At 59.8% G+C, this 187,282-nt stretch carries 167 protein-coding genes and 2 tRNA genes (1 of these 169 cut by a window edge); 78 read left to right on the plus strand and 91 right to left on the minus strand.

What is annotated here, in order from left to right:
- Window positions 1-553, plus strand: the 3' portion of a protein-coding gene (locus tag WA845_RS15380; protein ID WP_112555427.1) for a beta-ketoacyl-ACP synthase III. Its footprint begins 434 nt before the window's first position; the window shows 553 of its 987 coding nt (coding positions 435-987); its start codon lies beyond the left edge, outside the window; the stop codon is at window positions 551-553.
- A gap of 14 nt (window positions 554-567) precedes the next feature.
- Here WA845_RS15380 and WA845_RS15385 read toward each other — a convergent pair whose 3' ends face one another.
- Complete coding sequence (locus tag WA845_RS15385) at window positions 568-1,461, minus strand: DMT family transporter (protein WP_037090559.1); 894 nt, start codon at window positions 1,459-1,461, stop codon at window positions 568-570.
- Between the two features lie 44 nt (window positions 1,462-1,505).
- Window positions 1,506-1,907 carry a tautomerase family protein gene (locus WA845_RS15390; protein WP_034500184.1) on the minus strand — a complete coding sequence of 134 codons (402 nt, stop codon included), beginning with the start codon at window positions 1,905-1,907 and terminating at the stop codon, window positions 1,506-1,508.
- A 90-nt stretch (window positions 1,908-1,997) separates the two neighbouring features.
- Here WA845_RS15390 and WA845_RS15395 point away from each other — a divergent pair, with 90 nt between their 5' ends.
- On the plus strand, window positions 1,998-2,840 hold the full coding sequence (locus WA845_RS15395; RefSeq protein WP_174151138.1) for a LysR family transcriptional regulator: 843 nt from the start codon (window positions 1,998-2,000) through the stop codon (window positions 2,838-2,840).
- Window positions 2,841-2,898: 58 nt separating this feature from the next.
- Here the strand turns inward: WA845_RS15395 and WA845_RS15400 are convergent.
- Window positions 2,899-2,972 (minus strand) — tRNA-Gln (locus WA845_RS15400).
- Between the two features lie 122 nt (window positions 2,973-3,094).
- Window positions 3,095-3,532, minus strand: a complete 438-nt coding sequence (locus tag WA845_RS15405; protein WP_006698144.1) for an Lrp/AsnC family transcriptional regulator — start codon at window positions 3,530-3,532, stop codon at window positions 3,095-3,097.
- Window positions 3,533-3,662: 130 nt separating this feature from the next.
- Here WA845_RS15405 and rocF point away from each other — a divergent pair, with 130 nt between their 5' ends.
- Window positions 3,663-4,583, plus strand: a complete 921-nt coding sequence (rocF, locus tag WA845_RS15410) for an arginase (RefSeq protein ID WP_006698143.1) — start codon at window positions 3,663-3,665, stop codon at window positions 4,581-4,583.
- A 13-nt stretch (window positions 4,584-4,596) separates the two neighbouring features.
- Window positions 4,597-5,652: an ornithine cyclodeaminase gene (locus WA845_RS15415; RefSeq protein WP_337322444.1), complete on the plus strand. Its 1,056-nt coding sequence runs from the start codon at window positions 4,597-4,599 to the stop codon at window positions 5,650-5,652.
- A gap of 23 nt (window positions 5,653-5,675) precedes the next feature.
- Here the strand turns inward: WA845_RS15415 and WA845_RS15420 are convergent, their stop codons facing one another.
- The 5 genes from WA845_RS15420 to WA845_RS15440 all read right to left on the minus strand — a co-directional run bounded on the left by WA845_RS15420 (window position 5,676) and on the right by WA845_RS15440 (window position 11,142).
- Complete coding sequence (locus WA845_RS15420) at window positions 5,676-6,557, minus strand: DMT family transporter (RefSeq protein ID WP_112555332.1); 882 nt, start codon at window positions 6,555-6,557, stop codon at window positions 5,676-5,678.
- A gap of 292 nt (window positions 6,558-6,849) precedes the next feature.
- Entirely contained in the window at window positions 6,850-7,842 is a 993-nt protein-coding gene (gene iolG / locus WA845_RS15425; RefSeq protein WP_112555334.1) for an inositol 2-dehydrogenase, read from the minus strand.
- A 230-nt stretch (window positions 7,843-8,072) separates the two neighbouring features.
- On the minus strand, window positions 8,073-9,323 hold the full coding sequence (locus WA845_RS15430; RefSeq protein ID WP_112555336.1) for an adenylate/guanylate cyclase domain-containing protein: 1,251 nt from the start codon (window positions 9,321-9,323) through the stop codon (window positions 8,073-8,075).
- Window positions 9,324-9,554: 231 nt separating this feature from the next.
- On the minus strand, window positions 9,555-9,785 hold the full coding sequence (locus WA845_RS15435) for a helix-turn-helix domain-containing protein (RefSeq protein ID WP_004437583.1): 231 nt from the start codon (window positions 9,783-9,785) through the stop codon (window positions 9,555-9,557).
- 247 nt (window positions 9,786-10,032) lie between these two features.
- Entirely contained in the window at window positions 10,033-11,142 is a 1,110-nt protein-coding gene (locus WA845_RS15440) for an RHE_PE00001 family protein (RefSeq protein WP_108081731.1), read from the minus strand.
- 292 nt (window positions 11,143-11,434) lie between these two features.
- Between WA845_RS15440 and WA845_RS15445 the strand changes: the two genes are divergently transcribed.
- The gene (locus WA845_RS15445; protein WP_006698138.1) at window positions 11,435-12,739 is read left to right on the plus strand and encodes an MFS transporter; all 1,305 of its coding nucleotides are present in this window, start codon (window positions 11,435-11,437) and stop codon (window positions 12,737-12,739) included.
- A 61-nt stretch (window positions 12,740-12,800) separates the two neighbouring features.
- Here the strand turns inward: WA845_RS15445 and WA845_RS15450 are convergent, their stop codons facing one another.
- The 5 genes from WA845_RS15450 to WA845_RS15470 form a co-directional block, all read right to left on the minus strand.
- A complete protein-coding gene (locus WA845_RS15450) occupies window positions 12,801-14,138 on the minus strand; it encodes a sensor histidine kinase (protein WP_006698137.1) in 1,338 nt (445 codons plus the stop codon).
- A gap of 21 nt (window positions 14,139-14,159) precedes the next feature.
- The gene (locus WA845_RS15455; protein ID WP_004437591.1) at window positions 14,160-14,813 is read right to left on the minus strand and encodes a response regulator transcription factor; all 654 of its coding nucleotides are present in this window, start codon (window positions 14,811-14,813) and stop codon (window positions 14,160-14,162) included.
- Window positions 14,814-14,879: 66 nt separating this feature from the next.
- Window positions 14,880-16,547: a phosphoethanolamine transferase gene (locus WA845_RS15460; RefSeq protein WP_044459493.1), complete on the minus strand. Its 1,668-nt coding sequence runs from the start codon at window positions 16,545-16,547 to the stop codon at window positions 14,880-14,882.
- Window positions 16,548-16,733: 186 nt separating this feature from the next.
- Complete coding sequence (locus tag WA845_RS15465) at window positions 16,734-16,997, minus strand: spike base protein, RCAP_Rcc01079 family (RefSeq protein WP_022563408.1); 264 nt, start codon at window positions 16,995-16,997, stop codon at window positions 16,734-16,736.
- Between the two features lie 240 nt (window positions 16,998-17,237).
- Entirely contained in the window at window positions 17,238-18,149 is a 912-nt protein-coding gene (locus WA845_RS15470; protein ID WP_037090568.1) for a LysR family transcriptional regulator, read from the minus strand.
- A gap of 188 nt (window positions 18,150-18,337) precedes the next feature.
- Here WA845_RS15470 and WA845_RS15475 point away from each other — a divergent pair, with 188 nt between their 5' ends.
- From WA845_RS15475 to WA845_RS15500, 6 genes are all read left to right on the plus strand, one after another.
- On the plus strand, window positions 18,338-20,470 hold the full coding sequence (locus tag WA845_RS15475; RefSeq protein ID WP_282455075.1) for a TonB-dependent siderophore receptor: 2,133 nt from the start codon (window positions 18,338-18,340) through the stop codon (window positions 20,468-20,470).
- A 28-nt stretch (window positions 20,471-20,498) separates the two neighbouring features.
- Complete coding sequence (locus tag WA845_RS15480) at window positions 20,499-21,401, plus strand: iron-siderophore ABC transporter substrate-binding protein (RefSeq protein ID WP_162696227.1); 903 nt, start codon at window positions 20,499-20,501, stop codon at window positions 21,399-21,401.
- Window positions 21,398-23,362, plus strand: coding sequence for a Fe(3+)-hydroxamate ABC transporter permease FhuB (fhuB, locus tag WA845_RS15485; RefSeq protein WP_337322445.1), 1,965 nt, complete (start codon window positions 21,398-21,400; stop codon window positions 23,360-23,362). The genes WA845_RS15480 and fhuB overlap by 4 nt, the downstream gene beginning before the upstream one ends.
- 34 nt (window positions 23,363-23,396) lie before the next feature.
- Window positions 23,397-24,206, plus strand: coding sequence for an ATP-binding cassette domain-containing protein (locus WA845_RS15490; protein ID WP_004437605.1), 810 nt, complete (start codon window positions 23,397-23,399; stop codon window positions 24,204-24,206).
- 248 nt (window positions 24,207-24,454) lie between these two features.
- Entirely contained in the window at window positions 24,455-24,982 is a 528-nt protein-coding gene (locus WA845_RS15495; protein WP_112555342.1) for a DUF992 domain-containing protein, read from the plus strand.
- A 98-nt stretch (window positions 24,983-25,080) separates the two neighbouring features.
- Window positions 25,081-25,479, plus strand: a complete 399-nt coding sequence (locus WA845_RS15500) for a c-type cytochrome (RefSeq protein ID WP_112555344.1) — start codon at window positions 25,081-25,083, stop codon at window positions 25,477-25,479.
- 2 nt (window positions 25,480-25,481) lie between these two features.
- Here WA845_RS15500 and recX read toward each other — a convergent pair whose 3' ends face one another.
- The 6 genes from recX to WA845_RS15530 form a co-directional block, all read right to left on the minus strand.
- A complete protein-coding gene (gene recX / locus WA845_RS15505) occupies window positions 25,482-26,072 on the minus strand; it encodes a recombination regulator RecX (RefSeq protein WP_112555346.1) in 591 nt (196 codons plus the stop codon).
- 62 nt (window positions 26,073-26,134) lie between these two features.
- Window positions 26,135-27,055 carry an SMP-30/gluconolactonase/LRE family protein gene (locus tag WA845_RS15510; protein ID WP_006698128.1) on the minus strand — a complete coding sequence of 307 codons (921 nt, stop codon included), beginning with the start codon at window positions 27,053-27,055 and terminating at the stop codon, window positions 26,135-26,137.
- A gap of 32 nt (window positions 27,056-27,087) precedes the next feature.
- Window positions 27,088-28,035: an ABC transporter permease gene (locus WA845_RS15515; RefSeq protein WP_004437622.1), complete on the minus strand. Its 948-nt coding sequence runs from the start codon at window positions 28,033-28,035 to the stop codon at window positions 27,088-27,090.
- Window positions 28,032-28,973 (minus strand): ABC transporter permease, encoded by a 942-nt coding sequence (locus WA845_RS15520; RefSeq protein ID WP_112555348.1) that lies wholly within the window; start codon window positions 28,971-28,973, stop codon window positions 28,032-28,034. Before WA845_RS15520 ends, WA845_RS15515 begins: the two co-directional genes overlap by 4 nt.
- Window positions 28,970-30,433, minus strand: coding sequence for a sugar ABC transporter ATP-binding protein (locus WA845_RS15525; RefSeq protein ID WP_337322446.1), 1,464 nt, complete (start codon window positions 30,431-30,433; stop codon window positions 28,970-28,972). Before WA845_RS15525 ends, WA845_RS15520 begins: the two co-directional genes overlap by 4 nt.
- 89 nt (window positions 30,434-30,522) lie before the next feature.
- Complete coding sequence (locus WA845_RS15530; RefSeq protein WP_004437634.1) at window positions 30,523-31,539, minus strand: ABC transporter substrate-binding protein; 1,017 nt, start codon at window positions 31,537-31,539, stop codon at window positions 30,523-30,525.
- 303 nt (window positions 31,540-31,842) lie between these two features.
- Here WA845_RS15530 and WA845_RS15535 point away from each other — a divergent pair, with 303 nt between their 5' ends.
- Window positions 31,843-33,078, plus strand: a complete 1,236-nt coding sequence (locus WA845_RS15535) for a GAF domain-containing sensor histidine kinase (protein ID WP_004437637.1) — start codon at window positions 31,843-31,845, stop codon at window positions 33,076-33,078.
- 1 nt (window position 33,079) lies between these two features.
- Window positions 33,080-33,802, plus strand: coding sequence for a response regulator transcription factor (locus WA845_RS15540; RefSeq protein WP_004437639.1), 723 nt, complete (start codon window positions 33,080-33,082; stop codon window positions 33,800-33,802).
- A gap of 4 nt (window positions 33,803-33,806) precedes the next feature.
- On the opposite strand, the gene WA845_RS15545 is transcribed toward WA845_RS15540, so the two are convergent.
- On the minus strand, window positions 33,807-34,823 hold the full coding sequence (locus WA845_RS15545; protein ID WP_004437641.1) for a DNA topoisomerase IB: 1,017 nt from the start codon (window positions 34,821-34,823) through the stop codon (window positions 33,807-33,809).
- 86 nt (window positions 34,824-34,909) lie between these two features.
- The gene (locus WA845_RS15550; RefSeq protein WP_112555352.1) at window positions 34,910-36,139 is read right to left on the minus strand and encodes a PQQ-dependent sugar dehydrogenase; all 1,230 of its coding nucleotides are present in this window, start codon (window positions 36,137-36,139) and stop codon (window positions 34,910-34,912) included.
- 184 nt (window positions 36,140-36,323) lie between these two features.
- Between WA845_RS15550 and WA845_RS15555 the strand changes: the two genes are divergently transcribed.
- Entirely contained in the window at window positions 36,324-36,509 is a 186-nt protein-coding gene (locus WA845_RS15555) for a hypothetical protein (RefSeq protein ID WP_004437649.1), read from the plus strand.
- Here WA845_RS15555 and WA845_RS15560 read toward each other — a convergent pair whose 3' ends face one another.
- The 3 genes from WA845_RS15560 to WA845_RS15570 form a co-directional block, all read right to left on the minus strand.
- Window positions 36,510-37,136 carry a class I SAM-dependent methyltransferase gene (locus WA845_RS15560; RefSeq protein ID WP_044459481.1) on the minus strand — a complete coding sequence of 209 codons (627 nt, stop codon included), beginning with the start codon at window positions 37,134-37,136 and terminating at the stop codon, window positions 36,510-36,512.
- 7 nt (window positions 37,137-37,143) lie between these two features.
- Window positions 37,144-37,812 carry a pseudouridine synthase gene (locus WA845_RS15565; protein WP_112555354.1) on the minus strand — a complete coding sequence of 223 codons (669 nt, stop codon included), beginning with the start codon at window positions 37,810-37,812 and terminating at the stop codon, window positions 37,144-37,146.
- Between the two features lie 137 nt (window positions 37,813-37,949).
- Window positions 37,950-38,537 (minus strand): IMPACT family protein, encoded by a 588-nt coding sequence (locus WA845_RS15570; RefSeq protein WP_044459479.1) that lies wholly within the window; start codon window positions 38,535-38,537, stop codon window positions 37,950-37,952.
- 68 nt (window positions 38,538-38,605) lie between these two features.
- On the opposite strand from WA845_RS15570, the gene WA845_RS15575 reads away from it, so the two are divergent.
- Complete coding sequence (locus WA845_RS15575; RefSeq protein WP_108081717.1) at window positions 38,606-39,835, plus strand: TIGR03862 family flavoprotein; 1,230 nt, start codon at window positions 38,606-38,608, stop codon at window positions 39,833-39,835.
- Here the strand turns inward: WA845_RS15575 and WA845_RS15580 are convergent.
- From WA845_RS15580 to WA845_RS15590, 3 genes are all read right to left on the minus strand, one after another.
- On the minus strand, window positions 39,827-40,888 hold the full coding sequence (locus WA845_RS15580; protein WP_004437660.1) for a quaternary amine ABC transporter ATP-binding protein: 1,062 nt from the start codon (window positions 40,886-40,888) through the stop codon (window positions 39,827-39,829). The genes WA845_RS15575 and WA845_RS15580 overlap by 9 nt on opposite strands.
- Window positions 40,881-41,768 (minus strand): ABC transporter permease, encoded by an 888-nt coding sequence (locus tag WA845_RS15585; RefSeq protein WP_006698119.1) that lies wholly within the window; start codon window positions 41,766-41,768, stop codon window positions 40,881-40,883. Before WA845_RS15585 ends, WA845_RS15580 begins: the two co-directional genes overlap by 8 nt.
- Window positions 41,769-41,980: 212 nt before the next feature.
- Entirely contained in the window at window positions 41,981-42,979 is a 999-nt protein-coding gene (locus WA845_RS15590; protein WP_100911604.1) for an ABC transporter substrate-binding protein, read from the minus strand.
- A gap of 364 nt (window positions 42,980-43,343) precedes the next feature.
- Between WA845_RS15590 and WA845_RS15595 the strand changes: the two genes are divergently transcribed.
- Window positions 43,344-46,307, plus strand: a complete 2,964-nt coding sequence (locus WA845_RS15595) for a PAS domain-containing protein (RefSeq protein ID WP_112555356.1) — start codon at window positions 43,344-43,346, stop codon at window positions 46,305-46,307.
- Between the two features lie 17 nt (window positions 46,308-46,324).
- Here WA845_RS15595 and WA845_RS15600 read toward each other — a convergent pair whose 3' ends face one another.
- From WA845_RS15600 to WA845_RS15645, 10 genes are all read right to left on the minus strand, one after another.
- Window positions 46,325-47,272 (minus strand): 2-hydroxyacid dehydrogenase, encoded by a 948-nt coding sequence (locus tag WA845_RS15600; protein WP_112555431.1) that lies wholly within the window; start codon window positions 47,270-47,272, stop codon window positions 46,325-46,327.
- A gap of 246 nt (window positions 47,273-47,518) precedes the next feature.
- Window positions 47,519-49,867, minus strand: coding sequence for a polysaccharide biosynthesis tyrosine autokinase (locus tag WA845_RS15605; protein WP_004437674.1), 2,349 nt, complete (start codon window positions 49,865-49,867; stop codon window positions 47,519-47,521).
- A 108-nt stretch (window positions 49,868-49,975) separates the two neighbouring features.
- On the minus strand, window positions 49,976-50,881 hold the full coding sequence (locus WA845_RS15610) for a UTP--glucose-1-phosphate uridylyltransferase (protein WP_004437677.1): 906 nt from the start codon (window positions 50,879-50,881) through the stop codon (window positions 49,976-49,978).
- Between the two features lie 67 nt (window positions 50,882-50,948).
- Entirely contained in the window at window positions 50,949-51,944 is a 996-nt protein-coding gene (locus WA845_RS15615) for a glycosyltransferase family 2 protein (RefSeq protein WP_112555358.1), read from the minus strand.
- On the minus strand, window positions 51,944-52,888 hold the full coding sequence (locus WA845_RS15620; RefSeq protein WP_112555360.1) for a glycosyltransferase: 945 nt from the start codon (window positions 52,886-52,888) through the stop codon (window positions 51,944-51,946). The genes WA845_RS15615 and WA845_RS15620 overlap by 1 nt, the downstream gene beginning before the upstream one ends.
- On the minus strand, window positions 52,885-53,883 hold the full coding sequence (locus WA845_RS15625; RefSeq protein ID WP_112555362.1) for a glycosyltransferase family 2 protein: 999 nt from the start codon (window positions 53,881-53,883) through the stop codon (window positions 52,885-52,887). The genes WA845_RS15620 and WA845_RS15625 overlap by 4 nt, the downstream gene beginning before the upstream one ends.
- A 17-nt stretch (window positions 53,884-53,900) precedes the next feature.
- A complete protein-coding gene (locus WA845_RS15630; RefSeq protein WP_112555364.1) occupies window positions 53,901-55,082 on the minus strand; it encodes a glycosyl transferase family 1 in 1,182 nt (393 codons plus the stop codon).
- Window positions 55,083-55,147: 65 nt separating this feature from the next.
- Window positions 55,148-55,939 carry a glycoside hydrolase family 16 protein gene (locus WA845_RS15635; protein WP_100911353.1) on the minus strand — a complete coding sequence of 264 codons (792 nt, stop codon included), beginning with the start codon at window positions 55,937-55,939 and terminating at the stop codon, window positions 55,148-55,150.
- Window positions 55,940-55,943: 4 nt separating this feature from the next.
- The gene (locus tag WA845_RS15640; RefSeq protein WP_022563429.1) at window positions 55,944-57,092 is read right to left on the minus strand and encodes an acyltransferase family protein; all 1,149 of its coding nucleotides are present in this window, start codon (window positions 57,090-57,092) and stop codon (window positions 55,944-55,946) included.
- Between the two features lie 371 nt (window positions 57,093-57,463).
- The gene (locus WA845_RS15645) at window positions 57,464-58,942 is read right to left on the minus strand and encodes a lipopolysaccharide biosynthesis protein (RefSeq protein ID WP_004437699.1); all 1,479 of its coding nucleotides are present in this window, start codon (window positions 58,940-58,942) and stop codon (window positions 57,464-57,466) included.
- A gap of 117 nt (window positions 58,943-59,059) precedes the next feature.
- Here WA845_RS15645 and WA845_RS15650 point away from each other — a divergent pair, with 117 nt between their 5' ends.
- Both WA845_RS15650 and WA845_RS15655 read left to right on the plus strand, forming a co-directional pair.
- A complete protein-coding gene (locus WA845_RS15650; protein WP_004437703.1) occupies window positions 59,060-60,025 on the plus strand; it encodes a glycosyltransferase family A protein in 966 nt (321 codons plus the stop codon).
- 51 nt (window positions 60,026-60,076) lie between these two features.
- Window positions 60,077-61,042: a polysaccharide pyruvyl transferase family protein gene (locus tag WA845_RS15655; RefSeq protein WP_112555366.1), complete on the plus strand. Its 966-nt coding sequence runs from the start codon at window positions 60,077-60,079 to the stop codon at window positions 61,040-61,042.
- Window positions 61,043-61,224: 182 nt separating this feature from the next.
- Here the strand turns inward: WA845_RS15655 and WA845_RS15660 are convergent, their stop codons facing one another.
- Together WA845_RS15660 and WA845_RS15665 are read right to left on the minus strand one after the other, a co-directional pair.
- Window positions 61,225-62,214, minus strand: coding sequence for a glycosyltransferase family 2 protein (locus WA845_RS15660; RefSeq protein ID WP_034500211.1), 990 nt, complete (start codon window positions 62,212-62,214; stop codon window positions 61,225-61,227).
- A 109-nt stretch (window positions 62,215-62,323) separates the two neighbouring features.
- A complete protein-coding gene (locus WA845_RS15665) occupies window positions 62,324-62,602 on the minus strand; it encodes an exopolysaccharide production repressor protein (protein ID WP_004437712.1) in 279 nt (92 codons plus the stop codon).
- A gap of 339 nt (window positions 62,603-62,941) precedes the next feature.
- On the opposite strand from WA845_RS15665, the gene WA845_RS15670 reads away from it, so the two are divergent.
- Window positions 62,942-63,208: a DUF6074 family protein gene (locus tag WA845_RS15670; protein WP_004437715.1), complete on the plus strand. Its 267-nt coding sequence runs from the start codon at window positions 62,942-62,944 to the stop codon at window positions 63,206-63,208.
- A 71-nt stretch (window positions 63,209-63,279) separates the two neighbouring features.
- Here the strand turns inward: WA845_RS15670 and WA845_RS15675 are convergent, their stop codons facing one another.
- Both WA845_RS15675 and rpsU read right to left on the minus strand, forming a co-directional pair.
- Window positions 63,280-64,179 (minus strand): tetratricopeptide repeat protein, encoded by a 900-nt coding sequence (locus WA845_RS15675; protein WP_006698105.1) that lies wholly within the window; start codon window positions 64,177-64,179, stop codon window positions 63,280-63,282.
- A gap of 133 nt (window positions 64,180-64,312) precedes the next feature.
- Window positions 64,313-64,540, minus strand: a complete 228-nt coding sequence (rpsU, locus tag WA845_RS15680; RefSeq protein ID WP_003508541.1) for a 30S ribosomal protein S21 — start codon at window positions 64,538-64,540, stop codon at window positions 64,313-64,315.
- Window positions 64,541-64,856: 316 nt separating this feature from the next.
- On the opposite strand from rpsU, the gene WA845_RS15685 reads away from it, so the two are divergent.
- From WA845_RS15685 to WA845_RS15705, 5 genes are read left to right on the plus strand one after another with little or no spacing between them, the layout of a single operon-like run.
- Window positions 64,857-66,110, plus strand: coding sequence for a sarcosine oxidase subunit beta family protein (locus WA845_RS15685; RefSeq protein WP_003522141.1), 1,254 nt, complete (start codon window positions 64,857-64,859; stop codon window positions 66,108-66,110).
- Entirely contained in the window at window positions 66,110-66,520 is a 411-nt protein-coding gene (locus tag WA845_RS15690) for a hypothetical protein (RefSeq protein WP_004437734.1), read from the plus strand. Before WA845_RS15685 ends, WA845_RS15690 begins: the two co-directional genes overlap by 1 nt.
- Before the next feature lie 11 nt (window positions 66,521-66,531).
- A complete protein-coding gene (locus WA845_RS15695; protein WP_004437737.1) occupies window positions 66,532-66,846 on the plus strand; it encodes a sarcosine oxidase subunit delta in 315 nt (104 codons plus the stop codon).
- Window positions 66,843-69,803 (plus strand): sarcosine oxidase subunit alpha family protein, encoded by a 2,961-nt coding sequence (locus WA845_RS15700; RefSeq protein ID WP_112555368.1) that lies wholly within the window; start codon window positions 66,843-66,845, stop codon window positions 69,801-69,803. The genes WA845_RS15695 and WA845_RS15700 overlap by 4 nt, the downstream gene beginning before the upstream one ends.
- Window positions 69,796-70,350 (plus strand): sarcosine oxidase subunit gamma, encoded by a 555-nt coding sequence (locus WA845_RS15705; protein ID WP_035207570.1) that lies wholly within the window; start codon window positions 69,796-69,798, stop codon window positions 70,348-70,350. Before WA845_RS15700 ends, WA845_RS15705 begins: the two co-directional genes overlap by 8 nt.
- Here WA845_RS15705 and WA845_RS15710 read toward each other — a convergent pair.
- The 10 genes from WA845_RS15710 to WA845_RS15755 form a co-directional block, all read right to left on the minus strand.
- Window positions 70,347-71,390 (minus strand): DUF2332 domain-containing protein, encoded by a 1,044-nt coding sequence (locus WA845_RS15710; protein ID WP_112555370.1) that lies wholly within the window; start codon window positions 71,388-71,390, stop codon window positions 70,347-70,349. The two genes, WA845_RS15705 and WA845_RS15710, sit on opposite strands and share 4 nt — an antisense overlap.
- 21 nt (window positions 71,391-71,411) lie before the next feature.
- Window positions 71,412-71,900: a MaoC family dehydratase gene (locus WA845_RS15715; RefSeq protein WP_004437750.1), complete on the minus strand. Its 489-nt coding sequence runs from the start codon at window positions 71,898-71,900 to the stop codon at window positions 71,412-71,414.
- A 54-nt stretch (window positions 71,901-71,954) separates the two neighbouring features.
- On the minus strand, window positions 71,955-73,910 hold the full coding sequence (gene glgX / locus WA845_RS15720; RefSeq protein ID WP_006698101.1) for a glycogen debranching protein GlgX: 1,956 nt from the start codon (window positions 73,908-73,910) through the stop codon (window positions 71,955-71,957).
- Window positions 73,911-74,107: 197 nt separating this feature from the next.
- On the minus strand, window positions 74,108-75,736 hold the full coding sequence (locus tag WA845_RS15725) for an alpha-D-glucose phosphate-specific phosphoglucomutase (RefSeq protein ID WP_006698100.1): 1,629 nt from the start codon (window positions 75,734-75,736) through the stop codon (window positions 74,108-74,110).
- 4 nt (window positions 75,737-75,740) lie between these two features.
- Window positions 75,741-77,183: a glycogen synthase GlgA gene (gene glgA, locus WA845_RS15730; protein WP_044459461.1), complete on the minus strand. Its 1,443-nt coding sequence runs from the start codon at window positions 77,181-77,183 to the stop codon at window positions 75,741-75,743.
- 5 nt (window positions 77,184-77,188) lie between these two features.
- Window positions 77,189-78,451 carry a glucose-1-phosphate adenylyltransferase gene (gene glgC, locus WA845_RS15735; RefSeq protein WP_004437759.1) on the minus strand — a complete coding sequence of 421 codons (1,263 nt, stop codon included), beginning with the start codon at window positions 78,449-78,451 and terminating at the stop codon, window positions 77,189-77,191.
- Window positions 78,452-78,472: 21 nt separating this feature from the next.
- On the minus strand, window positions 78,473-80,680 hold the full coding sequence (gene glgB / locus WA845_RS15740) for a 1,4-alpha-glucan branching protein GlgB (protein ID WP_112416457.1): 2,208 nt from the start codon (window positions 80,678-80,680) through the stop codon (window positions 78,473-78,475).
- A complete protein-coding gene (locus tag WA845_RS15745) occupies window positions 80,680-83,142 on the minus strand; it encodes a glycogen/starch/alpha-glucan phosphorylase (RefSeq protein WP_022563443.1) in 2,463 nt (820 codons plus the stop codon). Before WA845_RS15745 ends, glgB begins: the two co-directional genes overlap by 1 nt.
- Window positions 83,143-83,633: 491 nt before the next feature.
- Window positions 83,634-84,404 carry a class II glutamine amidotransferase gene (locus tag WA845_RS15750; RefSeq protein WP_112555372.1) on the minus strand — a complete coding sequence of 257 codons (771 nt, stop codon included), beginning with the start codon at window positions 84,402-84,404 and terminating at the stop codon, window positions 83,634-83,636.
- Window positions 84,405-85,118, minus strand: coding sequence for an aspartate/glutamate racemase family protein (locus WA845_RS15755; RefSeq protein WP_006698095.1), 714 nt, complete (start codon window positions 85,116-85,118; stop codon window positions 84,405-84,407).
- A gap of 166 nt (window positions 85,119-85,284) precedes the next feature.
- Between WA845_RS15755 and WA845_RS15760 the strand changes: the two genes are divergently transcribed.
- On the plus strand, window positions 85,285-85,746 hold the full coding sequence (locus tag WA845_RS15760; protein WP_003508584.1) for an Lrp/AsnC family transcriptional regulator: 462 nt from the start codon (window positions 85,285-85,287) through the stop codon (window positions 85,744-85,746).
- Between the two features lie 17 nt (window positions 85,747-85,763).
- Here the strand turns inward: WA845_RS15760 and WA845_RS15765 are convergent, their stop codons facing one another.
- The 3 genes from WA845_RS15765 to WA845_RS15775 all read right to left on the minus strand — a co-directional run bounded on the left by WA845_RS15765 (window position 85,764) and on the right by WA845_RS15775 (window position 88,631).
- Window positions 85,764-86,747 (minus strand): aldose 1-epimerase, encoded by a 984-nt coding sequence (locus tag WA845_RS15765; RefSeq protein ID WP_112555433.1) that lies wholly within the window; start codon window positions 86,745-86,747, stop codon window positions 85,764-85,766.
- Between the two features lie 149 nt (window positions 86,748-86,896).
- A complete protein-coding gene (locus WA845_RS15770) occupies window positions 86,897-87,790 on the minus strand; it encodes an NAD(P)-dependent oxidoreductase (protein WP_112555374.1) in 894 nt (297 codons plus the stop codon).
- Window positions 87,791-87,875: 85 nt separating this feature from the next.
- On the minus strand, window positions 87,876-88,631 hold the full coding sequence (locus WA845_RS15775) for an SDR family oxidoreductase (RefSeq protein WP_044459459.1): 756 nt from the start codon (window positions 88,629-88,631) through the stop codon (window positions 87,876-87,878).
- Between the two features lie 214 nt (window positions 88,632-88,845).
- Between WA845_RS15775 and WA845_RS15780 the strand changes: the two genes are divergently transcribed.
- The 7 genes from WA845_RS15780 to cydX all read left to right on the plus strand — a co-directional run bounded on the left by WA845_RS15780 (window position 88,846) and on the right by cydX (window position 97,353).
- Window positions 88,846-89,877: an L-idonate 5-dehydrogenase gene (locus WA845_RS15780; RefSeq protein ID WP_022563448.1), complete on the plus strand. Its 1,032-nt coding sequence runs from the start codon at window positions 88,846-88,848 to the stop codon at window positions 89,875-89,877.
- Window positions 89,878-90,336: 459 nt separating this feature from the next.
- Window positions 90,337-90,915: a GbsR/MarR family transcriptional regulator gene (locus WA845_RS15785; protein ID WP_004437788.1), complete on the plus strand. Its 579-nt coding sequence runs from the start codon at window positions 90,337-90,339 to the stop codon at window positions 90,913-90,915.
- Between the two features lie 13 nt (window positions 90,916-90,928).
- Window positions 90,929-92,716, plus strand: coding sequence for a thiol reductant ABC exporter subunit CydD (cydD, locus tag WA845_RS15790; RefSeq protein ID WP_443111968.1), 1,788 nt, complete (start codon window positions 90,929-90,931; stop codon window positions 92,714-92,716).
- Window positions 92,713-94,398 (plus strand): amino acid ABC transporter ATP-binding/permease protein, encoded by a 1,686-nt coding sequence (locus WA845_RS15795; protein WP_112555378.1) that lies wholly within the window; start codon window positions 92,713-92,715, stop codon window positions 94,396-94,398. Before cydD ends, WA845_RS15795 begins: the two co-directional genes overlap by 4 nt.
- 68 nt (window positions 94,399-94,466) lie before the next feature.
- Window positions 94,467-96,044 carry a cytochrome ubiquinol oxidase subunit I gene (locus tag WA845_RS15800; RefSeq protein WP_006698090.1) on the plus strand — a complete coding sequence of 526 codons (1,578 nt, stop codon included), beginning with the start codon at window positions 94,467-94,469 and terminating at the stop codon, window positions 96,042-96,044.
- 6 nt (window positions 96,045-96,050) lie between these two features.
- Window positions 96,051-97,208, plus strand: coding sequence for a cytochrome d ubiquinol oxidase subunit II (cydB, locus tag WA845_RS15805; RefSeq protein WP_035207590.1), 1,158 nt, complete (start codon window positions 96,051-96,053; stop codon window positions 97,206-97,208).
- 22 nt (window positions 97,209-97,230) lie between these two features.
- On the plus strand, window positions 97,231-97,353 hold the full coding sequence (cydX, locus tag WA845_RS15810) for a cytochrome bd-I oxidase subunit CydX (RefSeq protein ID WP_006698088.1): 123 nt from the start codon (window positions 97,231-97,233) through the stop codon (window positions 97,351-97,353).
- 85 nt (window positions 97,354-97,438) lie between these two features.
- Here cydX and WA845_RS15815 read toward each other — a convergent pair whose 3' ends face one another.
- From WA845_RS15815 to WA845_RS15845, 7 genes are all read right to left on the minus strand, one after another.
- Window positions 97,439-97,627 (minus strand): hypothetical protein, encoded by a 189-nt coding sequence (locus WA845_RS15815; protein ID WP_004437805.1) that lies wholly within the window; start codon window positions 97,625-97,627, stop codon window positions 97,439-97,441.
- 20 nt (window positions 97,628-97,647) lie between these two features.
- Window positions 97,648-98,073 (minus strand): DUF3597 domain-containing protein, encoded by a 426-nt coding sequence (locus tag WA845_RS15820; protein ID WP_004437809.1) that lies wholly within the window; start codon window positions 98,071-98,073, stop codon window positions 97,648-97,650.
- A gap of 12 nt (window positions 98,074-98,085) precedes the next feature.
- The gene (locus tag WA845_RS15825) at window positions 98,086-98,337 is read right to left on the minus strand and encodes a GlsB/YeaQ/YmgE family stress response membrane protein (protein WP_004437812.1); all 252 of its coding nucleotides are present in this window, start codon (window positions 98,335-98,337) and stop codon (window positions 98,086-98,088) included.
- A gap of 135 nt (window positions 98,338-98,472) precedes the next feature.
- Window positions 98,473-99,330 carry a carboxylating nicotinate-nucleotide diphosphorylase gene (nadC, locus tag WA845_RS15830; RefSeq protein ID WP_044459454.1) on the minus strand — a complete coding sequence of 286 codons (858 nt, stop codon included), beginning with the start codon at window positions 99,328-99,330 and terminating at the stop codon, window positions 98,473-98,475.
- A gap of 1 nt (window position 99,331) precedes the next feature.
- The gene (locus WA845_RS15835) at window positions 99,332-100,897 is read right to left on the minus strand and encodes an L-aspartate oxidase (RefSeq protein WP_112555380.1); all 1,566 of its coding nucleotides are present in this window, start codon (window positions 100,895-100,897) and stop codon (window positions 99,332-99,334) included.
- Window positions 100,894-101,865: a quinolinate synthase NadA gene (nadA, locus tag WA845_RS15840; protein WP_162719225.1), complete on the minus strand. Its 972-nt coding sequence runs from the start codon at window positions 101,863-101,865 to the stop codon at window positions 100,894-100,896. The genes WA845_RS15835 and nadA overlap by 4 nt, the downstream gene beginning before the upstream one ends.
- 69 nt (window positions 101,866-101,934) lie before the next feature.
- Window positions 101,935-102,837 carry an NUDIX hydrolase gene (locus WA845_RS15845; RefSeq protein WP_112555437.1) on the minus strand — a complete coding sequence of 301 codons (903 nt, stop codon included), beginning with the start codon at window positions 102,835-102,837 and terminating at the stop codon, window positions 101,935-101,937.
- 207 nt (window positions 102,838-103,044) lie between these two features.
- Here WA845_RS15845 and WA845_RS15850 point away from each other — a divergent pair, with 207 nt between their 5' ends.
- Together WA845_RS15850 and WA845_RS15855 are read left to right on the plus strand one after the other, a co-directional pair.
- Window positions 103,045-103,419: a PAS domain-containing protein gene (locus WA845_RS15850; protein WP_006698082.1), complete on the plus strand. Its 375-nt coding sequence runs from the start codon at window positions 103,045-103,047 to the stop codon at window positions 103,417-103,419.
- Window positions 103,420-103,494: 75 nt separating this feature from the next.
- The gene (locus tag WA845_RS15855) at window positions 103,495-103,995 is read left to right on the plus strand and encodes a thermonuclease family protein (protein WP_112555384.1); all 501 of its coding nucleotides are present in this window, start codon (window positions 103,495-103,497) and stop codon (window positions 103,993-103,995) included.
- Between the two features lie 75 nt (window positions 103,996-104,070).
- Here WA845_RS15855 and WA845_RS15860 read toward each other — a convergent pair.
- Window positions 104,071-104,146 (minus strand) — tRNA-Ala (locus WA845_RS15860).
- A gap of 152 nt (window positions 104,147-104,298) precedes the next feature.
- Window positions 104,299-104,685, minus strand: coding sequence for a TIGR02300 family protein (locus WA845_RS15865; RefSeq protein ID WP_004437826.1), 387 nt, complete (start codon window positions 104,683-104,685; stop codon window positions 104,299-104,301).
- A 226-nt stretch (window positions 104,686-104,911) separates the two neighbouring features.
- Here WA845_RS15865 and cmk point away from each other — a divergent pair, with 226 nt between their 5' ends.
- Together cmk and rpsA are read left to right on the plus strand one after the other, a co-directional pair.
- Entirely contained in the window at window positions 104,912-105,544 is a 633-nt protein-coding gene (cmk, locus tag WA845_RS15870; RefSeq protein ID WP_004437829.1) for a (d)CMP kinase, read from the plus strand.
- 170 nt (window positions 105,545-105,714) lie between these two features.
- Window positions 105,715-107,415 (plus strand): 30S ribosomal protein S1, encoded by a 1,701-nt coding sequence (gene rpsA / locus WA845_RS15875; protein WP_004437832.1) that lies wholly within the window; start codon window positions 105,715-105,717, stop codon window positions 107,413-107,415.
- Window positions 107,416-107,500: 85 nt separating this feature from the next.
- Here rpsA and WA845_RS15880 read toward each other — a convergent pair whose 3' ends face one another.
- The 4 genes from WA845_RS15880 to WA845_RS15895 form a co-directional block, all read right to left on the minus strand.
- Window positions 107,501-109,045: a hypothetical protein gene (locus WA845_RS15880; protein WP_112555386.1), complete on the minus strand. Its 1,545-nt coding sequence runs from the start codon at window positions 109,043-109,045 to the stop codon at window positions 107,501-107,503.
- A 265-nt stretch (window positions 109,046-109,310) separates the two neighbouring features.
- Window positions 109,311-109,619, minus strand: a complete 309-nt coding sequence (locus WA845_RS15885) for a hypothetical protein (protein WP_037090631.1) — start codon at window positions 109,617-109,619, stop codon at window positions 109,311-109,313.
- A 48-nt stretch (window positions 109,620-109,667) separates the two neighbouring features.
- Complete coding sequence (locus WA845_RS15890; protein WP_337322447.1) at window positions 109,668-110,897, minus strand: hypothetical protein; 1,230 nt, start codon at window positions 110,895-110,897, stop codon at window positions 109,668-109,670.
- A gap of 82 nt (window positions 110,898-110,979) precedes the next feature.
- Window positions 110,980-111,606 carry a ribonuclease D gene (locus WA845_RS15895; RefSeq protein WP_006698074.1) on the minus strand — a complete coding sequence of 209 codons (627 nt, stop codon included), beginning with the start codon at window positions 111,604-111,606 and terminating at the stop codon, window positions 110,980-110,982.
- Window positions 111,607-111,781: 175 nt separating this feature from the next.
- Here WA845_RS15895 and WA845_RS15900 point away from each other — a divergent pair, with 175 nt between their 5' ends.
- From WA845_RS15900 to WA845_RS15935, 8 genes are all read left to right on the plus strand, one after another.
- Complete coding sequence (locus tag WA845_RS15900) at window positions 111,782-112,396, plus strand: nucleoside 2-deoxyribosyltransferase (protein WP_035210668.1); 615 nt, start codon at window positions 111,782-111,784, stop codon at window positions 112,394-112,396.
- A complete protein-coding gene (locus WA845_RS15905; RefSeq protein WP_035210670.1) occupies window positions 112,393-113,142 on the plus strand; it encodes an SDR family oxidoreductase in 750 nt (249 codons plus the stop codon). The genes WA845_RS15900 and WA845_RS15905 overlap by 4 nt, the downstream gene beginning before the upstream one ends.
- A 551-nt stretch (window positions 113,143-113,693) precedes the next feature.
- Complete coding sequence (locus WA845_RS15910; protein WP_112416480.1) at window positions 113,694-114,881, plus strand: M24 family metallopeptidase; 1,188 nt, start codon at window positions 113,694-113,696, stop codon at window positions 114,879-114,881.
- Window positions 114,882-115,001: 120 nt separating this feature from the next.
- Window positions 115,002-116,606, plus strand: coding sequence for an ABC transporter substrate-binding protein (locus tag WA845_RS15915; RefSeq protein ID WP_037090635.1), 1,605 nt, complete (start codon window positions 115,002-115,004; stop codon window positions 116,604-116,606).
- Between the two features lie 63 nt (window positions 116,607-116,669).
- Complete coding sequence (locus WA845_RS15920) at window positions 116,670-117,677, plus strand: ABC transporter permease subunit (protein WP_004437854.1); 1,008 nt, start codon at window positions 116,670-116,672, stop codon at window positions 117,675-117,677.
- Window positions 117,674-118,588, plus strand: a complete 915-nt coding sequence (locus WA845_RS15925; RefSeq protein ID WP_004437857.1) for an ABC transporter permease subunit — start codon at window positions 117,674-117,676, stop codon at window positions 118,586-118,588. The genes WA845_RS15920 and WA845_RS15925 overlap by 4 nt, the downstream gene beginning before the upstream one ends.
- A gap of 3 nt (window positions 118,589-118,591) precedes the next feature.
- Entirely contained in the window at window positions 118,592-119,431 is an 840-nt protein-coding gene (locus WA845_RS15930; protein ID WP_112555392.1) for an ABC transporter ATP-binding protein, read from the plus strand.
- On the plus strand, window positions 119,428-120,273 hold the full coding sequence (locus tag WA845_RS15935) for an ATP-binding cassette domain-containing protein (RefSeq protein ID WP_004437861.1): 846 nt from the start codon (window positions 119,428-119,430) through the stop codon (window positions 120,271-120,273). Before WA845_RS15930 ends, WA845_RS15935 begins: the two co-directional genes overlap by 4 nt.
- 49 nt (window positions 120,274-120,322) lie before the next feature.
- Here the strand turns inward: WA845_RS15935 and WA845_RS15940 are convergent, their stop codons facing one another.
- Window positions 120,323-121,792 (minus strand): mannitol dehydrogenase family protein, encoded by a 1,470-nt coding sequence (locus WA845_RS15940; protein ID WP_112555395.1) that lies wholly within the window; start codon window positions 121,790-121,792, stop codon window positions 120,323-120,325.
- Between the two features lie 104 nt (window positions 121,793-121,896).
- Window positions 121,897-122,571 carry a GntR family transcriptional regulator gene (locus WA845_RS15945; protein ID WP_108081688.1) on the minus strand — a complete coding sequence of 225 codons (675 nt, stop codon included), beginning with the start codon at window positions 122,569-122,571 and terminating at the stop codon, window positions 121,897-121,899.
- A gap of 280 nt (window positions 122,572-122,851) precedes the next feature.
- Between WA845_RS15945 and WA845_RS15950 the strand changes: the two genes are divergently transcribed.
- A complete protein-coding gene (locus WA845_RS15950) occupies window positions 122,852-123,970 on the plus strand; it encodes a mandelate racemase/muconate lactonizing enzyme family protein (protein WP_112555397.1) in 1,119 nt (372 codons plus the stop codon).
- Window positions 123,971-124,158: 188 nt separating this feature from the next.
- Here the strand turns inward: WA845_RS15950 and WA845_RS15955 are convergent, their stop codons facing one another.
- Window positions 124,159-125,181, minus strand: a complete 1,023-nt coding sequence (locus WA845_RS15955) for an LLM class flavin-dependent oxidoreductase (RefSeq protein WP_044459600.1) — start codon at window positions 125,179-125,181, stop codon at window positions 124,159-124,161.
- Between the two features lie 133 nt (window positions 125,182-125,314).
- Window positions 125,315-126,232, minus strand: a complete 918-nt coding sequence (locus WA845_RS15960) for a LysR family transcriptional regulator (protein ID WP_112555399.1) — start codon at window positions 126,230-126,232, stop codon at window positions 125,315-125,317.
- Between the two features lie 212 nt (window positions 126,233-126,444).
- Here WA845_RS15960 and WA845_RS15965 point away from each other — a divergent pair, with 212 nt between their 5' ends.
- The 11 genes from WA845_RS15965 (at window position 126,445) to WA845_RS16015 (ending at window position 139,275) form a co-directional block, all read left to right on the plus strand.
- Window positions 126,445-127,653: an ABC transporter substrate-binding protein gene (locus tag WA845_RS15965; RefSeq protein ID WP_006698064.1), complete on the plus strand. Its 1,209-nt coding sequence runs from the start codon at window positions 126,445-126,447 to the stop codon at window positions 127,651-127,653.
- Window positions 127,654-127,682: 29 nt separating this feature from the next.
- Window positions 127,683-128,468, plus strand: a complete 786-nt coding sequence (locus tag WA845_RS15970; protein WP_004437874.1) for an ABC transporter ATP-binding protein — start codon at window positions 127,683-127,685, stop codon at window positions 128,466-128,468.
- Between the two features lies 1 nt (window position 128,469).
- Window positions 128,470-129,171 carry an ABC transporter ATP-binding protein gene (locus WA845_RS15975; protein WP_112556699.1) on the plus strand — a complete coding sequence of 234 codons (702 nt, stop codon included), beginning with the start codon at window positions 128,470-128,472 and terminating at the stop codon, window positions 129,169-129,171.
- Window positions 129,172-129,173: 2 nt separating this feature from the next.
- Window positions 129,174-130,061: a branched-chain amino acid ABC transporter permease gene (locus tag WA845_RS15980; RefSeq protein ID WP_337322448.1), complete on the plus strand. Its 888-nt coding sequence runs from the start codon at window positions 129,174-129,176 to the stop codon at window positions 130,059-130,061.
- A 1-nt stretch (window position 130,062) separates the two neighbouring features.
- A complete protein-coding gene (locus tag WA845_RS15985; protein WP_006698062.1) occupies window positions 130,063-131,070 on the plus strand; it encodes a branched-chain amino acid ABC transporter permease in 1,008 nt (335 codons plus the stop codon).
- Window positions 131,071-131,143: 73 nt separating this feature from the next.
- Window positions 131,144-132,739: a GMC family oxidoreductase gene (locus tag WA845_RS15990; protein WP_112556697.1), complete on the plus strand. Its 1,596-nt coding sequence runs from the start codon at window positions 131,144-131,146 to the stop codon at window positions 132,737-132,739.
- Window positions 132,740-132,752: 13 nt separating this feature from the next.
- On the plus strand, window positions 132,753-133,637 hold the full coding sequence (gene mmsB / locus WA845_RS15995) for a 3-hydroxyisobutyrate dehydrogenase (RefSeq protein ID WP_112556695.1): 885 nt from the start codon (window positions 132,753-132,755) through the stop codon (window positions 133,635-133,637).
- Entirely contained in the window at window positions 133,634-135,589 is a 1,956-nt protein-coding gene (locus WA845_RS16000; RefSeq protein ID WP_112556693.1) for an acetoacetate--CoA ligase, read from the plus strand. Before mmsB ends, WA845_RS16000 begins: the two co-directional genes overlap by 4 nt.
- Window positions 135,590-135,593: 4 nt before the next feature.
- Entirely contained in the window at window positions 135,594-136,379 is a 786-nt protein-coding gene (locus WA845_RS16005; protein WP_004437889.1) for a 3-hydroxybutyrate dehydrogenase, read from the plus strand.
- Window positions 136,380-136,503: 124 nt separating this feature from the next.
- Entirely contained in the window at window positions 136,504-136,845 is a 342-nt protein-coding gene (locus WA845_RS16010; protein WP_112556690.1) for a hypothetical protein, read from the plus strand.
- Between the two features lie 93 nt (window positions 136,846-136,938).
- Entirely contained in the window at window positions 136,939-139,275 is a 2,337-nt protein-coding gene (locus WA845_RS16015; protein WP_337322449.1) for a glucose/quinate/shikimate family membrane-bound PQQ-dependent dehydrogenase, read from the plus strand.
- 76 nt (window positions 139,276-139,351) lie between these two features.
- Here WA845_RS16015 and WA845_RS16020 read toward each other — a convergent pair whose 3' ends face one another.
- A complete protein-coding gene (locus WA845_RS16020) occupies window positions 139,352-139,852 on the minus strand; it encodes a YciE/YciF ferroxidase family protein (RefSeq protein ID WP_044459433.1) in 501 nt (166 codons plus the stop codon).
- 174 nt (window positions 139,853-140,026) lie between these two features.
- Between WA845_RS16020 and WA845_RS16025 the strand changes: the two genes are divergently transcribed.
- A complete protein-coding gene (locus WA845_RS16025) occupies window positions 140,027-140,512 on the plus strand; it encodes an MgtC/SapB family protein (protein ID WP_004437902.1) in 486 nt (161 codons plus the stop codon).
- 6 nt (window positions 140,513-140,518) lie between these two features.
- On the opposite strand, the gene WA845_RS16030 is transcribed toward WA845_RS16025, so the two are convergent.
- The 6 genes from WA845_RS16030 to WA845_RS16055 are packed head-to-tail and all read right to left on the minus strand — an operon-like array spanning window position 140,519 to window position 144,396.
- Window positions 140,519-141,745, minus strand: a complete 1,227-nt coding sequence (locus WA845_RS16030; protein ID WP_022563476.1) for an NAD(P)/FAD-dependent oxidoreductase — start codon at window positions 141,743-141,745, stop codon at window positions 140,519-140,521.
- Window positions 141,746-141,764: 19 nt separating this feature from the next.
- Window positions 141,765-142,175, minus strand: a complete 411-nt coding sequence (locus WA845_RS16035; RefSeq protein WP_022563477.1) for a TIGR02588 family protein — start codon at window positions 142,173-142,175, stop codon at window positions 141,765-141,767.
- Window positions 142,176-142,182: 7 nt separating this feature from the next.
- Window positions 142,183-143,043, minus strand: coding sequence for a TIGR02587 family membrane protein (locus WA845_RS16040; RefSeq protein WP_004437909.1), 861 nt, complete (start codon window positions 143,041-143,043; stop codon window positions 142,183-142,185).
- Between the two features lie 53 nt (window positions 143,044-143,096).
- Complete coding sequence (locus WA845_RS16045) at window positions 143,097-143,537, minus strand: PPC domain-containing DNA-binding protein (RefSeq protein ID WP_112556688.1); 441 nt, start codon at window positions 143,535-143,537, stop codon at window positions 143,097-143,099.
- A 59-nt stretch (window positions 143,538-143,596) separates the two neighbouring features.
- Window positions 143,597-144,157, minus strand: a complete 561-nt coding sequence (locus WA845_RS16050) for a DJ-1/PfpI/YhbO family deglycase/protease (protein ID WP_004437914.1) — start codon at window positions 144,155-144,157, stop codon at window positions 143,597-143,599.
- Window positions 144,158-144,174: 17 nt separating this feature from the next.
- Window positions 144,175-144,396, minus strand: a complete 222-nt coding sequence (locus tag WA845_RS16055) for a hypothetical protein (RefSeq protein WP_006698052.1) — start codon at window positions 144,394-144,396, stop codon at window positions 144,175-144,177.
- A gap of 44 nt (window positions 144,397-144,440) precedes the next feature.
- Between WA845_RS16055 and WA845_RS16060 the strand changes: the two genes are divergently transcribed.
- The 4 genes from WA845_RS16060 to WA845_RS16075 are packed head-to-tail and all read left to right on the plus strand — an operon-like array spanning window position 144,441 to window position 148,436.
- Window positions 144,441-144,671 carry a hypothetical protein gene (locus WA845_RS16060; RefSeq protein ID WP_004437918.1) on the plus strand — a complete coding sequence of 77 codons (231 nt, stop codon included), beginning with the start codon at window positions 144,441-144,443 and terminating at the stop codon, window positions 144,669-144,671.
- A 15-nt stretch (window positions 144,672-144,686) separates the two neighbouring features.
- Window positions 144,687-145,505 carry an N-formylglutamate amidohydrolase gene (locus WA845_RS16065; protein ID WP_022563483.1) on the plus strand — a complete coding sequence of 273 codons (819 nt, stop codon included), beginning with the start codon at window positions 144,687-144,689 and terminating at the stop codon, window positions 145,503-145,505.
- Window positions 145,502-147,379, plus strand: a complete 1,878-nt coding sequence (locus tag WA845_RS16070) for a flavohemoglobin expression-modulating QEGLA motif protein (protein WP_072495045.1) — start codon at window positions 145,502-145,504, stop codon at window positions 147,377-147,379. Before WA845_RS16065 ends, WA845_RS16070 begins: the two co-directional genes overlap by 4 nt.
- 10 nt (window positions 147,380-147,389) lie before the next feature.
- A complete protein-coding gene (locus tag WA845_RS16075; protein WP_004437928.1) occupies window positions 147,390-148,436 on the plus strand; it encodes a glutathione synthase in 1,047 nt (348 codons plus the stop codon).
- Here the strand turns inward: WA845_RS16075 and WA845_RS16080 are convergent, their stop codons facing one another.
- Window positions 148,437-149,459, minus strand: coding sequence for an NAD-dependent epimerase (locus WA845_RS16080; protein WP_112556686.1), 1,023 nt, complete (start codon window positions 149,457-149,459; stop codon window positions 148,437-148,439). It lies immediately after the preceding gene.
- 83 nt (window positions 149,460-149,542) lie between these two features.
- On the minus strand, window positions 149,543-150,874 hold the full coding sequence (locus WA845_RS16085) for a UDP-glucose dehydrogenase family protein (protein ID WP_112556684.1): 1,332 nt from the start codon (window positions 150,872-150,874) through the stop codon (window positions 149,543-149,545).
- A gap of 384 nt (window positions 150,875-151,258) precedes the next feature.
- Between WA845_RS16085 and WA845_RS16090 the strand changes: the two genes are divergently transcribed.
- The gene (locus WA845_RS16090) at window positions 151,259-152,146 is read left to right on the plus strand and encodes a DMT family transporter (protein WP_112556682.1); all 888 of its coding nucleotides are present in this window, start codon (window positions 151,259-151,261) and stop codon (window positions 152,144-152,146) included.
- A gap of 28 nt (window positions 152,147-152,174) precedes the next feature.
- Here the strand turns inward: WA845_RS16090 and WA845_RS16095 are convergent, their stop codons facing one another.
- Window positions 152,175-153,077 carry a LysR family transcriptional regulator gene (locus WA845_RS16095; RefSeq protein ID WP_112556680.1) on the minus strand — a complete coding sequence of 301 codons (903 nt, stop codon included), beginning with the start codon at window positions 153,075-153,077 and terminating at the stop codon, window positions 152,175-152,177.
- Between the two features lie 210 nt (window positions 153,078-153,287).
- On the opposite strand from WA845_RS16095, the gene amaB reads away from it, so the two are divergent.
- The 4 genes from amaB to WA845_RS16115 all read left to right on the plus strand — a co-directional run bounded on the left by amaB (window position 153,288) and on the right by WA845_RS16115 (window position 157,657).
- A complete protein-coding gene (amaB, locus tag WA845_RS16100) occupies window positions 153,288-154,817 on the plus strand; it encodes an L-piperidine-6-carboxylate dehydrogenase (RefSeq protein WP_220367380.1) in 1,530 nt (509 codons plus the stop codon).
- A gap of 254 nt (window positions 154,818-155,071) precedes the next feature.
- A complete protein-coding gene (locus tag WA845_RS16105; protein WP_035210700.1) occupies window positions 155,072-156,025 on the plus strand; it encodes an aliphatic sulfonate ABC transporter substrate-binding protein in 954 nt (317 codons plus the stop codon).
- 16 nt (window positions 156,026-156,041) lie between these two features.
- Window positions 156,042-156,821 (plus strand): ABC transporter permease subunit, encoded by a 780-nt coding sequence (locus tag WA845_RS16110; RefSeq protein WP_004437949.1) that lies wholly within the window; start codon window positions 156,042-156,044, stop codon window positions 156,819-156,821.
- 8 nt (window positions 156,822-156,829) lie between these two features.
- Window positions 156,830-157,657, plus strand: coding sequence for an ABC transporter ATP-binding protein (locus WA845_RS16115; RefSeq protein ID WP_112556676.1), 828 nt, complete (start codon window positions 156,830-156,832; stop codon window positions 157,655-157,657).
- Between the two features lie 46 nt (window positions 157,658-157,703).
- Here WA845_RS16115 and putA read toward each other — a convergent pair whose 3' ends face one another.
- Complete coding sequence (gene putA, locus WA845_RS16120; protein ID WP_112556674.1) at window positions 157,704-161,378, minus strand: trifunctional transcriptional regulator/proline dehydrogenase/L-glutamate gamma-semialdehyde dehydrogenase; 3,675 nt, start codon at window positions 161,376-161,378, stop codon at window positions 157,704-157,706.
- A gap of 175 nt (window positions 161,379-161,553) precedes the next feature.
- Here putA and WA845_RS16125 point away from each other — a divergent pair, with 175 nt between their 5' ends.
- Window positions 161,554-162,024 (plus strand): Lrp/AsnC family transcriptional regulator, encoded by a 471-nt coding sequence (locus WA845_RS16125; RefSeq protein ID WP_004437958.1) that lies wholly within the window; start codon window positions 161,554-161,556, stop codon window positions 162,022-162,024.
- A gap of 64 nt (window positions 162,025-162,088) precedes the next feature.
- Here the strand turns inward: WA845_RS16125 and WA845_RS16130 are convergent, their stop codons facing one another.
- Together WA845_RS16130 and WA845_RS16135 are read right to left on the minus strand one after the other, a co-directional pair.
- Window positions 162,089-162,655, minus strand: coding sequence for a sigma-70 family RNA polymerase sigma factor (locus WA845_RS16130; RefSeq protein WP_004437960.1), 567 nt, complete (start codon window positions 162,653-162,655; stop codon window positions 162,089-162,091).
- Window positions 162,655-162,861, minus strand: a complete 207-nt coding sequence (locus WA845_RS16135) for a NepR family anti-sigma factor (RefSeq protein ID WP_004437962.1) — start codon at window positions 162,859-162,861, stop codon at window positions 162,655-162,657. The genes WA845_RS16130 and WA845_RS16135 overlap by 1 nt, the downstream gene beginning before the upstream one ends.
- 138 nt (window positions 162,862-162,999) lie before the next feature.
- On the opposite strand from WA845_RS16135, the gene WA845_RS16140 reads away from it, so the two are divergent.
- The gene (locus tag WA845_RS16140) at window positions 163,000-163,794 is read left to right on the plus strand and encodes a response regulator (RefSeq protein ID WP_112556672.1); all 795 of its coding nucleotides are present in this window, start codon (window positions 163,000-163,002) and stop codon (window positions 163,792-163,794) included.
- Between the two features lie 96 nt (window positions 163,795-163,890).
- Window positions 163,891-164,880, plus strand: coding sequence for a sensor histidine kinase (locus WA845_RS16145; protein WP_034500236.1), 990 nt, complete (start codon window positions 163,891-163,893; stop codon window positions 164,878-164,880).
- Between the two features lie 257 nt (window positions 164,881-165,137).
- Here WA845_RS16145 and WA845_RS16150 read toward each other — a convergent pair whose 3' ends face one another.
- A complete protein-coding gene (locus WA845_RS16150; protein WP_337322450.1) occupies window positions 165,138-166,862 on the minus strand; it encodes a sensor histidine kinase in 1,725 nt (574 codons plus the stop codon).
- Between the two features lie 232 nt (window positions 166,863-167,094).
- On the opposite strand from WA845_RS16150, the gene WA845_RS16155 reads away from it, so the two are divergent.
- Window positions 167,095-167,670 (plus strand): PRC-barrel domain-containing protein, encoded by a 576-nt coding sequence (locus tag WA845_RS16155; RefSeq protein ID WP_004437975.1) that lies wholly within the window; start codon window positions 167,095-167,097, stop codon window positions 167,668-167,670.
- Between the two features lie 97 nt (window positions 167,671-167,767).
- Here WA845_RS16155 and galE read toward each other — a convergent pair whose 3' ends face one another.
- The 3 genes from galE to WA845_RS16170 all read right to left on the minus strand — a co-directional run bounded on the left by galE (window position 167,768) and on the right by WA845_RS16170 (window position 169,709).
- A complete protein-coding gene (gene galE, locus WA845_RS16160; protein WP_004437978.1) occupies window positions 167,768-168,751 on the minus strand; it encodes a UDP-glucose 4-epimerase GalE in 984 nt (327 codons plus the stop codon).
- 171 nt (window positions 168,752-168,922) lie between these two features.
- Complete coding sequence (locus WA845_RS16165; RefSeq protein WP_004437980.1) at window positions 168,923-169,360, minus strand: hypothetical protein; 438 nt, start codon at window positions 169,358-169,360, stop codon at window positions 168,923-168,925.
- Window positions 169,361-169,364: 4 nt separating this feature from the next.
- Complete coding sequence (locus WA845_RS16170) at window positions 169,365-169,709, minus strand: DUF883 family protein (RefSeq protein ID WP_004437983.1); 345 nt, start codon at window positions 169,707-169,709, stop codon at window positions 169,365-169,367.
- Window positions 169,710-169,986: 277 nt separating this feature from the next.
- On the opposite strand from WA845_RS16170, the gene nspC reads away from it, so the two are divergent.
- The gene (gene nspC, locus WA845_RS16175) at window positions 169,987-171,084 is read left to right on the plus strand and encodes a carboxynorspermidine decarboxylase (protein ID WP_112556666.1); all 1,098 of its coding nucleotides are present in this window, start codon (window positions 169,987-169,989) and stop codon (window positions 171,082-171,084) included.
- Between the two features lie 59 nt (window positions 171,085-171,143).
- Entirely contained in the window at window positions 171,144-172,382 is a 1,239-nt protein-coding gene (locus WA845_RS16180; RefSeq protein ID WP_004437987.1) for a saccharopine dehydrogenase family protein, read from the plus strand.
- Between the two features lie 292 nt (window positions 172,383-172,674).
- On the opposite strand, the gene WA845_RS16185 is transcribed toward WA845_RS16180, so the two are convergent.
- Window positions 172,675-174,522 carry a DEAD/DEAH box helicase gene (locus WA845_RS16185; protein ID WP_337322451.1) on the minus strand — a complete coding sequence of 616 codons (1,848 nt, stop codon included), beginning with the start codon at window positions 174,520-174,522 and terminating at the stop codon, window positions 172,675-172,677.
- A gap of 390 nt (window positions 174,523-174,912) precedes the next feature.
- On the opposite strand from WA845_RS16185, the gene WA845_RS16190 reads away from it, so the two are divergent.
- The 6 genes from WA845_RS16190 (at window position 174,913) to clpB (ending at window position 184,773) form a co-directional block, all read left to right on the plus strand.
- Entirely contained in the window at window positions 174,913-176,190 is a 1,278-nt protein-coding gene (locus WA845_RS16190) for an aspartate kinase (RefSeq protein ID WP_006698035.1), read from the plus strand.
- Window positions 176,191-176,364: 174 nt separating this feature from the next.
- The gene (ptsP, locus tag WA845_RS16195; RefSeq protein WP_112556664.1) at window positions 176,365-178,632 is read left to right on the plus strand and encodes a phosphoenolpyruvate--protein phosphotransferase; all 2,268 of its coding nucleotides are present in this window, start codon (window positions 176,365-176,367) and stop codon (window positions 178,630-178,632) included.
- A 29-nt stretch (window positions 178,633-178,661) separates the two neighbouring features.
- Window positions 178,662-179,741 carry a peptide chain release factor 1 gene (gene prfA, locus WA845_RS16200; RefSeq protein WP_004437995.1) on the plus strand — a complete coding sequence of 360 codons (1,080 nt, stop codon included), beginning with the start codon at window positions 178,662-178,664 and terminating at the stop codon, window positions 179,739-179,741.
- Window positions 179,738-180,607: a peptide chain release factor N(5)-glutamine methyltransferase gene (gene prmC / locus WA845_RS16205; RefSeq protein WP_035210709.1), complete on the plus strand. Its 870-nt coding sequence runs from the start codon at window positions 179,738-179,740 to the stop codon at window positions 180,605-180,607. The genes prfA and prmC overlap by 4 nt, the downstream gene beginning before the upstream one ends.
- 395 nt (window positions 180,608-181,002) lie before the next feature.
- Window positions 181,003-181,785, plus strand: coding sequence for a DUF4167 domain-containing protein (locus WA845_RS16210; protein ID WP_112556662.1), 783 nt, complete (start codon window positions 181,003-181,005; stop codon window positions 181,783-181,785).
- Window positions 181,786-182,148: 363 nt separating this feature from the next.
- Window positions 182,149-184,773 carry an ATP-dependent chaperone ClpB gene (gene clpB, locus WA845_RS16215; protein ID WP_006698032.1) on the plus strand — a complete coding sequence of 875 codons (2,625 nt, stop codon included), beginning with the start codon at window positions 182,149-182,151 and terminating at the stop codon, window positions 184,771-184,773.
- Between the two features lie 67 nt (window positions 184,774-184,840).
- Here clpB and WA845_RS16220 read toward each other — a convergent pair whose 3' ends face one another.
- Entirely contained in the window at window positions 184,841-186,787 is a 1,947-nt protein-coding gene (locus WA845_RS16220) for a M23 family metallopeptidase (RefSeq protein WP_006698031.1), read from the minus strand.
- Window positions 186,788-187,282 lie beyond the last annotated feature (495 nt).

Genomic DNA, 187,282 nt, shown 5'->3' on the forward strand with positions numbered 1-187,282 from the left:
CCGTCGCATCAATCCGGCGGAAAGGGCGAGCGCCGTCCTGTTTGCCGATGCCGCCGGCGCGGTGGTGCTCACCCCTAGCCCTGAGGCGAAACGCGGGCTGTTGTCGGCCGATCTGGTTGCCGATGGAAGCGGTTACGATCTCATCCAGATTGCGGTAGGCGGCAGCAGCCGGCCCTTTTGCGCTGATATGTCCGCCGAAGATGCCCTGATGACGATGCGCGATGGCCGGGAGGTTTTCTCCCGCGCCGTGGCGCTGATGAGCGAGACCTCACAGCGCGTGCTGGAAGAGGCGGAACTGACCGCAGCCGATATCGGCCGTTTCGTACCGCATCAGGCCAATGCCCGCATGTTTGATGCCGTCTGTGGCAATCTTGGTATCGAGCGGGGAAAGACGGTTCGCACCATAGAAAGCTTCGGCAATTCTTCCGCCGCCACCATCCCGCTTTCGCTGTCCATGACTAACCGCGGACGACCTTTCGCGAGCGGCGAAAACCTGCTTCTGACGGCAGCCGGCGCGGGCATGACGGGCGGAGCGGTTGTTTATCGCATCTAACCCTGCGGCGGCCTTCAGCGCCAGAACACGAGCGCCATGCCGATAACGACAAGAGCGGCTCCCACCCACGCACCAGATGCGGGCCGCTCCCCGGTTCTGAGCCAGAGCAATGGCAGGATGATGACCGGCGTGGTGGCCGAAAGTGTGGAGACAATGCCGACCTTTCCGCCAGAAAGCGCAAACAGCAGCAGCGTCATGCCGAAGCCGAGCGCGATCGTGCCGGTCAGCGCCGTCTGGAGGAAAATGCTGCCCGTCAATGGCCCCTTGGGTTTTACGGCCTTGATGGGGAGCATTGTCAACATCGTAAGGCAGATTGCGGCGACGCCCACCCGCAGCATGGACGCGGCGATGGGATCGACACCTGCTGCCATCACAGGCCTCGCGATCAGCGAGCCAACGGCTTGGCTGAGAGCTGCGAGAAGGCCGACGAGGACGCCGAGCCAGAGCGGTCCCTTCACGCTTTCCCATGCGTGCAGCTGCGACTTGCGCTTGCCGAAAAGGATGGCCAGCAGAACGCCCGCAAGGGTGAGTCCTATGCCGGCTATGGCTGTCACGGAAAGCTGTTCCCCGAGAACAGCCCAGCCAAGCACGGCGGCGATGGGAGCGTTGAGCGCAAACAGGATTCCGGAGCGGCGTGGCCCCAGCCGGTTGAGGCAGGTGAAAAGCAGCGTGTCGCCAACGAAGATGCCGATGAAGCCGGAAAGCAACAGCGCCCACAGCGCATCCGGTTGCAGGTCCCGCCAGGTTCCTGAAGCGAGGACGTAAAGACCGAGCACCGAGGCGACAAAAAGCTGCCTTGTCCTGTTGAAGGCAAGCGCACCAAGATGCCCCGCCGGGCGGGCGGCGAGCAGTCCCGTTATCGCCCAGCAGGTTGCAGCGCCCACGGCGGCCAGTTCATAGAGTACCATCTCGTTCCACTGCTCCGCGGGCTTTTCTTATTCACCCGCCCCGATCATGCGTGCTTGCGCGCCCACCGCAGGTTCTGCGTTTGTCCGCCATAACCATAGGTGTCGCCATCCACGGCGTGAACCAGCACATAGCTTGCTTCGTGCACGGGGCCAAGCAGCCTGTTCATCTCTTCATAAACACGGCGTACCCATTCGGTCGTCTCGTCCTTGATGTTTGTGTGATCGGTAATCGAAACCTCGACATAAAATGTGCCGACCTTCTGTTCGGCGACGCTCGATCCGGCGATGATCCAGTCGGCGGGATCGGCACTTTCGACGAGAACGGCGGTAACCGCCGGGTCTTTGTGCAGGATGTCCGCAGTCAACCGGGACAGGAGAGCGGCGATTTCCAGCTTCGGATCGTCAGCGTCTTGAGGTTTGGTGTAGCGGGTTTTGATCATGGGCATGGTGTTTCTCCTTGTTGCCGAAAACCACCTTGCGTAAATTTCATCATAATGAGAAGATAATGAATACTATTCTATTCATAGCGATTTTATATGATTGACCTTGAAAGCGTCCGCCTCTTCATTTTCGCCGTTGAACTGGGCAGCCTGACTAGGGCGGCCGACGCTGCGGGAACCGTGCAGCCCGTCGTCAGTCAGAAGCTGAAGATGCTGGAGCAGCGTCTCGGCAGACGGTTGATCGACCGCTCGCCACGCCACCTTCGGCTGACGGAGGATGGGCAGGTGTTTCTGCCGAAGGCCCGCGAGCTGCTGGCCAAACATGAGGATGCGCTGAACTTCAGTGACGAGCCACCGCTGCACTTTGCACTGGCGGCCAGCGATCACGCGATCGGGACCCGCCTTTCGGCGGCGATAAGAGCAATGCGCGCGTCGCTGCCGGCCAATGCTGTGATTGATGTGACCTTGGGTTTTTCCCGGCGGGTGAAGGAAAGCTTCGCTTCCGGACTGGCCGATGCCGCCATCATCCGTCGCAATGGCGGCGGGTCCGATGGCGAAGTGCTGCGCACCGACAGGCTGGGATGGCGTGTGGCCCCGGACTGGCGACCGCGCACCAATAGCGCCGTTCCGCTCGTCTCTCTTGGGGCGGGGTGTGGTGTCCGGGATATTGCGATAGCCGAGCTCGGAAAGGCTGGCGTCGCCTGGCGCGATGCGTTCACCGCTGGAAGCTGTTCTGCGCTTCTGGAAGGAGTGCTTGCCGGCGCAGGCATCGCAGCCCTCGGCGAGATCAGCGCGCGAGGCTTGCCGGATCGCGGCCCCGAGCTGGGCCTGCCACCGTTGCCAATCTCTGACATCGTGCTTCTTTCCCGCGCGCGTACACCGGCCCACGCCTCAGCCATCAGGGCGCTCGCCGTCGCGATATCGGCCGCGGGTGAGTAGCGTCGGAATGATATCCGCTACGAGACAAAAATCGAGGATGTAAAGGGAGTTAAGGTGTTGGCTGGGGAACCTGGATTCGAACCAAGATCGACGGAGTCAGAGTCCGCTGTTCTACCATTGAACTATTCCCCAAATGCCTGAAACGCGTTGTCGCGTTCGCTTTGGTGGGTCGTCATATAGATGATTTATTCCGGGGCGCAAGTCGAAAAAATCGAAAAATGCGTTTTATCCTGCTTTTGCGTTTCGTCTCTGTGTCAGAGCCTTGCGCGGGTGGAACGCGGGGTGGAGAGCAGCAGGCTGGTCTCGCTGCCGGTAATCCCGGGCACGAGGCGGATGCGGCGGAGCACGGCGTCGAAATCGCTAAGTGTCGCGGCATTCAGTTCCACGATCAGATCCCAGCGGCCGTTGGTGGTGTGGATTTCGGAGATTTCCGGAAAGCCGCCGAGTGTGCGGATGACGCGGTCCGTCACATGGCCTTCGATCTCGATCATCATGATGCCGCGGATTGCGGCTTCAACGGCGTCGGCGCGCAGGATAACGGTATAACCGATGATCGTACCGTCATTTTCCATTCTTTCGACGCGCGAGCGAACCGTCGCGCGCGAGGTTTCAGTCTCCACGGCCAGGTCGGAGATGCTGCGCCGGCCATTATGCCGCAGAAGGGTGATGAGGCGTTCGTCGAGTTTGTCCATACCTGCCATTTCGATAAAATGATTTTACCAAAACGGTAGCTTATTTCGATAATATTGCCAATCTTTGATGTTCGTTCTGCCATGTCTCCGTGGTCTAGTGAAGTTATCGGTAGGAAAAATGAGGACGGGAATGGATATCAGGCTTGTTGGTGCGCCGTTGCAGATCGGGGCCGGGCAATTGGGATGCGAAATGGGGCCGAGCGCCTATCGCGTCGCGGGGCTTGCCCATGCCCTCGAAGAACTGGGGCATCGGGTGGTGGATACGGGCAATGTGACGCCCGCGCCGCTTCGGGAATTTTGCCATCCGAATCCTGCCGTACACCATCTTTCCGAGACAGTGGCCTGGACAGAGGCGCTGACGGAAGCGGCCTATCGCGAAAGCGCGGACGCCGTGCCGATCTTCCTCGGCGGCGACCATGCGATTTCGGCGGGGACGGTTGCCGGCATGGCGCGCCGCGTGGCTGAGACGGGTCGGCCATTCTTCGTCCTCTGGCTCGATGCTCATACAGATTATCACACCCTTGAAACCACACGCAGCGGCAATCTGCATGGCACGCCGGTCGCCTATTTCAGCGGGCGTGACGGTTTTTCCGGTTATTTCCCGCCGCTTTCCCATGCTGTTCCGGAAGAGAATATCGGCATGATCGGCATCCGCAGCGTCGACCCTGCCGAGAGAGCCGCTCTGGAAAAAAGCGGCATCACCGTTCACGACATGCGTTCGATTGACGAGCATGGCGTTGCCGTGCTGCTGCGTGAATTCCTGGCGCGGGTTCAGGCGGCAAACGGGCTTTTGCATGTCAGCCTCGATGTCGATTTTCTGGAGCCGTCCATCGCGCCGGCTGTCGGCACCACGGTTCCGGGCGGCGCGACATTCCGCGAAGCCCATCTTGTCATGGAGATGCTGCATGACAGCGGGCTGGTCTGCAGCCTCGATCTCGTGGAACTCAATCCGTTTCTCGATGAGCGCGGCAGGACCGCGACGCTGATGGTGGATCTTGCCACCAGCCTGATGGGCAAGCGGGTCATGGACCGTCCGACGCGGGCCGGCTGAAAGGGGTGATGTGATGACCGTGATACCAAACCTCAATATCGTGCCTTTCGTCAGCGTCGATCACATGATGAAGCTGGTGCTCAAGGTGGGCATCGACACGTTCCTGCGTGAGCTCGCCGATGTGGTGGAGGAGGATTTCCGTCGCTGGCAAAGCTTCGACAAGACCCCGCGCATCGCCTCCCATTCGACGGAAGGTGTCATCGAGCTGATGCCGACCAGCGATGGCACGCTTTACGGCTTCAAATATGTCAACGGCCACCCGAAGAACATGAAGGAAGGCCGCCAGACCGTGACGGCCTTCGGCGTGCTTTCCGATGTCGGCAATGGTTATCCGCTGCTTCTGACCGAAATGACGATCCTGACCGCGCTGCGCACTGCCGCCACCTCCGCCGTCGCGGCGAAATATCTCGCCCGCCAAAACGCCCGTTCCACGGCCATTATCGGCAATGGCGCACAGAGCGAATTCCAGGCGCGGGCGTTCAAGGCCATTCTCGGCATCGATACGTTGCGGCTGTTTGACATCGACCGCTCCGCCAGCGAGAAATGCGCCCGCAATCTCGCCGGGCAGGGCTTTGCCATCAAGATCTGCGACAGTGCGGAAGAAGTAGTGGAAGGCGCGGATATCGTCACGACGGTCACTGCTGACAAGCAATATGCGACGATCCTGACTGACAACATGGTCGGCCCCGGCATCCACATCAACGCTGTTGGCGGGGATTGTCCCGGCAAGACGGAATTGCACCGGGATATTCTGTTGCGATCCGACATTTTTGTCGAATATCCGCCGCAGACGCGTATTGAGGGCGAAATTCAGCAATTGCCGCCGGATTACCCCGTTACCGAGCTGTGGCGGGTCATAACGGGTGAACAGCAAGGCCGGGCAAACGATAGGCAGATCACACTGTTCGACAGCGTGGGTTTCGCGACTGAGGATTTTTCGGCGCTGCGTTATGTACGCTCAAAACTGCCGTCCACCGGGCTCTATACGGAGTTGGACCTGCTGGCGGACCCGGATGAGCCGCGGGATCTTTTCGGCATGCTGCTGCGCTGCGAGGCGGCTCTCGTGTAGGCGGGCTCCGGCCGGCAAGCATATCAGCCTTGCCGGCCACCCTTCCGTGCGGTCATGTGTTCCCGCCAGATGGTGAAAAGACCGGCTGCTATGACGATGGCCGCGCCGATCACCATATTGGAAGTCACGACCTCGCCATAGATGGTGACGCCGATGATGGAGACGAGCACGAGCTGGTAATAGGAAAATGGCTGCACGGAAGCCGCATCCGCCAGTTCGAAGGCTTTAATCAGGCAGTAATGGCCGCTCATGCCGGTAATGCACAGGGCCAGCATCCATCCCCAGTCATGGGGCGCCAGACTGACCCAATAAAACGGGCCAACCAGCGTCAGGGCGACCGCGCCCGCCACGCCGGTATAAAAGAAGCTTGTCATGGCCGTATCGCTCCGGCTGCCGAGCCGCGTCAGCACACCATAAAGCGCCAGCATGAATGCGGCGACGAAGGTGATCAGCAGGCTCTTGTCGAAACCTTCGCCATCGGGTTTGAGAATAACGAGAACGCCGATGAAACCGACAAAAATAGCGCACCAGCGCCGCCAGCCCACTTTTTCTCCCAGCAGCGGCACGGAAAGCGCCGCGACGATGAGCGGGGCGGAAGCGATGATGGAATGGCTGTGGGCAAGGCCGACGATTGCGAAGGAGAAAATCGAAAAGACGATCTGTACGGCAAGGAGGACACCACGACTGATCTGCAGCCAGGGGCGATTGGCGATGGCGGCACCGCGAATGCCGCCTGAAGACTTCGCCGCCATCAGCAGAACGAAAACGGCAAAGGCCCAGTAGCGCAACATGGCGACGAAGACCGGTGGATAGGCGCTGCCCAGATGTTTCGATATGCCATCCTGCGCCGCAAAGATCGTGAAGGCGACAAGCGCATAAAGAAAACCGGTCTTAGCTGATGGCATGGAAAAACCGCTGTCCGGAGTTTGCCGGCAAAAAAGGATTCGGCGTGAATGAGATGGATATGGCCATATGTTATGGCCGCACCTTGTCAGACAACCTTATTTTCTGAATAGCAGCCATGCAAGCCCGGAAGCAGCCTGTTGTGGATTTGAGCGCCGCGGATCAATGTGGGATCTGGACGATGTGCCCGATATGCCCGCTGGCGAGGCCTTGGAAAAGGCACGGCTGTCCGCCGTCGACAATTGCGCGGCGGACAGAGGGTTCGGCAAGACGCGCGGCGCTACGGCCGCTACCTCAGGCGATCGTCACGACCGTTTTCGACGTTGCGGATTTCAGCGCCGCATCGGCGAGCTTCAGCGCGATCAAACCGTCCTTGATGGAAGGAGAGGGCGCGGTGTTATTTTCAATGCTGTCAATGAAAGCAGTGATTTCCGCAGCATAGGCTGCCGTGTAACGCGTCATGAAGAAATCATGCAGCGGTGGCCGGGTGTAACCATCCGCATTGGCGATTTCGATGGAAACCGGGCGCTGGTTTTCTGCCGCTGCCGAACCGAGCGAACCGTGTACCTCGATGCGCTGGTCGTAACCATAGGTCGCGCGGCGAGAGTTTGAAATAATCGCCTGCCTGCCGCTTTTCGTCGTCAGAATGATGCTGGCGCTGTCGAAATCACCGAGTGTGCCGATCTCCGGATTGACCAGAACGGAACCGGTGGCGAACACGCTTTCCACTTCCTCACCGAGCAGGAAACGGGCCATGTCGAAATCATGAATGGTCATGTCGCGGAAAATGCCGCCGGAAACCTTGATATATTCGGCCGGGGGCGGGCCGGGATCGCGACTGGTGATTGTCACCATTTCGACCTTGCCGATGCGGCCGTCGTCGATCGCCTTGTGAACAGCCTGAAAATGCGGGTCGAAACGCCGGTTGAAACCGAGCATGACCTTTGCACCGGTCTCTTCCACCACCTTGGCGCAGGCTTCCGCGCGGGCAACATCGAGATCAACGGGCTTTTCGCAGAAGATCGCCTTGCCGGCGCGGGCGAAACGCTCGATCAGATCCGAATGGGTGTTGGTCGGCGTGCAGATGATGACCGCGTCGATCGTTTCGTCGGCCAGAACCTCCTCGATCGTGCTGGCCTTGCAGTGGGCCTCCCGCGCGATTGCTTCCGCAGCGCCGGCCATGGCGTCCACGACAGCCACCAGCTGCGCGCGGCTGTCGGTGGTGATCGCCTTTGCATGGACCTTGCCGATCCGTCCGGCGCCAAGCAGGGCCAATTTCGTAACCATTTTTCCTCCGGTTCCTTCACACGTCCGCCCGTCACTCCCAGACAGGCAGAATATGAATGCAAACAATGTTTCGATATAGAATATATGTTCCATTTTGCTAGATCGACAGGCATGGCGTGTCAAGCGATTTGACGTCGCGCAGGGCAGCCGAAATCGGCTCCGGAGGGTGTCGGGGAGATGCCGTTCGGCTTAAAATGCGCCGTTACAAGCTGGGCAGCAGGCGCAGCCCATCAGGCGGCGACGGGCGCCGATGCGGGATTTTGCGGAAGAGCGTAAACTTCGACCGGGGTTTCGAGGCCGCGCAACAGCCAAGGGCCCAGACTTTCGAACCCGGTCCCGTTGCCAGCCATGCGCACGAATTCTTCGGAGAAGAGAACGTTTCGCCCTGTTTCCTTGGTCAGCGTCTCAAGCCGCGATGCGATGTTGACGGCGGGTCCGATAACGGTGAAATCGAGCCGGGTTTTCGAGCCGATATTGCCGTACATGACATCGCCGACATGAACGCCGATGCCATAACCCAAGGGGTCATGGCCTTTTTGCCGGTTGATCTCGTTGAGTGCGATCAGGCTCCGTTGCGCCCTGGCAATGGCCTTCAGGAGGTTTCCGCAAGCATCCGGGTTGCTGAGCGGGAAGATCGCCAGCAGCCCGTCGCCCATGAATTTCAGGATTTCCCCGCCAAATTCCTCGATCGGATCACACATGGCGTCGAAATAACCGTTCAGAAGCTCGATCACATCGTCACGCGGCCATAGATCGGAAATATGGGTGAAATTGCGCAGGTCGCAGATCAGGATTGCTGCTCCCACCGTCATGCCGCTGCCGCGTGTCGTGGCGCCGTTCAGGATCTTTTCGCCCGCATGTGGTCCCACATAGGTTTCCAGAAGCGTGCGTGTCATCCTGTTCTTCAGGCGAATCTCGCTTACCAGCGCGAGCGCGGGCAGGAGGTTTTTCAGCGCGACGATCTCTTCGTCGGAAAAGCCGCCGAGGCGATCGCTGGAAAACGATGCGACGTGGCGTTTGCCGAACGTGTGCTCAATAGGCCAGGCGCAATAATCCGTCAGCCCTTCCGACCGCAGCTCCTCATAGATCGTGTAACCTGTTTCGTCGATGGCGTCGACGTTCAGGCGATGCCGGATTTCGCTGGCGCCCTGGTGGATGTCCCTGATCGGACTGTTAAGATATTCGGGGGTGTTTTCCGAGCCGTAGCCATAAGTGACGATCTCGGCTTCGGACATGCCGTCTTTCCATAAAATCCGCGCGCCCAGCCATTGCGGATGGCGGATACGGAAAGCTAGAACGCCGCGCGCCACCGAAATTCCGCTTGCCCGCAAGCGGTTGCAAAGCTCCACGAAGATTTCGTCGATGAAGCGTTCGTCCTTGGTGCCGGTGACCAGCCAGTCGAGAGTCTCGGTTTTCTCCGCCGGCCACAATTCAGCCAATGCTGAAGAAACCCGTTCTTCGGTGTCGAGCGTAAATGTCATGGCAGGATTCCGGAGGTTGTTGCTGCTCTCGGCGGGCGGGATACATGTCGAATGTCGCTGAACGTCCCCGCTCGCGAATTGCATGTGGTGCCGGATAACGAAAATGTTAAGGGAGCGGATGCGGAAAATGTTCCGAAAGAATCGGCAGCCTCCGGGCTGCGTGCGCCGCCTCGATGTTCCCGGGAACATCTTCCCGGCGGCGCTGAGATTTTTCGTGATCGATAGGAAAGATCAGATAACGGTTTCGACCGGAATATGCAGCGCGGCGGCAACACGCCGAATGCGCAGGGGATCGCTGTCCGTGCCGTCTTCCAGGGCACGTATTTCGCTCGTTGTGAGGCCACAGGTCACGGCAAGCTGCTCGATCGTATAGCCGGCAAGATTACGCGCTGCCAGGACCTTTTTGGCGAAAGGAGCATCGGTTTCGTGATCGGAATCGGGTTGTGAAACTGAAATTGTCATTATTGCATCTCCCTGATGATGGACACTTAAATGCGGGCGGCAGAGAAAAGTTGCCGGGCCGAATGCGACCGCGTTGCCGGAGAAGAAATCGGTGTTGCAACGCAGCGAGGAACATAGCCGCTTCGTTGACCTACGCAATAGTTAAATTTTGTTAAGATTCGTGATCGCCGAATTGACGAGGCACGTTTCCATGCGAAAGCGGCTGCGAAACGGTCCTTTTACCTTCCGGATCGTCTGCAAGGGGCCGCTACAGCATGCCCCAGGCGCGGAAACGGCCGCGACCGGTAACCTCCCGCAATTCCAGCTGGTTGGCGAGGCCGATTGCGCCCTGTGGCGTAGTGCCGAGTTCCTTCACGATCATGGCTGCCGAGACCACAGGGCGGGAAACGACCAGCTCGACGAGTTCGGGCAATCGCGATGAGGAACGGCGGCCGGCCAACTTGCGCATCATCCGCTCCCGCGCGTGGCTCAGCCGGTCGTGTTCCTTCATGCTGGCCAGCGCCGCCTCATAAAAACTGTCGAGAAGTGCGAGGATGCGCTGTGTCTGGTTCCTGGCGTGCCGCCGCTCCCTCGGGATGGCACGAAGACCGGCGCTCAGGGCCGGCAGGTGATCGGGCGTGACAGCGCCGTCGCGCAGAAAAGCCGAGGCCAGAAGCCGCCCAAGCCAGGGGCTGCGCTGGAGCACCTCTATCATGTTCCAGGAATCAAGCAGGATGGCGGTGCGCAGAATTGCCGGCAGTTCCTCCGTCCGCGACTGCACGTCCCACCATTCTTTCAGCCGTTCGTCTTCGTCCCAGTCAGGCTCGTTGATGAGCGCATGGCTTTCCTCCCTGTGCATCGACGGAAGCGCGTTTCCCGTGGTGATCGCATCGAGCGTGGCTGCGCTTCGCGCCAGAAGGGCGTCGAGTTCGGAAAAAGCGCCGTCCAGCGATGTCTCAGCCTCATGTGCCTCCTCACCCGCAGGCTGATCGACGGTCTGCCGTGCGGGCAGCATCTCTTCGGCGGCGGGCGACGCCCTGCCGCGCAGCCGGGAAAGACCCGGTGCAGTGAAAGCCCAGCCGGCCGCATTGGCAAAGATCAGCCGCCGCGAGCGGAGGATTCGGTGTGCCGCCGTCATTTCATGGCTTGGCGCACGCACATCCATATGGGCGTCATGCAGCACGAGGTCTTCCATGTGCACGAGTTCGCCGTCCACCCACATGGAGGAGATGGCGTCGGTGAAATCCTGCCTTTCGATGAAGCCCTGTTTCATCGGCGATCTGCTTATCCGCTCGTCCAGCCGCGCCAGCGCTTCGCCCGCGCGGGCGGCGGCGATGAGGAGCTTTTCGAGCTGGATGTCGGATATGTCGTAAATCATTGATATATTTTAGTTTGAGCTGGCGCGGCTTACAAGGCGGTTCAAGGTCGTCCAGTTTTCCTTCGATGGTTTCTGCCCAGCAATCGTGATAAAAACGGGTGGCGAAAATGCCGGGGAGGAGGAAGTCTTTCAGACGCCACGGCTGCTTTTTCGGCAATATTGCAACGCGGTATAAACTTGCGCATCGCAACATGGCGGGTATATACCCTCGACAGGAGCGACAAATTATCACACCTTCCGTTCGCCCTTCCATCTCCAGACGAAGATGAATTGGAGTCAACCCGTGAATATTATGGCAAATGGTCCCGCCGCCGCGCCGGACCAGAAAACCCGTTTGAAATCCATTATCGGCGGATCGGCGGGTAATCTCGTCGAATGGTACGACTGGTATGTCTATTCGGCTTTCACCCTTTATTTCGCGCCGGTGTTCTTCCCCTCGGGCAATCAGACGGCCGAACTCTTGAGTGCCGCTGCCGTTTTTGCCGTCGGATTTCTGATGCGGCCCATCGGGGCCTGGTTCATGGGCACCTATGCAGACCGCAAGGGCCGCAAGGCGGGTCTGACCCTGTCCGTCACCTTGATGTGTCTCGGTTCGCTGCTGATCGCGATTACGCCCGGCCACGAAACGATTGGCATTGCCGCCCCCGCCATTCTGGTATTTGCAAGGCTGCTGCAGGGCATCAGCGTCGGCGGCGAATATGGCGCAAGCGCGACTTACCTCAGCGAAATGGCCGGCAAGAACCGCCGTGGTTTTTTCTCCAGCTTCCAGTATGTGACGCTGATTTCCGGCCAGCTTCTGGCGCTGGCGGTGCTTCTGGTGCTGCAGCGGGTCCTGACGCCGGAACAGCTCGGCTCCTGGGGCTGGCGCATTCCCTTCTTCATTGGCGGCCTTCTGGCGATTGCGGTGTTTTATATCCGCCGCGGCCTTGTCGAGACGCAGTCCTTCGAAAATGCCAAGACCGGCGCTGCCGACAAACCGAAGTCCAGCGGATGGGCGCTGTTCAAGCACTATCCAAGGGAAGCGCTGATGGTCATGGCGCTCACATCAGGCGGCACGCTCGCCTTTTACGCCTACACCACCTATCTGCAGAAGTTCCTCGTCAACACCTCGGGCTTCAGCAAGGAAAGCGCCACGGAAATTACCACGGCGGCGCTTTTTGTCTTCATGCTGTGTCAGCCGCTTGCCGGTGCGCTGTCGGACAAGATCGGCCGTAAACCGCTGATGGTGGGCTTCGGCATCCTGGGAACGCTGTTCACCTATGTCATTTTCAGCACGCTTTCGACCACAACCGATCCGATCATGGCTTTCGGCCTCGTGCTGATCGGCCTGCTGATCGTCACCGGCTATACCTCTATCAATGCGGTGGTGAAGGCGGAAATGTTCCCGGCCCATATTCGCGCGCTCGGCGTGGCGTTACCTTATGCGCTGGCAAACACCATATTCGGCGGAACGGCGGAATTCGTAGCCCTGAAGTTCAAGCAGATCGGCCACGAGAACTGGTTCTTCTGGTATGTGACGATCATGATCGCGTTGTCGCTGGTGGTTTACGTGAAGATGCGCGACACGCGCGACCACAGCCATATCCACGAAGACTGATCGGCTTACACAAAAACCAGCAAAGCCCCGCCCTTCCGGCGGGGCTTTTTCTTTTTTGCGTTCAGGCGGCTTCGCTAGGAATGATCACGCGGGCTTCAAAACCGTCCTGCTGACCTTCTGCGGGAGAGGAAAGCACCAGTTTTCCGCCGGTCTGTTCCACCAGGCTTTTGACGATGGCCAGACCGAGCCCGGTGCCGTCAGCCGTAGACTGGCCTCTGGTGAAACGTGTCGTCAGCTTGGGCAACAACACCGGATCGACGGTCGGCCCGGCATTTACGACGCGGATCGCGCCGTCTGTTTCCGCAATCACCTGCACGGGGCTTTTCGGCGGGCTGTGAATCAACGCATTTTCGAGAAGGTTGCGGATGATGATACCGAAGGCATCCGGACCGATCCTGCCGGACAGGGCGCCTTCACAGCGATTGGTGAAGCGGATGCGAGACGCCCCTATCGCCGTCCTGCTCATATCGTCGATAACGAGTTCGAGCACGGGGATGAGATCGCTTGTCTTATCCGTGAGCCCGATCCTGGCTTCAGCCCGGGACATCTGAAGCAGTTTCTCAGCGAGGTGGGCGAGGTGCTGCAGGGATTTTTCGATGTTTTCAACGCGTGGCGCAAGCTCCGGGGGGATATCGGCGTGCAGCCGCTGCGCCTGCGCCAGCGCACCGGCAATCGGGGTTCGCAATTCGTGGGCGCTATTGGCGGTGAATTCCCGCTCCGCCTCGATTGTCGAGCGCAGCCGCCCAAGCAGCAGGTTGACCGATCGCGCAATGGGGTGCAGTTCGGGCGGGAAGGGCTGAGTTGCAAGCGGCGCGAGATTGCCGCCGTCCTTCTTGCCGATTTCGTCGCGTAAGGTTTGCACCGGCTGAAGCGTTCGCCGCACGACGAGGATGACCGCAAAAATGCTGGCAGGAATGAGAATGAGCACGGGCAACACCAGCGCCGTGCCTGCCTCCACGATTGCCTCGCGGCGATTTGCGAATGCATCGGCGACCTGCAGGAAATAGTTGCCGTCGGGTGAGGCGACCGTGAAGATGCGCTGCGACGATGTTTCTGAAAAACCGGGGTCGAGAGAGACTTCGAAAGGCTCCGTCGAACTGTCATGCGAATGCAGCACGACCTGGCCTTCTCGGTCGCGAACCTGATAGGTCAGATATTCCGCTCCCTCCGCCGACTGGTTGAGCTTCTGCGCGGCCGGCGCGGTATTGTTCTCACGCAGGTCGTCGAGCAGAAGCGGCAGCAGTCTTTCCGCGGTTTCCTCGAGACCGGCATCGAAAATCTCAGCGAACTCGTCCTGCATCACCATGACGCCCAAACCGCAGGCGAGAAGCCATGATATGGCGACAACGCTGGTCAGCGCCATCACGAGTTTGCGGGTCATGCTGGTCGGTCTGGCCATCTGTATCTGCCTGGGGTTCGTCTATTTGATCGTGTAGCCAACGCCACGCACCGTCTCGACGCGGTCATGGCCGATTTTCTTGCGCAGCCGGCTGATATAGACTTCGACCGTGTTGCTCTCTATTTCCGCGCCGAATTCGTACAGGGTATCGTGCAGCTGCGCTTTCGAGACGACTGCGCCGGGATGCTCGACCAGTTTCTCCAGCACGGCCCATTCGCGGGCGCTGAGCGTCTGCGCCGTGCCATCGACCGTGATGTTGCGCGCTACCTGGTTGATCTCGATGCCGGGCAGGCGGATGACGGGGGCAGAACGCCCCTCGTAACGGCGCGAGACCGCCAGCATGCGTGCTGAAAGTTCGTTGAGATCGAAAGGCTTGACCAGATAATCGTCCGCGCCGGCATTGAGCCCGGCAATCCGGTCGGAGACCTGGTCATGCGCCGTCAGAATGATGACCGGCGTGGCGTCGTCGCGCTTGCGCAGGCTTTGCAGAAGGGTGATGCCCTCGCCGTCAGGCAGTCGCATGTCGAGCAGGATCAGGCCGTAACCCATCGTCAGCGTCGCCGCCATGGCGTCGCCCAGCGTCTTGAACCAGTCGACAGCGTGACCCGCCGCGGCCACATGGTCCCGCAGCGCCTCCCCCAGCACATGATCGTCTTCAACAAGCAGAACCCGCAAGACAGCTCCCTCTATCGCGTCGTCTTGCGTATCTTGTTCTCCGGATAAGCGTCAAGCACTGTCTGTTCAGCTCGTCCGGCGTTGGGTACAGCCGCTGAAGACATCGAGCGAGGGATCGTAGACCGAGGTGGAGACGTTCATCATTCCAAGGATGCTGTGGAAATAATTGTCGTGCGAGCGCCCGCCCTCTGCCGCGCTTTTCGCAAGGCAGGCCTTGTCCAGTCCCATGGATTTGGCAAAATCGTCATCGAACCACACGAGAAACGGCACATGGGTCTGCTGGTCGGGCGCGAGGAGATAGGGCGCGCCATGCAGGTAGACGCCGTTTTCGCCAAGCGACTCGCCGTGGTCCGAGGCGTAGATCATGCCTGTTGCCAGCTTGTCGGAACGCGCCTTCAGCTTGTCGATCACGGTCGAGAGGAAGTGGTCGGTATAAAGAAGCGTGTTGTCGTAGGAGTTGACGATTTCGGCGTCGCTGCAATTGCCAAGCTCGGCGGTGCGGCAGTCCGGCGTGAACTTGCGGAACTCGTCGGTGTAACGCAGGTAGTAGGTCGGACCATGGCTGCCCATCTGGTGCAGCACGATGACACTATCCTTCTTGACGTTATCGAGCCAGGCGTCGAGCTTGTCGAAAAAGATGTCGTCGCGGCATTCCCCGCCGGTGCAGAAGCGGCTGTCGTTGGTGGAAGGCAGGTCGAAATAGGGGATACGGTCGGCGACGTCCTTGCTGCCGGTATTATTGTCCAGCCAGGTCGCGCTGACCCCTGCATGGACGAGGACATCCATGACATTTTCATTCGCAAGCGCCTTCTTGTGGCTATATTGCGAGCGCGTGAATTGCGAGAACATGCAGGGAATGGAAATCGCCGTCGCGGTGCCACAGCTCGTTGTGCTGGGGAAATAGACCACATCGCGCTTCTTGAGCTCCGGATTGGTTTCCCGCCCGTAGCCATTAAGCGAAAAATTCGCCGCGCGGGCAGTTTCGCCCGCAACGATGACGGTAATGCGTGGCTTATGCACGTTACCCAATGCGGGCAGGACTTTGGCGTCCTTGCCGATTGGGCTGACCTGAATATCGACTTCCTTGCCGGCCTGCGTGAAATAATGCACCGTCGACATGATCGGTGACAACGGATTGACGCTCTTGACGATATCCTTGTGCTGGCGAATGGCGGTGGTGAAGGTCTTGGAGTTGGCGAAGCTGATGATGCCGGTTATGGCAAGGCAGACCAGGATGCTGATCGTGTTCCACAGAAGCTTGTCGAGGATCGGCCGGTGCCGGATGCGGACGGCGACGACGACGAGAGACGGCACCAGCCCGTAAATCGCCATATGCCAGAGAAAGCCGGGCGTGATCAGATTGCCCGCTTCCGCCTGCGTCGTCTCCATGGCGTTGCGGATCATGTCGCTGTCGATGACGATACCATAGCGATCCATGAACCAGGACGCCGCCGCCGCCGCGAAGATCAGGACGATCAGAAACGGCCTGAGGAGATATTTGGCGGAGAAAATCGTGATGAGCGCGCCGAAAAAGGCGATCATGGCAACATAGAGCGCGACGATGGCGACCGGATAGGCGGAAAGATAGGTATGAACCTTCGACCAGAATGTCCGGTTCGTGAAAAACAGAAGATAAGCCGCCGTTAGCAGGCTCAGCGCCACGCTGCCGATTTCCGGACGATAAGTTGTTGTTCCCGTCGCTTTCGCGGTAAAAAGAGCCACTGCCAGATCCACCAAATTTTCGATAGGCCGGCGGCGATGACAAGCGAGCGCAAACGCCCCTTTCCGGTTTGCCGCATGGGCCGGTCAATGGCGCATGCAGGATTTTGCTGACATCAACCTGAAAGCTTGTCATGAAAGTGTCATGTTGCATGGCATTGCCTCCATAGTGTGTGTGGCGCTGTTGCCGCGGAAAGACCATCAGTTGAGCCCGACAATGCCGGTTGCGGTGGTGCGCGTCGAAAATATCCGCGTTGCGCGGACCGGCAGCAGGCTGCCGGCGGGCAGGTTCTGGAAGGTCACGGTTGCCCCGGAAAGCACAGTCAGGCAAAGATGTCCGCCATTGCCCACATAGATCGCGCGTGTGGCGCAAGGAAGCGGCTTTGCATCGTCCGGAACGACGTCAAAAGCGTGGGAAGCCGGTGATTCGAGGCCGGCGGCGTAGTGGTCGTAAATCTCAGCCATTGCTGTCTCCCATAAATCGAAATCTGTCGCGATTATGCAGTGGGCCGGGGCGGCGGGGAGATGCGGGGAAGGAGATTTTTACCCGGTCACCGGAACGACGTCCGGCAGGCAGCCATCTGCCCGGCAATTCCGGGCATTGCGGCGCACCGTCGTCGCTCGATCAATGCCGCGCGACGGAGGGCGGCGGATTTTTCGTCCCCGGCGAACAAGGTGCGACACGGATATTTCCTTCCACGCGGCTCAATTGCGGGCGTGGAGAATGAAGGCCCTGACGGCGGGCGAGGCTTCGGTTTTCCGGTGGGCGATGGCGAGGTCCGACGTCGTGGCGCTTGCCGCAAGCGGCACATAGCGCACGCCGGGCAACCGCAGGCAATCAAGCGAGCGCGGCACCAGCGCAACGCCAAGGCCAATGGCCACCATGCTGACAATGGTCGTGTAGTCCCTGCCTTCCGGGCTGATTGCCGGCTGGAACCCGGCTTCGTTGCAGGCCTCGATGGTGTTGTAATGAAAGCCGACATCCGGCGGCTGTCGCGGCGTGATGAAGGCTTCACCGGAAAGATTTTTCAGATCGACCTGCGGGGCAAAAGCCAAAGGATGGTTTTCCGGCAGCGCTGCCATCAAGGGCTCCCGCAACACCACGTGGGTTGTCACACCTTCCGGAACAGGGGCGGGCGGGCGGATAAAGGCGAAATCCAGATTGCCGTCGGCAATCCTGGCCAGTTGCAGCCGCATTTCCATCTCGATCAATTGCAGCTCCACATCGGGATGGGAGGCGCGGAAACTGGCGATCGACTGTATCATCAACCCGGAATAGGCGGCGGAGGCGACATAACCGATGGAGATGCGCCCGGTTTCGCCGCGGCCGACACGCTTCAGCGTTGCAAGCGTCGCCTCGGCATTCGAAAGGATTTTCCGGGCATCCTCGTAAAGAAGCTGGCCTGGCATGGTGAGCTTCACCGACCGCCTTGTGCGATCAAGCAACGGCATGCCGACGATCTGTTCAAGCGCCATGATCTGCTGGCTCAAACCCGGCTGGGCAATGCCGAGGCGGGCAGCGGCGCGCTCGAAATTGCGCTCGTCCACCAGCGTGGTGAAATAGCGCAGATGCCGCAGCTCGAACGCGTCAGCCCGGTTCGCCGGTTTTCTGCCCATTGTCAGCGCCTTTTTTGGCAGGTTTTGAATAATTCCAAACTATTATGGAGAAAGATTTCATAACCAAAAATTATGAAAAAATCCAGTTTCACTTATTGGATCGAAATCCGCACCTTGCGTAATAAGATGACTTTAATTCTCCAGTAAATGACTGCCTATGGCTGGTGCGGGTGACGAGGGATTTTGGCGTGCAGGGAAAAATCAAACACATTTCCATTCTGGCTGGTGGCTGCGCCGCCATTGCTTATGTGGCGTTCCTGGCCCCGGCTTCCGCCCTTGCTCAGGACGCCGGAACCACGGTGCTGCAGACCATCACCGTTGACGGCGCGAAAAATCAGGACCCCAAGGCGCCCGTGAAGGGTTATGTGGCAACAACCAGCGCCAGCGCCACCAAGACAGGGCGATCCCTGATCGAGACGCCGCAATCGGTATCCGTCATCACCAGAGATCAGATGGATGCGCAGGATGTCCGCAATCTCGGCGAGGCGCTGAATTACGTCCCGGGGGTGGTTGCGCAGCCGTTCGGCGCCGATCCGCGTTTCGATGCGCCGCGCATTCGCGGCTTTCAGGGGAATCAGCTGCAGTTCCTCAATGGTCTGCGGTTGATGCGGCCGGCCGGTGCGCCTTCTTTTGAGGTCTACGGTCTGGAGCGCGTGGAGGTCATTCGCGGGCCCGCTTCCGTGCTCTACGGGCAGGGCAATCCCGGCGGCCTTATCAATCTCAGCAGCAAACGGCCGACCTTCGAACGGTTCGGTGAAGTCGGTGCGCAGATCGGCAGCTTCGATTATTATCAGTCGATGTTCGATATTGGCGGCCCGGTGGCGGATAGCGACAGTTTCGCCTATCGCCTGACCGGCCTTGCGCGCAACGCCCATGCCCAGACGGACAATTTGCAGAACGACCGTTATTTCATCGCGCCGGCTCTCACATGGCAGCCGGACGAGGATACGAAGCTGACTGTTCTTGCCTCCTATCAGCACGACAATCCGAGTTCGCCCTCCGGCCTGCCGCCGGCGCTGACCTATTTCAGACCCGGCAATATGCTGGACCGCAGCTTTTATGTCGGTGATCCGTCCTTCGATACATCAAACCGCAAGTTCACCAATATCGGTTATGAATTTGAACACCGCTTCGATGAGACCTTCACCTTCCGTCAGAATGCGCGTTATTCCAATTTCGACTGGTCCTACCGCGCGCTCGGCATGTCTTCGACCAGCGGCGGCATGATAGGCAATCTCATCCGTCGCAATGCGACGTTCCAGGACGAGCTGCTGAACACCTTCAACATTGACAACAGCCTCCAGGCGGATTTTTCCACGGGGCCGATCGATCATACCCTGCTTGTCGGGCTGGATTACCGCTATTTCGACAATAACGTCAAAACCGAGTTCTGGGCCGCAACGCCGCTCAATCCCGTCAATCCTGTTTATGGCGGGCCGATCAGCCTTACCTCGCGCACGCTTTATGCCGATGTGAAGACCGATATTTCCCAGATCGGCCTTTATGCGCAGGACGAGATGGCGATCGAGAACTGGCGCATCACTGCCGGCCTGCGGCAGGACTGGGCAAGCACCAGCGGCACGACCTTCAATGGCACCACCTATCGCACGCTCGACAAGGATGACCACAAGCTGACCGGTCGTGTCGGCGTCAGCTATCTGTTTGATGGCGGGATCGCGCCCTATGTCAGCTATGCAACCTCCTTCGAGCCGGTGCCGCAGCCGGCTGTCGGTGATGCGCCAAAACCGACCACCGGTGAACAATGGGAAGCGGGTGTCAAATACCAGCCGGAAGGTTTCGACGGTTTCTTTTCGGCGGCGATCTACGATCTGAAACAGAAGAACGTCACAACGACGGTTGGTGGCGTGACGCAGCAGATGGATGAGGCGCACGTGAAAGGCCTAGAGCTTGAAGGCGTTGCAAGCCTTGTCGACGGGCTCGACCTGCGCGCGGCCTATACCTACATGGACAGCGAGGTCTCCGGCCGTGTGAATAATGGGAACGAGCTTGATAGCACCCCCCGGCACGCCGCCAGCCTTTGGCTCGATTACACCTTCCCGGAAGATACCGCGCTCGAAGGTTTCGGCATCGGCGGCGGTGTTCGTTACGTTGGAAAACGTTACGGCGATGCCGCCAATACCTTTGAGATGAAGGGGCTCGCCCTGCTCGACCTCGGCGTGCATTACGAGAAGAACGGCTACCGCGCCTCGCTTATGGTGCAAAACTTGACTGATAAAGAATATATTTCTAGTTGCTCCACTTTCGGATGCTATTACGGTGACGGAAGAACGGTCATGGGCAAGCTGACCTATCGTTGGTAACGCCACATCTAAGTGAAGCAGCAGGGGCATGACGCGCAAGGATCGATGGATGTCTCCCGTTTGGGGACGGCGGGAGTTTTTGGCCCTGCTCGCTGCTGCGGCCTTTGCTGGCGCGACGCGGGCACAGTCGACCCCGCGCATTGCCGCCATTGACTGGGCGATGCTCGAAACAGCCGTGGCCCTTGGCGTCATGCCGGTAGCGGCGACCGAGCTTATCCAGTTCCGGGCGGGTGCGGTGGAGCCCGAAATCCCGGAAACCGTCGCCGATCTCGGCCTGCGCGGCGCTCCGAATTTCGAGCTCCTGCAACTGACCCGACCCGATCTCATTCTGATCTCGCCCTTCTACACCCGCTACACCGGCAGGCTTGAAGCTATCGCGCCGGTCTTCTCGTTGCCCTTTTACGTAAAGGGCGAGCCGCCTTTCGCAAAGGCGCTGGCGGCAGTCACGGCGCTTGGTGAAAAGCTCGGGCGGGCCGAAGAGGCGCGCAGGGTTCTGGGTGAAACGGAAGCGGCGCTGCACGCCATGCGGACCCGCCTCGCCGGATTTGCGGCGCGGCCGACCTATGTGATCAATATCGGCGACGCGCGGCATTTTCGCGCTTTCGGTGCGGACAGCATGTTCGGGGATGTTCTTGGCCGGCTGGGGCTCGCCAATGCCTGGGTGGATCGCTCGCAATTCACTTTCGCGGCTCCGGTCCCGATTGAAAACCTCGCGGCCTCGCCGGATGCCCGCATCGTCGTCGTCTCCGATATTCCGGTCGAGGCACGGGAAACGTTGCGCAACAGCGCAATCTGGCGGGCACTGCCTGCCGTGCGGGAAAACCGCGTTGTGACGCTTGCCAATGTCGCCCCCTATGGCGGCATCACCGCCGGCATGCGTTTTGCGCGGCTTCTGACCGAAGCGCTTTCGGTGCGGGGGGAAGCCCTGTGACGGCGCGCCCTCTCCAGATTGTCCTGGGGCTGCTGTTCGCTCTCGCCTGCGGGCTCTCCTTGCATGCAGGGCTGCTCCGGCTGCCGTTCAGCGCATGGCCCAGTCCACCGTTCGATGCTGCCAGCCTGTCGATGGATCAGGTGATTTTCGCCTTCAGCCTGATGCCCCGCGTGGCGGTTTCCGTTCTGGCGGGCGCGATGCTCGGTCTGTCCGGGGCGCTTTTCCAGCAATTGCTGCGCAATCCGATTGCCGATCCTTCGACGCTCGGCATCTCGGCCGGCGCGCAACTGGCCATCGTCATCGCCACCCTGTTTTTTCCGTCTGTTCTGGACGGCAACCGCGCCCTGGTGGCGCTTGCCGGGGCCGCTGCGGCCGCGGGTATTGTCTTCCTGCTTGGCTGGCGGCGCTCCTTCGAGCCGGTGACCATGGTGGTGTCAGGATTGCTGGTCGGCATCACCGCCGCTTCCGTTTCCGCGGCGCTGACGCTCGCGCAGGGCGAATATCTGATGTCTCTGGTGGTCTGGAACGGCGGCTCGCTCAGCCAGCAGGACTGGTCGAACGCCCTGTCTCTCACCTGCCAGCTTCTGGCAGGGCTCGTTCTGACCGGCCTGCTGATAAGGCCTTTGACGGTTCTCGGTCTCGGCGATTCCGGTGCTCGATCGCTCGGCGTATCGCTGTTTTCGATCAGGCTCGCGGTTGCGGCCGTCGCGGTCATGCTGGCCGCCTTCGTTGCTTCTGCGGTCGGTCTCGTCAGCTTTATCGGTCTTGCCGCACCGGCACTCACCCGGGCGCTGGGCGTGCGGCGCTCGTCTTCCGTTCTGTTCGTTTCGCCGCTGCTCGGCGGTCTGCTTCTATGGTTCTGCGATAGTCTGGTCCAGCTTCTGGCAAGCACGACGGCGGAAGTTTTTCCAACGGGAGCGGTGACGGCCCTGATCGGCGGTCCGCTGCTTCTGTGGCTCCTGCCGAAAATCCGGCCGACAGACGTGCAGCGCGGTGAAGGCGTCGAGCTTGCGACAAGACGCCGGCTTACGTCCCTGCTGCCTGCACTGGCCATCATGGCGGTGCTGGTGTCTGCCGCACTCGCCGTTGGCAAGGGACCGGATGGCTGGGAAATGCTGAAGGCGGACGATCTGCAAAGCCTGTTGCCGTTCCGCTGGCCCCGGCTGCTGGCCGCCATGGCCGCTGGCGGTCTTCTCGCGATGGCGGGTGCTCTTTTGCAGCGACTGACAGGCAATCTGATGGCGAGCCCGGAGGTGATCGGCGTCAGCGGCGGTGCGGGCCTCGGTTTTGCCGTCGCCATCACCATTTTTCCGGCAGCAGGCCTGCTGGAACTGTTTTGCGGCGCCGGCATCGGCTCGGCGGTCGTCATGATCCTTGTGCTCTTCTTCGCCGTGCGCAGACACCTCCCGCCGGAAAAGATACTGCTCGCGGGCATTGCCGTCAGTTCGCTCTGCTCGGCGGTGCTTTCGGCGCTGCTTGCCATTGGCGACCAGCGGGCATGGCAGATCCTCGCCTGGCTCAGCGGCTCGGGTTCGACGGCAACGCCGGCTTCGGCGATCTTTCTCGCCGTTCTTTCCATCGTGCTTCTGGCGGGAGCGTTATCGGTCACGCGCTGGCTGACGATCCTGCCGCTTGGGCGGGATGTGCCGCTCTCCCTCGGCCTGCCGCTCGGCGCTGCGCGAACCGCCGTCATCGCCGTGGCCGGCATTGCCACCGGTGCCGCCTCGCTGCTGGTTGGTCCCTTGAGTTTCGTCGGGTTGATGGCGCCCCATATTGCGCTGCGCTCCGGTTTCACAACGCCACGTGACCATCTCTTCGCCTCCTTCCTGTTCGGCGCGGTGCTGATGGCGCTTTCCGATCTTGGCGCGCGGACGGTGACCTTTCCCTATGAACTGCCGCTCGGACTTTTTGCGGCGCTTGCCGGCGCGCCCTATCTGATCTGGCTTTCAGGCAGGCGATGATGAATTTTTTGAAAGATGTATGGAGATGAGAAGCATGGGTCAGGCAGTGCCCGCGGCCGGTTACGATGATATGCCGCTTTTTTCTCTGGATGGCGTCACCATGGAAGTGCCGGGCAGGACATTGCTGCAGCCGCTGACGGCCAGTTTTGCGACCGGCAAGACCATCGGCCTGATCGGCCATAACGGTTCGGGAAAATCCACGCTGCTGAAGATTCTCGCACGGATACAGGAGCCGACGGCGGGCCGGGTGTCCTTCGAAGGGAAGGCGCTTGCCGCCTGGGGCAATCGGGAATTTGCGCGAAAGCTCGCCTATCTGCCGCAATACACGCCGGCCGCTTCCGGCATGCTGGCCAAAGAACTGGTTGCACTTGGCCGTTATCCCTGGCACGGCGCCCTGGGCCAGTTTACGAAGGCGGATCAGGAAAAAGTGGACGAGGCGATCGAGCTTACCGATACCGTTGCCTTCCGCGACCGGCTGGTGGATACGCTTTCGGGTGGCGAGCGTCAGCGCGTCTGGCTTGCCATGCTGGTGGCCCAGAATGCCGAAAGCCTGCTTCTCGATGAACCCATCTCCGCACTCGACCTGGCGCACCAGATCGAGGTGCTTTCGCTGGTGCAGAGACTGTCGCGTGAAAAAGGCCTTGGCGTCATCGTCGTGCTGCACGACGTCAACATGGCGGCACGCTTCTGCGACGAGATCGTCGCGCTGCATTCCGGCCGGTTGATTGCCCGGGGAACGCCGGAAGAGATCATGACGCCGGAGACGCTGGAGCGCATCTATGGCGTGCGAATGGACGTGATGACCCACGCCGCCACCGGCCTTCCCGTGGCCCTGCCGTTCTGATGTTGTTGCTGCAGAACCACGCCCGCCAACGCTTGCTGTTGATGGTGATTCCGCACGCATTTCCCGCCCTAACAATGTCTTAATGGCATCCTACCGCCATCAGACATTGTTAACCGTTCGGCTTTCATCGCCTCCAATTAAGTTGTTTTGGATCGATTTCAGGGAACAAACGTTAACAGTGCGGAATTCAATATCCGGAGAGGGCAAGAAGGGCTGCTGCGGGTAGGAATAAAACAGGAGATAATCAGATGAATAAGGCTGTTGCCGTAACTTTTGCCGCATTGACGATGGGCCTTGGCGGAACCGCATCCGCACTCGCTGCCGACCTTGCACGATACGAGCCGGCTCCGCAGGAGCAGGACGATCGCAACGGCGTCAAGATCGGTTACCTTACCTGCGATATCGGCGGCGGCGTCGGTTACGTTCTCGGCTCGGCCAAGGAACTGGATTGCACCTTCCAGTCCACGATCGGCGCACGTCGTACCGACCACTATAGCGGCGCTATCCGCAAGATGGGCGTTGACCTTGGTTTCACCACGCAGGGCCGTCTGGTCTGGGCCGTTTTCGCCCCGACAGCCGGTTACCACCGCGGTTCGCTTGGCGGCCTCTATCAGGGCGCAACGGCTGAAGTCACCGTCGGTCTCGGCGTTGGCACGAACGTTCTCGTCGGCGGTACTTCCGGCTCGATCCAGCTGCAGACAGTGAGCGTGACCGGCCAGGTTGGCCTCAACCTCGCCGCCACCGGCACCTCGGTGACGCTGACGGCCATGAACTGATCCGGCTGATGCCCGGAGGCTAGAGCCGGGCATTAGGTCGCATGACAAAACACGCCCTCTTCGTTGTCAGACGCAGAGGGCGTTGTATTATCAAGGGTATGATGTCCCCGATCAAAAAAGTCGCGGCCGCGGCCGCGTTCATCCTCCTCCCGGCGTCGGGCGCTTTCTCCGAAGGCGATGCTGCGCATGGCGAGAAGGTTTTCAGCCGCTGCTCCACCTGCCACAGCATCGACGCGCCGCGCACCCGCATGGGGCCGCATCTGATGGGCGTGGTCGGAAGACCCATCGCATCTATCGCTGACTACAGCCACTATTCACAGGCGCTGAAGGATGCTGGAGCGGCAGGCAGGGTTTGGTCGGAGGAGGAGTTGCAGAAATTTCTGTCCAGTCCGAAGAAGGCGCTCCCGGGAAATGCAATGCGCTTTTTCGGCCTCTGGAGCGAGAGTGATATCGCCGATCTCATCGCTTATCTGAAAACCCGTCCGCTGCGACAATAACGTCAGAGCGGTGCTTCCGATAAAATATCTTCCGCTTCTTCCGTCGTCATCGACATAACCTTCGACCCGATTTCGAAACCAAAACCATTGCGGGCAAATGCCGAAAACTCCTTTGCCTTGCGCTTCTCATCAAGCTCGACCCGACGGTAAGGGCCAAAAGCGCGTTTTCGCGCAAAATTGATGGCTGCGACCAGATCGTCGGTTTCCTGAAGGACGACGGCTGCGGTCTCCCGGTCTATCCCCTTAAGCTGAAGCTTTTGCGCCAGCCCCCGTTTCGATTTGCCGCTGCGCTGCCCGCTTCGCACGGTGATTTCCGCAAAGGCCGTATCGTCAAGCGCCTTGATCTCATAAGCGAAACGCACCGCGAAATCGCCAAGCGCCTTTATCTGCGCGGCGCCGATATCCTCGAATTTTTCCCGTGCCTTGCGCATGATGGCGTCGCGCAGCTGCTTTTCCGTCATCATGCGTTGTTCCAGCCGGTATAGAGCGGAATTGCGTGCCCAGGAGAGCATGCGGCTGGTTGGTTCAACGGCCGGCGCTTTGCCGTCGAACTCCATATCGTCAGTCAGGAAGAGGTTGGAATCGTCACTCATGGGCCAATTATAGCGCTCTGAAGCGATCTTGCCACTTCCTGCCAGACCAGCGTTTTCGGATTTCAGGGTGTCTGTGCACCGGTTGCGGCGACATAGACCGAATAAAGCGATTTTGTCGCGGTGATGAACAGGCGGTTCTTTTTCGGCCCGCCGAAGGTGAGGTTCGCCACTGTCTGCGGCACCTTGATCTTGCCGATGAGTGTGCCGTCAGGCGCAAAGCAGTGCACGCCGTCACCGGCGCTCGTCCACAGATTGCCGGCCGTGTCGAGGCGAAAGCCATCTGGCAGGCCATTGTCGATATTGCAGAATTCCCGGCCGTTGGCGAGTTTTACGCCATCCACGACGTCGAAGACGCGGATATGGCGGGGTCGGGTGACATCGTGGCTGTAGGAACTGTCGGCAATGTAGAGCTTCGTTTCGTCAGGCGAAAATGCGAGGCCGTTCGGCTGCACGAAGTCGTCGATGGCGATGTCGATCTTTCCGGTAGCGGGATCGAGCCGGTAGACATTGCGGGTCTTCTGCTCCGGCTCGGCCTTGTAGCCCTCGTAATCGGACAGAATGCCGTAGGTCGGGTCGGTGAACCAGACGCTGCCATCTGATTTCACCACCACGTCATTGGGCGAGTTCAGCCGCTTGCCGTCGTAGCTATCGGCAAGGACGGTGATCGAGCCGTCGACCTCGGTGCGGGTGACGCGGCGGCCCCCATGTTCGCAGGACACAAGACGTCCCTGCCGGTCGCGGGTGTTGCCGTTGGTGAAGTTGGAGGGCTGGCGATAAACCGAGATTCCGCCATCCGGCACCCAGCGAAGCATGCGCTCATTGGGGATATCGCTGAAAAGCAGGCAGTTCAGGTCGGCGAACCACACCGGTCCCTCTGCCCAGCGGCAGCCCGAATAAAGCTCTTCCAGTTCGGCATTGCCGACGATCAGGTGGCGGAAACGGTCGTCGTGAATTTCGTAAGGTGAAGTCTTGTCTGTGGTCATGAGCGTGGTCCGCTTTGGCTTGTCGTTCGGGGTCAGCGCGTGGCCTTCGGGCCGCTCGCCAGAAGAATGACGGAGATGATGATGAGACCGGTGAGGATGAGGCGGATGCCCGCGCCGAAACCATAGGTATTCAGCATCGAGACCACCAGGAACATGAAGAGCGATGCGCCCCATATGCCGGGCACGTTGGAATCCCCTCCCGCCACCGCTGTGCCGCCAATGACAACGACGGCGATGGACATCAGCAGATATTCCGAGCCCATGTTGAGCGCCGCACCGCCGGAGAAGCTGGCGAGCAGATAACCCGCAATTGCCGCCAGCACCGCACAGAGGACGTAGGTGACGAAGCGTGCGCCATCCACGGGAATCCCGGTCATGCGCGCAGCGAAGGTGCTCTGGCCGATGGCGGCAATCCAGCGTCCGTAGAAGGAGCGGTCCAGCAGCAGCCATGCAATGACGGAAAGCAGCAGGGCGACCAGGGCGACGTTGGGAATGCCGAGAAAACTCGATGTGGCGAATGTGGCCAATGTTTCCGGCGGCTTGATGCGCAGGCCGCGGTTCGACCAGATGGCGATGGACTGCACGATGAAGCTCATGGAGAGCGTCGCGATGATCGGCGGGATGCGCAGGAGCTTGATCAGGGCATAATTGCCGATGCCGATGGCGATACCGATGAGGATGGCGATCAGCAATCCCGGCAGAATGAGGCTGTCCGATACATCCATGAACTTCAAGGCAAGCGTCCCCGACAGCGTCATCGTCGCGGGAACGCAGAGGTCGATATTTCCGGGCCCGAGCGTGATGACGAACATCTGGCCGATGCCGACGATGACAGAAAAGGCCGCGAAGGTGAGTGCTGCGTGCGACAGGCCGAATGAGCTTGCGCCGCCAGTGAAGAGCACGGTGATGATCCAAACCGCAATGGTTGCGGCAAAGGACCAGATCCACGGTTTTCTGGTGAGGGAAGAGAGCCCGTTCATTGATTTTTCTCCCGCTTTTCGAGACGGTTGAGCAGGATGCGCAATGCCAGCACAATGATGAGGATTGCACCTTGCGCGCCAATCTGCCAGTCCGGCGAAATCCGCATGAAGGAGAGGAAGGAGCCTGCAAGCGTCAGCGTCAGCGCGCCGATGACGGCACCGATGGGCGATACTCTTCCGCCGACGAATTCGCCGCCGCCGAGGATGACGCCGGCAATCGACAGCAGCGTGTAGCGCAGCGCGATATTGGCGTCGGCCGATGTCGTCAGGCCCACGAGGGCGATACCGGAGAGCACCGCGAAGAAACCGGCCAGCGCAAAGGTAGCGGCGCGGATGCCGATGACTGACCAGCCGGAACGCTCGACAGAGCGGAAATTTCCGCCGACGCCGCGCATCAACACGCCGAACGAGGAGCGCATGACGATGTAGTGGGCGATGACCGCAATCAGGATACTGGCGACGATCGCGATCGGCACGAAAGGCGGTTTCGCCGTCATCAGCGTGCGGATGAAGGCAGGCGCCTGGCCGCCGGGCGAGGGGAGAATGAGCACGGCGAGGCCGCCCCAGACGAAACTCATGCCGAGTGTGACGACGATGGAGGGCAGGGCGCGGATATGGATGATGGCGCCGAGCAGTGCATAAACCGCGATCGCCCCGGCAAAGATCGCAATACCGAGGAATGGCGTCGTTTGCAGGAAGGTCGCGGTGACGCAGGCGCAGAAACTGACGAAGGTGCCCATCGACAGGTCGAGATCGTTGACCGACATGATGAGCATCTGCGCAATGGTGGCGAGTGCAATCGGCACTGCCAGATTGAACAGCAGGTTCAAGCCGGTGTAGCTCATGGCACGCGGCTGCATGTAGAAGACCGCGGCGAGCAGGAAGGCGAGCGAGGCGGCGGGAATGATGAGGCGGAGTGCGTTTGCCGAAAGTTTCATGCGTGGTCTTCTCCGGCAAAGGAAGCGGCCAGCACATTCTGTTCAGTGATGTCCTCGCCCACCAGTTCGGCCTGAATGGCGCCGTCGCGGAAGACATAAACCCGGTCACAGAGACGGATTTCATCCATCTCGGTCGAGTACCAGATGAAGGTGCGGCCGTGAGAGGCTTCAGTTCTCAAGATATCGTAGACCTCCTGTTTGGTGCCGATATCGACGCCGCGCATCGGATCGTCCATCAAAACGGTGCCGGCGGTGGTGGCGAGCGCACGGGCAAAAAGCACTTTCTGCTGGTTGCCGCCGGAGAGAGACAGGATCTTGTTGCCCATGTCGGGCGTGCGAATTTCGATACGCTTTTTCCACTGCGCGCCCAGTTCGCTCTCCTTGCTCCTGTCCACAATGCCCGCGGATGAAATATCCCGCAGCGACGCGATGGAGAGGTTCTTCAGGATGCTCCACAGCGGGAAGGTGCCGTTGAGGCTGCGGTCGCCCGCGACGAAAGCGATATCGGTCTTGCGCGTCGGCAGCCAGCTGCTGTTGCGGGCAAGATAGAGGTCGAGAAGCGCTTCGGTCTGGCCATGGCCGCCGAGGCCGGCAAGGCCGATGATCTCTCCGCGGAAAGCCTCGAAGGCAAGGCCTTCGCCCCGGCGCGCCGGCATGGAAAGCACCTCTTCGCCCGCCTTGCGGCTCTCACCCTTTTGCCTGTCCTGCGGCTTGACGACGCTGCCCATGGCCTCCACCAGCGTCCGCGTGGTGAATTCGGCGGCGGGCCGGTTGGCTACCACGCGGCCATCCTTCATGACAACGATGCGGGTGGCGGTTGAAAGAATTTCACCGAGAATATGCGAGATCAACAGAACGGAGCCGCCGGTGCGCACAAAACGCCGGACATAATCCATCAACTGTTCGGCAAGGCCCGCGTCGAGCGAGGATGTCGGCTCGTCGAGAATGACCAGCCTCGGGGCTTCAGGCGTGCGGCAGAAATTGATGGCGATTTCCACCATCTGCCTCTCCGCAATGGAAAGCTCGGCAATCGTCAGTTCGCAATCGATGCCGTGGCCGGGAAAAATCTCGTCGAGCGTCTTGCGGATCATGGAAAGAGCGCGACTGCGCCAGTTCCGCCCGTTCATGGCGGCATGCATGATGCGGACGTTTTCGCTGATTGTCAGGTTGGGGCAGAGCGAGAGTTCCTGAAAGACGCAGCGCACGCCGCTCGCACGCGCAGCGGCTATGCCGTGGCGGTTCTGGTCCCCACGATAGGAAATGGAGCCTTCATGCGGTGTGAGCCCGCCATTGATGACATTGACGATGGTGGATTTGCCCGCGCCGTTGTGGCCGACGAGCCCGAGGCATTCCCCGGCGCGGATGACGAGATCGGCCCCGTCCAGCGCCCTGACCGCGCCGAACACGACCTTCACGCCGCGCGCGGCGACGACTTCTTCCGCCTCGATGATGTCATTCATGAGCAATTACGCCAGTGATCTGAAATTGAATGTGGGATAACTGCGGCGCTTCCTTCGAAAGCGCCGCAGGGTCAGGTAGGAACCGCGGGTTACTTCGCCGCGGAAATCACCTTCTGGGCATCCTCAAGCGAATATTCCACATTCGCCACGCCACCCTTCTGGGTGTTCTTGAGGTTGTCCTCGAGATTGGCCTGGTCGATGCGCAGGAAGGGAACCGTCAGGTCCTTCTTCACATCCTTGCCGTCGAGAATTTGCTGCGCCACCCAGAAAGCCAGCGTCGAAACACCGGGTGCGATGGAGACGGACATGGTCTCATAGCCGCTCGCATCCTTCTGCTGTTTCCACCATTGCAGCTCGTCTTCGCGGTTGCCCATGACGATGGTCGGCGTCGGGCGCTTGGCGGCGGCAAAAGCCTGGGCCGCACCGTAACCGTCACCACCCTGCGTTACGACGGCCGCGATCTCGGGAAGGCTTGGCAAAATGCCGGCAACGGCGCGCTGGGCGACATCCTGTGCCCAGTCGCCATTGACCGAACCAACGATCTTGAATTGCGGGTTCTTGGCGACGGCGTCGACAATACCAGCATGGATTTCGTCATCCACGGAAACACCGGCTAGGCCGCGAATTTCGAGCAGGTTGCCGCCCTTCGGCATGGCCTTGGCAAGGTAGTCGATCTGGCTTGCGCCCATGGCCTTGAAGTCGACCGCAATGCGCCATGCACAAGGCTCGGTGACGATGCCGTCGAAGGATACGACGGTGATGCCCGCATCGCAGGCTTCCTTAACCGCGCCGTTGAGTGCAGTCGGCGAAGCGGCGTTGATGACGATGGCGTCGTAACCCTGCAGGATCAGGTTCTGGATCTGCGCCGCCTGTTCGGTCGCCTGGTTTTCGGCTGTCGTGAAGGCGTCAGCTGCGGCCACCTGCTTGTCGGCAACCGCCTGCTTGGTGATCTTGTCCCAGCTGGTCAGCATCGCCTGACGCCAGGAATTGCCTGCGTAATTGTTAGAAAGCGCAATCTTTTTTGCCGACGTATCGGCATGAGCGGTGATCGGCAGCGCTGCACATGCGACAGCGGCCGATGCCAGAAGCATCTTCCTGAAAGCCATTTGATTTCCTCCCTCGTGGCTTGCCCTTTTCGAGCCCGGAATTCTCGCACGCCGCAAATCTCCTCGGCGGCAGGCGGAATTCCTTTGCACTGGAGCTCCTTTCCCCAGTAGAAGCGAGAATGACCAAGAAGATTCGGCTTGTATAGGCGGATCGCGGCAATCTTCCTGCGGATTTCCGCATAAAGCTTGCGGGAACCCGCAGGACGAAAGGCCACTGCCGGGCGCAGAATGAAGAATGCGGACCCGATGGGTTAAATCTTCGCCGCAGGGATTGGAGGCAGACGCTTGGGAGGGCGTCCGCACATGCTGGATACGCCGAAAAGCGCTCTTTTTCATCACTATATGGGCATTTCGAGGCTGCTCGCCGGGCAGCTGGAGTTTAATGCCATCATTCAGGCGGTAGCAACCGAGATCAGCCATATCATCCCGCATGATCACATGGATGTCTGCATCAAGCAGCTGGATGACAAGTATCACATTGCCTATGAGAGCGGTCTGGTCAGCGCCTGGAGCCGACAGCCGCCCGCACTTCTCACCGGAAGCCCGATCCGGTCGCTGTTGTCGGGCTCGGTCGAATATCTTTTAAGCGGCGACGCCTGTTCCGATCCGCGCTTTCATTTCGAAGGGTCATTTTCCAGCCCCATCATCGAACTTGGCCTGCACAGCCGCCTGCATGTCCCCATGAAGGTGCATGGCGACATCATCGGCGCGCTCAGTTGCTCGTCGCACCAGTCGAACGCCTATACGATGGAAGATGTCACCAATGCGCGCGCCGTTGCGGATTTGCTGGCACCCTATTTCTACGCCATTCGTGCCGCTGAACAGGCCAAGCGCTCGGCCATCGAGGAGGCGCGCGCCAATGCCCGCGAAGAAGGCCTGCGCCTCGGCGCGCTGCAATTGACGGAAGCGCTGGAGGCCGAGCGGCAGCGCATCGGCATGGACCTGCATGACCAGACTCTGGCCGACCTGACGCGGCTTGCGCGGCGTATCGAGCGAATGAGCCACACTCCCGATATTTCCGGCGAGATGCTGGAGCCGGTGGTGCGCAGCCTGCAGCATTGCATGCAGGATCTACGCGAGATCATCGAGGAGGCGAAACCCTCGATCCTGCAATTGTTCGGCGTCGTTGAAGCCATCGAGACCTATGTGGACCGCTCCGTGCGCGACAGCGGATGCGCTATCGACTGGTCAGTGAAGGACGAGACGGAGGGGCTGGTTGAAAGGCTGGACAAGACGGTGGCCATATCGCTCTTCCGCATCGTGCAGGAGGCCGTGAACAATGCCATTCGCCATGCCCAGCCCGAAACGATTGCCGTGAGACTGGCCGCAATCGACGGCGGGTTGCGGGTGACCGTGAGCGATGACGGCAATGGCGGCGGTGACAGTGGTGCCCCCGGCGGTCTCGGCATGGGCAACATGAAGACGCGGGCGCGGCTGATCTCTGCCCGGTTCGACAGAGGCGGCAACCGTGATGGGGCGGGTACATGCATCACCGTCACCCTGCCTGCGGGCGCTTTCAATTTCCGGGAGGAGATGTGACATGGACGTGCTCATCGTTGAGGATGATGCCCTGCACCGGGCCTATCTAAACGAGGCGGTAAGAGCCGCCCTGCCGGAATGCGACAAGGTGCTGGAGGCGGCAAACGGCAGAACCGGCGAAAAGCTGGCGCGGGAAAATCGCGCCGCCCATATCGTCATGGACTTGCAGATGAACGAGCGCAACGGCATCGAGGCGGCCCGCACCATCTGGAAGGAAAGGCCGGATACCCGCATCCTGTTCTGGTCCAATTATTCCGACGAAGCCTATGTACGTGGCGTTTCCCGCATCGTGCCTGAGGGTGCCGCCTATGGCTATGTGCTGAAATCCGCCTCCGATGATCGCCTGCGGCTGGCCCTTCGCAGTATCTTCATCGAGGCGCAATGCGTGATCGACCGGGAAGTGCGCGGCCTGCAGGAGAAGAGCCTCGGCAAGGCGCATGGCTTTACCGATTCCGAATATGAAATTCTTGTCGATGTCGCGCTTGGACTTACCGATAAGGCGATTGCGCGCCGGCGGAACCTGTCGCTGCGCAGCGTGCAGAACCGTCTGCAAAGTCTCTACGAGAAGCTGAACGTGCATCAGGCGGCCGGCGATGACGAGGCGGAAGGCCGGTATAATCTTAGAACCCGCGCCGTTACCGTCGCTTTCCTGCGCAAGCTTTTGAATTACAGCGCGCTGGAAAAGGCCGAACGCGAACTGGCGGAATGGGTGGGAGGCCGCTGACCTGTCAGGGTAAAAAGGCCAGCAGACGTCGTTCATCCGCCCTGAGGCCGGAGACGGGTTTTGCCCCGACCTTCAAGATGCGGCTGAGCTTTTTCTGGGCCTTTTCCTCCGTGGCGATATCGAGAACAGCGGGGTGCACATAGCTCTTGCGGCAGATGGCAGGCGTATTGGAAAGCTCGGTCGCCGCAGCCTGGCACATGCCTTTTATGCTCGGTTTTTCACCGGCTGCCACATGCTCCATGGCGTTGCAGAAGGCCGCGAGCGTTCCGCCCCAGGTGCGGAAGGTCTTGGCGGAAATGCCCTGGCCGCCGATGCGTGAGAGATATGCGTTGAGATCGCTGGAATCGACGGAGTGAACCCGGTTTTCACTATCCTGCCAGACGAAGAGTTCCTTGCCGGGAAGATCGGCAATCTCCTCCAGGATTTTCTGTAGCCGCGGGTGTCGCAATTGCCTTTTCACCTTCTGCCCGCCTTTGGCGGCGAAGCGCAGTTCAATGGTTTCACCGAAGGAAACGTGGCGCTTGAGCAGTGTCGTTGCGCCATAGGTGCCGTTACTCTCAAGATAGGAGCGATTTCCGACGCGCAAATAGGCGGCATCAAGCAACAGGGTGAGGGCTGCAAGCGTCATTTCCTGCCCGTGGTCCTGTTTACCGACGTCGGCCATGGCGCGACGGCGGATGGCAGGGAGCGCCCTTCCGAAGCTTTTGAGCTGGAAGAACTTCGTTTCTCCCCTGAGCGTATGCCAGTCGGGATGATAACGATATTGCTTTCGGCCGCGGGCATCAAACCCGGTGGCCTGCAGATGCCCCGACGGGTCGATGCAGATCCAGACATCCTTATACGCGGGCGGTACACCGAGCGATTTGATGCGCTTCAGCTCATCACTATCGCAGAGGAGTTCGCCGCCCGGCAGCCGATAACAGAAACCGCGCCCGCGTTTCTCGCGGGAAATACCCGGTTCCTGATCACTGACATAGGCAAGTCCGATTTTGGCAAGAAGGCGGGTTGGCGGCTGTGGCATTGTTTTTCCCGGCAGGTTTCACGCTGCGGCAAACGAAAAACAGGCCGCCTTCGTTCCGGCGGCCTGCTGTTCCTGTCATGGCTTTCTCAGGTGGCCTTGGCGATCCGTAAAATTTGCGAGTTGCCGCCGCCGCGTTCTTCAGTCACGGCGTAGACAGCGCCATCCGGACCCACTTTCACATCACGAATGCGCGCTTCCAGCGGCAATCGGCTTTCCGTCGCAACCCTGTCGCCGTCAATGTGCAGGATGACGAGGCCTTGGCTCACCAGACCGCCGACGATGAAGGCCCCCTTCCACTCGGGAATCTGGTCGCCGTCGTAAAAGGCCATGCCGGACGGGCCGATGACGGGGTCCCAATAATAAACCGGCTGTTCCATGCCTTCCCTCGCGGTGGCGCCTTCGCCAACGGACCGGCCGCTATATTCGACGCCGTAGGTGATCACCGGCCAGCCATAATTGAGGCCCGCCTTCGGCAGGTTCAGCTCATCGCCGCCTTTCGGGCCATGTTCCACTGTCCAGAGCCTGCCCTGTCCATCCAGCGCTGCCGATTGGAGGTTACGGTGGCCATAGCTCCATATCTCGGGGAGGGCGTTCTGCTGGCCGGCGAAGGGGTTGCCCTCGAAGGCCTTGCCTTCGGCATCAATGCGGAAGACCTTGCCGAGCCCGCTCGAGAGGTCCTGCGCCTGCACACGCGGCGTTGCGTCTGAACGTTCACCGACAGTGACGTAGAGCTCATTGTTCTGGCCGAAAACCAGCCGTGATCCGAAATGCTTGTCGCCATCATAGGTCGGCATCTGGCGGAAGATCACCGAGACGTCTTCCAGTTTCGCCGCTCCACCGTCTTCTGTCAGTTTGGCCGATGCGACGGAGGTGCCGTTACCGCCCTCACGCGGCTCGGAAAAGGAGAAGAAGATTTTACTGGAGGTTTCGAAATCGGGCGCCAGCGCTATGTCGAGAAGCCCGCCCTGTCCATCGGAAGCCACCTCCGGCACGCCTTCTATCGCCGGCCCGGCCTTGCCGTCAGCGACGATATGCATGGCGCCCTCCTTGGCAGCGACGATCATGCGACCATCGGGCAGGAATTCCATGGACCACAGATGCGGCAGACCATCGGCGACGACGGTTTTTTCGATGCTCGGCTGGGCAGCAGCCTGCGGCGCGCGCGTCTGGCCCTCAAAAGCCGGTTTCTGATCCGGCGCATTCGGCCGTTTCGTTTCGGCAGCCGGGGCGGTCTGTGCGTTGGCTGCACCGGCCAAAGGAACGGCAAGCATCGCGCACAGGATCGTCGAATTCAGAAATCGGTTGTTGTGGAACATGGGTCTCCCTTCCGTCGTTTAGGTCACGCAGGAAACCATTTGGGGAGGATTTCGTTTCCTTCGACAGTTTCAAGAAAACTTGATCATTGCGTGTGCAGGCGTCACGCTCTTTTCTCATCCATGCGAATTCATAGGGAACCGCGAGCCGTGCGCTGCGTTTGGCCTCTGTTATACGGAGGGCGCCATGCAAATCATCGACAACAAGACCATAGACGCGAACAGAACCAAGCCGATCCTCAACGTGGCGGAGTTCTGCCGCCGTTATCGGCTCGACAAGGCTGAGGAAGTCAGGCTCAGAAAGCTGTTCGGTGAGTTCGCCTCGCGGCATGAGCTTCTGATGAACGCGCAGCGAAAGCCGAACTTCCGCTGATCATTCATCCTCGTCGTGGGATTTTCCGAAGATCATGAAGACATCATAGCGGGTGTTCTTACCCAGTATCTGATGTGAGGGCCTGCGAACACCCGGCATCGGGTCGGCGCGGAGCGGCCACTTCAGAACCACCCGCTTCGTCGCATTCTCCAGCGCAGCCTCCATCAGCTCAACCTGGTCCGGGTCGGCGCCGACCAGTTCTCTCAGCACCCGCATCTCTTTTTTCACCAACGCCGTGTTTTGGCGCGGCGGATGCATGGGGTCGACAATCACCACCTCCGGTGACAGCTCTTTCAGCAGATGCCGGGAGTCGCCGTGGAGCAATGTCATGCGCGCCGCCGCGTCGGCATAAGCGCCGCCCGCTTCCAGTGCACGACGAATGCCGTCAGCGAGGTGTGCGTGCATTTCCGGCGAGCGCTCGATGAGGGTGACGTCAGCCCCGAGCGATGCGAGCAGGAAGGCGTCTCGCCCGAGGCCAGCCGTGGCATCGACGATTTTTGGCGTGCGGCCCTTGGTGAAACCTGCGGCCTTGGGCAGTGCCTGTCCGCGCCCCTCGCCGGAACGAAAACGGTGCCCCACCGCGCCGCCGACGAAATCCACCACGAAACTATCGTCTTGTTCCTTCATATCGACCTCAGAACGGAGAGGGCACGGTATAGATGACATCCCGGCCGTCCGGATGACGGAATGCCACTTCCTGCGCATGCAGCATCAGGCGGGGCGCGGCGGAGAGCGCCTCACCTTCGGCATAAAATTCATCGCCGAGAATGGGATGGCCAAGCGCCTTCATATGTACCCGCAATTGATGGGTGCGCCCGGTGAGGGGAGTGAGCGCCAGCCGCGTCGCTGGAAGCGGCAGTCGTTGCAGCACCTGCCACAGGCTCTGCGCGGACTTGCCATTTTCGTGGTCGACCCGGTGGCGGGGCTTGTTTTCGGGATCGATGGCGAGCGGCAGGTCCACTTCTCCGGCCTCTCCCTCAACCTCTCCCCAGACAATGGCAACATAGGATTTGCGCGTCTGGCGGTTTTCAAACTGCGACGCAATCGCCGCATGCGCCCTGCGGTTCAGTGACATCAGCACGATGCCCGAGGTGTCCTTGTCCAGCCGGTTGATCATCAGCGCTTTCGGGAACTGCTTCTGCACACGCGTCATGAGGCTGTCGGAAAGCGCCGGATCGCGCCCCGGCACCGATAACAGCCCGCTCGGCTTATCAAGCACCAGCAGATCGTCATCGCGGTGCACGATGGTGAGCCAAGGGTCGAGTGGCGGATTATAGATAGGGTTGGAAAGCTCGGATGACATGTCGCTTCCTTAGCACGAATTGCGCATTCGGACAGGCGCTAGAGCATTTCCAGGAAAGGTGGCCCCGGTTTTCCGACCGGAAATGCGCCAAAATAAAGAGTTAGAGTGTTTCCGCGATTCGAAGAAAAGCGAAAACTCTAGTCGGGAATATGGAGATTGACGCGTCCGCTGGTCAGGTCGCTAAGGAGCCGGGTCAGTCGTTCGGTTTCCTCGGCCGGAACCGAGAGCACCATATCCGCGCCGGTGCCGGTAAAGTCCTCCCTCTCAAGCCGCAGGTTCGGCGTGGCGGAAAGGCGTGATTTCACCAGTGCCAGGTCTGAGAAAGGGCAACTCAGCGTGGCGCTGACATAAGCGATGACCGGTGACGTCTCGCCGAGGCGAAGACAGGCCGCCGCCGTGCCGCCATAAGCGCGCATCAGCCCGCCGCTGCCGAGCAGAATGCCGCCAAACCAGCGGATGACGAGAACCGCGACATTGTCGAGTGCCTGACCGTCGATAGCCTGAAGGATCGGTTTACCGGCCGTTCCCGAGGGTTCGCCGTCATCGCTAAAACGATAGGTCTGACCGCTTCGCCAGGCCCAGCAATTATGGTTTGCATCGGGATCGGAATGTGCCGCGAGGAATGTCTTCGCATCCTCTTCACCCGTCACCGGCGCGGCAAAGGCGATGAAGCGGCTTTTCTTGATATCCTGCGAAAAGGTGACGGGGCGGTCGAGCGTGAACATGGGCGCTTCAATATCGCATATATTCGCCTGCGGAAATCGCTATAAGGCTTTCAACGGTGAAGATGGCAATGGAGAGGGTTTTGGGCGAGGCGAGGCAGGTCGCAATTATCGGCGGCGGACCGGCGGGGCTGATGGCGGCAGAGATGCTCTCGGCTGCAGGCCATGCCGTGACGGTGTTCGAGGCGATGCCGACCGTGGCGCGCAAATTGCTGATGGCCGGAAAATCCGGTCTCAACATCACCCACGCCGAAGACTACGACAGTTTCCGCCACCGGTTCGGCGATGCGGAACCGAGGCTGCGCGCCGCTCTCGATGATTTCACGCCGGATATGCTGCGCGACTGGGCGCAGGGGCTGGGGCAGGAAACTTTCGCCGGCACTTCGGGCCGGGTGTTTCCCACCGTCATGAAGGCTTCGCCGTTGCTCCGGGCATGGCTCGCCCGGCTGGAGGCGCAGGGTGTCACCATCAGGACGCGGCATCGCTGGACGGGTTTTTCCGGCGAGCACCTGGTTTTCGCGACACCGGAGGGCGAGATCATCATCAAGGCCGATGCCGTTCTTCTGGCGCTCGGTGGCGCAAGCTGGCCGCGTCTCGGTTCGGACGCCGTATGGGTTCCGGCGCTGGCGGAGAGAGGCGTGGCGCTTTCCCCGTTCCGCCCCGCCAATTGCGGTTTCGACGTTGACTGGAGCGATGTCTTCCGCTCGCGTTTTGCGGGGGAAGCGGTGAAATCCACCATCACCATTTCGCCAGCCGGAGCCTTTCAGGGCGAATTTGTCATCACGAAGCATGGTATTGAGGGCAGCGTGATCTACGCCCATTCCGCCGCGCTGCGCGACCGGCTGGACGAGGCGGGCAAAGCGTCGCTCGCAATCGATCTTGCGCCGGGACGTACGGTGGAACGCCTCAGCGGCGATCTGGCGAAACTCGGACGGAAAGAGAGCTTTGCAAACCGCATGCGCAAGGCGGCAGGCTTATCGGCCGTGAAGGTCGGGCTTCTGCGGGAAATATTTCCCGATATCGCGGGCATGCCGGATGAATTCGTCGCCGCGAGAATAAAACATGCGGAGATTCCGCTTCTGCGGACGAGGCCGATTGCCGAGGCAATTTCGTCCGCCGGTGGTATCGCGTGGAGCGGCCTTGATGAAAACTACATGCTGGAAAAGCTCCCCGGCATATTTGCTGCCGGGGAAATGCTGGATTGGGAAGCGCCCACCGGCGGTTATCTCCTGACCGCCTGTTTCGCCACCGGCAAGGCGGCCGCAAAGGGCATGGCCGCGTGGCTCGAAGGCTCAGCCTGACAAACGTTCAGCCATGCCTGCTTCCTCACCATGTGCGGTTCGGACGAGGCAGCGCATGATGGCATCGGTGGTGATTGCACCAAGCGCCTTGCCGTTTTCTCCGACGACCGTGGCGCTGCTGACATTTTCCCGGACCAGCGCGCGCAGGCCCTCTTCAACCGTCATATCCGCATCGAGCTGAAGGCGGGACTGGCCGGCAAATTCCGGCTGCACCACGGCGCCAAGGCGAATGACGCGGCCGCGATTGACCTCTTCCACGAAGGCCTCGATATAACTGTCCGCCGGCGACATGACGATTTCGGCGGCCGTTCCCTGCTGGATGATTTCGCCGTCGCGCAGAATGGCGATCTTGTCACCCAGCCGCAGCGCTTCGTCGAGATCGTGGGTGATGAAGACCACGGTCTTCTTCAGCTCCTTTTGAAGTTCCAGCAGCACCGTCTGCATGTCGACGCGGATGAGCGGATCGAGGGCCGAATAGGCCTCGTCCATGAGCAGGATTTCGGCATTGTTGGTGAGCGCCCGGGCGAGACCCACACGTTGCTGCATGCCGCCGGAGAGCTGGTTGGGGTAATGGTTGGAGAAGCCCTCCAGGCCGACCCGCCTGATCCAGACCTCTGCCCTTTCTTCGCGCTCGCGCTTGTCGACGCCCTGCACCTCAAGGCCATAAACGACGTTTTGCAGCACGTTGCGGTGGGGCAGGAGACCGAATTTCTGGAACACCATCGCCGTCTTGTGGCGGCGGAATTCCAGAAGATCCGCTTCGTTGAGGCTGCACACGTCTGTGCCGCCATAGAGGATTTCGCCGGCGGTCGGGTCGATCAGCCGGTTGACATGGCGGATCAGCGTGGATTTGCCGGAGCCGGAAAGGCCCATGATAACGGTGATCTGCCCGCCCGGCATGGTGATGTTGATGTCACGCAGGCCGAGCACATGGCCGTGCTTGGCGTTGAGTTCCGATTTGGACATGCCGGCTTTGACGGCTTCGACATGATCCCCCGCTTTGGAGCCGAAAATCTTGTAAAGACTGCGAATTTCGATCGATTGACTAGCCATGCGCCACTTCCCGGTGTTTTTGCAGGCGAAGGCCATAGGCCTGGCTGATGCGGTCGAAAATGATGGCGATGCCGACGATGGCAAGCCCGTTGAACACGCCGAGCGTGAAATATTGGTTGGCGATGGCCTTCAGCACCGGCTGGCCGAGGCCCTGCACGCCGATCATGGAGGCGATGACGACCATGGCAAGCGCCATCATGATGGTCTGGTTGATGCCGGCCATGATGGTGGGCAGCGCGAGCGGCAGCTGAACTTTAAAAAGTTTCTGGCGTTTGGAGGAGCCGAAGGCATCGGCCGCCTCCAGAACGTCACGGTCGACCATGCGGATGCCGAGATTGGTGAGCCGGATCATCGGCGGAATGGCATAGATGACGACGGCGATGACACCTGGCACACGGCCGATGCCGAGCAGCATGACGACGGGAATAAGATAGACGAAACTCGGCATCGTCTGCATCACATCGAGAACGGGGTTGATCACGTTCTGCAGGCGGTTGGACCGTGCCATGGCGATGCCGATGGGCAGGCCGACGATGATGGACAGCACGGCGCAGACGAAGATCATCGAAACCGTCTTCATCGTGTCTTCCCACATGCCGAACCAGCCGATGGCGAAGAGAATGCCGCAACAGAGCGAAACAATGGTGGCGCTGCGGCTGCCGAACCAGGCAAGAGCGCCGACAATAAGAATAACGACCGGCCAGGGCGCGCCGATCAAAAGCCTTTCCGCCCAGATGAGGAAGCTCTGGAGTGGGGTGAACAACCCCTCGATTGCGCCGCCATAGGTTCGGGTAAAGGCCCGGAACCCCTCGTCGATGACTTTTTTCAGAGCGCGCAGAGCATCGTCATTCATGGTCGGAAATTTGAAAAGCCATTCCATATCCTGTTCTCCATGACGAACCGGAGGCGGGGATCGATGTCCTCCGCACTCCGGGAGTAAAATCGCCAGAGCGCCGCGCGGCCAACTGGACGCATGGGCGGAACGCTCTGTTGAACCGGCGCATCGTTATCAGCCAAAGCCGGGTAGCCGATGCGGTTCGGCGTCGCCGCGGGAGACGCCGGTTGCCGGGCAGATATGTCAGGGCGCGCTTTTTAAAGGGCGGCCTTGACCTTTTCCGCGACCTCGGGCGAGACCCAGCCCTTCCACAGGGCTTCGTTTTCCTTCAGGAACTGCTTGGCGCCGTCTTCGCCGGTGGCCTGATTATCCGTCATCCAGGCGATCAGCTTGTTGACGGTGGCGTTGGTCCAGGCACGCTTGTTGAGATAATCCATTGCCGGACCGGCACGATCGGCAAAGGATTTGCTGACCAGCGTCTGTACGTCATCGATCGGCCAGGCGTTCGGCTTCGGATCGGCGCAATCGGCGACGGATGTGCAGCGTTTCCATTCGGCCGCGTCGTACTCAGTGCCGAATCCAAGTTTCACCATTTCGTATTTGCCGAGCAGGGAGGTGGGCGCCCAGTAATAGCCGACCCAGGGCTGCTTGGCTTCATAGGCCTTGGCGATGGAGCCGTCGAGACCTGCGGCAGAGCCGGTGTCCACGAGGGTGAAGCCGGCCTTCTCGCCGCCAAACGCCTTGAACAGCTGCGCGGTGACGACTGTGCCGCCCCAGCCCTGCGGGCCGTTGAACACAGCACCCTTGGACTTGTCTTCAGGCGATGGGAAGAGCTCGGGATGCTTGAAAAGATCAGGAATTGTTTTGAGATCGGGGTTGGCGTCAGCGACGTATTTCGGAATCCACCAGCCCTGAACAGCGCCATCGGAAAGGATTTTTGCGGCCGCGACCACTTTGCCGCCTTCCAGACCCTGCTTGACGATTTCCGGCTGCAGGCTGACCCAGGCCTCAGGTGCGATATCCGGCTGGCCTTTTTCGGCCATGGAGGTCAGTGTCGGCACCGTATCGCCGGTAACGATTTCGGCGGAGCAGCCATAGCCTTTTTCGAGAATGAATTTGTCCAGGTTGGCGGCAACTTCAGCGGATTGCCAGTTCATGCTGGCGATTGTTACGTTTCCACAGTCGGCGGCATGGGCTGCGCTGCCTGAAAAGGCGAAGCCGGCGGAAAGAATTGTGGCACCCAAAAGTATTTTCATTGTTGTTCCCTCTGGTCGCGGTGTGGCGATGACCCGGGCGCTGACGGCACCGCGACCGCCAGCACCCTTATTGAGGCTTAATAAATCTTTTGTCGCCATCCCGTTTGCGGCAATTTCTGGCGTATTGAGGATGCCATTCGCCGGACGAAGGCGCGATCGCAGGGCCATATTAGCGAAAATTTCGGAATTAAGATATTGAAACATATAGTTGTTTAGCGGCGCATCAACGATATTTCACAAGCGAGGGAACTTTTTCATTTTTTTGAAAAGTCTGGGAACAATCAGGCGAAGTTTCTGTTCTCTTGGACTTTTATCCCGTTCTGTATTACGGGAGATTTCTTCTCGATTTTTGTGGTGATTTTGAATGACCAATCTTCGTGCTGCCCCGGTATGGCCCATCGGCGGCGGTGAAACGGGTGAGCTTGTGCGCCGCTTCGACTGGTCGAAGACATCGCTTGGTTCGATTTGCGACTGGCCGCAAAATCTGAGGCAAAAAGCCAATTCCGTCGTCAATTCACCTATTCCGCAGGTGCTGATGTGGGGCCGCGATCATGTGATGATCTACAATGACGGTTATGCGGAGATCGCCGGTAATTACCATCCGCAGGCGCTGGGCGGCACGGTGCCCGGCATCTGGCCGGAAATCTGGGACTGGAACAGCCGCATTCTCGAAGCCGGTTTTCGCGGTGAAGTGTTGGCATATCGCGACCAGCCAATGACGCTTATGCGACATGGCATACCGGAAGAGGTGATCTTCGACCTGTTTTACACGCCGATCTATAATGAAGGTGGTACGGTTGATGGCGTATTGTGCACCGTGCTCGAAAATACCGACAAGGTGAAAGCCGTTGAGGCTATGGAGCAGAGCCGCAAGGAATTGAGCCGGCTCACCAACGCGCTGCCCATTCTGGTCGGATATGTCGATCGCGATTACATCTATAAATTTGCCAATGACGGTTATCTCGAATGGTTCGGCCGCAGTGGTGAAGACGTCATCGGCCGCAGCGTTCCCGAGATTGTCGGCGAGGCATTTTTCGATGCGCGCAAGGCCTATCTCGACCGGGCGCTTGCCGGTGAGAAGATCGTTTCGGATACCGTCATCAGCAGACCGGATGGCACCAAGCGCGCCGCTGAAATCCGGTATGTTCCGCGCTACATTGCCGACGGCTCCGTCGACGGCATCTATGTCCTGATCATCGATATCGAAGAGCGGAAGCGCTCGGAGCAGGAAATCCTCATCAGCAACAACCGTTTCCGCGCGGCGGTGGAGGCCGTGCACGGTGTGCTGTGGACCAACAGTGCCGAAGGCAGGATGCTGGGTGAGCAGCCGGCATGGGCGGCGTTGACGGGCCAGACGCCCGAAGAATATCAGGGCTTTGGCTGGGCGGACGCCGTTCATCCAGAAGACAGACAGGGTTCAGTCGATAGCTGGAACAAGGCGGTCGCGGAAAAATCGACCTATATCTGGGAACATCGCGTACGCAGACATGACGGCGTCTATCGTACTTTCGCGATCCGCGGCGTGCCGATTTTCGACAAGTCAGGTGCTATTGCCGAATGGGTCGGCGTTCACACCGACATCACCGAGCAGCGGTGTGCCGAAGATACCCTCAAGGAACATGCGAGCAACCTTGAGCGTGAAATTCGCCATCGCATCCGGGCGGAAGAGCAGCTCCGGCAACTGAATGAAGGGCTGGAAGCCCGGGTCGAAGCTGAAATGGCGGAGCGCCGTCAGACCGAAAAGGCCCTTCAGCAGGCGCAGAAAATGGAATCCATCGGTCAGCTGACCGGTGGTGTGGCGCATGATTTCAACAATCTACTGCAGGTGATCGCCGGCAATCTGCAATTGCTGTCGAAAGATGTGATCGGCAATGAACGTGCGGAGCGCCGGCTGGAGAATGCGCTCGCGGGCGTCCAACGTGGCGCGAAGCTCGCGAGCCAGCTTCTGGCCTTCGGCCGCCGCCAGGCGCTGGAGCCGCGGGTCATCAATATCGCCCGTTTCGTAACCGGCATGGATGACCTGCTTCGCCGCTCGCTTGGTGAGGCGATCGAGGTGGAGGTCATCACGTCAGGTGGCCTCTGGAACACCTATGCCGACCCCAACCAGGTGGAAAACGCTCTTCTCAATCTCGCGATCAACGCGCGCGATGCCATGGAAGGGCACGGAAAGCTCACCATCGAGGTAGCCAATGCGGTTCTCGACCGCGATTACGCCCGCAAACATTCCGAGGTCACGGCCGGGCAATATGTGATGCTCGCGGTCACCGATACGGGTTCGGGCATGTCGCCGGAGATACTCGAAAAGGTCTTCGAACCGTTCTTCTCGACCAAGCCCGAGGGCAAGGGCACGGGCCTTGGCCTTTCCATGGTCTATGGTTTCGCCAAACAGTCCAGCGGGCATGTGAACATCTATAGCGAGGTGGGGCAGGGCACCACGGTGAAAATGTATCTGCCGCGTTCCGCAGCCGATGAGGACAGGGAGGTCGTGGTGCATAACGGCCCTGTCGAAGGTGGGACGGAGACGATCCTCGTGGTTGAGGACGATGAAGAAGTGCGCGGTACGGTCGTCGAAACTCTGAGCGATCTCGGTTACAGGGTGCTGACCGCACGCGACGCACAGGCGGGTTTGACGGTGGTGGAAAGCGGCATTCCGATCGATGTCATCTTCACCGACGTGGTGATGCCAGGCCCCTTGAAAAGCCGGGAAATGGCGCGTCGCGCACAGGAGCGGTTGCCGAATCTCGCCGTTCTTTTCACCTCGGGTTACACCGAAAACTCCATCGTGCATGGCGGCAAGCTGGATGCAGGTGTGGAACTGCTATCCAAACCCTATACGCGTGAAGCGCTGGCGCGGCGCATCCGCCACGTCATAGCCAACCGCAAGCAGGTTTCGCTGTCGAGGGCGCGGCCTGGTTCTTCGAAAATCCCCGAACCCGCCATGGCGGTCGACGACCGGGAGCGGTCAATCCAGGTTCTTCTGGTCGAGGATGACGAGCTGATCCGGATGAATTCCATGGAGATGCTTTCGGAGAGCGGCTTTGCCGTTGTTGAGGCTGGCAACGCGGCGCAGGCGCTGAAGGTTATCGAGTCGGAGCAGATCGACGTTCTCGTTACAGATATCGGCCTGCCGGACATGAAGGGCGGTGAACTGGCGGTGGAGGCCCTGCGCCGCAGGCCGGGTCTTGCCATCGTCTTTGCGACGGGCGACAGCCATCTGCCGGAGGGGGCACCGGAAAGCGCAGTCCTGCTCACCAAGCCCTACGATGAACAGCAGATCATTGCCGCCGTTGAAAAGGCCCATACGGCCAGGCCGGTGGCGGCCGAATAGGCCGCCTTGATGCCGGCTCAGTAACCGCGGTCCATGTCGACGGTTTCCGGCAGCTTGCCTGTTTCCCGCCATGTGCGAACGTTGCCGGCCACGATCCGCGCCGAACTCTCCCGGCTTGTCGGCGCGGAAATATGCGGCAGGACGGTAACTTTGGGATGCTGCCAAAATGGCGAAGCCGCAGGGAGTGGCTCGTGTTCGAAGACATCGAGTACGGCATGCGAGAGCTTGCCGGAATCGAGCGCCGCGATCAACGCATCGGCGACGATGACGGCGCCACGGGCGAAATTGATGACTGCCGCGCCCTGTTTCATTGCGGCGAGACGGCGGGCATCGAGAAGACCGCGCGTCGCATCGGTAAGCGGCACAAGGCAGATGAGAATGTCGCTTTTTTCCAGCAATGCCCGCAGCCCTGCATCGCCGGTCAACGTTTCCACGCCTTCGATTATCTTGGCCGAACGACTCCATCCTGCGACGTTGAAGCCGGCATGGATAAGGCGCTCCGCCGCGGCCGCGCCGAGTGCTCCGAGCCCCAGGAGACCGACGGTCATCTCGCCGGGGTGGCGGTAATCCAGTTCCTGCCAGAGCGCCTTTCGCTGATTTTCGCGATAGGCGGGCATGTCACGCTGCAGATAATAGGTCCATGCCAGCACCGCTTCGGCCATGACGCGGGAAAGTTCCGGGTCCTTCAGCCGAACGATGGGGGGAGCCTTGCTACCCAGTTCCAGCACCAGCCGCTCCACGCCCGCCCACAGGCTGTGGATCCATTTGAGGCCCGGAAGAGCGGCGATATCGGCCGGATCGGGATTGGCGACAATGGCAAATTCCACTGCCCGCCGCTGCTCATCCGTCAATTCGGAAAAGGAGAGGATCTCCTCCTCCTCCGGCATGGCGGCGCGCAACGCCTGTTTCCAAACGGCCTCCGTCTCTGCATTCATCCGTGAAACAAAGGCGATTGGTGAAGACATGGCATTGGTCCTGCTTGCGATTTTTTGCGTGACGCCATCAATGCGCAATTTCGGCGGGTAATGCCATGGGTGGAATGGGGGAATTTGTGATTCTTCCGTCATGCCGGACTAGATCCGGTATCCAGCCGCCGCGCGTCTGCGCGGCGCCAGGACTTCTTTCAGCTCAAGGACTTGGGCTGGCTGGACCCCGGCTCGGGGGCCGGAGTGACGGAGTGTGGATGCAACCGGCCTGTTAAATCTCTGCCACTACGCATCTTCTTTCACCGGCGGCTTTGCATCGCCGTAATAGGCCGAGAACGACTCGTGGTAATGCTCCGAACCGCCAGGTCCGGCATAACGCTGCAGTTCCGTCATGTCGGTCTTGTTGAGCACGATGCCGAGCGTCTTGTTGGCGATCTGCGGTTCGTTGGCCATCAGGTTCTGCACCATCTGGATCGGTGTCTTGCCCCATTCGGTGACGAAGACGAAGCCGTCCACCTGCGGCGCAAAGGCCTTGGCGTCGATGACGGGCACAACGGGTGCAAGGTCAACGATGATGTAGTCGCAGGCCTCGCGAGCCGAGTCGATAAACTTGCGCATGCCGGAAGAGGAGAGCAATTCGCTTGAATGGGCGAACTGGTTGCTGGTCGAAACCGGCAGAATGCCCATCTTGGTGCGCGTGTCCACTTTCACCGCCTGCGTCCATGGCACCTCGTCAAGCACGACCTCCACCAGACCGGCGGATTGGCGCGTGGTCAGCATGCGGCTGAGACCCGGATTGCGGATGTCGGCATCCACCACAAGCGTGCGCTTGCCGGTGGAGGCGATCAGGCCCGCGAGGTTGAGCGCAACGACCGATTTGCCCTCATTCGGCAGGCAGGAAATGACGCCGATGACCCGGCACTGGCGCTCCTGAATGACGACATCCGCCGTCAGTTTCACGTTGCGCAGCGTTTCCGCAAAACTGGAGCGCGGACTGTCAACGGCGAGGCGCAGCATTTTCTGGAACGAGACCTGTCCGCTGTCCTCAAGCGTTGCATTCTCGCCGCCGGGGGTTGCGGCGCTGTTTCCGGTCTTGGCGTTTTCCACACCCCTTTCGCCGATGAAGGGAAGGTAGCCGAGAAAGCGCATGCGCAGGTTATCACGCACATCGTTGCCGGTGTGGAAGAAGCGGTCGCGGAATTCGAGAAGTGCCGCAATGCCCCCACCCAGCATCAGGCCCAGTACGACCGAAAGCGCCATTGTCATGGTCTTTTTCGGGCTGGAAGGCGATGTGGGAAGACCAGCCTCGGAGATGATGCGGGCTTTGGCGATCGGCAGCGACTGCTTCTGCGAAGCCTCTTCGAAGCGTCCGAGATAGGACTGGTAGAGGGTGCGCAGGGCCGTCGCCCGCTGCTCGAGCTCGCGCAGCTGCACCATGGTGATGTTGGCTTCCGAATTACGGCCAGCCACCTTGTCGATACTGTCGCGCAACGACTGTACGCGCGAATTTGCGACGTCGTATTCGTTCTTGAAGCTGCCGGTCAGCTGCTGCAGTTCCTGGAAGATCTGCTGCGCCACTTCTTTCTTCTCGGCGTCCAGCGCGGCTGCCTGCGGATGGTCTGCTCCGAACTGCTGCACAATGCCCCGCTGCCGGTCGGAAATGGTGATGTAGCGCTTGCGCAGATCCTGAATAACGGAATTGTCGGTATCACGGGCCGACACGACGGCGTTGTCGACGGCCGTTTCCGGGCCGCGGTCGATGATGGATTTATACTGATTGTAACGGGCGGAGGCCGTCGCGGCATCCGCCTGTGCCGCAATCAGCTGGCCATTGAGATCGGCAAGCTGGCCTTCCGACATCAGTTCGCCGCGCGAGGACACGATATTGTTGTCGGACCTGAATTTCTGCACCGCAAGCTCTGCCGCCTGGGCGCGCTGGTTAAGGTCGGTCAGGCGTTCCTGCAACCAGACAGAGGCCCGCTCGCTGGCGTCAAAATTGGCGTTCAGCTGCTCGGTGAGATAGGCCTGCGCGTAGGTCTTGGCGATGTGTGCGGCCAGCTGGCGGTCAGTCGAACGGGTGGAGATTGCGATGACGGAACTGCGACCGACCCGCTCCACAGTCAGCGACTGCTGCAGCACGGCAGCGGCCTTTTCGCGGCGTCCGGCGCGGATTGCGGCTTCGGAGACCGGCGGATCGCCCGGCAGGACGAGATCGAGGATACCGCGCACGGAGGATTTGACGAGCTCGACCGGCGACATCGGCGGATTGACGATGGTGTCGTTCTCGTCAAGCTTGGCCTTGTCCACCACGGTCAGCGCCATTTCCTTGGATTTGAGGATTTCCACGGCGCTGGCAATGCGGTTGTCGACGATCTGGGCAGCGGGCACAGGCGATTCCTCTTCCGCATAACGGGAGAGGCTTTCATCGAGCAGCACCTGCGTCATCGCCGTATAAACGGGGGTCGCAAGCACCAGGTAAAGTCCGGCCAAAACTACGGCGGCAATGACGGAGGCGGCAATGACGTTGGCACGGCGCACCACGGCGGCCCACAGGCGGTCGAGGTCGATGAACGTGTCGGAATCCTTGCCGGATTCCGGAAAACCGATATTGGATTTAAAGGTCTTGTGGTGCATGGACCTACCTTGTGAATTAAAAATGGTACGCGGGAAGCCGAGCAACTCTCGCCTTCCCGCCTCCCGTTATTGGTGCGCCGGCCGCCTCCCCTGGCGGCGCGATGAAAGTCAGGCCGCCTGCACGCGGCTTTCGTGGTTTGCCACCAGTTCTTTCACCGAAGCGAGAACCTGCGCTTCCATGTCGGCGCGCAACAGCGAGAAGGCGACGTTGGCGGCGATGAAGCCCTGCTTGCTGCCACAGTCAAAGGTGCGGCCGCTATATTTCTGCGCATGGAAGGCCTGCTTTTCGGCGAGCCGCTTCATGCCGTCGGTCAGCTGGATTTCGTTGCCCGCGCCGCGCTCCTGCTTGGCGAGAATATCGAAGATTTCCGGCTGCAGAATATAACGGCCATTCAGGTAATAATTCGAAGGCGCCCTGGATGGTTCCGGCTTTTCGACCATTTCGGTCACGGCGAAGCCGTGATTGACCTTCTGGCCGACGCCGACGACGCCATAGGACGAAACTTCTTCCGGCAGGCATTCCTCGACACCGAGAATATTGCCGCCGACTTCATCGTAAAGCTCCATCAGACCGGCAATGCAGCCGCGCGCGCCATAGGAGACCATGTCAGGCAGCAGCAGGGCAAAAGGCTCCTTGCCCACCAGTTCGCGCGCGCACCAGACGGCGTGGCCGAGGCCAAGCGGCACCTGCTGGCGGGTATAGCTGACGGTGCCGGCAACCGGCAGCATCTTTTCCAGCTGCAGCACCTGCACGGTCTTGCCGGAGCGGGTCAGCGTGTTGATGAGTTCAGGCGCGCTGTCGAAATAGTCTTCGATGGCGGTCTTGTTGCGGCTCGTGACGAAAATAATGTGCTCAATGCCGGCCTGCATGGCTTCATCCACGGCATATTGAACGACCGGCCGGTCAACGATCGTCAGCATTTCCTTTGGCATCGCCTTGGTGGCGGGCAAAAACCGCGTGCCGTTGCCGGCTACCGGAATGACGGCTTTTCTGACAGTTCTCTTCAGGTCCATCGCGTTCTCCTTCATCAAGGTTTGATCTGTCCCCAGTCCCCGCGCAGACATGGTCCGCGCGCAAATTTTATGAAATCTGCCTTTTCACCCCTGTATTCGCCGCGGGCGCAAACACGGCGTCCCGCAGCCTCCTCAGCCGCACTGCAATCGGCATTCTCAGGTGCCCCAGCACGGCAGGATCTCGGATTGTGGTCTTCAAGGCGCCGATTACCGAGCGGCGCTTGATGTTTTCCACCAAAGTCAAAAAATTATGCGCCAGCCGCAGGCTGCGGGCTCTCGCCTGCTGCGCGTCCATGGCGGCCGGCAGCAAGGTGTAGTGGCTCAGGAATTCTTCGTCCGCCCGCATCATCGCTTCGACGTGATGAAGTTCGAGGACGCGGGAAATCGAACCTTCGCGGATATTGTAGATGTAACCCGGCTTCGGTTCGATGACGCAGAGGCCGCCAGCGGCAAGCGCCGAGGCGAGAAGAATATAGTCTTCGCCGATGCGGATATCCTCACGGAAGCGCAGTGCTTCGTTATTAAGGAAATCGCGCCGGAACATCGGTTTCATGTAGCCGAAGTTAAAGGTGGAGCGGAACAGGATGTTGGAGGAAATGAAGTCCTCCAGCGTGAGAACAGGCCGTTCCTCCAGAAACTCTTCGGGAAACATCGTCTCCATCGGCCGGCCATCGGTGTAGACGACATCGAGATTATCGACAGCGATGTCAGCGTTGGCGGCTTCCGCCCGGCACATCATGCAGGCGGAGCGCTCCGGGCGGATGACATCGTCGGAGTCGAGCACGGCGATCCAGCGCCCCGTCGCGGCCTCGATGCCGGCGTTGCGGGCGCCGCCCGGACCGCGGTTTTCTTCGAGCGCAAGCAGCCGCACGCGCGGATCGATTGCGGCGATCGCTTCAACGTAGGGAATGGTATCGTCGGCGGAGCGGTCGTCAACGACGATCACTTCCAGCGTCACCCCCTGCTGATCGAGCGCACTTTGGATGGCGGCCTCAATCGTATCGGCGGCATTAAAGGCGGCGATGACGAAGCTGATGTCTGGCGAAGAGGTGAGGTTCTCCATCAGGTCGCCTCCATGGCACCGTATTGGCGGATTTCGCGCACACCGAAGGCGCCGCTCACCGAACCCATATGCAGCGCGCCTCGCAACGCATAACGGTTGCGGCGTACGGCATTGAAACCGCTCAAGGCGGCAAAAAGAGCGCAATAAAGCACTTTCGAACCAGCTTTCACCACCTGGACGACGCGGCGCGCACCGGGTTTCTTTTCAGCCAGCACCCGTCCATGGGTCTGGCCGGAACGGAACCGGCGCTTGGCAAGCCATAGAAAGCTTGCCCGATTTTCCGGAACCGGCTCCGACAAGACAGCGTCTTCCGCAAAGACGATACGGCCGCCAGCGGCGTGGAGATGCGAGAAGAAATGTGTGTCTTCGCCGCCGCTCTGGCCAAGCGCCAGCGCGAAGCGCCGGCCCTTTACCGATGGCGCTTCCATCCTGAGCAGCGTGTTGCAGGTATAACCGGTGATGATCTCGCCATTGACCCAGACCGGAACGGTCGAGTGGAAATCTCCGCGTTTCATCCAGCCCGGCGCGTTGTCCCGGTAAACCGCAGTGACGGGGCCGAGAACGGTTTCTGCACCGGTCTCGTCGGCCTTTTCCAGAAGCGCGGCCAGCCAGTGTGGCGGCGCCGTTTCGTCGTCATCGATAAAGGCGAGATAATCCGCCTTGCATTTCGACAGGCAGGCATTGCGGGCAATCGAAATATTAGATTTCGGGCAATGCACATAGGTGATCTCGAAGGGGGCGGTTTCGCGCAGGCGATCGACGCTTGCCTTTGCGCTGGGCTCCTCGTCATTATCGGCGACAATCAGCCTAACTTTCACGCCTTCAGGCACATCCAGCTCGAAGAGTGACAGAAGTGTGGCGACAAGCGCCGGGCGTCTGTAGGTGCAGATGCCGATATCGACGGTCTTGAGATATTGCGTGCCGGTGACGGTGTTGTCGGTCATGAGACAGCCTTTCTTCCCCGGAATTTCAGGAGTTCCAGCCAGAAGCCGGTGGACCAGGCCAGATGCATCACCATTGCCGAAAAAGCGGCGAGCGGGCCGTATGGATTTTTCTGACCTATTGCCATCCACAAGCCATAACCCACACATGCGGCAATCCAGAGGCCGAGCGGAATAAGGGCTGCCCAATGCACCAGCGACAGCAGCGCGAAGATGAAGACCGGCAGCACGGCGAGCGGAATCATCTGGCGGAGTTTCGGGATTGAGCGATGTTTCAACAGGTTCTTCGCCCGGCCGCGGCCATAGGCGAGATATTGCTTGAAGAGCGGCATGACGCTGGCGCGCGGATAATAGGTCATGCGGGTCTTGTCGGTCATCCAGATGCGGAACCCGGATTTGCGCAGCCGGAAATCCAGCTCCGCATCCTCGTTGTGGCTGAAGCTCTCATCATAACCGCCTACCGCATCGAAAGCTGCGATCCGCATCAGCGCGTGGTGGCCGTGGTCGATCCAGTGGCCTTTTGCGCCTTCGCGGTGCTTGGAACCGCCATTGCCGAGCTTGGAATTCTGGGCAATGGCAGTCGCCTTCTGGAACAGGCCGTGGCCGACTGTATCCATGGCGACGACGACGGAGTCCGCACCCGTCCGTTCCGCATCCTCGATCAGCCGCTGGCAATAATCATCGGGATAATCGCCATGGGCGTCGATGCGGATGAGATAATCGAAATCCTCGCCGAAGGTGGCGACGGCAAGGTTGATGCCGGCGCTCTGGATACGCTTCGGATTAGCGAGAAGCGTGACGCGTTCGTCCTTTGCCGCAAAGGCGGCAACGATATCGCGCGTTCCATCCGTGCTGCCGCCATCGGCGACGACGATGCGGAACAGGCGCCCCTGCATTGCGCCGGTGAATTTGACAAGCAACCCCTCGATCGTCTTCGCCTCATTGAGGCAGGGTATGACGATCAGCGTTCTGATGCCGGAATGACCTGGACCTTCCATGATTTGCCCCCTACGCACTACACTGGTGAAAACTGCGCTTCACGGGCGTGGCCGGAAGCGGATTTGGCGAGTGAGGACAATTGCTGCACCAGCAGACGGCAATCGTCGCGGTCGGTCAGCCATTGTTTCCTGTCTGTTGCCGACAGGGTGTCGAAGGCATCCGCATAGGTTTGCGGGGTCATCTGGTTGAAGAGGGCGGCAAGATCGGCAGCGCCCGCCTGTTGCAGGACGAAGCCGATATTGCGTTTTTCAATGAAGCGAGCCGTTTCCGTGCCAGCAAGTGCAATCGGCAGAGTGCCGTAAAGGCAGCCCTCGTAAAGCCGGTTGGGCAGCAGCCAGCTGGAATTCTGGCCTTCCTCGAAAAAGTCGATCGCCCAGGTAAATTGCACCTCGTTATAGATGGCGGCTAGGTCCTCGGGATTTTTGTAAGGTCCGTTGAAATGCACATGTGGAGCAGCCGCCACGAAGCCATCGAAATCAGCAAACTCCGAATAGGCCGGCCGGCCACGCAGGATGATTTCGACCCTGCCTTCCATGCGGCGAGCGAACTCAGCGAGAATTTCAAGCGATTTGCGGCAGCGAAGCGCGCCGAACCAGCCGATTTTCCATGGTTCGCCGGGCGCGGGCGCCCGTGGTCTTGGCGTGGCGGCAACGGTGTCGTCGAGCGCCAGCACCTTGTTTTCCTGCAACAGGACAGGAAGGTCGAGGCCCGACACGGGCTTGAAATAATGCTCCACGAATGCCGGGGAACTTGTCACCAGAAGCTTTGCGTCGCGTGCGAAATAACGCTGCGCGGCATTCAGCATCTGTCCGGGCTTGCCTTTGTTGAGCAGCAGACGGTGAATATCGAGACATTCGTAAACCAGCGCCGGGCGGCCGGTATAGATCGACATGGCGCGCTTTGCCAGAGCCAGCATTTCGAGGTTCCTGGCGAGAACGACGTCGGGTGCCGGAATTCCGTTCAAGACTTTGCCGAGCGAAAGGCTGGATTTCGCCACCGCCGCCATGCGCTGCAGAAATTGCCCGTCGGCGGTTTCCCCGAGCACGATGGGTACGACGCCTTCGATCTCCGCCAGCCGGTTCTGTCCGCGCCGGAAACCGGCCAGCGTGACCCGCGCCCCGCCCGCAAGCAGCGTCAGCACCCGCCGACGAATGGCGGGGTCTGACAGATCATGCGCGAGGTAGAGAATATGGATCATGCAGGGTTCCGGTCGGTTCGCGGGTCAAAGACGCCGCAGCACAGGATTTGGTTCAAAAAAATCGGTCAATTCAGAGCGCAGGCAATGCTTTCCGGGAACTGGCATTTATCGCCGAGCGCGGTGAAGGCGAAGCGGTCAACGACCATCTGCGATGGCCCGGCATAAGCAAACTTGCCCATCCAGTCCTTCAGCGTATCGGTGCCCCACAGGCTGAAGAAAATCTTCTGGGCGTTCTGCGGAATTTTCGTCGCGTCCGTCACCTCATGAACGAGCTTGCCGTTGACGTAATAACGCAGGCGCTGCGGTTCCCAGACGAAGGCATAGTCGTTGAAGCCGGCATCGGCCCCGCCTTCCACCGGCACCAGCTTCTCATTGCCGCCCTTGGCGGACACATATTGGTTGAGCTGCACCTGACCGGTATTTTTGCCAAGAACCTCAAAGTCGATTTCGTCGTGCGGTTTTTTGTCGGTCGGGCCGATATAGGTGAAGAAGGCGGAGTTCAGGCCAGGGCCGGTGGCGGCCTTCATGCGCGCTTCATAGGTGCCGTAACGATAACGGCCCTTGGTCTGGATTTCACCGCAGGCGAAGTTGCGGTCGCCAGCCTTGGCTTCCTCGAAGCCCAGCGTCAGCTGGTTGTTCTCCACCGTTGCCAGCTTCTTCGACCAGGTGCAGTTCTGGTGCGCGCCATTGTTCCAGCCGTCAGAAACGTACCAGAAGCTTCTGTCCATCTGGTCGAAATTCTCCATGAAGGACGTACCATTGCCCTCTTGGGCGTTAACGGGGGCCGTGAATGCCGTTGCAGTGAGGGCGGCGGCAAGAAGAATGCGTGTCTGAACGCGGGTGACAAATGTTGTCATTGGTTCACCTCTGTCGTTGCGAATAAAGTGTTTCGGATGTGGGTGGGCCTATCGTGGAAGCCCGTTTGGCCGCGAATTCGGCCTTTGCCTTGCCTTTGCCGCTGCGGCTTCCGGTCAGTACGGCATAGACGGCCGGCAGGTATTTGCGGGTCTGGGCATTGCTGATCACCAAAATGACGAAGGCGCAAAGCGTCGCGCTGATGTAGAAAGCGGGATAGAAATCCGGCCCGCCCTTGTTCCAGACCATCCACATGATGACCAGCAGCGGATAATGGGCGCAGAATATCCAGAAGCTGAGACTGCCGGTCTCGGCAAGCCTCTGACCAAGCCGGCTGCGGATCAAGATCGATGAAGACACCCAGAAGCCGAGCGCGCCGAAGACCGCGAGCAGATTGCGCGACATATTCAGCCAGAATGTGAATTCAGGGCCGGTAAAATAGAGACCTGTGGCGAGAATGGCCGACGCGGCAAATGTCAACAGCATGATCGGCAGGGCATAAGGATCAAGTGCCTTGACGTCGACCCGGTGCAGCGCAAGCGCGATGCCGAGCGAAAAGCTGAAGAGGATGGATTTTTTCTGGACAATGAAGATCTTCAGGTCCGGCATGGCCGTGACGATCAGCAGGATTACGAGCGTCGGCAGCGCAAAGCGGCGCATCAGAAATGCGAGCACCGGCGACAGCAGAATGCAGACAAAAAGGTCGCGCAGGAAATAAAGCGGCACATTCACCGGCAGCTCTTCCAGCGCCGTACCATGGCTGAGTATTTCGCGCGGGCTGGCGTTCCATAGGTCGGGAAAATATCCGACGCCAACCTCGAACAGCTGGATCAGCAGCACGGCGGCAAACAGTGCGCCATTCCACAAGAGGAATGGCAGCAGCACGGTTTTCGTCTTGGAGCGGATCGTCGCCGGATAATCGAAAGCGCTCATGCCGCGGCGAAACAGCAGATAACCGGAAATGGCGCTGAGACAGGGCACGCCGATGCGAAACAGCGCGTCGCCCAGGAAAACCCGCAGCCAGTCGAAAAAGCCGTAAAGGCCAAGAAAGGGGCTGGTTTCGGCATTGTGCGGCACATGCACGAACACGATTCCTGAAATCAGCAATATGCGCATCAAGTTGATACGGGAGGATAGGTTCTGATCGACAGTCACATCAGTCACCCCTATTGGGCGGCGTCTCCCCACGCCGCGTTGCAACCAGAGCGAACTTAAGCCCGCACTGGGAAGTCTGGTTTCGACTTTGGGATAAAATGTGGCGACGCGGGAAAAACACAAGATTAGATTTTGCGGGTGAATGTCTGGCGTCAGCACAGTTTCTATCACGAGAAAAAATTAAATAATTGAAATAAATGACTTTTATATAAATTCACGCTTCATTAAAAATCTCTGAAGCGTGCGAATTTGTCATTTGCCGTGATGTTGCGCTGCAAAAAGAGCGCCGAACCCACCTTGCCACGGCGAGAGAAATCACCGTGGCAAGGCCCCTTAACGGCAGAAATGAGGCGCATTTTTCTGTGATATTTCTAACCTTGGGTTGCGGTATTCGGCATACGCCGTGATTTGACCATGCCCAGGATTTTTCCCAGCAGGGCACGTTCAGTCAGCAGGATCAGTATTGCATAGATGGCGCCGCCCACGGCAGCACCGATAAGAACCTGAAGGGTGGCATTGGGAACGCGATCGGCGAGAAGGTGAAGCAGATAGCGCACCGCAACGGCCATCACGAAAGCGGCGATCATCGGTCGACTGCTGACATAAAGGCCCCGGAAGAAAGGCGTGTCGCTGGCCTTGAACACGGCCCAGGAGTACGCGACCAGTGTGACCGCGTTGACGATGCAAAGCCAGACCATGGCGTCTATCAGCGTGCCATAAAGTGCCGCGAGCCACACTGCCACCGTGGTGACGATGGCGCGGATCGTCGCCGACCAGAACAATACGCGGCCGTAACCAGCACCCTTCAGGTACGGGATGAAGGTGCTGCACGGTGTGAGAATGGCCTTGGACAGGGCGAGGAGCCCGAGGACAGGCCAGGCATAGGCCCAGTTCTGGCCGAAGATGACAAGCATGGCCGGCTCGGCCACGGCCCAGAGACCGAACATCATGGGCGCGAGCAGTACGGTCAGCACCTGCGTGCTGAACATCAACGCATCACGACGGCGCTGCGGGTCGTCCATCATGCGGCTGAAGGCGGGAAACAGAACCCCCATGACGGCGGATAAAACCACCTGGTTGGGAATGCTGGCGAAACGGTTGGAGGCGGAATAGGCGCCGGCATCCGCCAGACCCAGGTGACGGGCAATGACCACCATCGGCGACTGGAAGGTGACAAAATTGGCGATTTCCGAGCCCATCAGCCCCGAACTGAAGCCGAGAAGCGGCACCAGCCGGCGTGGCTTCATGACAAAACGCGGGCAATAGCGGGAAACCGCATAAAGCCCGACGAGACGGATGAGAGCTGCGGCAAAAAGCTGGATGATAAGCGCCCAGACGCCGAACCCCATGAAGGCGAGCGCGACCGCGACAATCGCTGCGATGCTCTCCGAGGCCATGCTCCATAGCGCATCCTTGCTGAAGTTCATCCGTCGCGCCAGCAGCGAATAGGCGACATCGCCGGCAAGCTGCAATGGAATGAGGAAGGCCATGATGCGCAGCAGGTATGCGCTTTCCACCGCCCCCAGCAGTCCGCCGAAAAATTCCGCCCAGATGTAGAGGACGGCTGCCATGGTGCAGGAGATCGCCAGATTAGCCCAGAAGACGGTATGGATCGTTTCCATATCCTCTTCCTTCTCAACGATGAGAGCGGAGGTGAGCCCCGCGCCAGCAATCATGGTCAGGAACTGTACAACCGTTAGTCCTACCGCTACCACCCCGAATTCCTCCGGGGAAAGCAGCCTTGCAAGAATAGGGACCGTGACAAATTTAAGCCCGAATGTCCCTGTTTTTGATAAAACGCTCCAGCCGACATTCGTGGTGATGGTCTTTACATTTGGCGCTGGGGGCATACAAGCATCCTGTTTCTGGAGGCCGGCGGGAGGAAGCCGGTTGGGAGTTGCCGATACCATCGGGGCCGCTTTTAGGATCGGGCCCGACACTTCTTGATCAACGCAAGGGGCGAAACAATGGCAAGATTTACTGTCGTCATTCCCTACTATCAAAAGCAGCACGGTGTCCTGGGACGTGCACTCGCATCGGTTTTTGCGCAGACCTACCAGGACTTCGATCTTGTCATCGTCGATGACGAATCGCCATACCCGATCGATCAGGAACTTGCGGAACTTTCGCAGGAACAGAAAGACCGGATTCTTGTCATTAAGCAGGCCAATGCCGGCCCGGGCGGCGCCCGCAACACCGGTCTGGACAATGTGCCTGATGGCACCGACTACGTTGCCTTTCTTGATTCCGACGATATCTGGACGCCCGATCATCTGCGGAATGCGGCCTTTGCGCTCACGACCTATGGCGGCGAGTGCTACTGGGCGTCCATGCAGGCAAGTGACGAATTTTATTATCATTTCGCCATTTCCGAACTGGAGAAGAATGAGGGTGCGGCACGGCTTTCGGAGAAGCCGCTGGTGATCGAACTGCCGGATCTCGCAAGCGTCATGCTGCGGAACTGGAGCTTCCTGCATCTCTCCTGCATGGTGATCGGTCGTCCTCTTTTCGAGAAGATCCGCTTCGATCCGGCGCTCAGACTGGCGGCGGAAGACGTGCTGTTTTTCTGCGATTCCATCCTTGCATCGAAGCGGACACTGCTCTGTGACGACGCCGGCGCGATGCGCGGCATGGGCGTCAATATCTTCCACAGCATCGACAATACCTCGCCGGAATTCCTGCGCCAGCAGTTCAATACCTGGGTGGCGCTCGATACGCTGGAGGGACGTTTTTCTCGCCGGCCGGCCGATGTGGCGTCCATCGCTTCCTATAAAAACACGGCGCGCAAACAGGCTCTCTGGAGCCAGGCTGGCAACCTGAAACGGCGCAAGGCTCCCGAATTCGGTTTGCTGCTAAAATGGGCAATGCGCGATCCGGCACTGCTGCGCGCCGCTTTCGAACTCGGCGCCGGAAAAATCGTCCGCTCCAGATGAGCGAATTTTCGCCCGCAACAATTTATATGTTTTTCACCCAGGAGTGACCTCATGAAACCTTACCACTGGGAATCTCATCACGGAAATTTCGGTGACGATCTCAACCTGTGGCTGTGGGACTTTCTGCTTCCGGGCCTGCGCGATGTGCATGACGATGTCATGCTCGTGGGCGTCGGAACGGTGCTCAACGACGTTCTTTTGCCCGCCAAGCAGCGCAAGCTGGTGATTGGCAGCGGCTATGGTTATGGCGCGGTGCCGGATACCAGCACCGAGTTCTGGGATATCCGCTGTGTGCGCGGCGAAAAAACCGCCGCTAAGTTGGGGCTCGCTCCCGAAAAAGGCATTGTCGATCCCGCCGTGATGGTCACCGAGATGCTTGATTTCAAGGGGCTGCCAAAGCTCCACAAGAAGACTTTCGTCCCCCATTGGGAATCGGCGGAATTCGGCATGTGGGAAACCGTCTGTGAACCGGCAGGACTCACCTATCTCGACCCGCGCGGCGAGGCAAAAGCGGTCATCCGCGCCATTGCCCAATCGGAATTCATCGTGGCTGAATCCATGCATGGTGCAATCCTTGCCGATGCCTTCCGCGTGCCGTGGGTCGCCGTCAGCACTTCACCATCGATCAACAGCTTCAAATGGAGCGATTGGGCCGGCAGCGTCGGAGTCGAATATCAGCCGCGCTATGTGCCGGTTTCAACCCGCGCCGAAGCGGCGAAAAAGGGCTCACGCTTCTGGGGCATGAGCTTCCCCCCACCGCCCGCCCCCGTTGTCACCGCCGATTCCGTCTCTGCGCTTGAGGGCCGGGCGCATGAGGGCGATGTAATGGTGCGTCCGCAGGAAACGCAATCCCGCTCGTTGCGGAAGCTCGCCAAGCAGGTGCTGGCCGCACCTTCCACACTGGCGCTCTGGCAGGCAAGCCGAGCGGAACCGCGTCTTAGCCCGGATGGCAGACTGGAAGAACGCAAGGAGCGTTTCGCCGCCGTTCTGGAAACGGTAAAGCGGGATTATCTCTAGAGGTGAGGAGCGGATGCCGCAGAGAATTTTCTGCGGCTTTTGCTTGAGGACACCGTTGCTGCATCGCCATGCTTGGGCCTGTCCCGAGCATCTGCGACTGAACGCTTAGAGGATACGTGAGCAAATCCCCGGGACAAGCCCCGGGGCGGACGGCAGAGATTTGTCGTGAGTTGTCTTTTCCCTTAGGAAACCGGCGTGCCGTCCAGCAGATAACGCACGTCCCGCACCGGCGCCGCTTTGCGGAAGCGGGCGGTCTTGTCGCTCCAGATACCGCGTGTAATGGCGGGCAGGGCGGGCAGACGCGCAAGGGCGTGGCTCAGCGCTCCGCTCACACCCTTCTGTTTTTTTGTATCGAGAAAATGGCGAAGCTCGAATTTGGCGCGGATGTGTTTCTCGTGCTCGCGCAGGATCGCCGTTTCCTCTGCCGAGAGCCGGCAACCGGCGAGAATCGCCCTGTCTGCTTCGTAGAGAAGACGGAGATCTTCGGTTCGGTGGCGGCCACTCAGCGAGTTGCCGCGAACGATCGCACCGTAACCGCAATGACGGATGACCTTGTAGCGCGCGCCGGCCGCCAGCGCGCGCACGTAAAGTTCGTAATCCTCGCCAAGTCGCAGAGCCTCGTCATAACGCAGCGCATGTTTGTCGAGAAAGGCGCGGCGTATCACCGGTTTCAGGAAGCCGGTTTCCCCGCGCTCCACACCAGGCCTGGAAATATTGCCTTCCACGAATTCCGTCAGCGACAAAAACCGCGCCTGGGGCTCGAAGCGGGCAGGCTGCATGGAGGACGCGCCTGGAACGGATTGCTGGATGAAGGCGATATTATCGGCCACGAGGTCCCAGTCGTCATCGGCCAGCATGGCAGCGAAACGGCCGCGGAAGAAAAAATCGTCCGCATCAAGAATGCTGATGAGGGGAGCGGAGGAAATCGAGATGGCATGATTGCGCGCAGCCGATGGCCCGCGGTTGACGTCGAATCGCACCACCCGCAGGCGACCCGTGCCGTCATCCGCCGCATGCGCCACGTCGCTCGTTGTATCGGTGGAACCATCGTCGATCACCACGACTTCGCCGACCTCTGGCTCCGCAAGGGCGGAGCGAATGGCGATATCGATGGTATCAGATGCATTCTTTGCAGCGATGATGACGCAAATGGGCTGTGAACCGCTCACCATGGGGTGTCCTTCTGCTTTGACGAACCTTCAGGATTTGGCCAGCAGAAAGTGTCAGCGATATGGATGCAAGCGATTTTTTGCGATGCAATAAAAGCGCATGCGAAAAAACTTACATATCCGTCAGCTTTGCCCCATGCGGCGGTGCGCTTTTTGCGGTGTCTGCCGCAATTGTTTCAGCGCTGAGGTCCCGGGAAAAGGTCTCCCGCATCCGGCGTTTTTCACGGGCGACCAGAACCAAAATCGCCACGAAGTAACCGACTTGCAGAATGACTGCGCAAATGAGGGTCTGAATGAATGCCGTATAGAAGGAGCCGTGGATGAAATATGTCGCAACCGCAAAAGCAAGCAAAGCACCGATCATGCTGAAAAAAACACGAGGTGCATACATGTTGCTCTCCTCCCGAGAACGATTTCTCCATTTTTGACTGCGCTGCGGCATTTTTCTTCTTTGCAGGAAATATACGATGAGACCGGTGCTGTTTCAACACACATATACTTCTTCTACCTCCCGCGGCATGAAATTTCGGTAATCTTGATTGGTAAATTCCTCAGTAACTGCCGATTCGCATCGATGACGTCGGCCAGACAACAGTGATGCCTGCTTCTGATAAGTCTAAAACCGCCTCCGGTGCGGGCCTTGCGGAGCGTCTGGCCGGCTCTGCAGACTTCGTTAACCATCTCGCCTTTAAAAAGTCGGTATTGATTCCTCGAAGAGCAGGGTGCCCGCGTGACGACGAGTTCAGAAGTAATCGCCTTTCCGGCAAAGAACCGCATTGCCGACGTAAAACGATGTGCAACCATGCTCGACCGGCTGCATGGTGTGGAGGCGAATGATTTCTGGCGCAGGGAGTGCCGTGAACTGGCCGCCCGTCTGACGGCGCTTGGCTATGAGGACGCCGCCATGCGGCGCGAGGTCATGGAATTTCAAAACGCCGTGCAGGCTGAATTGTGGGCGGTGGATGCCGCGCCCGAGGCACGCCGCGACAGCCATTGATGGTTCTTTTTCTTCATTAAAAAAGCCGGCGGGTTATAAACCAGCCGGCTTTTTTATTGGTTCCGGACGCCTTAGGAGGCGCCAGCGGCGCCGCGCGTGCGGGCAACACCATCCAGTGCGGGCTTGTATTTGGGATCGAGTCGCGCCGCATGCGCATAGGACTTGGCCGCCTTGGCCATCTCACCGCGTCGCTCATAGACCAGCGCCTGGTTGGCCCAGGATTCCGCCACATTCCCGTCAAGCGAAATGGCGTGGTTGAAATCCGCGAAGGCGTTTTCGTCGTCATTGAGCGCGACGTAGGAAAGGCCGCGACCGTTATAGGGCTCCGGTGACGTCGATGACAACGAGATTGCCTTGGAGAAGTCCTCGATGGCCTGGGCATGCTGGTTACGCAGCTGGTAGATCAGGCCGCGATTGTGCCATGCGCGACCGTCGGTGGTTTCCAGCTCGATGGCGCGGGAGAAATCGTTGAAGGCTTCGTTGACGCGTCCGGACTGCCGGTAAAGATTGCCGCGACCGATCAGCGCCACATCGTAGCTCGGATTGATCTGCAGGGCGGCGTTGTAGTCCTGAAGGGCCTGCTGCTGCTGGCCGCTATTGCGGTAAACCAGCGCGCGGTTGGCATAGGCCTGGTAAAAGCGCGGGTTGAGCTGCAGCGCCTTGTTGAAATCTTCGATGGCACGGCGCGAATCGCCGGCGCGGCCGTAGGCCGAGCCGCGGACGTTGTAACCTTCAGGATCCTGCGGATTGGCGTTGATGACCGAGGTGAGCGAGGCGATGTTTTCCTGCGAGCCCTGTGCGCGGTCGATCCGGAACACATCTTCCGTCTGGTTGGATGTCGCGCAGCCGGAAAGACCGGCAAGCACGGCGCAGACGACCAGAGAAGCGCGGAACCCTCTGTTGTTTTTTAATGGCAACCGGCGCGTGGAGGCATCGGCGTTTTTCACAACACAGGTGTCGACAGCGATCATTCGGTGTGGGTTCCCTCGCAGGCCGGTCTCACGGTCGTTTTCAAGAGCGTTCTCCGGCCACAAACACAAAGAGCGGCGGCGAATTGATCGCCCCCGCCCAACAAGCATTCAAAAACGTCCAAAAGACGGCCTATTAACGGCCTGCGCGGGGGCCAGCAACCAGACCTTCGCGCTGTGCACGCTTGCGTGCCAGCTTGCGAACGCGGCGAACGGCTTCAGCCTTTTCGCGAGCGCGCTTCTGGGAGGGCTTTTCGTAATAATCACGCATCTTCATTTCACGGAAAATGCCTTCGCGCTGCATCTTTTTCTTCAGGGCGCGGAGCGCCTGATCAACGTTATTGTCGCGGACTAGTACCTGCACGTTAAACCCGTTCCTTTAGTTTGGTTATCTTGCTGTGTGAATAAAGGCATTCGCACGCAAACAAAAAGTGGTTCATCCGGCTGTTGAGCCGGGCGATTGGTGACGTGCAATAACAGATCATTTGCAGCAAGTCCAGCCGGTAGCGCATATTCAGCCACAAAATGCGCGCCGTCCCGCAATCTTTCGGCCATGTCGAAACAAAACCATTGCCGCGTCGCAAAATGGATATTGCCTCCCATCCCGATTTGCCATGTGTATGATACGGGCCGGGGCTATGTTCCAGGCCTCTGGCCGGTTCTCGAGGAGCAGATTGCGAATGCGCAAATATTCCGTTTTTGCCGTGGCGCGTGAGGCGCTTAGGGGTCATAAGGGCTGGGATGCGCAATGGGCCTCACCCGAGCCGCGCAAGGACTATGATGTCATCATCATTGGCGGGGGCGGCCACGGTCTCGGCGCGGCATATTATCTTGCCAAGGAACATGGCATTACCAATGTCGCAGTCCTGGAAAAAGGCTGGCTCGGCGGTGGCAATACCGGCCGCAACACCACCATCATCCGCTCCAACTATCTCTATGAAGAGAGCATGGATATTTACGAGCATTCCCTGAAGCTATGGGAGGGCTTGAGCCAGGATCTCAATTATAACGTCATGTATTCGGCGCGTGGCGTGATGATGCTGTCGCACAATATCCATGACCGGCAGTCCTTCAGCCGTCATATCAATGCCAACCGTCTTTATGGCATCGACAATGAGTGGCTGACGCCGGAGCAGGCAAAGGCGTACTGTCCGCCGCTCGACATATCCGGCAATGCGCGTTACCCGATCAATGGCGCAGCCCTTCAGCGCCGCGGCGGCACGGCACGCCATGACGCTGTCGCCTGGGGCTATGCGCGCGCGGCCTCCGACCGCGGCGTGCATATCATCCAGAACTGCGAGGTGACCGGCATTCGCCGCGGGCCTGATGGCGCGGTGACGGGTGTCGAGACCAATCGCGGCTTCATCGGCGCCAAGAAAATCGGCGTTTCTGCCGCCGGTCATTCCTCGGTCATCATGAAGATGGCGGATGTTCGCGTTCCCCTGCATTCCAACCCGCTGCAGGCGCTGGTGTCGGAGCCGCTGAAGCCGATCTTCCCCTGTGTCGTCATGTCCAACACGGTGCACGCCTATATTTCGCAGTCCGACAAGGGCGAGCTGGTCATCGGTGCTGGTACCGACCAGTATAATTCCTATTCGCAGACCGGTGGTCTCCAGATCATCACCCACACGCTGGACGCCATCTGCGAGCTGTTTCCGATCTTCCGGCGGGTGAAGATGATGCGCCAGTGGGGCGGCATCACCGATAACACACCTGATCGTTCCGCCATCCAGAGCGTGACGCCGGTGCCAAACCTTTTCGTTAATTGCGGCTGGGGCACCGGCGGCTTCAAGGCGACGCCGGGCTCCGCCAATCTCTTCGCGCATCTCATCGCCCGCGGTGAACCGCATCGCCTGGCGGCCGGGCTGACGCTTGACCGGTTCCGCACCGGCCGCCTGATTGATGAGGCTGCCGCTGCCGCGGTGGCGCATTGATGCTGGCGGCGGCCATGCTTGCGATCAATATATCAGGCGCGGCCGAGGCCGTGCCCGCCGGTAGCGTCATTCCCGGGGCCGAGGATTTTCGCAGCCAGAAGATTGCGAAGATGCAGGGTGAGAAAGACTGGCCCTTCACGGCGGAAAAAGGCCTGCTTTTGTGTGCTCCCAGCCTCGCGGACAAGATGGTCTATTTTGTCGGAGAGAATGAGGATGGCGAGCAGGATTATCCCTTCGCGATCGACACCGACATGATGGCGGTCGCCATCGTCAATATGGGCCGGGCCTCGGCGTTGCGTCCCTTCGATAATTTTGAGCAGCTTTTAAAGCGGCTTTCCCCTTTTGTAGCCATGGGGAAGCGGCTGTGTGACCAACCCGCCGGAACGATCCTTCCGGAAAATTCTCTCTAGGTGGAGCGACGATGCTTCTGATCCATTGCCCCTATTGCGGGGAAGACCGTTCCGAACTGGAATTCCGCTGGGCGGGCGAAGCCCATATCGCCCGGCCGGAAAACATCGCCGATATTTCCGACGAGGCCTTCGCGGAATATTTCTTCATCCGCGACAACGACAAGGGCCTCGTTTTCGAGCGCTGGCGTCACATTCACGGCTGCGGCCGCTTTTTCAACGCCGCCCGCGATTCGGTAAGCGACAGATTCCTGATGACCTACAAGGCGGGTGAACCGAAACCCGATATTGAAACGGTCCTTTCGGCAGAAAAGGGAGCCGGGCAATGAGCGGCGATTATCGTATCAAGGGCGCAGGCCGTCTCACGCCGGCGAGAACCGCGCGCTTTACCTTTGACGGCAAGATCTATCCGGCGCTGGAGGGCGACACCGTCGCGTCAGCCCTTCTGGCCAATGGCGTGCATCTGATAGGCCGCTCGTTCAAATACCACCGTCCGCGTGGTTTCCTGTCGGCCGGGCCGGAGGAACCGAATGCGCTGATTGACGTTTCCCGCGACAGCCTGCGCAAGCAGCCCAACGTGCGCGCTACGGTGCAGGAAGTCTTCGACGGCGCGATTATCGCCTCGCAGAACCGTTTCCCGTCACTGTCCTTCGATCTGAGCGCCATCAACGATCTTCTGTCGCCGATGTTCGCGGCCGGTTTCTACTACAAGACGTTCATGTGGCCGAAGGCCGCCTGGCACAAGATTTACGAACCGCTGATCCGCCGCGCCGCCGGTCTCGGCAAGGCGCCGAGCGAGCCGGATGCGGATCATTATTCCGGACGTTATGCCCATTGCGACGTGCTGGTGGCCGGCGCTGGTGTCGCCGGTCTCACAGCTGCGCTTTCTGCCGCGAAAACTGGCGTCAGCGTCATTCTGGTGGATGAGAATGCGGACGTCGGCGGAGCCCTGCGTTTCGATGCCGGCGCGGTCATCGACGGTCTCGCCGGTTATGAATGGGCGCAGAAGGTTTTTGCCGAGCTGAAGTCCCTGCCCAATGTGCGGGTTCTGACGCGCACGACCGCCTTTGGTTATTACAACCACAATTTTGTCGCGCTCGCCGAACGCGTCACCGATCATCTCGCGACGCCGGCCAAACATCAGCCGCGCGAGCGCCTTTGGCAGGTCCGCGCCAAAAAGGTCGTGCTGGCGGCCGGTGCGATCGAGCGCCACATGGTCTTCGCCAACAATGACCGGCCTGGCATCATGCTGGCTTCGGCCGCCCGCACCTATCTGAACCATTACGGCGTCGCCGTGGGCCACAATGTCGGTGTCTACACCGCTCATGATTCCGCCTATGAGACTGCCTTTGATCTGAAGAAGGCCGGGGTGAAGATCGCCGCCATCGTCGATTGCCGCGAAAATCCGGACCAGCGTCTGCTGGACGCGGCCCGGGCGCTCGGCATCGAGGTGCTGGCGGGGAACAGCGTTTACAACACCGCCGGCCGCCTGCGCGTATCTTCCATGACGGTTGGCCGCAATGGCGGGTCGAACAAGCGCAAGATCGCCATCGACGCGCTTGTTGTCTCCGCCGGCTGGACGCCTTCAGTGCATCTGTTCTCGCAATCGCGCGGCAAGCTGAAGTTTGACGCGGCTAACCAGCGTTTCCTGCCTGACATCCATGTGCAGAACTGCGTCTCCATCGGCGCCTGCAATGGCACGGATGATCTTTCGGCGCTGATCGCCGAGGCCGCGGCTGCGGGTGGCGGCGCGGTGGCGTTTTCCGGTGAAAACGCCCGGGCCTGGACAGGCGGCATGATTGGTGCGGCGGAGGGTGCAGGCGAGGGCACCGGCGTCAAGGCTTTCATCGATTTCCAGCACGATGTCTGCGCCAAGGATATTCGCCTTGCCGTCCGCGAAGGCATGCATTCGGTCGAACACATCAAGCGCTTCACCACCAATGGCATGGCGTCCGACCAGGGCAAGATGTCGAACATGCATGGCCTTGCCATTGCATCGGAAGCGCTCGGCCGGGATTTGCCCAAAGTCGGCCTCACCACCTTTCGCCAGCCCTATACGCCGGTTACTTTCGGCACGCTCATCAACCATTCACGCGGCGCGCTGTTCGATCCCGCGCGCAAGACGCCGATGCACGACGAAGAGCTGGCGGCTGGCGCGGTATTCGAGGATGTCGGCAACTGGAAGCGCGCCTGGTTCTTCCCGCGGGCGGGCGAGGACATGCATGAAGCGATCAACCGTGAATGCAAGACGGTTCGTGAGAGCGTTGGCGTGTTTGATGCCTCCACCCTCGGCAAAATCGAGGTGGTGGGCCCGGATGCGGCGAAGTTCCTGAACCTCATCTACACCAATGCCTGGGATACGTTGAAACCCGGCCGCTGCCGTTATGGCATCATGACCCGCGAAGACGGCTTCGTTTACGATGACGGCGTTGTTGGGCGCCTGGCCGAAGACCGTTTCCACGTGACGACGACGACGGGCGGCGCGCCGCGCGTTCTCCAGCACATGGAGGACTATCTCCAGACCGAATTCCCCGATCTCGATGTCTGGCTGACATCGGCAACCGAACAATGGGCCGTGATTGCCGTGCAGGGGCCGAAGGCGCGCGAGGTTATCGCGCCTTTCGTCGAGGGTATCGACCTTTCGCCGGAGGCCTTTCCGCATATGGCGGTGGCGGAAGGCAAGTTCTGCGGCGTGCCGACGCGGCTTTTCCGCGTCTCCTTCACCGGCGAACTCGGTTTCGAAATCAATGTGCCTGCCGATTACGGCGCAGCAGTCTGGTCTGCAATCCGGGAGAGGGCGGAAGCCGTCGGCGGCTGCCTCTATGGTACCGAAACAATGCATATCCTGCGTGCCGAAAAGGGCTATATCATCGTCGGGCAGGATACGGACGGCACCGTGACGCCCGATGATGCCGGGCTTGCCTGGGCTGTCTCCAAAAAGAAAACGGATTTCGTCGGCATTCGCGGTCTGAAACGCCCCGATCTAACGCGCTCCGGCCGCAAACAGCTTGTTGGCCTGAAGACGAAGGACCGGCTGACCGTTCCGGAGGAGGGCGGTCAGATCGTTGCCGATCCAAACCAGCCAAAGCCAATGACCATGCTCGGCCACGTCACCTCCGCTTATTGGTCGGAAAATCTCGGCCACTCCATTGCTTTCGCCTTGGTGGCGGATGGCAGGGCGCGCATGGGCGAAACGCTCTATATTCCGCTTGCCGATAAAACCATTGCCGTCGAAGTGACCGACATGGTCTTCCTCGACAAGGAAGGAGCCCGTCTCAATGGCTGATATGCTGCACGCAAAACGCAAATCCGTGCTTGAGGATTTTCACGGCGGTTCCCCCTTCGTATCGCTGAAGCCTGCGGCTTCTGCCTCGCGGTTGTCGCTGCGGGCACGCGAGAGCGCCGTGCCGGCGCTGTCCGAAGCGCTCGGTCTTGCCCTGCCGACCAGCCCGAAAAGCTCGGTCACCTCTGGTCTGCGATCCGCCCTGTGGCTCGGCCCGGATGAATGGCTGCTGATCGATCAGGGCGAAAGCGATCTCATGGTGGCGCTTGCCGGCGTTTCCGGCCTGTTTTCGGCAACTGATATTTCCCACCGCAACACCGCCATCATCGTTTCCGGCGCTGGCGCGGAAGCAGCTCTCAATGCCGGCTGCCCGCAGGACCTTTCTCTTGCAAGGTTCCCGGTAGGTGGCTGCTCACGCACTATTTTCGGCAAGGCGGAAGTGGTCCTGCTGCGCACGGGGGATGACACATTCCGGGTGGAGTGCTGGCGCTCATTCGCGACCTATGTCGGTGGGCTGCTGCAGGAGGCGGCTGAGGACGTGGCGGTTTAACTCTCTGTCCAACCCCGCCATTCCACCCATCGCCCATGGAAATCGGCGCGGCCGATTTCCTGCTTTTCGCCGCCCGGCCAGATTTGAAGCATAATTGCAGCACCGCCGGGCGTCGCATCCGCTTCCATTTGCAGCCGGGCAAGCGGGGCGTCCGGCGTGGCGCGGGTGCCGGCCTCGGCAATCACAGTCTCGCCGGCCTGTTTCAGGTCATCGGGCAGATATTGCCAGGCGACGGAATGATAGATGACATGGGCAGCGCCCGGATATTGCGTGGCAAGGCGGCGTTGCAGCCAGTCGACAGCGTCGGCCTTCTCGACATGCAGAGCGTGTTCCATCGCTATGCGCAGGGCGGCGGCCGTTCGTTCCAGCCTGTCGGTCTGGTCGGCCCAGACATAGGACATCAGCCGCAGACGATCTTCCGCGGATGACGGATCAAGTGGGTTGATATCGCAGCCGGCGCGCTCGATAACGTCGATCCGCTCATGGGCGGGGGTGTCGCCGCGCCACTCCGGTGACAGGAAAACATCGGATTGTTCACCCCAGACGAGATCGCCGAGGCGATATCGGTAACGGTCAAATTGCAAGTTGAGGCCAGCGCTGGCCCCGACTTCGGAAAGCACCAGCGGCTTGCCCGTCATTTTCGCAATCGAAAGAAAGCCAGGCAGCAGAACGGCAGAACGGCGAACCTCGTTGGTCTGCGGCGGTGATTGCAACCTTTCGAGGATGAAGGCGGAATGAAAACGCAGGGCGTTTGCACATGCCTGCCAGAGCGCTTCTTCGTTTTCCGGCGGAATATCGGCGAGCGGCGCGATCTTTTCCTCTATGGCAAGCGCATGCAGGGCGCCGGCCAGCCGTAGCGGTACGGAATCTCCGGATGGGCCGACATCGCCGGACCAGGACAAAATTCGCTCGCCGACCTCTGTCTGGCGGTCGAGCCTTGTTGCCATGGCGCGGCAAAGCCGTGCCGTGAAGGGAGAGCCGAGGCTGTCGCAGGCTCTTGCCTGAACGAGAAACGCATTCCTTACGGCTTCGTCATGCATGCGGTCTCTCCCTCGTGGGTTTCAGGCGTCCTCCGGCCTGTCCTCCGGATTGAACTGGCTGATGGTGGTCCAGCGCGCGGTTAGCGCCGGCTTTTTCTCGTTTTCGATTTCCACCGTCACATCGTAGGTGGTCATCAGCATGGAGGCTCCGCGAAAGCGCGTCTCAGCCAGGGTGAAACGGCCGCGCACGCGAGCACCGCTTTTGACCGGAGCGACGAAACGAATGGCGTCGAAGCCGTAATTGATGCCCATGGTCTGCTCGCGAATGCGCGGCAGGGCGTCGTAATTCAGGGCCGAAAGCAGAGACAGCGTCAGGAACCCATGCGCAATGGTGCCGCCAAAGGGACTTTCCGCTTTGGCGCGTTCCGGGTCTGTGTGGATGAACTGGTCATCCAGTGTTGCTTTTGCGAAGCTGTCGATCATCGTCTGGTCTACCGTGATCCAGTCGGAAACGCCCATTTCTGTGCCAACGTGGTTTTTCATCTCGGCCAGCGCAATTTCTTTTGTCATGTTACCTCGTCCGCATTGTCTCCCGCGACTTATACGGCGCGTGACGCGACGGGATCAACCGCGCAAATAAAACACCACCGAACGGGCTGGAAGGAAGGCGGGGTTACCGAAATCCGTGCCGATGGCGGACCAGCCACCGCCCGGCAGGGTGAAAGGCACGATCTCACGGCTGCGGTTTATCAGCACGGCAAGTTCAGCGTCGGCACCAGTTTCCCGGTCGAGGGTGGAAAGCACCATGGCAAAAGCCTGCGCAATTGGCCTTTCCCAGTCTGCCGTCGTCATCGGCTCGCCGGCGGGGGCGAGCCATGTCACATCGCCATGGCCTGAGAAGAAGCCTGTCCTCGAAAACACATCGAAACGTTTGCGCAATGACGCGAGAAAGGCCGTATGGTCGATCAATTCGCGGGAAAGCGATGACCAGTCGACCCAGCTTATCTCATTGTCCTGGCAATAGGCGTTGTTGTTGCCTTGCTGGCTGCGGCCGCCCTCGTCGCCCGCCGTGAGCATCAGGGCGCCGCGAGAGACGAAAAGCGTGGAAAGCAGCGCCTTCACATCTGCAGTACGCGCGGCTCTAATGACGGGATCGTCTGTCAGCCCCTCAAAACCATTGTTCCAGGAATGGTTGTCATTATGGCCGTCGCGATTGCTCTCGCCGTTTTTCTCATTGTGCTTATGTTCGTGGCTGACGAGATCGTAGAGGGTGAAACCGTCATGGGCAGCGAGAAAATTGACGCTGCGGGTGTTCTGGCGGCCATGGCGGGAAAAGATCGGCGAGGAACCGGAAAGCGCATCGGCCAGCGCCCCGGTCGTGCCGGCGTCCCCGCGCCAGAACCGGCGCATGTCGTCGCGGGCGCGATCGTTCCATTCGAGGAAGCTTTCCGGAAAATTGCCGAGCTGGTAACCGCCGGGGCCGATATCCCACGGTTCGGCGATTAGCAGGCGGTCATAAAGCGCCGGGTCCGAATGCATGGCCGAGAGCGTTTCGCTTGCCGTTTCGAAGCCATTGGCCGTTCGTCCGAGCACTGGGGCCAGATCAAAGCGGAAACCGTCCACGCCGGCACTCAGAACGAAATGCCTGAGAGAATCGATAATAAGCTGCCGGATATAGGGATGGTCGCAGGCGACCGTGTTGCCGGTGCCGGTATCGTTGACCAGAACCCCCGGTTTGCCCGGCGGGTGACGAAAGGCGGTGAGATTGTCGAGCCCGCGCAGCGACAGAACCGATCCTTCGATATCGCTTTCACCCGTGTGGTTGAAGACCAGATCGAGAATGACGCCGATTCCCTGCGCATGCAGCGCTGCAACCGTCTCGCGCAGTTCCCGCACACCACCGGGACAGAGTCGCGGATCAAGCGCCATGAAGCCGACGGGATTATAACCCCAGGCATTGGAAAGGCCGAGAGGCGGCAGGTGACGCTCGTCGATCCACGCGGTAATCGGCATCAGCTCCACCGCGTCGACGCCGATTTTTTTCAGGTGGGCGAGGATGGCGGGATGGGCGAGCGCGGCGACGGTGCCCCGGATGTCTTCCGGCACCTCGGGATGCAGCTGCGAAAAGGACTTCACGGAAAGTTCGTAAATCAGCCCACTTTCGGCGAAAAGCGGGGGTTGGCGCTTGAGCGGCTCATGGCTGGCAAGAATTGCCTTGGGCACGATGTGGCCCGTTTCCTGACCAAAGGCAAAAAGGGCTGGATCATGCCGGAAGGGACGGTCTATCTCGGTGGCATAGGGGTCGAGCAGCAACTTTGCGGGATCGAACCACAGGCCATGTTCGGGCGAATAAATACCGTGAGCGCGAAAGCCGTAACGCGTACCCGGGCCAGCGTCGGAGACGATCAATCCGTGAATGTCGCCTTCACCGCGCACCATTGGCAGGCGCGCCATCTCTTTTTCCCCGGCCGTATCGAAGAGACAAAGATCGATCTGGGAGGCGTGCCGGGAATAGACCGTGAATTCCGTTCCGTTTTCCGTCTGCAGCGCGCCTTTGGGGAAAACGGAAGGTGTCTGCATTATCTGTCTCCGCTAGATAATATCTCTTCTGAAAGGTATCGGCAGAATAGGAGGGTTGGAAATCCTCCTCCGTCATCCTCGAGCAAGCCCGAGGATGACGCCGAGCAGGGTGGCGGACGTGTCACTCCAACGAGTTGCTTTGTGAACTCATCGTATTGTGCCCGGCTCTCTCAGGAGAAAGCAGCGCCGCAGCCAGCTTATGTGATAACGCTCGGCGCGCTTCGTCCCGTATGAGCCTTGATGCCGGCGATCGTATCTGCAACGGCAATCAGGTCGGCGAGCGCTTCCTGCGTTTCGATGCCGTGACGCGCCGCGTCCGGCTCGTAACGCTCGACATAGAGACGAAGTGTGGCGCCCGCCGTACCGGTGCCGGAAAGGCGCAGCACGATGCGCGAACCGCCTTCGAACAGGATGCGGATACCCTGGTTCTTGCTGACGGACTGATCGACCGGATCGTGATAGGCAAAATCATCTGCTGCGGCGACCTTCAGATTGCCGTAGCTGGTGCCGGGAAGTGTCGCGAGCTTTTCGCGCAGGGTCGCCACCAGCGTGTTGGCGGCGTCCGAATCCACTTCCTCATAGTCGTGGCGGGAGTAATAATTGCGGCCATATTCGGCCCAGTGCTTTGTGACGATGTCCTTCACGCTTTCCTTGCGGGCGGCGACGATGTTCAGCCAGTAGAGCACGGCCCAGAGACCATCCTTCTCGCGTACATGATTGGAGCCTGTGCCGAAGCTTTCTTCGCCGCAGATCGTCACCCTGCCGGCATCCATGAGGTTGCCGAAGAACTTCCAGCCGGTTGGAGTCTCGTACATGCCAAGGCCGAGCTTTTCCGCGACACGGTCAGCTGCCGCACTTGTCGGCATGGAACGGGCGATGCCGGAAATGCCTGCCGCGTAACCGGGCGCCAGTCTGGCATTGGCGGCGATGATCGCCAGACTGTCTGATGGCGTGACGAACATGCCCTTGCCGACGACCATGTTGCGGTCGCCGTCGCCATCGGAAGCAGCGCCGAAATCGGGGCCTTCCGGGCTCATGACATCGTCATAAAGCTCCTTGGCGTGGACAAGGTTAGGGTCGGGGTGATGGCCGCCGAAGTCCGGCAGCGGTGTAGCATTGCGGACCGAGCCCTTCGGAGCGCCAAGCCGCTTTTCGATGATCTCAACGGCATAAGGGCCTGTGACGGCGCTCATGGAATCGACCACGACCTTGAAGCCGCCGGCGATGAGGGCACGGATGGCATCGAAATCGAACAGCTCTTCCATCAGGGCGGCATAATCGGCGACCGGGTCGATCACCTCGACCGTCAGATCGTCCACCTTGAAGCTGCCCACCTTGTCGAGGTCGATATCGGCGGCGTCTGAAATTTTGTAGCTGTCTATGACCTTGGAACGGGCGTAGATCGCGTCGGTGATCTTTTCCGGGGCGGGACCGCCATTGCCGATATTGTATTTGATGCCGAAATCTTCGGTGGGGCCGCCGGGATTGTGGCTAGCGGAGAGCACGATACCGCCGAAGGCCTTGTATTTGCGGATGATGTTGGATGCGGCCGGCGTGGAGAGAATGCCGCCCTGACCGACCAGAACCTTGCCGAAGCCGGCGGCGGCGGCCATCTTGATCGCCTTCTGGATGACTTCGCGGTTGTAGTAACGGCCATCGCCGCCGATCACCAGCGTCTGGCCTTCAAAGCCCTCAAGCGCGTCGAAGATCGACTGGATGAAGTTCTCGGCGTAATTTTCCTGGGCGAAGACGGGCACCTTCTTGCGCAGGCCTGAAGTGCCCGGCTTCTGGTCCTGATAGGGCTTCGTCTGAACAGTCTTGATCATTGGTTCAATGGCCTTTCGAAATAAGCTGGCTGTAAAGCGCGGCGTAAAGGCCGGCGCTCTTTTCCCAGGAAACATCGGATTTCATCCCGAGTTTCTGCATCTGTGTCCATAGTTTCGGGTCGTGATAATAACGGATGGTCCGGCGGATCGCCTGTTTGAGTCCATCAAGCGTGACGGGGGAAAATTGCACACCGGTCGCCGACTTGTTGGCGATGGCGGCATGGTTGGCGTCGATCACCGTGTCTGCAAGGCCGCCGGTGCGGGCGACGACCGGAATGCAGCCGTAACGCAACGCATAAAGCTGGGTGAGGCCGCAGGGTTCGAAGCGCGAGGGGATGATGATCGCGTCGCAGCCCGCCTGCATGAGATGTGACAGGGGTTCGTTGTAACCGATGGCAACGCCGACGCGACCATGGTGGCGGGATGCTGCCGCCAGGAGCGCACCTTCCAGCGCCACATCGCCCGCGCCCAGCACCACCAGGCGGCCGCCGAGGGAAACGATCTCGTCCACGGCTTCGGCCATGAGGTCGATGCCCTTCTGCCAGGTGAGGCGTGAGATGACGCAAAACAGCGGGCTGTCGTCGTCGTCGATGCGAAAATGTTCGGCGACAGACTTCTTGTTCAGGGCCCGGTTTCTGAGATTGGCGGCGGAATAATTGTCATGAATCAGATGATCCGTTGCCGGGTTCCAGACGTCCGCGTCGATGCCGTTGACGATGCCGTGCAGCACATGGGCTCGGCTGCCGATAACGCCGTGCAGGCCCATGCCGAATTGCGGGGTGAGGATTTCCTCGGCATAGGAGGGACTGACGGTGCTGAGCGCCGTCGCCGTCTGCAGTCCGCCCTTGAGGAAACTCACATCGTTATAATATTCCACGCCCTCCATGCCGAAAGCATGGGCTGGTAGCCCAAGCTTGCTGAAGATGTTGGCGCCGAACTGCCCCTGGAAGGCAATGTTGTGAATGGTGAGCAGGCTCGGAATTTCAGGCGTTTCGGCATAACGCATGTAGACTGGCGCCATGGCAGCCTGCCAGTCATGAGCGTGCAGAAGATCCGGCCGCCAGTCGGGAAATTCGCCGGCTGCAATGCGGGCCGCCGCCAGCGAAAGCGCCGCAAAGCGCTTCCAGTTGTCGGGATAATCCTTGCCCGTCTGGTCGAGATAGGGCCCGCCGGAGCGCTCGTAATAAGCGGGCGAATCGAGGATAAGGAGATCCAGTCCCTCGTGCCGGCCTTCGAGCAGATCGGCCTTTTCGCCCAGCAGGTCGGTGAATTCGTAACATTTCACCGCGTTCGTCACGGCAGCTTTCACCGCCGGATACCCGGGTATCAGCGTGCGCGTCTTTACGCCATAGGCTTCGAGCGCGATGGGGAGCGCGCCGGCAACATCGGCGAGCCCTCCGGTCTTGATCAGGGGGTAGATTTCGGATGAAACCGAAAGGACATTCATCGGCGCTACAGGTCCAGCTTGTCGATCATCGATTGGGTGATAAGGCAGATGCCGTTTTCGGTACGGCGGAAACGTTTGGCATCCAGTTCTGGGTCTTCTCCTACAATCAGTCCTTCCGGAATGACCACGCCATGGTCGATGACGACATTGCTGAGCTGGGCATGACGCCCGATCTTCACACTCGGCAATACTACGGCATTCTCAAGGCGGGAGTATGAATTGGCGCGCACGCCTGTGAACAGAAGGCTGCGGTTGAGCGACGCACCCGAAATGATGCAGTCACCGGAAACGACCGAAGACACGGCCGAACCACGGCGGTTCTCGTCGTCATGGACGAATTTTGCCGGCGGGGTGATTTCCGCATAGGTCCAGATCGGCCAGGATTTGTCGTAGATATCGAGGTCAGGCACCACATCCGTCAGGTCGATGTTGGCCTGCCAGTAGGCGTCGATTGTGCCGACGTCCCGCCAGTAGGGGCCATGCTCGAAATCCGAACGCACGCAGGAGTCTGCGAAGCGGTGGGCAACGGCTTTGCCGTGTTTCACGATATAGGGAATGATGTCCTTGCCGAAATCGCGGCTGGAGGTGGGGTCTGCGGCGTCGCGGCGCAGCGCTTCCATCAGGAATTTCGTGTGGAAGACATAGATGCCCATGGAGGCGAGCGCAAAACCCTCATTGCCGGGAATGCCGGGCGGATCGGCGGGCTTTTCAATGAAATCGATGATCTCGTCTTTTTCATTCACATGCATGACGCCGAAGCCGGTTGCTTCCATACGCGGCACTTCAAGGCAGCCGATCGTCACATCCGCACCGGAATCGACATGCTGCTGCAGCATGTATTCGTAGTCCATTTTATAGATATGGTCGCCGGCGAGGATGACCATGTATTCCGGCCCATAGGGCTCGATAATGTCGATGTTCTGGTAAACCGCGTCTGCCGTACCCTCATACCATTGCGTTTCGGAAACGCGCTGGGAGGCGGGCAGGATGTCGAAGCTCTCATTACGTTCGGGGCGGAAGAAGTCCCAGCCGCGCTGCAGGTGCCGAATGAGGGAGTGCGCCTTGTATTGCGTGGCGACGCCGATGCGGCGAATGCCGGAATTAAGTGCGTTGGAGAGCGCAAAATCGATGATGCGCGCCTTGCCGCCGAAATAAACGGCGGGTTTTGCCCGGCGGTCCGTCAGTTCCTTCAGGCGGCTGCCTCTGCCGCCCGCGAGGACATAGGCCATTGCATCACGCGCCAAAGGCTGAACTCTTTTTTCCGACATGGTGTCCTCCCTCTCTGTCTGTCAGTTTTCCGGCTCGAGCATGATCGTGGCGAGCGGCGGCAGGACGAGCATCGCCCCGATATCGCCGCCGGCATCGACCGCCTGAACGCGTCCGCCATTTCCCTTGCCGCTGCCGCCATAAATTTCGGCATCGGTGTTGAGAATCTCCCTCCACCGCCCCGCCTGGGGCAGCGGCACATAATAGTTTTCCCGATAGACCGGGGTGAGGTTGCAGATGACCGCGACCGGCTTTTCGCCGGGTGCCGTGCGCAGCCAGGCGAAGACGGAATTCTCGTGATCATCGACCACAAGCCAGCGAAAGCCGTCAGGTTCGCAGTCCCGGGCATGCAGGGCGGCTTTGGATCGGTAGGTGAGGTTGAGATCGCGCACGAGGCGGCGCATGCCTTCATGCATCGGATATTGGCGAAGGTTCCAGTCGAGCGCGCCCTTTTCGCTCCATTCGCTCCACTGCGCAAACTCCTGACCCATGAACAGCAGCTTCTTGCCGGGATAACCCCACATGAAGCCGTAATAGGAGCGGAGATTGGCGAATTTCTGCCAGTCATCGCCGGACATTTTGGCGATCAGCGACCCCTTGCCGTGCACAACCTCGTCGTGGGACAGCGGCAGCACGAAATTTTCAGTGAAGGCGTAAAGCAGACCGAAGGTCAGTTCCTGATGATGGAACTTGCGATGCACAGGCTCCCGCGAGAAATAACTCAGCGTGTCGTGCATGAAGCCCATATTCCACTTGAAACCGAAACCGAGGCCACCCTCATGAACGGGCTGCGACACTTTCGGCCAGGAGGTGGATTCCTCGGCAATCGTCATGACGCCCGGATGGGTGCCATAAACGAGGGAATTCATCTTCTGCAGGAAGCGCACGGATTCGAGATTTTCACGCCCGCCATATTCGTTCGGGATCCACTCGCCTTCCTTGCGGGAATAATCGAGATAGAGCATCGAGGCGACCGCATCGACGCGCAGGCCGTCGAGATGGAATTTTTCAGCCCAGTAAAGCGCGTTGTTGATGAGGTAGGACATGACCTCGACGCGGCCGAAATTATAGATCGCCGTGTTCCAGTCGGGATGGAAACCCTGACGCGGATCGGCGTGCTCATAGAGTGCGGTGCCATCGAACCAGCGAAGTCCATGTTCGTCGGTGGGAAAATGGGCGGGAACCCAGTCCAGCAAAACGCCGATGCCAACCTTGTGAGCGCCATTGACGAAGCGGGCAAACCCTTCGGGATCGCCAAAACGTGCGCTTGGGGCGTAGAGACCCGTCGTCTGGTAACCCCAGGAAGGGTCATAGGGATGTTCCGTAATCGGCAGGAACTCGATATGGGTGAAGCCCATATCCGTACAATAGGGAATGAGCTGGGCGGCGAGCTCGTCCCAACTTAGGAAGGTGCCGTCCTCACGACGCTGCCAGGAGCCGGCATGGACCTCATAGATGCTAATCGGCTGGCGGCGCTGGTCCACTTGCGCCCAATGCTCCCTATGGGCCTGATCTTCCCATTTTTGCGTCAGTTCGGACGTAGTGACGGAAGCGTTCTTCGGCCGCAACTCGGCGCGGCGGGCATAGGGGTCGGCCTTCAGCGGCAGCAGCTCGCCGTTTGCACCGAGAATCTCGAACTTGTAGGCGCAACCGGCATAGACATCGGGCGCGAAGATTTCCCAGATGCCCGTATCCTTGCGGAAACGCATCACATGCCGCCGGCCGTCCCAATTGTTGAAATCGCCAACCACGGAAACGCGCCGTGCATTCGGCGCCCAGACGGCGAAGTGAAAACCTTCAACGCCTTCGAGCTTCAGCGGGTGTGCGCCCATCCGGTCGAAAAGCCTGAGATGCGATCCTTCCCGGACGAAATAATCATCCATGGGGCCGAGAACCGGGCCGAAGCTGTAGGGGTCTGTCACAGCCCACTCGGCATCATCGCGGCAGGCGCGGTAACGCACCGGCTGGCGTTTCGAAATATCGATCGGGCCTTCAAAAAAGCCGTCCGGGTCCAGCTGCTTCAATTCGCCCACGAAATTTCCGTCCAGCGTCAGGACGGAAACCTCCTCGGCACCCGGAATGAAACAGCGGGCAGAAAACCCTTCCGGCGTTTCGTGAACGCCGAGAAGGGCAAAGGGATTGGAATGCAAACCGCTCTTGATCGCCTCGATTTCAGCCTTCGTGATGTCGCCAGTCTTTTTTTCTTCGGCCGAATTGAGCGGTTTTTTCATCAGGCTCTCCAGATCTCGGTGGCATATTGGCGGATCGTCCTGTCGGACGAGAACCAGCCCATGCGCGCCGTATTGCGCACTGTTTTGGCGTACCAGCTATCCGGATTACTCCAGATCGCATCTACTTCTCGCTGCGCACCGGCATAGGCGTCGAAATCGGCGGCAACCATGAACCAGTCGCTGTTGTAAATACCGTCGATCAGGCCGGCGAATCGTGAGCGGTCATCCGGCGAGAAGACGCCTGATGCGATGGACGAAAGGGCCTGCGACAGTTCCGACGATCCTTCGATGATCGCGCGGGGATTGTGACCCTCTGCACGGGCTCTGGCCACCTCATCGGCCGTCATGCCAAAAATGACGATGTTGTCTTCTCCGACATGATCGCGCATTTCAACGTTGGCGCCATCGAGCGTGCCGATGGTGAGTGCGCCGTTGAGGGCGAATTTCATGTTGCCGGTGCCGGAGGCTTCCATGCCGGCCGTCGAGATCTGTTCGGAGAGATCGGCGGCGGGTACCATGATTTCCGCGAGCGAGACGTTATAGTTCGGAACAAATACCACTTTCAGAAGCCCGCGCACGGCCGGATCGTTGTTGATGACCCGGGCAATATCGTTGGCAAGCTTAATGATCAGCTTCGCGTTGTGGTAACTCGGCGCCGCTTTGCCTGCAAAGAACTTAACGCGCGGAACCCAATCCAGTTCCGGGTGAGAACGAATCTGGTCATAAAGCGCGACGGTTTCCACGAGGTTCAGAAGCTGGCGCTTATATTCATGGATACGTTTGATCTGGATGTCGAACATGGCCGACGGATCGACGCGAATGCCCATGCGCTGCGCCACCGTATTGGCAAGGCGCACCTTGTTCAGACGCTTAACTTCGGCGAATTTCTCGCGGAACGCGGCATCGTCGGCGAAACGGTCGAGCGCTGTCAGCTTTTCCGCATCATCGAGGAAATCGTCGCCGATCGTTTCGCGAAGCAGGCTGGTGAGGCCGGGATTGCACTGCATCAGCCAGCGGCGCGGTGTGATGCCGTTGGTCTTGTTGTTGATACGGTCAGGATAGAGGCCGTGGAGATCGGCAAAGACCGTCTCCTTCATCAGCTCGGTATGGAGGGCGGAAACGCCGTTGATCGAATGAGAGCCGATGAAAGCGAGATTGCCCATGCGCACGCGGCGCTCGCCGCCTTCATCGATGAGCGAGATGGAGCGGATCTGCTGATCCGCCATCTTCTTTTCCTTACGGGCAAAGAGCAGCGTATTTGCGTTGATGGCGTAGACGATCTGCATGTGCCGGGGCAGAAGACGTTCGAGCAGCGGCACGGGCCAGCTTTCCAGCGCCTCCGGCAGCAGCGTGTGATTGGTGTAGGAGAAGGTACCCTGGGTGATCTTCCAGGCCTCATCAAATTCCAGCCCGTGCACATCGCATAGAAGGCGCATCATCTCCGCAATGGATATGGCCGGATGTGTATCGTTTAGCTGGATCGAGACCTTTTCCGGCAGCGAAGTAAAATCCGGATATTGCTGCAGATGGCGGCGCAGAATGTCCTGCAAGGAGGCGGAGGAGAAGAAGAATTCCTGCCGCAGGCGCAGTTCCTGACCGGCAGGTGTCGCGTCAGCAGGATAAAGAACCCGCGTCAGGCTCTCCGCCTTGTTGCTTTCACGCAGCGCGCCGATGTGGTCGCCAGCGTTGAAGGCAGCCAGCAGAATGGGATCGATCGGCTGTGCCGACCAGAGGCGGAGCGTGTTGACGCGCGTGCCGCGCCAGCCGACGACCGGCGTGTCATAGGCCATGGCGATGACGCGTTCGGCCGGTTTCCAGACGAAACGCTGCGGATCTTCATAACCGCCGATCGTCTCTACAGATCCGCCGAAGCCGATTTCGTAGGAGCTTTCGCGGCGTTCGAATTCCCAGGGGTTACCGTGGGCAAGCCATGTTTCCGGCAGTTCCACCTGCCATCCGTCAGCCATCTGCTGGCGGAAGAGGCCATGCACGTAACGGATGCCATAGCCATAGGCGGGGATATCAACCGTCGCCATGGATTCCATGAAACAGGCGGCGAGACGGCCAAGGCCGCCGTTGCCAAGGGCTGCGTCCGGCTCCAGCCCGGCGATGACGTCAAGATCGACGCCGAGGGAGGACAGCGCGTCGCGGATTTCATGCATCAGGCCGATATTGGAGATGGCGTCGCGCATCAGGCGGCCGATCAGGAATTCGAGCGACAGGTAATAAACGCGCTTGGAATTGTTGGCATAGGCCTTGCGGGTGGATTCCATCCACTTGTCGATGATGCGGTCGCGTACGACGAGAATGGTTGCGGTCAGCCAGTCATGCGGCTTGGCAACCTTGACGTCCTTGCCGATACGGTAGGTGAGGCGTTCGATGATTTCCGACGCCATGATTTCCGGGTTGGAACTGCGCGGCGCGGGACGGGGGAGATCGGCGGCGTTGAGATTATTGATCATTGGTCGGTCAGCACCTTGGTGGGAGGAGAGGGTCTGATGAGGTCGATCCGTGTTGCCTTTGCTGATGCCAGTTTATGCATCGATATGGAGGTGTGGCAACAGCAATTTTTTCGGAAAGTTGAACGGCTTAGGGTGATGAAAAATAAGACTTTTTACTCTGCGTTCCGAGGATCGCCGAAGGGATTGCCGGCCCATTATGGGTCGGTCCTGAACGGGTTTGCATGGTCTTCGCGATGGCGGGCAACGTGCAAGAAAGGGAGAGGCTGCAACACTTCTAAATGGTTCACCGGTCCTGAAATCTGTTTCGCTCTAATATTCCGTTTTGCGCGTCGAGCCGAAAATCGTGCTTATTCCGATCCGACGCCATGGACCACACACTAGCCTTCGCGGCTGCAAAAATTCAATGAAAATAAACGAGGCATCGCGGCAGCCGCACCGGTCGACGGAAGCGACGCCGCGAAACCGGGAAAATGCGGCCAGCAAAGCCGGGATTACGGAAGGAAAAAAGCCTGTGTCGTCATTTTTCCGGCGCGGATCGTCACGCTGGTATTTGGTGGAACGGCGCACCAGGGAGCACAATCGAAGGAAAAGGGTTCCGAACTCAACGCAATGCCTTCGTCCAGACCGCGCCAGTAAAGTGTCGGCGGCTTGTCATCGCTTGACCAGCGGAAGGCGTGAACGCAATCACCATCCATCAGAACGGCGCTGAATCTCAATGCGGAAGAGACACCTGCCGCCATCATCTTTTCCTGGCAAAGCCGCAGCGCGGTAGAGATGGCATTGACCGGGTCCACCTCAAGGCCATGGCCGGCGGCAATCAAGAAGATCGCTTCGCTATCGCCCGTGCCGCGTCGGGATGCATAGATGTCATCGGGGATAAGGTAATCGATATCGCGCCTGATCTGCTCATAGCCACCGATCTGGCCGTTATGCATGAAAAGGTATTTCCCATGCGCAAAGGGGTGGCAATTGGCGCGCGAGACTTCGCCCGACGTGGCGGATCGCACATGCGCCATGAACATGCCCGACCGAAGCTGGTGGCAAAGTGCCGCGAGGTTGGCGTCTGACCAGGCCGGCCGCGTGTCGCGAAAGACGCCGGGCGTTCCGCGTTCGCCATACCAGCCAAGGCCGCAACCATCACCATTGACGACGGTCTTGGCTTCCCTTGCTGCCATGGACTGGCTGACCAGCGAGGCTTCCGGCTCGATCAGCAGGCTGTCGAGCCAGACCGGTTTACCGGAATAGGCAAAGAGGCGGCACATTCATGCGGCTCTGTCGAAAGCCTTGTCTCCGAGCGCAAAGCCGACGGCGGCCTTCGCGTGAATGGCGGTCGAATCGTAACCCGGCAGCGGCAGGGCGTCGGGATCGATCAGCAGGGAAATTTCGGTGCAACCGAGAATGACGGAATCAACGCCGAGTGCGCGGGCCTTCTCGATGACCGCAAGATAGCGGTCACGCGAGCAGGACTTGATCTCGCCCTGGCACAATTCACCGAAGATGATGTCGTGGATGGCGGCCCTGTCTTCGGCATCCGGCACGACCACGTCGACGCCGTGGCGGCGCATCCGGTCCGTGTAGAAACCGTGTTCCATCGTGTAGCGGGTGGCGAGCAGCAGCGGCTTGCGGCGTCCATCCGTTTTCAGGGCGGCTGCGGTCTCGTCGATGATGTCAATCAGCGCCACGCCGGACATTTTCGCAACGGTATCGGCAACGAGATGCATGGTATTGGTGCAGATCAGTACACAATCGGCGCCGGCATTGGCAAGGCGCGCGCCTGCTGCACCCAGCAGCGCGCCGGCCTCATCCCAGCGGTCTGCCTTCTGAAGGGCGACGACCTCGGAAAAATCGAGCGAATGCATGACGATATCGGCCGAGACCAGGCCGCCGCGGCTGTCGCGAACCGCCTCGTTGATCATGCGGTAATAGGTTGCGGTGGATTCCCAGCTCATGCCGCCGATCAGGCCGATCCGTTTCATAAGAGTTCCCTTTTCAACTTTGATTGAAATAAGAATGCCATCGTCGCAACGAAAACGGCATGCGTTTTTGCGCAGTTTTCGCGGCCTGGATGCAAACTCGGCGCGCTTTCTGTCCCGGTGTCGCAAATTTCTTGCGCGCTTGCGTTAACCTGTGCATTGTTCACTGATGATTGATGACCGCGACCGCCGAATCCTTGCGATTCTCCAGGAAAATGCCGAAACCCCGCTCGCCGATATCGCAGAGGAAGTTTCCCTGTCGCTATCGGCCTGTTCGCGCCGCATCACGCGGCTACGAACGGAAGGTTACGTGACAGGCACCATGGCGCTGCTCGACCGGCGGAAGATCAATCTTCCGACCACGGTTTTCCTGCTGGTAAGAACGGGCCTTCATGCGGAGGACTGGCTGGACCGGTTCCATGCCGCGGTCAGCACCATCCCTGAAATCGTCGAGGTTCACCGGCTCACCGGCAATTTCGATTATATTCTGAAGCTCGTACTGCCGAATGTCGAATATTACGACACGGTCTACAAACAGATTCTACGCCGCGTGCAGCTTTACGACATGTCCGCCTATATCTCCATGGAGACGGTGAAACTGTCGTCTTCGCTGCCGACGACGCATATCTGAGGGCTATCGAACCGTGATCAGCGTGCTGCCTTGAAACGAACGCCAAAGCGGAAGCTTCGCGTCTCGCCCGGTCGAAGCGTGATTGCATCCGCGAGTTCCGCCTGGTTGAAGGCGTTGGTCGGCGTTTCCACGGGTTCGAGCGCGATGGAGCGCCGCCTGTCGCGTGCGAGCGTATCCCCGGTAAAGACATGCATGTGCCCACGCTCCTGCCAGACCGTCAGGCTTGAACCGTCATGCGGGTTTTCGAGCCTCGTCTCGTAACGCCCGTTTGCGGATGCAATCAGATCGGTGAAACAGGCATCGACCACATGCCCGGCCAGCGGGGTATGGAGAAAAAGGGTGTCGTTCCGTTTGACTAACCCGCCCTGTGGGTTTCGCAGGGGGATGAGATACTCGTTTGTTTCAATTGCTGTTCGCGAAGGCAGAGTGAGGAGAAGGTCGTCGATAGACGTGTTGCCGGGCAGGCGGAAATAGGGATGCCAGCCGGCCGCGAAGGGCAGGGGCCGGTCGTCGCGGTTGATGCCGCGTATGTCGATGGTAACGTCATGGCCGACGAAGCGATATTCCACTTCGATGGCGAGACGGTAAGGATAACCGCTGAAATCCGCAGGCGATATTTCGGCACGGAAGATGAGAGTATGAGCGCCGTTTTCCTCCGATGACTGGGCGAGGACGAAGGGCAGGGCTCTGGCAAATCCGTGGAAGACGAGGGCTTCATGGGCAAGCACCGGCTCAATGCGGTGCGTCTGCCCGGCAAAACTAAACCGACCATCCGGGATGCGGTTGGAGAAGGGCGCGAGAATGCCGTTCCTCACGCCATTTTGGGACTGCATTTCGGCGGGCGTCGAATATCCGTCGACAAGATTTTCGCCTCCGATGCCATCGGCAGAGACCGGCCGCCAGCTCAGAAGCGTCGCCCCTTGATAGGCGATTTCGGCAATGAAACCGGTTCCAGAAACGGTCAGACTGGCAATTCCCGTGCCTGTCGCGGAGGTGGTCATCGGGAAATTGTCCTTTGCATACATGCGTCTGCCGTCATCGGGGCCACTGCCGTGCCGATTCGCCTGATCATCTTCCCTGAAAGACAATTTCGCAATGGCTCGCAGGGACTGTATCAACAGGCTCCTGCCATCCCCTGTCTGCCGGTCAATCAGTCCGGAAAGCTTCGCTTTGCGCCGCTGAAAAACTCCATAAGCGCTGCCTGGTCCTCTCCACCGAGCCCTGCTGCCGTGAGCATCCGGTGCACCTCGGCGCAAACAGCCGTCAGCGGCATGGCCGTGTTGGTGCGTCGGGCGAGATCCTGCGCGCCGTTCAGGTCCTTCACCATATTGTCGATCCGGCCGGTGCGGCGGTAATCCCTGGCCACGTAACGCGGCATGTACTCCTGCAGGATGGCGCTGTCGGCGCGGCCACCCTTCAGTGCCTGCGGAATTTTTGCGGCATCGACGCCGGCGTCCAGCGCCAGTTGCGTCGCTTCCGCTACAGCAAGGAAGTTCAGACCGCACAGAACCTGGTTGATGAGTTTCGTGGTCTGCCCTGCGCCGCAGGGTCCCATATGAGTGTAATTGCTGGCCACATGTCGCAGCACGCGATGCGCATCGGCCACATCCTTTTCGCTGCCCCCCGCCATAAGCGTCAGTTGGCCGACAAGCGCCTTGGGCGCGCCGCCCGAAAGCGGGCTGTCCACCCAGCGCAGGCCCTTTTCGGCGGCATCGGCTGCCAGTTCCTTTGTGGCTTCCGGATCGATGGAAGACATGTCGATGATGAGCGTGCCGGGCTTGGCCCCCGCCGCGACACCATCCTTGCCGAAGACGGCAATGCGAACGATTTTCGGCGAATTGAGGCTGAGAATGACCACATCGGGAATCGACGCTGCTTCCGCCGCTGTGCTCGCGCTCTGCGCGCCGAGGCTCGTCAGTGCCGCCACCTTTTCCGCATCCAGATCGAAAACCGTCAGCTGATTGCCGGTCTCTATGAGCCGTGTCCCGATCGCCCCGCCCATGGCGCCTGCGCCGATCAGTGCAACTTTGTTCTTCTCGGTCATGGTGGTCACGGCCTCCTCCCAAAGCGTCGTGGTGTCGTCGTTCAAGCCCGGATGGCGGTGCAGCCGGCCATCCGGGCCTGGGGTGTCAAAGCGAGGCGGTAATGCCGCCGTCGACGTAGAGAATGTGGCCGTTCACGAAGGATGAGGCATCGGACGACAGGAAAATGCAGGCGCCGACGAGCTCTTCGACCTTGCCCCAGCGACCGGCCGGCGTGCGCTTTTCAAGCCATGCCGAAAAGGTCTCGTCCGCAACAAGGGCGGCGTTGAGCGGGGTGTCGAAATAACCGGGCGCAATGGCGTTACACTGCAGTCCATATTTGGCCCAGTCCGTCGCCATGCCTTTTGTCAGGTTGCCAACGGCACCCTTGGTGGCGGTGTAGGGGGCGATGCCGGGGCGGGCAAGGGCGGTCTGAACGCTGGCGATGTTGATGATCTTGCCACGGCCGCGGCCGATCATGTGGCGCGCGGCAGCCTGCCCGGCGTGAAACACCGAGGCGACGTTGGTTTGCAGCAGGCGCTCGAAGGCATCCGCCGGAAAATCCTCCAGCGGCGTTCGGTGTTGCATACCGGCATTGTTGACGAGGATATCGATGGCGCCGACCTCCGCTTCGAAACGGTCGATCGCCTCGCGCACCGCGCCGTGATCGGTAGCATCGAAGGCAAGCGTTCTGGCACCCTTGATGCTGGCTGCCGCTGCCTTCAGCTTCACCTCATCGCGCCCGTTCAGCACCACTTCCGCCCCTGCTTCCGCCAGCCCGTGCGCCAGCGCCAACCCGATGCCCTGGGACGAACCCGTGATCAGGGCGCGGCGGCCGGAAAGATCGAACAAATTAAGGCCCACTGTTTCCTCCAGTCTCTCGACATTGCATTCTTGAAAGTATATGTTACCGATAACATTCATCCCTTTGAGGGCGGATGTCAAGGCTGATGCGCCCGCTTTCGGTACGTATCGGGCGGGTGGCGAACTGACAAGGTGCATCGAGGCGCATCTTGCGGCAGCAATGGGATGAAGAATTTTATGCGCCATAATGGCGCGCGCTTGAACGGGAGTTGTCATGAAAGCGATTGTCGCCCACGGGGCAAAGGATGTGCGCATCGAAGACCGGCCGGAGGAAAAGCCGGGACCGGGTGAGGTGCGGCTCCGTCTGGCCAGGGGCGGAATCTGCGGCAGTGATCTGCACTATTACAATCATGGCGGTTTCGGCGCCGTGCGGTTGCGTGAACCGATGGTGCTGGGCCATGAGGTCTCCGCCGTCATTGAGGAACTGGGCGAAGGCGTCGATGGGCTGAAGATCGGTGGTCTGGTTGCGGTTTCGCCATCCCGCCCGTGCCGAACCTGCCGCTTCTGCCAGGAAGGCCTGCACAACCAGTGCCTGAACATGCGGTTTTATGGCAGCGCCATGCCTTTCCCGCATATTCAGGGCGCCTTCCGCGAGGTCCTGGTGGCCGATGCCCTGCAATGCGTGCCAGCCGATGGCCTGAGCGCCGGTGAGGCCGCCATGGCGGAACCGCTGGCGGTAACGCTGCACGCCACCCGCCGCGCCGGTGATATGCTGGGAAAACGTGTACTTGTCACGGGCTGCGGCCCGATCGGTATCCTCTCCATTCTGGCCGCGCGCCGCGCCGGTGCAGCTGAGATCGTCGCCACCGATCTTTCCGATTTCACGCTTGGCAAGGCGCGTGAGGCGGGTGCGGATCGCGTCATCAATAGCAAGGACGAGCCCGACGCGCTTGCCGCCTACGGTGCGAACAAGGGAACCTTCGATATTCTCTATGAATGCTCAGGCGCCGCCGTGGCGCTTGCCGGCGGTATCGCGGCGCTTCGCCCGCGCGGCATCATCGTCCAGCTTGGCCTTGGCGGCGATATGAGCTTGCCGATGATGGCGATCACCGCCAAGGAACTCGATCTGCGCGGTTCCTTCCGCTTCCATGAGGAATTCGCAACCGGCGTTGAATTGATGCAAAAGGGCCTGATCGATGTCAAACCTTTCATCACCCAGACCGTTGATCTCGCCGATGCCATCTCGGCCTTCGAATTCGCTTCCGACCGCAGCCGCGCCATGAAGGTTCAGATCGCTTTTTCGTAAGCAAGGTTTCTACGCGCGAATACGCCGACGTTTCGATTGGCGGCGGGTCATCTTGCCGCCCATTTTTTCGGCGGGTTCTTGGCCGTGGCGACTCGTAAAGATGTTATCGATATCATCGACTGCTTCGGGGACTTCGTTCCGGCCTTGAGCCGGAATCCAGCCGACACGCGTCTGCGCGACGAGAGAGGCCTTGCGGCCCGAGGACTTGGGCTGGCTGGATTCCGGCTCAAGGCCGGAATGACGGAGGGAAAGTGACGGACGCCAGCAAATGCTCCAGCCTGTCATACCCCCCAACGCGACTGCCGCATATTTTGCCCGGACTGCACCCAGGACCGTCTATACCAGCGTCGTCTCTGCCCATTTGCACATTTTGACGCAGGTCAAAAAGGTGATTTGCCGCCAGTCGTTTTTTGCGTTATCGAAATTTCAGAAATTACTGAAAATTCAGAAAGAAGAGAAATGTCTTCCAATCTCTCCCCGCTCGTTCAGTCCTTCGTGCTGCATTTCGGTGAGATGGGCAGCCGCTGGGGCATCAACCGCACTGTCGGCCAAGTCTATGCTCTGCTTTACATATCGCCACAGCCGCTCTGCGCGGACGATATTGTGGAGGCGCTCGGCATTTCGCGGTCCAACGTGTCGATGAGCCTCAAGGAACTGCAAGCCTGGAATCTGGCAATCCTCAAGCACTTCCCCGGAGACAGGCGTGATTTTTTTACGACGCCTGAGGATGTCTGGCACATCCTGCGAACGCTTGCTGAGGAGCGCAAGAAACGCGAAATCGATCCGACCCTCAGCGTGCTTCGGGAAATCCTGATGGAAACGCCGGAAAACGAAGATGAGCGTCATGCGCAGAGGCGTATCGATGAGATGAAGACGCTGATCGAGCAGCTGACGGGTTGGTATGACGATGTGAAAAGGCTGGAGACGGAACGGCTGGCTTCTCTTCTGGCGCTCGGCTCCAAAGTCACCAAGCTTCTGGAGGCCAAGGACAAGATCGTTTCCCTTGGTCGGCCCCGCGTCGCGAAAAAGGACGGCTAAGGCGATCATGACCATGTCCTCCCAGACCCCTCCCTTGGCCGTCAGCCGCGATGACGGCTGTTCCGCGCCGGTTGCACTGTCGCTCGGTGCGCGGCGGGTCTTTTCCATTCCTGGCGGCAAGCCCCTCGCCGATAAAGCGCCCACCCCGCAAAAAATGCACGCACCGGGGGCGGCAAGGTCGGCTTCCCTGCTGCATGCTCTCGTTTCGCTGTTCTGGTTGCCACAGGCGGGTCTGCTTGCCTTTTCCGTCGGAAAAATTGCTGATGGTGCGCCAATGATGGCGCTCATGCCGCCGGCTGCCGCCATTTTTCTTCTCGGTATCCTCAAGGCCCTTCTGGAAAAAACCGCAGCGCGCATGTCGTTCCGTATGGCGCGGGCGGCTCTTTCGCAGCGGCGGCTGGAAGCGCTCCACGCCTTGGCCAGGGTCTCCCCGCTCGACCTCTCGCGAACGGCTTCCGGTGAGGTGGCAGCTGTCGTCGCCGAAACGTCGGAAGCACTGGTGCCCTATCTTTCCCGTTTTCAGCCGGCAAGGATGAAGGCAACGATCGTTCCCGTGGCATATGCCCTCGTCATCCTTCCGTTCAGCTGGATCGCGGCGCTGGTGCTTTTGCTTGCCATGCCGACCATTCCGCTGTTCATGGCTTTGATTGGCTGGCAGGCCAAGGCCGCCAGTGAAAAGCAGCTTGTTGAGGCCGGCAATATGAACGCCTTCCTGCTCGACCGGCTGCGCGGGCTGGAAACGATTCGGGCGCTGGAAGCGGTCGATCTAACGGCCACACGCCTGAGCGCCGATGCGCAGAATCTCAAGAAGAGAACGATGGCGGTGCTCAGGATCGCCTTTCTCTCATCGGCAGTGCTTGAGCTTTTCGCGGCGCTCGGCGTCGCCATGACGGCCGTTTACATCGGTTTCCATCTGCTCGGCTTTCTCGATTTCGGCGCGTGGGGTCAGAAACTGACGCTTGCCGAAGGTCTTTTCATCTTGCTTCTCGCGCCGGCATTTTTCGAGCCTCTGCGGGAACTGTCCGCCGTCTGGCACGACCGGGCGGCCGGCGAGGCTGCGCTCGGCGCGCTCAACAATCTGGCGAAGGGTGGGGCGGCTATTGCAGGCACGGGCAAGGACGCGCCGGACGTGACAGTTGCGACGCCGGCAACCGTGGATATGCATGACCTGACCTTCGCCTATCCCGGTGCATCGCCCGTGCTTCGAAATTTCGATTTCAATGTCCGGGCGGGTGAAACAGTGGCACTTCTCGGACCCTCCGGTTGCGGCAAATCCACGGTGCTCTCCGTTATTGCCGGGCTCGCCAAGGCCCAGGGCGGCACGATAAAAATCGGCGGCACCGTACTCGACGATGAGACGGCGGACATACTGCGCAAATCCATCGGGTGGATTGGCCAGAAGCCGTTTTTCACAGCCGGCTCGCTGGAGGCGAACATTCGCTTCGGCCGGGCCGGCATCACGCGGAGCAGGGTTAAAATGGCGCTCGAAAGCACCGGCCTCGATCAATTGTCGTCTTCCCGCGGGCATCTGCCGGTGGGAGATGGCGGCCATGGCATTTCCGGCGGTGAAGCGGTGCGGCTCGCCATTGCCCGTGCCTTCGCCGACCCCGCCGCACGGCTCATTCTGGCCGATGAGCCGACAGCGCATCTCGACCGCGAGACGGCCGAACTCGTTACGGAAAACCTGCTGCAACTGGCAAAGGGAAGGACGTTGATCGTCGCGACCCACGATCCGGTGCTGGCCGCGCGCATGGACAGGGTCGTGGATATGGCGGCGGTGAGATCGGGAGATCCCTCATGATGTCGCGCTTCGCCATATTGAAACCCGTTATCGCCCTCTTCTGGTCGGCACGGAGCGGCATGTTGCTGGCCGGTGCGGTTCTGGCGGCGACCACAGTGCTGGCAGGCATCGGTCTGCTTGGCATATCCGGCTGGTTTATCACGGCCACCGCCATTGCCGGCCTGCTTCCGGCGACAGCTTATGCTTTCGACGTTTTTGCACCTTCAGCCGCCATTCGCCTTCTTGCGCTGGCCCGCACCGCCGCGCGGTATGGTGAGCGCATGACGACCCACGAGGCCACGCTTTCCATCCTCGCGGCACTTCGGGAAAAGCTGTTTCGCGGTTTTGCCGCGCCGCAGGCGGCGAAAAATCTCCAGGCTAGGCCGGCGCGCCTTTTGAACCGGCTGACAGCGGATATCGATGCGCTGGATTCACTCTACCTGCGTGTGCTGCTTCCCGCGGCCGTCGCGGCCCTTGCGGCGATCGCAACCGGCATCGGGCTTGCTTTCATTGATCCGCTTGCCGGTCTTCTGGCTGCATTGTTTCTTGTCGCTTCCGGCCTCGGTATTGCGGTGCGCGCAGCTGTGCGGGCGGAGAAATTCTCGCGCCGCAGGGCGGTCGGTCTGGAGGCGCTACGCGCTCGCGCGGCGGATCTTGTCGGCGGGCAGGCGGAACTGCTCGTGGCCGGCCGGCTTGCCTCACAGGTCGAGGCGGTGAAACGGGCCGATGATTATCTGCTCGATTGTGATGAAGCTTTGAACCGCATTGAGACGAATGCCGGGTTTTCCTTCGGTGTTGCAACGGCGGTACTTTTGAGCGCGACGCTTCTCGGCGTGGCCTGGCTGGCGGAGCAGGAAAAGCTCGGTGCGCCCGCCGCGGCGCTTGGCCTGCTGGTCTGTCTGGCGGCGCTGGAGCCGTTCACGGCGCTGCGCCGTGGTGCGATGGAACTGGGACGAACGCTTTTTTCCGCACGCCGGATTGCACCACGGCTCGCGCCTGCAGCTGCGTTGCACTGTCCGCCCCTGCCGGCTGGCGGCATTGCGGCCAAGCTTCAGGGCGTGCGCCTCGAACGTGAAGGCAACGTAGTGCTGACGGGTATCGAGCTTGAGATCTGCGCCGGAGAAAGGCTTGCGATCGTCGGTCCAAGCGGCGCGGGCAAGACAAGCCTCATCCAGCTGCTGGCGGGCGAATTGCAGCCGTCGGCAGGCTCGGTCAGCGCGCTGCCGTCCAGCCCTATGACACAGAGAAGCCAGCTCTTCCGCGACAGCATCGCCGACAATCTAAGGCTGGCAAATCCTGCCGCGACCGAGAGCCAGTTGTGGGATGTCCTCACGGCGGCCGGCCTTGCCGAATACGTCAAGGCCATGCCGGGACAGCTTGAGGCGAGGCTTGGCGAAGCGGGACAGGGGCTTTCCGGCGGCCAGTCGCGCCGGCTTGCGCTGGCCCGCTTCCTGCTCACCGACAAGCCCCTCTGGCTTCTCGACGAGGTGACGGAAGGGCTGGACGGCGAGACCGCCCGCGACGTGCTTGCCCGCCTGTTTGCCTCGGCGGAGGGCAGGACCGTCGTGGTCATCACCCATAATCGCCGCGAGGCGGAATTCGCAGACCGCATCGTCGTGCTGAAAGAGGGGCGTCAATTTGATGAATGTCAAAGCGGCACTCCGGAATACGGCGTAGTGCTGAACACATTGCGCCCGGACTGAGATTTTTTTGAGAGCCGGCGTCGTCTTACAAATGGAAGGCCGGCCTTCCGGAAAAGGTGGATAAGACCATGGAACTCGACATAGTGGCGCTGTCGCGCCTGCAATTTGCGGTGACGGCTCTCTATCACTTTCTGTTCGTTCCCCTGACGATCGGACTGTCGGTGGTGATCGCCATCATGGAAACGGTCTATGTCATGACCGGCCGCACAATCTGGCGGCAGATGACGAAATTCTGGGGCACCCTGTTCGGTATCAATTTCGTGCTGGGCGTCTCCACGGGCATCGTCATGGAATTCCAGTTCGGTATGAACTGGAGTTATTACAGCCATTATGTCGGCGATATCTTCGGTGCGCCGTTGGCGATCGAGGGCATGATGGCCTTCTTCCTGGAAGCCACCTTCGTCGGTCTGTTCTTTTTCGGCTGGGATAAACTGTCGAAGCTCGGCCATCTCGTCGCGACATGGTGTGTGGCGCTCGGCTCCAATTTCTCAGCGCTTTGGATATTGATCGCCAATGGCTGGATGCAGAACCCCACGGGCTCCGCCTTCAATCCCCAGACCATGCGCATGGAAGTAACTGACTTCTTTGAAGTCCTGTTCAACCCGGTGGCGCAGGCGAAGTTCGTTCACACGGTTTCCGCCGGTTATGTCACGGCATCCATCTTCGTGCTCGGCGTTTCCGCCTGGTATGTGCTGAAAGGCCGCCATGTCGATCTTGCCAAACGCTCGATGACGGTTGCTGCCTCATTCGGCCTGGCGTCCGCGCTGTCCGTCGTCGTGCTGGGTGATGAAAGTGGTTATCTTTCGACCGAACACCAGAAGATGAAGCTCGCCTCTATCGAAGCCATGTGGGAGACGGAGCCTGCGCCGGCCCCGTTCACCGCCATCGGCTTTCCGGATCAGGAATCGCGCGAGACACATTTTGCCGTGAAGATCCCGTGGGTCATGGGCCTCATCGGCACACGCTCGCTCGATACGGAAATTCCCGGTATCAACGATCTCGTGGAGCAGGCCAAAACCCGCATCCGCGACGGCATCAAGGCCTATGATGCCCTGATGCAGATTCGCGCCACCGGCAAGGGCGCCGAATTGCCGGAAGAGGTGCGCGGCACCTTCGCGGAACTCGGCCATGAGCTCGGTTACGCCCTGCTGCTGAAACGCTACGTGGACGATCCTCGTCAGGCGAGCGAAGAGCAGATCGCCAAGGCGGCGGCGGATACCATCCCGCATGTGCCGACGCTCTTCTGGTCGTTCCGCATCATGGTTGGTCTCGGCATGTTCTTCATCCTTCTGACCGCGACCTTCTTCTATCTTTCGGCCCGCCGCCGGCTGGATCATTACCCGTTGCTGCTGAAGGTGGCGGTATTCGCCATTCCGCTGCCATGGATCGCGGCGGAAATGGGCTGGGTCGTGGCCGAGTTCGGCCGCCAGCCATGGATCATCGAGGGCGTGTTGCCGACCGCAGCCGCCGTCTCCAGTCTCAGCGCGTCCACTGTCCTCATCACGCTCCTGTGCTTCATCGCCATCTACACGGTGCTGTTCATCGTCGAGATGGGCCTGATGTTGAAAGCGATCCGCAAGGGCCCCGATCCGGACCATCAGCCGGAAGCGCCGCTCGTTCCTGAAAAACTCGTCGCTGCGGAGTAAACGATCATGATATTGCACCAACTCATCGACTACGAAATCCTCCGCATCATCTGGTGGCTGCTGCTTGGCGTGGTGCTGATCGGTTTTGCCGTGACCGGCGGTTTCGATCTCGGCACCGGCGCGCTGTTGCCCTTCGTGGCGAAAACGGATGTGGAGCGGCGTGTCGTCATCAATTCCATCGGCCCGGTCTGGGAGGGTAATCAGGTCTGGCTCATCCTTGGTGGCGGAGCGATCTTCGCGGCCTGGCCGCCGCTATATGCGGTGTCATTCTCGGGGTTCTATCTGGCCATGTTCGCCACCCTGTTTGCACTAATCCTGCGGCCGGTCGGTTTCAAATATCGGTCCAAGCGCGAGAGCACCGCATGGCGCACCGGCTGGGACTGGGCGCTCTTCATCGGCGGCTTCGTTCCTTCGCTTATCTTCGGCGTGGCGATCGGCAACGTACTGCAGGGTGTTCCCTTCCACCTCAATGACGATCTCAGGATTTTCTATGACGGGACGACGCTGTTTGAACTTCTGAACCCCTACGCCATTCTCTGCGGGCTTGTATCCGTCGCCATGCTGGTCATGCATGGCGCCGCATGGCTGGTACTGAAAACGGATGGTCCGGTGGCGGCCCGCGCCCGCAGTTTCGGCTCCGTCGCCGCACTTGCCACCACCGTTCTCTTCGCGCTTGGCGGCGTTCTTCTGTGGCTTGGTATCGATGGTTATCGCTTCACCTCGGAAGTCGTGACCGATGGACCGTCCAATCCCTTGTCAAAGACGGTGGAGATTGCAACCGGGGTCTGGTTCTCCAATTATGCAGCGCATCCATGGATGATGCTGGCGCCGGCCCTCGGCCTTGTTTTTCCGCTCGTCGCATTGCTGTTGTTGACGCTGCGCCGGGAGGTGATGGCGCTGCTTGCCAGTTCGCTCGCAATCTTCGGCATCATCTCGACGGTGGGCCTCACGATGTTTCCTTTCATCCTTCCGTCTTCGGTCGATCCGAAATCGAGCCTGACGGTGTGGGACGCGTCTTCCAGCCATATGACGCTGTTCATCATGCTGGTCGTCGCCCTCATCTTCATCCCGATCATCGTCGCTTACACCTCGTGGGTCTATCGGGTGCTGTGGGGCAAGGTGGATGAAAAGGCGATCCGCGATGAGAGCGGTCATGCTTATTGATCAAGAAAGAAGGAGATCGAACATGTGGTACTTCGCCTGGCTGCTCGGCCTGCCTCTCGCCGCCATCTTCGCCGTCATGAATGCGATGTGGTATGAGTTGATGGAAGAAAACGCGAAAAAGGCCGAAGCCAAGCTGGATAGATAGCGGCTTGATGTGCGCGACACGAAAGGGGCGGCATCCAAACCGGATGACGCCCCTTTTTTAAGGCCGGTGCCTGCTAGGCGCTGCTTCAGTGGATAGCAATACCGCGCTTGTCCGCTTCTTCCTTGATAATGTCTTCGACGATGGTTCGCTTCAGACCCGGATCTCCCAAAAGGTAATCGTCGGCGATTTCGAAGATCGATTTCGGGTTCTCCGTTCCCTGCAGGGTGTCGAGATCGCGACCGATCTGCTCCCTCAAGCTGGAATAGTCGTCCATGGCGGCCTCCGTTTATCGGTTCAGTCCAGAAGTTCGGCCGGAACCTTGCCGCCGTTTTCGGAAAGTTTCTTGATGACGGCCTTGTGCAGCCAGATGTTCATGGTCGCCGAATCCGAGGTATCGCCGGTGTAACCGAGTTCGCTGGCGAGTTCCTTTCGGGCGGTCAGGCTGCTGTCGAGGTCGAGGGCCTTGAGAAGGTCGACGATGGAGTGCTTCCAGTCCAGCTTCTGGCCGTTTTTCTTGACCGCCGCATCCAGGATGGACGCTACATCGACGTTGCCGGTAGAAGCCGGTGCCGCCGTTGTCGGTGCAGGTGAAGCCGGTGCGGCAGGGGCTGCTGCAGTTGTGCTGGCAGTGCCCGTCGGCGTGCCGGCCGGAGCCGAAGTCTGTGGGGCGGCTTCCGCCTTGCCGAAAATCGCGTTCTTGATCTTGTCGAAAAAGCTCATTCTGTCCTCCCCTTAGCGGCGAAATGCACGCCCGACGGCAATAAGAATGCAGGCGCCGATGAAACCGGCAATGAGATAGCCAATCCAGCCGCCGAGCGAAACGCCCACCAGTCCCAGAAGGAAATTGGCGACGATGGCACCGACGATGCCAAGGATAATGTTCATGAAAACACCCATATTGCTTTTCATGAACTGTTCGGCGAGCCAACCAGCTACGCCGCCAATGATGATTGCTGCAATCCAGCCAACTTGTGCGTCTTCCATAACAGGCCTTTCCTTTCTAAGAGAGGTCAAAAGGCATATGGACCCGCTTTGTGCGCACGTCCCCCCGCCTTGAATCGACCCCAGGCGGAATAATAACGATGGCGCGGAAAATTTGTTCCGTGCCGCGTGCAGGCTTCAATTTTTGCTCTCGAAATCCAGTCCGATATCCAGAACCGGCGCGCTGTGGGTCAGCCAGCCGATGGAGATGAGGTCGACGCCCGTGGCGGCGATGGCCGCAGCCGTCTGTGGAGTGATGCGCCCGGACGCTTCGGTAATGGCACGACCGGCGACGATTTTCACCGCTTCGCGCAGCTGTTCAGGCGTCATATTGTCGAGAAGAACCGCATCGACACCTTCATCCATCGCCTCGCGCAACTGTGAAAGCGTGTCCACCTCGACTTCTATCTTGACGAGATGGCCGACACCCTTTTTTGCACGGCGGATCGCGTCACGCACGCTGCCCGCCACGGCGATGTGGTTGTCCTTGATGAGAACAGCGTCATAGAGTGCAAAACGGTGGTTCATGCCGCCGCCGGCGCGCACGGCGTATTTTTCCAGTGCCCGGAGGCCTGGTGTGGTCTTGCGGGTGCAGGCGACCGAAGCATTGGTCCCGGCGATGGCCGCGACGATCTTAGCCGTGACGGAGGCGATACCCGACAGGTGGCCGAGGAAATTCAAAGCCGTACGCTCTGCCGTCAAAAGCCCGCGTGAAGGCCCCCTGATCGTTGCGACGGTGTCGCCCGGTGCGACGGAAGCTCCATCCTGCACGTTCCGCTCTATCGTGATGGCCGGGTCCACGAGCTGGAAGGCCAGTTCCGCAGCATCAAGCCCGGCGACGACACCCTCTTCGCGTGCCGCCATGACGACGACCGACCGGTGATCGGCGGGAATGACGGCGGTAGAAGTGACGTCGCCAGCAAGGCCCAGGTCTTCCAGAAGGGCGTTACGGACCAGCGGTTCGATGATGAGGCGGGGCAGGGGGGCAAGGGTCATGTCAGGCGGTCCGTGCGAAGCTGGAAGAGGAGGGGCTGGTCGAGGAAAGGGCATGGGCAAGGTCAATCACCTCTGCCATGCTCAGGCGACGCCTCGTCGCCGTCGCATCCTTCCCAGGAAAATCATCGCGGAAATGCGCTCCGCGCGATTCCGTCCGCAAGGCGGCAAAAACAGCGATCGCCAGACCCACGAGGGCGGGATCGGATGCCGGGCCCTTTCCCTCCACGAGCGGCAGTAAATCCCGGATCGCCTCGGTTAGGCCCGCCGCATGTCTGACGATACCGAGATGTCGGGATATAATGGCGCGGACGGTGGCGGGATCGGCGGCAGGATGGTTCACCGTGCGGGCTGCAGAAGCGGTGGTACTCGGAGGTGCGAACGAGGGCTGGGTGGCGATATCCTGCGCCGCACGCATACCCATTGCGGCAGCTTCCAGCAGGGAATTGCTGGCCAGCCGGTTGGCGCCGTGAAGCCCCGTGCAGGCGGCCTCGCCGGCGACCCACAGGCCCGGCACCGAACTTCGGCCTCTGCCGTCCGTGGCAATGCCGCCCATATGATAGTGCACGGCAGGGCGGACGGGGACCAGTTCACGGGCCGGATCTATTCCAGCCTCCCGGCAGAGCAGGTCGATTGCAGGAAACCGGGCGGAAAAGCCGGAGCCAAGGGCCTTGCGGGCGTCAAGAAACACCCTGCCGCCGCGCAGGATTTCACGATCTATCGCGCGTGCGACGACGTCGCGGGAGGCGAGTTCCGCGCCGGGAACAGGGGCCATGAACCTTTCACCGCTTTCGTTGAGGAGAAGTGCGCCTTCGCCCCGCACCGCCTCGCTGACCAGCGCCAGCGGCCGCCGCGCTGAAGAAAGCGCCGTCGGATGGAACTGTACGAATTCCATGTCGGCAAGAATTGCGCCAGCGCGGGCGGCCAGCATGATGCCCTGTCCGAAATTGCCGGAAGGATTGGTCGTGGCCTCGTAGAGGCCGCCGAGGCCGCCGGTGGCGAGAACCACCCGCGTTGCCGGCAGAACGAAGCCGCCTTTCGGTCCGGCGCAGGCGAGGCCCGCAATCGCGCCGTCCTGTGTCAGCAGCCGGCGCACTTCTGTGCCTTCAAGAACCGTGATCGACGGTGTGCGCAGAACGGCGGCGGCGAGAGCCCTGACGATGGCCGCGCCCGAACCGTCGCCCTCGGCGTGCAGGATGCGCCTTCGGCTGTGGGCGGCCTCCAGCCCGAAGATGGGCCTGCCATCGGCATCCCGGTCGAAGCGCACCCCGGCCTGCTCCAGCGCCTCGATGACAGCAGGGGCGGCGGAAACGATATCGGCGGCCATTTCCGCATCGCAGAGACCGTCTCCTGCGGCGAGCGTATCGGCAAGATGCAGCGCGACGCTGTCATCGGGACCGAGGCTTGCGGCAATGCCGCCCTGCGCCCAGGCGCTCGACGTTTCGCCGCCAAGCGCACCACGTGTCAGAAGGAGCACGGGCTGCGGCGCAAGTGTCAGCGCCGCCATCAGGCCGGCAATGCCGCTGCCGACGATGGCCGTCCAGTCCTGCTGCGGCAAGCGCTCGCTCATACTTCCAGCATCCTTTCCACCGCGCGACGGGCGGCGGCGGCGATGGCCTGATCGACAGTCACTTCGTGGCGGTTTTCCTCAAGGGCTGTGCGGATATTTCCGAGCGTGATGCGTTTCATGTGCGGGCAGAGATTGCACGGGCGGATAAATTCGACGTCCGGGTGATGCACGGCGACATTGTCGCTCATCGAGCACTCCGTCAGAAGCACCACGCGGGCGGGGCGCTCACGACCGACATAGTCGGACATGACGGCGGTAGAGCCGGAAAAATCCGCGGCCTCGACAACCTCAGGCGGACATTCGGGATGCGCCAGTACGATCACGCCGGGATGGCTTTCCCGCAGCTCCCTGATGTCATCGGCGGTGAAAAGCTCGTGCACTTCGCAATGGCCGCGCCAGGCGATCAGTTCGACATTGGTTTCCATGGCCACGTTCTTCGCCAGATATTCATCCGGCAGCATCAAGACGCGCGGCACGCCGAGCGATTCCACCACCTGGCGGGCATTACCCGACGTGCAGCAGATATCGGACGCCGCCTTCACTTCGGCGGACGTGTTCACATAGGTCACAACAGGCACGCCGGGATAGGCCTTTCTCAGGAGGGCGATATCCTCCGGCGTGATGGAATCGGCAAGCGAACAGCCGGCAGCCATATCCGGAATGAGCACGGTCTTTCTCGGATTGAGCAGCTTCGCCGTCTCGGCCATGAAATGCACGCCGGCGAGAACGATGACATCCGCCTCCACCTCCATCGCCTTGCGGGCAAGGGCAAGGCTGTCGCCGACGATATCGGCGACACCATGGAATATTTCAGGTGTCTGGTAATTATGGGCGAGGATGACGGCATTACGCTTGCGCTTCAACTCAAGGATCGCCTCCACATCGTCCTGGAAACCCATCCATTCGGCCTTGGGGATGACGCGGGCGACGCGGTCGTAAAGGCTTGCGGCGGAAATCTGCTCGATCACGATGCTCTCCCATTTATGCTCGTTTTGAGTATATCTAGAACGAAGAGATATTCTCATTGTGAGTATATGTCAATTGCGGGAGAGCGGCAGTTTCGTTCCGGAAAGGGCGCGTTCATCGAGGACGGTCTGGCGGAAGCGGAAAAGCTTTGCCGGTCGTCCGCCGGTTTCCGTAGCCATGTCGCCGGTTTCTTCCACCAGTTGCTGCTGTTCGATCAGCCGTCGAAAATTCTGCTTGTGCAGCGTCAGCCCGGCCAACGCCTCGACGGCGCGCTGCAATTGCAGCAGCGTGAAGGTATCGGCCATCAGTTCGAATACCACCGGCCGGTATTTGATTTTGGCCCTCAACCGGGCAATTCCGGTGGCGAGGATGCGGCGGTGATCGGCGAACATCGGCCTTCCGAAATTGATCCGGGGTTCGGCCTGCGCTTCCTCAACCAGCCCCGCCTCATACAGCAGCTCATAGCGCTGAAGGGTGAGTTCCTCGTTCCAGCCGCCGCCGTCGAGGCCGAAGGTAAAATCGGCCCGCAAGTGGCGCTGGCTTTTACAGGTTGGGTCGGAATCCGCCCATGCCCGCAGCTTCTCGATGATGCTGGCGAGAACCGCGGGGTGTCCTTGGCGATGGTCTTCCCACGGGAAGTAATCGTACCACCCGTGCCAGAAAGGACGTTTGCCGTCCATCGCCTCCTGTTCGCGGACAAGTCCCAGATAGCCGATGGAGATGGTTCTGCCGCCCGGAATATCGTTGTTTCGGTCGCGATCGGCGAAGGTGTAGAGCTGCTCGAGATAACCGACGGGATGATGCGTCTGCTCGTGAATCCATTCCCGCAAGCCGCTTTGAAGCGTCCTGTGACCGAATTCGAAGGGTCCCGAAGGAAGCGCCGCCCCCGCCCGAACGGTCATCACGCGCGGTTCATCTCCGGTAATGGCGGTGACGACGGCAATGAGTTCGGCATGGGCAAGCCCGATGGTCACGGCGGCTCCTGTGATCTGTGGCGGCAAGGTCAACCTTCTTTGGCACAGGAAGATCGCTTCGCCAACATGGCTGCCGAAATGGCCTGTCGATAAGCGACCGGCCAAAAAAGATACTATATCAGACAAAAGAATGAATTCTTGTGGTTAGCCGTTTATCGTCCATTATGGTAGAGACCCGCCACAAGCATCTCAGACTGTTGAAGGCCGATGTTGAAGAACATATCTCTCGAAGAGACACTTGTGGGTTACTACACCTGGAACATTGGGCAAAATCTGGTTTATCTGGATGCCGTGGCCGCGCGCCTGCGGGAGGTTCGCCCGGAAAAGGCCGCCCGCGGTATCCCGGTAGAGGATTTCATTGCGCAAATCGAAAGCGGCTCCCGGGCGCGTGTGGCTGAAGCGGTCTATAATTCGCTGACGAACGGCGTGTTTTACGATCAGGAATATCGTATCCAGCTCACCTCTGGTGGTTTTCGCTGGCTGCGGACAACAGGACGCGTGATCCTCGACAGCGATCGGCTTCCGATCATGGCCATGGGCACGGTCAGGGATATCAGCGCAGGCAAGCTTCTATTGATGTGATGGGCGGCCGTGGCCTCTCGCAAGGGGACGTCAGGCCGATTTTATTTTGTTCATTGTTTTTGATTTTGCGGTGACATGGTCCGGCAGGTCGCAATTTTGCTGTTTCAGATCGTCCTGGTCATAGGCGTCGCCATAGCCGGCATGCGTATTGCCTCGCTCGTCAATGGCGAGACTGCCTCCGCCTCGGCAGGACTTGCGCCGAACACCGAACAGCTGTGGACCACCTCGCCCGTACGGGTTGACCCCATCCGGCAGGAATACGAGCGCGTTCCGACCCCGCCGGATCCCTTCCCGCTGAAGATGCATGCCGACCAGCGCCTTCGCGTTATCTCCAGCAGCCGCTTCACCTTCAAAAACGAGGAGTTCCGCCTCGCAGGCGTGGAGGAGGTGGAGAGAAACCGTGTCTGCACCACCCCGGACGGCCGCCGTTATGCCTGCGGCCTCAATGCCTTCAAAGCGCTGGAGAACCGTTTGCGCGGCAGATATATTGAATGTCGCGTGGTGGAGGAGAGCGGTGCGCTCCGTTCTCTGGAATGCCGTATCAACGGACAGGATGTGCGGGCGTTATTGCGATAGATGGCCGCGTGAGGTGGGACTGAAGGTCGCACGATCCAGATTTTACTGACGTGATGAATTTTATCTTGGGAAATTTGGTGGAGCTAAGCGGGATCGAACCGCTGACCTCTTGCATGCCATGCAAGCGCTCTCCCAGCTGAGCTATAGCCCCATAAGGGTTCCGGCATTTCTTCCGGTTCCGGGAACCGAAGCGGTTGTTGTTCCGTTCGGTGGCGGCTTACTACTGCGGCTTTCCGACGAGTGCAAGCATAAAAAACGGCCCGGCGTCATTTTTTTGTCGTCGGGCCGAATTGTCGAATAAAATCAAGCTTCTTCGTCGTCGCCCGATACGCCGATGATGCCGGACATGTCGTCGTCGTCATCTTCGTCGTCGGTTTCCAGGAAGGTGTCGTCGTCGTCGTCGATTTCAACGTCATCGTCGTCGCCGAGATCAGGGATATCGTCGCCGCTGTTGTCGCCGTCGGCATCTTCCAGCGACACGAGTTCGACTTCCGTGTTTTCGGTATCGACTTCCGCTACATCCTCTTCTTCAGCCTGCTCGAGCTTTGCCTGAGCTGTGCTTTCCTCGAAGAAGGAGAGCGGCCAGGACTTGCCGGTGTAAGGAGAAACGACCGGATCGCGGTTCAGATCGTAGAACTTCTTGCCGGTATCGGGGTCTGTGCGCTTGGTACCAAGTTCCGCTTTTGCCACTGTCTAAGCCTCAAATTGTCGAATGAGTTTCGGTGTGTACGCCGTAAAACCGGCATAGACGGTAAAATTTATAGCCGGTCCCCTTAATCGTTGCGCTCTTTCGTGTCAAAGACAAACTTCGGGTGCCTCCTGCCTTGGCGCAACCCCTGTGCGGGAATGCTGATATAAATCGTAAGGCGTGTCGCACTCTATTATATGAATAACAGATGCACAGGCGGAAAGCTTAATGACCTTCACGATCGCCATAGACGGGCCGGCTGCGGCGGGCAAGGGAACCCTGTCGCGAAAGATCGCGGAAGCCTACGGTTTTCATCATCTCGATACCGGGCTGACCTACAGGGCGACAGCGAAGGCGCTTCTGGACGCGGGCCTGCCGCTGGATGACGAGGCCGTGGCGGAGAAGGTCGCCCTGGAGGTCGATCTTGCGGGGCTCGACCGCTCCGTCCTGTCCCGGCACGATATTGGCGAAGCCGCGTCGAGGATTGCGGTGATGACGCCGGTGAGGCGGGCGCTCGTGATGGCGCAGCAGCGTTTTGCCTTGAGGGAGCCGGGTACGGTTCTCGATGGCCGCGATATCGGCACGGTAGTATGCCCGGATGCGCCAGTGAAGCTATATGTCACCGCCTCTGCCGACGTGCGGGCGCGCCGGCGCTACGATGAGATTCTGGCCAATGGCGGCACCGCGGATTATGATGCCATTTTCGCCGAGGTGAAAAAACGCGACGAGCGCGACATGGGCCGCGCCGACAGTCCGCTGAAGCCGGCGGAAGACGCACACTTGCTAGATACGTCGGAAATGAGTATAGAGGCGGCGTTTCAGGCCGCGCGCACGATCATCGACGCCGCTCTGAAGAGATAGGTTTTTCGCGGAACGGCTTCCTGCCGTCTGCGTTTAGTCAGGAATTGCCCGAAGACATGTCCTTGCGCCGGAAAGCCTTTTGAAAAGGCGGGCATGGGGTCGGGTATCAACAACACTAGCCCACCGGCGCTTTTGTATTCGCCATTGCGCGGATGCAATCAGGAGATTTCATGTCAGTATCTACCCCCACGCGCGAAGATTTCGCAGCGCTTCTCGAAGAATCCTTTGCCTCCAACGATCTTGCCGAAGGCTATGTTGCCAAGGGTATCGTAACGGCAATCGAGAAGGACGTTGCCATCGTCGACGTCGGCCTCAAGGTTGAAGGCCGCGTACCGTTGAAGGAATTCGGCGCGAAGTCCAAGGACGGCACGCTGAAGGTCGGCGACGAAGTCGAAGTTTACGTCGAGCGCATTGAAAACGCTCTCGGCGAAGCCGTTCTGTCGCGCGAGAAGGCTCGCCGCGAAGAAAGCTGGGTCAAGCTCGAAGCCAAGTTCGAAGCTGGTGAGCGCGTCGAAGGCGTCATCTTCAACCAGGTCAAGGGTGGTTTCACCGTCGATCTGGATGGCGCTGTTGCGTTCCTGCCGCGTTCGCAGGTCGACATTCGTCCGATCCGCGACGTTACCCCGCTGATGCACAACCCGCAGCCCTTCGAAATCCTCAAGATGGACAAGCGTCGCGGCAACATCGTTGTTTCGCGTCGTACGGTTCTCGAAGAGTCGCGTGCCGAGCAGCGTTCTGAAATCGTTCAGAACCTCGAAGAAGGCCAGGTTGTTGACGGCGTCGTCAAGAACATCACCGATTACGGTGCGTTCGTTGACCTCGGCGGCATCGACGGTCTGCTGCACGTCACCGACATGGCATGGCGCCGCGTCAACCATCCTTCGGAAATCCTCAACATTGGCCAGCAGGTCAAGGTTCAGATCATCCGCATCAACCAGGAAACCCACCGTATCTCGCTCGGCATGAAGCAGCTCGAGTCGGATCCGTGGGATGGCATCTCCGCCAAGTACCCGGTTGGCAAGAAGATCTCCGGTACGGTCACGAACATCACCGACTACGGTGCATTCGTTGAACTGGAGCCGGGCATCGAAGGCCTGATCCACATTTCCGAAATGTCCTGGACCAAGAAGAACGTACACCCCGGCAAGATCCTGTCCACGAGCCAGGAAGTTGACGTTGTCGTTCTCGAAGTCGATCCGTCCAAGCGCCGTATCTCGCTCGGTCTCAAGCAGACGCTTGAAAACCCGTGGCAGGCATTCGCTTACAGCCATCCGGCTGGCACGGAAGTCGAAGGCGAAGTCAAGAACAAGACCGAATTCGGCCTGTTCATTGGCCTCGAAGGCGATGTCGACGGCATGGTTCACCTGTCGGACCTCGACTGGAACCGTCCGGGCGAGCAGGTCATCGAAGAGTACAACAAGGGTGACGTCGTTAAGGCTGTCGTTCTCGACGTTGACGTTGAGAAGGAACGCATCTCGCTCGGCATCAAGCAGCTCGGCAAGGACGCTGTCGGCGAAGCCGCTTCTTCCGGCGACCTGCGCAAGAACGCAGTCGTTTCCGCTGAAGTCACCGCGGTCAACGATGGCGGTATCGAAGTGAAGCTCGTCAACCACGAAGACCTCACCTCGTTCATCCGTCGCGCTGATCTTTCCCGTGACCGTGACGAGCAGCGCCCTGAGCGCTTCTCCGTTGGCCAGGTTGTCGACGCCCGCGTCGTCAACTTCTCGAAGAAGGACCGCAAGGTCATGCTTTCGATCAAGGCTCTGGAAATCGCTGAAGAGAAGGAAGCCGTCGCACAGTTCGGTTCGTCCGACTCGGGCGCTTCGCTCGGCGACATCCTCGGCGCGGCTCTGAAGAACCGCGGCGAATAATCGTCTAGATCGTTGAAATGAAGAACCCGCCGGAATTTTCCGGCGGGTTTTTTCTTGGGCGATCCGCCGGCAGGCAATTTGGCGTTCAGAGAACGCCGCTCATCTTGAGGTAATAATTCTCCGCGCTGTCGTCGGAGGCCGTCGCCGTCGGACTTTCCTGCGTGTCGATCCCGTCATTGGCGGCAATGCGCTCTTCCAGGCCATCGCCATCGCCGGAATTTTCAGACTCCGCTCCGCTTTCGCTTTCCGCCTCATCGTCGGAAAAAGGCCCGCCGCCGCGGGGTGGCGTTTCTGATTCGTAATCATCATCGGCAGGGGGATAAGCGACGAGCGGCAGCGGCGTACCGTCTTTTGCCAAAGCGGCGGCGATCAGCGATTGCGAAGCGGATTGCTCCATCATCGCCATTCTCGCTTCCGGGTCCAGCGGGAGTCGCGAAGAGTAGGGAGTTTCAGGCCGGTGAGCCACTGTTTCCGCTTCTTCCCCTGTTGGGTGGGCAGCGGACGTCATCAGCCCCGACTTTTCGGTTGGCTGATCCTCCGGCGGCGGCGGCTCGATGCCCTGCGGCATGGCGGGGGGCTGCTGCGTCGTGCTTGCTCTCGCCGGCAGTTTGCCGGCCGTGGCGGCCAGCACAAGACTGGCCACGTTCTCTGCATCAGTTGCAGGCGGGCCGAAAATTGATGGTGAGGCGGTGCGGACGTCTTTCTGCTCGGTCTTCATCATCTCCCGAGGCGGAAGGGCAGGGCGTGTTTCGCCGGTTTGCGCGCGAGGCGGATTGCCTGGACGGGTCTCTGCCGGCGCTTCTTTTGTCATGCTGCCCGTCTGCGGCGGAAGCGGACGCGTTGTGTTTTCCGTCCTGCCTTCCGGTTTTGCCGGCTGGTCTGGCAGGTCAGGCGCATTTGCGGGCGCGGCGGAATGCCGGACGGCTCCTTCCGGTTGCGCGGTCAGCGCCGCGGGAGTTGCCTTCATTGCCGCACCGCTGAGGGCGAGTGGGCCGGTGAGCAGCGGCAACAGACGGCCGGTTGTCGTGGAGCCCTGCAATTGCGCTGCCGCGGGCGGATTGGAACGGAACTCCGCATTGGGGTTCGCGGCGGTCGGCTGCTGCCCGGGCTGGGCGGGCGCCGGACTGGCGGAATTATTCTGCTGATAGGAGGAGACCACCGCCCTCGCAGCCAGATCGGCCCCCCTGTAACGCGAAAGCTCGATCAGCAGCGCAAGCCGCGCCGCATCCGGTCCCGTCGGCTGTTTCAGGATTTCCGCGAGCATCGAAAGGCTGAGACCCTGCAGTGCTTTGCCAATCTGCTGTTCCAGCGCAAGACGCTGCGCGGGCGGCAGGGCGCGTAAGGCTTCCGTCAGACGCCCGACATAGGTTTCGACGGCTTCGCCGTCCCGTCGCGGCAGGTTCATCAGCTTGCCGAGTGTTTCCGCCAAGACTGCGGTGCTCCGGGCCAGCTGGAACTCGCCGGCGAGGGAGGCCACTGCAGCCCGTGAAAAAAGGCTGGCGCTCTGTTCGGGAAGGGCAGCGCTTGGTTGCGGCTGCACGACGCCTTTCGGCTGCGCGCGCTGTGCCGGCGCGAGCGAGGCTCCATAGGTGGCATCGGCTGCGGAAACTTTGGATACAGGCGGTAACATGCTGCGCTCCGTTTCTATCGGTGGCCGGCGCCGGCTGCGAAAGCGCCAATCCCCATTGGCTCTGTGATCCGCATCTGCCTCGAATGTTGAAAATCGCCACGCCGCTGGCATACAGGTGTCATCTCGCCCGCTCATGCGGGAGCGCCATGTGCACCATAGGCTCGAAGGCCCGCTCTTTTCAGCGCACACAGAATCATCAAGCCGAATCCTCGCCTGCAGATATTAAGATTTGGCTAACCAAGTGATTGCGACCGGCCGGACCGGCTCAGGGCGAAACGCCGATGAACATGCGATAAAGCCCGTTATCGTCCGAATTGACGGAGGAGATACGATCGGGTTCGCTCACCGTGACTTCCAGCGCCTCCGGCGGCATGGCATCCAGCCAGCTCGCTTTCGGAAAGCTCCGCTCCGGCTGGATTTCTGCGGGCGCGATAGTCGCTTCTTCGCCAGCCAGTGAAATGATGGCGGCATCCTCCGGCGCGAGGGGCGGAGCCGCCATGGAGAGAAGGGCCTGGGCCGCGTTCGGTTCGGCATCGTGAATGGCGCCGCCTGATACGCCTGAGATATCGACCATGTCTGAACTCACATCATGTTTCGCTCACGTGACAGTTCAAGACGGCAATCATGCCGCCTTTTTCTTCAGCAATGCATAGAGGCCGTTTTCATCGACCGAAATCGGCAAGATGTCGGTTCCGGCAGCTTCGACAGCGGCCTTTGCATCAAGCAGCTTTTCTGCCTCGTTTTCCGCATCGGCCGGCGTGGTGGCCGCATCCGCTCCCTCAGGCTCGTTATCGCCTTCAGCAGGTGGGGCCTCTTCCGCCGGCGTTGCCGCGAGCACGGAAATCAGGGCGATTTCCGATGAGATGTCGGCGGGGCCCTGGCCGGCTGCGCCATCCGTCTTCTCATCGGCGGAGGCGTCAATGTGCTCCTTCACGACGTCCTGAAGTTCCTGCACGTCCTCAAGCTTGCCCTGTGCGTCACGGGTCTGGATATCTTCTTCCCGTTCGGCTGCCACTTCCGCATCGTTGATTTCGCCAATGCGCTTTTCGCCACGTTCGGCCTGCAATTCTTCCTTGGACTTGGGATCCGCCACGTCTTCCAGACGCTGGATGACCTTCAGGGTCTCCCTTGTCATGAAGAGAGTGCCTTGCGCCTTGTCATTGAGCGCATCTTTTACCGCTCGCGCCTGATCTCCGTAAGGATTGGCGATGGCGGCGATCATCGCGCTGGCTGAGATGCCGAGCTCCTCGAGACCGGTCGATTCCTCCAGTTCACTGACGTTCCTGGGCAAGGTCGCCCGCGCGGCCATGATGGCCTCCGACATCTGCGCGCCAAAATCCTCCTCCGTTCCGGTGAGGCCGGCACGCTCGGCGATGCGGGCGGCAAGCGCCGCCATGGGATCGGTTTTGGCGTTGACGCCGTTGTTCAGCACATCGACGACCTGCAACTGCGAAACATCGAAGGAGGCGAAGGAAATTGTGGTGGCTTTTCCCCGCGCATCGGTTTTTTCGAAACCCTGGGTCAGGGTCAGCGCATCCTGAAGCCTTTGTGCGAAGGAAAAATTGGATTCATCCACGTCCTGCGTGATGCCGAGGGCGGCGGAAAAGCGGGAAACAAGCGAGGCGAAGGCATCCGGGTCCGGCTTCATGGCACCGAAGAGATAAGCGCTTATCTTCTCATTGGCGACGCGCTGGCTTTCATCCGGCTGCGGGTTCGTTCTGACCGCATTATCCTTCTTGGTGCCGTTGGCCTTTTCCTGCTCCTCGCGCTGGCGTTCCTCGATGGATTCGACCATCGAGCGCATGAGGTCGCTCACTGCAATGCCCGCCGTCTGTTGTAGCGGAGTAATCATCTGGAAAGTCCCCGGCCGCCCAAAGTTACGGCCGAGAATAGGCAAGTCTGGTAAATCAGTGTTTAAACGAAGGCGAAAACGCTCAGCTATGGGCGAAAATGTCGGTTTCGTCCCAGCCGAGCAGGTCTAGCTTCGCACGGGTCGGTAAAAACGCGAAACAGGCATCGGCATGATCAAGGCGGCCGTCGCGGATGAGACGCGCCGTCAGCTTGTCGCGCAGCGCATGCAGATAAAGAACGTCGGAAGCGGCATATTCGAGCTGCGCCGGGGAAAGCGTTTGCGCTGCCCAGTCAGAAGATTGCTGCGCCTTGGAAATATCGACCTCCAGCATTTCCTTGAGGTTGTCCTTCAGCCCGTGCCGGTCCGTATAGGTGCGGGTCAGCCGTGAAGCGATCTTGGTGCAGAAGACAGGCGTGGTCGTCACACCGAACGTATGGAAAAGCACGGCGATATCGAAACGGCCATAGTGAAAGATCTTCTGGTGGGCAGGATCGGCAAGCATGCGCACGAGGTTCGGCGCTTCTTTCTGCCCAGCGGCGATGCGGATGATGTCTGCCGTGCCGTCGCCCGGCGAAAGCTGGACGACGCAGAGGCGGTCGCGACGCGGCACCAGCCCCAGCGTTTCCGTATCGATGGCGATGGCGCCGGTATAGCGCGCGGCATCTTCGGCGGAAATATCGCCTTCGTGATAACGGATGGGTGCTGCCATGTCCTGCTCCAGAAATTCCTGTCTACTGCTCCGGCTATAACGGAAAGACTAGCGGGACGATACCGTTTTATCGGTCGGTCCGCCGCGCCACGCCGCACGCCCTTGGCACTTGCCTTTGCGAAAGTCCCCGGGTTAGGGTCGGAAATCTTTTCCTGACAAATCGCATGAATTCCCGATGACAAAGAAAATCTATCTCGCCGGACCGGAAGTGTTCCTCCCGAATGCGCGCGAAATGCTCGACCTCAAGGCAGCACTGGCGCGGGAGGCCGGCTTCATCCCGCTTTCGCCGGGCGATCTGCAGATCCCGCCGGCGGATACCAGGATCGGTCATGGCTGCAACATCAATGAAGTCGACGAACGGATGATGCTTGAAGCGGATGCCGTGATTGCCAATCTCACACCGTTTCGCGGCATCGCCGCCGACACGGGAACGAGCTACGAGCTGGGCTTCATGTGCGCGCTGGGCAAGCCGGTGTTCGCCTACACCAATGTCGCGGCCAATCACTTCAGCCGCATCAAGGCGCATTACGGCAATGTTGTCACCGTGGATGAAACGGGCCGGTATCGCGGACCGGACGGGTTGTCGATCGAGAATTTCGACATGGTCGACAATCTCATGCTGCACGGCGGGATTTTGCGGCGGGGCGGCAACGTTATTGTCGGCGACGTTTCCGATGAGGACTTGTATACGGATCTCGCGGCCTACCGGCGTTGCCTTGCAGCGGCGGCGGAAAAACTACTGACACCGATTGACCCTGAAAAAACGAATAGAGTGGAGGCATCATCATGAGCGGAACCATCCTCATCACCGGCGCGACGTCGGGCTTCGGAGAGGCTACGGCCCGACGCTTCATTAGAGAAGGCTGGAAGGTCATCGGCACGGGCCGTCGGGCGGAACGACTGGAGGCACTGGCGGCCGAACTCGGATCGGCTTTCTACGGCGCCGCCTTCGACATCACCGATGAGGACGCGGCCGAAAAAGCGCTTGCCGCCTTGCCGGAGGGCTTCCGAGACATCGATGTCCTCGTCAACAATGCCGGTCTGGCACTGGGCACGGCCCCCGCGCCGCAGGTGCCGCTAAAGGACTGGCAGACCATGGTGAACACCAACATCACGGGTCTGCTGAACATCACCCACCATCTTCTGCCGACACTGATCGACCGTAAAGGTATCGTCGTCAACCTTTCGTCTGTTGCCGCGCATTATCCCTATACGGGCGGCAATGTATACGGCGGCACCAAAGCCTTCCTGCGGCAGTTTTCGCTCGGTCTGCGCTCGGATCTGCACGGCAAGGGCGTCAGGGTAACCTCAATCGAACCGGGCATGTGCGAAACGGAATTTACGCTGGTGCGCACCGGGGGCAATCAGGAAGCTTCGGACAATCTCTACAAGGGCGTCAATCCGATCACGGCCGATGATATCGCCAACACCATCTATTGGGTCGCCTCACAGCCCAAACATATCAACATCAACAGTCTTGAGCTCATGCCAGTCAACCAGTCCTTCGCCGGTTTCCAGGTCTACCGGGAGAGCTGACCTCCCGCGGTAGGGTAGGTTGTGCCGAAAAACCGGGCAGTCATTCCGGAGCTATGCAGAAATGCAATGCTGCATTGCGAGACTTGCTCTGTTAAAAATCACAGATCCCGCTATATTCAAATCATCGAAGCGACGCACTCCTCCTCCCAGCGTCGCTCGATGTGGATCGGTGGTACTCCTCCTCCCAATCACCGATCAAGTTTGAAGCCTGCCGCACCTCCTCCCGCGGCAGGCTTTTTCCTTTTCTGGGCTCTTTTTTACGTGGTGGATTGGCGTCCGTTTGCCGGCTGCACGCGACGCGTGGATAAGGGGCCGGTTTCTCCCTTGGATTTCCGGGGGATTTTTGATTTCCGCGTCAAGGCAACGACTGCTGAAATCAGGCTCGCGTCGATCACGATTTCGTTATGTCTAGATAAATATGCACAGTTTTGTGGCGGTGCGTCCTCCCGCCCCATTGCTTAGCCTTCCCCCTGTGGTTAAGCATGGGCAAAAGAACGCTTGGGAGGTGCCGGCACGCCAGTGTCCGTGCGCCCGAAGGCGGCGGGGAGAGAATGGCAGACTTTCAAGAGGCGCTGAAGCAGTTTCAGCCGATCGCGGTTTCATCGATCGCTGAAGACGAGCTCAGGTTGCGGTTGCGTGGCCTGCAGGCGCGAATGACCCAGCAGAACATCAAGGCGGTCTGGCTCGACGCTTCGTCGTCGCTGACTTATTATACCGGTCTGTCGCTTGGCCTTTCCGAGCGTATTCACGGTGCTCTGGTGCCGGCCGAGGGCGAGCCGATCTATATAAGCCCGACCTTCGAGGAACCGAAACTCCAGACCCTGATCCGTATCCCCGGCGCAGTCGCCACCTGGGAAGAGGATGAAAGCCCGTTCGACCTGATGGCAAGGCGTATCGGTGCGCTGGCCTGTGCAGGTCACTTCGTCGCCATCGATCCGGCTACGCCCTTTGTTTTTGCATCCGCGCTCATGCAGCGTCTGGAAGGCCGCATCATTTCCGCTCAGCCCTTGATCGTCGCCCAGCGGCAGGTCAAGTCTGCAGCGGAGATCGCACTCATTCAGACCGCGATGGATGCGAGCTATAATGTGCAGAAGGCCGTGTTCGAAGGCCTGCGTCCCGGCATCTCCACCACGGAAGTCGCGGATTTCGTCAATGCCGCCCATATTGCCCTTGGCATGAAGCCGCTTTTTGTGGCGGTGCAGTTCGGCGAGGCGACGGCCTATCCGCATGGCGTGCCCCATGCGCAGACGCTGAACCAGGGCGACATGGTGCTGGTCGACCTCGGTGGTATTCTTCATGGCTATCGTTCCGATATCACCCGTACCTATGTCTTTGGCAAGCCAACGGAACGGCAGCGTTTTCTCTGGAATGCCGAACGTGACGCACAGGCCGCGGCCTTCGCTGCCGCCCGCGTTGGCGCCGCCTGTTTCGAGGTGGACAAGGCCGCCCGGGACAGTCTGAAGGCGGCCGGATTTGGCCCGGATTATCAGCTTCCCGGTCTGCCGCACCGCACGGGTCACGGGCTTGGGCTGGATATTCACGAAGAACCCTATATCGTTGCAGGAAATGCCACGGCGCTTGAGCCCGGCATGTGTTTTTCCATCGAGCCGATGCTGTGCGTTTATGGGGAATGCGGCGTTCGTCTCGAAGATATCGCTTACATGACGGAGGCAGGGCCGCGCTGGTTCTGCCCACCGGAAACGAACCTCGACCGGTTGTTTCAGCCGGTCGCCGGGTAATTGGTCGGGAGGCAAAGACCGAACGGCGAGACGGGCATCCCCGTGCCGCCGCTGACCAGAAGAAGGTAGGCCCCTGGAGGGGGCCGCAGGAACTCAGAAAAAGAGGGAAAGGACCATCAGATGAAAATGCTGACCCGCAGTTTGCTTATCGCTTCTGCACTTGCGATGACTTCCGCCATGCCAGCCATGGCGAAGACCTTCGTTTACTGCTCCGAGGCATCGCCGGAAGGCTTTGATCCGTCGCCTTACACCGCAGGCGGCACCTTCGACGCTTCCGCGCATCCGGTCTACAACCGTCTGACGGAGTTCAAGAAGGGCACGACAGAAGTAGAGCCGGGCCTTGCGGAAAAGTGGGACGTTTCCAAGGATGGTCTCGAGTACACTTTCCACCTGCGCAAGGGCGTCAAGTGGCACTCCAACGACAAGTTCACGCCGAGCCGCGAATTCAACGCTGACGACGTGATCTTCAGCTACAACCGCCAGGGCGACGCGAAGAACCCGTGGAACCAGTATATCGCAGGCATCACCTACGAATATTACAACTCCATGGAAATGCCGTCCCTGATCAAGGAAATCGTCAAGGTCGACGATTACACGGTCAAGTTCGTGCTGACCCGCCCGGAAGCGCCGTTCCTCGCCAACATCGCCATGCCTTTCGCATCCATCGTGTCGAAGGAATATGCCGATACGCTTGAGAAGGCCGGCACCAAGGAAGACTTCAACAACCTGCCGATCGGCACCGGTCCGTTCAAGTTCGTCGCCTATCAGAAGGACGCGGTCATCCGCTTCCAGAAGAACGCCGACTACTGGGGTGACGCCCCGAAGATCGACGACCTGATCTTCGCGATCACGCCTGACGCCGCCGTTCGCCTGCAGAAGCTGAAGGCTGGCGAATGCCACCTGATGCCATACCCTGCTCCGGCTGATCTCGCGACCATCCGCGCCGACAAGAACCTCAAGCTCGATGAACAGCCGGGCCTGAACGTCGCTTACTTCGCCTACAACACGACCGTTGCACCTTTCGACAAGCCGGAAGTCCGCAAGGCGCTGAACATGGCGATGAACAAGCAGGCGATCATCGACGCCGTGTTCCAGGGTGCAGGCCAGGTTGCCAAGAACCCGATCCCGCCGACAATGTGGTCCTACAACGACAGCATCAAGGACGATGCTTACGATCCGGAAGCTGCCAAGAAGGCTCTCGAAGCCGCTGGCGTCAAGGATCTGTCGATGAAGATCTGGGCGATGCCTGTGCAGCGTCCTTACATGCCGAACGCCCGTCGTACCGCCGAGCTGATCCAGTCGGATTTTGCGAAGGTCGGCGTCAAGGCCGAGATCGTCTCCTTCGAGTGGGGTGAATATCTCAAGAAGTCCACCGAAACGAAGCGCGACGGCGCCGTCATCCTCGGCTGGACCGGCGACAACGGCGACCCGGACAACTTCCTTAGCGTTCTCCTGTCCTGCGCCGCAACCGGTGAAGGCGGTGCGAACCGTGCACAGTGGTGCAACAAGGAGTTCTCGGACCTCTTGGCCAAGGCAAAGCAGACCACCGACGTTGCCGAGCGCACCAAGCTTTATGAGCAGGCACAGGTGATCTTCAAGGAACAGGCTCCGTGGGCGACGCTTGCGCACTCCACGCAGTTCGTTCCCATGTCCGCCAAGGTTTCCGGCTTCACCATGAGCCCGCTTGGCGACTTCACCTTCGAAAACGTCGACATCGCGGAGTAATCCCCGAACAACCGGACGCGCGGAAGAACCCTGTTCTTCCGCGCGTCTTTTCAGGAAAAAGCCATGATCCGGTTCATTCTCGGCAAACTTCTCTATCTCGTTCCGACCTTCCTCGGGATCACCATCGTTGCCTTCGCCTTCGTGCGCGTCCTGCCGGGCGATCCCGTGCTGCTGATGGCGGGCGAGCGTGGCATTTCGCCCGAACGGCATGCGCAGCTTGCCGAACAGCTCGGCTTTGCCCAGCCCGTGTGGCAGCAATATCTTCATTTCCTGGGACGGCTGCTTCAGGGCGATCTCGGTAATTCGCTGGTCACCAAGAAGCCGGTTCTCACCGAGTTCCTGTCGCTCTTTCCCGCGACGGTCGAGCTTGGTCTCGTCGCCATCATCATCGCAACGCTCATCGGCGTGCCGGTCGGTGTCATCGCCGCCATCAGACGTGGTTCCTGGTTCGACCAGATTTCCATGACGACGGCTCTGGTCGGTTTTTCCATGCCGATCTTCTGGTGGGGGCTGCTGCTCATCATCATGTTCTCCGGTATCCTGCAATGGACGCCGGTTTCCGGCCGCATCTCGCTGATGTATTTCTTCCCCTCCGTCACCGGTTTCATGCTGATCGACAGCCTGATTTCGGGACAGAAGGGCGCCTTCGCCTCGGCCTTTTCGCATCTCATCCTGCCCTCGGTGGTGCTTGCCACCATTCCGCTTGCCGTCATTGCGCGCCAGACGCGCTCGGCCATGCTGGAGGTTCTGGGCGAGGATTATGTGCGCACGGCCCGCGCCAAGGGCATGTCGCCTTCCCGTGTCGTCGGCATTCATGCGCTGCGCAACGCCATGATCCCCGTCATCACCACCATCGGTCTGCAGATCGGCGTGCTGATGGCTGGCGCCATCCTGACCGAAACCATCTTTTCCTGGCCGGGTATCGGCAAGTGGATGATTGATTCCATCTCGCGCCGCGACTATCCGGTCGTGCAGAGCGGCCTGCTGTTGATTGCGGGTCTGGTGATGATCGTCAACCTGCTCGTCGACCTCACCTACGGCCTCATCAATCCAAGGATCCGTCACAAATGAGCGATGTGACCACAGCTCCGGTCGTCAGGCTTTCTGACGCCGCCATCCGCCGCCGGATGATCGCCGATTTCTGGTTCTATTTCCGTCAGAACCGTGGTGCCGTCATCGGCCTTGCCGTGTTTATTCTCCTCGTGCTGGTCGCGGTTTTTGCGCCGCTCATCGCACCGCATGATCCAACCCAGCAATATCGCGATGCGCTACTGGTGCCGCCGGTCTGGCAGGAAGGCGGCCGTGCCGGATTCTTCTTCGGCACCGACGCCGTCGGGCGTGACATGTTGTCCCGTCTGATATACGGCGCGCAATATTCGCTGTTCATCGGCATCGTTGTCGTTTCCATCGCGCTCATTGGCGGCATTGTCATCGGTCTCATCGCAGGCTTCTTCGGCGGCTGGGTCGATACCGTCATCATGCGTGTGATGGACGTCATCCTGGCGTTTCCATCGCTGCTTCTGGCGCTGGTGCTTGTCGCGATCCTTGGGCCGGGGCTCACCAACGCGATGATCGCCATTGCCATCGTCTATCAGCCGCATTTTGCGCGTCTGACGCGTGCGGCGGTGATGAGCGAGCTTCGGCGTGAATATGTCACGGCCGCGCGCGTGGCCGGTGCCGGCAATCTCCGGCTGATGTTCAAGACCATCCTGCCGAACTGCCTTGCACCACTGATCGTACAGGCAACGCTTTCGTTCTCGTCCGCGGTTCTCGATGCGGCCGCACTCGGCTTCCTAGGCATGGGCGCTCAGCCGCCTGCCTCCGAATGGGGCACGATGCTGGCGGAAGCGCGTGAGTTCATTCTGCGCGCCTGGTGGGTTGTTACCCTTCCCGGCCTGACGATCCTGATCTCGGTGCTTGCCATCAACCTGATGGGTGACGGGCTGCGTGATGCGCTCGATCCCAAACTGAAGCGGAGCTGAGATATGAGCCTGCTGAAAATCAAGAACCTGACGGTGAAATTCGCCACCGCCACCGGTGCCTTCACCGCCGTCGACGGCATTGATGTGTCCGTGGACAAACACGAAGTGCTGGCCATCGTCGGTGAATCCGGTTCGGGCAAATCGGTATCGATGCTCGCCGTCATGGGCCTGCTGCCGGATACGGCGACGATTACCGCCGATGAGATGGTCTTTGACGGCATCAATCTGCTGGCCATGTCGCCGCAGGAGCGCCGCAAGCTGATCGGCCGTGAGATCACCATGATCTTCCAGGAGCCGGTCGCCTCGCTTAATCCGTCCTTCACGGTCGGCTTCCAGATCGAGGAAGTGCTTCGCCTCAATCTCGGCATGAGCGGCGCTGCCGCCCGCGCCCGCGCGCTGGAGCTATTCCGTGCTGTCGGTATTCCCGATCCGGAATCCAAGCTCAAAGCCTATCCGCACCAGATGTCGGGCGGGCAGTGCCAGCGCGTGATGATCGCCATTGCGATCGCCTCCAAGCCGCGTCTCCTGATCGCCGACGAGCCGACGACCGCGCTCGACGTGACCATTCAGAAGCAGATCCTCGACCTACTGATGAAGCTGCAGGAAGAATATGGCATGGCGCTGATCCTCATCACCCACGATATGGGCGTGGTTGCCGAGACCGCCGATCGTGTCGTCGTGCAATATAAGGGCCGCAAGATGGAGGAGGCGGATGTGCTGAGCCTCTTCGAAGCCCCGCAGCATCCCTACACCAAGGCATTGCTTTCGGCCCTGCCGGAAAATGCCACCGGCGACCGTCTGCCCACCGTCTCCGATTTCTTCGGCAAGGAGGGCTTTCGATGAGTATCGTGGTTGAAGGCAAGGGCATTACCCGCGACTATCACGTTCCCGGCGGCCTGTTCGGCGGTGCGAGGATGGTGCAGGCCCTGAAGGGCATCGATTTCGCCGTCGAGCGCGGCAAGACGCTCGCCATTGTCGGTGAATCCGGCTCGGGCAAGTCGACGCTGGCTCGCATCATTGCCCTCATCGATCCGGCTTCCGGCGGTGAATTGAAGATCGATGGCCAGCCGGTCGATATCGCCAGGCGCCGTCCCGGCACGGAAATGCGCTCCAAGGTGCAGATGGTGTTCCAGAACCCCTATGGCAGCCTCAATCCGCGCCAGAAGGTGGGTGACGTGCTGATGGAACCACTCATCATCAACACGAAGATTCCTGCTTCCGAGCGCCGCGAGCGGGCTGAAGCCATGCTCGTCAAGGTCGGCCTTGGTCCTGAGCATTTCAACCGTTATCCGCACATGTTCTCCGGCGGCCAGCGCCAGCGCATCGCCATTGCGCGTGCACTGATGCTGAACCCGGCGCTGCTGGTGCTGGACGAGCCGGTCTCGGCACTCGATCTTTCGGTGCAGGCACAGGTCTTGAACCTGCTGCGCGATCTGCAGGAGGAATTCGAACTGACCTACGTCTTCGTCAGCCACGATCTTTCCGTGGTGCGTTACATTGCTGATGACGTGATGGTCATCTCCAAGGGCGAGGCGGTGGAGCAGGGCACGCGCGAGGAACTTTTCGCCGATCCGAAGCACCCCTATACCCGTCAGCTCTTCGCCGCGACCCCGATCACTGACGTCGATGCCATTCGCGCCCGCGTGGAGCGCCGCAAGGCGGCGAGACAGGCGGCGACAGCCTGACGGTTGACGAAAGGTTGGGAGCAGGCCGGATTTCCGGCCTGTTCTTTTTTCAGGACTTCAGGAATCGCCCAATTGCCGCCAGCGCGCCCTGCTCGCGAATGTTGCGATAGGCGGCTTTCAGGGCTAGGACAAAGGTTTCGTTGGCGGGCAGGTCGCTGCCAAAGGTGCGTTCGAAAGCGAGGAAGCGGTCGACCACCGCATCCGGAGCCATCGCCAGTTGATCCGGCGCATCCCACTCTCTGAAGGCGGGGTCGAGAATGGTGATCGGCTGCCCCTTTTCATCCTCCTCTGCGCAGGACCTGATCCACAGCGCGACGGCAAAAATGACCGCTCCGCACTCAGCCTTTTTCGCCAGCAATTCTCGTAGTGGTGAAAGTATCCGCAGCGGCACTTTCTGCGACGCATCGGAGGCGATCTGCATGGTCTTGTGCTGCAATGAGGGATTGGCGAAACGCTGCCGCAGGCCGGCTGCGAATTCAGAACCATCGACGGCAGGGTCCAGCGTCCGTCCGACCTCACGCCAATAGACGTCGATGAAGTCGCGCACGGTCTTTTCAGCCCAGGCATCTGCCACCGTCGCAAGGCCGGCAATCTGGCCGATGGCGGCGATGGCGCTGTGGGAGCCGTTCAGCATCCTCAGCTTCATATGCTCGTAAGGTTCGACATCATCGACGAATTCCACGCCTGATTTCTCAAGCGCCGGCCTGCCATGGGGAAAACGGTCTTCGATGACGAAACGGAAATAAGGTTCCGCGACGACCGGCCATGCATCGCTGAGGCCGAGTGCGGCCGAAATCGCATCCCGGTCCGCATCCGTGGTGGCGGGAACGATACGGTCCACCATCGAGCAGGGGCAGGCAATATTGGCTTCGATGAAGGAGGCCAGTTCCTGATCCGCAAGGCTCGCGAATTCCAGCAGCAGCTTTCGCAGCATGTGGCCGTTGGCGGGCAGGTTGTCGCAGGACAGCAGCGTCAGCGGCAGGGAGCCTTCGGCACGTCTGCGCCGGGTCGCTGCAAGGATGAAGCCGAAGATCGAGCGCGGCCGCTCCGGGTTTTCGAGATCGTGGACGATATCGGGATGGTCGCGCAGCAGGCTGCGGGAGGCGAGATTGGTCAGGTAACCCTTTTCCGTCACGGTCAGGGTCACGATGAGAACGCGCGGGTCGGCCATCCGCTCCACCAGTCGTTCCGGGTTTTCCGGGGCGACGACGGTTTCAAGAATCGAGCCGACGATGCGCAGGCGCTCGCTTTGGCCATCGCGAAGGCAGAAGGTGTAGAGATTATCCTGCGGTTCGATGGCGTCGCGGGTGTCCGGGCTGCGCAGCGATGCGGCGACGATGCCCCATCCTGTTTCGCCGCGATTGAGGCAATCGTCGATGAAAACCGCCTGATGCGCCCGGTGAAAGGCGCCGACGCCGAGATGCACGATGCCGGGCGTGATTTTCACGCGCTCATAGGCAGGGGTCGTGACCGTGTGCGGCAGGCGGGGCAGGGTTCTAGCGGAAAGCCGGTCCATCATCAGCACAAAATCCCCCTGTGGAATGAGATGGTCTCGGCTCGCGCTGATGGAATCGCGACCCCGTGGTTTTCGTGCATGCAGTCCTCCACTTGTCTTTTAAATGATCAGGCGCCGGCCTCTTTGAGCAATCGGACCTGACGCAGCGTGTTCTGGCGGCTGCGCTCCAGGTGCCGCCACAGCGCATCGATGATCTGGGCCTTGCTGCCGGCGGCAATGGCATCGGCAATATTCTGGTGCTCCTCGACCGAACGGGCGTAATCACCGAGGATCGAGACGAAGACCGTGTGGGTCTGGTCTAGAATGCGCTCATGCGAACCGGAAATGACCGGAATGCGCGCCGCTGCGACCAGGGTCGCGTGGAAACTGCGGTCGTAGAAAAGCGCTTTCGACAATTCATCCAGCGTCGAGCCTTTGGCGAAGGCGCGATGTTTGTCGAGGCTTTCCAGCAGTGCCACGTGCAGCGTTCCGTCCAGCTGCCCGGCATCGAAGGCCACTTCCACCGCACCTTTTTCAAGCAGCATCCTGGCCGCGTATAGTTCCTCCACATCCTCGACCGTGAAGTCGCGCACCACCATCCCGCGCCGGGACGAATTGACCACCAGCCCATCCGCCTCGAGTTTCAGGCAGGCTTCCTTGACCGGCGTCGGGCTGATGCCGAGATCGGCGGCAAGTTCATTTGGCAGCAGACGTTCGCCGCCGCGCAATTTGCCGCTGACGATGCGTGCGCGCAGTTCCCGGTGCGCCTGTTCGGCGAGCGTGACTTTGACGAGTGTGTTCATGCCCACATCATCGCCCAGCTTTGCGAAGCAGGCAATGATCGAATATTAAAAATAAAAAATTTTTTATTTTACAAAATCCGTTTTTCCGTTAGCTCTATCTGCCATCGGAAGCCGGCTGCCGGAGGAGGGCGGTCCGGCAATCCCCTGACGGTTTGACTCGTTCAACCATTGGACGCGGGAGATGACGCGATTTCACCCGCCCAGTCGGCAAAGCGTGTCTCAGAAAGGGACTTCCGCCTTTCCTCCCCAGAAGCGTTCAAGCATCGAGGAATGACCGATCATGAAAATTACCGCCGTCGAACCCTTCATCCTGCACCTGCCGCTGACATCGGACTCCATTTCCGATTCCACCCACAGCATCACCCATTGGGGTGTTGTCGGCGCAAAGATCACCACCTGTGACGGCCTCGAGGGCTATGGTTTCACCGGCACCCATGCGCATCTGGCGTCGGACAGGCTGATCACATCCTGCATCAGCGATTGTTACGCGCCCTTGCTCGTCGGCGAGGATGCGTCGGAGCATTCACGGCTTTGGATGAAGCTCGCTCGTTATCCCTCACTCCAATGGGTCGGCAGGGCTGGCATCACCCATCTGGCGTTAGCTGCGATCGATGTGGCTCTCTGGGACCTGAAAGCGAAAAAGGCAGGCGTGCCGCTGTGGCACTATCTCGGCGGCGCACGCACGGCGGCAGTGGAAGCTTATAATACCGATATCGGCTGGCTTTCCTTCTCGTTGGACGATTTGCTTGCAGGCAGCTCAAGGGCGGTGGAGGAAGACGGTTTCACCCGGCTGAAAATCAAGGTCGGGCATGACGACCCGAATATCGATATCGCCCGGCTTGCTGCCGTCCGCAAACGCGTCGGCTCATCCATCCGCATCGCCATCGATGGCAACGGCAAATGGGATTTGCCCATATGCCAGCGCTTCTGTGCGGCAGCGAGGGATCTGGACATCTACTGGTTCGAGGAGCCGCTTTGGTATGACGATGTGACAAGCCATGCCCGACTGGCGCGCAATACCACTATCCCGATTGCGCTCGGCGAGCAGCTTTATACGGTGGATGCGTTCCGTTCCTTCATCGATGCCGGCGCCGTCGCTTATGTCCAGCCGGATGTAACACGGCTTGGCGGCGTCACCGAATATATCCAGGTTGCCGATCTGGCACTCGCCCATCGCCTGCCTGTCGTGCCGCATGCCGGCGAGATGAGCCAGGTGCATGTGCATCTGAGCTACTGGCATCCGGCGTCGACCATTCTCGAATATATTCCGTGGATCAAGGATCATTTCGAAGAACCGATCCAGGTGCGGGATGGTGTCTACAAACGGCCTGAGCAGCCGGGTGCGAGCACGACACCACTGGCGGAAAGCTTCGTGCGTTACGGCAAGGCGCTGAACTAGAGCAGCGGTATACCGCCCGGATTTTAACGGAGGGAAAGCACGTCCTCCGTCATGCCGGACTAGATCCGGCATACAGCCACGGCGCGTCTGCGCCGTAAAAAGACTCTTTTGCGATCAAAGACTTGATCGCGCTGGACCCCGGATCAAGTCCGGGGTGACGGCGTGTGGATGATACGATTTTTCCAGATTTAGCGCCAGCCAAGTGCCGGCGCTACCTGCTTCAGGATGGTCTCGATCACATGGGCGTTATAATCGACGCCCAACTGGTTCGGCACGGTCAGCAGCAGCGTGTCAGCTTCGGCGATGGCTTCGTCGGCCTTCAGCTGTTCGATCAGCTTTTCCGGTTCGGCGGCATAGCTGCGTCCGAAGATCGCACGCGTCTTGTCGTCGATATAGCCGATCTTGTCGTCGCCTTCGTTACCGTAACCGAAATAGGCGCGGTCGCGATCATTCACGAGGGCGAAGATGCTGCGGCTGACGGAGACGCGTGGCTCACGCGCATGCCCGGCCTCCTTCCAGGCTTCCCGGAACGTGCGGATCTGCTGGGCCTGCTGGACGTGGAAAGGCTCACCGGTTTCGTCCGTCTTCAGCGTGGAGCTTTGCAGGTTCATGCCAAGCTTTGCCGCCCACACTGCCGTTGCATTGGAGCTCGAGCCCCACCAGATGCGCTCGCGCAAGCCTTCGGAATGCGGCTCCAGCCGCAGAAGACCCGGCGGGTTGGGGAACATCGGCCGCGGGTTCGGCTCGGCAAAGCCTTCGCCCTTCAAAAGCTCGAGGAAGACCTCGGTGTGCTGACGCGCCATATCTTCTTCGCTCTGGCCCTCGGCCGGGCGATAACCGAAATAACGCCAGCCATCGATGACCTGCTCCGGCGAGCCGCGGCTGATGCCGAGCTGCAGGCGTCCACCGGCGATGAGGTCGGCCGAACCGGCGTCCTCCACCATGTAGAACGGGTTTTCGTAACGCATATCGATGACGCCGGTGCCGATCTCGATCTTTTTCGTGCGGGCGCCGACGGCGGCCAGAAGCGGGAAGGGCGAGGCCAGCTGACGGGCGAAATGGTGCACACGGAAATAGGCGCCGTCAGCCCCCAGTTCTTCTGCGGCCACGGCGAGGTCTATCGACTGCAGCAGCGTATCGGCCGCCGAGCGGGTCTGCGACTGGGGGGAGGGCGTCCAGTGGCCGAAGGATAGGAATCCGATCTTTTTCATAATGACCTTCCAGATTTGGAGGATGTCCGCTAGTGCAGCGACATCGTTGTTATCCCTCATATAAGCAACGGCGCAGATCCTCCAACCTGCGAGACGAAGACAGGGTGTCGCCGAAATGTGAACGATCGCGACTTCAGACCATGATGCCGCGCTTGAGAATAAAGAGCCTTTCGTGGGCGCGCGCGGTGGTGAGGATGAAATCCATCAAGGAGCGCACCCGTGGCACATTGGCAAAGTCCTGATGGCTGGTGAGCCAGTAACCTCGCCGCAGCTCGACCTCACCCGGAAGCACCATCTGCAAATCCGGGAAGCGCGCGGCGATGAAATTCGGCAGGATGCAAAGCCCTCGGCCACCAAGCGTGGCGGTCAGTTGCGCAAAAATGCTCGAAGACTGGAAATTTGGCCGCAGGCCCGGAAGCACATCGCGCATGTAGTCGAGGCCGGGTGAAAAGATCAGATCCTGCACGTAGCCGATGAAGAAGTGGTCGAGCAGGTCTTCCCGCTTCGTGATTTTCGGCTGTCCGGCGAGATAGGACCGTGAGGCGTAAATATGCAGAGTGTAATCGATGATCTGTTCATTGATATAGGGACCGGCCTTCGGCGGATCGAGCGTGACAGCCACATCCGCCTCCTTTCGGGAAAGCGCCATGATCTGCTGGATCGTCACCATTTCCACCATGATGTGGGGATGGGTGGCGGCGAAGTCCTTCAGCCTCTCGACGAAGAAAAAATTGGAAAAACCTTCGGGAGCGCTCAGGCGCACAACGCCGCGCAGCAGGCTGCCGCTTTCGGAAATATCCGATTGCAGCCGTTCAGCCTCTGCCTCTATGCGCTCGACGGTATCGACCAGTCGCCGCCCCACCGTCGTCAGCTCATAACCGCGCGGGTTCCGCTCGAAGAGCTTGGTTTTAAGCGAAAATTCCAGCCGGTCGATGTGGCGGGAGACGGTGGCGTGGCTGGTGCGCAGGCTTCTGGCGGCGGATGAGAGCTGCCCGGTGCGGGCCACGGCCAGGAAATATTGCAGGTCGTCCCAGGTGAAAGGGGTCGCCATAATTGTCTCCCATCAAGAGTTCTGTTCAAAAATGAACAGTCCCTGTTCGCAATTTGATGATGACACGCTCTTGTGTCAACGGCCGAATTCGAGAAGTCTACGCTCAGGATGCGCCGCTTTGAGGAGGGCGGTGCGGCCATTCATGTGCAGGGTTTCGGTTCACTGCTGCACAGACAATCTGAGGCTCGCAATCATCTCTGGGAGGAGAAGTCATGCGCAAGAGTATCGTTTTATCCACGGCCATGGCACTGGCCGCCGGCACCGCCGCTTATGCCGCCGAGATTTCGGACGGCAAGGTCAAGATCGGTATCCTGAACGACCAGTCCGGCGTTTACGCCAATTTCGGCGGCAAATACTCCTATGAAGCCGCGAAGATGGCGGTCGAGGATTTTGGCGGCAAGGTGCTCGGTGCGCCGGTGGAAGTGGTGACCGCCGACCACCAAAACAAGGCTGACGTTGCCTCCAATATTGCCCGACAGTGGTACGACACCGAACAGGTCGACTCCATCATGGAACTGACCTCGTCATCGGTGGGCCTTGCCGTGCAGGCACTTTCGAAGGACAAGAAGAAGATCACCGTCAACACGGGTGCTGCCACCACAGAGCTGACCGGCAAGCAGTGCAGCCCCTATGGTTTTCATTGGGCCTATGACACCTATTCGCTGGCTGTCGGCACCGGTGGCGCACTCGTCAAACAGGGCGGCGACAGCTGGTTCTTCCTGACAGCCGACTATGCCTTCGGTTATTCGCTGGAAGAAAATACGTCCAATTTCGTCAAGGCCAATGGCGGCAAGGTGCTGGGCTCCGTGCGCCATCCGCTCGCAACCACCGACTATTCGTCCTTCCTGCTGCAGGCGCAGTCTTCGGGCGCGAAGGTTATCGGTCTTGCCAATGCCGGTCTCGACACCTCCAACGCCATCAAACAGGCTGCGGAATTCGGTATCGTTGCAGGTGGCCAGCGCCTTGCAGCGCTTCTCTTCACGCTAGCCGAAGTCCATGGTCTCGGCCTTGAGGCAGCTCAAGGGTTGACACTGACGGAAGGTTTTTATTGGGACCGCGACGATGAATCGCGCAAGTTTGGCGAGCGCTTCAAGGAACGCACCGGGGCCATGCCGAACATGGTTCACACCGGCACCTATTCCGCTGTCTTGCATTATCTGAAGGCGATCGAGAAGGCCGGCACCGACGATGCAGACGCCGTCGCCAAGGCCATGAAGGAAATGCCTGTCAACGACGTCTTCGCCAAGGATGGCCATGTGGCCGCCAATGGTCGGATGATCCACGACATGTACCTCATGGAAGTGAAGAAGCCTGACGAAAGCAAGCAGCCCTGGGATTATTACAAGGTTCTCGCCACCATCCCCGGCAAGGAAGCCTTCATGGACCCCGCAAAGAGCGGTTGCCCGCTGGTGACGCAATAAAAGACTGACGCAATAAAGGGGAAAGTTTCATGACGATCGCTCCCGCCCCCGCCGGGCAGGCAGAACCTCGCGTCGTTCTTTCGGCGCGTGGTCTCACCAAGACCTTCGGCGCATTCGCAGCCGTGAAAAACGTCGATCTCGACGTGCATCACGCCCGCGTCCATGCGCTGATCGGCCCCAACGGCGCCGGCAAGACAACGGTTTTCAACCTGTTGACCAAGTTTCTCCAGCCGACAGGCGGGGCGATCACCTTCATGGGAACGGATATAACAAAAACGCCACCGGACAAGGTGGCGCGTCTCGGCCTCGTCAGGTCTTTCCAGATATCGGCGGTGTTTCCGCATCTGACGGTTCTGGAAAACGTGCGGGTGGCGTTGCAGCGGCCCAACAGCCTTGCAACGCAGTTCTGGCTGCCGCTCTCTTCGCTGGACAGGCTGAATGCCCGCGCCGAGGAGCTGATCTCCATGGTGGGCCTCACGCGGGAAAAACACGCGCTTGCGGCCGATCTGTCTTACGGCCGCAAGCGGGTTCTCGAAATCGCGACTACGCTGGCGCTTGATCCCAAAGTTCTGCTGCTGGACGAGCCGATGGCGGGCATGGGTGGAGAAGATGTCTCGCATGTGGCCGAGCTTATTCGTGAGGTGGCAAAGACCCGCGCGGTGCTGATGGTCGAACATAATCTGAAGGTCGTGGCCGATATCTGCCATCACGTTACTGTTCTGCAGCGTGGAGAAATTCTGGCTGAGGGCGATTATGCCACGGTTTCTGCCGATCCGCGCGTGCGCACGGCCTATATGGGCACGGAGGAGGCTTGATATGGCGGCAATGCTCGAAGTCTCCAACCTGAAATCCTGGTATGGCGAAAGCCAGGCGCTGCACGGCGTCGATCTGACGGTCGGCGAGGGCGAAACCATCACCATTCTCGGCCGCAATGGCGTGGGCAAGACCACGACGTTGCGAACCATCATGGGCATCATCCGCAACCGCAAGGGCGTCATCAAGCTCGGCGGCAAGGATCTAATGCCGGTGCCGCTGCATCGCACCGCAAAATGCGGCCTCGGTTTCGTGCCGGAGGAGCGCGGCATCTTCGCGACATTGAGTGTCGAGGAGAATCTGATGCTGCCGCCCGTCGTCGCCGCCGGCGGCATGACGCTCGATGAAATCTACGAGCTGTTTCCCAATCTTTACGAACGCCGCACCAGCCCCGGCACGAAGCTCTCCGGTGGCGAGCAGCAGATGCTGGCCATGGCGCGCATCCTGCGCACCGGCGTCAAGGTGCTGCTGCTGGATGAGCCGACCGAAGGGCTTGCCCCCGTCATCGTACAGCGCATTGGAGAGGTTTTGCAGAAGCTGAAGAGCCGCGGCATGACCGTGGTTCTGGTGGAGCAGAATTTCCGGTTTGCGAGCCGTATCGCCGATCGCTTCTACCTCATGGACCACGGCCAGATGGTCGGCGATTTTCCGGTGGGGGAGCTTTCCGCCCGCATGGGCGAGCTTAACAAGGTGCTGGGGGTTTAACCATGACGATGATCTTCGGCGTTCCAATTCAGTCGCTCCTCGGGCAATTGCTGGTCGGCCTTATCAACGGCTCATTCTATGCGCTGCTGTCACTTGGGCTTGCTGTCATCTTCGGGCTGCTGCGCGTCATCAATTTTGCCCATGGCGCGCAATATATGCTCGGCGCTTTCGTCGCCTTTCTCGGCCTGCAATATTTCGGCATCAATTTCTGGGTGGCGCTCATCGTCACGCCGCTCGTCGTCGCGCTGTTTGGGGCGATCATCGAACGTTTCCTTCTGTCGCGGCTTTATGATCTCGATCCACTCTATGGTCTGCTCTTCACCTTCGGCCTGGCGCTGGTGGTGGAAGGCACGTTCCGGTGGCTTTACGGCGCGGCGGGCCAACCCTATTCGGTGCCGCGCGAACTCGCAGGCGGCACCAATCTCGGCTTCATGTTCCTGCCGAACTACCGCGCCTTCGTCGTCGTGATCTCGCTGATCGTGTGCATCGCCACCTGGGCCTTGATCGAAAAGACGCGTCTCGGCTCCTATCTGCGCGCCGCGACGGAAAACCCGACCCTTGTGCAGGCTTTCGGCATCAATGTGCCTGTTCTGTTGACGCTCACCTACGCGCTCGGCGCCGGCCTTGCGGGTTTCACCGGCGTTCTCGCCGCCCCCATCTATCAGGTCTCGCCGCTGATGGGCACAAACCTCATCATCGTCGTCTTTGCGGTGGTGGTCGTTGGCGGCATGGGCTCGATCATGGGCGCCATCGTCACCGGCTACATGCTCGGTATCGCCGAGGGCCTCACCAAGGTGTTCTACCCTGAGGCCTCCAATATCGTCATCTTCGTCATCATGGCCTTTGTGCTGCTCATCCGCCCCGCCGGACTTTTCGGAAAGGACGCCTGATATGTCCAAAGCCACCCATAGCCCAACAGCCGGCGCAATGCCGCGGACGGAAGTATCGACGACGGCAGCAACCATCAAGACGGTGCTCATTCTGGCCGGGCTTGCCATTCTCATCGCCGCGCCGATGTTCGTTTATCCGATCTTCCTGATGAAGCTTCTCTGCTTTGCGCTCTTTGCCTGCGCCTTCAATCTGCTGATCGGTTATACCGGGCTGCTTTCCTTCGGCCATGCGGCATTCTTTGGCGGCGCTGCCTATTTCACCGCCTATTCGGTGAAGGAATGGGGTGTCACACCGGAAATCGGCCTTGTCATCGGCATGGCGGGGGCCGCTCTCCTCGGCCTTGTCATCGGCTTTTTCGCCATTCGCCGACAGGGCATCTATTTCGCCATGATCACACTCGCCTTGTCGCAGATGTTCTATTTCTTCTGCCTCCAAGCACCGTTCACTCATGGAGAGGACGGCCTGCAGGGCGTGCCACGCGGCCATCTCTTCGGTATTCTCGATCTCAATGGTCCGCTCAATATCTATTACACGGTGCTTGCCGCCTTCGTGTTGGCACTGCTGGTCATCTGGCGTTTCGTCAATTCGCCGTTCGGCATGATCCTGAAGTCGATCCGTGAAAATGAGCAACGCGCCATTTCACTCGGCTATAGCGTGCAGCGCTACAAGCTCGGCGCCTTCGTCATGTCGGCGGCGCTCGCCGGGCTTGCTGGCGGGCTGAAGGCGCTGGTGTTCCAGTTCGCGACGCTGACAGACGTGACATGGCAGATGTCCGGTGAAGTGATCCTGATGACGCTGCTCGGCGGCATCGGCACCATGATCGGCCCGATTTTCGGCGCAGGCCTTGTCGTGACCCTGCAGAACTATCTCGCGACCTCGGACTTCCCGGTCACCATCATCACCGGCCTCGTCTTCATGGCCTGCGTTCTGGTGTTCCGTCGCGGTCTGATCGGTGAATTTTATGCTTCCCGGCTGGGGCGGAAACTCGGCTTTCAGCACCGCAGCTAGCCAATTTTGAAAACACCTGGAAAGCCTCCCCGCGTTCGGGACGACGCGGCAAGGATGGCGTGTGGAGAAGAGAATGGGCGAATATGACTATATCGTCATCGGAGCGGGGAGCGCCGGATGCGTTCTCGCCAACCGCCTTTCGAAAGACCCGAACAACCGCGTGCTGCTTCTGGAAGCGGGCGGCAACGATAACTACCACTGGATTCATATTCCGGTCGGTTATCTCTATTGCATCAACAATCCACGCACGGACTGGTGTTTCAAGACGGCGGAAGAGCCTGGCCTGAATGGACGCGCGCTGATCTATCCGCGCGGCAAGGTGCTGGGCGGCTGCTCCTCCATCAACGGCATGATCTACATGCGCGGGCAGGCGCGGGACTATGACGTCTGGCGGCAGCTTGGCTGCGAAGGCTGGGGCTGGAACGACATCCTGCCCTATTTCCTGAAGTCTGAAGATTTTTATCGCGGCAAGAGTGACCTGCATTCCAGCGGGGGCGAGTGGCGTGTGGAAAAGGCCCGCGTGCGCTGGGATGTGCTTGATGCCTTCCAGAAGGCGGCAGGAGAAGCGGGTATTCCCGCGACTGACGATTTCAACCGCGGAGACAATGAAGGGGCCGGTTATTTCGATGTCAACCAGCGGGCGGGCTGGCGCTGGAACACGGCGAAAGCATTCCTGAAACCGGTGCTTGGCCGCAAGAACCTCACCGTTTTGACCAAGGCCCATGTCAAAAGGCTCATCATCGAAGAAGACCGGGTGACGGGTGTCGAATTCCATCATGACGGCGTCCTGAAAAAAATGCGGGCGCGGCGCGAAACCGTGCTGTCCGCCGGCGCAATCGGCTCGCCGCATGTTCTGGAGCTTTCCGGGGTCGGCCGTGGGGATGTGTTGCAGGCTGCGGGTATCGATACGGTGGCGGAGGTTCAGGGTGTGGGCGAGAACCTGCAGGACCATCTGCAACTGCGCATGGTCTACAAGGTCGCCGGTGTTCTGACGCTCAATGAGCGGGCCTCGACGCTCTTCGGCAAGGCGCGGATCGGCCTGGAATATGCGCTGACGCGCTCCGGGCCGATGTCGATGGCGCCGAGCCAGCTCGGTGTCTTCACCCGCTCTTCGCCGGAAAAGGAAACCGCTGATCTGGAATATCATGTGCAGCCGGTTTCGCTCGACAAGTTCGGGGATCCGGTTCACACTTTTCCCGCCATAACGGCAAGCGTCTGCAATCTGCGGCCGGAAAGCCGTGGCTCAGTGCATGTGAAAGGACCGGATTTCGCCATGCAACCGGAAATCCGCCCGAACTACCTTTCCACTGAAGGCGACCGGAAGGTGGCCATAGATGCCATGCGGCTGACGCGCCGCATCGTCGCCCAGCCGGCCTTTTCCCGCTTCAGGCCGGAGGAATACCGGCCCGGCCCCTCCTTCGAAAACGACAATGATCTTGCCAAGGCGGCAGGTGATATCGGCACCACCATCTTCCACCCTGTCGGCACGCTGCGCATGGGGTCGGATATGGAAAGTGTCGTTGATGCGCGCCTGAAGTTCCGCCGGCTCGCCGGGCTGCGCGTCGCCGATGCCTCGGTGATGCCGCGCATTACATCCGGAAATACCAATTCGCCGACGATCATGATTGCCGAAAAGGCCGCCGACATGATCCTTGCGGATAATCGCTGAAAGGAACCTACCGATGAAGACCATCGCTTTTCTGGGGCTGGGACATATGGGCCTGCCGATGGCCGCCAATCTCGTCAAGGCGGGATATGCCGTCAGGGGATACGATCTTGCCGAAGCCTGCCGTGCAGCGGCAAAGGAGGCGGGCATTCCGGTTGCCGCGAATTCTGCCGAAGCAGTCAACGCGGCTGATGTGGTCATCACCATGCTGCCCAAGGGCGAACATGTCGTTTCGGTCTATGACGATCTGACTAGTAAAATCTCTGCCGGAACGCTCCTTATCGACTGCTCGACCGTGGATATGGCAAGCGCATTGAAGGCGCATGAACTGGCCGCTTCCGCCGGTTGCCCTTCGGTCGACGCCCCCGTTTCCGGCGGCACGGGCGGTGCGGCCGCCGGCACCCTGACCTTCATGTGCGGTGGTGAGGCGGAGGCTTTTTCGGCGGCGAAGCCGCTGCTGGAAGCCATGGGCAAAAAGATTGTGCATTGCGGCAAGGGCGGCAACGGGCAGGCGGCCAAGATCTGCAACAACATGATCCTCGGCATTTCCATGATCGCGGTTTCCGAGGCTTTTGTGCTCGGCGAAAAACTCGGGCTTTCGCACCAGGCGCTGTTCGATGTCGCCTCCACCTCTTCCGGGCAATGCTGGTCGCTCACCACCTATTGCCCGGTGCCGGGTCCGGTGCCGACATCACCCGCCAACAAGGATTACCAGCCCGGATTCGCCGCAGCCTTGATGCTCAAGGACCTGAAGCTTTCGCAGGAGGCGGCCAATGGTGCTGACGCCTCCACGCCGCTGGGTGCTGCGGCGGCGGCGCTTTATGAGAGCTTCGTCGACGACGGGCAGGGCGGGCGTGATTTTTCCGCCATCGTTGAAATGCTGCGCGGGAGCAGAGCATGACAGCCGCCGCGCCATCTGACATTCTGTGGGTGCCGCCGGAAGAGAGGGTGAAGCGCTCGGCGCTTTTCGCCTTCGCGACAAGAACCGCAAAGATACACGGGCAGGCCGCCGATGATTATGCCGGCCTGCTGCGCTGGTCCATCGACGCGCCGGAAGAGTTTTACGATGCGCTGTGGGACGAGCTCGGCATTATCGGCACGCGCGGCGACGTTGCGTTCAAGCCGGGCGCGACGATCCGGGAGGCTGAGTTCTATCCGGGCGCGAGGTTGAATTACGCCGAAAACCTTCTGCGCGATGCCGATGAGCGGTTGGCCATCATCGCTCATCGTGACGATGGTACAAGGCGCGAGATAAGCCGCAAGGGGCTTTACAACGCAGTGTCCCGCATGGTGCAGGCGCTCGTGCATGCCGGGGTGCAGGAAGGTGATCGCGTCGGGGCGATCGTCACCCATGATATAGAGGCGATTGTGGGATATCTGGCCGTGAGCGCCATCGGTGCCATCTGGTCGTCCTGCTCTCCGGATTTCGGCCCGGCAGGCGCCTCTGACCGCCTGTCTCAGATCGGCCCGAAAATCATCATCGCCGTGCCGGAATATGGTTATGCCGGTAAACGCATCGACGTCGGCCCGACCATCCGCGCCGTGGCGGAGAGTGCGGCCCCTGAAAAGATCGTTCTGATCGGTGAAACCGTTCCCGAAAGCCTTACTGATCTCGGCTGCGTCACGCTTGCGGCTTTCGTTGCGCCTTATGCGGCGGGCGAGATTGTCTTCAACCGTCTGCCCGTCCAGGCGCCGCTGGTGATCCTTTATTCCTCCGGCACGACAGGCAAGCCGAAATGCATCACCCATTCCGGCGGCGGCCTGCTTCTTCAGCACATGAAGGAGCTGAAACTGCAATGCGATATCAAGGAGGGTGAGCGCTTTTTCTATTTCACCACCTGCGGCTGGATGATGTGGAACTGGCAGGTCTCCGGTCTCGCGCTCGGTACCACCCTCGTCACCTATGATGGCAATCCCGGCTATCCGACGCCCGGCCGGCTGATCGATCTCATCGACGCCGAAGGGATCGCCACTTTCGGCACGTCTGCGAAATTTATCGATGCATGCCTGAAGGCGGGACTGAAACCGCGGGAAAGCCATGATCTTTCATCGCTGCGAACAATTCTCTCCACTGGTTCGCCGCTCATCCCGCAATCCTTCGATTATATCTATCGCGACTGGAAGGCGGATGTGCATCTCGCCTCCATTTCCGGCGGCACCGACATCTGCGCCTGTTTCCTCGGCGGCAATCCCCTACAGCCGGTTCATCGCGGTGAATTGCAGGGCGCGATGCTCGGCATGGATATCGATACGCTTGACGATGAGGGCCGTTCCGTTCGCGGCGTTCCCGGCGAACTCGTCTGCCGGAATGCGCATCTGTCCATGCCGGTGAAATTCTGGGGCGATGAGGATGGTTCGCGCTATCAGGCCGCCTACTTCGATCGTTTCCCCGGCATCTGGGCGCATGGCGATTTCGCCGAACTGCGGCCCTCCGGCGGTTATGTGATCCATGGACGCTCGGACACGACGCTTAATCCAGGTGGGGTGCGCATCGGGACTGCGGAAATCTACCGGCAGGTGGAAACCGTGCCCGAAGTAGAGGAGGCCATTGCCGTTGGGCAGGATATCGACGGGGACCAGCGGGTCATCCTCTTCCTGCGCATGAAGGGTGGTGCTGCCTTGACGGAAGAGCTGGAAAAGACCATCCGCAGCCGCATCCGTTCGGGGGCGACGCCGCGGCATGTGCCGGCAAGGATCATTGCTGTCAGCGCTATCCCACGCACACGCTCCGGCAAGATTTCCGAAATCGCGGTGCGCGACACCATCCATGGTCGGCCGGTGAAGAATGCCGATGCGCTCGCCAATCCCGAAGCGCTCGAACTTTTCCGCAACCTGCCGCAGCTGAAGGACTAGGCCCATGGAGGATCAACCGAAAACCGTGCTTGTCACCGGTTCCACCAGCGGCATCGGACTTGCCATCGCCAGGCGTTTCGCCGAGGCGGGCTATCTGGTCGCTGTGCATGGCATAGAAACGGTGGAGGAGGCGACGCAGGCGCTGGAGGCTGTAGGGAAAGTGGCGCGGCAAAGGCCGGCCTATTTCTCCGCCAACCTCGCGAACTATGAAGAAAGCGCGCATCTGCCTGAAAAGGTCATTGCGGAATTCGGCCATGTCGATGTCCTCGTCAACAATGCCGGCATTCAGAAGGTCGCGCCGATCGATGAGTTCGACTTCGCGGATTTTTCCCGCATCGTTGCCATTTCTCTCGACAGCGCCTTTCACACCATCCGCGCTGCTTTGCCGGGCATGAAGGAAAGAGGCTGGGGCCGCATCGTCAACATCGCTTCCGCGCATGGTTTGCGCGCGTCTCCCTTCAAGGCTCCCTATGTGGCAACCAAACATGCGGTGGTGGGACTGACGAAAAGCGTTGCGCTGGAGGTTGCCGAACTCGGCATCACCTGTAACGCCATCTGCCCCGGCTATGTCTGGACCCCGCTTGTGGCCGCGCAGGTCGCGGATCAGGCGAGGGTACACGGCATGAGTGAGGAAGATGTGGTGAAAAAGGTGATGCTTGCGCCGCAGCCGACAAGACGCTTCATCCAGCCGGAGGAAATCGCCGAAATGGCACTTTATCTCGCTGGCGATATGGCCCGTTCCATCACCGGCACCACCATTTCCATCGATGGCGGCTGGACCGCGAAATAACCGAGAGGCCCGGACGCCCTCTTCCGGTAAGGGCCAGATTGCGCCATGTCGAATGCGCCGGCCCCTCGCGGGAACAAAACCTCTCCCTGTGGATTAGATTGACAGAGTTTAGGGAGTGAAAGACATGGCCAGAGAAAATACCAGCTATCTCGACGGTCGGGATGCTCCGAAAAAGGAGACGGCCACACGGGCACGGCAAGGATCGACAGGACGTCCGGTTCTTGTCATTCTGATCGTCAGCGTGTTGTTAGCGCTGGTGGTCTGGGCTGTCGTGGAATACGCGGTTTTCGAACCGGACGAGAACCTGCCGCAAAATCCGCAGACGGAGAACGCCCCCGTCCCGCAGCAGCCCTCGGGTTCGGAAAGCTTCGACAACAATCCCGCGAACGGCGGTGCTTCGCCGCCGGCTTCAACGGAGCGAAACCCTTCCCCGCAGGACTCCACGGGGGCGCCACAGAACCCGTGACGCAGATGCCATGAATTTTCGTGGCGTTTGAATGGAACCATATTGCTCCCGATTTCATTTCACACAAAGTGACAGGAATCGGGGGTTTCATTCATGGCAGTCACCGTCACTGCAGTTTTTCTCACGCTCATCGGCCTCGCGCTGTTCGGTTTCGGCTCCCAGCTTGTGATGCTTGGGGGCAGTTTTTATTATGTGCTTTCCGGACTGGCCTTTCTGTTGACGGCCGTTCTGCTCTTCAAGCGCAATCGCGCAGCACTTCACGTCTATGCCGTCTTCATTGTCGCAACACTTGCGTGGGCAGTCTGGGAAGTCGGTTTTGACTGGTGGCAGCTTGGCCCGCGCGGCGGTTTTATCATTGTGATAGGCCTCTGGCTCTTGGTGCCCTGGGTGAGGAAGCCACTCGGTTTTGCAAGCCCGACGGGGCTAAGCTATGGGCCGAATGCCTGGCCGCTGGCGCTTTCCGTTCTCGCTTCCATCGCGGTTGCCGGATATTCGATGGCACAGGACCCGCATGATCAGCCAGGGTCCTTGCCGCAGGAAACGGCGTCCGCGACGCCCGCCTATGGCGGCAATGTGCCTGACGGTGACTGGCATCAATATGGCCGCACGCCCTATGGGCAGCGTTATTCCCCACTGACCCAGGTCAATGTCGACAATGTTTCGCAATTGAAGGAAGCTTGGCGTTACCAGACCGGCGACGTGAAGCTGCCGGACGATGTGGGCGAAACCACCTATCAGGTGACGCCGCTCAAGATCGGCAATACGCTTTTCATCTGCACGCCGCATAATTGGGCCATCGCCATCGATGCCGCGACCGGCAAGGAAAAATGGAAATACGATCCGAATGTCGGCCTCAATCCGGATCGCCAGCACCAGACGTGCCGCGGCGTGTCCTATTATGCCGAACCGGGTGCCGCGCCGGGAACGGCCTGCGCCGAGCGGGTCTATCTGCCCACGTCGGATGCACGGTTGATCGCGCTCGATGCCGCCACCGGCCAGGTTTGCACCTCCTTTGCCGATCAGGGTGTGCTGCATCTCGAGCAGGGCATGAAATATAATCCCGCCGGCTATTATTATTCGACATCGCCGCCCGTGATTGCTGCGGGCAAGATCATCATCGGCGGCGCGGTGAATGACAATTACTCCACGCAGGAACAATCCGGCGTGATCCGCGCTTTCGATGTGAACAGCGGTGCGCTCATCTGGAACTGGGATTCCGGGAACCCGCAAAAGACCGAGCCGATTGCGGCCGGTGAGACCTACACGACCAACTCGCCGAACAGCTGGTCCGTCTTCAGTTATGACGAAGGCCTCGGGCTCGTTTATGTCCCGCTCGGTAATCAGGTCCCGGACCAGCTCGGCATGGGCCGCAGCGAGAATGTGGAGAAATATTCTTCCTCCATCGTCGCGCTCGATATCAATACGGGCAAGGATCGCTGGGTGCGCCAGACGGTTCATCACGATCTCTGGGACATGGATGTGCCGGCCCAGCCGGTGTTGCTCGACATAACCAAGGATGGTCAGACCGTTCCTGCGCTCGTCGGGCCAACGAAGCAGGGGGATATCTACGTTCTCGACCGGCGCACCGGCGAGCCGCTTCTGCCGATCACGGAGGAGCCAGCCCCGGGCGGTGCGATCCCCGAGGACTTCACCTCGCCGACGCAGCCGACAACGGCCCTCTCGTTCAAGCCGGAGCCATTGCAGGAAAAGGACATGTGGGGTGTCTCCATGTTCGACCAGCTCGCCTGCCGCATCCGCTTCCACCAGCTGAACTACAAGGGCCGCTACACCCCGCCGTCACTGACCGGCTCGATCATCTATCCCGGCAATTTCGGCACCTTCAACTGGGGCAGTGTGGCTGTGGATCCTGAAAGGCAGGTCATGTTCGGTATGCCGACCTATCTCGCCTTCACCTCCCAGCTCGTCCCGCGCAATCAGATTCCGCCGAAGGGTCAGGACGAAAAGGGCAGCGAGCAGGGTCTGAACCGTAATGACGGTGCGCCCTATGGCGTTTTCATGGGACCGTTCCTCGGCCCGCTGCAGATTCCCTGCCAGGCGCCGCCGTGGGGTTATGTCGCCGGCGCGGACCTGCGCACCGGGGATGTGGCCTACAAGCACAAGAACGGCACGGTCTATGACATGACCCCGCTGCCGCTCCCCTTCAAGGTGGGCGTGCCGGGAATTGGCGGACCGATGATCACCAAGGGCGGCGTAGCCTTCCTGGGTGCCGCCGTGGATAATTATCTGCGGGCCTATGACCTCACCACCGGCAAGCAGCTCTGGGAAGCGCGCCTGCCCGCTGGCGGTCAGGCAACGCCGATGACCTATGCACTGGAAAACGGCAAGCAATATGTGGTGATGGTTGCGGGCGGTCACGGTTCCGTCGGGACCAAACCGGGCGACTACGTCATCGCCTACACCCTGCCGTAACCTTCAGGCTACGACGACAATAAAAAACCGGAATGGGTGACCATTCCGGTTTTTCTTTGAGCCGATGCGGATGGCGTCAGGCAGCCTTCTTCTCGGCCGCGGCGTTCACCGAAGTCTTGGCAAGCGCGGTCAGCGCGTCGTCGGTCTTCGACTCTTCCTTAAGAGTGGCATCGAGCAGCGATACCGCCTTGGTATGGCCGAGCTTTTCCGCCCAGGCCTTCAGCGTGCCGTAGCGGGCGATTTCATAGTGTTCGACCGCCTGGGCCGATGAGACGAGACCGGCGTCGAGGGCGGGGGTGCCCTTGAAATCCTCCATGATTTCCTCGCCCTCGGCGATAATGCCCTGGATGGCTTCGCAGGTCTTGCCCTGGGCGCGCTTGCCAATGATCTCGAATACTTCCTGCAGGCGCTCTACGTGGCCCTGCGTTTCTTCCTTGTGCTTTTCGAAAGCCTGCTTCAGCTTCGGGTCGGTCGCCGCCCGCGCCATTTTCGGCAGGGCTTTCAGGATCTGCCTTTCGGCGTAGTAGATGTCCTTCAGCGTGTCGTAAAACAGGTCGTCGAGTTTCTTCTCGGCCATTGGTCCTTCTCCCATGAAGTGGAAATGCACGATGTGCGCTCATGCGCACGGGAAACAAACTTTCAGCTGCTCCTATGGTTCCGGTTCGGTTGTACGCAACGTTTATATTGCTGTGCGGAACCATCGCGCCTTTTCGAACTTAGTGTGGAGAAATTTCCGGGAGGAGACGCGACAGTGCCCCAAAGCCTTGCAGAAGAATTTTCCATGAATATTTCCATTCCGTTCGAGGTGCTGCTGGTGCGCGTGTTCGGCGCGGTCATCCTGTGCGGCCTGATCGGTCTGGAGCGCGAATTTCACAAAAACACCGCTGGTCTGCGCACCAATATGCTCATCGGCCTTGCCGCCGTCACTTTCTGCGTCATCACCATCCATATGATGGAAACGATGGCGGAAGGGCATGAGGCAGCCCGGCTCGATCCCATCCGACTGGTGGAAGCCGTAACCGCCGGTATCGCCTTTCTCGCCGCAGGTGTGGTCGTTTACACCAAGGGCGACGTCAAGGGGCTGACGACGGGCGCAAGCATGTGGCTTTCGGCGGCGATCGGCCTCTCGGCCGGTCTCGGCATGTGGCCGCTCGCTCTGCTCGCCGCAGCAATGGGCATCGTCGTATTGTGGACGCTTCGCCGTATCCAGGTGGTAACCGGTATCAAGGATGAATGAACGGCATCAGCGGAAGTGAAAAAGATCGGCGTCGGGGTCGGTACCGCCATTGATGGCGGCGGCCACGATTTCGGCGGCGATCTGGCTGAAAGTGATGCCGTTGCCGCCGAACCCCATCACCGCATAGACATTCTTCATGCCCGGAACGAGGCCGATCAGCGGCAGGCCCGTGGTGGTCGTACCAAAGGCTCCCGCCCAGCGATAATCGGGTTCGCCGATATCCACGCCCAGCAGTGTTTCAATCTTGCGGCGGATTGTTCGTGTCTTGCCTGCCAGCTTGCTCTTCGACTGATAGGAGACAGGATTTTCCTCGTCCTCGCCGCCGGCAATCACTCGTCCCTCACGGTCGGTTCGCAGATAGAGATAGGGGTCTGCCGCCTCCCATACGATGTGGCTTTGCAGCCAGTCCGGCAGATCCAGCCCTTTCCTGCTGGCCAGCGCCCAGGTGGAAATGATCCGGTGTGTCGGGCTTTCAAGCGCTTTCAAGAACTCATACCCGGTGCAAAATACGATGTTGCCGGCGGAGAGGATTTTCCCGTTGGCAGTGGCGACGATTACTTCGTCGCCAACGTTTCTGAGATCGGTGATTTCCAGAGGAGCGACGATTTCCGCTCCAGCGCTCGCGGTATGGCGCAGCAGACCCGCTGTCAACTGGGCGGGATTGGCGGAGGCCGATATGTCGCTGACGATGGCGGCGGTCCGTTCCAACCCATAATGCTCTCTCAGTTGCGCGGCGCCGAGAAACTCAGCCTCGATGCCGGCTTCTGCGCGGGCATCCGCCTCTGCCTTCAGCGCGCGCGAACCCATGTCGTCACCGGCGAGGTACAGTGCCTGTTTTCGTCTCATGCCGCAGGAAATATTGAGCGAGGTGACGATTTCCTCCAGACGAAGAACCGCGCGCGCCGAGCGCTGCCAAGCCCTGTCTGCAGCCTCCCTGCCGATCATCGTCCGGAGTTTCGTCAGCGGCGTGTCGATCTCGTGCTGTATCATTGCGGTGCTCGCCATGCTGCTGCCTTTGACGGGTTCGCGTCGGTCAACGATCAGCATGGATCGTCCCGGGCGATGCAGCGAGTGGGCCACCAGCGCGCCGCTGATACCGGTCCCGACAACGATTGTGTCGTAGTGGTTGTCTTTCGGCGTCTTGCCGCTTCTGACACCGATCCGCGGCGTATCGGCCCAGAGCGGGGTTGACTCCCTGAGGTCGCGTTCCTTCGTCAGGTCTGATGCGGTCATGAAATGGTCCTGAAAACTGTCACGGTTCGGTATAGCCGGCGACGTTGATGACAAGCCTCCCGCCTGCGGGATCGTTGCGGAAGAAAAGCGTTCCGCTGTCGCGCGATTCCGAGGCGACGTAATCGAATGTCACGTCCGCGCTTTCCTGCGTGCCGCCGTCCTGCTGCAGATCTCCGCGTACCTGCACCTGCGCCGCCGTCGTCATGGAGAGATTGCGGATATCGAATTTCACCCGATATTGCCCCGGCTCACCGTTAACGTCTGTCACGGCGATCTCGAAGCGGGCGTCGTCCGGTTCGTAGCGATAGATGTCGTAGAGGATCCAGCCGAGCATGGAGGCGACGAGCAGGGTGCAGATGGCGCCCGTGACCCATTCGATCCAGTGCGGATCGGAACTTTCCGTGTGTTTTCCATCCTTGGAGATTGTCATGATGTCCTCACAGGATCAGCCGGGCCGAGGCGGCGCCGATCGAGGCGGGAACGCCGAGAATGACGGCGGCATTCAATATCTGCGACAGGGAGGTGTGGTCGAGGCGTTCGAAAGTCCAGAGCGTGTAGATGCTGATGCCGATGGCGATGACGTAGCCCGGCAGGGTGAAGCGGATGAAGGATTGCCACCATTTCTGTCCCTCGTGTAGCCGATGCGAGCCCTTGAAATGAAGCGCGTAGACGAAACCATGCATGATGGCGATCGACAGCAGGCACAGGGCGAGAATGTGATAGGGGGTCACCTTATAGGCGATGAGGATCATTTCTTCCGTCGGCGCGACGTTGAGATTCAGAAAGAGCGCACCCACCACCATCATGAAAAGCTCGTGCAGATATCCGGTCTCGCCCGAATATTCGCCTTTCTCTTCATCCTGCTCATCGGAATGCTGTCCAAGCTGGCTGCGGCCAAGCAGGGCGCCTATGCTCGCGGGAACGGATTGTAACGCAACCTTTGTGACGATGTTGGAGGCGGTGATCTGGTCGTTGAGGACACCGAACAGCAGAAGTGCGGCCGCGCTCACCGCGACGCCCAGCCCATAGGCGGTTATTGCGTCTCGCGCCGCCTGGCTCCAGGAGTGAATATTCTCGAACCCGATCCGACGGGCGAGAAGTAGAAGCAGCGGCAGGTTGAGGACGCAAAGCAGCAGGAGCCGCCATGGGCTGATGTAAAGGCCCAGAAACCACATCTCCATGGTCATCAGCATGGGCAGGGCAAACAGCAATGCGCCCGCCGTTCCTCGCGCCAGACCTGTCAGAAACTGTCTGACCTCGTCGTCGCCTTCACCGTCCCGATCGATTGTCGCCGCCATGCCATCCCCCGTGTGAAGAGATAACGCAATGGCGTTTTTCCGGTTCCGCGGGATTATTTCGCGGGGTCGATGAGGGCTATGCCGAACTCACTGATATAGCTGCGTCGCAGTTCTGCGGGTGTTTCGCGGATAACCACCTCCAGTGTCGGTCGTACCACGCCTTTCAGAAAGTGCCCGCCCTTGGTCGAGCCATCGTCAAAGCCCAGAACGACATGCAGGTGCGGGTTCGGCGTATCGTTTTCGTCAAGGGTAATATCGCCGAGCAGGCTCAGGACCTCGCTCTGTTCCGTCACGGGTATTTCTTTGTATTCTCGCGATAAAAGGTCGAAAAACGCAAGCGTCGCGGTGGAGAAGGCACCGATCGCCGTCACCGACGCCGCGTTGATGTTTTCGGTCCGCGCAAAGCGGCGGATTGCGTCGAATGCCTCTTCTTCCGGCTCGATCACGAGAATGAAGGTACGTTCGGCGGCGCTCGCCAGCAATCTGCTTTTCATGACTTCCTCCCAAAAAAAGTGCCGCCGGAAGCCGGCGGCACAAAGGAATGCGGAGCTTATCAGGCGGCACGGCGCTCGTGGCGACCTTCCTCCACCTCTTCGACGATCTTGGCCACAAAGGCATCAAGGTCATCGGGGCTGCGGGAGGTTATGATCCCCTTGTCGGTAACCACCTTTTCATCCTTCCAGTTGGCGCCGGCGTTTTTCAGGTCGGTCTTGATCGACCAATAGGATGTGGCGTCACGGCCGCGAAGGGCGTCGGCTTCGACCAGAAGCCAGGGCGCGTGGCAGATGGCCGCTACCACCTTGCCGGATTTCAGAAAGTCGCGGACCACCCGCATGGCGTCTTCGTCATGGCGCAGCACGTCCGGATTGATCTGGCCGCCGGGAAGCACCAGCGCATCGAAATCATCCGGGCGAACGCTTTTCGCGAGGAGATCGACGGCAATACTGTCGCCCCAGTCCTTTTCATCCCAGCTTTTGATCTCTCCTTCCTTGATAGAGGCGATCTTTACATCCGCGCCTTTGGCCTTGAGCTGATCGTAGGGCACCCTGAGCTCCGAGCGTTCATAGCCGTCAGTTGCCAGGATAAGGATTTTTGCGGCGTTAATAGCAGTCATATCTGTCTCCTTTGGGTTCAATCTTCCTTGTCCGAATTCACGGAGGGGAGGAAAAATTCCACGTCCTTGCGGCGTTCCGCTTCGAGCGGTTCGATGTGCGTCTGCCAGAATGTCTCGGCTGCAGCTGGTTCGTGCTCCCATTGGCGCACAAATGTCTTGTTGTCGTCGATCATCACCTGACGCGTGCCGCCGAGCCGCAGATATTCTTCCGCAAGTTTGCGCGTTTCGGTTTTTTCCATGTCGCGGCTCCTAGTGTGTGGAATCGGGAACGGAGGGACGCCGGATGGGTAAGAAGCTCGACTGCCGTTTCGTTGGCCACCGGGAGAAAACGGAAAAACCCCGATGTTCTTCAGCGCCATCATGTCCGTTTGACACGGCGGCCCTCCTGCCAGAACAACGTGAGCTTTCCGGTATGGTTCCGCAGTTTTTTGACGGCGCATGCGTGCTGCGGCCCAATAAATCGCGCGCAATTTTTGCCGGAACAAACGGGCCGCTTGTGCTGTTTTACCCCTGATGCAGGGGAGGCAGCATGGTAGCCAGACACAGCGACGGCAAGGATGAAAATACGGGCTTCTGGACGATCGGGTTTGGCAATTCGCCGGTTATCGGCACGGCCATCCATGACGGTCACCGCATACGGCCAGATATAGCCGGGCTGATGGCCCTTTCGGGCGAACAACGCCTGAGAGAGGAAGATCCGTTCACCGGCGACATGATTGCGGGATTGACCAACCGCGTCATTGTGCACCACTCACGTTTCGAAATCGACCTCAACCGCGCCGCCGATCAAGCCATCTATCTGAAGCCGGAACAATCCTGGGGGCTTGAGGTATGGAAACAGGAGCCTGCGCCGGCAGCGGTCCGGCAATCTCTGGATTTCCACGCGGATTATTACGCGATGCTGGAAAATACGCTGGCCGCGCTCGAACGGCGGCACGGCGCTTTTGTCGTGCTAGACGTGCACACCTACAACCATCGCCGGCAGGGTCCGGCTGCGCCGCCGACCACGCCTGCGGAAGCACCCGATATCAATATCGGCACCTTTTCCATGGACCGCAGCCGCTGGAACGATATCGTCAGCGCCGTCGGTCATCATTTCGCGTCAGCGACCATTGCCGGACGCCGTCTTGATGTCCGCGAGAACGTGGCGTTTCAGGGCAAGGGGGAACAGACCCGTTTCATTCACGAGCGTTTCGCGGAAAACGGCTGTGCCATCGCCATCGAGTTCAAGAAATTCTTTATGGACGAATGGACAGGAAAGCCGGACAGGCGCGTAGTGTCGGAAATACGGGACATGATCACGGCACTTCAGCCCGTTGTCGAGGAATGTCTGAGGTCGCGGCGATGAATGTTTCTGCCGCCCGTGATGTCCCTTCTCCCACTGCCGAGCTGGTGGATGACGTGACATCCTGCCTCCAGGCAGGCAAGGCAATACGTCGCGATATCGGCAAAGACGGCCGGCTTCATATCGACCGGCCACTACCTTTCCTGTGCCTGCATCTGACCGGCGGCACGAAAGATCTTGCCGCGCGCGACATTGCCGCCGCTCACGCTTCCTATCTCATTGCTTCGACCGTTCAGGAGGCCGCGCCGTTGATCGAGGCCGTGGGTACGGCCATGCGGGAGCGTTTCGGCGCCTTCATCGTGCTCGATATCGGTGAGTTGGAGCACGACATCCTGCTTGCCGACGATTCACCCTTCTTACCGCATTATGAGGTCTCCGTTTCGGCAACAGCCGAACCGGAAACACAAAAGGCCCGTCGGGTATTCATCAAGGCTGTGTGTGACGCCGAGGTACGGTTTCGTACACCGCGCATCACCCGGCCCGAGCCGGAAGGCGACCCGATCCTCCGGTTTCAGAATGCAGGACTGGACTTTCCCTGTATCAGTGTCCGTTTCGCGCCGATCTATAGACAGCCGGAATCCGGTGCCGATTATCCGGGCCTGCGCGAGACGATGATCGCCGATCTTTTCGACGCGGGCCTGCAAGCCTTCTCGTCATTCTCTGCAGGGATGGACGCGCTCAAGGTGACCAGCCACAGGGCGCTCGGCCGCAAGGCCTTCGTCGATGCGGTCAGGCGCGCAGACAGGTCCATCGACGATATCGTATCGTCCTTCGATTTCCTTCTCTCCGTCACGCCAATCAATGCCCGCCGGGCCTTCGAGGAATTTCGGGACGGCAGCTTCCAGTTCGCGCCGCGTCTTCTCTACCGGCCGTTGGGCGTCGATGTCGAGGAGCAGAAGCGAAAGCTCTATTCGGTGGTTTTCGATCATCTGGAAGATCCGGTGCTTTACCATCTCTATCGGGAGAAACAGCAGGAGATCGATCTGCAACTGACGATGCTGGCCAATCTGCACCGGCGCACTTTCACGGATTTTTCCCGCGCCCTCTATGGCGCCGTCGAACCTGCGCTGCTGACGCTGGCGCTGCGGGTGCTGGAGGATTGTCCCCGCCGGGAGGAGGGCGGCGAAATCGCGATGGTAGATTGTTACGCCGTCGCACGGAAGTCGCGCGAGATGGTCGAGTCCTACTTGGCCGAGGAGCCGGGCTTCAAGGCACGGGTAGAAATCCGCGACGACCTGCCGCCGGGTCTGATGGTGACGGGCGAGAAACTTCTTATTTCCCGGCACACCGTTATGGAACAGCGCCGTGTCGAAGCGCTCCTGTCGCATGAGATCGGCGTGCATCTCCTCACCTATTTCAATGGGTCGTTTCAGGGGCTCAGGCTCTTTCGTACCGGCCTCTCCGGCTATGAGGGCGTGCAGGAAGGGCTGGCGGTGCTCGCGGAGCATCTGGCTGGCGGAATGACGCGCGAGCGCCTGCGGCTGATTGCGGCCCGCGTCGTCGGCTGTGCCGCCATGCTGGATGGCGCCAGCTTTGTGGAGACGTTCCGGCTCATGACCCGCGACCATGGTTTTGATGAGGCTGGCGCCTTCAACATGACGTTGCGCATCTATCGCGGCGGCGGCCTCTCGAAGGACGCGATCTATCTGCGCGGGCTGGCCGAGGTGCTGGACCATCTGCGCAAGGGCGGTGCGCTCGATCCGTTCTGGATGGGCAAGATAGCCGCCCAGCATTTCCCGGTCATGCAGGAGCTTGCCCTGCGCGGCCTTTTGCGCCCGCCAGGCGTCAGGCCCGCATTCCTGCTGCCGGCCAGGGCCAACGAGCGTCTGGAAAAAATCCGGGCGGGAATATCCATTGCCGAACTCGCGACATTATAGGAGGGGCTTCATGCGTATCGCATTTTTCGTCAATTCGATTGAAACCGAGGGGCCGAATTTTGCAACCGGCCTGCTGGCCATGGCGGCGCTCAATCGCGGCCATGAGGTTATCTATCTGACGCCGGGTGACTTTACCCTGCGTTCGGATGACAGCCTGACGATCCATGCCACGGTGCTGCCGAAGGCGAAATACAAGAAATCCGAAGCGTTTCATGCTGCTCTTCAGGACAAGACGCTGGAACGGCGGACCATGGATGTCGAGGAGGTCGATGCTCTGATGCTGCGCAACGATCCCTCGCTCGACCAGACCACACGGCCCTGGGCGGTCCATGCCGGCATCCTGTTCGGTCGGCTCGCCGAACAGCGCGGTGTCGTCGTACTGAACGATCCCGAAGGTCTGGCGCTGGCGCAGAACAAGCTCTATTTCCAGAGCTTTCCCGAAATCGTCCGGCCGACCACGATTATTTCGCGCAATGTGGATGAAATCCGAGCCTTCGCCGATGCCCATCCAAAAGGCGTCATCGTCAAGCCGCTGCAGGGCTCCGGCGGCAAGAACGTCTTCAAGATCGGCTCCAGCAAGGAAACCAATCTCAACCAGATTTTCGAAGCCGTCAGCCTCGAGGGTTATCTGATCGCGCAGGCCTATCTGCCGGCTGCTAAGGACGGCGATATCCGCTTCTTCATGATGAATGGCCGGCCGCTGATGCGCGACGGCAAATATGCCGCCCTTCGCCGTGTGCCTGCAAAAGGCGATCTGCGTTCCAACATCCACGCCCGCGGTACGGCGGAGGCCGTGAAGGTGACAGACGACATCGTGGCGCTTGCCGAAATGGTGCGGCCGAAGCTGGTGGAGGACGGCATGTTCCTTGTCGGACTTGATATCGTCGGTGACAAGATACTGGAGGTGAACGTGTTTTCACCGGGCGGGCTTTCCAATATCCGCGACCTCACGGATATGGATTTCAGCGACACGATCATAGAGGCAGTGGAAACCAAGATCGCCATGCAGAGCGCGTCCGGCGGCACCATCTCAAATCGCCTGCTGGCAACGCTGTAGTTATTCCTGCAGCGAGGAGGATTGCATCTGCCGATACCAGGCGACGAGGGCCTTGATGCCCTCTTCGACCGACGTCTGCGGCACGTAGCCGGTAAGGGCTCTCAAAAGATCGGGCGAGGCGAAAGTGCGGGGAACGTCACCCTGCTGCATCGGCAGCATGTTGCGGACCGCCGGTTTCCCAACCGCTTTTTCGACCGTCTCGACGAAATGCATCAGTTCCACCGGCTGGCCGCCGCCAATATTGACCACGCGGAATGGTGCATGGTGGGAGAGCGTGTCGGTGACGCCTTCTTGTGTGACGCGGTTTTCCTCGGAAGGGATGACCGCGCTCAGTCGGACGATGCCCTCCACCAGGTCGTCGATATAGGTGAAGTCGCGGCTCATTCTGCCTTGACCGTAGATATCGATCGGGCGGCCGTTCGAGATGGCGTCGACGAATTTGATCGGCGCCATGTCCGGCCGCCCCCAAGGACCGTAGACTGTAAAGAAACGAAAGGCGGTGGTGGGCAGTTTGTGCAGATGGGCATAACTGTGCGCCATCAGTTCCATCGACTTCTTGGTGGCGGCGTAAAGCGTCATCGGCTCATCGGCCTTGTCGCTTTCCGCAAACGGGATTTTCTCATTGGCGCCGTAGATGGAGGAGGTCGATGCCAGCATCAGGTGCTTGACATCAAGGCTTCTGGCAAGCTCCAGCATGTTGAACGAGCCAAGGAGATTGGAATCGACATAGGCGCGGGGATTTTCAAGGCTGTAACGCACACCCGCCTGGGCGGCGAGATGAATGATGATTTCAGGCTCGGAGGCGTCGGCCGCGCGCTTCAGCGCATCCGTATCCTCGAGCATGCCGATCTCCGCCCGGAAGCCGTTGGAGCGGGAAAGAATGGCGTGACGCTTTTCCTTGAGGCTGACATCGTAATATTTCGTCATGCCGTCGAAGCCGGTGACGAAATGACCAGCATCGAGCAGACGCTTGGCGACGTAAAAGCCGATAAAGCCTGCTGTGCCGGTGACCAGATAACGCATGATGATTTCCCGAATCCATTGGTGCGTCTGCGGTTAAACCGAAACGCAGAAAACCTTTTGATGAAACTGCGATGGCGACGCCTTCAAGCGTCGTTATCAGAACCGCCTTCCTGCGGGCGACCGACGGCGGCATAGATGAAGCCATGGGCGGCGACTTCGTCGGTGCGGTAAATATTGCGTAAATCCACCAGCACCGGGCTTTTCATGATCGCCTTGAGGCGCGGCAGGTCGAGGGCGCGGAACTGGTTCCACTCCGTCACGATGACCACCGCGTCAGCGCCTTCCGCAGCCTCATAAGGCCCGGTTGCGTAATCGATGTCCTCGATCAGATGGCGGGCATTCGCCATGCCTTCCGGATCGTAACCCACCACCTTCGCGCCCCCGTCCTGCAGGGTCTGGATGATGGCGATCGCCGGGCTGTCGCGCATGTCGTCGGTATTCGGCTTGAAGGTGAGGCCGAGCACGGCGATCTTCTTGCCGCGCACGTCACCACCCACGGCGTTGATGACCTTGCGGCCCATGGCGCGCTTGCGGTTGTCGTTGATGGCGATGGTGGTCTCGATCAGCCGCACCGGCGCGTCATAATCCTGCGCGGTCTTGGCGAGCGCCAGCGTATCCTTCGGAAAACAGGAGCCGCCATAACCAGGGCCGGCATGCAGGAATTTCGGGCCGATACGGCCATCGAGGCCAATACCGCGCGAGACATCCTGCACATTGGCGCCAACCTTTTCGCACAGATCGGCCATTTCGTTGATGAAGGTGATCTTCATCGCCAGAAAGGCGTTGGCGGCGTATTTGATGAGTTCGGAAGCACGTCTGGTGGTGAAGAGCAGCGGCGACTGGTTGAGATAAAGCGGGCGGTAAACCTCGGTCATGACCGGCCGGGCACGTTCATCCGACAGGCCGACGACGATACGGTCCGGCCGCTTGAAATCCTCTATCGCCGCACCTTCGCGCAGAAATTCCGGGTTGGAAACCACGGCGAAATCGGCCGAGGGGTTTTCCTCATGGATAATTCGTTCCACTTCGTCGCCGGTGCCGACGGGAACGGTGGATTTGGTGACGATTACGGTAAAACCATCCAGCGCATGGCCAATTTCCTTTGCCGCCGCATAGACATAACCGAGATCGGCATGGCCGTCCCCGCGCCGTGAAGGCGTGCCGACCGCGATGAAGACCACGTCGGCCTTGGCAACGGCGGCGGAGAGATCGGTGGTGAAGCTCAACCGCCCGGCTTTGGCATTGTTGGCGACGATGGTCTCCAGACCCGGCTCGAAGATCGGGATATGGCCATTTTTCAAGGCTTCGATCTTTTCCGGCATCTTGTCGACGCAAACCACGTCATGGCCGAAATCTGCAAAACACGCGCCGGACACAAGGCCGACATAACCCGAACCGATCATCACAATCCGCATTCTTTTTCCTTTCGGTTAGCGAGGCCATGGTAACGCAGCAATATCAGCCGGGGAAATCATCGGGTGAAAATCGCAGGATAATATTTAGCCGCCTTCATGCCCGTCGCCAAGCGCCGCGATCAACACCGGCTAACGTCTTTCCATGACGGGGATGTGATGGCGGACGGGACAAATTTGCCGCACCTTGCAGCCATTTGCACTGGTCGCGTTCAATCGGACCATTTTACGATTTTTCCGGCTTGCACTCATAGGTAGCCGGGTCTAGCCGTAGGGAGAGGATCAAAATCTGCCAGACTGTCTGTCCCCCGGAGTGGGGGCGTCCAGGCCGCGTTCCACGCGGCTGGGAGAAGCTTTGCGTTGCGGTCGATTTTCGGGGACGTTTAAATGCAAAAGGGTTTTCTGCTCGGTCTGTTCGCCTACGCGACCTTTTCCATGGGCGATGCCACCATCAAGTCGCTTGGATCGCAGATCAGCGTTTTCGAAATCGGCTTTTTCAGCATCCTGTTCTCCGGCATCTTCATCTTCTTCAGCAAACCGCGCGAGGAAAGGTGGCGTGAGTTCTGGCGCATGAGCCGGCCGTTCGCGGTGCACGGTCGCGCCATTTCCGGCCTGTTCGCGGGTATTTTCGGTATTTATGCCTTCACCACCATTCCGCTGGCGGAAGCCTATGCGCTGATCTTCCTGTCACCGCTCTTCGTCACCGTGCTTTCCGCCGTGGTGTTGAAGGAGAATATCGGCCCCTGGCGCTGGGCGGCGGTTCTGGCCGGCATCGTCGGCGTCATCCTCGTCGTGCGGCCGGGCTTCAAGACGCTGGAACTCGGGCATATCGCCGCCATCGGCGTGGCATTCCTTGCCGCCATGACCATCGTCCTGTTGCGCTCGCTGGCGGGCAAGGAAAAGCGCACCTCGATCATGGGTGTGCTGTTGATTTACGGCCTGACTTTCAACGGCATCGCTTCCATTCCCGAATTCGTCATGCCCAACCTGCACCAGTTGCTGGCCTTCGCCTTCATCGGCCTTTGCACGGCCACGGGACAGATCACGCTTCTGGTTGCCACCCGCATTGCGCCGGCAAGCCAGATCGCGCCCTCGCACTATTCGCAGATCCTCTGGGCGGTGGCGATCGGTATGACCTTCTTTCACGAATATCCCGATGCCATCGCGGTACTCGGTCTTGCCGTCATCGCTGGCTCGGGACTGCTGACGATGATCCGCGAAAAGGTCAGGCTCGGCACCGTGCGCTGGAACCCGTTTTTCCGCAATCGCCTCTGATCGCCGATGTGAACCGAACTGGTGCGGATTAAACCGGCTTGCCGACCTGATCGAGCAGCCAGGCCTGAAAGGCGCGGGCAAGCGCATTGTCCCGCCGTCCTTCCGGCAGGGCTACGTAGTAGCTCTTGTCGGTCTGCAGGGGGATGTCAAAAACGATTTCGAGGCGGCCGGAGGCAAGTTCCGCCTCGATGAGATATCTCGGCAGGAGGGCAAAGCCGATGCCGCTCGCGGCGGCTTCGATGATCATCGAAAACTGGTCGAAACGGCTACCCTGATAAGCATTGTCAGCCGTCACACCGTTCATTTCCAGCCATTCCGTCCAGAGCTTCGGCCGGGTCGTGACATGCAGCAGCGGCTGTCCGGCCAGATCCTGCACCCGGTTCACGCCGGCGCGGCGAAGCAGGGAAGGGCTGGCAACCGGCACGATCACCTCATTGCATAAGAAGGTGCAGGTGCCATGCGCCCAGACCGGCTGCCCATAATGAATGGCGAGATCGAAGCCCTCCTCATCGAAATCGAACGGATGCGAGCGTGAGCCAATCGTAATCGTCATGTCAGGATTGGCATCGATGAAGCGGGACAGGCGCGGCATCAGCCAGCGGCTACCGAATGTCGGCAGCGTCGCGACGGAGAGCGATGCATGCGAGGTGCCCGCCGAAACCGCCCGCACCATCAACTGTTCGGATTGCTGCAACAGGCGCCGTACGTCGGGCAGGAATTTGCGCCCTGCTTCCGAAAGTACCACCCGTCTGCGGATGCGCTCGAAAAGCTGCATGCCCGTTTGCGCTTCCAGCTCGCCGATCTGTCGGCTAACCGCGCTTTGCGTGAGGTTGAGTTCTTCGGCAGCGCGCGTAAAATTGCCATGCCGTGCCGCGCATTCGAACGCTTGCAGGGTAACGATATCAGGAACCAGTCTTCTGCGCGGATCCATTCCATTCTCGCATCAACTTACCCGCGTTTGTCATTGGAAACGGGTTGTTATGGTCATATATGATTACGGGAAAGAATGGAACGGCGTTTTCCGCGTGGCCGGTCCCAGTTTCAAACAACGAATGAAAAATTCGGGGAAAGATGAGTGACGGGAGTTTAAGCGCCGTATCAAACGGCCTTTCCTCCCCTTTCAACCAAAAGGACGATGGACATGGATGCGATGACGAAGCTTGACGTGAAACAGGAAGCCGCCGCCCTGCTCGAGAGGATGGGCGTTGCCCGCGATCTCTACACTGGTGGCGACATGGCCTCTTTCAGCCCGGTGACAGGCGAGCGAATTGCAAGTCTGAAGACCGTGTCGGTCGAGGGCGTAGCGGCCGTGATCGACAGGGCGGAGGCTGCCTTCAAGGCGTGGCGTAATGTTCCCGCGCCGCGCCGTGGTGAGCTGATCCGGCTGCTTGGTGAAGAACTGCGCGCTTTCAAGGCCGATCTCGGCCGTCTCGTGTCGCTGGAAGCGGGCAAAATCCCGTCAGAAGGTCTGGGCGAAGTGCAGGAAATGATCGATATCTGCGATTTCGCGGTCGGTCTTTCCCGCCAGCTTTATGGCCTCACCATCGCCACCGAACGCCCCGGCCACCGGATGATGGAAACCTGGCATCCGCTCGGCGTCGTCGGCGTCATCTCCGCCTTCAACTTCCCGGTCGCCGTCTGGTCGTGGAATGCCGCACTTGCCCTCGTCTGTGGTAACGCGGTTGTCTGGAAGCCGTCCGAAAAGACGCCGCTGACGGCGCTTGCCGTGCAGGGCATTTTCGAACGCGCTGCCGCCCGCTTCGGCGATGCGCCGGAAGGTCTGTCCCAACTGCTGATCGGCGACCGCGCGGTCGGCGAGGCATTGGTGGATAATCCCAAGGTGCCGCTGGTTTCGGCCACCGGCTCCACCCGCATGGGCCGTGATGTCGGGCCGCGTCTGGCGAAACGCTTCGCCCGTGCCATTCTTGAACTCGGTGGCAACAATGCAGGCATCGTCTGCCCCTCTGCCGATCTCGACATGGCATTGCGCGCCATCGCCTTCGGTGCGATGGGCACGGCCGGCCAGCGCTGCACCACGCTTCGCCGCCTTTTCGTGCATGAAAGCGTGTATGACGAGCTCGTGCCACGCCTGAAAAAGGCCTATTCTTCCGTCTCCGTCGGCAACCCGCTGGAAACCTCCGCACTCGTAGGCCCGCTGGTCGACAAGGCGGCATTCGAGGCCATGCAGAAAGCGCTCGAAGCGGCCAAGGCGGCCGGCGGCGTGGTGAATGGGGGCGGGCGCGTGGATACGGGTGCGGCAGATGCCTATTATGTGAAACCGGCGCTGGTCGAAATGCCGAAGCAGGTTGGCCCCGTTCTGGAAGAGACTTTCGCCCCGATCCTGTACGTCATGAAGTACAGCGATCTCGATCAGGCGATTGAAGCGCACAACGCCGTTGCCGCCGGTCTTTCGTCGTCCATTTTCACCCGCGACATACAGGAATCGGAACGTTTCCTGTCGTCGGAAGGCTCCGATTGCGGTATCGCCAACGTCAATATCGGCACGTCGGGTGCGGAAATCGGCGGTGCCTTCGGCGGTGAGAAGGAAACTGGCGGCGGCCGTGAATCCGGTTCGGATGCGTGGAAGGCGTATATGCGCCGCGCCACCAACACGATCAACTACTCCAAGGCGCTACCGCTGGCGCAGGGGGTTTCCTTCGATATCGAGTAATCGACTTTTCGATCGCGTTGTCGGAAGAGAAATTGATCCATCATGCCGGTGCGGCTTCCTCCGCGCCGGCATTTCTGTTCGATGGGTCTGACAAGGGCCTCCGCGATGATTTGCGGAAAACATGTGGTTGCGCGAAATTTTATTCCCGCAACATTGCCGATATTGAATTATCGTCTCTCTATCGTTTTAATGGAAAACCATAGCATTGCTCCATATCGTGATCCGGCCAGAGGGGCTGGTGATAAGGAGATGAAATGCCAGCCATCACCCGACGCGCGCTTTCCGCCAGCCTTTTTGCCGCCGCCGCATTCTCCGTCCTGCCGCTGCAGGCAGGGGCGGCGGAAGAGTTGAAGATCGGTTATCAGAAAACCGGCCTGCCTGTTATCGCCCGCCAGCAGGGCGTCATCGAAAAGGCGCTCGAAGCCAAGGGCGTGAAGGTTTCATGGGTCGAATTCACCGCAGGCCCGCCGCTGGTGGAAGCCCTGAATGTCGGCTCCATCAATGTCGGCTGGACAGGTGATGCACCGCCGATCTTCGGCCAGGCAGCGGGTTCGGCCATCGTTTATGTGGCGGCGCTTCCCTCGAACGGTAAGGGCGAGGCGATCTTCACCAAACCCGAAAGCGGCATCAAGTCGGTTGCCGATCTGAAGGGCAAGAAGGTTGGCGTCGGCAAAGGCACCAGTGCACATAACCTGCTCGTCGCGGCTCTGGAAAAGAATGGCCTGAAATTCAGCGATATCGAGGTGACCTATCTCAGTCCTGCCGATGCCGCGGCAGCCTTCGCCAGCGACAAGATCGACGCCTGGGCCGTCTGGGATCCTTTCTATGCGATTGCCGAAACCCGATACAAGCCGGTGACGCTGGCCCGCACCAGCGATGTGCTTGCTGTCAGCACCTATTTCCTCGCCAATCGCGACTACGCCAAATCGCATGGCGATACCATCAACACGACGATCGATGCGCTCGGTGAGGCTGCGAAGTGGTCCGCCGCCAATCGCGACAAGGTCGCTGCGGCGCTGCATGAGGTGACGGGCGTGCCGCTGGAGGCACAGACGCTTGCCGCGAACCGTTCGGAATTCGGCATTACCAAGATCGATGACAAGATCATCGCCAGCCAGCAGGAAACGGCGGATCGCTTTTATCGTCTCGGCCTGATCCCGAAACAGATCAGCATCAAGGATGCCGTCTGGTCGGGCGCCACCAACTGAGCCGGAGGGACATGCCGTGAGCAGCAGTAAGCGCATCGAGTTCGGCGGCATCATCGGCTGGCTGCTTCCCGCACTCATCCTTGCAGGATGGGAGGTGGCGGCGCGCGCGGGGGTGATTTCCGCCAATGTGCTGCCCGCCCCCTCCGCAGTCGCCGAAGCCTTCTGGCGGCTTCTGCTCTCGGGGGAACTCCTCGCCAATATCGGTGTCAGTTCCGCCCGTGCACTCGCCGGTTTCGCCATCGGCGGCTCCATCGGCTTCATCTTCGGGCTGGCGAACGGTCTGTCGAAGTTCTCCCGCAGTTTCACCGATACAACGCTGCAGATGATCCGCAACATTCCGCATCTGGCGCTCATTCCGCTCGTCATCCTGTGGTTCGGCATCGATGAGGAAGCGAAGCTCTTTCTGGTCGCGCTCGGCGTATTTTTCCCGATCTACATCAACACGCTGCTCGGCATCCAGGGCGTCGATCCGCAACTGGTGGAAATGGGCCGTACCTACGGCATGTCGCCCTTCACGCTGTTCCGGCGGGTGATCCTGCCCGGCGCGCTGCCCTCGATTTTCACCGGCCTGCGTTATGCGCTCGGCATCATGTGGCTGACACTGATCGTGGCGGAAACCATTTCCTCCTCGTCGGGCCTTGGCTACATGGCCATGCAGGCGCGCGAGTTCCTGCTGATCGACGTCGTCGTGCTGTCGATCCTTATCTATGCGCTTCTCGGCAAGCTGGCGGACAGTTTTGCCCGCTTCCTCGAAAGCATCTTCCTGCAATGGCATCCAGCCTTCAAGAAAGTCTGAGGTAACCCATGTCGACCGGTAATGTGACGACGTTGAGACGCCCTGATGCCCAGCCATCCCCGCCGCCAGGAGCGGAGGCAAAGATCGAACCCGGCCCGAAATCGACCGAAGCTAAGGTTGCCTTCAGCTTCCGCAACGTCACGAAGAGCTTCGGCGACAAGCCGGTTCTGCGTGGCATTGATCTCGATGTGCGGGAAGGCGAGTTTCTGGCCATTATCGGCAAAAGCGGCTGTGGCAAGAGTACGCTTTTGCGTATTCTGGCCGGCCTCGACACCCCGACGACCGGAACCGTCTCTAAGGATGCGTCAAGCCGCACCCGCATGATGTTTCAGGAGCCGCGTCTTCTGCCGTGGGAGCGTATCGCGAATAACGTTTCAGTGGGATTGACCGGCATCGCCAGGGGCGAGGCGGCGCAGGAACAGGCGCTTGCCATTCTTGAAGAGGTGGGACTGAAAGACCGGGCAGGGGAATGGCCCTATGTGCTTTCCGGCGGACAGAAGCAGCGTGTTGCGCTGGCGCGGGCGCTTGTCGCCCATCCGCAGATCCTGGCGCTGGATGAGCCGCTCGGCGCGCTCGACGCGCTCACCCGCATCGAAATGCAGCTTTTGCTGGAGCGCATCTGGCGCAAGCAGAAATTCACCGCCGTGCTCGTCACGCATGATGTTTCCGAGGCCGTGGCGCTCGCCGATCGCATCGTCGTCATCGATGAGGGCCGCATCGCACTCGACCTCGATGTGAAGCTGCCGCGTCCGCGCCGCCATGGCACGGCGGAGTTTGCGAGACTGGAAGAGCAGGTTCTGAACCAGCTCTTCGGCCGGGGAGAGGTTACAGGGTAATAATGGGTGTCGCGGCAGGGCCAAGACGACCCTGCCGCCCCATGTTTTAGCCAATGCTCATCAGGCTGGCATTGCCGCCAGCGGCGGTGGTGTTGACGCTGACGGAGACCTCTTCCACCAGCCAGTCCAGCGTATAGGGCTGGCTTTCTCCGGAAAGCGCTTCCGTGGTAGCGGCCTGAACGAGAACCAGCGGACCGGAAAGAGCCGAGATTTTCCTGTTGATCTCAACCACACGCTCCGCATCGCCTTCAACCAGCGCACCGGCAAAGGGGCCTGACTTTGCCCAGTCATCCGCCCAGACGATGCGCGAGGTGACGGTTGCCGGCAAGCCATAGATCGACTTTTCAAGCCCCGACGCGTTGTCAATGACAACCGCATTTCCGGCCGCAAGCGCTGCCGCGAGCTGGCGGTAAAGCCCCTGTTCGGTTGCCGGGACCAGCAAAACCTTTCCGCGCGGATGCAGCGCATAGACATTTCTCTCACCGACAGGGCCTGCCAGTTCGGTCTCGAAGCCAAGGCCGGAAAGCGCCGCGGCCTGCCTTGCGGCTTCCGCCGCGACCGTCTCGCCGTTTTCGTCAAGCCAGCGGGCGAGATCGACGGCGGCCTGATCCTGCTGGCTGGCGATGCGGTCGATCTTCGGTGCCTTTTGCGTCATGCGCCCGAGATAGAGCGGGCCGCCCGCCTTGGGGCCCGTGCCGGAAAGACCGCGTCCGCCAAACGGCTGTACGCCGACGACTGCGCCGATGATGTTGCGGTTCACATAAAGATTGCCGGCCGCGACACGGGAGAGCACGTGCTGGATGGTATCATCGAGACGTGTGTGCAGACCGAAGGTCAGGCCGTAACCGGTGGCGTTGATCTCATCGATCAGCCGGTCGAGATTGTCGCGCTTGAAGCGGATGACATGCAGCACCGGACCGAAAACTTCGCGTTTCAGATCCGCAAGGGACTTCATCTCGATGATGGTCGGCGGCACGAACGTGCCCTTGCCGGTTTCGCCCGCAAGTGTGATCTGCTCGATGCGGTGACCGAGCGAACGCATGTCCTCGATGTGTTTTTCGATGGTTCCCTTGGCCTCGGCGGTGATGACCGGGCCGACATCAACCGAGAGTCGATCGGTGCGGCCGATGCGCAGCTCATGCAGCGCGCCTTTCAGCATGGTCAGTGTGCGGTCCGCAACATCTTCCTGCAGGCAGAGAATGCGCAGCGCCGAGCAGCGCTGGCCGGCGCTGTCGAAGGCGGATGCGATGACGTCGGCGACGACCTGTTCGGCAAGAGCCGAGGAATCGACGATCATGGCGTTCTGGCCGCCGGTTTCGGCAATCAGCGGTACCGGCTGGCCATTCGCCAGAACCCGGCCGGCAAGCTGCCCCTGAATGAGCCGCGCCACTTCCGTGGAGCCGGTGAACATGACGCCTGCCGTCAGCGGCGAACCCACGAGTGCTGCACCCGTCTTGCCGTCGCCCGGCAGAAGCTGCACAGCGTCTTGCGGAACGCCGGCCTCATGCAACAGGCGCACGCCCTGGGCGGCGATGAGCGGGGTCTCTTCAGCAGGCTTTGCCAGAACCGGATTACCGGCCACCAGCGCCGCCGTCACCTGACCGATGAAGATGGCGAGCGGGAAGTTCCATGGGCTGATGCAGACGACCGGGCCGAGCGGCTTTTCGCCGGCCGCGAAATTCCTGCGCGCTTCCGCTGCGTAATAACGCAGGAAGTCGATGGCCTCGCGCACCTCGGCAATGGCGTTCGGCATGGATTTTCCCGCCTCGCGCATGACAAGGCCGAGCAGATCGGGCATTTCGGCCTGCATGGCGTCGGCGGCGCGCTCCAGGCAGGCGGCGCGCTCTTCCACGGGGGTGGACGGCCAGTTCGAGGATGCCGCGCGCTGCATGGCCGCTTCCACATCAGCTTCCGTCGGTTCGGTGACGTATCCGACGATATCATTGTGGTCGCCCGGGTTGAGAACCGGCCGCGTTGCGCCGCCCGCTTGCGGCGCGGCCGCTTTCCACTCGGCCGATGCCCCGGCCTTCAGGACCTTGTCGAGAGCAGCGAGTGTCGTTTCGCTGGAGAGATCGAGGCCGGCGGAATTTTTACGTTGCGGCCCGAACAGGTCGGCAGGGGCGGCGATGCGGTCGTGACGTGCGCCGGGAACGTTATGGGCCTTGACGACGGCGGCCGGGTCTTCCAGCAGGGAATCCACCGGCACCGCGGGGTCGGCAATGCGGTTGACGAAAGAGGAGTTGGCACCGTTCTCCAGCAAGCGGCGGACGAGGTAGGCCAGCAACGTTTCATGGGTGCCGACCGGGGCGTAGAAGCGGCACGGCCGGTCGAGCTTCCTCTTGCCGACGACCTCGCTGTAAAGCGGTTCGCCCATGCCATGCAGGCACTGGAACTCGTAGTCGCCAAGTTTGAAGTCTGGACCGGCAAGATGATAGATCGTCGCCATGGACTGCGCATTATGGGTCGCAAATTGCGGGAATATCACATCGCGCGCGGCGAGCAGCTTGCGGGCGCAGGCAATGTAGGAGACATCGGTGTGCACCTTGCGGGTAAAGACCGGGAAGTCTTCCAGCCCCTCCACCTGCGCGCGCTTGATTTCGGCGTCCCAGTAGGCGCCCTTGACAAGACGCACCATGATGCGGCGGTTCGAACGGCGGGCAAGGTCGATAATGTAATCCAGAACGAAGGGGCAGCGGCGGCCATAGGCCTGCACCACGAAACCGAGGCCGTTCCATCCGGCAAGGTCCTTGTCCAGCGCCAGTTCTTCCAGAAGATCAAGCGACAATTCCAGCCGGTCCGCTTCTTCAGCGTCGATATTCAGGCCGATATCGTATTTTTTGCTAAGCAGCATCAGTGATCTCACGCGGGGCAGAAGCTCTGCCATGACGCGTTCGGCCTGCGCGCGCGCATAACGTGGGTGCAGCGCTGAAAGCTTGATGGAAATGCCCGGACCGCCATAGATACCGCGCCCGGCAGAGGCCTTGCCGATGGCGTGGATGGCGTTTTCATAATCCTTGTAATAACGCTCCGCATCCTTTGCGGTGGTCGCGGCTTCGCCCAGCATGTCGTAGGAGTACTGAAAGCCCTGTTCTTCCAGCGGCTTGGAACGCTTGATCGCTTCCCCAATCGTCTCGCCGGTCACAAACTGCTCGCCCATCATGCGCATCGCCATATCGACGCCGCGGCGGATGACGGGTTCGCCAGCCCGGGCGATCAACTTGGTCAGCGCCGCCGAAAGGCCGCTATCGTTCACCGTCGAGGTAAGCTTGCCAGTGATGACGAGACCCCAGGTAGCGGCATTGACGAAGAGCGAGCGGCCGCCGCCAATATGGGATTTCCAGTCGCCGCGAGCGATCTTGTCGCGGATCAGCGCATCGCGGGTGGCAGTGTCGGGGATGCGCAGCAGGGCCTCGGCGAGGCACATCAAGGCAACACCCTCGTGGCTGGAGAGCGAATATTCCTGAACCAGCCCTTCGACGCCGGTGCCCTTGGTCTTGGCGCGCAATGCTTCGATCAGTTTGCGAGCGGTCTCGCGAATGGCTTTCGCCTGTTCTGCCGTCACCGTCGCCGCCTCGATCAACGGCGCCATGCATTCTTCTTCGGTACGGCGATAGGCGGCAGTGATCGCCTTGCGCAGCAGGGTCTGCTCACGCACCGGCGGCGCAAAATTCTGGAAAATACCACTCGTCGTTACACCGGCGTTGCTTGCACCATCGGCCATTCTGAAAATCCTGAAAACGCTGTTGAAGACAGACTGCCGGCGGCAGCGTGTCCTCAGCCCGCCGCTCGTCATCCTTACGCTCACAATATCATTGCCACGAAAATTGCTATGGCCTTATTTTTAGCATAAAACAGGCAATACGAACTTTTATTGTCCCAATTTGGCGTGAAAATGAATGGCAAATAGTCAGAAAACAGACGGTTTGGATGACTTCGACCTCAAGATTCTCGAGGCGCTCAGCGAGGATGGGCGCATGTCCGTGCTGCAGCTGTCGAAAAAGGTAGGTCTTTCCAAGACACCCTGCCAGACGCGGCTGAAGCGACTGGTGGATGAGGGCTATATTCTCGGCTTCCGCGCCATGCTCAATCCGCAGAAACTCGGCGTCGACCATATCGCCTTTGCCGAGGTCAAGCTGTCCGACACACGGGAAAAGGCACTGGAGGAGTTCAACACTGCGGTACGCAAGATCAAGGAAGTAGAAGAATGCCACATGATCGCCGGCGCCTTCGATTATCTCCTGAAGGTCCGCACCAGCGACATACGCAAATACAGAAGAGTATTGGGCGAAAAAATCTCGAGCCTGCCCTCTGTCGCTAACACGTCGACCTTTGTGGTCATGCAGTCCGTCAAGGAAACCGGCATCTAAAAAGAAGACGAAAAAACGGGCAGACTCGCGTCTGCCCGTTCGTTACCTTCTGCGTCCAGTCCTCTCAGCGCGCCGTTGCAGCGGCGGTGACGGCTGTCATCTGCGCGTCGGGACCGAACTCGTTTTCATTCTCGATGCCCAGCAGTTCCTGCAGTCGCAACCTTGCACGGCTGACGCGGCTCTTGATCGTGCCCACAGGGCATCCGCAGATTTCCGCCGCCTCTTCATAGGCGAAGCCGGAAGCGCCGATCAGCAGTATGGCTTCACGCTGGTCGTCGGGCAATTTCGCGAGCGCTGCGCGGAAATCCTGAAGGTCCACCGAGCCATGCTGTTCCGGCGGGACCGACATGCGGGACGTATAGACACCATCCGTGTCCTGCACCTCGCGACCGGATTTGCGGATCTGGCTATAAAACTCGTTGCGCAGTATCGTTACCAGCCAGGCGCGCATATTGGTGCCGGGTTGATAACTGTCCTGTTTCGCCCAGGCTTTCATGATCGTGTCCTGCACGAGGTCGTCGGCCCGGTCCCTCGAACGGATCAGCGAAATTGCGAAGGCGCGAAGGTTGGGCAGTGCTGCCAGCATCTCGCGCTTGAAGTTGTATTCTGTCTGCTCCGGCTCTTTCGCCATCATTCCTCCAAAGCCTTGATTTTGGCTCTGCTTTCCGCTTCATCGAGTTTTTCGAGAAGGTCGAGGAATTTGTCAGGGATGCCTTCGTCCTGAACGGCATCATAAAGCTCCCTGAGCTTACGGGAAATCACCGCCCGCCCTGAGTGCGGGACCTGGGGGGCGGCCGGATTATCCGGCTGATCTTGGTCCGATTGAAATATGCTCATAACGTCCGGTATTCCTTTTTTGTCATGGCAAAGAATGCACGGCGAAAAAAATAGTTCCGGTGGTTCGGAACTTTTTTTGCGATGTGCACGTTGCTATCTTGGGTTTGCGTTGCAGACCGCATGAAAGGGGAGAATTCCATGTCAGTTTCTACACGCATCGCACCGCACCTGCCATATCTGCGCAGGTTCGCGCGTGCCGTTTGCGGCTCACAATCAACGGGCGATGCCTATGTTGCGGCTACACTCGAAGCGCTGATCGCCGATATCAGCATCTTTCCGCAGACAAGCAGCGATCGTGTTTCGCTCTATCAATTGTTCGTATCGATCTTTAGTTCCGTCACGATCAATATTAAGGTCGACGAAAACCTGTCTGGATGGGAAAAACGCGCTTCCGCCAATTTGTCCGCCGTGCCGCCACTTGCCCGCCAGGCTTTCCTCCTGACAACCGTCGAGGAGTTCTCGCCGTCGGAGACGGCTGAGGTTCTGCGGGTATCCGAAGACCAGGTCGGTAAGCTCATCGACGAGGCAGCGTCTGAAATCGCCCGGCAGGTGGCGACCGATATCATGATCATCGAGGATGAACCGCTGATCGCCATGGATATCGAACAGATGGTCACCGATCTCGGCCATCGTGTGACGGGCATCGCCCGCACGCACACGGAAGCGCTCGATCTCTTCCATCGTACACAGCCGAAGATGATCCTGGCCGACATCCAGCTCGCCGACGGCAGCTCCGGCCTCGATGCGATGAAGGACATCCTTCAGATGACCACCCTCCCGGTAATCTTCATCACTGCTTTCCCGGAGCGTCTTTTGACGGGTGAACGTCCCGAGCCGACATTCCTCGTAACGAAGCCCTTCAACCCGGACATGGTGAAAGCGCTCATCAGCCAGGCCCTGTTTTTCAACGAAAGCTCGCGCGTCGCGGCGTGAGATTTTGCCGAAACCGCACGCTGACCGGGAACCTCTGTGGTGCCCGGGCGTTGGCGGTTACGGTCGTGGGGCTGCCCCGCGACTTTCTGCAAGGAGATGAATTTGCATCGGCTGGCGTGGCATAACGCGGAGAGGGACGAAAGCGAACTTCACGATTCGCTCGTCCTTGCCTTGCTCGATTCGGGTGAGACAGTCATGCTCCAGGACCGGAACCGTGACTACATATTCGTGGCCAATCTTCCGGATGTCTGGAAGCTGCCGGCTGAATCCCCTCCAACTGATGAAAATCTGTTCGGAAAGGATTTGTCCGGGCGGTTGGCCGAGCTCAAGAAAGACATGGGCGCGGCTGGCAGTCGCGGCATGCTGGAAGTGGGCGCGGGCAATGATCGAGTCTTCCAGTTCCACGTGCACTCAACTTTGAATCAGATGAACCAGATGGTGATGAAAACCACCATCCGGGAAGTGACGGCGGAACGGCGGCGCGAGCAGCTTCTGCGTTCGTTGCTGCGCGAAGTCAGTCACCGTTCCAAGAATTTGCTGGCGATCATCCAGAGCCTTGCGGGCCAGACGGCCCGTTTCAGTCTCACCAAGGATGATTTCCTGCGCAAATTCCGGGGGCGCCTGCATGCGCTTGCCCAAAGCCAGGATCTCATCACCGATTCCGATTGGCGGGGGGCACGTATATTCGAGCTGCTGCGCCAGCAATTCGATCTCTATGTGCCTGAATATCCGAACCTCATCCATATGGAGGGCGAGAACCTGCTGCTCAATCCGAACGGCGCGCTCTATATCGGGCTCGCCTTTCACGAACTTGTTGTCAACACTGTCAGCCACAGCGGCAATCTCGCCTATCACCCGCCAATATCCCTGCAATGCCGGCAGGAGGGGGAGTTCTATATAGTCGAATGGAACGAGCCGATGACGCCGTCGAAGGAACCCGTGGAGGCAAGGCGCGGCAGTTTTGGCAGCGTCGTGCTGGAAAAGGTGGTTCCCTCCGCCCTGGGAGGAAGTGCAGAATATGAGCTTACTCCGGAGCGCATTGTTTATCGGCTGAAATTCCCCTCGGGCGACGTCGCAGATATGTAAGCGACGCACGCGGCCGGACGGACGTCTCGGCCGCCTTTCACTACAGAAGACATTAAAAAAGCACGGCTCAGAGAGAGCCGTGCTATTTCAATGACGGGTTTTCAGGGGCGAAACCCGTTTATACTGGGCCAAGCTTCAGGCGGGGACGGGGGAATTGCTTGGCCTGCATTAAAAACACACCTGGCGAGATTCGGTTCCAGCAAAATGTATATTTTTTGCGGCTCACGAATTATCGTCACTCTTGCGGGTCCGATTAGTTAGAGGGAGCCCGCCTGATCGGATCGTTTGGGCGTGAAGTAACGCATCGGCGCCTCCAGCGCCCATTCGAAACCGCTTTCACGATATTCCGTTGTCACATTCCCTCCGAAAGCGCCTTCCGCATGCCTCTTGATGACCGTAGTCCCGAAACCCTTGCGGCTGGGCTCCTGCGCCGGGGGGCCACCCGTTTCGGTCCATACAAGATGAAGCATCTGCCGCCCGTCTTTTTCAACCGGTTCCCAACGGACAGTAATTTTGCCTGAGGGCGCGGACAAAGCGCCGTATTTTATGGAATTTGTGGTAAGCTCATGCACGACGAGGCCAAAATTCTGCGCGGCCTCGGGCGAGAGCATGAAATCGTCTCCCGCCAGAACAAAACGCTCTGCCACCGTGCCAAAAACATCGAGGTGGGTCTCGATCAGTTTCCGGATTGGCAAGCCCTGCCACTGAACTTCCGCCAAGGCCCGGATCGACATGCCGAGGCCGCGCAGGCGATGGTCCACCTCTTTCTGGAATTCCGGAATGCTTTTATTCTCGCGGCCCAGTTGCCGTATCATCGCCTGAACAAGCGTGAGAATGTTCTTGGAGCGGTGCACCAGCTCATGCAGCAGCAATTGCAGCCTTTCTTCTGACTGGCTTCTGTCGAAGGAGGCGTTTGAAAGCGCGATGGCCACCTGATTGGCCTCTTTTATCTTGGTATCCACCGGCGCGACGATCTCACCTTCACCAATGCGCTCGGCCATGAGGGTCAGGTCGCGGATCGAGCTGCGCAATTGCCGCCCCACCAGATAGGCGCCGCCTATAGCAATCAAAACGAGTACCAGGCTGCCGATCATCATCTGCCGCCAGGTATCGACCAGCGCAGCCTGACTTGCGGCAAGCGGCCCCCACATGACGGTTTTCCACTGCCAGCCCGGCAATTGCGCATAGGCGTAAAGATTGCCCTTGCCGTCGAAAAAATTGCCGCTGAAGGCCTGCATTTCGGAGAGTATGTCCGGGGTGACGAACGGTTTGCCAATCGCCGCCTCGTCAGGAGCGGTGGATACAACGACACGATTGGTGCCGTCGATGATAGCGACCGCCCAGTTTCGCGGCAGGTTCTCGGTGGAGATGAGCCGGCTCAGGTCACTGGCGTTCTGCGTCAGGATGAGGGCGTCTCCGGCAGACCCGAGTTCCGGATCGAGCGGCATGGTAACGTTGAACACCCATTCCTTGCTGGTTGAGCCGAAAAAAATGTTCGATACCGTTATACGGCGGGATTCTATCGCTTTGGCGAGATCGGCCTCGACCGGCACCTTGCCGAGAGCCTTGCCGAAGGGCACACGGGTGTTGAGATGCTGCTGGCCATCCTTGGTGGCAAGAATGGCATAAAGACCCTCCCTTTTCAGGCTGTCTGCTACGCGTCCCTGAAAGGCGGCGAGATTGCCGCTTTCGAGTTCGGGAAATTGCGACAGCAGATTAAGCGAGGTGGCGATTTCCTGCAGACGGCGATCGATGTTGCGGCTGACGACCCGTACATCCTCGATCGTCTCCCGCTGCAGGTCGTCGCGTTTTTCCGCTTCCAGGCGGAGCATCAAGTAGCCGACGAAAAGGATCAGCGGCAAAGTGATGACGGTCGCCATCACCACCAGATAGGTGCCGATGGAGGCGGTCGGGAAAAAATTCGCGCTACGCCGACGCAAAGCCGAGATCATGTTCTTCAGTCTGTTGCCGGGTCGAGGCATATAAAAACTCCGGCATTTATCCCTTTGTTACGACATGGATAATACCGCGCCATACCCCATTGGCAATGGCTGATTTCTTACCTTTGGTTGTTGTGGTTCACGACATCTCCCAAAGCCGTGATTGAAAAAATCGGAACTATTTGGACAACCATGCCGTTTGCCAGTCGAACCGGTCGAAGAGCGGAAAAATGTTTCCGCCGGCCAGTTGAGAACGATGAAAGGAAGGTACGAAATGGCAAAGAAACTTACGATCCTCGTCACCGCCGCCCTCATGGGCACGACGGCTTTCGCGCCGCTTGCCATCGCTCAGGGCACGACGCAGCCCGCGCCGGCAAATCCCAGCGCACAGACTGAACCGGCGACGCCGCCAGCGACGCCCATGGCTCCTGCAGCACCCTCGGCCAATGACAGCGCAGCCACGACCACCGGCGGAGCCTATCTGACGGAGCAGGGCGAAACGCAAATCAGCGCCAATGACTATATCGGCAAGTCTGTCTACACAGCGGCCGATGAGAGCATCGGCAATGTGACGAACCTCATCATGGAACAGGACGGCGGTCTGGTTGCAGCGGTGATCGGTGTTGGCGGCTTCCTGGGTATCGGCGCCAAGGACGTGGCCGTTCCCATGGACAAGGTGACGATGACGCGCAACGCGCAGGACGGCACCATTCGCCTGACGACGACCGAAACCGCGGAAACGCTGAAGGCAGCGCCGGAATTCAAGACGCTGGAGCAGAAGACCAGCGAGCAGAACGCGGCAACCCCGGCGGCACCCGACAGCACCACCACTTCGGCGACAAAGCCGTAAATCCCATACCTGGGAGGCAGGAGCGGGAACAGGCGCCATCCGCCGTCCCGCGGGAGACACCGGCCGTCGGCCGGTGTCTTTTTATCAACTGACTGGTTTATTCACCCGCGTTCCGCGACGAATGCCATGCCCAGGCGGATTTGATGATATCGGAAAGAGAATAGCGCGGTTCCCAGCCCAGAACCTCTTTCGCCTTTTCGTTATTTGCCACCAGTGTTGTCGAATCGCCATCCCGACGCCCGGTATATTCGACGGGGAAGGGCCGACCGGAGACTTCCGAAATCGCTGCCAGCAATTCTTTGACCGTTGTGCCCGTGCCGGTGCCGAGGTTGAGTTCCACGGTTTCTCCGCCCGCCAGCAGATAATCCACTGCACGCACATGGGCGTCGGCGAGATCGAGAATGTGGATGTAGTCGCGCACGCAGGTTCCATCGCGCGTGTCGTAATCCGTGCCAAATACCTTGAAACCCTGACGCCGGCCGAGTGCGGCCTCGATGGCCAGCGGGATCGCATGGGTTTCCGGTTTGTGCCATTCGCCGATGCGGCCTTCGAAATCAGCTCCTGCGGCATTGAAGTAGCGCAGCATTACCGAGCGTAGCCCCTTATAGGCGCTGTAATCCTTCAGCGCCTGCTCGACCACCCATTTGGTGCGGCCATAGGGGTTGATCGGCGCCTGCCGGTGCGTTTCGTCGATCGGGACCTGTTCCGGCAGACCATAGGTGGCGCAGGTGGAGGAGAATACGAAGGCATTGACACCGGCATCGATGGCGGACGAAAGCAGGTTGAGCGAGCCGATGACGTTGTTGTCATAGAAAGCCACGGGCTGCTTGACCGATTCACCGACCTCGATCAGTGCCGCGAAATGCAGAACCGCCTCCGGCCGGTGTTTGGCGAAGACTTCGTCCAGCCGCGCCCGGTCGCGAATATCGCCCTGTTCGAAAGGCCCCCAGCGGACGAATTCCTCATGCCCGTTGGAGAGATTGTCAAAAACGACGGGTTCATACCCTCTTTCAGAGAGGAGAAGGCACGTGTGCGAACCGATATAGCCGGCACCACCGACGACAAGGACTTTCTTCTTCATCAATTGCCTTTCAAAAAATTACGGATGCGCCGAGACTGTATGTTACTTTGTTTAAATAAGGGCGGCGTGACGCAGTGCGCCATCAACCAGTCTATCCTTCGCGGGTAACATAAAAAAAACCGCGCATCCATGGGCCGGATGCGCGGTTGGTGTCGCTGGCGAGCCAAGAAGTTACTTGGTCTTTTTTGTACCTGCTCTCGTGGCGAGAAACCCGGCTGCGACGGCGACGGCAAGTGTCGCATAGGGGCGCGCCTGTATCGCGAGTGAAAGCAACGACTGAAGAGCAAGCGGCGCCGCCGTCAGCGGCGCTGCGGCGGCGAGTGGCGTGACCGGCCTCGTTGCATAGACCCTTGGACGCTTCAGGATGGCGAGTGCCACAAGCATGATGACTCCAAGCAGAAACGCAGATCCGGCGACGACCAGGGCTGCAGGGCCTGCGCCAACGTGCCGGGCGAGGTAAATCGATCCGGCTACAACCGCCGCCACGAAGGCTATCAGGAAAAATATTCCCGCCAGCACCGATAATATGATGACAGAGCGCAGTCGTCTCGTGACGACACGCCCTTCACGCTGGGTCTCCCCCAGATAGACCAGCAATGCCTCAAGCATGAGCTTATCGACGTGTCAGGAGGGCAAGAACGAAACCGACGCCGACCGCAATGCCGAGCGACTGGAGCGGGTTTCGCTGGACCTGGTCCGTCAGATTGTCATTCAGCGTTGAAATCTCGTTGCGCACGGTATCCGCCATGTCGCTCGATGCGGAGATGGCATCGTCCGCAACACGGGCGGCCTGAGCTTTCAGCTCATGCGAAGCACCGACGCCAAGCGCCTTCACGCTCTTGGCAAGATTTGCCAGATCTTCGCGAAGCTGGGCGAGCTGCGCGGCCACATCGGCTGCATCACCGCTTTCGAGGGATTGCTGGATCTTGTCATTAACGCTGCTACGCACGCTTGCCATGAGTGAAGTCCTTCTTGAACATCGTTGATGGAGATGGCGACATGTCCATGACTGACGCCGCTTGACTTTCATTACGGCGGCAGAAATTACCCGCCTGTCCGTGATTGAAACGCAGCGACACCGACTTGGTTCCGCAACGTCATGTGTTTTCTTCGTCCCGCTCGACGCGCCTCATTTTTAAGGAATTAGCCCCCGGACATTTGTTTTCCTGTAACAAGCATCATATAAGGCCCATCATCCAAGACCGACCTTGACTTCAATCAATATGTGAAACGAGATGTTGCAGACGCCATATTACCTCATCGACAAGACAAAACTTCTTCGCAACATGGAGAAGATTGCCTATGTGCGGGAAAAATCCGGTGCCAAGGCGCTCTTGGCGTTGAAATGCTTCGCCACCTGGTCGGTGTTCGACTTCATGTCGCAATATATGGATGGCACCACTTCCTCCTCGCTCTATGAAGTCCGTCTTGGCCGCGAGAAATTCGGCGGTGAAACCCATGCCTACTCCGTTGCCTATGCCGATTACGAGATCGACGAGGTGATTGCGAATGCCGACAAGATCATCTTCAATTCTATTGGCCAGCTGGAGCGCTTTGCCGACAAGGCGTCCGGCATCACGCGCGGTCTGCGCCTCAATCCGCAGGTCAGCTCCTCGAGCTTCGATCTCGCCGATCCCGCACGTCCGTTCAGCCGCCTTGGCGAATGGGATGTCGCCAAGGTCGACAAGATCATGGATCGCATTTCCGGTTTCATGATCCACAATAACTGCGAAAACAGCGATTTTGCCCTGTTCGACCGCATGCTGACGCAGATCGAGGAAAAATTCGGATCACTGCTGTCGCGTGCCGAATGGGTCAGCCTCGGCGGCGGCATTCATTTCACCGGCGACGATTACCCGCTCGACCAGTTCTGCGACCGTCTGCGTGCCTTCTCAGAAAAATACGGTGTGCAGGTGTATCTTGAGCCGGGCGAAGCCTCGATCACGAAGAGCACGACGCTCGAAGTGACGGTTCTCGACACGCTGTTCAACGGCAAGAACCTCGCTATCGTCGACAGCTCCATCGAAGCGCACATGCTCGATCTTCTGATCTATCGTGAGAGCGCCAAGGTATCGCCGAACGAGGGCGAACATCCCTATATGGTTTGCGGCAAGTCCTGCCTCGCCGGCGATATTTTCGGCGATTTCCGTTTCGACAAGGAGCTGAAAGTGGGTGACCGCATCTCCTTCCAGGACGCAGCCGGTTACACCATGGTCAAGAAAAACTGGTTCAACGGCGTGAAGATGCCGACGATCGCCATCAAGGAACTCGACGGCTCGGTTCGCGCCGTCCGTGAATTCGACTTTGCCGATTTCGAGCAAAGCCTGTCTTAAACCCTGTTTCAACATCCAACGAAGCTCATCCCTGCGGGGAAAAGGAGGCATCACCTGAAATGAAGAAGAACGTTCTGATCATCGGCGCCGGTGGCGTAGCACAGGTCGTGGCGCATAAATGCGCCCAGAACAGCGATGTATTGGGAGACATTCATATTGCGTCACGGACTTTGGAAAAGTGCCGCAAGATTGTCGAGTCCGTACGCGAAAAGAAGAGCCTCAAGACAGATGTGAAACTTGAGGCCCATGCGCTTGACGCGATGGATATCGAGGCGACGAAAGCCTTGATCAACAAGACCGGCGTACAGATCGTCATCAATGTCGGTTCGGCTTTCGTCAACATGTCCGTTCTTCGTGCCTGCATGGACACTGGTGTTGCCTATATGGATACGGCGATCCACGAGGATCCCACCAAGATCTGCGAGACGCCGCCGTGGTATGGAAACTACGAGTGGAAGCGTGCTGAAGAATGCAAGGAGAAGGGCATTACTGCCATTCTCGGTGTCGGTTTTGACCCGGGTGTCGTCAACGCCTATGCGCGTCTTGCCAAGGATGAGTATTTCGACAAGGTCACCTCGGTCGATATCGTCGACATCAATGCCGGCAGCCATGGCCGCTGGTTCTCCACCAACTTCGATCCGGAAATCAACTTCCGTGAGTTCACCGGGGTCGTTTATTCCTGGCAGAATGGCCAGTGGCAGACGAACCAGATGTTCGAAGTCGGCCAGGAATTCGATCTGCCTGTCGTCGGCAAGCAGAAGGCCTATATGACCGGCCATGACGAAGTGCATTCGCTGTCCAAGAACATGGACGGCGCCGATGTCCGCTTCTGGATGGGGTTCGGCGATCACTATATCAATGTCTTCACCGTGCTGAAGAACCTCGGGCTGCTCTCCGAAAAGCCGGTCAAGACGGCTGAAGGTCTGGAAGTCGTGCCGCTGAAGGTGGTCAAGGCCGTGCTGCCCGATCCGTCTTCGCTGGCGCCCGATTATGTCGGCAAGACCTGCATTGGTGATATCGTCAAGGGTATCAAGGACGGCAAGGAACGCGAAGTCTTCATCTACAACGTGGCTGACCATAAGGAAGCCTATGAAGAAGTCGGCTCGCAGGGCATTTCCTACACAGCTGGCGTTCCGCCGGTTGCTGCCGCCATGTTGATAGCGACGGGCGAATGGGATGTGAAGCAGATGGCAAACGTTGAAGAACTGCCACCGAAGCCGTTCCTGAACCTTCTGAACAAGATCGGTCTTCCGAACCGCATCAAGGACGAAAACGGCGACCGCGCGCTGGAGTTCTGATTGCCGGTGTTGTGATTGCGTTAAATAGAAAGCCCCGCGAAAGCGGGGCTTTTTGCTGAATCTGTCGACCTGAATCGATTGCAAAGTTTTCGCATCCCCACTCCGTCACCCCGGACTTGATCCGGGGTCTAGCGCGATCAAGTCTTTGATCGCAAAAGGGTCTTCTCACGACGCAGACGCGTCGTGGCTGGATGCCGGATCAGGTCCGGCATGGCGGAGGAGGTCGTCGACCGGCTTGGGTCCCACAAAAAGGGACCCATTTTCTTGCAAGAGCTAAAAACGAAGGGCGTCCTCAGCCCTTTGTCGGCTTTGGCCCACGCTTTTCGAATGGCTTGTCCTTCTTGCCCTCATGTTTCGGCTTGTCGCCAAAGGGCTTTTTCTTTTTCCAGGGCTTGTCTTCGCCCTTGCGATCATCGGGGGGGGCGCTCGCGTTGTCGGACTTGCTGAACTTACGCTGGGCCTTGGCCGGCCGCGTGTCTTCGCGGAAGCCGCCGGTCATCTCGGGTTTGCCCTCAAGCGCCTTGAGGCGAATGCCCTTTTCGAGCGTCATGTCCTTGCCGATGGCGGAGGTGAAGCGGTCGACGGCGTCGGCTGCCAGTTCCACGAAGGTTTCAGTCTGTTGCATGCGGATCGCGCCGATATCCTGGCGGGTGATCTTGCCGAAACGGCAGAGCATCGGGATAAGCCAGCGCGGTTCCGCGCTCTGCTTGCGACCGACAGACAGGGAGAACCAGGCACTGTCGGAGAAATCGGACCTATCGCGGCGCGGAGCGTTGTTTTCGGGTGTTTCGAAACTGTCGCGGCGCGGCTTGCGGGTGTTATCAAGCGCGACTTCAAAAATGTCTTCCGGTGCCGAACGTCCCGCATGATAAAGGCGCACGAAGGCCGCCGCGACTTTTTCCGCGCCATGCTGTTCCAGCAGCTTGGTCACGAAATCGCGTTCGTCATCCGCCACTGCTTCGCTCAGCGTAGGATCGGCCAGAAGCCGGGCGCCGTCGCGCTCGACGATCTCTTCAACGGAGGGTGGGTGTACCCATGCGGCACTGACCTTGGCGCCTTCGAGCAGGCGCTCGGCCTTGCGGCGCTGGCTGACCGGCACCACGATGGCGCTGACGCCCTTCTGACCGGCGCGGCCGGTGCGGCCCGAGCGGTGCAGAAGCGTTTCGGAATTGGTCGGCAGGTCGGCATGGATGACGAGTTCGAGGCCGGGCAGGTCGATGCCGCGGGCGGCAACGTCTGTCGCCACGCAAACGCGGGCGCGGCCGTCACGCATGGCCTGCAGGGCATGTGTGCGCTCGTTCTGCGTCAGTTCGCCGGAGAGAGCCACGACGGAGAAGCCACGATTGTTCAGGCGGGCCGTCAGGTGGTTCACCGCGGCGCGGGTGGAGCAGAACACGATGGCGTTGCGGGCTTCGTAAAAGCGCAGCGCATTGATGATGGCGTTCTCGCGATCGGAAGGCGAAACCAGAAGCGCGCGATATTCAATATCCACATGCTGCTTCTGTTCGGAAGCGGTGGCGATGCGCACGGCGTTCTTCTGGTAGCTTTCGGCCAGCTTGGCGATGCTGCGCGGCACGGTGGCCGAGAACATCAGCGTGCGGCGATCTTCGGGCGATTCCTCCAGAATGAATTCCAGATCTTCACGGAAGCCGAGGTCGAGCATTTCGTCGGCTTCGTCGAGCACGACAGCGCGGATCGATGAGAGATCGAGTGCATTGCGCTTGATGTGGTCGCAGAGACGGCCGGGCGTGCCGACGACGATATGAGCACCGCGCTCCAGCGCCCGGCGCTCATTGCGGATATCCATGCCGCCGACGCAGGAGGCGATGGAGACACCGGCAAATTCGTAAAGCCATTCCAGCTCGCGCTTGACCTGCATGGCCAGTTCGCGTGTGGGGGCGATGGCAAGCGCCAGAGGGGCAGCGGCCTGGCCGAAACGGGTGTTGTCACGCAGCAGCGTGGTCGCAAGCGCGATGCCGAAGGCAACGGTCTTGCCGGAACCGGTCTGCGCGGAAACCAGCGCGTCCTTGTCGGCAAGTTCCGGCGCAAGCATGGCCTGCTGCACGGGGGTCAAATCTTTGTAGCCGCGTTTTTCCAACGCCTGCGCGATCGCCGGGGCGATACCCTGGGTGTCTGTCATCTACCGTCTTTCGGATATGAAGCTGCCCGCATCCGCCCGAAACCAATAGATCCTAAAGTCTCCGGGGCAGCCGATACAGGCCATTTCGGCCATCTGGCCGGTTGCATTGCCGCGCTCATACTGCGAATGGGCCGATTTGTACAGTGCACCGCGGTACGCTCTTTTGCGGGTGCTTTATCCCGCCGGCGCGTCAGTGCGCCATTGTTGCATGTTCAGGCTCCCGAAAAAGGCGTACCGCATGGTTCATAAACGGCATTGCGTGGCCCCCGCCTTTTCGCTAAGAGACCCGCAACTTGAGGCTCTTTGTCAGGAAGAGCCGACTGGGTTTGTTCTTGTCCGTCCGTCTTTTGAAAGAGCCGGCGGGAAAATGGGATGGTACTGGTCAAGGCTATGGCTCGCATTGTCATGAAATTCGGCGGCACGTCCGTCGCGAACCTCGAACGCATTCACAATGTCGCCCGGCATGTGAAACGCGAAGTGGATGCCGGCCATGAAGTGGCCGTGGTCGTTTCCGCCATGTCCGGTAAAACCAACGAACTGGTTGACTGGGTGCAGAACGCAGCAAAGATTACGGGGAGCAATGCCGCCTCCTTTTATGATGCGCGCGAATATGACGCGGTTGTTGCATCCGGCGAGCAGGTGACGTCAGGTCTTCTGGCGATCACGCTGCAATCCATGGGCATCAATGCGCGCTCCTGGCAGGGCTGGCAGATCCCGATCCGCACCGATAATGCGCATGGCGCCGCCCGCATTCTCGAGATTGACGGCTCGGATATCGTGAAACGCATGGGCGAGGGCCAGGTTGCCGTTGTTGCCGGTTTCCAGGGCATCGGTCCCGATAACCGCATTGCAACGCTTGGCCGCGGCGGCTCCGACACCTCGGCCGTTGCCATTGCCGCTGCCGTGAAGGCGGATCGTTGCGACATCTATACGGATGTCGATGGCGTCTACACGACCGATCCGCGCATCGAGCCCAAGGCTCGCCGCATGAAAAAGATCGCCTTCGAGGAAATGCTCGAAATGGCGTCGCTCGGTGCCAAGGTCCTGCAGGTCCGCTCGGTCGAGCTTGCCATGGTACACAAGGTGCGCACCTTCGTTCGCTCCAGTTTCGAGGATCCCGATGCGCCGGGCATGGGCGACCTCATCAACCCGCCCGGTACTTTGATTTGTGACGAGGATGAAATCGTGGAACAGGAAGTCGTAACCGGCATCGCCTATGCCAAGGATGAAGCACAGATCTCGCTGCGCCGCGTGGCCGACCGTCCGGGCGTCTCCGCCGCGATCTTCGGGCCTCTGGCGGAAGCGCACATCAATGTCGACATGATCGTGCAGAACATTTCCGAAGACGGTTCGCGCACCGACATGACCTTTACCGTTCCTTCGGGCGACGTTGCCAAGGCGCTTAAGGTTCTCGATGACAACAAGGCCCAGATCGGCTTCGACGTTGCACAGAACGAAACCGGCCTCGCCAAGGTTTCGGTCATCGGCATTGGCATGCGCAGCCACGCGGGCGTTGCCGCCAGCGCATTCAAGGCACTGGCCGAGAAGAACATCAACATCAAGGCGATCACCACGTCCGAGATCAAGATTTCGATCCTGATCGATGGCGCCTATGCCGAACTTGCGGTTCGCACTTTGCATTCTGCTTACGGCCTCGATAAGAGCTAAGCCGAGACATCGGTTCCCGATGCTCCGATTCTTCGGAGTTGCGTTCTTCCGATGTGGCGTTTCATGAAAGCGTGTCCCTTGCGGGACGCGCTTCTCGCGCTATAAATTTTTAAATGACGTTTTGATTCCCGAATATTATGACATTCGGATCGGAAGCGTCGGGGAGCAAACGCGATGAGAGACCTTTCCGCAGGTCCGCGCGTCCTGCTCAAGCGGCTGCGCGAAATGATGGCGGAGCACCTTGAACCGCAGGACCGCCTTGACCAGATCGTCCGTCAGATCGCCGGCAACATGGTGGCGGAGGTTTGCTCGGTCTATGTGCTGCGTTCCGACAGCGTGCTTGAGCTTTATGCGACGGAAGGTCTCAACAAGGATGCCGTGCATCTTGCCCAGCTGAAAATGGGGCAGGGTCTTGTCGGCACCATTGCCGCTTCCGCCCAGCCGCTCAATCTTTCCGATGCGCAGGCGCATCCCGCATTCCGCTATCTTCCTGAAACCGGTGAGGAAATTTATCATTCCTTCCTCGGCGTGCCAATTTTGCGCTCCGGTCGCACTCTTGGCGTTCTTGTGGTCCAGAACAAGGCCAGCCGAACATACCGGGAGGATGAAATTGAAGCGCTCGAGACAACCGCGATGCTTATCGCTGAAATAGTGGCGAGCGGCGAGTTGAAGAAGATCACACGCCCCGGTGTCGAGCTGGACCTGACGCGTGCCGTCTCCATCGACGGCGACGCCTATGGCGAAGGCATCGGTCTTGGCCATGTGGTGCTGCACGATCCGCGCATTGTCGTTACCAACCTGCTGAACGAAGATGCGGACACGGAAATCCGTCGCCTTGCCGATGCTATCGGCTCGCTGCGGCTCTCCATCGATGACATGCTGCAGCGCCGTGACGTGCCGACCGAAGGCGAACACCGCGAGGTTCTCGAGACCTACCGCATGTTCGCCCACGATCAGGGCTGGGTGCGACGCATGGAAGAAGCGATCCGCAACGGCCTGACGGCGGAAGCGGCGGTCGAGAAGGTGCAGAGCGATACCAAGGCGCGTATGATGCGTCTCACCGATCCTTATCTGCGCGAACGTATGCATGATTTCGACGATCTCGCCAACCGGCTGCTTCGGCAGCTCATCGGTTTTGGCGGTCGTGGTCCGGAACAGGATTTCCCGCTCGATGCCATCGTGCTGGCCCGCGCCATGGGGGCGGCCGAACTCCTGGATTATCCGCGCGAAAAACTGCGTGGTCTGGTGCTGGAAGATGGCGCGGTGACCAGCCATGTCGTCATTGTGGCCCGCGCCATGGGCATTCCGGTTATCGGGCAGGCGACGGGCATTGTCGCGCTTGCCGAAAACAACGATCCCATCATCATCGATGGCGATGACGGCCAGGTGCATTTGCGTCCGATGTCGGATCTGCAACGCGCCTATGAGGAAAAAGTGCGTCTGCGTGCCCGCCGGCAGGAGCAGTTCCGCGCACTTCGCAATGTCGAACCGATCACCAAGGACGGCCAGAAGGTCAACCTCAAGATGAATGCTGGTCTTTTGGTGGATCTGCCGCAGCTGGATGAATCGGGTGCCGATGGCATTGGACTGTTCCGTACCGAGCTGCAATTCATGATCGCTTCCAACATGCCGAAGGGTGAGGAACAGGAGGCCTTCTACCGCTCCGTCCTGCGGCAGGCGAAGGGCAAGAGCGTTACCTTCCGCACGCTCGATATTGGCGGCGACAAGGTCGTTTCATATATGCGCGGCCAGGAGGAGGAAAACCCGGCGCTTGGCTGGCGGGCGATCCGCCTGTCGCTCGACCGGCCGGGGCTGATGCGCACGCAGATGCGCGCGCTTCTGCGTGCCGCTTCCGGTGCAGAACTGCGCATGATGTTGCCGATGGTGACGGAAGTGTCCGAAATCCGCGCTGCACGCGACCTGCTGCAAAAGGAAGTACAGCATCTTTCGAAATTCAGCCATGCGCTGCCAAAAAAGCTGCAGTTCGGCGCCATGCTGGAGGTGCCGGCGCTGATGTGGCAGCTCGATGAGCTGATGCAGGAGGTGGATTTCGTCTCCGTGGGTTCGAATGATCTCTTCCAGTTCTCGATGGCTGTGGATCGCGGCAACGCCCGTGTTTCGGATCGCTTCGACAATCTCGGCAAGCCGTTCCTGCGCATGCTTCGCGATATCGTGCGGGCGGGCGAAAGGCATCAAACTTCGGTTACGCTGTGCGGTGAAATGGCGAGCAAGCCACTTTCGGCAATGGCTCTTATCGGGCTTGGATTCCGTTCGATTTCCATGTCGCCGACGGCGATCGGCCCCGTGAAGGCCATGCTGCTCGGGCTCGATGCCGCAAGTCTTGCCGAAGAGTTGAATGCGGCGCTGGATGATCATAATTCGCTGGAAAGCGGGCGCGAGGTGTTGTTACGCTTTGCGGCGACGCATTCCATTCCCATTTAAAAAGAACTGTTTCATAATTGGAGTGACTGGTGGCGAAGCTTCCCGTCGAAAAAATGCGCGAGTTGGAAAGACGTTTCGGCGAGATCGAAGCGCGTATGTCGGCCGGGCCTGCTGCGGATGTCTATGTGAAGCTCGCTTCGGAATATTCCGAGCTCGAGCCGGTGGTGAAGAAAATTCGCGAATACGAGAAGGCGATCTCTGAGGCCGCCGATCTCGAAGCGCTGCTTGCCGACAAGACGACCGACAAGGATATGCGCGAACTGGCGGAAATGGAGCTTCCGGAGATCGAGAGCCGTATCGAAGAGCTCGAGAAGGACATGCAGGTCCTGCTGCTGCCGAAGGATGCTGCGGACGAAAAAAGTGCGATCCTCGAAATACGCGCCGGGACCGGCGGTTCCGAGGCGGCACTATTTGCCGGCGATCTGTTCCGCATGTATGAGCGCTTTGCTGCTTCCAAGGGCTGGAAGGTGGAAGTGCTCTCCGCAAGCGAGGGTGAAGCCGGCGGTTATAAGGAAATCATCGCCACGATCAGTGGGCGAGGGGTGTTCTCCAAGCTGAAATTCGAGTCCGGCGTTCACCGGGTGCAGCGCGTGCCGGAAACGGAAGCAAGCGGCCGCATCCACACGTCTGCGGCCACCGTCGCGGTGCTGCCGGAAGCGGAAGAAATCGATATCGAAATCCGCCCGGAAGACATCCGCATCGATACGATGCGTGCGTCGGGCGCCGGCGGCCAGCACGTCAACACCACCGATTCCGCCGTTCGCATCACCCATTTGCCGACAGGGCTGATCGTGACGAGCTCGGAGAAATCGCAGCATCAGAACCGCGCCAAGGCCATGCAGGTTCTTCGTTCACGGCTTTACGATATCGAGCGCCAGAAGGTGGACAGTGAACGTTCGGCCGACCGCAAGAGTCAGGTGGGCTCCGGCGACCGCTCCGAGCGCATCCGCACCTATAATTTCCCTCAGGGCCGTGTCACCGATCACCGTATCAATCTCACGCTCTACAAGCTGGACCGGATGATCGAAGGCGAGATTGATGAGCTCGTGGATGCGCTGATCGCCGATTATCAGGCGGGGCAGCTGGCGCAACTCGGCGAGCAGCATTGAGCGCGCCGGCCGGGGCCACTGTCGCAAGTGAACTTGCCGCGGCCCGCAAGCGGCTGCAGGCGGCAGGGATCGCCGATCCACTTCTCGATGCGCGTCTCCTGATTGCCGAAGTCGTCGGTTTTTCGTTGACCGACTTCGTGATGAAGCCGGACCGGTCGCTCACGACCGAGGAGCAAGCCCGAATTGATGCGATGGTTGAAAGACGCGCCGCCGGCGAGCCTGTTCACCGCATCCTGGGCCATCGGGAGTTTCATGGCCTGGATCTTCTTTTGTCGAGGGAAACGCTCGAGCCGCGCCCTGATACGGAGGTTCTGGTAGACACGCTGCTGCCTGCCTTGAAGGCTGCCGTTTCAGCCAGGGGCAGCGCGCGTATTCTCGATCTGGGCACAGGCACGGGGGCGATCTGTCTCGCGCTTTTGAAGGAATGCCCGGAGGCGACCGGTGTCGGCAGCGATATCTCCGCCGACGCGCTGGAAACAGCCTCGAGAAACGCATTCCGAAATGATCTCGGCGGTCGTTTCGAACCCGTTCAAAGCGACTGGTTCGAAAAAATCTCTGGCCGCTTTGACATAATTGTGTCGAATCCGCCTTATATAAGAAGCGATATCGTCGCAACGCTTGACCGAGAGGTTCGTCATCATGATCCTCTGGCGGCGCTGGATGGAGGTCAGGACGGCCTTGCACCGTACCGCCTCATCGCTGCCGAAGCAGGCCGCTTTCTTGTGGAAAACGGGATTGTCGGTGTGGAGATCGGTTTCGATCAAAGGCTTGATGTTTCCGCTATATTTTCTTCCCACGGCTTCTCTCTTCTGGACGCCGTGAAGGATTATGGCGGTAATGATAGAGTTTTGACCTTCCGGAGATAGTTGACGGCGATATGTCTGCGGAATTTTTTGCAAGGATATTTTGCACAGCAAAAGAAAAGGCTTGGATTTCCGCGGGAAGCGGGATAGTTTGCGGCCACATGCCGGGTGGCTGAGGACGAACTGAGATTCGTCAGGGTATGGGTCAGTCCCGAAGCGGGTTCTTTAAAGAGCCCTGAAAGGCTGGGCGTTTCCGGCATGTGAATCAGTAAACTTTGTTCGCAGACGGCTCGGTGCAGCATTTGCGCGACCGGTCGTCTTACGCGAGGTCTTGTCCGGAGGTATCTCGGCAGGGCGCGTGATGGAGCAATTTCAGGAAAAATTTCCAGCGGTTTTCCGCCCGGAATTGCATGAAAACAACCAGATTATCAGCAAAACAGAATTCAGGTGAGCAATTGATGAGGCCAGGACAGCAAAACAAGCGCGGCCGGGGGCGTGGAAACAACAACAATAATAATGGTGGCGGTAACAACAACTTCAACCGCAAGGGCGGTAACCCGCTGACCAGGACTTATGACAGTTCCGGCCCCGATGTTAAAATCCGTGGCACAGCCCAGCACATAGCGGAAAAATACGCGGCTCTGGCGCGCGACGCACAGAGTTCCGGCGACCGCGTGATGGCTGAAAACTATCTGCAGCACGCTGAACATTATAACCGCATCATCGCGTCGGCTCAGGCGCAGATGCAGGAACGCTTCCAGCGCGACGACCGCGGCGAGTATAATGCCGCCGATGCCGACGAGATGGATGTGAACGATGGTGACGAAGGCGCCATTGCACCGCAGCATCAGGCCGAACAGGCCGAGCGCGCGCAGCAGCCCGAACGCCAGGAGCGCGCCGAACGGAACGAGCAGCGCCAGGAGCGCCGTGACCGTCCCGACCGCCGTGAGCGGCAGGAGCGTCAGCCACGCCAGCAGGTGAGCGCAGATCAGCAGCCTCCGGTTTATGACGCCAGTCAGGCGCCGCAGCCCGTCATCGAGGGTACGCCAATGGAGGTGGCCGTCGAAGAGGAACAGCAGCAGGCGGAAGCTCCAGCCGAACGCGCACCGAAGACGCGCCGGGCGACCGGTCCGCGCCAGCGCCGTCCACGTCGCACTGCGGCTGCCGAAGGTGCCGAAGGTGAAGATGCAGGAGCCGGTGAAGAGGCCGCTCCCGCCACGCTTGAAAACGCCGCGGAATAACAGCGCAGGCAGACATGCCCCAGACTGAAAAACTCCGGCTCGCCGGAGTTTTTTTATTTTGGCGCGCCAAAGTCTATGGCTGCGCGCGCCAGCATGGCTAGCAGGGTGAAGCTGACGCCCGTCAACTTCCTGGGAAAATTTCTCGACGGCCGGATTTCTTCCCCTTTAAACCGATGAAAATGCCTCCCATATTCGAGCAGGATGGAAGGTTGCCGACACTGCTGGCGACCGACCATCGAGAGGCGGCGATCGTGAAATCCTTAAACACGACTGTCGTAGCGGGGCTTGCCTTTTGAGGGAGCCTCAACCCTAACACCCGGAGCCGTGCCGAAAGCGGGCGGGCCGGTCTATGGAGGTTCGACTATGAATATTGAAAAATACTCCGAGCGCGTTCGCGGTTTTCTGCAATCGGCGCAGACCTTTGCGCTGGCCGAAAACCATCAGCAGTTTTCGCCCGAGCATGTTCTCAAGGTGCTGCTCGATGACGAGCAGGGTATGGCGGCATCGCTGATCGAGCGGGCTGGCGGCGACGCGAAAGAAGCGCGTCTTGCCAATGATGCCGCGCTGGCAAAATTACCCAAGGTATCCGGTGGCAATGGCGGCCTTTCGCTGACGGCTCCCCTTGCAAAGGTGTTTTCCACCGCCGAAGACCTGGCCAAAAAGGCTGGCGACAGTTTCGTGACCGTCGAGCGTCTTCTGCAGGCGCTTGCGATTGAAAGCTCTGCTTCCACTTCGGCTTCCCTGAAGAAGGCCGGCGTGACGGCGCAGGCGCTCAATCAGGTCATCAATGATATCCGCAAGGGCCGCACGGCTGACAGCGCCAATGCCGAACAGGGCTTTGACGCGCTGAAGAAATTCGCGCGCGACCTGACCGAAGAGGCCCGCGAAGGCAAGCTGGACCCTGTTATTGGCCGCGACGATGAAATTCGCCGTACCATTCAGGTGCTGTCTCGCCGTACCAAGAACAATCCCGTGCTGATCGGTGAACCTGGCGTCGGTAAGACGGCGATTGCCGAAGGCCTCGCCCTGCGCATCGTCAATGGCGATGTGCCCGAAAGCCTCAAAGACAAGAAGCTGATGGCGCTCGATATGGGCGCGCTGATCGCAGGTGCGAAATATCGCGGTGAGTTCGAAGAGCGACTGAAGGCTGTCCTCAACGAGGTGCAGTCTGAAAATGGCGGCATCATCCTCTTCATCGATGAAATGCATACGCTGGTCGGCGCCGGTAAGGCGGATGGGGCGATGGATGCCTCCAATCTGCTGAAGCCCGCGCTTGCCCGCGGTGAGCTGCACTGCGTTGGCGCCACCACGCTCGACGAATATCGCAAGCATGTGGAGAAGGATCCGGCCCTTGCCCGCCGTTTCCAGCCCGTGCTGGTGGATGAACCGACCGTTGAGGACACGATCTCGATCCTGCGCGGGTTGAAGGAAAAATACGAACAGCACCACAAGGTCCGTATCTCGGATTCGGCCCTGGTTGCGGCTGCGACGCTTTCCAATCGCTATATCACCGACCGTTTCCTGCCGGATAAGGCAATCGACCTGATGGACGAAGCCGCGTCGCGTCTTCGCATGCAGGTGGATTCCAAGCCGGAAGAACTGGACGAACTGGATCGCCGCATCATCCAGCTCAAGATCGAGCGCGAAGCCCTGAAGCAGGAGACGGACCAGTCTTCTGTCGACCGGCTCAAGAAGCTCGAGGATGAACTGGCGGATACGGAAGAGAAGGCCGATGCGCTGACGGCCCGCTGGCAGGCGGAAAAGCAGAAGCTCGGCCACGCCGCCGATCTCAAGAAACGGCTGGACGAAGCTCGCAACGAACTGGCGATCGCGCAGCGCAACGGTCAGTTCCAGCGCGCTGGTGAATTGACCTACGGCATCATTCCGGGGATCGAAAAGGAACTGGCTGCAGCGGAAGCGCGGGACAGCAGCGGTGCCGGTTCGATGGTTCAGGAAGTGGTGACGGCGGACAATATCGCGCATGTCGTTTCCCGCTGGACAGGTATTCCGGTTGACAAGATGCTCGAAGGCCAGCGCGAAAAGCTGTTGCGCATGGAAGACGAACTTGCCAAGTCCGTTGTCGGGCAGGGTGAGGCCGTTCAGGCCGTGTCCAAGGCGGTTCGCCGTTCGCGTGCCGGCCTGCAGGATCCCAACCGGCCGATCGGTTCGTTCATCTTCCTGGGCCCGACGGGCGTGGGCAAGACCGAGCTGACCAAGTCGCTGGCCCGCTTCCTGTTCGACGACGAAACCGCGATGGTTCGCCTCGACATGTCGGAATATATGGAGAAACACTCCGTTGCCCGGCTCATCGGTGCGCCTCCCGGCTATGTCGGTTACGAGGAGGGCGGCGCTCTGACGGAAGCGGTTCGCCGCCGGCCTTATCAGGTTGTGCTGTTCGACGAGATCGAAAAAGCGCATCCGGATGTCTTCAACGTCCTGCTGCAGGTGCTGGATGATGGCCGCCTGACGGATGGCCAGGGCCGCACCGTCGATTTCAAGAACACCATCATCATCATGACCTCGAACCTCGGTTCGGAATTCATGACGCAGATGGGTGACAATGACGACGTGGATTCGGTTCGCGAACTGGTGATGGAGCGTGTCCGGTCGCATTTCCGGCCGGAGTTCCTCAATCGTATCGATGATATCATCCTCTTCCATCGCCTGCGGCGGGACGAGATGGGTGCCATCGTGGAAATCCAGTTGAAGCGGCTCGTTTCGCTGCTGGGAGACCGCAAGATTTCGCTCGAACTGGATGAGGATGCCCGTAACTGGCTTGCCAACAAAGGCTACGATCCGGCCTATGGCGCGCGTCCGCTGAAGCGGGTGATCCAGAAGGCGGTTCAGGACAGGCTTGCGGAAATGATCCTTGGCGGGGAAATCCCCGATGGTTCGCGGGTCAAGGTGACCTCTGGAACCGACCGGCTGCTGTTCAAGGTCAAGCCGCCAAAAGCCGAGGCCGACACTGAGGCCGCCGACGCTGCATAAAAAAAGGGCTCCGGAAACGGGGCCCTTTCCTATAAGCGGACTCTGTTGATCTGAAATCCCCTGCCGATCAGCGGCTTGCCACCTGATTGGACTTTTCTTCGATATTCAGCAGATTGTCGATGCGTTTTCTCTCGTCGGAGAAACGCGCCAGCGCCTCGCCGGAAAGCGATTTGCCGCCCGGCAGACGCACCTTCATCGCGTCCACCTTGGTGCCGTTGACGATCAGCTCGTAGTGCAGATGCGCGCCGGTCGAAAGACCGGTCGACCCCACATAGCCGATGACCTGACCCTGCCGGACCTTTGCCCCCTCGGTGACCCCCTTGGCGATCGCGCTCTGGTGGTTATAGGAAGAGACATAGCCATTGGCATGGCGGATCAGGGTCTGGTTGCCGTAACCGGAAGCCCATCCGGCCTTCTCGACAGTGCCGTTACCCGTTGCGATAATCGGCGTGCCCCGGGCGGCGGCCCAGTCTGTTCCCGTATGCATACGGCTGAATTTCAGCACGGGATGGCGGCGCATCCCGAAACCGGAGGTCATGCGGCCGTTTGGAACCGGGTTGCGCAACAGGAACTGCCGGATGCTTTTGCCGTTTTCATCGAAATAATCGATGCTGTTGTCTTCCGGATTCTGGAACCGGTAAAAGCGTGTCTCGTTGTCGCCGAACTTGGCATTGACATAGAGCAGCTCCGACTTGTCCGTCGCCTTGCCATCCGCATCTTCCACGGAGAAGAAGGCTTCGAGCGTATCCGCGGGCTTGAGCTGCGCCTGGAAATCGACGCTGCTGGCCAGAAGCTTGATCAACTGCGAAACCATGCCCTGGTTCATGCCGTAAGCAAGCGCGGCGCGGTACACCCCGTCATAGACGCTTGGCAGATCGCGCCCCGCCGCAGGTGCGGGTGTGCTGTCAAAGGCGGTCGCCACCGCGTCCAGTTTCGGTGGTTCGCTGGCCTTGATGAAGCGCTTGCGGTCATCGACGGCCATGGTGACCATGTGGCGGCCCTTGCGGTAAAGGCTCACGCGCACGATATCGCTTTTCTCGTCTTCCTGAAGGATGCCGACGCGCAGCACGTCGCCGCTTTCCACATTGTTCGACTGGATTTGCGGTGCCAGCAGGCCGGCAATCTCCGAAGACTGTGCCTTCGAATAACCCGCGCCGAAAAGCGCGGCCTCGATGGTTTCGGTCTGGCGGGCCGGGATCACGTCATCGGCATATTCCTTGACGGGAACGGAGGCCGATTGTGGTGTCGAGACCGACATGTTCTGTTCGACGACGCGGGCGGCCAGGCCGGCGGTGATGTCGACGTCGCCTTCGTCATTATCGAAACGGCGTGGATCGATGTAATAAAGCGCGGCAAGCTGTTCGTTGCCGTCCGTCAGGATCGAGCCGTTGGAACGCACGGCTTCCTCCACCTCATCGAAGCTCAGCGAGCCGGCGAAGGGGAATTTGGAATGCTGCACGGGAAAGGCAACGGTCTTCAGGCTGACTTCGGATTCGACCTCGGAACCGTAAATCGTTCCCGTCCTGCTCGGTGCGGGTGCCGATGCGTCCTTGTCGTCATTGCTGGCGAAGATATTGAGGGGATCGAAGGCTGGATAGTCGTCCTGCTTGGCGTAATTTGCCGCAAGCGGAATTTTCACGTGGGAGAATGGCACCTTTCGGACCACTTCCTTGTCGCCTTCGTTGATGACGGTCGAGACTTCCATGATCGAGCGGTCAGACGGTCGCGCGGCAATATTCGGTGCCACGAGGCGCGTGCCGCGACGGGCTGCCTCCGTCACGTTGTTGCCCATATCCGCCTTGGCGAAGGCTTCGGCGGGGATGGCAAGCTGCTGACGTCCGTCTAGAGCGGCAAACAGGGCCACACCCATCAATATGGAAGAGGTAATACCAGTGAGGAACGTGCCGGAAAGCCATCGAAGCGAAATTTCGCGGCGATCGGGTGCACGTCGCCCTTCCGCCAGAATTGGCGGTTCCGTGCCTAGCGACCGGATCACGTTGCGATCCGCAGTCATACTGGCTGTGCCCCGTCGGTCATGCGCTCTCCAGAAACTTCAGGCGAAGATGTGCAACTTTCAAAGCCGCGAGTCAAATCCATCGACACCATGGCTAAAGGTTTGCAGCGCGCTTTATAGGATATGCGCAGGCATGCCCCATGTTAACGCTTCGTTGACAAACCAATTAGTGAGGAACCGGGCCAAAAGAAGGCACGCCCCGGTTCTTGCGGGCCTTCGGGATCTTCTCCTGTGCAAAATCGCTGCGTTTAACAGGGCCCCGTCGTCCGGCATTTCCAGGAAACCGAAATAACATATTAAATCCAGATACTTGTCGAATTTTCTGAGTTTTTCGAATTTGGCCTGTTGACTTGTTCGGTGGGGTTCTCTTATAAGTCCGCTCACTGAACGAGGGCGGCGGCGCTGCTGGCGACGAAGTCTTTCGTTCTAAATAAATCAAGGAATGAGCTGGTTGCTTGTTTGGTTTCGAGGCCTGATGGTTTCGGGGATTTGATT

The organism is Agrobacterium sp. CMT1 (genome assembly GCF_037203725.1).
In the GTDB taxonomy this organism is placed as follows: domain Bacteria; phylum Pseudomonadota; class Alphaproteobacteria; order Rhizobiales; family Rhizobiaceae; genus Agrobacterium; species Agrobacterium pusense.

What these genes read in the sequence shown, in the direction of transcription:
- WA845_RS15385 (WP_037090559.1), bottom strand. Translation starts at nt 1,461, where the DNA reads ATGGTACTCTATGAACTGGCCGCCGTGGGCGCTGCAACCTGCTGGGCG.
- WA845_RS15390 (WP_034500184.1), bottom strand. Translation starts at nt 1,907, where the DNA reads ATGCCCATGATCAAAACCCGCTACACCAAACCTCAAGACGCTGACGAT.
- WA845_RS15395 (WP_174151138.1), top strand. Translation starts at nt 1,998, where the DNA reads ATGATTGACCTTGAAAGCGTCCGCCTCTTCATTTTCGCCGTTGAACTG.
- WA845_RS15405 (WP_006698144.1), bottom strand. Translation starts at nt 3,532, where the DNA reads ATGGACAAACTCGACGAACGCCTCATCACCCTTCTGCGGCATAATGGC.
- rocF (WP_006698143.1), top strand. Translation starts at nt 3,663, where the DNA reads ATGGATATCAGGCTTGTTGGTGCGCCGTTGCAGATCGGGGCCGGGCAA.
- WA845_RS15415 (WP_337322444.1), top strand. Translation starts at nt 4,597, where the DNA reads ATGACCGTGATACCAAACCTCAATATCGTGCCTTTCGTCAGCGTCGAT.
- WA845_RS15420 (WP_112555332.1), bottom strand. Translation starts at nt 6,557, where the DNA reads ATGCCATCAGCTAAGACCGGTTTTCTTTATGCGCTTGTCGCCTTCACG.
- iolG (WP_112555334.1), bottom strand. Translation starts at nt 7,842, where the DNA reads ATGGTTACGAAATTGGCCCTGCTTGGCGCCGGACGGATCGGCAAGGTC.
- WA845_RS15430 (WP_112555336.1), bottom strand. Translation starts at nt 9,323, where the DNA reads ATGACATTTACGCTCGACACCGAAGAACGGGTTTCTTCAGCATTGGCT.
- WA845_RS15435 (WP_004437583.1), bottom strand. Translation starts at nt 9,785, where the DNA reads ATGACAATTTCAGTTTCACAACCCGATTCCGATCACGAAACCGATGCT.
- WA845_RS15440 (WP_108081731.1), bottom strand. Translation starts at nt 11,142, where the DNA reads ATGATTTACGACATATCCGACATCCAGCTCGAAAAGCTCCTCATCGCC.
- WA845_RS15445 (WP_006698138.1), top strand. Translation starts at nt 11,435, where the DNA reads ATGGCAAATGGTCCCGCCGCCGCGCCGGACCAGAAAACCCGTTTGAAA.
- WA845_RS15450 (WP_006698137.1), bottom strand. Translation starts at nt 14,138, where the DNA reads ATGGCCAGACCGACCAGCATGACCCGCAAACTCGTGATGGCGCTGACC.
- WA845_RS15465 (WP_022563408.1), bottom strand. Translation starts at nt 16,997, where the DNA reads ATGGCTGAGATTTACGACCACTACGCCGCCGGCCTCGAATCACCGGCT.
- WA845_RS15470 (WP_037090568.1), bottom strand. Translation starts at nt 18,149, where the DNA reads ATGGGCAGAAAACCGGCGAACCGGGCTGACGCGTTCGAGCTGCGGCAT.
- WA845_RS15480 (WP_162696227.1), top strand. Translation starts at nt 20,499, where the DNA reads ATGACGCGCAAGGATCGATGGATGTCTCCCGTTTGGGGACGGCGGGAG.
- WA845_RS15490 (WP_004437605.1), top strand. Translation starts at nt 23,397, where the DNA reads ATGGGTCAGGCAGTGCCCGCGGCCGGTTACGATGATATGCCGCTTTTT.
- WA845_RS15495 (WP_112555342.1), top strand. Translation starts at nt 24,455, where the DNA reads ATGAATAAGGCTGTTGCCGTAACTTTTGCCGCATTGACGATGGGCCTT.
- WA845_RS15500 (WP_112555344.1), top strand. Translation starts at nt 25,081, where the DNA reads ATGATGTCCCCGATCAAAAAAGTCGCGGCCGCGGCCGCGTTCATCCTC.
- recX (WP_112555346.1), bottom strand. Translation starts at nt 26,072, where the DNA reads ATGAGTGACGATTCCAACCTCTTCCTGACTGACGATATGGAGTTCGAC.
- WA845_RS15510 (WP_006698128.1), bottom strand. Translation starts at nt 27,055, where the DNA reads ATGACCACAGACAAGACTTCACCTTACGAAATTCACGACGACCGTTTC.
- WA845_RS15515 (WP_004437622.1), bottom strand. Translation starts at nt 28,035, where the DNA reads ATGAACGGGCTCTCTTCCCTCACCAGAAAACCGTGGATCTGGTCCTTT.
- WA845_RS15520 (WP_112555348.1), bottom strand. Translation starts at nt 28,973, where the DNA reads ATGAAACTTTCGGCAAACGCACTCCGCCTCATCATTCCCGCCGCCTCG.
- WA845_RS15525 (WP_337322446.1), bottom strand. Translation starts at nt 30,433, where the DNA reads ATGAATGACATCATCGAGGCGGAAGAAGTCGTCGCCGCGCGCGGCGTG.
- WA845_RS15530 (WP_004437634.1), bottom strand. Translation starts at nt 31,539, where the DNA reads ATGGCTTTCAGGAAGATGCTTCTGGCATCGGCCGCTGTCGCATGTGCA.
- WA845_RS15535 (WP_004437637.1), top strand. Translation starts at nt 31,843, where the DNA reads ATGCTGGATACGCCGAAAAGCGCTCTTTTTCATCACTATATGGGCATT.
- WA845_RS15540 (WP_004437639.1), top strand. Translation starts at nt 33,080, where the DNA reads ATGGACGTGCTCATCGTTGAGGATGATGCCCTGCACCGGGCCTATCTA.
- WA845_RS15545 (WP_004437641.1), bottom strand. Translation starts at nt 34,823, where the DNA reads ATGCCACAGCCGCCAACCCGCCTTCTTGCCAAAATCGGACTTGCCTAT.
- WA845_RS15550 (WP_112555352.1), bottom strand. Translation starts at nt 36,139, where the DNA reads ATGTTCCACAACAACCGATTTCTGAATTCGACGATCCTGTGCGCGATG.
- WA845_RS15555 (WP_004437649.1), top strand. Translation starts at nt 36,324, where the DNA reads ATGCAAATCATCGACAACAAGACCATAGACGCGAACAGAACCAAGCCG.
- WA845_RS15560 (WP_044459481.1), bottom strand. Translation starts at nt 37,136, where the DNA reads ATGAAGGAACAAGACGATAGTTTCGTGGTGGATTTCGTCGGCGGCGCG.
- WA845_RS15565 (WP_112555354.1), bottom strand. Translation starts at nt 37,812, where the DNA reads ATGTCATCCGAGCTTTCCAACCCTATCTATAATCCGCCACTCGACCCT.
- WA845_RS15570 (WP_044459479.1), bottom strand. Translation starts at nt 38,537, where the DNA reads ATGTTCACGCTCGACCGCCCCGTCACCTTTTCGCAGGATATCAAGAAA.
- WA845_RS15575 (WP_108081717.1), top strand. Translation starts at nt 38,606, where the DNA reads ATGGAGAGGGTTTTGGGCGAGGCGAGGCAGGTCGCAATTATCGGCGGC.
- WA845_RS15580 (WP_004437660.1), bottom strand. Translation starts at nt 40,888, where the DNA reads ATGGCTAGTCAATCGATCGAAATTCGCAGTCTTTACAAGATTTTCGGC.
- WA845_RS15585 (WP_006698119.1), bottom strand. Translation starts at nt 41,768, where the DNA reads ATGGAATGGCTTTTCAAATTTCCGACCATGAATGACGATGCTCTGCGC.
- WA845_RS15590 (WP_100911604.1), bottom strand. Translation starts at nt 42,979, where the DNA reads ATGAAAATACTTTTGGGTGCCACAATTCTTTCCGCCGGCTTCGCCTTT.
- WA845_RS15595 (WP_112555356.1), top strand. Translation starts at nt 43,344, where the DNA reads ATGACCAATCTTCGTGCTGCCCCGGTATGGCCCATCGGCGGCGGTGAA.
- WA845_RS15600 (WP_112555431.1), bottom strand. Translation starts at nt 47,272, where the DNA reads ATGTCTTCACCAATCGCCTTTGTTTCACGGATGAATGCAGAGACGGAG.
- WA845_RS15605 (WP_004437674.1), bottom strand. Translation starts at nt 49,867, where the DNA reads ATGCACCACAAGACCTTTAAATCCAATATCGGTTTTCCGGAATCCGGC.
- WA845_RS15610 (WP_004437677.1), bottom strand. Translation starts at nt 50,881, where the DNA reads ATGGACCTGAAGAGAACTGTCAGAAAAGCCGTCATTCCGGTAGCCGGC.
- WA845_RS15615 (WP_112555358.1), bottom strand. Translation starts at nt 51,944, where the DNA reads ATGGAGAACCTCACCTCTTCGCCAGACATCAGCTTCGTCATCGCCGCC.
- WA845_RS15620 (WP_112555360.1), bottom strand. Translation starts at nt 52,888, where the DNA reads ATGACCGACAACACCGTCACCGGCACGCAATATCTCAAGACCGTCGAT.
- WA845_RS15625 (WP_112555362.1), bottom strand. Translation starts at nt 53,883, where the DNA reads ATGGAAGGTCCAGGTCATTCCGGCATCAGAACGCTGATCGTCATACCC.
- WA845_RS15630 (WP_112555364.1), bottom strand. Translation starts at nt 55,082, where the DNA reads ATGATCCATATTCTCTACCTCGCGCATGATCTGTCAGACCCCGCCATT.
- WA845_RS15635 (WP_100911353.1), bottom strand. Translation starts at nt 55,939, where the DNA reads ATGACAACATTTGTCACCCGCGTTCAGACACGCATTCTTCTTGCCGCC.
- WA845_RS15645 (WP_004437699.1), bottom strand. Translation starts at nt 58,942, where the DNA reads ATGCCCCCAGCGCCAAATGTAAAGACCATCACCACGAATGTCGGCTGG.
- WA845_RS15650 (WP_004437703.1), top strand. Translation starts at nt 59,060, where the DNA reads ATGGCAAGATTTACTGTCGTCATTCCCTACTATCAAAAGCAGCACGGT.
- WA845_RS15655 (WP_112555366.1), top strand. Translation starts at nt 60,077, where the DNA reads ATGAAACCTTACCACTGGGAATCTCATCACGGAAATTTCGGTGACGAT.
- WA845_RS15660 (WP_034500211.1), bottom strand. Translation starts at nt 62,214, where the DNA reads ATGGTGAGCGGTTCACAGCCCATTTGCGTCATCATCGCTGCAAAGAAT.
- WA845_RS15665 (WP_004437712.1), bottom strand. Translation starts at nt 62,602, where the DNA reads ATGTATGCACCTCGTGTTTTTTTCAGCATGATCGGTGCTTTGCTTGCT.
- WA845_RS15675 (WP_006698105.1), bottom strand. Translation starts at nt 64,179, where the DNA reads ATGATCGCTGTCGACACCTGTGTTGTGAAAAACGCCGATGCCTCCACG.
- WA845_RS15685 (WP_003522141.1), top strand. Translation starts at nt 64,857, where the DNA reads ATGCGCAAATATTCCGTTTTTGCCGTGGCGCGTGAGGCGCTTAGGGGT.
- WA845_RS15690 (WP_004437734.1), top strand. Translation starts at nt 66,110, where the DNA reads ATGCTGGCGGCGGCCATGCTTGCGATCAATATATCAGGCGCGGCCGAG.
- WA845_RS15695 (WP_004437737.1), top strand. Translation starts at nt 66,532, where the DNA reads ATGCTTCTGATCCATTGCCCCTATTGCGGGGAAGACCGTTCCGAACTG.
- WA845_RS15700 (WP_112555368.1), top strand. Translation starts at nt 66,843, where the DNA reads ATGAGCGGCGATTATCGTATCAAGGGCGCAGGCCGTCTCACGCCGGCG.
- WA845_RS15705 (WP_035207570.1), top strand. Translation starts at nt 69,796, where the DNA reads ATGGCTGATATGCTGCACGCAAAACGCAAATCCGTGCTTGAGGATTTT.
- WA845_RS15710 (WP_112555370.1), bottom strand. Translation starts at nt 71,390, where the DNA reads ATGCATGACGAAGCCGTAAGGAATGCGTTTCTCGTTCAGGCAAGAGCC.
- WA845_RS15715 (WP_004437750.1), bottom strand. Translation starts at nt 71,900, where the DNA reads ATGACAAAAGAAATTGCGCTGGCCGAGATGAAAAACCACGTTGGCACA.
- glgX (WP_006698101.1), bottom strand. Translation starts at nt 73,910, where the DNA reads ATGCAGACACCTTCCGTTTTCCCCAAAGGCGCGCTGCAGACGGAAAAC.
- WA845_RS15725 (WP_006698100.1), bottom strand. Translation starts at nt 75,736, where the DNA reads ATGATCAAGACTGTTCAGACGAAGCCCTATCAGGACCAGAAGCCGGGC.
- glgA (WP_044459461.1), bottom strand. Translation starts at nt 77,183, where the DNA reads ATGAATGTCCTTTCGGTTTCATCCGAAATCTACCCCCTGATCAAGACC.
- glgC (WP_004437759.1), bottom strand. Translation starts at nt 78,451, where the DNA reads ATGTCGGAAAAAAGAGTTCAGCCTTTGGCGCGTGATGCAATGGCCTAT.
- glgB (WP_112416457.1), bottom strand. Translation starts at nt 80,680, where the DNA reads ATGAAAAAACCGCTCAATTCGGCCGAAGAAAAAAAGACTGGCGACATC.
- WA845_RS15745 (WP_022563443.1), bottom strand. Translation starts at nt 83,142, where the DNA reads ATGATCAATAATCTCAACGCCGCCGATCTCCCCCGTCCCGCGCCGCGC.
- WA845_RS15750 (WP_112555372.1), bottom strand. Translation starts at nt 84,404, where the DNA reads ATGTGCCGCCTCTTTGCCTATTCCGGTAAACCGGTCTGGCTCGACAGC.
- WA845_RS15755 (WP_006698095.1), bottom strand. Translation starts at nt 85,118, where the DNA reads ATGAAACGGATCGGCCTGATCGGCGGCATGAGCTGGGAATCCACCGCA.
- WA845_RS15760 (WP_003508584.1), top strand. Translation starts at nt 85,285, where the DNA reads ATGATTGATGACCGCGACCGCCGAATCCTTGCGATTCTCCAGGAAAAT.
- WA845_RS15765 (WP_112555433.1), bottom strand. Translation starts at nt 86,747, where the DNA reads ATGACCACCTCCGCGACAGGCACGGGAATTGCCAGTCTGACCGTTTCT.
- WA845_RS15770 (WP_112555374.1), bottom strand. Translation starts at nt 87,790, where the DNA reads ATGACCGAGAAGAACAAAGTTGCACTGATCGGCGCAGGCGCCATGGGC.
- WA845_RS15780 (WP_022563448.1), top strand. Translation starts at nt 88,846, where the DNA reads ATGAAAGCGATTGTCGCCCACGGGGCAAAGGATGTGCGCATCGAAGAC.
- WA845_RS15785 (WP_004437788.1), top strand. Translation starts at nt 90,337, where the DNA reads ATGTCTTCCAATCTCTCCCCGCTCGTTCAGTCCTTCGTGCTGCATTTC.
- cydD (WP_443111968.1), top strand. Translation starts at nt 90,929, where the DNA reads ATGTCCTCCCAGACCCCTCCCTTGGCCGTCAGCCGCGATGACGGCTGT.
- WA845_RS15795 (WP_112555378.1), top strand. Translation starts at nt 92,713, where the DNA reads ATGATGTCGCGCTTCGCCATATTGAAACCCGTTATCGCCCTCTTCTGG.
- WA845_RS15800 (WP_006698090.1), top strand. Translation starts at nt 94,467, where the DNA reads ATGGAACTCGACATAGTGGCGCTGTCGCGCCTGCAATTTGCGGTGACG.
- cydB (WP_035207590.1), top strand. Translation starts at nt 96,051, where the DNA reads ATGATATTGCACCAACTCATCGACTACGAAATCCTCCGCATCATCTGG.
- cydX (WP_006698088.1), top strand. Translation starts at nt 97,231, where the DNA reads ATGTGGTACTTCGCCTGGCTGCTCGGCCTGCCTCTCGCCGCCATCTTC.
- WA845_RS15815 (WP_004437805.1), bottom strand. Translation starts at nt 97,627, where the DNA reads ATGGACGACTATTCCAGCTTGAGGGAGCAGATCGGTCGCGATCTCGAC.
- WA845_RS15820 (WP_004437809.1), bottom strand. Translation starts at nt 98,073, where the DNA reads ATGAGCTTTTTCGACAAGATCAAGAACGCGATTTTCGGCAAGGCGGAA.
- WA845_RS15825 (WP_004437812.1), bottom strand. Translation starts at nt 98,337, where the DNA reads ATGGAAGACGCACAAGTTGGCTGGATTGCAGCAATCATCATTGGCGGC.
- nadC (WP_044459454.1), bottom strand. Translation starts at nt 99,330, where the DNA reads ATGACCCTTGCCCCCCTGCCCCGCCTCATCATCGAACCGCTGGTCCGT.
- WA845_RS15835 (WP_112555380.1), bottom strand. Translation starts at nt 100,897, where the DNA reads ATGAGCGAGCGCTTGCCGCAGCAGGACTGGACGGCCATCGTCGGCAGC.
- WA845_RS15850 (WP_006698082.1), top strand. Translation starts at nt 103,045, where the DNA reads ATGTTGAAGAACATATCTCTCGAAGAGACACTTGTGGGTTACTACACC.
- WA845_RS15855 (WP_112555384.1), top strand. Translation starts at nt 103,495, where the DNA reads ATGGTCCGGCAGGTCGCAATTTTGCTGTTTCAGATCGTCCTGGTCATA.
- cmk (WP_004437829.1), top strand. Translation starts at nt 104,912, where the DNA reads ATGACCTTCACGATCGCCATAGACGGGCCGGCTGCGGCGGGCAAGGGA.
- rpsA (WP_004437832.1), top strand. Translation starts at nt 105,715, where the DNA reads ATGTCAGTATCTACCCCCACGCGCGAAGATTTCGCAGCGCTTCTCGAA.
- WA845_RS15880 (WP_112555386.1), bottom strand. Translation starts at nt 109,045, where the DNA reads ATGTTACCGCCTGTATCCAAAGTTTCCGCAGCCGATGCCACCTATGGA.
- WA845_RS15885 (WP_037090631.1), bottom strand. Translation starts at nt 109,619, where the DNA reads ATGGTCGATATCTCAGGCGTATCAGGCGGCGCCATTCACGATGCCGAA.
- WA845_RS15890 (WP_337322447.1), bottom strand. Translation starts at nt 110,897, where the DNA reads ATGATTACTCCGCTACAACAGACGGCGGGCATTGCAGTGAGCGACCTC.
- WA845_RS15895 (WP_006698074.1), bottom strand. Translation starts at nt 111,606, where the DNA reads ATGGCAGCACCCATCCGTTATCACGAAGGCGATATTTCCGCCGAAGAT.
- WA845_RS15900 (WP_035210668.1), top strand. Translation starts at nt 111,782, where the DNA reads ATGACAAAGAAAATCTATCTCGCCGGACCGGAAGTGTTCCTCCCGAAT.
- WA845_RS15905 (WP_035210670.1), top strand. Translation starts at nt 112,393, where the DNA reads ATGAGCGGAACCATCCTCATCACCGGCGCGACGTCGGGCTTCGGAGAG.
- WA845_RS15910 (WP_112416480.1), top strand. Translation starts at nt 113,694, where the DNA reads ATGGCAGACTTTCAAGAGGCGCTGAAGCAGTTTCAGCCGATCGCGGTT.
- WA845_RS15915 (WP_037090635.1), top strand. Translation starts at nt 115,002, where the DNA reads ATGAAAATGCTGACCCGCAGTTTGCTTATCGCTTCTGCACTTGCGATG.
- WA845_RS15920 (WP_004437854.1), top strand. Translation starts at nt 116,670, where the DNA reads ATGATCCGGTTCATTCTCGGCAAACTTCTCTATCTCGTTCCGACCTTC.
- WA845_RS15925 (WP_004437857.1), top strand. Translation starts at nt 117,674, where the DNA reads ATGAGCGATGTGACCACAGCTCCGGTCGTCAGGCTTTCTGACGCCGCC.
- WA845_RS15930 (WP_112555392.1), top strand. Translation starts at nt 118,592, where the DNA reads ATGAGCCTGCTGAAAATCAAGAACCTGACGGTGAAATTCGCCACCGCC.
- WA845_RS15935 (WP_004437861.1), top strand. Translation starts at nt 119,428, where the DNA reads ATGAGTATCGTGGTTGAAGGCAAGGGCATTACCCGCGACTATCACGTT.
- WA845_RS15940 (WP_112555395.1), bottom strand. Translation starts at nt 121,792, where the DNA reads ATGATGGACCGGCTTTCCGCTAGAACCCTGCCCCGCCTGCCGCACACG.
- WA845_RS15945 (WP_108081688.1), bottom strand. Translation starts at nt 122,571, where the DNA reads ATGAACACACTCGTCAAAGTCACGCTCGCCGAACAGGCGCACCGGGAA.
- WA845_RS15950 (WP_112555397.1), top strand. Translation starts at nt 122,852, where the DNA reads ATGAAAATTACCGCCGTCGAACCCTTCATCCTGCACCTGCCGCTGACA.
- WA845_RS15955 (WP_044459600.1), bottom strand. Translation starts at nt 125,181, where the DNA reads ATGAAAAAGATCGGATTCCTATCCTTCGGCCACTGGACGCCCTCCCCC.
- WA845_RS15960 (WP_112555399.1), bottom strand. Translation starts at nt 126,232, where the DNA reads ATGGCGACCCCTTTCACCTGGGACGACCTGCAATATTTCCTGGCCGTG.
- WA845_RS15965 (WP_006698064.1), top strand. Translation starts at nt 126,445, where the DNA reads ATGCGCAAGAGTATCGTTTTATCCACGGCCATGGCACTGGCCGCCGGC.
- WA845_RS15970 (WP_004437874.1), top strand. Translation starts at nt 127,683, where the DNA reads ATGACGATCGCTCCCGCCCCCGCCGGGCAGGCAGAACCTCGCGTCGTT.
- WA845_RS15975 (WP_112556699.1), top strand. Translation starts at nt 128,470, where the DNA reads ATGGCGGCAATGCTCGAAGTCTCCAACCTGAAATCCTGGTATGGCGAA.
- WA845_RS15980 (WP_337322448.1), top strand. Translation starts at nt 129,174, where the DNA reads ATGACGATGATCTTCGGCGTTCCAATTCAGTCGCTCCTCGGGCAATTG.
- WA845_RS15985 (WP_006698062.1), top strand. Translation starts at nt 130,063, where the DNA reads ATGTCCAAAGCCACCCATAGCCCAACAGCCGGCGCAATGCCGCGGACG.
- WA845_RS15990 (WP_112556697.1), top strand. Translation starts at nt 131,144, where the DNA reads ATGGGCGAATATGACTATATCGTCATCGGAGCGGGGAGCGCCGGATGC.
- mmsB (WP_112556695.1), top strand. Translation starts at nt 132,753, where the DNA reads ATGAAGACCATCGCTTTTCTGGGGCTGGGACATATGGGCCTGCCGATG.
- WA845_RS16000 (WP_112556693.1), top strand. Translation starts at nt 133,634, where the DNA reads ATGACAGCCGCCGCGCCATCTGACATTCTGTGGGTGCCGCCGGAAGAG.
- WA845_RS16005 (WP_004437889.1), top strand. Translation starts at nt 135,594, where the DNA reads ATGGAGGATCAACCGAAAACCGTGCTTGTCACCGGTTCCACCAGCGGC.
- WA845_RS16010 (WP_112556690.1), top strand. Translation starts at nt 136,504, where the DNA reads ATGGCCAGAGAAAATACCAGCTATCTCGACGGTCGGGATGCTCCGAAA.
- WA845_RS16015 (WP_337322449.1), top strand. Translation starts at nt 136,939, where the DNA reads ATGGCAGTCACCGTCACTGCAGTTTTTCTCACGCTCATCGGCCTCGCG.
- WA845_RS16020 (WP_044459433.1), bottom strand. Translation starts at nt 139,852, where the DNA reads ATGGCCGAGAAGAAACTCGACGACCTGTTTTACGACACGCTGAAGGAC.
- WA845_RS16030 (WP_022563476.1), bottom strand. Translation starts at nt 141,745, where the DNA reads ATGACCGCATCAGACCTGACGAAGGAACGCGACCTCAGGGAGTCAACC.
- WA845_RS16035 (WP_022563477.1), bottom strand. Translation starts at nt 142,175, where the DNA reads ATGACAATCTCCAAGGATGGAAAACACACGGAAAGTTCCGATCCGCAC.
- WA845_RS16040 (WP_004437909.1), bottom strand. Translation starts at nt 143,043, where the DNA reads ATGGCGGCGACAATCGATCGGGACGGTGAAGGCGACGACGAGGTCAGA.
- WA845_RS16045 (WP_112556688.1), bottom strand. Translation starts at nt 143,537, where the DNA reads ATGAAAAGCAGATTGCTGGCGAGCGCCGCCGAACGTACCTTCATTCTC.
- WA845_RS16050 (WP_004437914.1), bottom strand. Translation starts at nt 144,157, where the DNA reads ATGACTGCTATTAACGCCGCAAAAATCCTTATCCTGGCAACTGACGGC.
- WA845_RS16055 (WP_006698052.1), bottom strand. Translation starts at nt 144,396, where the DNA reads ATGGAAAAAACCGAAACGCGCAAACTTGCGGAAGAATATCTGCGGCTC.
- WA845_RS16060 (WP_004437918.1), top strand. Translation starts at nt 144,441, where the DNA reads ATGGGTAAGAAGCTCGACTGCCGTTTCGTTGGCCACCGGGAGAAAACG.
- WA845_RS16065 (WP_022563483.1), top strand. Translation starts at nt 144,687, where the DNA reads ATGGTAGCCAGACACAGCGACGGCAAGGATGAAAATACGGGCTTCTGG.
- WA845_RS16070 (WP_072495045.1), top strand. Translation starts at nt 145,502, where the DNA reads ATGAATGTTTCTGCCGCCCGTGATGTCCCTTCTCCCACTGCCGAGCTG.
- WA845_RS16075 (WP_004437928.1), top strand. Translation starts at nt 147,390, where the DNA reads ATGCGTATCGCATTTTTCGTCAATTCGATTGAAACCGAGGGGCCGAAT.
- WA845_RS16080 (WP_112556686.1), bottom strand. Translation starts at nt 149,459, where the DNA reads ATGCGTTATCTGGTCACCGGCACAGCAGGCTTTATCGGCTTTTACGTC.
- WA845_RS16085 (WP_112556684.1), bottom strand. Translation starts at nt 150,874, where the DNA reads ATGCGGATTGTGATGATCGGTTCGGGTTATGTCGGCCTTGTGTCCGGC.
- WA845_RS16090 (WP_112556682.1), top strand. Translation starts at nt 151,259, where the DNA reads ATGCAAAAGGGTTTTCTGCTCGGTCTGTTCGCCTACGCGACCTTTTCC.
- WA845_RS16095 (WP_112556680.1), bottom strand. Translation starts at nt 153,077, where the DNA reads ATGGATCCGCGCAGAAGACTGGTTCCTGATATCGTTACCCTGCAAGCG.
- amaB (WP_220367380.1), top strand. Translation starts at nt 153,288, where the DNA reads ATGGATGCGATGACGAAGCTTGACGTGAAACAGGAAGCCGCCGCCCTG.
- WA845_RS16105 (WP_035210700.1), top strand. Translation starts at nt 155,072, where the DNA reads ATGCCAGCCATCACCCGACGCGCGCTTTCCGCCAGCCTTTTTGCCGCC.
- WA845_RS16115 (WP_112556676.1), top strand. Translation starts at nt 156,830, where the DNA reads ATGTCGACCGGTAATGTGACGACGTTGAGACGCCCTGATGCCCAGCCA.
- putA (WP_112556674.1), bottom strand. Translation starts at nt 161,378, where the DNA reads ATGGCCGATGGTGCAAGCAACGCCGGTGTAACGACGAGTGGTATTTTC.
- WA845_RS16125 (WP_004437958.1), top strand. Translation starts at nt 161,554, where the DNA reads ATGGCAAATAGTCAGAAAACAGACGGTTTGGATGACTTCGACCTCAAG.
- WA845_RS16130 (WP_004437960.1), bottom strand. Translation starts at nt 162,655, where the DNA reads ATGGCGAAAGAGCCGGAGCAGACAGAATACAACTTCAAGCGCGAGATG.
- WA845_RS16135 (WP_004437962.1), bottom strand. Translation starts at nt 162,861, where the DNA reads ATGAGCATATTTCAATCGGACCAAGATCAGCCGGATAATCCGGCCGCC.
- WA845_RS16140 (WP_112556672.1), top strand. Translation starts at nt 163,000, where the DNA reads ATGTCAGTTTCTACACGCATCGCACCGCACCTGCCATATCTGCGCAGG.
- WA845_RS16145 (WP_034500236.1), top strand. Translation starts at nt 163,891, where the DNA reads ATGAATTTGCATCGGCTGGCGTGGCATAACGCGGAGAGGGACGAAAGC.
- WA845_RS16150 (WP_337322450.1), bottom strand. Translation starts at nt 166,862, where the DNA reads ATGCCTCGACCCGGCAACAGACTGAAGAACATGATCTCGGCTTTGCGT.
- WA845_RS16155 (WP_004437975.1), top strand. Translation starts at nt 167,095, where the DNA reads ATGGCAAAGAAACTTACGATCCTCGTCACCGCCGCCCTCATGGGCACG.
- galE (WP_004437978.1), bottom strand. Translation starts at nt 168,751, where the DNA reads ATGAAGAAGAAAGTCCTTGTCGTCGGTGGTGCCGGCTATATCGGTTCG.
- WA845_RS16165 (WP_004437980.1), bottom strand. Translation starts at nt 169,360, where the DNA reads ATGCTTGAGGCATTGCTGGTCTATCTGGGGGAGACCCAGCGTGAAGGG.
- WA845_RS16170 (WP_004437983.1), bottom strand. Translation starts at nt 169,709, where the DNA reads ATGGCAAGCGTGCGTAGCAGCGTTAATGACAAGATCCAGCAATCCCTC.
- nspC (WP_112556666.1), top strand. Translation starts at nt 169,987, where the DNA reads ATGTTGCAGACGCCATATTACCTCATCGACAAGACAAAACTTCTTCGC.
- WA845_RS16180 (WP_004437987.1), top strand. Translation starts at nt 171,144, where the DNA reads ATGAAGAAGAACGTTCTGATCATCGGCGCCGGTGGCGTAGCACAGGTC.
- WA845_RS16185 (WP_337322451.1), bottom strand. Translation starts at nt 174,522, where the DNA reads ATGACAGACACCCAGGGTATCGCCCCGGCGATCGCGCAGGCGTTGGAA.
- WA845_RS16190 (WP_006698035.1), top strand. Translation starts at nt 174,913, where the DNA reads ATGGCTCGCATTGTCATGAAATTCGGCGGCACGTCCGTCGCGAACCTC.
- ptsP (WP_112556664.1), top strand. Translation starts at nt 176,365, where the DNA reads ATGAGAGACCTTTCCGCAGGTCCGCGCGTCCTGCTCAAGCGGCTGCGC.
- WA845_RS16210 (WP_112556662.1), top strand. Translation starts at nt 181,003, where the DNA reads ATGAGGCCAGGACAGCAAAACAAGCGCGGCCGGGGGCGTGGAAACAAC.
- clpB (WP_006698032.1), top strand. Translation starts at nt 182,149, where the DNA reads ATGAATATTGAAAAATACTCCGAGCGCGTTCGCGGTTTTCTGCAATCG.
- WA845_RS16220 (WP_006698031.1), bottom strand. Translation starts at nt 186,787, where the DNA reads ATGACTGCGGATCGCAACGTGATCCGGTCGCTAGGCACGGAACCGCCA.